The organism is Mycobacterium decipiens (assembly GCF_963853665.1).
Classification (GTDB): domain Bacteria; phylum Actinomycetota; class Actinomycetes; order Mycobacteriales; family Mycobacteriaceae; genus Mycobacterium; species Mycobacterium decipiens.
Window position 1 is genome coordinate 4374170 of the sequence record NZ_OY970459.1, and the last position, 230686, is coordinate 4604855.

The following is a 230686-nucleotide window of genomic DNA, read 5'->3' on the forward strand; positions in this document are numbered from 1 at the left end:
ACGTGGCCTGTTGGCAGAACGTCTCGGCCAGTTCGTACGCCTGCTCGCCTTGGACGGGATCTGCAACGCGGTGCGCCTCGGCACGAACACACGTCGCCGACATGGCGAACAGCTCCGCGCCGATATCCACGATGCGTCCGAGAAATCCTTGCCTTTTCTCCAGACTGGCCTGCCAGCGGGCCATCCCATAGAACGTGTTGCGGGCCAGTTTGCGTGCGGAACGTTCGACGAAACGCAGATGTGTCGCCAACGTGCCGAACTCACGGTACGTTGTGGGTAGTTGGCCTTCACCAAAAACCAGTTTCGGCAACCACTTTGCGTAGAACCCGCTTGCACCTGCCGCCGCTGCGGCCTTCTGGCGTAGATCAGCTTTAGGGTTGGCGAGATCACCCGCCGCAGTGAGATGTGCGTCGACGGCTTCACGCGCAATGAGCAGTCGCATGATCTCACTGGATCCTTCGAAGATGCGGTTGATCCGCAGATCCCGCACCATCTGCTCCACTGGCGCCGCACGCTCACCACGTGCCGCGAGGGATTCGGCAGTCTCGTAGCCCCGGCCACCGCGGATCTGTAGCAACTCATCGCCAACCAAGCAGGCCATCTCGCTGGACCACAATTTGGCCAGCGCGGCCTCGATCCGGATGTCGTTGCGGCCTTCGTCGGCCATCTGACTGGACAGCTCCACCACCGCATCGAGTGCGTAGTTGGTAGCGGCGATGAACGAGATCTTGCTGGCTACCGCTTCGTGTTGGCCAACCGGCTTTCCCCATTGCACCCGCTCGCGGGACCATTCCCGCGCAATCTTCAGCGATTGCTTCGTTACCCCGTCCACAATCGCCGGCAGCGACAGCCTGCCGGCGTTGAGTGTGGTCAGCGCGATCTTCAGACCGTCACCTTCCCTGCCAATCAGGTTTTCGCTGGGCACTCGGACGCGATGAAGCCGGGTCACACCGTTCTCGATGCCGCGCAGCCCCATGAACTTGTTGCGCCGCTCCACTGTGATTCCGGGTGAATCGGCCTCGACGACAAAGGCACTGATGCCCCCGCGGTGCCCTTCACTGCGCGGTACCCGGGCCATGACCACGAGCAATTCGGCGACCACACCGTTGGTGGTCCACAGCTTCACACCCTCTAGCTCGTAAGCCTGTCCATCGTCGATCGGCGTCGCCGTGGACGCCATGCGCGCTGGATCAGAGCCCACATCCGGCTCGGTGAGCAGAAACGCCGATATGGCGCCGGCCGCACACCGCGGTAGGAACCGCTGCTTCTGTGCTGGAGTCCCGGCCAGCTTGAGTGGCTCGGGTACTCCGATGGACTGATGCGCGGAGAGCAATGCGCCAAGACTCGAATGCACCGTCGTCACCATCATCAGTACCCGGTTGTAGGCGACTTGCGACATGTTCAAGCCGCCGTACTCGGCGGGAATTTTCAAGCCGAAACAACCCAGTTCGGCCAAACCCTTCACGCACTCGTCGGGAATTTGGGCATCACGCTCGATGGCGCTGCCGTCCACGGTGTCGAGGAATTCCCGCAGTTTGACGAGAAACGCCTCGGTTCGAGCCTCCTCGGCGTCGGACGGCTTGGGAAATGGGTGTATTAGCTGCAAGGGAAACCGGCCGAGGAACAGCTCTTTGGCGAAGGACGGTTTATCCCAACCACTTTCGCGAGATTCCTCGGCAAGAGCCCGTGCCTGCTCCTCGGTAACCTGCGTTTGCTGTGTCATCGCCGCCTCCTTGCTGACGAACCACTTCGAAGGTTGAGTACCCAGTACCTGTCCGAATACTACGGCGCGCGGACGTCGAAAGTTACGCGTCGGTAGCTTTTCGGCGCGCCGGTACGTTCCGGGTCGCCCGAGCCAGGTCAACTTGCCCGGCGCACGGCTAGCCCGTCTCGTAGCGCCAGCAGATGCGGCAAGACGCCGCGAAGCAGTCGTCGCGCGACCGATGTGCCCCTCGGTCGCACACCACCACGAGCTAGGCTTCGAACTCCCGCGCCACCGCCTTGACCACCTCGGAGACCCGGCGGGCAGTCTTGCGGTCCGGATAGCGACCCTTGCGCAGTTCCGGCTGCACCGTGCTTTCCAGCAACGTGATCATGTCCTCGACCATGCCGTGCAGCTCATCGGGGCTGTGCTTGTGTTCGGCCGCCGCCTCACGGCGCGTCCGGGAGAGGCTGGGCGGCGGATCGATCAGTTTGAGGCTCAATGCTTGCGGCCCGCGTCGCCCGGAGGCGATGCCAAACTCCACCCGCTGGCCGGCTTTGAGCCCCTCGATACCTTCGGGCAGCGCCGAGGAACGAACGTAGACGTCCTCGCCGTCCTCCTGCGACAGGAAGCCGAACCCCTTGTCGGGGTCGTACCACTTCACCTTGCCGGTCGGCACTGGTCTCACCTGCTTGTCTGACGGGTCACTCGGATCAGCAACAGAAGACGCGCCCCGCCTACGCAGGACGCGATGACGATCACAGATCCTACTCGGATGGCCGGCCGCCGAGCACCCCCGTTTACCCGCCACTGGGTAGGCTGGCGTTACCGCAGGAGGAGATATGCGCCTGATCCTGAACGTTATCTGGCTAATGTTCGGCGGCCTTTGGCTGGCCGTCGGATATTTGTTCGCGGCGCTCGTCAGCTTCCTGCTCATCATCACCATCCCGTTCGGCTTCGCAGCGCTGCGCATCGCGTCGTACGCGTTGTGGCCATTCGGCCGGACGATCGTCGATAAGCCGACCGCCGGAACTGGCGCCTTGATCGGCAACGTCATCTGGGTGCTGCTTTTCGGGATCTGGCTGGCGATCGGGCATTTGGTGAGCGCCGCGGCGATGGCGATCACCATCATCGGCATTCCGCTGGCGCTGGCCAACCTCAAGCTGATCCCGGTGTCGCTGGTGCCGCTCGGCAAGGACATCGTTGCGATCGATGCCCCTGCCAAACGGGTGCCCGCATGACCCTAACGCTGCTGGGAGTGCCCATGGTGCGCCGTCTGGCAGGCGGCCAGGCCGTCCCCAGGCCAGTACCCACCGATGGCCCCCTGCTGGACACATACGGGCGAGCCGCAACCGACCTGCGGGTGTCGTTGACGGACCGCTGCAATTTGCGGTGCAGCTATTGCATGCCGGAGGACGGCCTGGACTGGCTGCCCAGCGAGCAACTGCTGCGACCCGACGAGCTGGCCAGGCTGATGCATATCGCAGTGACTCGGCTCGGCGTCACCAACGTGCGGTTTACCGGCGGCGAGCCGCTGCTCGCGCGCCATCTCGAAGCGGTGGTCGCGGCGGCGGCCGGACTGCGGCCCCGCCCGGAAGTCTCGCTGACCACAAACGGTGTGGGGCTGGCACGGCGGGCAAGCGCTCTGGCCGAAGCGGGCCTGGACCGGGTCAACGTCTCGCTGGACAGCGTGAACCGCGCCAACTTCGCCGCCATCACCCGTCGGGACCGGCTTGCTGCTGTCCTGGCCGGCTTGGCCGCCGCCAAGGAAGCCGGATTGACACCCGTCAAGGTAAATGCCGTCCTTGACCCCACCACCGGCAGGGAGGATGTCGTCGAGTTGTTGCGGTTCTGCCTGCAGCACGACTACCAACTGCGCGTCATCGAGCAGATGCCGCTGGACGCGGGGCATAACTGGCGCCGAAACACCGCGCTGAGTGCTGACGACGTGCTGGCGGCGCTGCGGCCACACTTCAACCTGCGGCCTGACCCGGCACCGCGCGGTTCGGCCCCAGCCGAGCTTTGGCTGGTCGATGCCGGACCGAACGCGCCGAGCGGAAGGTTCGGCGTCATCGCCTCGGTGTCGCACGCCTTCTGTTCGACGTGCGACCGCACCCGGCTGACCGCCGATGGCCAGATCCGCAGCTGCCTGTTCTCCACCGAGGAGACCGATCTGCGCGGCCTGCTGCGCGGCGGTGCTGACGACGGCGCGATTGAAGCGGCATGGCGTACCGCGATGTGGGGCAAGCCCGCCGGCCACGGCATCAACGACCCCGATTTCATTCAGCCCGACCGCCCGATGAGCGCGATCGGTGGCTAGCACGGTGCCGCAAGTTCCCAACGATTCCGCCGAAATTCAGGTGGTTGTCCGATATTTCGCGGCCGCTCGGGCAGCCGCGGGTGCCGAGTCGGAGATCGTCACGCTGCCATCCGGCGCCACGGTTGCCGAGCTGGTCGACGGCCTGTCGGGCCGGAATGCTCGCCTCGCGACCGTGTTGAGTCGATGTTCCTACCTGCGTGACGGGATTGCCGTCCGAGATGACACCACATCGTTATCCACCGGCAGCACTGTTGATGTACTTCCCCCCTTCGCCGGTGGCTGAGTCGTGTGAACTTCCCCACATAACGAAATAATAACGGTACGGATACGCTTCGATTTCGGAGAGCGTTGACCTGCGTAAACAGTCGTCTTTCATGGGGCTTTTCCCGGCGATTGTGACGAAAACGCCGATTGCTCTTAGACGTGACGGGATTGCCGGGAACCGCTAGCGTCTCCGGAGGCTCGTCAACCCAACCCGAGTGACGCGCCCTCCCTCGCCTAGCACGCCGAGCTCCATCCAGTAGGCGAGGGATTCCGACCCGCGGATGGAGGCGGGGGACCCACCAGGTCCGCCGAGATCGGACCGGGGCCGTTTTCGGCTCCTTGGGGTGAAGCCGGTGTCGTGGCGACGACGTAGGACGCTGGCCGGGTGACCTCTCCCACCCGAACCCGACAGCTGACCTCGCAGGCGTGTACCGAGAGGAACTGCCGAACGTATGAGTGGACGCCATCGTAAGCCCACCGCATCCAGCGTCAGCGTCGCCAAAATCGCCTTTACCGGCGCAGTGCTCGGTGGCGGCAGCATCGCCATGGCCGCTCAGGCGGCCGCAGCCACCGACGGCGAATGGGATCAGGTAGCCCGCTGCGAGTCCGGCGGCAACTGGTCGATCAACACCGGCAACGGCTACCTGGGTGGGTTGCAGTTCACTCAAGGCACATGGGCCTCACATGGCGGCGGCGAGTACGCCCCGTCAGCTCAGTTGGCCAGCCGGGAGCAGCAAATTGCCGTCGCTGAGCGAGTGCTGGCGACCCAGGGTCGCGGCGCCTGGCCGGTGTGCGGCCACGGGCTGTCGAACGCGACACCCCGTAACGTTCTTCCCGCTCCGGCAGGGATGGACGCGCCTCTGGACGCACCCGCGGTCAACGGCGAGCCGGCACCGCTGGCCCCACCGCCCGCAGACGCTCCCGCACCCCCGCCTCCGTTTGCGCCGCCCGTTGACCCGGCTCCGCCGGTGGAACTTGCCGCCAACGACCGGCCCGCTCCGCCCGGTGAGATCCTCCCGGCAGCGCCGGCCGACCTCCCCCCCGCACCGCCCACCGACCTGGCACCGCCCGCACCCGCCGACCTCCCCCCCGCACCGCCCACCGACCTGGCACCGCCCGCACCCGCCGACCTACCCCCCGCACCGCCCACCGACCTGGCACCGCCCGCACCCGTCGACCTCCCCCCCGCGCCCGTCGACCTCCCCCCCGCGCCCGTCGACCTCCCCCCCGCGCCCGCCGACCTACCCCCCGCACCGCCCACCGACCTGGCACCGCCGGCTCCGGTCGACGCGCCACCCGCGCCGGGCGATCGGCCCGCTCGGGCTCCAGGCGACCCGGTCGTCGTTGACACCGACTTGCAGCTACCCCAACCGGCTGACGTACCGCCGCCCGGCGACGTCCCCGACGCACCCGGGCAAATACACCCGGCCTCGAACGTGGGCTTCACGACGAAGCTGTGGCAAGCGATTCGAGCCCAGGATGTCAACGGCAACGATGCGCTGGACTCACTCGCGCAGCCCTACGTCATCGGCTGACCGGCTTCGTTCATTTCTTTAGGCAGAACCCACCCATTCTTCGGTCCCATCCTCGAAGAATTGGTGCTTCCACACCGGAAGCCGGGCCTTGATGGTCTCCACCAGTTGTGCGCAGGTGGCAAACGCCGCCCGGCGGTGATCGGCGGCGACGGCTGCCACCAGGGCGGCCTCTCCGATCTGCAGGATGCCAATCCGGTGGCTGGCCGCCACAGCACGCACGCCGCCGGATTCGTCGGCGACCTCAGCCACCAGATCGGCAAGGACCTGCGCGGCCGACGGGTGCGCGGAGTACTCCAACCGCAATACCCCGCGTCCGCCGTCATGGTCGCGGATCATTCCGACGAACCCGACAATCGCTCCAGCCGACTGATGGCTCACTAGCTCCTCGTGCTCGGCCAGAAAGATCGGTTGGTCTGTCAGCGCGGCGCGCAGGACCAGGGTCATCGCCGGTGATCTTCACCGGCGAGCTGTTCGAGCGCGTGGTCGAGCACCTCGGCGAGCACCCCAAGGCCGTCGCGTACACCGCCGGGTGAACCAGGCAGATTGACGATCAGAGTCCGCCCGGCCACGCCACACACCCCGCGCGACAGCACCGATGTCGGCACCTTGGGCAGACCTGAGCGGCGGATGGCGTCCGCCAACCCGGGGATGACGTAGTCCAGCACGGCGACAGTCTGTTCCGGGGTGGTATCGGTGGGCGAGATGCCGGTGCCGCCGGACGTGATGATCACGTCGACTCCGCCGTCGACCGCGTCGTGCAGCGCCTCGCCGACCGGGTTCCCATCGGCGACCACCTGCGGCTGGACAGACGAAAATCCATGCTGTCCAAGCCATTCAGCGATAATCGGCCCGCAATCATCGGCATAAACGCCGGCCGACGCGCGCGTCGAGGCAATGATGATTCGAGCGGATCGGGCGCTCATCTCCGTATCCAGGTTCCGCTGCGGCCGCCTTCTTTGCGGAGCACCCGGATGTCATCGATGCGCGCGGCCGGGTCGACCGCTTTGATCATGTCGTAGAGAGTCAGGGCGGCCACGCTGACGGCGGTCAGCGCCTCCATCTCGACGCCCGTCCGGTCGGTGCTGCGTACCGTCGCCGTGATCTCGATCTCCGACTCGCCGACCGCAAAATCGACGTCCACTCCGGTGAGCGCGAGTTGATGACACAGCGGGATCAGGTCACTTGTGTGTTTGGCCGCCAGAATTCCCGCCACCCGTGCGGTCGCCAGCGCATCGCCTTTGGGCAGTCCGCCAGTCGAGATCAGTGCCACCACCCGCGCCGAGGTATGCAGGACGCCCGCGGCAACTGCGGTGCGCCTCGTGGTTCCCTTCTCGGTGATATCGACCATGTGCGCTGCCCCCCGCTCGTCGAGGTGGGACAACTCGCCCGAGCGGTAGTCGGATGCCCCGGAAGCCCTGGCCATCCCGGTGGCCTACCGGTTGACGACCGTCACCGGGTGAACGTAAGGCAGATCGTCCGCGGGCACCGGGAACGCCACTTCACCGAAGGGTGACAGCGCACCCGTGCGGTCGGTCACAAGTTCGCTTACCGCATGATCGTCTGGATCGGTGGTCGGCCAGCCGTTGTCCACGTACTTTGTCTTGCGCGCGTTGCCTTCAGCGATGTCAGCCACGAAAACCATTCTGACAGGTCTTGCACCCGCCCGCGGCACAAGGCTGGTCCGGCCTACGCTGATCAGCAATGACCGAACACACCCCGGATATCCCACTGGGGTCCTGGCTGACCGACTTGCCCGACGAGCGGCTGATCCAGCTGCTTCAGCTGCGGCCCGACCTTGCCCAGCCGCCACCCGGCAGCATCGCCGCGCTGGCCGCACGAGCACAGGCCCGTCAGTCCGTCAAGGCGGCCACCGACGATCTCGACTTCCTGCGGCTAGCGGTGTTTGACGCGCTGCTGGTGCTGCAGGCCGATGCGGCGCCGGTGCCGGTCGCCAAGCTACTGGCCCTGATCGACGACCGCGCTCCCCAGGCCGAGGTGATCAGCGCGCTGGCCGACCTGAAACAACGTGCCCTGGCCTGGGGCGAGACCGCGGTCCGGGTAGCGGCAGACGCCGGTACCGCATTGCCGTGGCATCCGGGGCAAGTCACGCTCGAGGAAGGCTCGCGTTGCGGAGAAGAGCTCACCGATCTAATCGCCGACCTGGACCCAGCGCAACGCGACGTGCTCGACAAACTGCTCCAAGGGTCGCCGATGGGACGTACCCGTGACGCCGCACCCGGCGCGCCGGCGGACCGACCCGTGCCGCGGCTGCTGGCGATGGGCCTGCTGCGACGGATCGATGCCGAAACGGTGATCTTGCCCCGCCACGTCGGACAGGTGCTGCGCGGCGAACAACCCGGTCCGATGCAGCTGACCGCGCCCGATCCGGTGGTTTCGACCACCACCCCCCACGACGCCGACGCCGCGGCGGCCGGAGCCGTCATCGACCTGCTGCGCGACCTCGACGTACTACTCGAAAATCTCGGCGTCACACCCGTAGCCGAGCTTCGCAGCGGCGGTCTGGGGGTACGTGAAATCAAGCGGCTGGCCAAGGCGACCGGAATCGACGAGCCGCGGCTGGGCCTGATCCTCGAGATTGCGGCCGCCGCCGGACTGATCGCCAGCGGCGTGCCCGATCCCGAACCACCCCACGCTGACGGACCTTATTGGGCGCCAACGGTAGCCGCCGATCGGTTCGCGCTCACGTCGCCCGCCGAACGGTGGTACTTGCTGGCTAGCACTTGGCTCGACCTACCAGGCCGCCCGGCATTGATCGGCACCCGCGGTCCCGACGCCAAACCCTATAGCGCCCTGTCGGATTCGTTGTTCTCGACGGCGGCCCCACTGGATCGCCGGCTGTTGCTGGGCATGCTCGCCGAGTTGCCCCCCGGCGCCGGTGTCGATGCGGCCCGGGCATCGGCGACACTGATCTGGCGCCGCCCACGCTGGGCCAAGCGATTGCAACCCGCACCCGTCGCAGATCTGCTGGCCGAGGGCCATGCGCTGGGTCTGGTCGGGCGGGGATCAATCAGCGCCCCTGGCCGCGCACTGTTGGACGAAGCCTTAGAACCAGCCGACGCGGTCGGCGCGATGACACGGACGCTGCCCAAGCCCATCGATCACTTCCTGGTGCAAGCCGACCTGACCGTCGTGGTGCCGGGGCCACTGCAGCGCGATCTGGCCGAGGAATTGGCCACCGTCGCCACGGTCGAATCGGCCGGCGCTGCGATGGTGTACCGCGTCAGCGAGCAGTCGATTCGGCATGCGCTCGATGTCGGCAAATCCCGCGACTGGTTGCACGCATTCTTTGCTGATCACTCAAAAACACCTGTGCCACAAGGGCTTACATATCTTATCGACGATGTCGCGCGCCGGCACGGCCAGCTTCGGATCGGCATGGCCGCATCGTTCGTGCGGTGCGAGGACCCGGCGCTACTGGCCCAGGTCGTGGCGGCGCCCGAAGCCGAAGGGCTGCAGCTGCGGGCCCTGGCCCCGACGGTGGCGGTGTCCCCCGCTCAGATATCCGAAGTCCTCGTTGCGTTGCGTGGCGCGGGTTTTGCCCCGGCCGCCGAAGATTCCACCGGCGCCATCGTCGACGTGCGAACCCGCGGCGCCCGGGTGCCTACACCGCAGCGACGCCGGCCGTATCGCCCGCCGCCGCGCCCAAGCAACGACACCCTGAACGCCGTCGTGGCGGTGCTGCGCAAGGTGACAGCTGCACCGTTCGGCAATATCCGCGTCGACCCGGCGGTCACGATGTCGCTGTTGCAGCGCGCGGCAAAGGAGCAGGCCACACTGGTAATCGGCTACCTCGACGCCGCCGGTGTTGCCACTCAGCGAGTGGTGGCGCCGATCACCGTACGGGGCGGTCAGCTAGTAGGGTTCGACTCTTCGTCCGGGCGGCTGCGCGAATTCGCCGTCCACCGCATCACGTCGGTGGTATCGGCCGACAACCGATAATGGATCACATGACCCGAGCCGGCGACGATGCAGTGGGGGGTACCGCCCGCTTGCGGGGGACGAAGCGATGAGAAGGAGCGGCGCCATTGACTGAAGGCCCCTTGATCGTGCAATCCGACAAAACGGTGTTGCTCGAAGTGGACCATGAACTGGCCGGCGCGGCACGCGCCGCAATCGCACCGTTTGCCGAGCTGGAACGCGCACCGGAACACGTGCACACCTACCGCATCACCCCGCTGGCCCTGTGGAATGCCCGCGCCGCCGGCCATGACGCCGAGCAGGTCGTGGATGCGCTGGTCTGCTACTCCCGCTACGCGGTGCCGCAGCCACTGCTGGTCGACATCGTCGACACCATGGCCCGTTACGGCAGGCTGCAACTGGTCAAGCACCCGGCCCACGGCCTGACGCTGGTAAGCCTGGATCGCGCGGTGCTCGAAGAGGTGCTGCGCAACAAAAAGATCGCACCGATGCTAGGCGACCGGATTGACGATGACACGGTCGTCGTCCACCCCAGCGAGCGCGGCCGGGTAAAACAGCTACTGCTCAAAATCGGTTGGCCCGCTGAGGATCTCGCGGGCTACGTAGATGGTGAAGCGCACCCGATCAGCCTGCACCAAGACGGCTGGGCGCTGCGCGATTACCAGCAGCTCGCCGCGGACTCGTTCTGGGCCGGTGGCTCCGGAGTGGTGGTCCTTCCGTGCGGCGCCGGTAAGACGCTGGTGGGCGCGGCCGCAATGGCCAAGGCCGGTGCGACGACGCTGATCCTGGTCACCAATATCGTCGCCGCACGGCAATGGAAACGCGAGTTGGTCGCACGCACCTCGCTGACCGAGAACGAGATTGGCGAGTACTCGGGAGAGCGTAAGGAAATCCGGCCGGTCACCATCTCGACATACCAGATGGTCACCCGCCGCACCAAAGGTGAGTACCGGCATCTGGAACTCTTCGACAGCCGCGACTGGGGACTGATCATCTACGACGAGGTGCATCTGCTGCCGGCACCGGTGTTCCGCATGACCGCCGACCTGCAATCCAAACGGCGGCTGGGCCTGACCGCCACGCTGATCCGCGAGGATGGCCGCGAAGGCGACGTATTTTCTCTGATCGGGCCCAAGCGCTATGACGCGCCGTGGAAGGACATCGAGGCGCAGGGCTGGATCGCGCCGGCCGAGTGCGTCGAAGTCCGGGTCACGATGACAGACAACGAGCGGATGATGTACGCCACCGCCGAACCCGATGAACGCTATCGGCTGTGTTCGACGGTGCATACCAAAATCGCTGTGGTTAAGTCGATTCTAGACAAGCACCCCGGCGAGCAGACCCTGGTGATCGGGGCGTATCTGGATCAGCTCGACGAGCTGGGCGCCGAACTGAACGCCCCGGTGATCCAAGGTTCGACAAGGACCACCGAGCGCGAAGCGCTGTTCGACTCCTTCCGCCGCAGCGAGATTTGCACGTTGGTGGTGTCCAAGGTGGCCAACTTCTCGATCGACTTGCCGGAGGCCTCGATCGCGGTGCAGGTGTCCGGGACATTCGGCTCACGTCAGGAGGAAGCACAGCGGTTGGGCCGGATACTGCGGCCCAAGTCCGCCGGCGGTGGTGCCGTCTTCTACTCCGTGGTGGCCCGCGACAGCCTGGACGCCGAGTACGCCGCACACCGGCAGCGATTTCTGGCCGAGCAGGGCTACGGCTACGTCATCCGCGACGCGGACGACCTGCTGGGCCCGGCGATCTAGGGTCAGGCCGCGGCGAGCAGAAGCGACAACCGTTATCCGCGAGTCGCCTGTCGCCGGGCAACGGAGGTGTTGAGATGTCCAGGACTCTTTGTCCGAGCTAAGGAGACGACTGTGCCGGTCACGGTGATACTTGAACTCAGGCTGAAGCCCGACGCGGTGGCCGCTGCGCGCGATGTTATGCGGCGGGCGCTACAAGATACCCGCGCGTTCGACGGGAATCTCGGTACCGATGTGCTCGTCGATCAGGACGACGAGGCGCACTGGATCATCAACGAAGTCTGGGAGACGGTCGAGCACGACGAGGCCTACCGCCGCTTTCGTGCCGGCGAAGGCCGACTGGCGGAGCTGCCTCCACTGCTCGCCGCGCCTCCGGTCAAGACGCGTTACGTCGCTTCTGACATATAACGGGCATCGGGTTAGGCCTAGCTCAGGGCGGGAATTGCTTCGCGTTCGAACAACTCGATGCCGGAGCGGTCGTAGGCGGCCTCTGGGAAATAGCAGATCGCGTACTGGCACCCGAGGTCGCGCATCGTCGCCATCCGCTCGATTACCTGTTCCGGTGTGCCCGTCGCCGAATCGGGGCCACCGCCACCGGCGAATATCGCGTCCGCCACGGCCTCGGGCACGTAGCCGACCAGGCGGTCACGTACCCGTTGTAGCCGGTCTTTGACGTCGGCCTCCGAAGTCCCGACGACGACGGTGAAATTGGCGGAGCGAACGATGGCGTCGAAGTCGGTACCCAGCTTTTGACAGTGCTGCGCCAGCACCTCCGACTTGTGGGCGAAGGCCGTGGGCTCCGGCGCGAAGTTGGTGTACTGTGCGTACTTCGCTGCGATACGCAACGTCACCTTCTCGCCGCCGCCGGCGATCCACAGCGGAATGCCATTGTCCTGCAAGGGCTTCGGGGCCACATACGCGCCGTCGACCTGGTAGTGCTCACCGTCGAAGCTGACTTTGCCGTCGCGCCAGGCATCCCGCAGGATCTGCACACCCTCGTCCAGCCGACCCAATCGCACCTTGGGCGGCGGGAACCCATACCCGTAGGCCCGCCACTCGTGTTCGTACCAGCCGCCGCCGATACCCATCTGGATCCGGCCACGGGAGATGATGTCTGCGGTGGCCGCCACCTTGGCCAGGTAGACGGGGTTGCGGTAGCTCATCGCCGTGCACATCTGACCGAGCTTGATCCGCGATGTGCTCGCCGCGAATGCCGCCATCAGCGACCACGCCTCGTGCGTGGCTTCACCGCTCGGCAGCGGAACGGTATGGAAATGGTCGTAGACCCACAGCGAGTCCCAGGCGGCGCCATCCGCGTAGCCGGCCAGGTCACGCATCACCGTCCAGTGCTCCGCCGGCTGGATGCCGACCAGATCCATTCGCCACCCTTGCGGAATGAAAAGACCAAATCGCATAACTTGGGACTTTAGCTTGGCGACCCCGAACCTTGGCGCCGGCCGACGCGGTCGTTGGGGGCGCCCTCACCTGCCCAGTGCTGCGAGCGCGGCGGCCACCGAGGTTTTGCGCAACTCCTCGTAGGCCGCATCGCGAAACTGGACGGAACAGTCCTGCAAGCCGCCGAACGCAACCACCGCGCGGGTGGCTTGCGCGAGCGTCGGCTTCGGGCCAAACACCAGCCGGCAGAGCCGCTCGCGCCACGCCAGCACGGTGTCAATGAAGCCTAGGTCGGCCAGCATCGTCAACTCGGTTATCACCAACATCAGGTCCTGACGGTGCCGGTAGTGAAAATCGAAGTAGCCTTCCAGCAACTCGCGGATATCGATATCGGCGAGCTTCTCCTGGTCGGCAACGAATCGCTCACCTTCGTCGATCAACGGCACCACGATGCTGCGCACCAAGTCTTCTCGCGAAGTGAAGTGGTAGTACAGCGCGGGTTTGGTGATCCCGAGCTTGTCCGCGATGTCCTGCAGGCTGGTGCGCTGAACACCTTGGCGAAGAAACAGCTCCCGGGCAACCTCTTGGATGCGCTGTCGGGTGTCTGACCGCGGCTTGGTCACTCCACGAGCCTAACTGACTTACCGATAGGTAAACACCGTGCTATGCTTACCGAACGTTAAGTAAGTAAGAAGGTTGTCATGCGGATTCTGATCTCAGGCGCCAGCATCGCCGGTCCCGTGCTGGCCTACTGGCTTTCCCGGTACGGCTTCGACGTCACCGTGGTCGAGCGCGCGCCGGCACTGCGCAAGACCGGTGGCCACTCCGTTGACCTGTTCCGGCCGGCCATGGAGATCTCGGAAATGATGGGCGTGCTGCCGAAGATCGAGACGCTCGTCACCGGGACCGACGCGCTGACGATATATCGCGAAGGCGCCCGGCGGCCGGCCCACGTCGATAACACCAAAGTCATCGGCGCCGTATCGGATCGCCACGTAGAGATCATGCGGGACGACCTCAGCGAGGCGTACTACGACGCCGGCCGCGACCAGGTCGAGTATTTGTTCGGCGACTCCATCACGGCCGTCTCCCCCGACGGTGAAGTGACCTTCGAGCACGCAGCGCCCAGCAGGTTCGACGTCGTGGTCGGCGCCGACGGGCTGCACTCAAACGTTCGGCATCTGGTTTTCGGTGACGATGCTGGACGTACCCAGTTCCTCGGCGGCTACCTGGCAGTCCAGTCCGTGCCGAAAGCGCTCGCCCGCGATCAAGAGATGGTCGTTCACGTCGGCGCCGGCCGCCTCGCGGGGATCTACACGGCCCTGCCGTTGGACGACGCGCGTGCTCTGTTCATGTTCCGCAGCAAGGCGGAACTGCAGTATCACTACCGAGATGTCGTGCGGCAAAAGGAGCTACTGCGCGAAGCGTTTACTGGCATGCACGCGGCGGTGGACGGCTGGCTCGATGAGCTCGACCGCACGCCGACGTTCTACTTCGATTCGATCACCCAGTTGCAACTCGACAGCTGGTCGCGCGGGCGGGTCACGCTGGTCGGTGATGCGGGGTACTGCCCCGGGCCCGCGGTTGGTGGCAGCACCAGCATCGCGGTGCTGGGCGCATACATACTCGCGGGCGAGTTGGCGCAGGCGGGCGGAGACTACCCGCGCGCCTTCGCAGCCTACGAGCAGCAGATGGCCCATCCCGTGCGCCGTAGCCGCGCCTTTGCACGCACCATGGCCAAGATCATCGTCCCCGGCTCCGCAGCCGGAGCATGCGCCATTGCCCGCAGCGCACAACTGATCACCATGCTGCCTTCTGGGCTCACCAGGGCGCTCGCCAAGATGAACCCACGAGGCGCGCGGCTCTACGATTCGATGCCGTACAAGGAGTACAGCGCGACGGTGCCCCGCTAAGGCGCGAGCAGACGCCCAAGTAGCTAGCTCAACGAGTCCGGCGGCAGAAACCGGTCGCCGTATTTGGCGGCCAGCTCACGGGCCCGGGCCACAAAGGCTTCCTTACCCGTACCGGCCGGGCCCTGGTAACCGACGATGAATTGCGCGCTGCCACCGGTCCACGGCGGGAAACCGATGCCCATGATCGACCCGATATTGGCGTCGGCCGTAGACGTCAACACGTTCTCATCGAGGCACTTCTGGGTTTCCAGCGCCTCGGCGAACAGCATCCGGTCGATCATGTCCTGCAGCGGCGGCTGCGAGCTGCCCGACTTGAACGCCTCGCGCAGTCCCGGCCACAGCCCGGCGCGCTTGCCGTCGGGGTACTCGTAGAAGCCGGCGCCCTTCGCCCGGCCGGACCGACCGCACTCGATCATCTTCTCGACGACGGCTTCGGCCGGATGCGGCTCGTAGGTGCCGCCGGCATCCTCGACACCCTTGCGGGTGGCGACGGCGATCTTGTGCATCAGCTCCAGGTTGAGCTCATCGGATAGCTGCAACGGCGGCGCCGGGTAGCCGGCCTGCGAACCGGCTTGCTCGATGCTGGCCGGCTGGACACCCTCGCCGAGCATCGCCAGCGCCTCGTTAACGAAGGTGCCGATGACGCGGGAGGTGAAGAAGCCACGGCTGTCGTTGACCACGATCGGGGTCTTGCCGATAGCCAGGGTGTAGTCGAACACGCGCGCCAGTGCCTCGTCGGATGTCTTCTCGCCCTTGATGATCTCGACCAGCGGCATCTTGTCGACCGGCGAGAAGAAGTGGATTCCGATGAAGTCCTCCTGCCGCTTGACCCCGGTCGCCAGACCGGTGATCGGCAGCGTCGAGGTGTTGGACCCGAGGATCGCGTTGGACTCGACGATGTCTTCGATCTCACCGAACACCTTGTGCTTGAGTTCCTGGCTCTCGAAGACGGCTTCGATGACGAAGTCCACGCCCTTGAAATCGGCGGCGTCGGCGGTCGGAGTAATGCGCGCCAGCAGGGCGTCGCTGCGCTCCTGCGTGGTGCGGCCCCGCTCCAGCGCCTTGGCTTCCAGCCTTTCGGAATAGCCCTTGCCTTTGGCGGCGGCTTCCGCGCTCACGTCTTTGAGCACCACGTCATAGCCGGCTTTGGCCGAGACGTAGGCGATGCCGGCGCCCATCATGCCGGCCCCGAGCACACCGATCTTCTTGATCGGGGTCTGGCCGATTCCGTCCGGCCGCGATCCGCCCGAATTGATGTGCTGTAGGTCGAAGAAGAACGCCTGGATCATGTTCTTGGCGACCTGGCCGGTAACTAGCTGCGCGAAGTAGCGGCTCTCGATGCGGGTGGCGGTGTCGAAGTCGACCTGCGCGCCTTCGACCGCGGCAGCAAGGATGGCCCGCGGCGCGGGCATCGGTGCGCCCTTGAGCTGCTTGCGCAGGTTCGACGGAAACGACGGCAAGATGGCCGCCAGCGCCGGCGACGACGGGGTACCGCCGGGCATCTTGTAGCCCTTTTTGTCCCATGGCTGCTCGTGCGCATCCGGGTTGGCCTTGATCCAGGCCTTGGCGGCCGGAACCAACTCCTCGACCGTCGGCAAAACCTCGTCGACCAGCCCCATGTCCTTGGCCTTGGCCGGCTTGAACCGGGTGCCCTGCGCCAGGACGGACACGAAGGCGTTCTGGATACCGAGCATCCGCACCGTGCGGGTCACCCCGCCACCGCCGGGCAACAACCCCAACGTCACTTCGGGCAGTCCGAGCTGGCTGCCCTTGACGTCGGCGGCGATGCGGTGATGGCAGGCCAGCGCGATCTCCAAGCCGCCACCCAGCGCGGCCCCATTGATGGCGGCGACGACCGGCTTACCCAGCGTCTCCAGGGTGCGAAGCTGCTTCTTGACCGTCTCGACGGTGTCGAAGGACTGGCCGGCGTCCTCGGGCCCGGCCTGGATCATCGCGGTTAGATCACCGCCGGCGAAGAATGTCTTCTTCGCGCTGGTGATCACTACGCCAGTGATCGAATCCTTTTCCGCGACAAGCCGATCCACGGCCTTGCCCATTGACTCGATGTAGGCCTCGTTCATGACGTTGGCCGACCCGGAGGGGTCGTCCAGGGTCAACGTGACGATGCCGTCGGCATCCTTGTCCCACGCAATTGTGTTGTCGACCATGTGATTAAACCCTTTCGATGATCGTCGCGACACCCATGCCGCCGCCAATACAGAGCGTGACCAGCGCGCGCCGGGCGTTGCGACGCTCCAGCTCGTCGACCATGGTGCCGAGGATCATCGCGCCGGTGGCACCCAGCGGGTGGCCCATCGCGATGGCACCGCCATTGACGTTGAGCTTCTCGTCGGGAATGTCGAGGTCCCTCTGGAACTTCAGCACCACCGAGGCGAACGCCTCGTTGAGCTCGAACAGGTCGATGTCGTCAACGGTCAAGCCGGCACGGTCGAGCACCTTGCGGGTGGCGGGCGTCGGGCCAGTCAGCATGATCACCGGGTCGGCCCCGCTGGTGGCGGTGGCCACGATGCGCGCCCGCGGGGTCAAGCCCTGTGACTTGCCAGCCGCCTCCGAACCGATCATGACCAGGGCGGCGCCGTCGACAATGCCGGAGCTGTTGCCGCCGGTGTGGACGTGGTTGATCTTTTCGACCCAGTGGTACTTCTGCAGCGCGACGTCATCGAAACCGCCCAACGCCGCCAGGCCCTCGAAGGCCGGCTTCAGCTTGCCCAGCCCTTCCTTGGTGGTTTCGGGCCGCATGTGCTCGTCGTGGTCGAGAATCAGCAGGCCGTTCTGGTCCCGGACCGGCACCACGGATTTGGCGAAGTAGCCGCCCGACCACGCCGCGGCGGCCTTCTCCTGGCTGCGCAACGCGTAGGCGTCGACGTCGTCGCGGGAGAAGCCCTCGGTGGTGGCGATCAGGTCGGCGCCGATGCCCTGCGGGACGAACATGACGTCGTAGTTGGTCGCCGGGTCCAGGCCCATCGCGCCGCCGTCGGCTCCCATCGGCACCCGGCTCATCGACTCCACACCGCCGGCCAGCACCATGTCATCCCAGCCGGAGCGCACCTTCTGCGCGGCGGTGTTCACGGCCTCCAGGCCCGAGGCGCAGAACCGGTTGAGCTGCACCCCCCCAGAGGTAACCGGCATGCCCGAGGCCAGCACCGCGGCGCGGGCGATGTCGCCGCCTTGGTCACCAACCGGTGAGACGCACCCCAGGATGACGTCGCTAATCAGGTTTTCGTCGAGGTCGGGATGGCGCTTGCGCAACTCGTCGATCAGCCCGACGACCAGACTCAACGGCTTGACTTCGTGCAACGATCCGTTCTTCTGCTTGCCACGCGGCGTGCGGATGGCCTCGTAGATGAAAGCTTCTTCGGACATGTCGACTTCCTGTTCGCAAAAGGGGGTTTAGATCCGTCTTAAAGACTAGGTCCAGTAAAGGCACACTAACAGGGGCATCGGCCAACCTGTTGGTTGGGCGGCGCTTCGCTGGTCAGCCGCGCCGAGCGTCACGCCAGCGTGACGGCAGCGCCCGCGAGGTCACCCTGGCCTGACGCTCGATCCACCACCGCAGCCTAGGCTCGTCCACCATGACGGTGTCGCGACTGCGGCCGTACTCAACCACGGTGTTCCCCGAAATGTCGGCCCTGGCCGCGCGGGTGGGTGCGGTCAACCTTGGGCAGGGCTTTCCCGACGAAGACGGCCCGCCGGTGATGCTCAAGGCCGCGCAAGACGCCATCGCTAGCGGCGTCAACCAATACCCGCCGGGTTTGGGCATCGCGCCGTTGCGGCAGGCCATCGCCGCCCAGCGCCGGCGGCATTTCGGTATCGAGTACGACCCCGACGCCGAAGTTCTGGTCACCGTCGGCGCCACCGAGGCCATTGCTTCGGCGGTGCTCGGATTAGTCGAACCCGGCTCGGAGGTTCTGCTGATCGAGCCGTTCTACGACTCCTACTCGCCGGTGGTGGCGATGGCCGGCGCGCACCGGGTTGCCGTGCCGCTGGTCCCCGATGGCCGCGGCTTCGCTCTGGACACCGACGCGCTGCGGCGTGCGCTTACCCCCCGGACCCGGGCGCTAATCGTCAATTCGCCGCACAACCCGACCGGCACGGTGCTGAGCGCGACCGAACTGGCGGCCATCGCCGAGATCGCGGTGACGGCAAACCTTTTGGTAATCACCGACGAGGTCTACGAACATTTGGTATTTGACGGCCCCGAAAACCATCGCCACTTGCCGCTAGCCGGCTTCGACGGCATGGCCGAGCGCACGATCACCATCTCGAGCGCGGCCAAAATGTTCAACTGCACCGGTTGGAAGGTGGGATGGGCCTGCGGGCCAGCCGGACTCATCGCCGGGCTGCGCGCGGCCAAACAGTACCTGAGCTACGTGGCAGGTGCCCCGTTCCAGCCGGCGGTGGCCATGGCGCTGGACACCCAAGACACCTGGGTGGCGGCACTTCGCAGCTCGTTGCGGGCCAGACGCGATCGTCTGGCATCGGGCCTCATGCAGATCGGCTTCGAAGTGCACGATAGCTACGGCACCTACTTTCTGTGCGCCGACCCGCGCCCGCTGGGATACGACGACAGCACTTCGTTCTGCGCCGCGCTACCAGAGCGGGCCGGGGTGGCGGCCATTCCAATGTCGGCGTTCTGTGATCCGACGGCCTCAGAACAAGCCTCGGTGTGGAATCACCTGGTGCGCTTCACCTTCTGCAAACGAGACGACACCCTCGACGAGGCAATCAGGCGCCTGGCCGTGCTTCGAGACCGACCGGTCACTTAGCCCGGCGAGAACCGTCGGCGCCCATCACCCGCATTCGCAGTCCCTCCGTCGCCGCATGGAGGATCTTCTTGCGGGCGATGTTGACCCAGAACACGGGCAGCGGCGCCGAGGGTTCCACCGTGAGGGTGAATGACACCCGGGTTTTGTCGTCACCCTCACGACGCAGGTTGTATTCGCCGTGCTGACCGTGCTGTTGAGCGGTCTTTTGGGCGTCCCACACCATCCAGTCCGGCCCCCAGTGGTATTCGAGCAGTTCCGTGTCGAGGATGCCCGTCACCTTGACGGTGACCCGCACGTGGTGCGGTCGACCGTCGGGATGAGTGTCGACGACTTCGACCCGCTTGTGTACGGAAGACCAAGACGGGACCGCTTCCATGTCGGCGAGCGCCTCCATGATCACCTCAGGAGGCGCTTCGATGACGACTTCGCGCGACGCTTGTACGGCCACTGCTACCAAGTTAGCAATCACGGTCGGCGTGCGCGGCCCCGTCAAGTCGCGACTATTTTGCGTTCCCTTTGTCGCCGGCATCGGCGATCAAGTTCCTGAGCCCCTTCGCCGCGGCATCCAACACATGCTCGCTTGCCCGCTTGACGATGAAACCGGGGATCGGCCCCGCCGGCTCCACGGTGATGTCAAAACGCACCCGTGCCCTATCGACACCCTCGGGTTTGACGGTGTACTCGATGTGCTGTCCATGTTGCTGGAAGGTCTGATCGGCATCCCAGCACACCCAGTCCGGGCCCCAGTGATATTCGAGGATCTCCTTGTCAACGAGCCCCAAAATCTTGACGGTGGCCTTCACATGGTGCGGCCGACCATCCGGGTAATAGTCGATCACTTCCACCTGCTTGTGCAGCGGTGACCACGACGCCAGGACGCTGACATCTGCCAGCGCCTCCATGACCACTGCCGGGGGCGCGTCAATGACAAATTCCCGCGATGCTTTTACGGCCACCAAGGTTCACGCTAGCAATGCGGCAGCGTTAGCGGGCGGGGTTCGGCAACTACTTTGGTTACCAGTTGATTTCGTCGATCGGTGTGGTTGCGGCCGGCGGCGGCCCGACCGAGCCGGCGGGTGTCCGGGAAAATCGCGGCGCGGGCCCCGCCTGCTCGACGCCATGGGCGGTGATCACCGTGGACCGCGCCCTCAAGTGGTCGTTGGTGGCGGCTTCGCTCCACGTGAGCACCGGTGTCACACAAGCGTCGGTGCCGGCGAACACCCGCGTCCACTCGGCACGGGTCCGGCCGGCGAATCGTTCGGCGAAGATGCCATACATCCGCGGGTAGGAGGCGACGTCGAGCTGACTCGGCACGTCGGCGGCGGACAGGCCGAGCCCGCTCAACAACGCCGCGAAGAATTGCGGCTCGATGGCGCCAACAGCCATGTACTTGCCGTCCGACGTTTCGTAGCAGCGGTAGAACGGGGCTCCCCCGTCCAGCAGGAAAGATTCGCGCTCGTCGCGCAGGCTGCCAATCCCCTTCATGGTCCACATCATCTGGGCCAGCACGCTGACCCCGTCGACCATCGCGGCATCGACGACCTGCCCTTTCCCCGAATGTTCCCGCTCGTAGAGCGCGACCACGATGCCCAGCAGCACCAGCATCGAGCCGCCGCCGAAATCGGCAACCAGGTTCAGCGGCGGCAGCGGCGGCCGGTCGGCGTAGCCAAACGCGGCCAACGCACCGGTCTGCGACAAGTAGTTGATGTCGTGACCCGCCATCGCGGCCAGCGGCCCATCCTGTCCCCAACCGGTGATGCGCGCGAAGATCAGTCGCGGGTTAACCGACGCGCAATCGTCGGGTCCGATGCCTAGGCGCTCGCAGGTGCCGGGGCGGAAGCAGTCCAACAGGACGTCGGCCTTGGCGGCCAGCTCCAACAGCGCCTGCGGCTGCGATTTGACGTCCAGGTCGACGATCCGCTTCCCGCGGTGCAGCAGGTCGCGGTCCTCGGACGGCATCGTGAGGCCACCGGGGCGGCGCACCCGCACCACGTCAGCGCCGAGGTCGGCGAGCACCATCCCGGCGTGCGGCCCCGGTCCGATGCCGCCGAGTTCGATGATCTTCACCCCGGCCAGTGGCCCCCCGGTCGTCACGACGACTATTGACCCTTCTTCACCTTCAGCACCTGCCTGCGCAGGGCCTCGGTCGCGGTATCGATCGTCCCTTTGATAGCGCGTTTCAGCACGAAGCCGGGCAGTGGCACCTGAGGGTCAATGGCAATCTCAAACTTGACCAGGGTGTTGTCGCCCTTGGGAATCAACTCGTACTTTCCATCCTGCGCGCGCTGCTGTGTGGAGCTGACCAGCGTCCACCGTACTGAGCGGTCGGTCCAGCTGTAGGCCACCACCTGTTCGTCGGTGATGCCCGCGGTCTTGACTTTCATCTTCACCTTGCTAGGCCACCCGTCGTCCCCGGTCTCGAGTATCTCGACGCTCTGATGGGCTGGCGACCACTCGGTCATCGCTTCGAAATCGGCGATGATATCCAGGATCTCCTCGGGACTTGCTTCGATGACGATGTCGCGCGACTCCTTGATTGCCATGGCCGCACGATAGCGAACCGGCGTCCAGTCGGGAATAGCTCCGCCCCGGCGTACCGTCGTCCTGGTGACACCCCACGAGAGCGATGCCGCGACCGATACCGTCTACACCGTCGGTGACTACCTGCTCGACCGCCTCGCCGAACTCGGCGTCTCGGAGATCTTCGGCGTTCCCGGCGACTACAACCTGCAGTTCCTCGACCACATCGTGGCCCACCCGAGGATTCGATGGGTGGGTAGCGCCAACGAACTGAATGCCGGGTACGCCGCCGACGGGTACGGGCGGCTGCGCGGGATGTCAGCGGTGGTAACGACATTCGGCGTCGGCGAGCTCTCGGCGACCAATGCGATCGCGGGCAGCTATGCCGAGCATGTGCCCGTGGTGCACATCGTCGGCGGCCCGACCAAGGACGCGCAGGGCACGCGCCGGGCACTGCACCATTCACTCGGCGACGGCGACTTCGAGCACTTCCTCCGCATCAGCCGCGAAATAACCTGTGCCCAAGCCAATCTCATGCCGGCAACGGCCTGCAGAGAGATAGACCGGGTGCTGTCCGAGGTGCGGGAGCAAAAGCGGCCCGGATACCTCTTGCTCAGCAGCGACGTGGCGCGCTTTCCCACCGAACCACCCGGCTCCCCGCTGCCCCGCTACGCTGGCGGCACCAGCCCACGCGCGCTGTCACTGTTCACCGAGGCCGCCACCGAGCTGATCGCCGACCACCAGTTGACGGTGCTCGCCGACCTGCTGGTCCATCGCCTGCAAGCAGTCAAAGAGCTCGAGGCTTTGTTGGCGGCCGACGTGGTACCGCATGCCACGTTGATGTGGGGAAAGAGCTTGCTCGACGAGAGCTCGCCCAACTTTCTGGGGATCTATGCCGGAGCCGCCAGCGCCCAACGAGTACGCGCCGCGATCGAGCAGGCGCCGGTGCTGGTTACCGCCGGCGTGGTGTTCACCGACATGGTCAGCGGCTTCTTCAGCCAGCGGATCGACCCGGCCCGAACCATCGACGTCGGGCAATACCAGAGCAGCGTGGCCGACCAGGTGTTCGCGCCGCTGGAGATGGGCGCCGCCCTGCAGGCCCTGGCCACCATCCTGTCGCGGCGCGGGATAAGTTCACCACCGGTGACGGCGCCGGCCGCCGAACCTCCGGTGCCAATACCGGCGCGCGATGAGCCGCTCACCCAACAGATGGTGTGGGACCGGCTATGTGAAGCGCTCACACCCGGGAACGTGGTACTCGCCGACCAGGGCACCTCGTTCTACGGCATGGCGGACCACCGATTGCCGCACGGAGTCACCTTCATCGGCCAACCATTGTGGGGCTCAATCGGTTACACGTTACCCGCGGCGGTCGGGGCCGCCGTAGCGCATCCGGACCGCAGAACGGTGTTGTTGATCGGCGACGGGGCCGCACAATTGACCGTGCAGGAACTCGGCATCTTCTCCCGCGAAGGGCTATCCCCGGTGATTGTGGTGGTCAACAACGACGGCTACACGGTCGAACGGGCGATCCACGGCGAGACAGCCCCTTACAACGACATCGTCAGCTGGAACTGGACCGACATCCCCAACGCGCTGGGGGTGGCCAATCACCTCGCGTTCCGGGCCCAAACCTATGGCCAACTCGACGACGCATTCACCGCCGCCGCACAGCAGCGGGACCGCATGGTGTTCGTTGAGGTGGTGTTGCCGCGACTCGAGATCCCTCGCCTGCTCGGCCAACTCGTCGGATCTATGTCGCCGCCGGGACATCGCTGACACGGGCTTGGGCCGGCGTCGCGCGATCCGCTCACTGGGGTGTATCGATCCGCATCGAGTCGAAGAACCGGCCGACGAACAGCGCAGGGTAGGCTCCCACTCCCGCCCCGCTCATCCATTCGGCTGCGGCGTCGGGATGGTCGATCCACTGCCGCGCGCCCTCCTCATCCGGAAACTCCTGCAGGATCAAAACCTCGCGCGCATCGTCGAAAGCCTGGAAAACCCAGGTTTTTCGAATCCCGGCGGCGGTGAACCGGTCCATCGCTGAACGGATCTCTGTGGTCAGGATGGACACGTTGTCCACCGACGCGAACGCGGCCACCACAACGCCGGGCGCCTGCGAAGTGGACTGGGTCGTCGGCGGCACCGCGGCAATTCGGTCGACGATCTCGCCCGCGAAGACCGCCGGGATATCTTCGACGCCCACAGCGTCGAACCAGTCGAAGAAGACCCGCGAGCGGAGCAATTCCACGATCGGCTCACGGCTGTGTAATCCGATCATCACCAGGACACGGCCATAGTCGTGGGTGGACGCATACACCAGAACGTGGTGTGCGCCGATATCGGCCAGAGCCGCTTTGTTGCGCTCGAGCAGCGGCCACACTCTGCTGGGATCGGGGACACGATAGTCCGAAGCGATCACCATCGCATGTATGTCGCCGCCAGTCAACGAAGCTGCTCTTTCACCACTTTGCCGGACGCGTTCAGTGGCAGCGCATCCAGAAACTCGACGAATCGTGGGGCCTTGAATCCCGCCATCCGCTCACGGCACCACGCAATCAAATCATCCTCGGACACTGCAATTTTCGGCACCACGAAGGCCTTACCCACTTGGCCGAGGCGCTCATCTGGAACCCCGATCACGGCAACCTGGGCGACAGCGGGATGCTCCAGCAGATACCCCTCGATCTCTGCTGGGTAGGCGTTGAAGCCGCCTACGATGAACATGTCCTTCTTGCGCCCGTCGATCCGCAGCCGGCCGGCGGAATCCAGGCTGCCCAGATCGCCGGTGTGCAACCATCCGTCGTCATCGATCGCCTCCGCGGTGGCAACTGGATCGTCGAGATAACCTTGCATGACACTGTACCCGCGGATCAAGACCTCCCCGTCCTCCGCGATGCGCACCTCGACCCCGTCGCACGGGGTTCCGGCGGTCGTCGCGATGTCCTCGAAGGAATCCCCGCGCCGCGACGCCGTCGCCGTACCCGCTTCGGTTAGACCATACCCGGTCATGATCGACTGAAACGGCAGCTCGTTGCGCACCCGGCGAATGAGTTCCACGGGAATGTCGGCAGCGCCGATCACCGCTGCCCGCAACGACGACAGGTCGTGGTCGCCGTGCGCCGACAGCAGTGACTGATACAGCGTCGGCGGCCCGGGCAGCATAGTAACCCGCTCGCGCTCAATTAGATCCAGCACTCGATTGATCTCGAAGACGGCGACCGGGATGACGGTGGCGCCCCGTATTGCCGACGCGATGCAGCCCGCCTTGTAGCCGAAGGTGTGGAAGAACGGGTTGACGACAAGATAGCGATCACCTTGGCGGAGGTCGGCGAGGTCACACCATTCGGCGTAGGACCGCAGATTCTGCGAGTGATTCATCATCACGCCCTTGGGCCGGCCGGTGGTGCCCGAGGTGTAGATGACGTCTGCTATGTCGGTTCCGCTGACCCGTCGCTCAAACGGCGAACCGCTGGCCAGAAAGTCCGACTTCAGATCGATGGCCGGCACATCGATGGGAACCTCGAAATCCTGACCGAGAAAGCCCTTTTCAGTCAGGACGGCCTTCGCGCCACTGCGGACGATGATGTCGGCTGCCTCGGCGGCCTTGAACCGAGTGCTGACCGGGACGACAGCCCCGCCGGCGGTCAACAGCCCGAACGCGGCGACCATCCACTCGGCGCAGTTTGGTGCCCAGACGGCGACCCGGTCCCCCCGCTCGATGCCGATCGACGCGAATGCACCAGCAGCACAACGAATCCGGTCTGCAATCTCAGTGAAGCTCAAGCGCAACCCTCCGTCGACGATCGCCTCGGCATCACCAAAACGGTCAGCCGTGCTCAAGACCATCTCGGGAATGGTCGTCCAGTCGCGGTGGCCTGGCTCCCCGTCGCCGTACGTCACACCGAGATGAGGCGGGCGAGGTTGCCGCCCATAATCTTTGCTTGATCGTCGACGCTCAGGTACTGCAGCGCATCCGCGTAATGCCGCGGTTGCGCGAGCCCTTCCGGGTGCGGGTAGTCCGATCCGTAGAGGACCCGATCCACGCCGATGAGGTCGACCAAGTCCGCGATGCCGTCTTCATAGAACGGGCTGATGTGGATGCGGTTCTTGATCTCCTCGACCGGATCGCCACCGGGGAAGCTTTCCGGCGTCTTCTGGTAAACGTCGGCCAGCTGGTCCAGCAGCGGGAACAGCCACTTGGAGCCGGCTTCGATCACCGCGACCTTCAATTCCGGAACGCGATATAGCGCACCGTGAATCACCCACGACGCGACCGCGTCCTGTACCGGTCGCCACTCGTTGAGCATCGCGAAGGCATTGGTTTGAAACGGCAGCATTTCCTTGTCGCTGCCATCCCACTCCGCGGTGTAGCGGGCATAGCCGCTGTCGGAGGAATGCATTGCCACCAGCACGTCGCACTCGACACAGCGTTGCCAGAACGGGTCGAACTCCGGCAGCGCGAAGGACCGCGGACCGCGGTATCCCGGAACCGGCGCGGGCCGAACCAGGATGGCCCGTGCGCCGCGCTCGACAACCCAATCCAGTTCCTCGATCGCCTTCTCCACGATCGGCAGGCTGACCACCGGCACGGTAAAGATGCGGTTCTGAAACTGAAAGCCCCACACTTCATCGAGCCACTGGTTCAGCGCATGCACCACAACGTGAATCAGTGCCGGATCGTCGCGCATCCGCTCCTCGACAAGGCTGGCCAGCGTCGGGAACATAAGTGAGCGGTCGACACCCAGCTCGTTCATCAGCTCGAGACGCGGACCCGGCTCGCGGAATGCCGGGATCGCGCGCATCGGCTCGCCGAAGATCTCCCGGCGACTCTTGCCCTCCGGGTTGCCGTGCTTGAAGTAGTCCTCCATTGCCCCGGGGCGCGCGACCACTTCGAAGGTGGGGTTGGGAATGTAGTCGCTGATCTGGCCGCGAATCGCGATCTTGGTCCGGCCATTGACCTGTACGTACTGGATCGCATCTCGGAACTGCTTGGGCAGGTACTTGGTCAGCGAGTCCTCGGTTTCGTAGAGGTGATTGTCGGCATCAAACAGCGGATAGGTCAGGTCGGCGGCCGTCATAAGATCCTCCATTGCAATTTGTGAGAATCATATTCTCGTCAGTAGCGCATCGCAATGCCCGACCGCGCCCGGCACCGCGGAGCACCTCCCAACAGCGGTGAACCCCAGAAACACCCTGGGGATGCCGCACTGCGCGATAGCGGCCGCCGGGCGCGAAACGAGGGCCCAGTCCCTGGTGACCGATGTTATTCTCCGTGTACGAGAATGCGACTACCATAGGTAGCCGCGGCGACGGTCCCAAACGGCCGGAGGATCGATATGACGACCATCGGAAAGGCCAGTTCGGCAACGCTGTGTGCAACGCTGCCGGTGCTCGCTTCGATCACCAGCCCGGGGCTGGCAGGTGCCGACCCAGCGATGCATCACGTCAGGTATTCCGTTTCCGCGGCCAGCCCTATCTACGCCGATATCTACTACCTGGACCAAGAGCCGCCGGTGTTTTCCGATTACAGCCATAACCCCTACCAATTCGTTCCGAACATCCAGGTCGATGTCGCCCCCGGACAGCCGTGGGCGTACGAGCTCGATCTGGCCAACCCTGGCCAGTGGGCGTTGGTCTCAGCCAGCGTCGGGGCGGAACCGAAGACGCCGCAGTTGCACTGTGAGATCGCCGTGGACGGCGCGGTAGTCGTGTCCAAGGACGGCCCCAAGGGCGTGCTTTGTTCGCTGCGTCATTGGTGAACCACCCGCGCCTGCGGCATACCCGCGATTGACTGCGGCTCGCCCTCCAGCCGGCGCAAGTAGCTTTCTACGATCTCGAGGGTTTCGGCATGGCCGCCGGACATGCCGAGCGCCTGTTCGAGCACCAGAAACCGCGACAGGCTGGCCATGATTACCGTCCACACCACCGGCGGAAGATCGTCGTTGTCCACGCCGTAACGCTGCAGCGCAGCCGTCACGGCTTTGCCTTGTTCCTCGCGGAACCGCTCTGCGTAGTAAGCGATTTCGGCGCGCATCTCCTTGCGATGATTCGCCAGAGCCATGAACTCCATCGAGATTCTGGCGAACGCGGGATCGCTGCCGAATCTCCACAGCGCCCACAACGGTTGGGGCGAGTCCAGCGCCCGCGCCTGCACCTCGAGGCCTTCCTCGGCCCTGCGGCGGAAGACCTGAAGGAACAGCTCGTCCATGGTGCGGAAGTAGTAGTGCACCAGCTGGGGTTTGAGCCCAGCTTTGTTGGCCAGCCGACGAGAAGTCACGGCCGCGTATCCCTCTTCGAGCATCAACTCTTCGGCCGCGTCCAGCAGCAGGCCGCGATTCTTCGCGTCCGGAGCTCCAATCCTGCGCGGCGATGCCATGCCGTTACCCCTCAACTGTCAGCCACGCTGATCGTAGCCACGTCTGTCGCGTTGCGGCCTTGACCACGACATTACCGCCATGCTAAGCAGATGCTCAGCACACTGTCGGATTCGCGCCAGCCCTCGCCGTCCACGCGCCATTCAGCCACCCTTCGGCACGGGCAGCTCCCGGAGGCATGCACGACATGACCACGTTCGATTACATCGACTTCTTCACCGATCCGTCCTTGGTGCCCGACCCGCACCCCTACTTCGATTACCTACGTAACCAAAATCCGGTTCTCCGGCTGCCGCACTACGGGGTCGTCGCCGTCACCGGCTACGAAGAAGCCACCGCGGTTTACCGGGACACCGACTCCTTCTCGAACTGCGTCGCACTGGGCGGACCATTCCCGCCGCTACCGTTTGTGCCCGAAGGCGATGACATCAACCACCAGATCGAAGCCCACCGCCAGCGATTCCCGATGTTCGAGCACATGGTCACCATGGACCCCCCGGCGCACTCTCGGGCGAGATCGATTCTGAGCCGGCTGTTAACGCCAAGCCGACTCAAGCAGAACGAGGAGTTCATGTGGCATCTCGCCGACCGCCAGCTCGACGAGTTCCTGACCAACGGTGCGTGTGAGTTCATCAGCGAATACGCCAAACCCTTCGCCACTTTGGTGATCGCCGATCTGCTGGGCGTCCCCGAGAAGGACCGCAACGACTTCCGCGTCGTGCTCGGCGCCGATCGCCCCGGGCGGGTCGGCGCACTGGACCACGAATCGGTAGGCGTCAACCCGTTGCAGTGGCTCGACGACAAATTCTGCTCCTACATCGACGACCGGCGCCGCGGCCCTCGCGAAGACGTGCTGACCGCCCTGGCGACCGCGAAATACCCGGACGGCTCCACACCCGAGGTCATCGAGGTGGTCCGCTCGGCCACCTTCTTGTTCGCGGCCGGCCAGGAAACCACGGCCAAGCTACTGACCGCCGCCATGCGGGTCCTCGGCGACCGGCCCGATCTGCAGCAAAAGCTGCGTGACGATCGCAGCCTGATCCCGAACTTCATCGAAGAATCGTTGCGGATGGACAGTCCGGTGAAGAGCGACTCTCGGCTGGCCCGCAAGCGAGCCACATTGGGCGGCCTCGACATACCCGCCGGCACCGTGGTGATGGTGCTACCGGGTGCGGCCAACCGTGATCCGCGTCGGTTCGAGAATCCGCACGAGTTTCGCCTCGACCGCCCAAACGTCCGTGAGCACATGGCATTTGCCCGCGGAGTGCATTCCTGCCCAGGCGGACCGCTCGCCCGGGTAGAGGGTCGAGTTTCCCTCGAACGCATCCTGGATCGCATGGCCGATATCGGTATCAACGAGGTCAAGCACGGCCCGACGCACGACCGCCGATACATCTATGAGCCGACCTACATACTGCGTGGCCTGAGCGAGCTCCACATCACGTTCACGCCGACGGGATTAGCGAACTACCCGATCGCCATGCCGACAAAGTAGCAGGCAAGCAGGCTCACGCCGACCAGCATGACCCAGGCGTCCGTCAGGCGGCAGAGCAGGGCCGGAGCCTGTCTGATTTCCATGAATTCCCGAAAGATAATGCGCACCTTGATGACTGCGATCACGATCACGCCCGACGTGACCACGGTACTGGATCGCAGCGATCGGTCGGCGGCGTGGTCAATCCAGAGATAGCCGAGCGTTAACGACGCCAACACCAGATAGACGACCAGCAGCCTTTTGTTGAATTCGATGTTCGATCACCTCGCTACATAGAGCAACGCAAAAATAAGCACCCAGAGAAAGTCGACGGTATGCCAGTAGGTAGCACATGTTTCGACGAGCTCCTGCGATCCCTGCGATCTCGGAGCCGGACTCCTGAGCTGGTGTACGGCAACACCGAGCACCACGACGCCGATGAGCAGGTGCACGAAGTGGATCCCGGTGAGAAAGAAGTAGTAGGTAAAGAAGTCGTTGCTGGTAAAGCTGTTGCCCAGGCGGGCCTGCTCGACCCATTCGAACACCTTTGAACCCCCGAACACCAGACCGAAGCACGCGGTTAGAAACACGTCCCTGAGCGCGGGGCGATATGCACCGGCACGAGCCGACTGCACGCATCGCGCCATCGACCAGGAACTCACCAGCAAGACAAGGGTGTTGAGCACCCCGATGCGTAGGTCCAGTTGCGTCTGCGCTTGCAGGAAGAGTGCGGGACTTTGGGCTCGGTAGAACAGATAGAAGCCGAAATACCCAGTGAAGACCAGCGTTTCAAAGAAGACGAATGCCCACATGTCCGGCTGCCCGGGCACGAACTTGGCAGGCGCGGCGGTGCCAAGGTGCGTCATCGCGCCGCCTCCGCCGGTTCAGGTCGATCGTGCTGCCCCGTCGGGGCTAGATCGGGCAGAGGCCCATCGCGATAATCCTCGCGCTGGATCATCTTCCTCAGCAGAAGAATGAAAACGCCTGTGTAGATGCCGAATATCACCATGTTTAGCCACCACGCGATCTGGCCATTCCACGCCAGGACGCCCCGTCGAAAGATCCAGGCGGGTGACACCACTATCTCGGTAAGTGCGTTGCAGAGGTTCAGGTACCCGAACCACTTGGGGAATACCCGATTCTTGTCAATGAGAATCGCGAGCATCCACACCAGCGAGCCGATCAGAAAGACGCCCATGGTTCCCACGAACGACAAAAAGGCCAAATCGTAGAGCCAACTGATCAGCTCGGGATCGCGTTCGGGGCGAAGGGCTCCGGCGGTTAGCGCGATACACATCAGCAACATTCCGGGTACCGCACTCAGTGCGTACAGGACGAGGTAGGAGTATCCGAATGCACGGCTGACCGACATCCGCCGCATCGAGTACGCGATGAGCGCGTTGCTCATTGTTGTCATGCCGGTGATGACAAACATGATGGCGAATCCGATGAGTATCCCAAAGTGGTTGTCGTGGAACCACTGCACTATCCGCGGTGTGTCCCACGCGGGGTTCGGCGGGGGCTGGGTGCGAGTGAGCACGAAGAACACCAGAACGAAGAGGTTGTAGAAGGCGACCAGTGTCCACCACGCCAACCACAGCTCGCGCTTGGGATTGTGTCGGCAATGCCAGGCGATCCGGAACAGCCGCGGACCCGTCGGCCGGTTGAGCGGGTGCGCCGTTTGTGTTGCCATCGTGCTCATGCGGTGACCGGCTGTTCGCCGCGTTGTCGGCACTGCGCGCGTTCCCGATAGATGGCTTGGCCGATAACGACTCCCATCACGACGATCCACGCGGCGATGGAGGCGTTCTTCAGCCAGAAGGACAACGCACCATCCCACGCCATGGGGCCAGCCAACGCGATCCCGACGAATGCCGCGGGCACCAACGTGGCCGCGACAAGAAGATTGAAGTGCCCCACCCACCGTTTGAACACCGGTCGCGACGGATCGTCGAAGTAGATCGCAAGGGCGAGAATCACGCTTTGCCCGATGAGGAATGGGACCTGACTGGTAAAGGTAATCCACGCGAGATCGTTGAGCATCTGGGTGAGCTCCGGATTCCGTTCCGGGCGAAAGGCGGCCAGCAGCCAGAACACATTGGCGATGAGAAATAGGGTGGGACCGCCGGCGACGCAGCCGAGCATGCAGTAGGAAAAGATCGGCGTCCGATGAGCCATCCGGCGGATCTGCATCACGATCAGGATCAGCACCGGGATCAGGCCCACGCAGAACCAGTTGAACAGGATCATGCTGTAGCGGACGCCCGACTGGTTTTCCCGATAGAAGGCCGCAACCCGCTGCGCCGGCATGGTGGGTGACATCGGCGGCGAAAACCCCGGGAACAGTAGGAACGCGGAGATCCAGATGATCACGACCACCGGCAAGGTCCACAACAGGATCAGCTCACCATCGGTTCGCCTCATCGCGCCCCGCGCAGCTCTCCCCCGAGGGCACCGTTCTCGCCGATGGCCGGCATCGGTGACTCCTTCCGGCTCACGCCAGGCCCTTGCCGAGGCGGGCGCGTACAGCGAAACTAGCCGATCGGCTAGTTTGGGTCAATAGCCGATCGGCTAGGCTCTCGGTGTGGCATCCATGCGGGTTGGGCGACTGGGCCGCAGCCAATTCCGGTTCATCGCGCGCAGCCGCGCGCAGACGCGCATCTTGGACGCGGCACTGCGGTTGATCGCCGATCATGGAGTTGGCGGCACCTCGTTGCAGATGATCGCCGACGCCATCGGTGTCACCAAGGCGGCCGTCTATCACCAGTTCAAAACCAAGGAGCAAATCGTCGTCGCGCTCACCGAACGCGAACTCGGCGGGCTGGAAGAGGCGCTGGAATCCGCCGAAGCGCACGACCACGCGCCCCGGGCGCGCGACGTGCTGCTGCGCAGGGTCATCGACCTGGCCATTGAGCGTCGCGGCGCGGCGGCCACCCTGCAATTTGATCCGGTTGTGGTGCGGCTACTGGCCGAGCATGAACCCTTCCAGCAGTTCATCCAGCGGCTCTACGGCGTGCTGGTTGACGACGCCACCCAGGATGCGCGGGTGTCGGCGGCGATGCTCTCCGGTGCGATCGCGGTCGGGGTAATGCACCCACTCGTCGCCGACGTCGACGACGACACCTTGCGCTCACAGCTGCTCCGCATGACGCACCGGCTCATCCAACCGGCCGAGCCAGCCACGGCGCGTGGCAAGCGCTAGGTGTCGCCGCGTGTCCAGAAAGTTCGGCCGCTTTGCGCTACGCAGGCAAGGAACAGACCATCGGGCGCTTGAGCGACGTAATTTGAGTACTTTTGACAGTCGGCGTTCTCTTCTTTAATTCCTGCCATCGGCGGTGACCGGAAGTATCGGGGCTCGTATCTGCGTGGTGAACCGCAGAACACCAAGCGTCCCCATTCCGTGACCCCGAAAACGTAATAGGTGGTGTTGTCGCACGGCGCGCCAAGAACGACGCCGGGCTGAATCCCCGGCGTGCAGCCTGGGTAGTCGCACACAGTCGGCCCTGCTGCGGCGGGCGGCGCCAGCCACACCCCGGCGCCCAGCATTGCCGCTGCCACCGTGAAGCGCACGCAATTACTTTGGCACAGCTGAGGCCCCGTGAAAAGGGCACCCCGAAAAGGCGGCGAAAGAAGGATCTCCGCTTGGCACGCAATGCACCGACCGAATAGCCGGCAGTCATCTATCCGCCTGGCGAGCCGTCTTTTGCGCGGCTTGTGCGTGAAATTGGATAATTCGGAAGCTGCCCATTGGCGTCGCCGGGCGATGATAATGTGAACCTCCTGCACGTATCCGCAGCGACCGGGGAGGTCGAATGTCGTCGCGGGAGTCCACCTCCGTGGCCGCAGCGCAGGATGCGGCCGCTCGCGCCCAAGAGCGTGCCGAGGCGGCAAGGGCGCGTGCGACCCGTCTCCGCAAGCAAGCCGAAGTGGGGGTGCCAACCGCCGGCGACGGGCCGGCCCGCATCGTCGCCAGGCTGAAGCCTGATCGCCCGGCTCCTCAACGGGCCGTTCCGGCCCGCATCGTCGCCAGGCTGAAGCCTGATCGCCCGGCTCCTCAGCGGGCCGTTCCGGCCCGCATCGTCGCCAGGCTGAAGCATCCGGGACGGAAAGCGGTGATCGTTGTCGCCGTGACCGTGTTCAGTTTGACCTCACTCGTGGTGAGCGGCCTTATGCTCTGGCAGCACCACACCATCATGAACGAACGGCAGCGCGCGCAAGAGTTCGCCGCCGCGGCCCGCCACGGCGTCGTGATCTTGATGTCGATTGACGCCAACCACGCAAAGCAAGACTTCCAACGCATCATTGACGCTTCCACGGGCCAGCTCAAGAACCAGCTGGAGGTCACTGCACTCGCCCTTGCTGAGGGCGTGGAACAGTCGAAGGTCAGCACCAAGGTCACGGTGGACGCCGTCGCTGTTATGTCGATGGCCAGGAATTCGGCAGTTGTCCTCGTTGCCGCGAAATCCGAACGCAGCAGCCCGGATTACACGAAGCAGGCCGACCCGTGGCGGATCCTTGTCCATCTCGACCGGGACGGTGACCAGCTCAAGATGTCGAAAGTCGAATTCCTACCATGACGGCCGACCAAGAGTCGTCACTGAACGACATGGGTGCACCACATGCTTGCGAGACGCGAGCACGTCGCGGCGTAGTCGCCGTTATCAGGCGCGGGGCCCGCCGGTGTGTGGCAAAGTGGCGTCCAATCCTTTTGGCGGTGTTGCTTATTGCGGCAACGGGGCTTCCCGCCAGCGTGTACTGCTTCGTGTACCGTCCGGACCAGCTGATCAATGCCACGGCGGCACAGCACGCGATCAAGGCGGCTTCCGATGGCGCGGTGGCGATCCTGTCCTACTCCCCCGACAACCTGAATCGCGATTTCGCCAACGCCAAGTCGCATCTGACGGGCGAATTTCTGGACCATTACGGCAAGTTCACCGAAAGGATCGTCGCGCCCATAGCGCAGGAGAAGCACATCGCGACGCACGCCAGCGTGGCTCGGGCCGCCCTGTCGGAGTTGCACCCGGAGTCGGCCGTGGTACTCGTATTCGTCAATCAGCGGACCGAAAGCAAAGAAAAGCCCGATCCGGTCATTACCGCCGGCAGCATCCTGGTCACGCTGAGGAAGGTGAACGGATCCTGGCTCATCTCGAAGTTCGATCCCTTGCTATGACCGCTGCGACGTTCGGCTCGAATCGGTATACCTGATCGGCCGAAGCCGGTGTTATTGTCAAAGTGACAGAATGCCGATACCGGTGCTAAATCCGCGTCCGCAAAGTCGAGTCAATACGCGTCGAGGAGCACACGATGCGTTCAGTTGGAACTATCGCTACCGTAATGTTGGTGACTGCCACGGCATTCAGCGGTCTGGGCCCCGCCTCCTCGGCACGAGCATCCAAGGATGACGTCGCGATCAACGGGACCTACCGCGCCACCTCCATCGGCCAATATGCCAAGACGCGCGAGACTTACCACGACGAGGCCACCGTCGTCAGCACCTGGACGATCCGCTCCACCTGCACCACAACGCAGGACTGCACCGGCACGGTGACCAGCGACCAAGGATGGAGCGCACCGCTATACATGCACGACGGGACCATGTGGTATGTCAAACACGAGGTGCCAAACTGGGAGCGATGTGAGGATGGCACCGCTTTCACCGGGCAGCAGACATTCACTTTCTATGCGGTGGACTCGAACGGTCTACCCCAAACCGGATCACCGACCCTGGCGGGTAAGGACAGGACGGTCGGCCCCAGCGGCGCCTGCGGCCAAAACCAGTGGCTTACCGTCGAGATGCCGTTCCGGCTCGACAAGATAGGGTGATTGGGCCCCAACCACACAACAGCCCGAATCCCCGATTGGGATTGCGGCACTAAGTGGGAAACATGTCCTGCCACGTTTTGGGCGCCGTCGACGTCACCAGGTCCGCCTGCTGGTACAGCTTCCCGTCCGGACCGACATAGCGACCGGTGTGCGGGTCGTAATGGGCGACCGCCACCGCCGGCGCTGGTTCAGATCCGTTGAGCCCAAACGCGCTTGGAGCCGCCTGCGGCTCCCCGCCAGCGACCTCGTCGGGTGCGGGCACGTCGGGCGCCGACGATGTCGGTGTCCGAAGCTCACCCGGCGATGGGACGTCGAGCGGCGCTATCGGCGGAAAATCCTCCGACCGTGTGGACATGGTGGCCGACGACGGCAGCGGCGGTGCCGCGTATCCCAGCCCCGGCGGGCCATATTCGCCCCTCGGACCCGGGGGTGTCCCCCGCGGAACCGCGCCTGGCGGCAGCGGCGTTCCCTCCACCGGGGCGTAAATTCGGTCACCGAAGGTGATCCGGTCATCCGGCGGAACACCCTGCGAGAGCAGGTTCGGATCCAGCGGGTACGGACCGAGCACATGCTGTCTCATCGCCAACGGCTGGTATGGCTTGTCGCTCTTACAGATTTCGACCGTGGGCGCGCGTTTCCCCGGGCGATCCATGCAGGGATAATTTCGCGCGCCACGAACCGAGAGCGGTGAATCCTGCGGCAGTTTGCAATATATCCCGTCGGGTGTATCGATCACGCTTGTGTCGGCCGGCGATCGCCACTGGCTGGGAGGCATGAAACCGACCGTGCAAATCGGCGGATCGTCGACCGTGATCGCGAAGTCGCCGACCGGCATACCGTCTGGGTGGTTGGTATTCCCAGACACTTGTGTGGCGCTGACAATCGGCGGCAGCAACACCAGCAGTTGCTCCAGTCCGGGATGGTATGTGACGGCAATCTGGCCGATGGTGGTGAGGTTGGCCAGCAATACCGGCAATGTTGGTTTGATTTGGGTGAGCAGTCGAGACGCTTCGTTCGCGGCATCGGGACCATTCTCCAGCAGGGTGCGCACCTTCGAGTCGTCGGCCACCAACACGTCCGAGATCCCGGCGAGGCTGCGCGCCCAGAGCCGGATGCTGTCGGTGGTGTGAGCCTGGGTGTCCAGCAGCGGGCCGGTGTCCTCGACCAGGGTTCGCGCGCGCTCGGCAACGCCGTTGAGGTCGCCGGAGAGTGTGGTAGTCGAGTCGAGCAGCGATCCAAAATCGTAGCCCGCCCCGTTGAAACCCCGGAACGCTTCGTCGAGCAGTTGGCTGAGCTTGTCCTTGGGAATGCTATCGATCAAGGCACTGACCTGATCGAGCATGGGCCCGACCGCCTGCGGGATCGCAGTCTTGCCCATCGGGATCACCGAACCGTCGCCCAGGTAGGGCGGTGAGTCGGTTCGGGGCCGCAAGTCCACATATTGTTCGCCCACCGCGGAAATGCTGCGCACCTGGGCTTGCAGGTCCGCAGGGACCCTGGCCGAGCTGGCAAGGGAAAGCGTCGCATGCACGCACACGCGGTGTTTGGGGTCGCTGCAGTGGGAGGTCAACCCCACCCCGGTGACCTTGCCGACCTCCACTCCGCGGTAGGTCACGTTGCTGAACCGGTACAGCCCGCCCGCTTCGGGAAGTTCCAAGGTGACCGTAATCCGCCCGATGCCAAGCAGAGTCGGCGCCTGGACGTAGGTAAAGACCATCACGACAATGCCGATGATCGAGGCGATCGTGAAAATGACCAGCTGGATACGGACAAATCGGGTCAGCATCTAGCCACCACCCTCCGCCGGTGGGTTCGCTGATGGTGGTGTGTCGGTTGCCGGGGCGCCCGGCGGCGTTTCAGCCGGGCCGGCGGCGGGCGCGACAGCCGCCGTAGGTGCTTGACTCGGCGGAGGACCCGGCAGCGGCACCAGCCCGGCATGAAGTGGGTCAAGGGTGTAATTCAGGTAGTAGGGGTCCCCGGGCGCCGGCGGTTCCGGCGCGTGCAGCTCTCCCCAGTGTGTCCCCAGCATCAGCCCTCGCTTGAGCCGCGGAATGGTCAAGTCCAAGTGGGCCCAGAGGTTGAAGTAGTCGCCCCTGGCGCCCCGATCGATGAGATTCTGCGGGAACGGAAATGTCAGCGAGAACGCCAGCGCCGCATCGATTTCCGGTCCGACATCGACGAGCGCTTGGATCGTGGGCTCCAGGTTCTTGAGGTTCCTGACCAAGTCGGCCTGGGTGTCCCTGATCAGCCCGGTGGCGGTGTTGCTGAATACCCGAAGTTTGTCCAGGGCGGTCGTGAGCCGTGGCCGCTCTCTGATCAGCACGTCCAGCGCGGGCGGTACCTTGCGCAGCGCCTCGGCGACGGTGTCACGCTGCCCGGCCAGCGTGCCGGCAAACCGGTTCAACTCCTGGATGGATGCGATGAGGTTGTCGCGCTGTTGGTCGAAGGTCCCCACGAACGTGTCGAGGCGAGTGATCAGATCCCGAATGGCGCCCTGGTTCCCGGACAGGGCGGCATTGAAATTGTGGATGATCTCCCCGATCTGACCCAGTCCACCTCCGTTGACCACGGCCGATACCGACGACAGGGTTTGTTCTGTCGACGGATAGGTCGATGACCGATTCAAACCGATGGTGGCACCCGGTTGCAGTCGTCCGGTTGCCGGCTGGCCGAGCGGCGGATTGAGCTCCAGATGCATCGACCCCAGCAGGCTGGTTTGCCCGACGCTGGCCACCGCGTTCGCTGGGACGACCGCATCGCGTTCTACTGAGATCTCGACGTCGGCGTACCAGCCCTTTTCGGTGCACTGCGCAGTGAGCTGAGTGCACACCGTCATCCTGCTGATACTGCCGACCACCACGTCGTTGATCAGTACTGGCGAATTCGACTCTAACGTACCGACATTCGCAACCAGCACATGGTAGATGTTCGCTCCCGACCCGCGGCCCACCGCGCCGGGCAGCGGCAGCGAGTTCAGCCCGTGGAATGCGCATCCCGTGGCGATCAGCAGGACGCAGGAGCCGACGGCAAGCAATCGCCGGAGGAGCGTCGGGCACCCGGCGGTCATGGACTCGGGCCTTCGGCTGGCAACAGCACGCCCGGTAGGCCCGGAGCGGGCGCGGGCGATTCCATCGGTGTCGTCGGCGCCGGCGGCAATGGCATCGCTGCGCCCGGTATCCGCGCCGGCGGCACCGCCCCCGGCGGTCCCACGGGATCACCCGGCAGGCCGGTATACGCGGACACAGCGGGCGGGATCTCGGGAGGCCCGGGTTTGGGACCTTCGCCGCCCGGCGCCAGGCGCGGCTCGGTATAGACGATGTTCTCCGGGCGGAACGACGGGTTCAGGAATGGGTTGATGGGAATCGGCAGATGGTTGTAGTTGAGCAGCCGCAATCCCGGGCCGATAAACAAGGAACACAGCTTGGCCGATTCGACGGCAGTAATGTTCTCGAGGCTGCCGGTCACCGAGCAGCCGGGTATTGGAACCGGAAAGATAGCACCCGAAAATACGGGATTCGCCTCGTTGATCAACCCGAACCCGCCGATGATGGTACCGGTGTCAGCGTCATAGTCGTTGTAGAAGTTCGCGAGCGCGTTCGGCGCGACGTGCAGAATGTTCTCCAGGGCCATGTGGTGATCGACGAGGTTCTGAGTGATATTGGCCAACCGCTGAATCTGCTCGGCCGCCGGGTCGCGGGTCTCGGCGATGAATCGCCGCACCTCCGAGACCACCTCGGCTAGATCCGTCAGCGCCGCGTCCAGGTCCGACCTGCTGTCGTTGACCACGCTGGTGAGCGTGGCGAGCCGATCGTTGAACTGCACGATCTGAGTGTTGCTGTCGCGCAGCGCGGTGACGAAGGTCTGCAGTCCTTTGATGATGTCGACGATGTTCCCGCTGCCGTTCGCGAGGATCCGCCCCACCCCCGACAGCTGAGCCAGCGCCTGCCGCAGCTTGTCGCCGTTGCCCTCAAGTGCGTTGGCAGCGCTGTCGATGAAGCGGGCTACCGAAGGCGTCGACACCTGACCGTTCGGACCCAGATCCGTTGCCAGCCGCATCAATTGGGTCTTAACCTCGTCCCACTCGACGGGTGCCGCCGTCCGCTCGATCGGTATCACCGCGCCGTCCGGCATGACCGGGCCACTCGTCCGGTACGCCGGGGCGAGCTGGACGTATCGGGCAGCGACCAGATTCTGGGCGACAATCACCGCTTTCGCGTCCGCCGGAATGAGCACGTCGTTGTCGACGTGCATGATCATCCTGACCTGCTTCCCCTCCGGTTTCAGGGCAGCGATGCTGCCGACCTTGACGCCCGAGACCCGCACATCGTCGCCCGGGTAGATCGCGGTGGTAGTGGCGAAGTAGGCGGTGATTGTCTTCGGGCGGAAGAACGTCTGCCGGACAACGAATGCCGTCGAAGAGAGCAATAGTCCCACCAAGATGATCCCGGTGACGATCGCAAGCCGGCTGCGCGGAACCCCCGGAATCCCCCAAGTCACTGCGATCCTCCGATCCTTCCGCCCAACGTACAGCCCGGGCACGGCGGAATGGCGTTGTACGGGAACGGGACCAACGATCGCGGTACGGTCGAAGGGAAGCCAGGACCGCGAGCAGTGTCAAAGGTCCGGAATCCCCAGAGGTAGTCCAGGAACGGCTGGAAGAGGTTCCCGATAGTAAGATTTGGGACAAACGCTTGGTAGTAGAAGCCGGCGGAGACCGCTTCGCCCAGCGTGATCTGATACTTCGCGAGAGCCGGCAGCGCCTTTCCGATGTTGTCGCGGTTCCTTTCCAGCATCGCGGCCACCGAATTCAGCCTCTCCAGCGTCGGCGCCAACTCGCTTTCGTTGTCGTTCACCAATCCCTTCAGCTGCTTGGCCACCGCCGAGGTGTTGGCCAGTAGCTCGACGATCTCCTGGCGGCGCGCCACCAATACTTCGAGCAGATCGTCGGCATTGAGGATGAGCGCATTAACTTGCTGGCTGCGTTCCGACAGGATCCCGGTGACGTCGGCGGCACTTTTCAGAAGCTGCGCCAGTGATTCGTTGCGGCTGTTGAGACTTCGTGACAACCGGGTCACCCCGTCGAAGGCCGGCCCCAATTGCGGCGCGATCTGGTCGAGCGTCGCCGAGAGCGTGTCCAGCGAATGGTTGAGCGCCGCCGTGTCGGTCTCGGAAGCGTAGGTGGTGAGATCGCCGACGGCGTCCGTCAACGAGTAGGGCGAGGACGTGCGAGAGATCGGGATGACATCCATCGAACGCATCGCCCCGCTGCCGGCCGACTCCAAGGTCAGCACCCGCTCGCCCAGCAGCGTACCGGTCCTGATGTGCGCGGCGCTATCCGTCCCCAGCGCAATGTTCGACTTGACGGTGAAGGTCACCAAGACATCGCCATTGTGCAGCGAAATATCCGATACCTTGCCGACTTTGATCCCCGACACCGTTACGGCGTTGCCGACGGCAATCCCGCCGGCTTCGGAAAACAGCGCCTGGTACCGGACCGCCGTCGCCAACGACAACAACCGGTCAGGCGAAAGTCCCACCAGGATGACCAGCACAACCAGGACAACGCCGATGAACCCGGCCCGAGTAAGGCTACGCCCGCGATACTTCAACATCAGGGTTCAGCGCACCTCCCTGCATCTGACCTAAACCAGGGGGCTACCACCGTCTGGCCATTCAGGTCCGTACCGCGCAGCCACAGACCGCAGACGTAGTACGGGATGGTGGAGCCCATGGTGCCAAGTCGCACCAGCTTGCGGTAGTTCTCCGGCGCCTTCCCCAGCGCAGCTTCGAGTTTGTCCTTGTCCTGATCGAGCAGGGGCGCCAGCCGGCTCAGCTGATCCACCGTGCCGGCCAGCGCCGGTCGCGCCTGGCCCAGCAGATCCGCCAATGAGGCGGTTCCGTTGTCCAGGGCCTCGATAGCGGCACCGATGGTGTCGCGGTCTCCCGACAGCCCGGTGACAAGGCGCTCCAGCCGATCGATCGTAGTGGAGAACTTGCCGCCGTCCTTGGACAGTGTCCTCAGCACCGCATTGAGGTTGTCGATCAGTTGCTGGACCGTTTGGTCGTTGTTGGCCAACGCATCCGAGAAGGACGACGTCTTCGACAACAACGACTGCAGCGTTGCGCCCTGTCCTTGGAAGACCTGGATGAGCGACGAGGTGAGCGCGTTGACATCCTGCGGGTTCAGGCCCTGGATAACGGGTTTCAGTCCGCCAAGCAGGAGGTCGAGGTCAAGCGCCGGTGAGGTGCGGCCGACCGGAATCTGCCCGCCCGGCGCCAGCCGTTTGGTCGATCCGGGGCCGTCGACGAGCTCCAGATAGCGATCGCCGACCAAATTGAGGTACCGAACCGCCGCTTTGGTGCCCTCAGTGAGCACAATGTTGCGGTCGGCGTCGAATTTCACCACGACCTTCTTGTCGGGTTGCAGTTCGACGCCGGTGACCGTGCCCACCCGGATACCGGCGACTCGCACCGTCTGTCCGGTCTTGAGCCGCGATACATCGGTGAACACCGCCGAGTACCCATTCGTCGCACCGGTGCGGTACTGGCCGAAGATGAAGAACAGAAACGCGGTCAGCACCAACATCACGACCGCGAAGGCCGCGAACTTGATGATCGGCCCCCGCCTCATCCGGGTTCTCCGATCTGAGCGGAGTTGCGTGGCGGGCCAGCGATCGGCCCATACAGCAACTGCTTGAGGGCGTCGGAGTTGATGAGTAGCTGCTGGTTTCCGTACTGCGTCGGGTTGGCACCGACATCCGCGACGACAAACGGTTCAATCTTGTTGAAGGGGATCTTCGGAAGGTCCAGGCACTGCGGTCCGCCCGTTGCCGCGACCTTGGGCAGGTGCGTCGGGTATCGATAGCGTTCGGCACCCCATACCAAACTCGCCGATAGCCAGATACCCGGTTCCGCCAGCGGCGGAAAATGAGTCATCGTTACGAGCCCACCGAGGCCGCAGGTCAACGCTTCGTTGTACTCGTTGGTCAGATCCGTGGTCGGCACCAGCAGATGCAGCACATCGGTGAGTGGTTTGCGGTTGGTGCGCAGCACGTCGTTGCCAATGTCGGCCAAACCGATCACGCTGATTAACAACGCATCCAGGTTTCTCTGCTCGTCGACAATCGATTGGCTGATTCGGCTCGCGTTGTCGATCGTCCTGATGAGATCCGGGGCGGCATCGGCGTAGGCGTTGGCCACCACTCGAGTGGCCGCGATGTCGTGGCTCAGTGCGTCAAGACTGGGCTGAAGCGTCGCGAGAAACGAATCCAGATCGCTCAGCGCCTGGCCGATCTTTGCGCCCCTGCCGCTGAACGCCGAGGCTATCGCGCCCAAGGTTTCGTTGAGTTTTGCGGGATCGATCTTCGCCAACACCGACGTGAGTTGCTGGAACACGGTGTTGATCTCGACTGTGACGTGTTGGTGTTTGCCGTCGATCACCTGGCCCGCGTGCAGCGGCAGCGGTGAGGGATCGGCGGGCGGCACGAACTCCACGGACTTCGCACCGAAAACCGTTGTAGACGCGATGTTTACCAGCACATTCGACGGAATGAAGTGCATCTGGGCGGGATCGATCGCAAGATGAAGCGCGGCTTCGCCGTTCGGCAGCGACTCGATCGACGCGACCTTGCCAACCTGCACGCCGCGCATCTTCACCTTGGCGTCCGGGTTCATCACCAGACCGGCACGCGGGGACAATACGGTAACCGGAACGCTTTCGGTGAATCCGCCACTGAACAACGCAATCGCGACCGCGAAGACTCCGGCAATCAGCACAATGGTCGCCAGGCCGGCCAGAGGCCGCACATAGCCGGGAGTGGGTTGGCGACGGGTGACCGCCCGCGCCTGGCCCCCACCGGTGGCTTCGGTCCTGGGCGGCCCGGCCCTTGGGCCGCCGGGCGGCGGGATCCTATGCGTCACCTGTCCCCCCTTAGCCAGCGAGGTTGAAGTTTCCGTTGGAACCGTAGATTGACAACGACACCAGCAGCGTCACCGACACCACGACAACGAGTGAGGTACGCACTGCATTGCCCACTGCTAGGCCGACACCGGACGGGCCACCGGAGGCGAAATACCCGTAGTACGTGTGGATCAGCAGGATGGTGATCGCCATCAGGACCGCCTGCAGGAAGGACCACAGCAAGTCGATCGGGTTCAGGAACGTGTCGAAGTAATGGTTGTACAAGCCGCCCGACTGCCCGAACAGCATCACTGTGACGAATTGGCTTGCCAGGAACGACAAGATGACGGCGATGCTGTAAAGCGGGGTAATCGCCATCATCCCGGCGACGATCCGGGTACTCACCAAGTATGAAATCGGTCGAATCGCCATGCTTTCCAGCGCGTCGACCTCTTCGTTGATCCGCATCGCGCCCAGCTGCGCGGTGACGCCGGCACCAAAGGTCGCCGCCAACCCGATGCCGGCTACCACCGGTGCCGAGATCCGGACATTGATGAATGCCGCCAAGAACCCGGTCAGCGCTTCGATGCCGATATTGCCCAGCGAGCTGTACCCTTGCACGGCAAGCGTGCCACCGGCCGCCAACGTCAGAAAGCCGACGATCACGACGGTGCCGCCGATCATCGCTAAAGTCCCTGCGCCCATGCTGATTTCGGCGATGAGACGAATGACCTCGCGCCGGTAATGGACAACCGCGAACGGTGCCCCGGCGAGCGCTCTGCCATAGAACAAAGTGTGGTCTCCGATTCGGCCCAGGGTGGCGACCGGCCTCTCGAGGTTCCGGGTAAGTCGCGGGTAGACGGCTCGCAGTGCCACGGCTGATCCTCGCCTACCTTGGCGTCATCTGGATGCCGATCGCGGTGACGACCACGTTGACCACGAATAGCGACATGAATGCGTACACCACGGTCTCATTCACCGCGTTGCCGACAGCCTTTGCGCCGCCACCGGTTATCGTCAAACCCCGGTAGCAGGCGACCAATCCGGCGATCAAGCCGAAAAGAGCTGCCTTGACGCAGGAGATGATTACCTCGGGCACTCCGGTCAGCAGGGTGATCCCGGCCGCGAACGCGCCCGGATTGACATCCTGGACGAACACCGAGAACGTGTAGCCACCCAGAATGCCGATGATGACCACCAAGCTATTGAGCAGCAGGGCCACCAGCCCGGACGCCAGCATGCGGGGTGTGACCAACCGCTGCACGGGGTTGATCCCCAACACCTCCATTGCGTCGATCTCTTCGCGAATCGTTCGAGAACCCAAGTCGGCACACATTGCAGTCGCGCCTGCGCCCGCGACAATCAACACGGTCACCAACGGACCGACCTGGGTGACCGCACCGAAAGCGGCACCGGCACCACTGAGATCCGCCGCGCCGAGTTCGCGCAACAGGATGTTGAGCGTAAAGCTCACCAGAACCGTAAACGGAATGGCCACCAACAACGTGGGTAACAGCGAGACACGGGCGACGAACCACGCCTGCTCGAAGAACTCTCGCGCTTGGAAGGGCCGGCGGAACGCGAATTTGATCGCTTCCGCTGACATCGCGAACAAGCCACCAACCGCCTGCATTGCCCCGGAGAAGTTCCCAACTGGTAACGACACTCCGGGTGACCAGCGGTCCCGGCTCTTATTCGCCATCCGCCTGCGCCCCGTCGGCGTCATGAAGCTGGACTATTCGCACCGACCGAGGCGAAATATGTTGCCAACTATGGCATCTCGGCTCAAGAACCGTCTCCCTCCTCACGCCAGTCCTCCGTTCCGTTGCGTGAGTTGGCGCCCCAATACGATGCCGGCCCGACCCTGCCCCCACCTCTTGGAGCGTTTGGCGATTATGACTCATGTCGCGTCCAGGCGGAACGGAAAACGCACAACCGTTATCCGACAACTCGCCGATGCGCCCCGGTGAGTTCCGACAGAAGTGGCGTCCGGCTTAAACATTGCAGGAAAGCTCCGGCCCTAAGTGACCGCGCCAGCCGTCTTGAGTTCGATGATGCGGTCCCAGTCGAGTCCGAGTTCGGCCAGGATCTCGTCGGTCTGCTCGGCGAATCCCGGCGCCGGCCCGGTCTGCGGCGCCGTGACGTCGAATTGCACCGGGTTGGAGACCAGTTCGAGTTCTCCTGCGCGCACCAAATACTCGTTTGCCCGGATCTGCGCGTCGTCGGCCGCTTGCAGGGTATCCTGCACCGGCGCCCAAGGTCCCGCGAGCGTCGCAAAGCGTTCGCTCCACTCGGCAAGCGTGCGTGTTGCGATGACTTTGGTCAAGATCTCCACAGCATCGGCGGTATTGGCGGAGATTTTTTCGGGGGTGTCAAAGCGTGGATCGTTGGCCAGCTCGGGCCGGTCGATGTGCCGGCACACATCGGCCCAGTACTTGGTCGGCTGCATCATCACCAGGGAGATGTAGCGGCCGTCGGCCGTCGGGTACACCCCCACGAGAGGGTTCACGGGTGAGCCGTGTATGCCGGGCGGCGGCGCTTGCATGAGCTGACCAAGGTGCTTGGTCAACGCCACCGTGTGACCCAGCGACCACAGGCCGCTGCCCAGCAACGACACGTCGACGACGGACGGTTCGCCGGTGCGCTCGCGTTTGAGCAACGCCGCCGCGATGCCGCCGGCGAGGTTGGTGCCGGAGATGGTGTCGCCGTAGGCCGGTCCAGGCGGATTGATCGTCCCGGCATAGCCCATCGGAGTGATGGTGGCGGCGGTTCCGGCACGACACCAGAAGGCCGTCATGTCGTAGCCACCTTTGCCGGACTCTGCGCCGCGGGGACCGAGCGCACTGCCGCGCGCGTAGATGATCGACGGGTTGACCGCTTTGATGTCGTCGATGTCGATGCCGAACTTCTGGCGCGCGTCGGGCAGGAAGCTGGTCAGAAACACGTCGGAGCGGCGGACCAGCTCGTAGAGCACTTCCCTTCCGTCGGGTACCGACATATCCAGTCCGATGCTGCGCTTGCCGCGGTTGGCGTGCTCGATGTTGGGGTTGGGGTCGCCCTCCACCCGCAGCATGCCGGTCTGCCGCAGGCCGCGCTGCGGATCGCCGGTCACCGCGTGCTCAACCTTGATCACATCGGCGCCCCATTCACCCAGCACGGCGCCCGCCGACGGGACGAACCCGTACATGGCGACTTCCAGAACGCGAATGCCTTCCAGTGGTTTCATGCGGGCATCCTCGAAACCGGGACAGCAAAGGTCTTGCGCTCCAAGAACTCCTCCATGCCGGCAACCCCCATTTCGCGGCCAACACCCGACTGCTTGAAGCCCCCGAACGGGCTATCAGCGCCGAAGTAGTTACCGCCATTGATCGAAAACGATCCGGCGCGGATCCGGCGGGCCACCGCGAGCGCCCGGTCCTGATCGCGACTGAAGACGGCCCCGGCCAGTCCATAAATGGAGTTGTTGGCGATCCGCACCGCGTCGTCGTCGTCATCGAATCCGATAACCACGAGGACCGGCCCAAAGACCTCCTCCTGGGCGATCTCGCTGTCCGGATCGACACCCGTGAGCAGGGTGGGCGCGTAAAAATAGCCGGGATCGAGTCGCTTGCCGCCGGTGACCAAGGTCGCGCCGGCCGCGACAGCCCGCGCGACCATGCCGTCAACCTTGTCTCGCTGCCGCTCGTTGATCAGTGGCCCCATGAACGTTCTCGGATCGGCCGGGTCGCCGTGCCGCACCTTGGCGAAGTTCGCCGCGATGAGCTCGACGATTTCGTCGTGGCGCGAGCGGGGCACCAGCAACCGAGAGGTGAGTGCGCACCCTTGGCCGGCGTGGGTCACCATACTGAACGCCGCGAACATGCTCGCGGCGGCGAAATCGGCGTCATCGAGCATGATCACTGCCGATTTGCCGCCCAATTCCAGGAAGACGCGCTTGACGGTCCCGCTGGCCGCGGCCATGATCCGCCGACCGACCGCGGTTGAGCCGGTAAAGGTGATCACGTCGACATCGGGGCTGGCGGTCAGCGCTTCTCCGACGGCGGGACGCGACGAACTCAGCACGTTCACCACGCCATCGGGGATGTCGGTGTGCTTGGCGATCAACTCGCCCAGCGCCAGCGTGATCAACGGCGTGTCCGGTGCGCCTTTCAGCACCACGGTGCACCCGGCGGCCAGCGCCGGGGACAGCTTGGCCAGCGCGAGCTGGTTCGGGTAGTTGTAGGCGATGATGGCCCCCACCACCCCCGCGGCCTCCCGCTCCACCCAGCGGTGATGTTGCATGCCCCGCGATTCCTTTTCGCCGAGGTCCTCGGTGAACCGATAGGTACGAAGCAGGTCGGCATAGAACCGCACGATGCCGATCGGCTCATCGAGTTGGGGGCCGTGGGTCAGCGCGCGGGTGGCGCCCACCTCGGCGATCGTCAGGTCGCGCAACTCCTCGGCGTGGTCGGCCAGCGCCCGATGCAGCTGATCGAGACAGCGGATCCGCAATTCGACATCGGTCGGCCAGGTGGTTGTGTCGAACGCACGCCGCGCCGCCGCGATCGCTACCTCGGCCTCGGTCACACCGGCATCCGGAGCGTGGCCCAGGACCACACCGGTGGCGGGATTGATCGACCGGAACGTCGTGTCGGTCGCGATGAGCCTGCCGTCGATCAACAACCGGCGGTCGGTGTGTGACGCGGCCCCGTCGCCCGCGCGAGCTGGTCGAGCCCGCCTGCTGGCTTCCGCGGTGTCCTGTGCTGGCATTGCGGCCCCCGGTCTGGAACTGGAGTGATGACGGTCACGATAATTTCATTCTCATCTTTGGCGAATCTTACATTCGGTTTCTGGGAATTCAAGAAGTTCCGGGACCAGTATCAGCTGATCGACCGGCCCCCAAATGGCCCAGACCTCGACCTTTTGACACAGGCTGGGCGTGGTTTTGCGGTTCGCTTGCGACAATCTCCGCTGCGAGAGTATGGTTCTCATAATTGTAAGGGAGATTCTTTGTGATCGGGACGACCACGCTCTCACACCGGGCTTGGGTGGTTAGCAGATGAAGACCGCGGTCGTCACCGGTGGCGGATCCGGCATCGGGCTGACGGTCGCGCGTCGCCTGCGGGCCGACGGCCTGGACGTCGCCATCATCGATCTCAAACCGTCCGACCCGGAACTGGCGTATACCGCCGACGTAGCGGACCGTTCGCAGGTCGACGTCGCGCTGTCGGCGATCCGCGACCGGTTGGGGCCCATCACGATCCTGGTCAACGCCGCCGGCCTGGACGGGTTCAAGCGCTTTAGCAACATCACCTTCGAGGACTGGTCGCGGGTGATCGACGTCAACCTCAACGGGGTATTCCACACGATTCAGGCCGTGCTGCCCGACATGACTGAGGCCGGCTGGGGACGGATCGTCAACATCTCGTCGTCAAGCACCCATTCCGGCACTCCCTATATGGCGCACTACGTGGCGGCCAAATCCGCGGTCAACGGGCTCACCAAGGCGCTAGCGCTCGAATACGGGCCCAGTGGCATCACCGTCAACGCCGTGGCGCCGGGATTCATCGACACCCCGATGCTGCGCAACGCCGAGGCACACGGCTTTCTCGGTGACATCGAGCAGAACATTGCCACGACCCCGGTGCGCCGGATGGGCAGACCCGAAGACATCGCCGCCGCGTGTGCCTTTCTGGTGTCAAAAGAGGCTGGCTACATCACCGGTCAGCTATTGGGCGTCAACGGCGGTCGAAATACCTGAGGACGGGAGGAGACACCGTGAGGGTTTGGGTCGATCCACAACGCTGCCAAGGCCACACGCTGTGCGCGATGATCGCTCCGGATTCTTTCCAGCTCAGCGACCTCGACGGTAGCTCGTCGGCGATCAGCGAAGTGGTTCCGGGCGAGCAACAGGACCAGGTCGCCGAAGCCGTGCGCTCCTGCCCGGAGCAGGCCATCGTCATCACCGACGACGCCGTGCCTGAAGCACCACGGGAGACAGTGCGTTGAGCGGCCAGGATGCCGGTAGCCAGAGCGCTCGGAAACAGAACCGGTATCACTTCGACCGGCACTCTCCGGAGTACCGGATGCAGTTCAAGAGCATCACCGAAGAGATGCACGCCAAGTGCCCGATGGCGTGGAGCGACACCTACGGCGGGCACTGGGTCGCCGCGGGTAGCCACGAGGTGTTCGAACTCGCCCGTTGCCCTGCGGTCTCCAACGACCACGACATCAACGGCGAACGCCGCGGCTACAAGGGCATCGCGATCCCGTCGGCCAGCCGGGTCAACGGCGTACGGGGCGGCATCCTGGAAATGGACGACCCCGAGCACCGCACCTACCGCAACGTCCTCAACCCGTATCTGTCACCGGCCGCGGTCAAGCGCTGGGAGCCGTTCATCGATGACGTGACACGCGCCTGCATCGACGAGAAGATCGAGCATGGCCGCATCGACTTCGTCGACGATCTGGCCAACATCGTGCCCGCCGTCCTGACCCTGGCGATCATGGGGATCCCGCTGAAGAAGTGGAAGCTGTACAGCGAGCCAGTCCATGCCGCGGTGTACACCCCCGAGCACTCCCCGGATATCCAGCGGGTCACCGAGATGCACCGGCAGATGGGCCTCGACCTGGTCAACAACATGATCGAGATTCGCAACAATCCCCGACCCGGTGTGGTGAACGCCCTCGTCGAGATGCGGATCGACGGCGAGCCCGCCCCCGATCTGGAGATCCTCGGGAATCTCGGGTTGGTCATCGGCGGCGGCTTCGACACCACGACGGCACTGACTGCCCATGCGCTGGAATGGCTTTCGGAGAACCCGGACCAGCGAGAGCGACTGCGGCGAAATCGCGAGACCCTCCTCGATCCGGCAACCGAAGAGTTTCTACGCTACTTTACGCCGGCGCCCGGTGACGGCAGGACATTCTCGGCCGACGTCGAACTCGATGGCGTGCGACCCAAAGAGGGTGAGCGGCTGTGGATTTCGTGGGCAATGGCCAATCGTGACCCCTCGGTATTCCCCGACCCGGACACCATCATCCTGGATCGTAAGGGAAACCGGCACTTCAGCTTTGGAATCGGAATTCACCGATGCATCGGATCGAACGTGGCTCGTACCGTGTTCAAATCGATGCTTACCGCGGTCCTCGACCGGATGGCCGACTACCGTTGCGACCCCGATGGCGCCGTTCACTATGAGACCATCGGCGTCATCCAGGGCATGCGAAAGCTGCCGGCGACCTTCAGACCCGGGCGCCGACTGGGACCCGGTCTCGACGACACCCTCGGCCAGTTGCAGCACATCTGCGATGAGCAGGGACTCGCCAGGCCCGTCACCGAACGCAAAGAGGCTGCGGTGATCCCGCGAGCAGACGCAGAATCGCACTAAATCGCAAGCGATTGTGCGATTCTGCGTCTGCTCGCGCTACTCAGCCGCGGGGTAGACCCAGCACGCGTTGGGCGATGATGTTGCGTTGGATCTCCGATGTGCCGCCGGCGATGGTGCCGGAGAAGCTGCGGGCATAGCGCTCGAACCAACTGGCGAAATAGTGGTCCAGGTTCATCGGCTCATATGGTCCGGTCAGCGCGGGTTGGACGAGTCCATCGGCGCCGGCAGCGGACAGCGCGCGTTCGCACGCGCGTAGCTCCGCCTCCGAACCGAGCAACTTGAGCACCGACAGCGCGGCCACATCGTCTTCACCACGAGCGGCACCAGCCAGGGCTACCGAACCCAAGAGGCGCAAGGCCAGTTTGTCCATGACCGCGGTGGCATACCAGTCGCGGTCGAGCGGTGTGGCGGGATGGAAATCGGCGATCAGGTTGTCCAGCCGATCCGCAAAGCCGAGCCACATCATCGTGCGCTCATGGCCGAGGGAGCCGTTGGCCACCCGCCAGCCCTGGTTGATCGGCCCGACGAGGTTCTCCACCGGGACCCGCACATCTGAGAAGAACACCTCGTTGAAATCCAGGTCATCGACCGAGCAGATGGACGGAAAGGGCCGCCGTAGCACACCCGGGGTATCGGTCGGGATCAGTAATGCACTGATGCCCTTGTGCTTTGGTGCATCGGGATCGGTGCGCACAAAGGTCAGTAGCACATCGGCATCGTGTGCTCCCGAGGTCCACACCTTCTGTCCATTGACGACGAAGTGATCGCCGTCCAGCACGGCTCGGGTACGTAGCGAAGCCAGATCAGAGCCCGCACTCGGCTCGCTCATACCCAGTGAAGCGGTGATCTGCGCCCTGAGTATCGGCACCGCCCAGCGGTGTTTCTGTTCGTCGCTACCGAACGACAGCAGCGACGCCGCAACGATATTCACTCCCTGCGGGTTGAAACTGTGATAGATCCGTCGGCGACACAGTTCTTCGAGGTGAACGAACTGCTGGACGATCGTCGCGTTGCGCCCGCCGAATTCCGGTGGCTGGCCGGGCAGCAACCACCCGTGGTCGAACAGCAGCCTCTGCCAGCGACGCGCCCATTGCGGCATATGAGAGACCGAGCGGGGACGCTCGTACGTTTCGCTCGCGTCGGGCAGATTCTCGTCGAGAAACGCCGCAAACTCCGCCCGGAAGTCCTCGACGTCGGAATCAAAAGTCAGCTGCACGGTATTCCTCGGCGATCTGCACCCGATGCTCCGCCGCGCCGCCAAGCATGAGCTCACCCGCTTTGGCCCGCTTGAGCGCGAACTGCAGGTCGTTCTCCCAAGTGAATCCCATTGCGCCGAAGAGCTGCAAGCCATGGCGGAACACCAGCTCTTGACACTCACCCGCCGCCGCCTTGGCCATCGCGGCCGCCAACCGCCGCCGGGGATCATCGGCCGCAATCGTCAACGCCGCAAAGTACGTCAATGCCCGGGCTCGCCGCACCGCGACGTGCATATCCGCGGCCTTGTGCTGGACGGCCTGGAATGAACCGATCGGAACGCCGAATTGATGACGGTTGCGGACATGGTCGAGCACCAGCTCCAGAATACGTTGGCAGGCACCGACCATCGTGATGGCCATGCCGGTCAATGCGATATGACGGGCCCGCTCCCGGTCCACCGTTACCCGGGCGCTGTCGGGAACTCGAACCTCGCAGAACGACAGATCGGCGACATGCAAAACCGGGTCGAATACCGCTTCGCGTCGAGCCGACGCCTGACCGGCCCCCGCGATGAACACTCCGGCATCGGTCGCCACCGCCAACCTGTCGACGCGATCGCCGTCGAGAATATGGCGCGCCGTACCGTCCAACACCCAACCCTCGGCGTCCCGGCACGCCGTCACACCGCTATACACAGCGGTACCCGACTGGTGCGGATCGAACCGGTCGGCGGCCAACGGGGCGAACTGGCTCATCGTCGCCAGGAATGGGGTGGGATCGGTGGCGCGGCCCAGCTCTTCGAACACAATTGCCAGCTCCACCGCGCGGGCCGGTTCGTTCAGCTCGGTCCAGCCGAGGTCCACGTAGACCTTCCATAGCGGGCTCGAGTCGGCACCGTTCTCGGCGACGCCGCGCACCAGCGACGGCGGACACTGCCTGGTGACGACATCGCGAACGGTGTGCTGCCACAGCCGCTGATCAGCATCGAATTCCAACAGCATCGCAGGCCGCCTCCTGTCCTCACCCCGTGTTGCGAGAATATCATTCTCTGATCCGGAAGTAGTAATCTCTAAAACTGGCTACTCGGGTATTGATCGCGCATCGACGAAGGGACCGCATATGGTGGAGGCCGCAACAACGCTGTGCGAGATCGAGGCGATCAAGCAACTCAAGGCTCGATACTGCCCGACACCTGGACACCAAGCGGTGGGACGACTGCTCTTCACCGACGGTTTCGTGAGCGACACGTCGCAGTCCGGCGGGAAGCTGATCCGCGGTGCCGACGAGTTTGTGTCCTATGTGCGCAACGCCCTGGGAACACAGCCCACGGTGCATCAGGTGCACGCGCTGGAGATCGCGCTGACGTCGGCAACGACCGCGATCGGCGTATGGGCGCTCGAGGATGTGGTGCGGGTGGCCCCGGCCGTCAATCTCAATGGGCGCGGTCACTACCACGAAACCTATGAGAAGATCGACGGCCGCTGGCTCATCAAGACCTCCAGGCTGACCCGACTACGGGAGGATGTGTTCAATCCCCTTTTCTCCGTACGGATCTCGCCTCAACTGTGCAAGGTGGGCGCGGCCGTAGCACGCAGGTTCGGCTGATGACCCGCCTGTTCGAGGCAGCCATATCTACCGATTAGCAAGGGCCGCTGGGAATCCCACGCGCGGGTGCGGTTTCCTGTGTTCGCATCGACCGCGGGAAGGGCACCCGATAGGGAAATGGCGACGAGTATGAGTTCACGATATCTCCCAGTAACGCGTTGGGGACGTATTGGGGCAATTTCGGCAATGGGTTCAGCACCGGATGGCCGGGCGGAACTGCGAAATTGAACGCAGTCGCCATATCGCCGACCAAGCCGTCCCGCCAGGCGGTGAGGCTGGGCACCGCCCGTACTTCGCGGCACGACGCGATTTCCCGGCGATAAGCGAACTATCCGCATAACGCCCTCTCCGCCTACCACCGAGCCACCATATGTTGACCGCTATCGATTGATCTGGCTGGCACACAAGCAAGCTCCCCAACGGCCAAACCGCATGGATCCCCAGCCACCACTCGACCACGGCCAACCCCGAACCAATAGCCACCGCCAACCCGAACGCCTCTTCCACAACGACGAACCTGATACTTGGCGGGCTCGTCACGGTGCCACGTTCGCGGAAGCCGTTGGCGTGATGGACTTCTGGCCACTTTGGCACGGGCGGCGAGATCTTCACCAGGCTCGACACCACCCCGCGAAGCGTAGGATGGTAATTGGAATTGCCGGACGGCGAGCATGGGCTTCGCCTGGCGTCGCGCCTTTCATCAGAGCAGCGAAGCGCCGTCACAGTCGCCGAAGCTCATCGCTCATCAAGCGATCAGGGAGCCACGAGATGACGATCAAACTCCCCCGCGGCGTCACGCTTGCCGTCGTCGGCCTGGTGGCCGCCGCTGCGATGATCGTGGGCACCGATTAGTGCGGCGGGCGTCCATACCGACAAAGCAAGAGCCCGTACCAACAATGGCGTGATCTCCGTTGTGCCTCCCATCCCTCCGATCCCGCCGATCACCCCCGAGTATGGAGCGATCGCCATTGCCGACAACGGCACGGTGGGCAAGGCCTGGAACCACCGAACCCGAGCGCAGGCGGAGATCGACGCCCTGACAATGTGCGGCCACCCCAGTTGCCAGGTGATAAGCAGCTTCACCCAATGCGGCGCGGTTGCCTATGACGGCTCGACTTTCCACGGCGGAGTCGGAGGTACCCGCCACACCGCGAAGAACGACGCCATGGCCAGGCTCGGCGGCGGGCGGATCATCACCTCGGCCTGCAACTAGGCGGGGCCGTTCGACTGACTCCGTCAACCAAGCGAGAATGTTATTATCCTCAGCGAAGAACAATACTTGCATTGCGTTGGCAGCATTGGCAGCTACCGGAAATCCATTGATGGGCGGCTAGCGAGAATGTTAGATTATCTACCATACGATCTGGCCGGGCTCACGTTAGCTTCCAGGGCCGGAGGGTGGCATTGGTGATCGAACACGCCGACGGAGCACAAACGCCCCTCATCGACGCGAGCGTGCACATCTTCTTCGGATCCAACAAAGACCTGCGCGACTTCCTGCACGAGCCGTTCAAGAGCCGTGGATTCCCCGATTATGAGATGGATTGGTACGGGGCGCCGGGTAGCGAGTACGCCCCGAACACTGAAGGCCCCAACCGCCGCGATCCAGGATCGGATCCGGAATTCGTTGGCAATGAACTATTTTCACACCGCGGCGTCGACATCGCGATACTGCATCCGATGGGGCGGGGCATCATGCCGGACCGGCACCTCGGCACCGCGCTGCACGCGGCCCACAACGAGATGATGGTGTCACGCTGGCTGGAGTCCGACGAGTTCGGTGACCGGTTCCGCGGCACTATCCGGGTGAATCCCGACGATATCGCGGGCGCGCTGCGCGAGATCGAGAAGTGGCGTGCGCACCCGCGCGTAGTCCAGATCGGGGTACCGCTGCAATCCCGCGAGCTCTACGGCAAGCCCCAGTTCTGGCCCCTGTGGGAAGCCGCCGCCGAAGCCAACCTTCCGGTCGCGGTCCACATCGAATCCGGCGAGGGCGTCGCGCTTCCGCCGACACCCTCCGGGCATACGCGGACCTACGAGCAGTACGTCAGCTTCATGGCGCTCAACTACCTGTACCACCTGATGAACATGATCGCCGAGGGAGTCTTCGAGCGGTTCGCCAGCTTGAAGTTCGTGTGGGCCGATGGTGCCGCGGACTTTCTGACGCCGTTCATCTGGCGGATGGACGTGTTCGGCAGGCCGCATCTGGAACAGACACCCTGGGCGCCGCGGATACCCAGTGACTACCTGCCCGGCCATGTGTACTTCGTCCAGGGCAGCCTCGATGGCCCCGGCGATGCCGAGTTCGCCGGTGAGTGGTTCGGCTTCACCGGCAAGGACGACATGGTGATGTTCGGCTCCAGCTATCCACACTGGCAGTGCGCCGACGCAGGCAGGCTACCCGCAGCCCTGTCCGCCGAACAACGCGAGAAGCTGTGTTGGCGCAACGCTGCCAACCTCTACGAGATCGACATTTCTGTCGACCTGGCGACGCGCTAGTCGCACAATTGAAGCGAGCGAGGGAGACCGAGGAGATTGCGATGACGCTGACTCACACGCAGGAACGGGTTCCCGCCGCCGAGCGCATAGCCGTGCGGTGCGTCGACTCGGACGTCCACCCGGTGCCCAAACGAGGCGAGATCACCCAGTACATACCGGAGCCCTGGCGAAGCGAGTTCTTCGCCGAACACAAGGTCGGCGAGCTGATCTACTACGACGCCCCGGACTACGCGCACAGCTACGCCATGCGGGTGGACACCTTCCCACCCGACGGCGAATTCCCCGGCAGTGACCCGGATATGGCGTTCCGCCAGCTGATCATGGAAGCCGGCTCCGACATCGCGATCCTAGAGCCGGGCGGTCGAACACCTCGGCTGCCCGGCGCACACCAGGCGTTCTCGTGCGCACTCAATGACTGGCAGGCCAATCACTGGCTGGATAGCCACAACAACTGGCACCAGCGCTGGCGAGGCTCGATCTGCGTGGCGATCGAGGATCCCGACGGCGCCGCCGCCGAGATCGAACGGTGGGCCGGGCACCCCTACATGGGGCAGATCCTGTTAAAGGCCGAACCGCGCCCCTCGTGGGGGCACCCAAGCTACGACCCGGTCTGGGCGGCTGCCACCAAACACGACATCACCGTGAGCTGCCATCTGTCGCGCAGCAACTACGAAATGCTGCCCATGCCGCCGGTAGGCTTTCCCAGCTACAACCACGATTTCATGGTGACCTACTCGCTGCTGGCCGCCAACCAGGTGATGAGCCTGATCTTCGACGGTGTCTTCGATCGGTTCCCGACGCTGCGCATTGTGCTCGTCGAGCACGCCTTCACCTGGATTCTGCCGCTGATGTGGCGCATGGACGCGATCTACAAAGCGCGCAAGACGCGTATGAACATCAAGCGCAAGCCGTCGGACTACGTCAAGCAGCACATCAAATTCACCACGCAACCGCTGGACTACCCGGAAGACAAGACCGAGTTGACTCGCGCGTTGGAGTGGATGGAGTGCGACAAGATCCTGCTGTACTCCTCCGACTACCCGCACTGGACCTTCGACGACCCGCGCTGGTTGGTCAAACACCTTCCCAAGGCTGCCCGAGATGCGGTCATGTTCAAAAACGGCATCGCGACTTATCACCTACCGGAAACGGTTCCAGTTCTCGAGGGTCAGACCCGGGTGTTCTGAATGCCCAAGGAGAGTACGCGACCCCGCCTTGCTCAGGGCCGCGAACACGTCGTCGCGACGGTGGACGAGATTCCGCCGGGTACCCACAAACTGGTGCCGATCGGCCGGCACGGAGTGGGAGTGTACAACGTCAACGGCAGCTTCTACGCCATCGCGAACTACTGCCCGCACCAGGGTGGTCCGCTGTGCTCGGGGCGCGCCCGGGGACGCACCGTCGTTGACGAGACCGCCGCTGGTGACGCCGTCATGGTCCGCGATCAGGAATACATTTACTGCCCTTGGCATCAATGGGGATTCGAACTCGCGACCGGTACCACCGCGGTCAAGCCGGAGTGGAGCATCCGCACCTACCCGGTCCGCGTGGTCGGCAACGACGTGCTGGTGATGGCGTGACGCTGCAGCACCATCGAGCATCCGCCATCGAGGTGAACGGCGGAAACGTCGTCTACGAAATCCTCGGTGAATCAGGCGATCTCATTGTGCTGACGCCGGGCGGCCGGTTCAGCAAAGACGTCCCCGGACTGCGTCCGCTGGCCGAGGCTCTGGTCGACGGCGGCTACCGGGTACTGCTCTGGGACCGGCCGAACTGCGGTGTCTCCGATGTGCAGTTCTACGGGCAAAGCGAGTCGCACATGCGCGCCCAGACCCTGTACGGCCTGCTCGGTGCGCTCGACGTCGAGAGCTGCATTATCGCTGGCGGATCCGGCGGGGCAAGGGATTCCATGCTCACCGCGATGCTCTATCCCGAGCTGGTCACCAAGCTGGTGGTGTGGAACATTGTCGGCGGAGTGTTCGGGATGTATCAGCTCGGCGCGTTTTATGTGCTGCCGAGCATTCAGGCGGTGCGCTGGTCGGGGATCGAGGGGCTGCTGAAGGTTCCCGAATGGCGAGAGCGCATCGCGGAGAACCCGAACAACAGACAGCGGTTCCTCGACCTCGACACCGATGAGTTCCTTACCGTGATGCTGCGCTGGCTCAACGCGTTCGTTCCCAAGCCTGGTCAGACCATTCCCGGTGTCGACGACGAAATGTTTTCCCGGATCCGGGTTCCCACGTTGATAATCCGTGGTGGCGAAAACGATTGGGACCATCCAAAGCGAACGTCGCTGGAGGTGAGCTGCCTGATCAGAGGATCTGAGCTGATCGATCCGCCCTGGCCGGAGGATGCCTGGGAGCGGGCCGCTGAGGAACGAGCCGCGGGAAAGGTTGCGCACTTCAACATGTTTGACACGTGGGTGCAGGCAGCGCCCGCGATCCTGGAATTCTTGAGCTCGTGATGTCGCAAAATGCGCTACCCGGCGCGTTAGCCGGTACGAATGTGGACCTCGCAGTTGAGCGACGCTTCGAGAGCCGTATGGATCCGGCTTTCTGGGATGCGCTCGAGGTCGGCTTCCCGCAGCGTTACGTAGACGACGTCGAAGCCGTCGTCGCCGGGCAGTCGGAGGATCTCGCCAGTGAGCCCGAATGCGGCCAGCACACCGTGGGCGTCGTCGTCGGTTCCCCTGCTGACGAAGGTGACCACACCGGCTACCGGGCTGGGGGCAAAAGCCCTGTCGCACAGATCAAGTGCGGCCTTCCTTGCGGCATCGGCATCCTCACCGGCGATCAGCAGCTGCACTTCGCGGCGACCGGCCGGCATGGCTGTGAGATCGTTTTCCACGACGTCGGCACCCATTTCGCGGGTGAGCCCAAGGAGCACCGTCATGCCCTCGCGAAGCTGCGCAGGGGTGAGCACACCGCCCGGATCGACGTTGACCCGCACCACCGCAGTCCGCATGGGCCCACCCTAGCGGCAACGAATCCGCACTAGGCCATGAAGACCACGCACACCGAGTTCACCGTCGCCGCCTGGCCAGGGTGTCCACCACGGCTGCTGGGCACGCTCCCCCGCGAGGACCGGGAAGACTTCGCGATGTATCGCACGCTCGGCGGCTACCGCCGGCCTGCCGGCGCCGACCAATTGCTGGGCGAAGTCGAAGCCAGCGGACTGCTCGGGCGTGGCGGCGCCGCGTTTCCGCTTGCGGTGAAACTGCGCGCGGTGCGAGACAACGGCAGCGTCGCTGGTGGCGCCGTCATCATCGCGAATGGCGAAGAGGGAGAACCGGCTTCGGTCAAGGATCGATGGCTGCTGCGGCACCGCCCCCACCTGGTTCTCGATGGACTGCGATTGGCCGCAACCATAGTTGCCGCCGACCGCGCCTATGTCTATGTGTCCGATCCGAAAGCCGCCCACAGCGTAGAAGCCGCATTGACCGAAGTCGAAACCGGTGCGTTCGGGGACGTTCCTGTCGAGCTGTGGCGGGTCGATCCGGGATACATCGCCGGCGAGGAGACCGCCGCCACCCGCGCGATAAACGGCGGTCCGGTCAAGCCGATGGACAAGCCGCCCAGGCCATTCGAAACCGGCGTCGGTGGGCGACCCACCCTGGTGAGCAATGTCGAGACCTTGGCCAACCTGCCCTACCTGCAGCACCATGGCGCGGCGGCGTTCCGCTCGCTGGGCACGTCAAAGTCACCGGGTACATTCATGGTTACCGTGACCGGCGCCGGCAGAGCACCGGGTCTCTACGAGATCCCGCACGGCTTGCCGTTCACTCAACTGCTTGCGCTACACGGGGTTTCATCCGAGCGAGTCCGAGGTGCGCTGCTCGGCGGCTATTTCTCCGGGCTGCTGAATCGCGTTGTGCTGGACACCACGATGGACCACGAGACGCTGCGCAGTGTCGGCAGCGGTCTGGGTTGTGGTGCGATCGCGGTGATCACCGAGGACTGTCCCGTTGCGGTCGCCGCATCGGTGTTGGCCTACTTCGACCGAGAAAACGCCGGGCAATGCGGCTCGTGTTTCAACGGCACCGCGGCAATGGCTGCGGTCGCCGGGGCGCTGCGCGACGGCGCTGCCAGCACAGCGGACCTAGGCCGGTTGCGGCGCTGGTCGGTAGTGCTGCGCGGTCGTGGAGCATGCGCCACACTGGACGCCGCGACCAATGTGGCGGGGAGTCTGCTCGACCAGTTTCCGCACGAGGTGACCCGCCATCTCGGCCACCGGTGCGAAGCATGCCGTGCCAGCGAGTTCAGCGCCGAACGGCCCTATGAGGTGGAGGCGGTGGTATCCGCGTGACCGAACCGATGCGAATCCGCCTCGACCGCACCATCTGTGACGGCTTCGGCAGCTGCGCCAAGAAGGCGCCCGGATACTTCTCCCTGGACGATTGGGGATACGCGTCACTCATTGGCGACGGCACGGTATCCGACCAGGACCGCGACGCGGTGATGCGGGCGCTGATGGACTGCCCGGTGCACGCCATCATGGACCGGGATGAACGCCGACCCGATGACCTGCCGCCACCGCCAAACATCGACGAGGATCCCGCCGCTCACCTCAAAACCGAGGCGAATGAAGCTGAGTGGGGATTCACGCGATGACACGACCGCTGCCCCTGATCACCGATGAGAACGCGTTCTATTGGCACTCGGGCGCCGACGGCACACTCCGGCTCCAAGAGTGCACGGACTGCCGGGCGCTGATCCATCCGCCGGCACCGGTGTGCCGCTACTGCCGCTCGCGCCGGGTAGGCGTACGGGCCGTCTCCGGCAGGGCGACACTGGCCGGGTTCACCGTGAACCATCGGTTCAGCCTGCCTGGGCTGCCCGCGCCGTACGTGGTTGCGCAGGTGGCGATCACGGAAGACCCCCGGGTCCGGCTGACGACCAACATCGTCTCGTGCGATCCCGATCAGCTACAACTCGGTCAACAGGTGGAGGTCGTCTTCGAGCAGGTCGAGGACGTGTGGCTGCCGCTGTTTCGCCCGGCTGCCGAGACCGCGCTCGCTCCCCTGCCGGCCGATGAGATCGCACCGGAGCGCTTCGGCGACTACGTCCGCCCCATGCTGACCACCGAGAAGTTCGAAGACAAGGTCGCGCTCACCGGGATCGGCATGTCCGAGATCGGCCGCCGGTTGATGGTGGCCCCGCTGTCACTGACGGTGCGGGCCTGCGAGGCGGCCATCATCGATGCCGGCCTGACCTTCGCCGACATCGACGGCCTATCGACCTACCCCGGCGGGGGCAATCTCGGCGGGTTCGGCGAGGGCGGAATCACCGCGCTGGAAGCGGCCCTGGGCATCCGGCCGACATGGCACAACGGGGGCATCGAGACCTTCGGCCCAGGCGGATCGGTGATCGCGGCAATGCTCGCGGTCGCCGGCGGACTGGCCCGCCACGTGCTGTGCTTTCGGACCTTGTGGGAGGCCACCTACAGCGAGCTGGCGAAGCAGGGCAGGATCGCGCAGCCCGGCGGCCGCACCGCGAGCTGGCAATACCCGTTCGGCGCCACGTCAGCGGCACACACCCTGGCGATCAACGCGCAACGCCACTTCCATCGCTATGGCACCACGAAAGAGACGCTGGGCTGGATCGCGTTGAACCAACGGGCCAATGCCGAGCTCAACCCGACCGCCGTATACCGGTCCCCGATGACGATGGACGACTATCTCAACGTGCGGCCCATCACCACACCGTTCGGGCTCTACGACTGCGACGTACCGTGCGACGGCGCGATAGCGGTCATTGTCTCCGCCGTCGACGCCGCCCGCGATCTGGCCAAACCGCCCGTCCTGGTCGAGGCGGTCGGAACGCAGATCATCGAGCGCATCGACTGGGACCAGAGCACCCTGACCCACGAGCCGCAGGTGCTGGGCCAAGCCGCGCATGTCTGGACGCGCACCTCGCTTCGGCCCGTCGACGTGGACGTCGCCGAGCTCTACGACGGGTTCACCATGAACTGCCTGTCCTGGATCGAAGCGCTGGGATTCTGCGGGATCGGTGAGGCCAAGGAATTCCTGGACGGCGGCAAGAACATCGCTCGCGACGGCCTGCTGCCGCTCAACACCCACGGCGGCCAGCTCTCGCACGGCCGCACCCACGGCATGGGTCTGCTGCATGAAGCCGTAAGCCAACTGCGCGGCGAGGCCGGCGCACGCCAGGTCGCCGACGCCCACGTCGGTGTGGTCAGTAGCGGCGGACTCACCCCCAGCGGCGTGCTCGTGCTACGCGCTGACGCATGAACCACGACTGGTGCCAGTATCTCGGCGCCATGATCTTGCCGAGTTTGCTGCCTACAACAGGGTCACAAGATCCGCACACAGCCTGGATCAACCAAACGGGGCATGCCGACTCCGCCGACAACCCCGGGTTTCACCCGACTCAAGTCGCATCGCCTGCCAGGTTGTACTCCCAGCTGGCCGGCACCATCGGCACTCGGAGACCATCGCCGAACTCTGAGCCAGGCAATACGGACAATCCCGCAGGCCCCCGCGTGGACTCCTTACCGAGAGCCCCCGCAAATCCCGAGGTACCAGCACCCCGGTTAGCTGCCACTACCGACGCCGACGTGCTCGCATCGGCCGGCGCGACGGCCGACACCAGCCTGGCTTGCGGCGCCGCGGCCGACGCCCAATTCGTCGCCGGTTTCACCGCAGCAAACTCATCCGACTGCGGCTCAGCGTGAGCGGCGGCAGACTCCGCGTCGGCCGTCGCTAGGCCGACTTCGATAGGCTCCGCGGCCACGTTCGACAGGTGGTAAAGGTACTGACCAACACCGATCGGCACGGCAGTGGCCAACGAAGTCGGCAACGCGATCAAGGAACCAGCCAGGACGAATGGCGTCGCGACCATGAGGAGCGGAGGCGTCAAGAGGATCGCCACGATCGATGCAAAGATCGATGCAAGGATCGAGAGCCAACCGATCGCAACCGGCAGGAAGAAAAACACGATCACGACCGTCCACATGACGGCTGCGTACAGCACAATGATTAGGATTTGGATAATTATCGAAATTATGGTCATGATCGGGATCGCGCCCACCAACGTCGCAGGTCCGGCGAGGCCGGCGCCGATGACGCCAGCGCTGGCGTCGAGCAGCACCGGTGGCGAAGTGACACACGGAGCCGCGGCCAACGCCGCATCCGAGGCCTGTTCATAGCCGCTCATTGTGACGGCCGCCTGAATCCACATCCGCGCATAGTCAGCCTCATTGACGCCGATCGGGATCGCGTTGATCCCAAAGAAATTCGTCCCGAGTAGGACCGCGTGGCTGGCGTGATTGGCGGCTAGTTCCGCCACCGTTGGCATCTCGGCCAACGCGCTAACGTAGGCTGCGGCCACTTCCTCATGCCGACTAGCCATCGCCGCGCAGTCGGCACTGGTCTTGGTCAGCCACACCAAGTACCGCGCGTGCGCCGTCAGGTAGCTTTCCGCGCTTGGCCCGTCCCACGCCCCGGCCCGCACCACCCCCAGCACCGTTGTGAGTTCCTCTGCCGCCGAGGCATATTCGGCGGACAGCAATTTCCACGCTGCCGCAGCCGCCTGCACTGAAGCAGGGCCGCACCCGGTACTCAACAACGTGGAATGTACCTCCGGCGGCGAGGCAATCCAGATGGGTGCCGTCATACCATGCCACGCGAAGTCCGGTACGAACCCGTCACCACGGCGTCGGCAACCGCATGACCGGAGCCCGCCTCATCGACACCTACCCCTGACCGATCGAGCTGTCCCATCCCCTCAGCCGGCAGACCCGCCGATGGCCGGGCCGCAACACTTTGCGGGTTTGGTGGCATGGCCGCGATTGCCGCACTGGCCACCGGCCGACCCCTCCGAAACCAGTCGCGGCGCCTGCGCCAATAACCCATCCCCTGTCCGTACACGAAGCACACTATAGCCAATAGTCAATATTTAACCTACGGTTGATTTAATCTCGGGGAGGTGGCCGTTGCCATGACAGCGTTGGCCGGTCGCCGATCCATTCTTGCTGGTAGACGTCGGGGTAGGCCGCCGAGCGAGCCGCGGGAGCGGCAGGTGTTGTGCGCGATGCGCCAGCCCTCGGCGCGGACACCCGCCTACAACCACCCGCGATGTTCCGTGCCCCCGCTACCAGAGGTAAGTTCGGGCTAGCGTTACAGTCAGGCCTTCCGCTGTAATTGTTCCAGCCCGCAACTCGCCAGCCAGGAGTGTGCGATGACCAAATCGAAGGTGATCTTCGATCCGTTCTCCGAAGAGTTTTTCAACGGAGCCTGGGAGACCTACCGGCGGATGCAAGAGGAAGCGCCGGTGTACTACAGCGAGGAGTACGACTTCTACGCGTTGACTCGACACGCGGATGTGGCCGCGGGGCTAAAGGATTTCGAGACGTATTCGTCGGCCTACGGCATCGACCTGTCGATGGTGCGATCCGGGCAACGGACGCAGCAGAGGTCGATCATCTTTATGGACCCGCCCGAGCATCGCCACATGCGCAGCCTGCTCAACAAGGTCTTCACCCCGCGCGCAATCCAGTCCCAGCGACAGATGGTCACCGAGAAGATCGACAAGTACCTCAGCGCCGCCGATCCCGATCGGTTCGATGTGGTGGCGGATTTTTCCGGTCCGTTTCCGGTCGAGGTGATCACGACCATGCTCGGGGTACCGGAGCGGCACGCTCAGCAGGTGCGCCACTGGATCGACGAGTCACTGCATCGCGAACCCGGGCAGGTCGAAGTCGGCCAGCAGGGGATGCAAGCCAACATCGATACCGCGATGTTGTACTACGAGCTGGTAAAGCAACGCCGCACCAAGCCGCGCGATGACCTGTTCACTAGGTTGATCAACGCCGAGATCGAACGTGAGGACGGGCAAGCGACGAAGCTAGACGACATCGAAATCGCGGGATTTGCAACACTATTGGGTGGCGCCGGCGCGGAGACCGTAACCAAGCTCGTTGGCAACGCGCCGGTAGTGTTCGCCCGATTTCCCGAGCAGTGGCAGAAGTTGCTCGACGATCACAGCAAGATCGATGCCGCGGTCGAAGAACTACTGCGCTACGAAGCTCCGTCCCAGTATCAGGTCCGCCGCTGTATGAAAGACGTCCAGCTGCACGGCGTCACGATCCCGGCCGGAAAGCCGGTTTTCCTCATCAACGGTGCGGCCAATCGTGACCCGAGGGCCTGGACCGATCCCGACAAGCTCGACATCGACCGCGACCGACACCAAGCGCTGAACCTGGGGTTCGGCTACGGGATTCACAGCTGTCTTGGCGCGGCATTGGCGCGCATGGAGAGCGCCATCGCGCTGGCGAAGTTGCTGGACTTCATGCCCCGCTACGAGGTGGATTGGGCGGGCTGCCAGCGCGTCCATATGCAAAATGTCGCCGGCTGGCGGAACGTGCCGGTGCGGGTGCTGCGATGAACGTCGAAGTCGATCTCGGTCTCGACGAGACGGTGCTCACCTCTCGCTGATCGCCTGCTCCGGGCAGCACTCGATGGCCTCGCGGGTGGCTTTCTCCAATTCGGTTGGCACATTGGATGTTATCGCGACCGAATAGCCGTCGTCGGTTAGGCTGAACACCTCCGGACACAGCGTCAGACACATACCGTGACCGCGACAGCACTGGTCATCAACCCAAACTTTCATGCCCGCGTGAACTCCAGATGTAGCTCGGTCAGGCCACGCAAGATGTAGGTCGGAACGTATTGGTAGCGGCGGTTATTCGCCGGGCCGTGCACCCGCTCACAGATCCTGATGTCGGACGTGCGGTCCAGCAGCCGCTCGACCGCCACCCGGGTCTCGGCGCGGGCCAGCGGCGCACCGGGACAGCTGTGGATCCCCCGCCCGAACGAGAGATGTTGCCGGGCATTCTTGCGAGCCGGATCGAACGTGGCGGGCTCGGCGAACCGGCGTGGATCGCGGTTGGCGGCCGCCTGCAGCACCATCACGGTGGTGCCCGCCGGCAGGTCGACACCGCCGACGGTGGTGGGCACCCTGGAGAGCCGAAAGTCTCCCTTGACCGGGCTCTCGACGCGTAGCGCCTCCTCGATGAAGTTTCCGATCAGGCTGCGGTCCCTGCGCAGCTGCTCCTGAATGTCGCGGCGCTCCCCGATGGTCTGCAGCGCCGCACCCAACAGCCGCACCGTGGTTTCCTGGCCGGCCGAGAAGACGTTGGTCGCCACGCGGGCCACGTCGTCGACATCGGGAGTGGAGCCGTCGGGGAAGGTGGCAGCGGCCAGGCCGGTCAGCACGTCGTCGCGCGGCTCGCGGCGGCGGTCCCGAATGTAATCGGCGAACGCCCCGTACAGGAATTCCAGCGGGTTGTGCGCCAGCGCATCCGCACCGGTCCCCCCGACTCCACCGCCCGCGTGCCGGTGGATGTTGTTGACGAAGGTGTCGCGATCTTCGTCAGGCACGCCGAGCAGCTCGGCGATGACCAGCAGGGTGAAGGGGGCCGCGAAACCCTTGATGAATTCGTCTTCCCCTGATGCCAGGAAGCCGTCGAGCACCCGATCCGCGAGCGCCCACATGGCGTCCTCGTTCTCCTTGAGGCGCTTGGGGGTGATCAGCCGCATCAGCAGGGCGCGATGGTTGGTGTGGGTCGGCGGATCCAGGGTTGGCAGCTGGTCACTAAACGGCAGCGCGTCGCGATGTTGTTCGATCAGCTCGGTGACATCGTCACCTTCGAGGGGTACCGGAAAACCGGGAAACGGACCGGTCACCGAGATGCACGAGGAGAACGTCTCGGCGTCGTTCAGTACGCCGACAGCCTCGTCCCAGCCGGTCACCATGGTCACCCCGTGGTGGTGTTCGCGGGCGACCGGACACCGCCGCCGGAGGCTTTCGTAGTAGGGATACGGGTTCTCGACGAGCCGGTCATCCCGGAAGAAGTCCAGCTCGGTGCCGTCGCTCATGAGAACTGTCCTCTCATAGATGAGTATGACATTTTCATAGGAGGGCCGGCGACGTCAACGCTGGCCTCGGCGCGGGTGCTTAGGCCGGAAGCAGATCAGCAGCGACCGACGGGCAGCCCATCAGCGGACTGCGAAACGTTTCGGTGCAACCGATCGAGCTCGCCGGTGACCCGGCAGCGGCCAGCGCCTGAGCCTTGAACGTCTGGGCGGCCCTGGTCAGCTGATGCTGTACCAGGGCGACGCTGTCATCCAGCTCGGCGGGCCACCTGCGGCCCCACAGCGTGACTTCGGTGACACCATGATCGAGGGCCCGCAACACACCGCGGCGCACCCGCGGGTCGCAGCCATAAAGATCCGCGGCCGCCGCCAGCGCTTGGGGCCGCGGGCGGGTGCCCACCGATGCCAATGCGTCTTCGAGGTCAAGTGTCCGGGCGCCCAGGATCTGCAGTGGCCGATCGTCAGGATGGTCAGCAGGGGGATCGGCGAGAAGCACGGTGACGTCCCATCCCGCCATCGCCCGGTCGAACAGCCAACCGCCGGCGAACCGCACCACGTCGACAACGCTGGAGGCGACGACGTCGAGCCGGTACCTCATGTCCCGCGCAAGGTCGCCTTGGGGGGCGCGAAGTCGCGGGCCAGCGCCCCGGCGTACTCCTTGAACACCTGGGCCAGGGGTATCGAAGGATCGAGCAGCCATGTCGTTTCCATTCCGTGGATAAAGGCGAGAATTTCCACCGCCTTGACGGCGGGGTCTATGTCCGTGCGATACCGGCCGGCCGCCTGACCACGCCGGATGGCCTCGGCGACGATGTCTATCGCGGCCCGCTGCCTGGCCAGCAGGCGGTCGTGCAACGGGGCATCGTCAAGGATGTTCTCTACCAGCAGCACCGTGAAGGTGCCTACCAGTTCGGGTGCCCGGTTGAAGCGATCGGCAACCTGAGCAATTTCGGCCAGCAGATCACCGCCGCGGTCGGCATGGGCGTCGTCATCGAGGTCGCGCGCGTCAAGCACCGCATGCAGCAACTGCTCTTTGGACTCGAAATGATGCAGCAGTCCCGCGGGACTGACCCCGGCTTCGCCGGCGATCTGGGCCAACGTCGTGTTGCGCCAGCCGTTGCGCGTCAGCAGCCGCTGCGCCACCGCCAGGATGCGCTGCTTGCGGTCCTCCCCCTTGGCGAGAAGCGTGTCGTATGGCCGTGCGTCGGGCACTGCACTCCTCATCGACGCTCCGTGAACCTACTTTACACACAGTAGGTTGGTTTGCCGGCCTTGGCAAGGGGCCTTCGCGTACCGCGTCTTTAGTTCACCAGCTCGACCAGGGTGGCGTTGGCGGTGCCACCGCCTTCGCACATGGTCTGCAGTCCGTAGCGAATCCCGTTGTCGCGCATGTGATGCACCATGCGCGTCATCAGCACCGCGCCGGATGCACCCAGCGGGTGACCCAGCGCGATGGCGCCGCCCAGCGGATTCAACCGACGCGGATCGGCGCCGGTTTCCGCCAGCCAGGCCAATGGCACCGGCGCAAAAGCTTCGTTCACCTCGAAAACGCCGACCTCTGCCAGCCCAACACCGGCCTTGCGCAACACTTTCTCGGTCGCCGGAATCGGGCCGGTGAGCATGAGCACCGGATCCGCACCGGTGACGGCGCCGGCACGGTAGCGCACCATCGGCGTCAACCCCAGCTCCAGCGCCATTTCGGCCGTGGTCACCAAGAGCGCCGCCGCGCCGTCGGAGATCTGCGACGAGTTGCCCGCGTGGATGACACCCTCGTCGACGAATGCCGGCTTCAACCCGGCCAGCTTCTCGACACTGGTCCCGCGCCGCACGCCCTCATCGGCGACGACGATCGATCCGTCATCGACAAACACCGCGACGATCTGGTCGGTGAACGCGCCGCCATCCTGGGCGGCGGCCGCCCGCTCGTGGGACGACACGGAGTATTCGTCGAGCTGGCGGCGGGAGAACCCCCACTTTCGAGCGATCATCTCCGCAGACAACCCCTGATTGAAGGAGAAATCTCCATAGCGGGCAATGACTTTCGGACCATACGGCATCCCGGTTGCCCTGGCCGCACCGAGTGGTACGCGGCTCATTACCTCGACACCGCCAGCCACCACAACATCCTGCTGGCCGGACATCACCGCCTGCACCGCGAAGTCGAGCGCCTGCTGGCTGGAACCGCAGGCCCGGTTGACCGTGGTTCCGGGGATGGTCTCCGGCCAGCCGGCGGCCAGGACCGCGTACCGGCCGATGTTGCTCGACTGGTCGCCGACCTGCGACACGCAGCCCCAGATCACGTCGTCGATGATCTCGGGACCGATACCGCTGCGTTCCAGCAGTTCATTGAGGACCACGGACGAGAGATCGGCGGGATGCATTGCGGACAACCCGCCGCTGCGCTTCCCGACCGCGGTACGCACGGCCTCGACGATGACGGTCTCACGCATTGATCCGCTCCGATTCACCCGATCTCGCCACCGGAGGGCGCTCAGTAACTTTTCGGTAGGTTAAGCGTGTGCGCCCCAAGGAAATTCAGGATCATCTCCTGGCTGATCGGCGCGATCTTCATCAGCCGGGCCTCACGGAAATAGCGTGCGACGTGATACTCCTCCGCGTATCCCATGCCACCGTGGGTTTGTAGTGCACGGTCCGCGGCGGCAAAGCCGGCGTCGGCACACAGGTATTTCGCGGTGTTGGCTGCTCGCCCACAGGGTTTGCCGTTGTCGTAGAGCCAGGTGGCCTTGCGCAACATCAGCTCGGCTGCGTCCAGGTGGGCTAGTGAATCCGCGAGCGGGAACTGGATGCCCTGGTTCATCCCGATCGGGCGACCGAAGACCTCGCGGTCGTTCGCGTACTTTACCGCCTTGTCCAACGCCACCCGCCCGATACCGAGCGCTTCGGCAGCGATCAGCATCCGCTCCGGATTCAGTCCGTCCAGAATGTACTGAAAACCCTTGCCTTCCTCGCCGATTCGGTCTTCGACGGGGACTTTCAGATTGTCGATGAACAACTCGTTGGAGCTGACGGCGTTGCGCCCCATCTTGGGGATCGGCCGGATGTCGACGCGGCTGCGGTCGAGGTCGGTAAGGAACAGCGTCATCCCGTCGGTCTTCTTGACGACTTCGTCATAGCTCCGGGTCCTGGTCAGCAATAGGATCTTGTCGGACTCCATCGCTTTGGAGATCCACACCTTGCGGCCGTTGACCACATAACAATCGCCGTCGCGCTTGGCGAACGTGGTGATGGCCGACGTGTCGAGGCCGGCACCGGGTTCGGTCACCCCGAAGCAGACATGCACCTGGCCGGTCGCGACGGGCGGCAACGTGCGCGCCTTGAGTTCGTCGGAGCCGTGCACCACCACCGGTTGCATACCGAAGATCGACAGGTGAATTGAGCTGGCGGCGTTCATGCCGCCCCCGGACTTGGCGACCTCCTCGAGCAACAAGGTCGCTTCGGTGATACCGAGGCCGTGGCCACCGTATTCGGTGGGAATCGTCATACCCAACCAGCCGCCGTCGGCGATGGCCCGGTAGAACTCGGTCGGAAACTCGTGCGCCTGGTCCTTTTCCATCCAGTACTGATCGTCGAACTTGCGGGCCAACTCAGCGACCGACCGGCGGATCAACTCCTGGTCCTCGGTCAGCTCGAAATTCATTCCTCCCACTGGTCCCGCCTTTCAGCGCAAGCAGTACCCAGCATGCGGTGCCTCAGTCCTTGTTGCCGGTTAGTTCTTTCGCGGTGGCGGCAAACTCCGCGAACGACGAACCCGCTCTGTCCTTGTGGTGGCTGAGTGCCCGAATGGCGACGTCGTGTCCTTCCGCGGCCTTGCGCAGCGCACCCACGGTCGCCTGCTCCCGAGTGAGGCGCGTGAATGGATCAAACGAATACCAGCGCATCGCGTTCTCGTGGGTCATCTTGTTGATCTCACCATCTGCCACATCGTTCACCGACAGGACCTCCCAGAGTTCCTCGGGCGCACCCGGCCACATCGAGTCGCTGTGCGGGTAGTCGGCTTCCCACGCGATGTTATCGATACCGATCAGCCGCCGCAGCGCCACGCCCACCTTGTCACTGATGAAGCAGGTCAGGAAGTGCTCGCGGAAGACCTCGCTGGGTAGCTTGCCGCCGAAGTTCTGGTGCGTCCATGTCGAATGCATCTCGAACGTGCGGTCCGCTCGCTCCAGGAAGTAGGGAATCCACCCGGTCCCCCCCTCCGACAGTGCGATCTTGAGATCCGGGTATTCCTTGATCGGCTTGGACCACAGCAGATCCGCGGCGGCCTGCACGATGTTCATCGGCTGCAGCGTGATCATCACGTCCATCGGTGCATCGGGCGCGGTGATCGCCAGCCTGCCCGAGGATCCGATGTGGATGTTCATCACGGTGTTGGTGTCGCACAACGCCTTCCACAGCGGGTTCCAATACTCATTGTGGAAACTGGGGTAACCCATCGCGGCCGGATTTTCGGTGAACGTCAGCGCGTGTACGCCCTTCTTCGAGACCCGCCGCACCTCCGCGGCGCACGCCTCGGCATCCCAGATCACCGGCAACGCCATCGGGATAAACCGCGCCGGGTATGCGCCGCACCACTCGTCGATGTGCCAGTCGTTGTAGGCCTGCACGAGGGCCACCGAGAAGTCCGGATCCTCGGTGGCGAACAGGCGCCCGGCAAATCCCGGAAAGGATGGGAAGCAAATGGAGGCCAGGATGCCCCCGGCATTCATGTCCTTGATTCGTTCGTCGACGTTATAGCAACCCGGCCGGATCTCATCCAGACCCTGCGGTTCCAGCCCGTACTCCTCCTTAGGCCGGCCGGCCACCGCGTTGAGCGCCACGTTCGGAATGACCGTGTCCCGGAATTTCCACATGTCGGAGCCGTCGGGGTTGTGCACCAGCCGCGGGGCGTCGTCCAGGTACTTCGCCGACAAATGCTTCCTGAACATGTGCGGCGGCTCGACGGTGTGGTCGTCGACGCTAATCAGGATCATGTCGTCTTTGTTCATGGCCCTTCCCTCTCCGTGAATCGATCGAGCACCCCGCCAGTTGCCGCCAAGCTCTACTGTTGAAAACTATCTTCTCGCGAAGTGAGAATCAACATTCTGGCCTGGGGCCGTGGCGCAGCGACGAGAGCGGCGACCGGACGGCCAATAACGCCGCCTACCGGCAAGAAGTGCCAGGTTGTCGCCCGCCTGCAGGGCGGGGTGGCCGCGGCCGAACCGTCGCCGAGCGCGGGCCGGCAGCCGGTGCGGAACCCCACGCGACAGCATTGACCGCGAGACCGAATCGTGCAAGTCTATTAGCTGTAAATGAGAATCTCATTCTCGCCTGCCGAGAGGAGATCGTCGGATGCGCCTGCAGCCGCTACCCGCCGACCGCTGGGACGAGGCAGTCCGACAGTCGCTGGTCGGCATGCTGCCCGCGGATCGCCGCAACCCGCGCGACGCCGGCGCCGCGCTGTCCACACTTGTCCGCCACCCCGCGCTGGCCACGGCGTTTCTCGGGTTCAACATCCACCTCCTATTCGCCTCCACGCTGCCGCCACGCATTCGCGAACTGGCCATCCTACGGATCGCACACCGCCGCGACTGCGCCTACGAATGGACCCACCACGTGACCCTGGCCAGGAAGGCGGGATTGGGCGAGGACGAGATAGCCGCGGTACGCCGCGGGTGCAACAGTTGGGCCGCCGACGATTTCGAGCGCGCGGTGCTTACCGGTGTCGACGAACTCGACGAGAAGTCCCGGCTGTCCGACGAGACCTGGGCCACGCTCGGTGAGCATATGGACGATCCCCAGCGGATGGATTTCGTCTTCACGGTCGGCTGCTACGCGCTGCTTGCCATGGCCTTCAACACTTTCGGCGTAGAGGTCGAGCCGGACGACAAAGGAAGGTAGCCTTGCCCCACTTCGCCAAGCCAGCGGCGGGAAGCTGGACCGAAAACTATCCCGAACTGGGCACCGCACCGGTCGATTACACCGATTCGGTCGACCCGGCATTCTTCGAAGCCGAACGTGCGGCGATCTTCAAACGGACGTGGCTCAACGTCGGCCGCATCGAGCGACTGCCGCGCACCGGCAGCTACTTCACCAAGGAGCTGCCATCGGCGGGCCGGGGTATGTCGGTGATCGTGGTCAAGACCAAGGATGGGTCGGTCAAGGCGTTTCACAATGTCTGCCGCCACCGCGGAAACAAGCTGGTGTGGAACGACTATCCGCACGAGGAGACGTCCGGCAACTGCCGCCAGTTCACCTGCAAGTACCACGCCTGGCGCTACAGCCTCGACGGCAACTTGACCTTCATCCAGCAGGAGGACGAGTTCTTCAACGTCGACAAGAGCCAGTTTGGGCTGGTGCCGGTCCGCTGTGACGTGTGGGAGGGCTTCATCTTCATCAATTTCGACCAAGACGCAAGGCCGCTCAACGAATACCTCGGATCACTGGCCAAGGGCATCGAAGGCTACCCGTTCCACGAGATGACCGAAATCTACTCCTACCGGGCTGAGGTTGGCAGCAACTGGAAGCTGTTCATCGACGCGTTCGCCGAGTTCTATCACGCCCCGGTGCTGCACCAGAAACAGTACACCCCAGAGGAAGCCGCAAAAATCCAGAAGCACGGCTTCGAGGCGCTGCATTACGAGCTGGCAAGCCCGCACGGGATGATCTCCACCTGGGGCGGTCAGTCGCCGCCGGCCGACCTGAACATGGTGAAACCCATGGACCGCGCGCTGCGCAGCGGGCTGTTCGGCCCCTGGGAACGACCCGACATCGAGGGACTCGATCCGCTCCCGCTCGGTGTCAACCCGACGAAAGCCAAGCAGTGGGGCATCGATTCGTGGCACTTCTTCCCCAACTTCATGCTGCTGATCTGGGCGCCCGGCTGGTATCTCACCTACCACTATTGGCCTACCGCCGTGGACAAGCACATTTTCGAGACCACCCTGTACTTCGTGCCGCCGAAGAGCGCGCGGGAACGGTTGGCCCAAGAGCTGGCCGCGGTGACATTCAAGGAGTACGCACTTCAGGACGCCAACACCCTGGAAGCAACCCAGACCATGATCGGCACCAGGGTGGTCAAGGAGTTTCCCCTGTGCGATCAGGAAATCCTGCTCCGCCACCTACACAAGGTGACCGGGGATTATGTAAAGGAGTACGCCAACAATGGCTTCCCCGAACGAATTGCCAACTGAATTCGCCGATCTGGAGCCCTATCTGGATTGGAACCTGGCCACCGAGCCCGAGCGCTACGCCAAGCGGTTGGCCTCCACGATGACCGAGATGCAAGCGTTCTACGACGCGGCCTTCCCCCGCCTGAACGACGTGATCGCGTATTGCGACAAGTACCCGCTGGACGAAATGCCTGAGGACGCACAGACACTCATGCACCTGATGCAGTCGCTGGTCATGGTGTCATTTCCGGTCGAGGCGTGGAAGCAACCGCGAGTCCCCGACAGCGGCGCGGCGTGGGTGGAGCTAGTCAAAGAGCCGGTGATCTGACGGTGCTGACGCTCAAGGCGGCCGGGCTACTCGACGTCGACGCCGGGGAGATAATCCGGCCCGGCGTCCTGCATGTCGACGGCGGCCAAATCGCAGGAGTCGGCGGCGCCGCCGAGGGCGAGCTGATTGATCTAGGAGACCAGATCCTGCTGCCCGGGTTGATGGACATGGAGGTCAACCTGCTGATGGGCGGGCGCGGTGAGAAACCCGGGCTGTCTCAGGTCACCGACGACCCGCCGACGCGGGTGTTGCGCGCGATAGGCAACGCCCGGCGCACGCTGCGCGCCGGGTTCACCACGGTCCGCAACCTCGGGCTGTTCGTCAAGACCGGCGGGTACCTGCTCGATGTCGCGCTGGGCAAGGCAATTGACGCGGGCTGGATCGACGGTCCCCGGATCGTGCCGGCCGGACATGCCATTACCCCCACCGGCGGCCATCTGGATCCGACAATGTTCGCCGCGTTTGCACCGCATGTGCTGGAGCTGACCGTTCAGGAGGGCATCGCCAACGGAGTCGATGAGATCCGGCGCGCGGTCCGCTATCAGATCAAACACGGCGCCGCACTAATCAAGGTCTGTTGCTCGGGCGGGGTGATGTCCCTGACGGGCCCGCCTGGCGCGCAGCATTATTCGGACGAGGAGCTGCGCACCATCGTCGACGAGGCACACCGGCGTGGCCTGCGAGTCGCCGCGCACGCACACGGCGCCGAGGCCGTCAAACATGCGGTCGAGGCCGGGATCGACTGCATCGAGCACGGCTTTCTGATCGACGACGAAGCGATCGCGATGATGGTCGAGCACGGCACCTTCCTGGTGACCACCCGGCGCCTGGCCGAAGGAATGGACGTCTCCCATGCTCCGCCGCCGTTACAGGCCAAGGCCGCCGAGATGTTTCCGAAGGCGCGCGGATCGTTGCTGGCCGCCTACGAAGCCGGCGTGAAAATTGCGGTCGGCACCGATGCCCCCGCGATTCCGCACGGCCGCAACGCCGACGAGCTGGTCACCCTTGCCGACTGGGGACTGCCGCCGTTGGCGGTGCTGCGGGCGGCTACCCTGACCGCCGCCGAGCTCATCAACGCCACCGACCGGGGACGGCTGGCCGAAGGGCTACTCGCCGACGTCATCGCGGTACCCGGCGATCCGTTGTCTGACATCGGCGTTACCCAGAAGGTGGGCTTCGTGATGAAAGGGGGTCAGGTCGTTGTCAACACCTCGGTCAAGAACTGACGACCTCGTCGAGATCCAGCAGGTTCTCGCCCGTTACGCGGTCTTTATCACCCGGGAAGACATCGACGGGCTGCTCGGCGTCTTCACCCCCGACGGAACCTACAGCGCGTTCGGTGACACGTACGCACTGGACCGATTCCCCGAACTGGTGGCCGCCGCCCCGAAGGGCTTGTTTCTCACCGGGACCGCGGCGGTGGAGTTGGACGGCGATACGGCGAGCGGCACCCAACCCCTGTGCTTCATCGAACACGCAACTCACGACATGCGGATCGGCTACTACCGCGACACCTACTCCCGCACCGGCGACGGCTGGCGACTAAAAACCCGTGCCATGACGTTCATTCGCCGCAGCGGCATGCACGACTCCGGGCGTCCGCACGCCGTCGACCGCCCGACGACAAGGCGGGCCGTGCAACGGCCCGAGGTGGGGGTACCACCCGCTTGCGGAGGAGAGCCGGGAAATTGAGACCACCCGCAACCATGAAGGTCGACCAGTTCCGTGCTGGCGTGCGCGCATGGCTCGCCGACAACGATCTGACCCCTGGATCCGACCACTCGCTGCGGGGCCAGATGGCCCAACTCGCCCGAGTCCACCGGGCGCTCTATGACGCGGGCTGGATGCGCTACGGGTGGCCCGCTGAGGTCGGCGGCTTGGGCGGCCCCGCGGTGCTGCGCGCGATCCTCGGTGAGGAGGTCGTCGGCCGTCGTCTCGCCGAACCGGGGCCCTACTCGATGGCCGAGGTGCTCGTGCCCACCATAATCGACTACGCGCCTAGACAACTCGCAGCGGACATGGTGCCGCGGCTACTCAGCGGGAGTGAACACTGGTGTCAGGGCTTTTCCGAACCGGAATCCGGCAGTGATTTGGCATCGCTGTCTACCCGCGCCACCGCCGCTGGCGAGGACTGGATTGTCAACGGGCAGAAAGTCTGGACCAGTTTCGCGCAGTTCGCCACCCGATGCGTCCTGCTCACCCGCACCGCGGCCGGCCATGCCGGGATCACCGCCTTTTTCGTCGACATGGACAGCCCAGGAATCACGGTTCGGCCACTGCGCACCATGCATGGGGTCGATGAGTTTTGCGAGGTGTACTTCGACGATGTGGTGATCCCGGCGAGCCGGATGCTCGGCCGGCCTGGCGATGGCTGGCGGCTCGCGATGGATCTGCTGCCCCATGAGCGCTCAACGTGCTTTTGGCAACGGATCGCCTACCTCTACGCGCGATTCGATGAGCTCATTGCCGAAGCCTCAGATCCCGACGAGTCCGGGCTTGGCGCAGCGTATCTGGCGCTACACACGTTGCGCTGCCGGTCGCGCGCCACCCAGCGCCGGTTGGGCAATACAGCGCGGCTCGGGCCGGAGACCTCTGTTGACAAGGTGCTGCTGGCCACTGCCGAGCAACGGCTCTACGACACCGTTCGTGAGCAGCTGCCCGGAGCCATCGAGCTCGACGACACACCGTGGCGGTCGGAATACCTGTACTCGCGCGCGGCGACCATCTACGGCGGTACCGCCGAGATTCAGCGCAATATCATCGCCCGCCGGCTGCTTCACCTTCCGCGGGAGTGATCGTGGACGTCACCACCGACCCCGAGTCGCTGCGCCTGCTGGCCGAATCGGTGCGAACCACCATGACCGGATCTTCGCTGACGTCAGGCAGCATGCTCGACGCGGCCATGGCCGACCTCGGCTGGTTGGACATGCTCGATGAAGTGCCGGACATCGCAATTCCGTTGGTGTTCCGACTGCTTGGTGAGACCGGTGCGCACGCACCCGTTCTCAACGACGTCGTGCTGCGGGCCGCCGGATACCCGGGCGGGGGCACCATGCCACTTCCGTTTGCCGGCGGCTCCTGGGTGGTCTGGGAGCGTACCGACCAGGCCAGTTGCGCGCTGGACAGTGACCTTCCGATACACCGTGTGCCAGCAGGCAACCCGGCACCACTGGCCGCGGGGCGGCTGGCCGCGGGCTGGTGGTTGGTCGGCACCAGCCGCGCGATGCTGTCACTGGCGCGTCAGCACGCCGTCGACCGCATTCAATTCGGCAGGCCCATCGCGTCTTTCCAGGCGATCCGGCATCGGCTGGCCGAGACACTCGTTGCGATCGAAGGCGCCGAGGCGACACTGGAGGTTGCCGGCGATGTATCCGATGAGTTCGCGTGCCTGCTGGCCAAGGCCGCGGCGGGCCAGGCGGCGCTGACCGCCGCACGCCACTGCCAGCAGGTGCTCGGCGGCCTCGGCTTCACCGCCGAGCACCGGCTGCACCGCCACGTGAAGCGGGCGCTGACCTTGGACGGACTGCTCGGCAGTTCGCGAGAGCTGACCCGCGAGGCCGGAGACATCCTGCGCGTCAAGGGATCTGCACCCAGGTTGGCACATCTCTAACACACCGCGCCACCGTCGCGGATTCAGTTTCGCGCAGGCTGGTTGCGCGGCAAGTCCAATATTCGCTCGGCGATAATGTTCCGCTGGATCTCCGAAGTGCCGCCGGCGATGGTCGCGGCGAAGGTGCGCGCGTAACGGTCGAACCAGCTGCCGTAGTGGCTGTCCAGGTTGAGCGCAGCGAAAGGGGCGGTGACCGCGGGGTGCACTAGCCCGTCGAGGCCCGCGGCGTTCAGCGCATCCGCGCAGGCGCGCTGCAAGGCCTCCGATCCGAGGAGCTTGAGCACCGACTGGGCGGGCACATCCTCTTCCCCGCGAGCTGCCCGCGCCAGAGTCGCGGACCCCAGCAGCCGCAGCGCTTGCGAATCCATCACCAACGTGGCGTAGCGATCCCGTTCCAGCACGCCCGACGGACTGAAATCGACTGTCAGCTGGTGCAATAGGTCGGCATACCCCATCCACAACATGACGCGTTCGTGACCCAGGGAACCGGTTGCCACTCGCCAACCCCCGTTGAGCGGACCCACCAAGTTCTGGACCGGTACCCGCACGTCGGTGAAAAACACCTCGTTGAAGTCGACATCGTTGATGTCGCACACCGATGCGAACGGACGGCGCACCACACCGGGCGTATCGGTCGGGATCAACAGCACACTGATGCCGCGGTGCTTCGGCAGCTTCGCGTCGGTGCGCACGAACGCCAACAGCACATCGCGCCCGCCGAACTCCTCGGTGTTGCCCGGCAGCAGCCACCCATTGTCGAACAGCAGCCGCTGCCACCGGCGCGCCCACTGCGGGATGTGTGAACACGACCGCGGCCGCTCGAACCCTTCGGCTGGACCGAGTAGCGCGGGCAGATGCCGATCAAGGAAGGCTGCGAACTCGGCGCGGAACGCCTCGACGTCGGCGTCAAACCTCAGCTGCACGGCACTCCTCGGTACTTGCTGTTTCGATTACGCTTCCCAAACACACGTGCAAGAGAATAGTATTCTCTCCATTAGCAAGTTACAATCTCCAAACCAGCGTCCATGAGGGGGTCGAGCACACCGATGGCGCGACGTTCTCCGGTAAAGTCCAACCATGTTCTTTCCTCGCGGCAACTGTCCGAGCCGCCCGTGAGTAGCCCCAGTGAAGAGCCGGCCTGGAAGCAGCGCGCGGTCGAGCGATCCATCAAGACCGCGAAACTGCGGGCGGCGCAGCGCGTTCAGCGCTTCCTGGACGCAGCACAGGCCATCATTATCGAGAAAGGCAGCACGGACTTTACCGTCCAGGAGGTGGTGGACCGCTCCCGTCAGTCGCTGCGGAGTTTCTATCTGCAGTTCGACGGCAAGCATGAGCTCTTGCTCGCGCTGTTCGAAGATGCCCTGAGTCGATCGGCCGACCAGATTCGCGCCGCGACGGAAAGCCACACCGATCCCCTGGCGCGGCTCAAGGTCGCCATCGAGCTGTTGTACGAGGCTTCACGTCCCGACCCGACGGCAAAACGGCCGCTGTTCACCGACTTTGCGCCGCGGTTGCTGGTTACCCATCCGGCGGAGGTCAAGATCGCCCACGCGCCGCTGGTTGCGTTGCTGACCGAGCTGATGGAAGCCGCCCGCGACGCCGGCGAGTTGCGCGCCGAAATCAACCCCAAGCGGATCGCGGCGATGACGATGCAGACGGTCATGTTCATCGCACAGTCCAGCGGCAGCTCCGACGACGGGACGGCCCACCCCATCACCGCCGACGAGGTGTGGGACTTCTGTTCGCGCGGATTCGCCAGCACCAAGGCTTGATCGCGACCCCGGCAGCCGTTCGACGGACCCCCCCTCGATTGGTATGAGAATGCTATTCTTCATCACCAAGAACGCCAAATAGCTGAAACGGATTCCTCGTTGACGCCCTGGGTGGGTGATGACAGGGTTCGGATGCGGCAGCGGTTCCGGCGAGAGGCGAGTATCCGTGACAATCAGCGCGGCCAGCGACGTCTACTTCGACCCGTATGACGCCGAGCTCAACGCCGACCCCTATCCGATGTTTCGGCGGCTGCGCGAGGAGGCACCGCTGTACTACAACGAGCAGCACGACTTTTACGCGCTGAGCCGGTTCGCCGACGTCGACCGCGCGATCGTCGACTATCAGACCTTCAGCTCGGCGCGGGGGGCGATCCTGGAATTAATCAAGGCGAATATCGAGATGCCGCCCGGCGTGCTCATCTTCGAGGATCCGCCGATCCATGACGTCCACCGCAAGCTGCTATCCCGGATGTTCACGCCGCGCAAGATCAACGACCTGGAGCCCAAGATCCGCGAATTCTGCGCGCGCAGTTTGGATCCACTGGTCGGCAGCGACCGGTTCGACTTCGTCGCCGACCTTGGCGCGCAGATGCCGATGCGGGTGATCGGCATGCTGCTGGGAGTCCCCGAGGCAGACCAAGAGGCCGCACGCGATTTCGCCAACGCCCAGATGCGCACCGAGGCGGGCAAGCCGATGAATATCGCGGAAGGCATGGCAAGCGCCGACTTCTTCGGCCAGTACATCGACTGGCGCGCCGCACATCCCTCCAACGACATCATGACCGAACTGCTCAACGCCGAGTTCGAGGATGAGACCGGCACCGTTCGCCGGCTGACCCGCGACGAACTACTCACCTACGTCAGCGTGGTGTCCGGGGCGGGCAACGAGACCACCACCCGGTTGATCGGATGGGCCGGCAAAGTGCTAGCCGAGCACCCGGATCAGCGGCGTGCACTGGTCGAAGACCGGTCGTTGATTCCGCAGGCCATCGAGGAGCTGCTGCGCTACGAGGCACCGGCCCCGCACGTGGCCCGCTACGTCACCCGTGACGTTGCATACTACGGCCAGCCAGTGCCGGTGGGCAGCATCATGATGATGCTCATTGGAGCGGCCAACCGTGACCATCGCCAATTTCCGCCGGATGGAGACGTTTTCGATATCCGGCGGGCGGTACACCAGCATCTGACATTCAGTGTCGGCACCCACTACTGCCTCGGCTCGGCGCTGGCCCGCCTGGAGGGCCGGATCGCGCTCGAAGAGATTCTGCGGCGCTTCCCCGAGTGGGACGTCGACCTTACCGAGGCCAAGCTGTCCCCGACCTCCACGGTGCGGGGCTGGGACACAATGCCGGCCGTTCTCGGCTAAGCGGATTGGGGATGAGGTACTGATGACTGGACGCGTTGAAGGCAAGGTCGCATTCATCACCGGGGCGGCGCGCGGTCAGGGCCGCAGCCACGCCGTGCGATTGGCGCAGGAGGGTGCCGACATCATCGCCGTCGACGTCTGTAAGCCGATCGCGGCCAACACCACCATCCCGGCGTCGACGCCCGAGGATCTGGCCGAGACCGCCGACCTGGTCAAGGGCCAGGCCCGCAGAATCTTCACAGCCGAAGTCGATGTGCGCGATTACGACGCACTCAAAGGCGCGGTGGATGCCGGCGTGGAGCAGTTGGGCCGGCTGGACATCATCGTGGCCAACGCCGGCATCGGCAACGGCGGCGACACGCTGGACAAGACCAGCGAATACGACTGGCAGGAAATGATCGACGTGAATCTGACCGGCGTCTGGAAGTCAGTGAAAGCCGGTGTGCCACATTTGATCTCGGGTGGAACCGGCGGTTCGATCATACTGACCAGCTCCGTCGGCGGGTTCAAGGCCTACCCCCACTGCGGCAGTTATGTCGCGGCGAAACACGGCGTGGTGGGCATCATGCGGTCCTTCGCGGTCGAGTTGGGGCAGCACATGATTCGCGTGAACTCCGTGCATCCCACACACGTCAACACCCCGATCATCATGAACGAGGGGACCTGGAGGTTGTTCCGCCCGGATCTGGACAATCCGGGTCCCGACGACATGGCCCCGATCTGCCAGCTGTTCCATACCCTGCCGATTCCGTGGGTTGAGCCCGAGGACATCAGCAACGCGGTGTTGTTCTTGGCTTCCGACGAATCCCGGTACATCACCGGTGTCACCCTGCCCGTCGACGCGGGTGGCTGCCTGAAATAGGGTTGCGTGGGGGAGGCGCTGATGGACGGATTTGACGGGCGCGGGGCGGTCATCACCGGCGGTGCGAGTGGCATCGGGTTGGCCACCGCCACAGAGTTTGCCCGCCGCGGCGCGAGCGTCGTGCTGGGGGACGTCGACAAGCCGGGCCTCGAGCAGGCGGTGGACCACTTGCGTGCCGAGGGGTTCGACGCGCACGGCCTGTTGTGCGACGTCCGACATCGAGCAGAGGTCATCCGGCTCGCGGATGAGGCTTTCCGCCTGCTCGGCCACGTCGATGTCGTATTCAGCAATGCCGGCATTGTCATCGCCGGTCCGATCGCGGAGATGACGCACGACGACTGGCGCTGGGTGATCGACATCGACCTGTGGGGCTCGATCCATGCCGTCGAAGCGTTCTTGCCGAGGTTGCTCAAGCAGGGCACGGGCGGCCACATCACCTTCACCGCATCCTTCGCCGGGCTGGTACCCAATGCCGGACTCGGGTCGTACGGTGTTGCCAAATATGGCGTTGTCGGCCTGGCGGAGACGCTGGCCCGCGAAATCAAGGCCGACGGCATCGGGGTGTCGGTGCTGTGCCCGATGGTCGTCGAAACCAAGCTGGTCGCCAACTCTGAACGAATCCGCGGCGCGGACTACGGTCTATCGGCCACGCCCGACGCGACGGAAGCGCTCGGGCCGCTGCCGGCACAGGACGACACCCTGGGCGTCGACGACGTCGCCCGGCTGACGGCCGATGCGATTCTGGCCAACCGCCTGTACATCCTTCCGCACGAGGCTTCCCGCGCCTCGATCCGGCGCAGGTTCGAGCGCATCGACCGCACCTTCGACGACCAAGCCGCCGAGGGCTGGCGGCACTAGCGGGCAAACGGCCGGGCTGACTACGACCCGATCGGCGTCAACGTGCCAGGAGGCGGTCACATTCCATTCGCAACCGTTGTCCCAGGGCGTCGTCGCAGGCCAGCGCCGACGGCTGCCGAATCGTGTTGTCCTCGAAGTACTGCCCAGTGGTGGTTGCCAGGGCAGGGCAGGTCGCCAAGTACGTGAGACGGCGGCCGCCTTCCTCCGGCGTGATCATGGTGAATCGCTTGTGCAGCGCGAGTAGCGGTCTTGCGTACCACGGTCCTCTGTCCCAGATATCGGTGGCCACCATCCCCGGGTGTAGCGCGTTGACGGTGACTTCAGCGTCAGCCAGCTCCCGGGCCAGGTCTCGGGTGTAGAGCACGTTGGCGAGTTTGGATCGCGCGTACGCCTTCGTCACGAAGTACCCCTTGCGATAGCCCAGATCGTTGAAGTCCAAGGTGCCTCGATAGTGGCCAATCGACGCGTTGAAGATGATTCGCGCCGGTGCGCTGGCGATCATCAGCGGCTTAAGCAGTTCGGTGAGGAGATAGGGCGCTAGATGGTTAACCGCAAAGGTAGCTTCATATCCGTCCTCGGTCGTGGTGCGCTTGGCATAGACGGTGCCGACGTTGTTGATCAGAACGTCGATGCGGTCATAGCTATGCAGCACCGTGGAAGCTAGTGCGCGAACAGAATTCAGTGAAGCGAAGTCGCAGACCTCAGTCCCGACGCTGGACGCCCCGGCAGCGGTCACTCGGATTCTGGCGGCTTCGAGTTTGCTTCGGTTGCGTCCGACCAGCACTAGATCGCTGCCCGGAGCCAGCTGTATGGCGCATTGCAGGCCGATACCGGCGGTTGCTCCGGTAATGAGGATACGTTTTGGGTGGGTCACCTCACCGCCTCAGCGCCGGTGACGTACGCAATGTTCACGAGCATGTCCTCCTGCCCGCAGACCATACCGAGCAACGGTGCACGACGCGGAGCACCGTTGCGGGCGGCGCCACCCGCCGCCCATCGCTACAAGCATGCGTCCTTGGTGGACGCCGGCAGAGCAATGATCCGAACGTGTGGATCTGACCGGGGTACACGGCTGCTGAATCAGGACGACTTCTGCGCCGTCGCGGTCGCGAATCCACCCCAGGCACGCCGAGTCCGCGTGTCTTGACCGAGGGTGCGCTGATCGGAAAGCGAAAGCCCACATGATCGGAGCAGCTCGGCCAACCGTTCACGGGAAGGCGGAGTGCTGTCGATGCCGAACTTCAGCGGCTCGCCCGCGGCCTTTGTCGAGGCCCTGCCGCAACGCCAATACAGCGCACGCGACTCAAGGGGTTCGGTGGTGAAGTAGTCAAAAACAACAACGCTTCCGTGCGCCGTCGAAGCGATCTTTCGCAAGGTGTCCTCGATGGCCTCCCGGTCGAGGTACATGGTCACGCCCTCCCACAGGAATAGCGTTCGCTTAGCGGGGTCGAATCCCGCCGCGGTAAGGCAGCTGAGCCAGTCGTCCTTCTCGAAGTCCGCTGGCACGAACGTCACCTCGCTGGAATCTATGCCGGCATTCTTGAGCATCTCGCGCTTGACGATCTGCGTTTGTAATGAATCGACCTCGAACACACGCACCGGCGTACCGCTGGGAAGTCGATAGGCGCGCGTGTCGAAGCCCGCACCGAGGATGACAAACTGCGCGACGTGGGGCAGGTATCGGTCGACGGCCGCGTCGAAGAACCAGATGCGTGCCGAAACCTCGTACTGCGGGGAAATGTCGCCCTCGAAGGGGTATCTGAACGCCCGCGGCACGTAACCGGTCAGCCGGTGCGCAAGCAGCATCGGACCGGCCGCCAGGCGCAGTCCCCGGCGCGGGACGCCGGGCAGTGCCCATACCAGCCGGTCCGCCGCCCAGTCCTGCCTTGTCCCGAAGTTGTGCGCGGAGAACCGGGTGGTCAGCGGGCCCTGTGCCGTCCTGGACACACCGGAGCGGCCCGTGGCGATGGCCTTGCCCACGAACACGATGTAGCCGATCAGGATCAGCGGAGACATCAGGGTGCAGAGAAGGTAGTAGGCGACACCTGAGACGGGCCGGTCCGTGATTGTTGCGACGAGCTTCATTGGCATACCTCCATCTGGCGGCCTCGGGCGATCTCGGCGGCGTAGTGTGTCCGGTCGCGGCGGTGGTGGTGTCGGGCGGCGCGCCGCGCCCGGTCAAGAATCCAAGCGGCCGAATTGACCATGCCGGTACTGCTCGACACAGGCCGCCCGCCTGACCTTGCCGCTTGTGGTGATCGGTATCGAACCTGGCGGCACCAGAACAAGATCCGCGACGCTAAGACCGTGCGAGATGAATATCGCGGAGGTGACCTCACGCCTAACGGTGACGAGCTTGTCCATTGCTTCTTGCTGAGACTCGCCCCGCTTCTTTAGTTCGATGACGGTGACGAGCTTTTCCGTGTGACCGTCCGGGACGGATATTGCCGCGACCCGGCCTCCGGTTATCTCCTGGATCGTCGCCTCTATGTCGTCGGGAGAGTGATTGCGCCCATGGACGATCAAAAGGTCCTTGATGCGTCCGACGATGAACAGCTCGCCATCGGCGATGAAGCCCAGATCCCCGGTCCGCAACCAAGGCCCTTCAGGTGTGCCGGCCGACGGCGCGGCCAGCATGCCTTGGAAAGTGCGTCTAGTCTCTTCGGGTTTTTGCCAATAGCCCATAGCGACGTTGCCGCCGTACACCCAGATCTCGCCCGTCGTTCCCGCCGGGCACTCGGCGCCGGTGTCGGGATCAACGATCCGGACCATCGGCGCTTGCGGCACGCCGTAGCTGACTAGCGGTGCACCGCCGCCACCCGCAAGCGGCTTGGCATGTCCGTCGGACAGTTCTTCGGGGTCGAAGTGGACGACTTTCGGTGGTTCCCCCGGCGCGCGCGTTGACACATACACCGTCGCTTCCGCCAGTCCGTATGACGGTCGTATCACCGCCTCGCGCAGCCCGAAGCGGGCAAACCGCTGGCTGAAGCGCCGCAGCGTCGCCGGGTGCACCCGTTCACTACCCGTGACGATGATGAGCACATCCGACAGATCAAGCCCGGCCATATCATCGTCCGATGTTTTTCGTGCCGCCAATTCGAACGCGAAGTTCGGCGCTGCCGTATACGTCCGCCTATTGCTTGCCATCAACTGCATCCAACGGGCGGGCCGTTGCAGAAAAGCCGCCGGGCTCGTGAGCACGGTGGGAAGCCCCAAAATAACCGGCGCACAAATGCCCAGCAGCAAACCCATGTCGTGATGGAACGGCAGCCATGACAAAATGGTGGTTCCTGGCGGGGGAACGTTTCCGTAATCCGCAAAGTAGCCGGACATCAGCTGCTCAAAATTGGCCCGAATGTTATTGTGCGACATCATGACTCCCGCCGGCTGACGGGTCGATCCGGACGTGTATTGCAAATACGCCGTACTCGGACTATCCGTCGCCACAGGATTGGATCCGTGCCGAGGGTTCGGGTCCAGCAGGTCAACCTCGACGACCGATGGGCCCCGAGTACCGGGCTGCCGCCCAACATGCTCGGCGACAGTGCTCGCGGCAGAAGACGTGGTGAGAATGACAGCGGGCGTGGTGTCACCCAGCACCCAACCGACACGATCATCGATGGCGCCACCCAGCGGAACCGAAAGCGGAACTGCAATCTGTCCCGCCTGCATTGCGCCGAGGAACGCAACGACGTAATCGAGCCCCTGGGGCGCCAGAATGACAACGCGGTCACCCGTCGACCCACAATGGTTGAGCTCCCGTGCGACGCTTAGCGTCCGCCGGTACAGCTGCGACCACGTCAGGCACTCGGCAACGCCGTCCCAGTCCTGTTCATAATCGATGAACGTGACCGCCACGTCATCGGGCTGCAGACTCGCGCGCTCGCGCAGCACGGCCGGAATCGACTGCTCAATCACTTTCGTCAGATTCCCCTCGGTGATCGCGGCTAATGCCTAAGGACGCCAAAGTTTCAGTATGCAGCTGCGCGTCCGCCAACCGTCCAGACAAGAAGGTAGGCCCACGCTAGCGAGATCGAATTTAGCGCTCCCGGTCCATCGGCACCACCGGTACGCCACGCTGCTCGGCAAAGCTTCATGTAGGCTGGGTTGCCAGGCCTTCAGCAGTGCAGCCGATTGGGCAACTTGGTAGCTGCTGGAGGATGCGGAGTGGTCTCGCTCGGGGCGATCGACGAAAGTGCCAATCGTCCTCGTTTGCCTGCGACGAACACCACACCTGTAACCCCGGTTGCCGTTATCGGCATGGCGTGCCGACTTCCCGGGGGTATTGACTCGCCGGAACGATTGTGGGACGCGTTGCTGGCCGGCGACGACCTGGTCACCGAAATTCCACCCGACCGCTGGGAAGTCGACGACTACTACGATCCCGAGCCCGGCGCGAAAGGTCGGTCGGTATGCAAGTGGGGCGCGTTCCTCGATGACGTTGCCGGCTTCGATTCCGAGTTCTTTGGGATCAACGAGCGCGAGGCGGCCGCGCTAGATCCACAGCACCGGTTGTTGCTGGAGACCTCTTGGGAAGCCGTGGAGCACGCGGGTCTCACCCCGAAGGCGGTGAGCGACTTGTTGACCGGTGTTTTTGTGGGACTAACTCATGCCGACTACCAATTGCTGACCGCTGATTCCGAAGCCATGGAGGGGCCGTACGGCTTCCAGGGCAACACGTTCAGCATGGCGTCCGGGCGGATCGCTTACGCCCTGCGGACCCACGGTCCCGCTATCACCGTGGATACCGCGTGTTCTTCTGGCCTGCTCGCTGTACACCTGGCGTGCCGCAGCCTCAACGACGGCGAAAGCGACCTTGCGCTAGCGGGCGGCGCGTTCGTCATGCTGGAGCCGCGGAAGTTCGCGGCGGCGTCGGCGCAGGGCATGCTCTCTGCCACGGGACGCTGTCATGCGTTCGACGTGGCGGCGGACGGATTCGTGTCTGGCGAGGCTTGCGCAATGGTGCTGCTCAAGCGGTTGCCCGAGGCGCTAAGCGACGGCGACCGGATCCTGGCGGTAATACGTGGCACCGCCGCGAATCAGGACGGCCATACCGTGAACATCGCGACACCGTCGGCGAGCGCGCAGACCGCGGTGTACCGGACGGCGTTGGCCGCGGCCGGTGTTGATCCCGGCACGGTCGGCATGGTCGAGGCACACGGCACCGGCACCCCGGTGGGCGATCCCATCGAATACGCAAGCCTAGCCAGGGTCTACGGCATCGAAGGCCCCTGCGCGCTGGCGTCGGTGAAGACCAACTTCGGCCATACCCAGTCGGCCGCCGGAGCACTCGGGGTGATTAAGGCGGCCCTCGCGTTGCGGCACGGTGTGGTTCCGCGGAATCTGCATTTCACCCGGCTTCCCGACGATCTTGCTCGCATTGATACGAAACTATTTGTGCCGCAAGAGGCTACGCCATGGGTCACCAACGGGCGCCACCCCCGACGGGCGGCGGTGTCGTCGTACGGGCTCTCCGGAACCAACGTTCACGCCGTCCTGGAACAAGCCCCCGAAGTCCTTGCGCCCACCGATATCTCAGCTGAATCGACGACTATGGCAGCACCGGGGGCAGCACCGCAATTTGGCGCCGACCCGTCCCCAGCAAGCGGGAGGTACCCCCAGCACCCGGCTCCGCCGCGCTCGCGATCGCCACTGCTGTTCCCGCTGTCCTCCACCTCGGCCGACGAACTGCGTCGCACCGCCGGCCGGCTGGCCGACTGGGTGCATGCACACGACGACGTTGCGTTGCCTGATCTGGCCTACACCCTGGCGCGTCGGCGTGCGCACCGCCCAGTACGCACCGCCGTCATCGCGAGCAACAGGTCGGAGCTCACCGAGGCGTTGCGCGGGGTCGCCGAGGGCGAGACCCCGTATCAAGCCGCGGTCGGGTCCGATGATCGGGGTCCGGTGTGGGTGTTCTCCGGTCAGGGTTCGCAGTGGGCCCGGATGGGCGCTGAGCTGCTATCGACCGAACCCGTATTCGCCGCCACCGTCGCGCAAGCCGAACCGGTGATTTTCCGCGAGTGCGGGTTCTCAGTGACCGACGCCATGTCGGCGCCGCAAACTGTGACCGGTCAAGACCGGGTCCAGCCGACGCTGTTCACCATGCAGGTCGCCCTGGCCGCCACCATGAAGGCATACGGGTTGCGCCCGGGAGCGGTCATCGGGCACTCCGTCGGCGAGGCCGCGGCGGCCGTCGTCGCGGGAGCCCTGTCCCTGGAAGACGGGCTGCGCGTTGTCTGTCGCCGCTCGCAACTGATGTCCCGAGTCGCCGGTTCCGGTGCGACGGCACTGGTGCAACTTCCTGCCCAACAAGTGCTTTCGGAGCTGACGGTCCGCGGCATCAAGGACGTCGTGGTGGCGGTGGTGGCTTCCCCGGACGCCACGGTGATTGCCGGTGCCGCGCCAACCGTTCGCGAGCTGGTCACGGCCTGGGAGCAGCGTGATGTGATGGCCCGCGAGATCCCCACCGATGTCGCCTTCCATTCGCCTCAAGTTGACCCGGTCGTCGACGAGCTAGTCGACGTGCTCGCGGAGCTCAATCCGATGACACCGGAAGTTCCTTTCTACTCGGCAACCCTTTATGACCCGCATGAACGCCCGGTGTTCGACGCCCGCTATTGGGCCGACAACATGCGCCGCATGGTGCGGTTCGCCGCAGCGGTGCGGGCCGCCTTGGAGGACGGCCACCGGGTCTTCGCGGAGCTCGCGCCGCATCCTCTGCTCACCCACGCCGTCGCGGCGACTGCCCGAAGTCTCGACACACCGCTGGCCACGGTGGCTAGTATGCGCCGCGAACAGGAACTACCGCACGGACTACTGGGCTTGCTAGCGGATCTGTACAGCGCGGGCGCCGCGGTCGAGTTCTCGGTGCTTTACCCGAATGGGCGGCTGGTAGACGCGCCGCTGCCGACCTGGACTCACCGGCGGCTGTGGCTTGGCGAGGGTAGTAGAGGCAGTCAAGAAGGCCAAACACGTGGTGGTTGCACCGTTTTCGTACATCCACTACTGGGGCCGCATATCCGCTTGCCGGAGGAACCCGAGCGCCATGTGTGGCAGGCCGAGATCGGCACTGGCACTCAACCCTGGCTGGCTGATCACCAGATCCACGATGTACCCGTGCTTCCGGGGGCGGCCTACTGCGAGATGGCACTGGCGGCGGCTCGGACGGTCCTTGGCGAAACGGCCGAAGCCCGTGACGTCCGTTTCGTTCAGGCCCTACTGCTTGAAGAGCAAACCACGGTCTGTGCTGTCGCGTCGGTGCAATCGCCGGGCTCGACAACGGGGCCTGTCGATTTCGTGGTGGAAAGCAATCGGCACGGCCAGCAAGTGCGACATGCAGTCGCCGCCCTGCATACCGCGCACGATAATCAGCCGCACCCACAGGACATGCCCGCCCTGCTGGCTGCGCACCCGAACCGCGAGGAAGGCACTGAGGTGCGAAAGCGCCTGGATCGGCACGGTATTCACTACGGGCCGGCGTTTACCGGTCTGGTCGCGGTGCGCACCGGCGACGCCGGCACCGTGCTGGCCGAGGTCACACTGAACGGTCAGATCCGCTCGCAACAGGCCGCCTACGGCGTGCACCCAGCACTGCTAGATGCCTGTTTCCAGTCGGTCGCGGCCCACCCGGACGTGGCGGCCATCGGCGGGGACGTGCTGGCGTTGCCGGTGGGTGTCCGTCGACTCCGCGCCCATGGTGCGGCCCGCAACGCTCGCTACTGCTACATGCGGGTCACCGGCAGCGACTGCGCCGGCATCGAGACCGACATCGATGTGCTCGACGAGCACGGCACCGTGCTGCTCGCCGTGCAGGGGCTGAGGTTTGCGACCCGAGCATCCGAGAACGGCCACAACGATCGGGTGCTGGCCGAGCGGCTGCTGACCATCGAATGGCAGCAGCGACAGTTGCCTGAACTTCCCCAGGCCGACGCCGGAGCGTGGCTGTTGATCAACACCACCAGTCCGGACGTGCCGGATGTGCCGGATGTGGTAGCCACCAAGTTGGGCCAGGCTCTACAAGACCATGGCGCGCACACCACCACCATGTGCTGGTCTTGCCAAACCGACGAAACATCGAACGCTTCGGAGGCGGCACGGCTTGGAAGCCAGTTGCGCGCCCGCGAATTCACCGGTGTGGTGATCTTGGCGGGACCACGCAACGACGACCCGGGCGAGCCGTGCCCGGTACGGGGCCGGGACAATGCGCAACATCTGGTGCGTGTCACCCGCGAATTGCTACAGCTTTCTGGCGAGCCGCCTCGCTTGTACGTCGTGACCCGCAGCGCCCAGACCGTGCTGGCCGGTGAGCGACCCAATCTGGAGCAGGCTGGGTTGCGGGGCCTGATCCGGGTGATCGGCACTGAACATGCGCATCTGGGCGCCGCCCATATCGATGTGGACGAATGCACAGACCCCGGGCAGCTGGCACGACAATTGCTCGGGGGTCGCAGGAGGACGAGACGGCCTGGCGAAACGACCAGTGGTACACCGCGCGGTTGCATCCCAGTCCGCTGCACCCCACGGAGCGACAAACCACCGTCGCTGACCATGAGCACGACGGGATGCGTCTGCAGATCCTGACGTCTGGCGATCTGGAAACTCTGGAACTGGTTGCGTGCGATCGGATTCCACCGGGGCCGGGGCAGATCGAGGTCGCAGTCCGCGCGTCCAGCATCAACTTCGCCGACGTGCTGGTCGCATTTGGCCGCTACCCCGCCTTTGAGGGGCGGCTGCCACAGCTCGGCACCGACTTCGCCGGCGTGGTGACCGCGGTCGGACCAGACGTGACCGACCACAAGGTTGGGGATCGTGTCGGCGGTCTGTGCGCCGCCGGCTGCTGGGGCACCTTCGTCACCTGCGATGCGCGCCTGGCCGTCTCGCTGCCAGACGGACTTTGCGACGACCACGCAGCGGCGGTGACGACCGCGCACGCCACCGCCTACTACGGCCTGCACGAACTGGCCAACATCAAGAGCCGCGACAAGGTACTGATCCATTCCGCTACCGGTGGGGTGGGACAGGCGGCGATCGCCGTCGCCCGCGCCGCTGGAGCCGACATCTTCGCCACTGCGGGCAGCGAACAGCGGCGGCAATTGTTGCGCGATATGGGCATTGAGCACGTATATGACTCGCGGAGCCTGGAGTTCGCCGACCTGATACGCCGCGACACCGAGGGCTACGGCGTCGACATTGTCCTCAACTCGGTCACTGGCGCCGCCCAGCGCGCGGGCCTCGAACTGCTGGCGGTGGGTGGGCGATTCGTCGAGATCGGCAAGCGCGACATCTACGGCGACAGCCGGTTGGGGCTCCTCCCGTTCCGGCGCAACCTCGCGTTCTACGGCGTCGACCTGGGACTGCTGGCATACAGCGATCCGGACCGGTTCCAAGACCTGCTGAACACCGTGTACCAACTCACCTCGGATGGCTCGCTGCCGACGCCCGAGTGCACGCACTACGCGTTTGCCGAGGCCGCCACCGCCATTCGGATGATGAGCGGCGCCCAGCACACCGGCAAGCTCGTGCTCGGTATCCCGCGCACCGGCCACAGCCGCGTTGTGGTGCCGCCGGCACAGGCACGGGTTTTTCGCCGCGATGGCGCCTACATCATCACCGGCGGGCTCGGGGCCCTTGGGCTGCTTTTCGCCGAGAAAATGGCGGCGGCCGGCTGTGGCCGTATCGTGTTGTGCTCGCGCTCGCAGCCGACTCTAAAAGCGGTGGAGAAAATCGAGTGCATCCGCGCGACCGGTGCCGATATCACGGTCGAATGCGGCGACATCGCCGAACGCGACATTGCCCAGCGGTTGGTGGCCACAGCGACCGCCACCGGGCTTCAGGTACGTGGCGTCCTGCATGCTGCGGCCGTGATCGAGGACGCCGCACTGCCCAGTATCACCGACCAGCTCTTCGAGCGCAGCTGGGCGGCAAAGGTTCACGGGGTGTGGAATCTGCACCAGGCCCTCCAAGAAGCCACTGCGGACGAGCCGTTGGACTGGTTCTGCTCGTTCTCTTCGGCGGCCGCGCTAGTTGGATCCCGCGGGCAAGGCGCCTATGCTGCGGCCAACAGTTGGCTGGACGCGTTCACCATGTGGCGCCGGGCCCAGGGCCTGCCGGCCACCACGATAGCCTGGGGCGCCTGGGCCCACGTCGGGCGCGCCACCGGCCTGGCCGACGGTGCCGGCGTTGCCATCTCTCCCGACGAGGGTGCCTACGCGTTCGAGGCCCTGCTGCGCCACAACCGCGCCTACACCGGCTACGCCCCGATCACGGGCGCACCGTGGATGACGGCCTTCGCCCAACGCAGCCCCTTCGCCGAGGAGTTCCGCGCCGTCGGAGAAAACTCAATGGGCACGGGCAAATTGCGCGCCGAGCTCAACCAGCTACCCGTGGACGAGTGGCCGCTTCGGCTGCGGCGCCTGATCTCCGACCAGGTCAGCCTGATCGTGCGGCGCAGCATCGATCCCGACCGGCCGCTAACCGAGTGCGGCATTGACTCGCTGGGCGCTCTCGAACTATCTACCCGCATCCAGGCGGAGACCGGAATCCGCATTACCGCTACCAACATCACCACCATTCGCGGTTTGGCGGAACTTCTGCGCGAAAGGCTGGCGCCAGCGTAAACCGCTTGAGCGAGCGCTGATTTGGCTGGGTGGGCTAGTTATGTCCGCGAGCGCGACGGCCACCAGTTCGCTTTCCCAACAAGCACCGCCAGCGCCGGCACGGTAATGGTGCGAACAACGAAGGTGTCCAGTAGCAGTCCAACGCCGATGACAAAGCCCGCCTGTACCATGGAGCTGATGCTGCTGAACAGCATCGCGAACATCGGTGCGGCGAAAATGATTCCCGCAGAGGTAATTACACCTCCGGTCGTTCTCACCGTGCGGATGACGCCTCGTCGGATCCCATGCGGTGATTCATCGCGAATGCGCGAGATCAACAACATGTTGTAATCGGCGCCTACGGCTACCAGCACGATAAACGCCATTCCCGGCACGCTCGCAGCCAGCGGCTGGCCGCCGATGAGTTGCAACACGATAACCGTAACCCCCAGCGACGACAGATACGAAAGGATCACTGTCCCAACGAGATACAGGGGAGCCACGACCGCCCGCAGCAGCATTACCAGTATCAAGAACACGACGGCGACGGTCATTATGATGATGTACCGCAAATCATGGTTGTAGTAGTCGCGCATTTCGCTGTAGAACGGCGTCAAGCCCGTCATCGATATCGACGCGTCGGCCAGCGACGTGTTTGGCTGCGCACTACGCGCGGCGGCGAGAATGGATTTGACCTGATCCATCGCTTTTGTGTCGTACGGATCCAACTTCGATTGCACCAAGTAGCGCACCGCGTGCCCATCCGGTGACATGAATACAGCGGCGAGATCCTTGAACTTCTTGTTACTCAGTATCTCTGGGGAGATATAGAAGCCCGCCGCGCCCGGCTGCGACGCGTTGAGCTTCATCGCTAACAGCAAGGCTGCGGCGTGCGACAGGCCTTCGCCCAGCTCTTTGGTTTGGTCATCCATCTTTCGAACCCCGTCGGCAATCTGTCGGCTGCCGTTCGCCAGGTCGGTGGCGCCTTGATCCAATGCCGCTAGGCTGCGCTGCAGCGAACCCGGGTTGCCCAGGCCCAGCGCGCGAATGGATTTGACGGCTGAGTCCAGCGATGGTTGCACCCTCTGCAGCGTATCGACAAGGCGCTGTAGCTGGTCTCGCAGCTTGCTACAGGACGGGTCGGTGGCGCAAATAGGGTTGCTATCCAGGTTCGTCAGCATGGTACGGGCCATGGCCACCGTGTCGTCGAGGTTCCCGACCGTTGGCTGGATCGAGTCGCCGGCGGACCGGTCGCTGGCGAGCTGCCTTCCGATGTCCTGAAGCGTCTCAGCGGCCGCGAGTTGATTCTTCAACTCCCCGAGTTTGCTGGATAGACGATTTATCACCGAAGTCGCCTGAGTCAGTTGGCCACGAACAACAGCGAGACTGTCAGCGAGTTTGCGAGCACCGCCGGTCAGCGCCTCGCGCGCGTCGCCGGTGCCGGCGATCTTCGACGACGCCTCCGAGAGCTTGTTGCCGATCTCGCCGGCTTGGTAACTCAGCGTGGCCTGTTCCAACGGTGCGCCGGTCGGCCGGGTGACCCCGCGCACCGCAGCGATATCGGGCAGCTGACTCACCCGCTGTGCCATCTGCTCAAGGTCCGCTAGGGCCTTGGGTGTGCGCAGATCACGCGGGGATTGGATCAGCAGGTACTGCGGAACGGTGGAATTGGCCGGGAAATGGCGTTCTAACGCGGCATAGCCGATGTTGCTTTCGGCCGAAGGCGGCAGTGTCGTGCGCGCGTTGTAGCTGGTGCGCATGACGGTCACGCAGCTGGCCAACGCGATCAGGACGGCCAGGCTGACAGCGAGATGCGCGACCGGGCGCCGCACGATATGAATTCCGGAACGTCGCCAAAGCCGGCCGGTGAGTTCGCGCCTGGGTGCCACCCAACCGCGCCGCCCGGCGAGCACCAGCATCGCCGGCAAGAGCGTAATCGCGGCCAGAAACGCCACCGCGATCGAAACCGCCAGCGCCGGCCCAGTGGTGGAAAACACCCGTAGGGTGGTGAAACTCATGCCGAGAAATGTGACCGCGACGGTAGCCGCGGAGGCGGCGATCACCTTGCCGATACCCGCCAATGCTCGCTTGATGGCTTGGTCAGAATCCATACCTTGCCGGAGATACTCGTGGTACCGACTGATCAGGAACACGGCGTAATCGACGCCGGCGCCAATCATCATCGCGGTCATGAACACGATCGTCTGCTGGGAGATGCCTAGACCCAGTCCCGCCAGCCCGGCGACCACCTGTTGCGCGACCGTTTGTGACATGCCGATGGTCACCAGTGGCAGCAGAATGGTGACCGGATTCCGGTAGACCACCAATAGAATCAGCAGCACCATCAGCAGGGTCGCGGTCTCGATCACATGCAGATCGCGTTCCCCCAGTTTGGCAAGTTCTGCGACGGTGGCCGTGATCCCCGTCATGTGCACGGTTAGCGTCGACCCCGCAGGGGCCTGTTTCACCGTCTGCTTGACGATTTGGACGACACGCTCGTAGGCCTCGTCAGAGGTTGGTGAACCCAGCTCGCCCGCGACGCCAACCGGTATGAACCAGGCCTTATTGTCTTTGCTGGCCAACACGTCACGCAGCGGGGGTTGGCTGATGAAGTCCTGCACCATGACGATGTCGCGTTTGTCACGACGCAGCTTGTCGACCAGGGTGCGGTAGACGTCCTCATCGGCGCGATTCATTCCGTGCTCGTCGGTGAGCACCACCAGGGCGATGTTTTGTACACCCGGTTCGCGAAACTCTTTGGCCATCTGCCGAGTTGCTACCGTTACCGGGGCGTCACTCGGCAGGACTTCCTGATTGCGGTCGCGCGCCATCTGCGTCAAGGGCGGAAGCGTCACCGTGAGCACCGCAGCCAGCATCACCCAGAAGCCGATCACTAGCAGCGGCCAACGCAGCACGATATGTGCCAGTCGCAGGAACATGCCCCCCACCGACAACCTCACCCCAAGGTTGCGGCGCAACATCTTGATTTGGCGCCGAGGCCAATTGAATTTCACATTGCCTCACGGACAAACAATTGCCTGAGCTGTACGCCGTACCCACCGACCGATTCGGCAGTCAGCATTTCATTATGCGTGCAGTCGATCGAGTACACTGCAGTCTCGCCGGTGACGTACGGTTGCCAACTTTGCAGAAGAAATGGACTGCGATCGCCCTGATCCCGCGCAGCAGAAAATATCACTGCGTCACCCTCGAAAACGGCGGGTTCGTGTGAACGATACAATGTCACGTTGCTATTGTGGTTCCGAATAAGCATATCCACCAGCCGCTTGTAGCGAGCGAAATCTGTGACTCCGCGTTCGCGAAGTAGCTCTTCCATTTCCGCGTGGGTAAGCGAGTCATTCGGTTCCGGTATTCCTATACCGTAGAATCGCAGAACTTCTTCGAGCATCTGCTTCTCAGCTGAAACCTGGTCTTGTAGCGCGACGCTGCTGTCGATTTCGGGTTGAGCGTCGAGAAGTATCAGGCGTGTGACTGCGCAGCCGCGTCGCTGAAGCTCGATGGCCAGCTCATGAGCGACGACGCCGCCAAAGGACCAGCCGAGAAGATTGTAGGGTCCGGTAGGATCAATCGCTTGGATCCTGTCGGCATAGTTTTTCGCCATATCGCGAATTGACCTAGGTTCAGCTTCTTCCCCCTGCAGGATTTGTTGAATTCCGATGATCGGGCACTCCAAGTGGGCGCCCAGAACCTGATACGGCCAACTCACCCCACCCGCGGGGTGAACGCAAAACAGCGGAGCGCCGGTACCCTCCCGCAGAGTTTGAACCGGGAGCATGTCTTGGGTGGAAGCAGCATCGGTGTGCAGCCGCTGACTCAAACTTCTCACTGTGGGCGCCTCGAACACGGTGCGCACCGAAAGGCCGGTATCCAGGCTGGTGTTGATCGCGGCGATGAGGCGCATCGCTGAAATGCTGTCGCCGCCCAGCGCGAAGAATGGATCGTCGACCCCGACCCGGTCAAGCCCGAGGACTTGGGCGTAGATGCCGGCCAGGATCTCCTCGGTGGGCGTGGCCGGGGCGCGGTACTCACCGGCGCCGTATTCCGGTGCCGGCAGGGCCCGAGTGTCCAGCTTGCCGTTCACCGTCACCGGCAGCGCCTCCACCACCACCACCGCCGCCGGCACCATATAGCCCGGCAGTAGCTGCCCCAGCTGGGTGCGAATCTCGGCCGGGTCGGCGGTGCCGGTGATGTAGCCCACCAGGCGCCTATCCCCCGGGCGATCCTCACGCGCGATCACCGCCGCCTGCCCCACCCCATCCAGCCCGGACAACACCGCCTGCACCTCACCACACTCGATGCGATACCCGCGGATCTTGACCTGCTCATCGGCACGCCCCAGATAATCCAGCTGCCCATCAGCACGCCAGCACACCAAATCCCCGCTGCGATACATGCGTGTTCCGGCACCGCCAAATGGGCAGGCCACAAACCGCGATGCGGTCAACCCCGCCCGGCGCACGTAGCCGACCGCCACCCCAGTACCGGCCACATACAATTCGCCAACGACCCCCGGCGGCACCGGACGCAACCACCCATCCAGGACAAACAACGCCGCCCCGGCCACCGGCGACCCGATTGGCGGCGTCCCCGACCCCGCCGCTAGAGGCGCACTAGTCGACGCATACACCGTCGTCTCGGTCGGGCCGTAGGCGTTGATCATCGCCCGCCCGGGCGCCCACCGATCCACCAGCTCGGCCGGACAGGCCTCAGCGGCGATCACCAATGCCGCCGACTCCAACCCGTCCGGGGAGAGCACCCCCACCGCGGACGGGGTTTGACTCAAGACGCTGACGTTTTCGGCAACCAGCAAGGCGTGGAAGCGTTCTGGTGAGCCGGCCACCGACTCGGGCACCACCACCAGCCGCCCACCATGCAGCAACGCACCCCAAATCTCCCACACCGAATAGTCGAACGCATACGAATGACATTGCGTCCACACCTGATCCGGCGCCAACTCCACGCCAGCCAAATCACGCTCGAACAGCCGGGTCACATTGTGGTGGGTAACCGCAACACCTTTGGGCACCCCGGTGGTGCCCGAGGTGTAAATCAGATAGGCGATCTCGTCGGGGGCCGGCGACGGCGGTGTCGTGCTGGGTTGGGTGTCAATCCGGGCATCGGTGACATCGATGAGCACCACGCCATGGCCGTCGAGACGGTCGGCTAGATCAGTAGTGGTGACCGCGGCAATCGGGGAGACATCGGTGAGCATGAACCCGATCCGCTCTGCCGGCAACGCCGGGTCGATCGGCAGATAGGCAGCCCCGGTCTTGAGCACCGCCACAATCGCCATGATCGCCTCGGCCGACCGCGAAAACAACAGTGCCACACACTGTCCCGGACCCGCACCATGGGCAGCCAACAAGTGCGCCAACCGGTTCGCGGCCTCATCGAGCTCCCGATAGGTCCATGAACACTCACCACAGCTAAGTGCCACCGCCTCCGGCGTGCGAGCAACTTGAGCGCTCAACAGCTCTGGAATCGACATCGGCGTGGCCGGCTGGGTCAACACCACCCGATTCCCGATCTCATCCACCCGGGCACGCTCGGGCTCATCGAGCAGATCCACCGACGACAACCGCCGGCCCGGATCAGCGGTCATCGCCACCAACACCCGCCGCAACCGCCCAATCAACGCCTCAATACGGTTCGCATCAAACACATCGGTGTCGTATTCGACACGAAAGCCCAACTCGTGGCCCGGTATGGCTTGCACCGTCAACGGGTAGTGCGTGGACTCATGGGCAGTGACATCACTGATGGCCAACCCGTCGAAACTTGACAACGCGGCGCTGTCGATCGGGTAGTTCTCGTAAACGAACAGGGTGTCAAAAAGGCGGTCGCGGCCCACGGCGCGGTGGATCTCGGGTAGCGCCAGATGCTGGTGCTCAAGGGTGTCATTATGAGCGCTTTGCAGCTGGTCCAGCAGATCGATGGTGGTCGATTCTGCGGTGATGGTCGCGCGCACCGGCACCGTGTTAATCAACAGGCCCACCATCGATTCCTCGCCGACCACCTCGGCCGGCCGACCCGAGACCGTGGTGCCAAATACCACATCGTGCTGGCCGGTCAGCCACATCAGCAGCTGCCCGAAGGCGACCTGCAACACCGTGCTGACCGTGGTGTGGCATGAACGCGCCAGCGCGCCAAGGGCCCGCGTGATCTCCGCGGACACCCCAAGTCTTTCGACGCCTCGGGTGCCCCGCCCCAACCTGTGCTGCGGGCCGACCAGCGTGGGGATGTCGAAGCCGGCCAACACCTCACCCCAGGCCGCACGGGCGGCATCGAGGTCTCGACCGGCCAGCCAGGTAATGAATGCCCGATACGACGCGGCCGCAGCCAGCGGCTGCCCGCAATAGCTGGCGAATATCTCCCCCATCAGGATCGGCAACGACCAGCCATCAAGCACAACGTGATGACTCGTCAGCACAAACCGATGCCGGTCCGCTGCGGTACGGATCAAGGCCACCCGAAAGGCCGGACCCCCAGCCAGGTCGCAGACCGCCGCGCGTTCGGCGGCGCACAGCCGCTGGATCTGATCACCAACGTCGAGGCCGTCGGCGGGTAGTTCGAGATGCTGCCAGGGCACCACGGGATCGGCCGGGATGATCTGCACCGGCTCGTCGAACTGTGAGGCGAATCGGGCCGCCAGGTGCGGATGCCGGGTGACTACCGTACGCACCGCGTCGCGCAGCCGGTGCGGGTCGAGGGCACCGGCCACGGTGAACTCCAGCTGCACCGCATACAGATCGTCGCCGTCGCCCCGCGCGGTGCTGGCGTGAAAGAGCAGACCCCGCTGCAAGGGGGTCAACGGCAAAATATCGGCGATCCGGTAGTGCTGGCACAGCTCATCGATCTGCTGCTGGCTCAGACGGGCGGGAGCGATATCGGACGGGGTCAACCCGCCCCCACCGCCTCGCACATGGGCGCAGATGCCGGCCAGGGCCTCACCCCACAACCGGCTGAGCCGGCCGACCTGCGCACGATCAAGGGCCGACGGCGCCCACATCCAATCGGCGCGCAGGCGCGGGCCGGCCTCGGTGTCGACGGCACCGGCGTTGAGCAATACGGTGTGGGTCAGCGGCATCGGCGTCGCGGTGGCCGCGCCGGCGACCGACAAGCCTTCCGGGCAGACCCGCCACAGACTTTCGGACACCGCCGTCGCCGCGCCGCCCATACGCATGCGCCCCAGGTAGTTGAACGCGATCGCCGGGTCGGTCCCGTCGAGGTCAACGTTGTCGTTCAGGTAGCGCAGCAGACCATAGCTCAGCGGATCCGGTAGGGCGCGCAGCTGCTCTTTGGCGTCCTTGATCACCCCGCCCAGCGCCGCCTCGCCAGCCACCACCTGCGCCCAACCCAACCCACCCACCGACCCCGCGACGTTTAGAGACACCGGGTATTTGGTGGTAAACCAGCCCACCGTGCGCGACAGGTCCACATCGGCAGCCAATTCCTCGTGGCGGCCGTGGCCCTCCACGTCGATACCGATCGGCGCGCCGCCATCGCCCACAAACCCGACAAACTCGGACACCGCCAACCCGACCGCAATCAACAAAATGTCTTGCACCCCGGCATGAAACGCCGCCGGAACCTCAGTGAGCAGCACCCGGGTCGTTTCGGCATCCAGTTCCACCGTCAAATGCCCGGCAGTGGCGAATGTATCCACGTCCGGGCGCACCGCCGGCAACACCGCACGGGTCGCCGCCACCTGGCGCCAAGCCTCGGCCTGAACCACAACGCTTGGGGCATGGGCGTGCTCGGCCAGCAGCGACGCCCACCGCTGAAACGACGTCCCGCCCGCCGGCAACGCCACCGGCTGCCCGCCGTGATGCTGGCCCCAAGCGATATTCAAGTCCTCCAACAGAATTCGCCACGACACCACGTCGACGGCCAGATGGTGAATGATCAACACCAACTGACCACTAGAGGCCGCCCACAGCGCGCTGAGCATCACCCCGGCCGCCGGGTTCAACCGCGACCGCGCTCCCGCCACCGCCGCATCGGACAACACATCCACCGCTTGCAGGCAGTCGCGGGCAGCCACCGACCCCGACTCAGGTACCTGCAACGACCAACCCCCCGCCACCTCGTCGACGCGCAGCCGCAGCATCGCATGCCGATCCAGCAAGACCTGCAACATGACCACCACATCGGCCTCGGTGACCCCCGCGGGAGCCTGCACCACCATGGTTTGGTTGAACTGATCAACCGGGCCCGGCAGGCCCTGCAGCCAGCGAATGATCGGCGTCGCGACCACCGACCCCACACCCTCATCGATCACTCCGGTGGCCCCGTCGGCGACCTCGGCCACCCGGGCCAGCCGGGCCACGGTCTGCTCCACGAAGACATCGCGGGGCCGACACATCACGCCGGCGGCCCGGGCCCGCGCCACCACCTGCATCGACAAAATGCTGTCCCCGCCCAGCGCGAAGAATGACTCATCAACCCCAACCCGCTCCACACCGAGGACATCGGCGTAGATGCCGGCCAGGATCTCCTCGATGGGCGTGGCCGGGGCGCGGTACTCACCGGCGGCGTATTCCGGCGCCGGCAGGGCGCGGATGTCGAGTTTGCCGTTGGGGGTCAGCGGCAGCGCGTCCACCACCACCACCGCCGCGGGCACCATATAGCCCGGCAGCCGCTGCCCCAGCGCGGCGCGCACCACCTGCGGATCGGCGGTGCCGGTGATGTAGCCCACCAGGCGCCTATCCCCCGGGCGATCCTCACGCGCGATCACCGCCGCCTGCCCCACCCCATCCAGCCCGGACAACACCGCCTGCACCTCACCACACTCGATGCGATACCCGCGGATCTTGACCTGCTCATCGGCACGCCCCAGATAATCCAGCTGCCCATCAGCACGCCAGCGCACCAAATCCCCGCTGCGATACATCCGCAAACCCGCCGCCCCGAACGAACACGCCACAAACCGCGACGCCGTCAACCCGGCACGACCCAGATAGCCCACACCAACCCCAGCACCGGCCACATACAACTCACCGACCACCCCGACCGGCACCGGCCGCAACCACCCATCCAGCACAAAAAATGCCGCACCGGCCACCGGCGAACCAATCGGCGGCGACCCCGACCCCGCCGCCAACGGCGCGCTCTTAGACGCCCACATCGTCGTCTCAGTGGGGCCGTAGACATTGACCATCACCCGCCCCGGCGCCCACCGATCCACCAACTCAGCCGGACAGGCCTCGGCACCGATCACCAACGCCATCGACCCCAAACCCTCAGGCGACAACACGCTCACCGCAGAAGGGGTCTGAGTGAGCACACCGACCCGTTCACTGACCAGTAGGTCGTGGAAGTCTTCCGGGGAGCGGGCCACCGACTCGGGCACCACCACCAGCCGCCCGCCATGCAGCAGCGCACCCCAGATCTCCCACACCGAAAAGTCGAAGGCATAGGAATGGCATTGCGTCCACACCCGCCCGGGCGCCAATTGCCCGCCGATCTCCAGTGCGTCGAACAGCTGGGTGACATTGCGGTGGGTGACCGCCACACCCTTGGGCACCCCGGTGGTCCCCGAGGTGTAGACGATGTGAGCAATGTCATCGGCAGCCGGCGCCGGCAGCGCCGTGCTGGACTGGGTGCCAATGCGGGGATCCCCGATATCACCGACATCGATGACCACCAGGTCGTGCCGGTCCAACCGATCGGCCAACTCTGCGGTAGTGATCACCGCGATCGGCGCGGCATCGGCAACCATGAACCCGATCCGCGCCGCCGGTAACCCCGGGTCGATCGGCAGATACGCCGCCCCGGTCTTGAGCACCGCCAAAATCGCCACGACCGCCTGCGCCGACCGCGATAGCAACAGCCCGACACACCGTCCCGGGCCCGCCCCATCACCAACCAACAAGTGCGCCAACCGATTAGACGCCTCGTCGAGCTCCCGGTACGTCATCGACCGGCCCTCACACACCAGCGCCACCGCCCCCGGCGTGCGCTCAACCTGCCCGGCGAACAACCCCGGAATAGACACCCCGACCGCCAGCCCGGCAGCGGTCAACACCGCCCGGTTACCCCACCCATCCAGGCGGGCGTGCTCAGCCTCCTCGAGCAGATCCACCGACGACAGCGCCGTCGTGGGATCGGCGGTGACCGCCACCAACACCCGCTCCAACCGCCCGATCAACGCCTCAATACCGCCGGCATCGAACACATCGGTGCGAAACTCCACCCTGCCGCCGATCCCGGCGGGCTCACCGGCCTCACCCCAGCGTTCGGCCAGCGTAAACACCAGATCCATACGAGCAGACTGCGTGTCTAGCGACAGCGGCGTGACCTGCAGATCACCCAGGGTCAGCTCAGCGGCGGGACCGCTGGTGTGCCCGGGGAAGTTCTGCCAGCCCAGCATCACCTGGACCAGCGGGTGATGGGTCATGCTTCGGGTGGGGTTAAGCCGCTCCACCAACACTTCGAAGGGCACGTCTTGGTGCTCGTAGGCGGCCAGGCTGCGCGCTCTCACCTGAGCTAACAGGTCAGTGAAGGTGGGATCACCGGCCAGATCGACCCGCAACACCAAGGTATTGACGAAAAACCCCACCAACTCATCCAGCGCCGGATCGCGGCGCCCAGCGATCGGGAACCCCACCGCCACCTCAGAGCTGGCACTGATCTTCGACAACAGCACCGCCAGCGCGGCCTGCACCACCATGAAACTGGTCGCATTGTGCTCACGCGCCACCCGAGCAACCCGCCGCTGCAGCTCCGCCGGCCATTCCACGCTTACCTGGGCACCGCGATGATCGGCCACCGGCGGATAGGGACGATCGGTGGGCAGCTGCACGCGATCGGGCATTCCGGCCAGCGCGTCCTGCCAGTAGGCCAGCTGCCCACCGATGCGGCTTTGACTGTCGTCGAGTTCACCGAATTGGGCGCGCTGCCACAGCGTGTAGTCGACGTACTGTACTGGTAAATCGGCCCATCCGGGGGCCTGCCCCGCGCATCGGCTGGCATAGGCCACACCCAAATCGGCGGTCAGCGGCGCCAGTGACATGCCGTCAGCGGCGATATGGTGCACCACCAGCAACAAAATGTGTTCATCGTTTCCGACACCGAAAAGCCGTGTTTTAACCGGTATTTCGGATGCCAGATCAAATGTGTAGTGCGCCGCCGCACCGATGGCTTCATCCAACCGGCTTGCCGACCATCCGGTGGCATCAACGACCTCCAAGCCGAAATCCGCCTGTTCCATCGGCATTACCAGCTGCTGCGGTATTCCCTCCTGCGCCGGGAATAGGGTGCGCAGGCTTTCGTGGCGGCCCACCACATCGCCCAGCGCCGCACCCAGCGCGTCGGCATCAAGCCGGCCGTGCAACCGCAGCGCCGTCGCCACGTTGTAGACCGGTGAAGGTCCCTGCAACTGATCGATAAACCACAACCGGCTCTGCGCGAACGACAACGGAACCACCGCCGGGCGCTCAGCCGCCACCAGCCGCGGCAGCCGGCCGGCACCCTCTCCGATACGCGGCGCCAACTGCGCCACTGTGGGCGCCTCGAACACGGTGCGCACCGAAAGGCCGGTATCCAGGCTGGTGTTGATCGCGGCGATGAGGCGCATCGCTGAAATGCTGTCGCCGCCCAGCGCGAAGAATGGATCGTCGACCCCGACCCGGTCAAGCCCGAGGACTTGGGCGTAGATGCCGGCCAGGATCTCCTCGGTGGGCGTGGCCGGGGCGCGGTACTCACCGGCGCCGTATTCCGGTGCCGGCAGGGCCCGAGTGTCCAGCTTGCCGTTCACCGTCACCGGCAGCGCCTCCACCACCACCACCGCCGCCGGCACCATATAGCCCGGCAGTAGCTGCCCCAGCTGGGTGCGAATCTCGGCCGGGTCGGCGGTGCCGGTGATGTAGCCCACCAGGCGCCTATCCCCCGGGCGATCCTCACGCGCGATCACCGCCGCCTGCCCCACCCCATCCAGCCCGGACAACACCGCCTGCACCTCACCACACTCGATGCGATACCCGCGGATCTTGACCTGCTCATCGGCACGCCCCAGATAATCCAGCTGCCCATCAGCACGCCAGCACACCAAATCCCCGCTGCGATACATGCGTGTTCCGGCACCGCCAAATGGGCAGGCCACAAACCGCGATGCGGTCAACCCCGCCCGGCGCACGTAGCCGACCGCCACCCCAGTACCGGCCACATACAATTCGCCAACGACCCCCGGCGGCACCGGACGCAACCACCCATCCAGGACAAACAACGCCGCCCCGGCCACCGGCGACCCGATTGGCGGCGTCCCCGACCCCGCCGCTAGAGGCGCACTAGTCGACGCATACACCGTCGTCTCGGTCGGGCCGTAGGCGTTGATCATCGCCCGCCCGGGCGCCCACCGATCCACCAGCTCGGCCGGACAGGCCTCAGCGGCGATCACCAATGCCGCCGACTCCAACCCGTCCGGGGAGAGCACCCCCACCGCGGACGGGGTTTGACTCAAGACGCTGACGTTTTCGGCAACCAGCAAGGCGTGGAAGCGTTCTGGTGAGCCGGCCACCGACTCGGGCACCACCACCAGCCGCCCACCATGCAGCAACGCACCCCAAATCTCCCACACCGAATAGTCGAACGCATACGAATGACATTGCGTCCACACCTGATCCGGCGCCAACTCCACGCCAGCCAAATCACGCTCGAACAGCCGGGTCACATTGTGGTGGGTAACCGCAACACCTTTGGGCACCCCGGTGGTGCCCGAGGTGTAAATCAGATAGGCGATCTCGTCGGGGGCCGGCGACGGCGGTGTCGTGCTGGGTTGGGTGTCAATCCGGGCATCGGTGACATCGATGAGCACCACGCCATGGCCGTCGAGACGGTCGGCTAGATCAGTAGTGGTGACCGCGGCAATCGGGGCGACATCGGTGAGCATGAACCCGATCCGCTCTGCCGGCAACGCCGGGTCGATCGGCAGATAGGCAGCCCCGGTCTTGAGCACCGCCACAATCGCCATGATCGCCTCGGCCGACCGCGAAAACAACAGTGCCACACACTGTCCCGGACCCGCACCATGGGCAGCCAACAAGTGCGCCAACCGGTTCGCGGCCTCATCGAGCTCCCGATAGGTCCATGAACACTCACCACAGCTAAGTGCCACCGCCTCCGGCGTGCGAGCAACTTGAGCGCTCAACAGCTCTGGAATCGACATCGGCGTGGCCGGCTGGGTCAACACCACCCGATTCCCGATCTCATCCACCCGGGCACGCTCGGGCTCATCGAGCAGATCCACCGACGACAACCGCCGGCCCGGATCAGCGGTCATCGCCACCAACACCCGCCGCAACCGCCCAATCAACGCCTCAATACGGTTCGCATCAAACACATCGGTGTCGTATTCGACACGAAAGCCCAACTCGTGGCCCGGTATGGCTTGCACCGTCAACGGGTAGTGCGTGGACTCATGGGCAGTGACATCACTGATGGCCAACCCGTCGAAACTTGACAACGCGGCGCTGTCGATCGGGTAGTTCTCGTAAACGAACAGGGTGTCAAAAAGGCGGTCGCGGCCCACGGCGCGGTGGATCTCGGGTAGCGCCAGATGCTGGTGCTCAAGGGTGTCATTATGAGCGCTTTGCAGCTGGTCCAGCAGATCGATGGTGGTCGATTCTGCGGTGATGGTCGCGCGCACCGGCACCGTGTTAATCAACAGGCCCACCATCGATTCCGCGCCGACCACCTCGGCCGGCCGACCCGAGACCGTGGTGCCAAATACCACATCGTGCTGGCCGGTCAGCCACATCAGCAGCTGCCCGAAGGCGACCTGCAACACCGTGCTGACCGTGGTGTGGCATGAACGCGCCAGCGCGCCAAGGGCCCGCGTGATCTCCGCGGACACCCCAAGTCTTTCGACGCCTCGGGTGCCCCGCCCCAACCTGTGCTGCGGGCCGACCAGCGTGGGGATGTCGAAGCCGGCCAACACCTCACCCCAGGCCGCACGGGCGGCATCGAGGTCTCGACCGGCCAGCCAGACAACAAAGTTGCGATACGGCGCGGCCGCAGCCAGCCGCTGCCCGTAGTAGGCCGCGAATATTTCCTGCAACAGGATCGGCATCGACCAGCCATCAAGCACAACGTGATGACTCGTCAGCACAAACCGATGCCGGTCCGCTGCGGTACGGATCAAGGCCACCCGAAAGGCCGGCCCCCCAGCCAGGTCGCAGACCGCCGCGCGTTCGGCGGCACGTACCACTCGGACCTGCTCGTTAAGGTCGAGGTCATCACCGCCGCCGTCGAGGTCGACATACCGCCAGGGAGCCACGGGATCGGCCGGGATGATCTGCACCGGCTCGTCGAACTGTGAGGCGAATCGGGCCGCCAGGTGCGGATGCCGGGTGACTACCGTACGCACCGCATCGCGCAGCCGGTGGGTGTCGAGGGCGCCGGTCACGGTGATATCCAGCTGCCCCGCATACAGATCGTCGCCGTCGCCCCGCGCGGTGCTGGCGTGAAAGAGCAGACCCCGCTGCAAGGGCGTCAACGGCAAAACATCAGCGATCTTCATATTGCCTCTGAAGCTCGTCGATCTGCTGCTGGCTCAGACGGGCACCGATATCGGATGGGGTCAACCCGCCCCCACCGCCTCGCACATGGGCGCAGATGCCGGCCAGGGCCTCACCCCACAACCGGCTGAGCCGGCCGACCTGCGCACGATCAAGGGCCGACGGCGCCCACATCCAATCGGCGCGCAGGCGCGGGCCGGCCTCGGTGTCGACGGCACCGGCGTTGAGCAATACGGTGTGGGTCAGCGGCATCGGCACCGTCGTGCTGGCGCCGGTGACCGACAAGCCTTCCGGGCAGACCCGCCACAAATCACCGGAGAGCTCGGCCGCTGGACCGCCGAGACGCCCCAGGTAGTTGAATCCGATCGCCGGGTCGGTCCCGTCGAGGTCAACGTTGTCGTTCAGGTAGCGCAGCAGACCATAGCTCAACGGATCCGGTAGGGCGCGCAGCTGCTCTTTGGCGTCCTTGATCACCCCGCCCAGCGCCGCCTCGCCAGCCACCACCTGCGCCCAACCCAACCCACCCACCGACCCCGCGACGTTTAGAGACACCGGGTATTTGGTGGTAAACCAGCCCACCGTGCGCGACAGGTCCACATCGGCAGCCAATTCCTCGTGGCGGCCGTGGCCCTCCACGTCGATACCGATCGGCGCGCTGTCGTTGCCCACAAACCCGACAAACTCGGACACCGCCAACCCGACCGCAATCAACAAAATGTCTTGCACCCCGGCATGAAACGCCGCCGGAACCTCAGTGAGCAGCACCCGGGTCGTTTCGGCATCCAGTTCCACCGTCAAATGCCCGGCAGTGGCGAATGTATCCACGTCCGGGCGCACCGCCGGCAACACCGCACGGGTCGCCGCCACCTGGCGCCAAGCCTCGGCCTGAACCACAACGCTTGGGGCATAGGCGTGCTCGGCCAGCAGCGACGCCCACCGCTGAAACGACGTCCCGCCCGCCGGCAACGCCACCGGCTGCCCGCCGTGATGCTGGCCCCAAGCGATATTCAAGTCCTCCAACAGAATTCGCCACGACACCACGTCGACGGCCAGATGGTGAATGATCAACACCAACTGACCACTAGAGGCCGCCCACAGCGCGCTGAGCATCACCCCGGCCGCCGGGTTCAACCGCGACCGCGCTCCCGCCACCGCCGCATCGGACAACACATCCACCGCTTGCAGGCAGTCGCGGGCAGCCACCGACCCCGACTCAGGTACCTGCAACGACCAACCCCCCGCCACCTCGTCGACGCGCAGCCGCAGCATCGCATGCCGATCCAGCAAGACCTGCAACATGACCACCACATCGGCCTCGGTGACCCCCGCGGGAGCCTGCACCACCATGGCTTGGTTGAACTGATCAACCGGGCCCGGCAGGCCCTGCAGCCAGCGAATGATCGGCGTCGCGACCACCGACCCCACACCCTCATCGATCACTCCGGTGGCCCCGTCGGCGACCTCGGCCACCCGGGCCAGCCGGGCCACGGTCTGCTCCACGAAGACATCGCGGGTCCGACACATCACGCCGGCGGCCCGGGCCCGCGCCACCACCTGCATCGACAAAATGCTGTCCCCGCCCAGATCGAAGAATGACTCATCAACCCCAACCCGCTCCACACCGAGCACATCGGCATAGACACCGGCCAGGATCTCCTCGATGGGCGTGCCCGGGGCGCGGTAACGATCGACATCCTGGTATTCGGGCGCCAGCAGGGCCCGTTTGTCGAGTTTGCCGTTCACCGTCACCGGCAGCGCCTCCACCACCACCACCGCCGCCGGCACCATATAGCCCGGCAGTAGCTGCCCCAGCTGGGTGCGAATCTCGGCCGGATCAGCGGTGCCGGTGATGTAGCCCACCAGGCGCCTATCCCCCGGGCGATCCTCACGCGCGATCACCGCCGCCTGCCCCACCCCATCCAGCCCGGACAACACCGCCTGCACCTCACCACACTCGATGCGATACCCGCGGATCTTGACCTGCTCATCGGCACGCCCCAGATGGCGGAGCTGCCCATCGGGACCCCAGCAGACCAAATCCCCGGTGCGATACATGCGTGTTCCGGGCGCTGCCGGCCCCCCGAACGGACACGCCACAAACCGCGACGCGGTCAACGAAGCCCGGCGCACATACCCACACGCCAGTCCGGCACCGGCCACATACAACTCACCGACCACCCCGACCGGCACCGGCCGCAACCACCCATCCAGCACAAAAAAGCCAAGATGCGCCAGCGGCACCCCGATGGGGCTCACGGTGCTATCGACATCGCCGACGACGATCTTGCGCAACGACGCATGCACCGTCGTCTCGGTGATGCCATACATGTTGATCAACCGAGGTAGTCCCGGGTGGTTGTCCAACCAAGTTTCAAGACGCGGGGGTTCTAGCGCTTCGCCGCCAAACACCACCGTCTGCAGTTTGAGCTGGTCTCCCAACTCGGGCGATGGCGATGCGGACAAGCCAAGCCACTGTGTTACCTGACGTTCCATCGCCGTGGACGTGGTTTGCCACCAGTGTTGCGCATCAGCGGTCTGCAGTGCATAGAACGCCGAGGGCGTCTGGCTTAACACACTGACCTGTTCAGCAACCAACAAGGCGCGCAAGTCTTCCGGTGAGCCGACCACTGAGTCGGGAACGACCACCAGCCGCCCACCACCGAGCAGCGCACCGAAGATCTCCCACACCGAGAAGTCGAACGCCAAGGAATGACACTGCGACCACACACCCGCACGCGGCAGGTCGGCATCCAATATCTCCAGCAACCGGGTCACGTTGCGGTGGGCGACGGCCACACCCTTGGGCACCCCGGTGGTCCCCGAGGTGTAAATGATGTAGGCGATATCCTCGGGGCTCGGCTCGGGCAAGCTCGTGCTGGGTTGGGTGTCAATGCGGGGATCCCCGATATCACTGACATCGATGACCACCAGGTCGTGCCCGTCGAACCGGTCGGCCAACTCTGCGGTAGTGATCACCGCGATCGGCGCGGCGTCATCGACCATGAACCCGATCCGCGCCGCCGGCGCCCCCGGGTGAATCGGCAGATACGCCGCCCCGGTCTTGAGCACCGCCAAAATCGCCACGACCGCCTGCGCCGACCGCGACAGCAACAGCCCGACACACTGTCCCGGGCCCGCCCCATCACCAACCAACAAGTGCGCCAACCGATTAGACGCCTCGTCGAGCTCCCGGTACGTCATCGACTGGCCCTGGCCGCTGATCGCCACCGCCTCCGGGTTGCGCGCCGCCTGCGCGGCGAACACCACCGGAATGGACAACGCGGGCGCCGGCGCAGCGGTCAATACCGCCCGGTTACCCCACCCATCCAGGCGGGCGTGCTCAGCCTCATCGAGCAGATCCACCGACGACAGCGCCTTCGTGGGATCGGCGGTGATCGCCACCAACACGCGTTCCAACCGCTCGATCAGCGCCTCGATGCTAGCCGCGTCGAACACATCGGTGCGAAATTCCAGCACGCCGGCGATTCCGGCGGGCTCACCGGCCTGGGTCCAGCGTTCGCCAAGGTGAATCGCCAGGTCCGTGCGAGCGGTGTGGGCATCCACCGGCAGCGGCGAAACTTGCAGATCACCCAGTGTCAGCCCGGCGGCGGGGTCATGATTGCTCCCGGGCAGGTTCTGCCAGGCCAGCATCACCTGGACCAGCGGGTGATGGGTCAGGCTTCGGGTGGGGTTAAGCCGCTCCACCAACACTTCGAAGGGCACGTCTTGGTGCTCGTAGGCGGCCAGGCTGCGGGCCCGCACCTGGGCCAACAACTCGGCAACCGTGGGATCACCGGCCAGGTCGACCCGCAACACCAAGGTATTGACGAAAAACCCCACCAACTCATCCAGCGCCGGATCGCGGCGCCCAGCGATCGGGAACCCCACCGCCACCTCAGAGCTGGCACTGATCTTCGACAACAGCACCGCCAGCGCGGCCTGCACCACCATGAAACTGGTCGCATTGTGCTCACGCGCCACCCGAGCAACCCGCCGCTGCAGCTCCGCCGGCCATTCCACGCTTACCTGGGCACCGCGATGATCGGCCACCGGCGGATAGGGACGATCGGTGGGCAGCTGCACGCGATCGGGCATTCCGGCCAGCGCATCCTGCCAGTAGGCCAGCTGCACGGCGATCCGGCTGTCACTGTCGCCCAGATCCCCCAACTGCGCGCGCTGCCACAGCGTGTAATCGACATACTGCACCGCCAAATCGGCCCACCCCGGGGCCTGCCCCACACACCGGCTGGCATACGCCACCCCCAGATCCCGCACCAACGGGGTGATCGACCAGCCGTCGGCGGCGATATGGTGCACCACCGCCACCAACACGTGTTCGTCATCGCCGACACGGAAAAGCCTTGCCCGCAAGGGAATCTCGGTGGCCAAATCAAATGCGTAGCGCGCCACCGCCTCGATCGCCCCATCCAGCCGGGGTGGCGACCAACCGCGGGCATCAACGACGTCCCACCCCACATCGGCCCGCTCAGCACGGACGACCACCTGCTGCGGTATCCCCCCCGGCGCCGGGAACAAGGTACGCAGGCTTTCATGGCGGGCCACCACATCGCCCAGCGCCGCACCCAACGCCTCGACATCCAGCCGGCCGTGCAACCGCAGCGCCGTCGCCACGTTGTAGACCGGTGAAGGTCCCTGCAACTGATCGATAAACCACAACCGGCTCTGCGCGAACGACAACGGAACCACCGCCGGTCGCTCAGCCGCCACCAGCCGCGGCAGCCGGCCGGCACTCGCACCGACCCGCGGCGCCAACAACGCCACCGATGGCGCCTCGAACACGGTGCGCACCCCAAGATCGGTATCCAGGCTGATGTTGATCGCGGCGATCAGGCGCATCGCCGAAATGCTGTCCCCGCCCAGATCGAAGAATGAGTCATCAACCCCGACCCGCTCCACACCGAGCACATCGGCATAGACACCGGCCAGGATCTCCTCGATGGGCGTGGCCGGGGCGCGGTACTCACCGGCGCCGTATTCCGGTGCCGGCAGGGCCCGAGTGTCCAGCTTGCCGTTCACCGTCACCGGCAGCGCCTCCACCACCACCACCGCCGCCGGCACCATATAGCCCGGCAGTAGCTGCCCCAGCTGGGTGCGAATCTCGGCCGGGTCGGCGGTGCCGGTGATGTAGCCCACCAGGCGCCTATCCCCCGGGCGATCCTCACGCGCGATCACCGCCGCCTGCCCCACCCCATCCAGCCCGGACAACACCGCCTGCACCTCACCACACTCGATGCGATACCCGCGGATCTTGACCTGCTCATCGGCACGCCCCAGATAATCCAGCTGCCCATCAGCACGCCAGCGCACCAAATCCCCGCTGCGATACATCCGCAAACCCGCCGCCCCGAACGAACACGCCACAAACCGCGACGCCGTCAACCCGGCACGACCCAGATAGCCCACACCAACCCCAGCACCGGCCACATACAACTCACCGACCACCCCGGGCGGTACTGGCCGCAAGGATTCGTCGAGCACGAACAACGCCGCCCCGGGCACCGGGAATCCGATTGGGACGGCGCCGGGTGTTCCGGCCACGAGCGGCGTGCTTATCGCGACACACATCGTCGTTTCGGTCGGGCCGTAGGCGTTGAGCATCACCCGCCCCGGCGCCCACCGATCCACCAACTCAGCCGGGCAGGCGTCACCGACCACCACCAACGACACCGACCCCAAACCCTCGGGCGACAGCACGCTCACCGCGGAGGGGGTCTGGGTGAGCACGCTGACCTGTTCGCTGACCAACAGCGCGTGAACGTCTTGCGGTGAGCGGACCACCGAATCCGGTACCACCACCAGCCGCCCACCACGCAGCAGCGCACCGAAGATCTCCCACACCGAAACGTCGAACGCCAGTGAGTGGCTCTGCGACCACACCCCGGCCTCCGGCAGCCCGGCATCCAGCGGCTCGAGCAGCTGCGTGACGTTGCGATGAGTAATCGCAACACCTTTGGGGACGCCGGTGGTCCCCGAGGTGTAAATCAGGTAAGCGACGCCGTCGGGGCCTGGCACCGATAAGGGCCGGTCTGGATGGGTGTTGAAACCGGAGTCCCAGATATCACCGACATCGATTATCGCGATGCCGTGGCCGTCGAGCCGGTCGGCCAGCTCTGCGGTGCTTACGGCGGCCAACGGCGCGGCATCGGCAAGCATGAACCCAATCCGCTCTGCCGGCATTCCGGGGTCGATCGGCAAATACGCCGCGCCGGTCTTGAGCACGGCCAGGATCGAGATGACCGCCTCGGCCGAACGCGAACATAGCAACGCCACGGACTGTCCCGGGCCCGCGCCCCGGCCGGCCAGCAAGTGCGCCAACCGATTAGACACCTCGTCGAGTTCCCGATACGTCATCGACCGGCCCTCACAAACCAGCGCGACTGCCTCCGGCGCCTGCACCACCTGCGTGGCAAACAACGCCGGAATAGACACCCCGACCGTCGGCCCAGCAGCGGTCAACGCCGCCCGGTTCCCGATCACATCCAGCCGGGCCCGCTCACCCGCGTTGAGGAGATCCACCGACGACAACGACCGGGTCGGATCGGCAGTCATCGCCACCAACACCCGCAGCAACCGCCCGATCAGCGCCTCGATACTGCCCGCATCAAACACGTCGGTGCGAAACTCCACCTTCCCGCCGATGCCGGCGGCCTCGCCGGCCTCGTTCCAGCGTTCGGCCAGCGAGAACACCAAATCCATGCGGGCGGTATAGGTGTCGACCGGAACTGACGTGACTTGCAGTCCCTCCAGCGCCAATCCAGCGGCCGGATCGTCGTGCCCGGCGAAGTTCTGCCAGGCCAGCATCACCTGCACCAGCGGATGATGCGTCAGACTTCGGGTCGGGTTGACCCGCTCCACCAGCACCTCAAACGGTACGTCTTGGTGTTCGAAGGCCGCCAAGCTGCGCGCCCGCACTTGCGCCAACAGATCGGTGAAACTCGGATCACCGCCCACATCGATCCGCAACACCAAGGTATTGACGAAGAAGCCCACCAATTGATCCAGCACGGGGTCTCGTCGACCCGATATCGGAAAGCCAATCGCCACATCAGAATTCGCACTGACCTTCGACAACAGCAACGCTAGCGCGGCCTGCACCACCATGAAACTGGTCGCATTGTGTTCACGGGCCACCCGGCGAACCTGGTGCTGCAGCTCGACCGGCCAGTCGACTTCCACACTGCCACCACGCTGGTCAGCAACCGCAGGGTAGGGGCGGTCGGTGGGCAGCTGCAGCCGCTCGGGCATTCCGGCCAGGGCAGTCTCCCAATATGCCAGCTGCCCGCCGATGCGGCTGTTGCTGTCGTCGAGTTCGCCGAGCTGGGCACGCTGCCACAGCGTGTAATCGACGTACTGTACTGGCAATTCGGCCCAGCCGGGGGCCTGCCCCGCGCACCGGCTAGCATACGCCGCGCTCAGATCGGCGGCCAGCGGCGTCAGTGACATGCCGTCTGCGGCAATGTGGTGCACCACCACCACGAGCACGTGTTCGTCCACGTCGACAACGAAAAGCCTTGCTTGAATTGGAATTTCAGATACCAGATCAAACACGTAGCGAGCCGTCACTTTGACGGCCTCGTCCAGCTGGCTTGCCGAGTATCCGGTCGCATCGACGACATCCCAGCCGAAATCGGCTCGCTCTATTGGCATTACCAGCTGCTGGGGTGTTCCCTCGTGCGTCGGGAACAGGGTGCGGAGGCTCTCGTGACGGGCGACCACGTCGGCCAGTGCCGCACCGAGCGCCTCGGCATCAAGCTGTCCGTGCATCCGCAAGGCCGACGCCATGTTGTAAAGCGGTGAGGGACCTTGCAACTGGCCGATGAACCACAACCTGCTCTGCGCGAAGGACAACGGAATTGTCGCTGGGCGTTCACCGGCCACCAGCGACTCGAGCCGGTCCTCGACCTCGGCGATGCGGGGCGCCAGCTGGGCGACCGTGGGTGACTCGAACACGGCGCGCACGGCAAGGTCGGCTTCCAGCGCGGCATTGATCTCAGCGGTCAGGCGCATCGTCGACAGTGAGTCGCCACCCAGGTCGAAGAACGAGTCGTTGACGCCGACGCGCTCGACGCCGAGGACTTGAGCGTAGATGCCGGCCAGGATTTCCTCGACCTCGGTGCTGGGGGCGCGGAAATGATCGACGTGATAGTTCGGTGCCGGCAGGGCGCGGATATCGAGTTTGCCGTTGACCGTCACCGGCAGCGCGTCCAGCACCACCACCGCCGTCGGGACCATATGGTCCGGGAGCCGATCGGCCAGCGCCGCGCGTGTCTTGGCCGGCTCAGCGGTCCCGGTGACATAACCCACCAGGCGCTTGTCGCCGGGCCGGTCCTCGCGGGCGATGACGACCGCCTGCTCGACCCCGTCGAGCGCGGACAGGACCGCCTGGATTTCGCCGAGTTCGATGCGATAGCCGCGGATCTTGACCTGTTCGTCGGCGCGACCTAGGTAGCGCAGTTGGCCATCGGGGCCCCAGCACATCAGGTCGCCGGTGCGATACATACGTACTCCGGGGGCACCGGCTCCGACGAAGGGACAGGCCACGAACCGCGATGCGGTCAACGCTGTGCGACGCCAATACCCGACGCCGACTCCGGCACCGGCGAGGTACAACTCGCCAATCACACCGGCCGGCACCGGCTGCAACGATTCGTCGAGCACGAAGAACGCCGCCCGCGACACCGGCGAACCGATCGGTGGGAATCCCGATCCCGCTGTCAGCGGGGCGCTCTTGCTGGCCCACATGGTGGTTTCGGTTGGGCCGTAGACATTGACCATGATCCGGCCGGGTGCCCAGCGGTCCACCAACTCGGGTGGGCAGGGCTCCGCGCCGATCACCAGCGCCGCCGACTCCAGCCCATCCTGGGAGAGCACTCCGACCGCCGACGGGGTCTGGGTCAGCACCGTGACCTGCTCGCGGACCAGCAGAGCGTGGAAGTCTTGCGGGGAACGCGCCACCGAGTCGGGCACCAGCACGAGCCGCCCGCCGTGCAGCAGTGCACCCCAGATCTCCCACACCGAGAAGTCGAAAGCATAGGAATGAAACTGCGTCCACACCTGGCCGGGCGCCAATTCCACGCCCATCTCCAGCGAGTCGAACAGCTGCGCGACGTTGTATTGGGTCACCGCAACACCTTTGGGCACGCCGGTGGTGCCGGAGGTGTAAATGATGTGGGCCAGGTCGTAGGGCGACGGATCCGGCGGTGGCGTGCTGGGTTGGATGTGCACGGCGGGATCGCCTACGTCGATCACCTCGACGTCGAACCGATCCAGCTTGTCGGCCAGCGCGGCGGTGGTGAGCGCGACCATCGGCGCGACGTCGGCAAGCATGAACTCGATCCGGACCTCCGGCAGCGCCGGGTCGATCGGCAGATACGCCGCCCCGGATTTGAGCACCGCAAGGATCGACACGATCGCCTCGACCGACCGCGAAAACATAAGCGCCACAGACTGCCCCGGACCCGCACCACGCTTGACCAGCAGATGCGCCAACCGGTTGGCCGCCTCGTCCAGCTCGCTATAGGTGACAGACCGGCCCTCGAAGGTCAGCGCCAGTGCGTCTGGGGTGCGGGCCACCTGCGCGGCGAACAACCCCGGGATCGACATCAAAGGCGCCGGGGTACGCTCCGTCAGGACCGCTTCGTTGCCCCACTTCTGTAGCTGGGCGTGCTCGGCGGGATCCAGCAGATCAACCGACGACAGCCGGCGGTCCGGATCGGCGGTGACCGCCGTCAGCGTCCGCTGCAACCGTTCGATGAATGCCTCGATGGAGCCGGCGTCGTAGACGTCGGTGCGGAACTCCGCAGTCACCGCGATCCCGGCGCGCTGACCGGTCTCGGTCCAGCGTTCGGCGAGCGAGAACGTCAGATCCATGCGGGCGGTGTCGGTGTGCACCGGCATCGGCGTGACCTGTACGTCGCCCAGGGCCAACGTGTCGTTCGGGTTGTTGTCATGCCCGGGAAAGTTCTCCCAACCCAGCAGCACCTGAATCAACGGATGGTGGGTCAGGCTGCGGGTGGGGCTGAGCCGTTCCACCAGGAATTCGAAGGGCACATCTTGATGCTCGAACGCGGCCAGGCTGCGTCGTCGCACCTGGGCCAGCAGCTCAGCGAAGGTCGGATCGCCGGACACATCGACACGCAGTACCAAGGTGTTGACGAAGAACCCGACCAGCTCATCCAGCGCGGGGTCGCGGCGCCCTGCGATCGGGAACCCAACGGCCACATCGTTGCTCGCGCTGACCTTGGATAGCAGCGCGGCGAATGCGGCCTGAACCACCATGAAGCTGGTCGCGTTGTGTTCGCGTGCTACCCGGCGAACTTGCTGCTGCAGCTCCATCGGCCAGTCCACCGCCAGCCGCGCGCCGCGGTGATCGGCGACCGGCGGGTAGGGCCGATCGGTGGGCAGCTGCAGGCGTTCGGGCAGCCCGGCCAGGGTGTCTTCCCAGAAGTCCAGCTGCGCCGCGATGCGACTTAGCGGATCTTCCGGATCACCGAGTTGGGCTCGCTGCCACAGCGTGAAATCGACATACTGCACCGCCAGCGGCGTCCAATCGGGTGCTCGCCCCGCACACCGGCTGGCATACGCTACCCCTAGATCACGTGCCAACGGCGTGATCGACCAGCCGTCGGCGGCGATGTGGTGTACCACGGCCACCAACACGTGCTCGTCCTCGCTGACAACGAAAAGCTGTGCATGCAACGGGCTTTCGCTTGCCAGATCAAAGGTGTACCGCGCCGCGGCCTGAATGCGTTGGCGCAGCCGCTCTTCCGACCACCCGGCGGCATCGATGACGTCGCACGCAAAGCCGGCCTCCTCGGTGGGCACCACAAGTTGCTGCGGTATCCCGTCGGGTGCCGCGAACAGCGTGCGCAGGCTTTCGTGGCGGTCCACGACATCGGCCAGCGCTGCAGCCAACGCTTCGGTGTCAAGGCGCCCGCGCAGCTGCAGCGCCACCGCGACGTTGTAGATCGGAGAGGGTCCCTGCAATTGGTCAATGAACCACAACCGGGTCTGGGCGAATGACAACGGAATCACCGCCGGCCGCTCACCGGCCAGCAACGGCTCCAGCCGGCCCGCTTCTCCGCCGGTGAGACGCGCCAGTTCGGCAACGGTGGGCGCCTCGAACACCGCGCGCACCCCAAGGTCGGCGTTGAAGCTGGCGTTAACCGCGGCGATCAGCCGCATCGCCGACAACGAATCCCCGCCCAGATCGAAGAATGAGTCGTCGACCCCGACCCGCCCCAGACCCAGTATCTGAGCGTAGATGCCGACCAGAATCTCCTCGGCCGCGCTGACCGGAGGGCGGTAGCGATCGGCGTCCTGATAGTCGGGTGCCGGCAGCGCCTTGCGGTCGAGCTTGCCCGAGGACGTCAGCGGGAACTCCTCAAGCGCCACAATGTGGGTCGGCACCATGTATTCGGGCAACCACGCGCTCAACCGCTCCCGCACCTCGCCCACCTTGGTGTTGGTGCGTGGGTCGTTGGCGTGGCTGATGCGGTGCCGGATCTCGGTCGGGGGCAGGTAAAGGTCGGTCAGCAGTGGGGCGTGCCGGTCACCCAGGGCGCTTAGGTCAACGAAAACCGCGCTGAGAGTGCCAGATTGGGCGCCCCAGGTCACGGCGACGTGATAGCCGGCGGCCTCACCTGTGCGGTGCAATTCTTCGGGAACGGTGGCATCGGGGACACCGCCGGCGCCGGCCTGCGCCAGCGCGTCGGACACGGGCAACCCCGCGCCGAGCGCGGCTTCGACGTTGACATCGGTGATCAGACCGGCCCGCGGGATGCCGGTGACGCGAACGACGGCCGGGCGCTGCGAGACCAGTTCGTCGTGCAGCCCGCGCAGGCCTTCGCACTGCGCCCACGCCCAGGTGGGCGCGGTGGCCAGCGAACGTACGGGTGCCGGGGTCTTGTGGATGATGACGTCGTAGCGGTACCGGTTGAGTTCGTTGTCAGCCAATCCGCGTTTGACTTGGATGTCCAGCCCGCCCGCCGATGCGCGGCCGTCGGCCCAAGTGGTGAAAAATTCCGGTGCCAACAGCAATTCGGTCTCGCCGAGCAGGGCGTGGCGGACCCGCTGGCGGATGTCGGCCGTGTCGGTGGCGCCACTGCGGCTCAGCGCGATCGAGGTTTGGAACGCGTCTTGCAAGCTGTGGTTACGGACGTCGCCGATGAACACCGCACCGCCGGGGGCCAGCAGATCCATTGCAGTGTCGATGACTTCGGCCAGATACCCCGCGTTGGGGAAGTATTGGACGACCGAGTTGAGAATGATGGTGTCGAAGTGGCCCCGCGGCAGTCCGTCCGCGACGTGGGCGGGTTGGGTCAACAGCTCTACACGATCACGCCAGCCGATCTGCAACCGCTCCATCGAGCGGGCCAGATTCTCGATCGCCACCGCCGAAAAGTCGGTGGCGACATACTGTTCACACTGCGGCGCGATCTCCGCCAACAGCAAGCCCGAGCCCGCGCCGATCTCCAGGACTCGCCGCGGCCGCAGCGTCATGATCCGATCCACTGTGGCGGAACGCCATTCAACCATCTCTTCGAGCGGGATCGGATCGCCGGTGTAGCTGCTGTTCCAGCCACGGAAATCCATGCCGAATCCCGACCCGTCCTCGGCGCCATACAGATCGTCATAGAGGTGTTGCCACTCTTCGACGTCTTCGGCGTCCTGGTCCGCCGTGGTGGCGTGATCGAGGGTGAGATAGGCGACCAGGTAAGAGCCGGTCGCGCCGTCCTGCACGGTGACGGCGGCCTGGGTGACCTGCGGGCAGGCCAGCAGGGTGTTTTCGATTTCGCCCAATTCGATGCGTTGTCCGCGCAGTTTGATTTGGGTGTCAGCGCGGCCCAGATAATCCAGGGTTCCGTCGGCGGCCCAGCGCACCATATCCCCGGTGCGATACATCCGTTTTCCAGGCACCCCGACGGCCCCATAGGGGCCCGAAAAAGGACTTGCCACGAACCGCTCCGCGGTTAACTCCACCCGTCCCGCGTAGCCGTGCGCCAGCGCGGGCCCGCTCAGATACAGCTCGCCCACCACCCCGATCGGGGCTGGCTTCAGCCAGGCGTCGAGCACCAGCGCGCACACCCCGGGAATCGGAGCGCCGATGCGGACCGGCTGCCCCGCCGACAGGGGCGAGCTGGAGGTGACCCAGATGGTGGTTTCGGTGGGGCCGTAGACGTTGAACATCCGCCGACCCGGCGCCCAGGCGGCCACCAAGTCCGGCGGGCAGGCCTCCCCGCCGACCATCAGCGTGTCCAGCCCGTCCAGCCGGGTTCGATCCAGCGACGACAGCACCGTCGGGGTCATGAATGCCGCGCTGACCCGCTGGGTCTGCAGCAACGCGGTCAACGCATCCCCGGCATACACCTGCGGCGGCGCCACCACCACCGCCCCCCCGGATTCCGCCGCCAACAACATCTCGCCGATTGACGCGTCAAAGATCGGCGAGGCCACCATCAGCACCCGCGCATCCGCACCCAACCCGGACAACTCACATTGCGCCGCTGGCCAACCCAGCAGACCGGCGTGACTGACCGCTACCCCCTTAGGGGCGCCGGTGGACCCCGACGTGAAGATCACATAAGCGGTGTTGTCCACGCCCAGCGGCGCCAGGCGGTCGGCGTCGGCGATCGCCTCCGCGGAGCGCCCGGACACATCGAGACCGTCGATGCGCACCACCGGACGCGCCCCGGCCCCGGCCACGGTGTCGCCAGCACAGGTCAACACGCACACCGCGCCCACCGCGTCCAACACCGAGGCGATCCGCTCGACCGGATGGGCCCGATCCACCGGCACATAGATCCCGCCGGCCTTGACCACCGCCCACCACGCCACCACCAACTCCACGCACCGATCCATCGCCACGCCCACCGCGCGCTCGGGACCCACCCCCGCCTCGATCAGCACCCGCGCCAACCGCGTCGACCACTCGTCAAGCTCGCGATACGACGCTTCCCGCGCACCGTCGATGACCGCCACCGCGTCCGGGTCGGCCGCCGCCGCCGCGGCCAACAGCTCCGGCGCAACCCCAAGCGGGGCCTGCACGCCCGCGCCGGACCACCGCTGCAGCCGGGCATGCTCACCGGCATCGAGCAGATCAATCGACGACAACCGCCGGGTCGGGTCGGCGGTCATCGCCGCCAGCACCTGCCGCAACCTCTCGGTCACTACCTCGATGCTGGCCGCGTCGAACACGTCGGTGTCGTATTCGACGTTGAAGCCAAGTTCGCGGCCGGGCAAGGCTTCCGCCGTCAGCGGGTAGTGGTTGTATTCGCGGTTGGTGAACTCGGCGATGGCCAACCCGTCCCCGCTTGATGGGCCCAACGGCACGCCGGTGTCGAGCGGGTAATTCTCGTACACGAAGAGCGTGTCGAATAGTCTTTCGTGGCTGGTGACGCGGTGGATCTCGCTGAGTGCCAGATGCTGGTGCTCGAGGGTGTCGTTGTGGGTGGTTTGCAGCTGGTCGAGCAGGTCTTCGGTGGTGGTTGCCGCGGTGATGGTCGCCCGCACCGGCACCGTGTTGATCAGCAGGCCCACCATCGATTCCGCGTCGGCCACTTCGGGCTGGCCTACCCGAGACCGCGCCGTGCCGAAGGCGACATCATGCCGGCCGGTCAGTGAGGTCAGTAGCAGCGCCCAGGCGCCCTGCAACACGGTGCTGACGGTGGTATGACACGCGCGCGCCAGCTCGCCAAGCGCCAAAGTGGTCTGCTCAGACACCCGAAACGAGGCAAAGCCTCGCCGCCCGAGCCCTAGCCGATCCTGTGGTCGATCCTGTGGGCCGACCAGTGTCGGTGTGTCAAAGCCGGCCAACACCTCACCCCAGGCCGCACGGGCGGCATCGAGGTCTCGATCGGCCAGCCAGGTAATGAATGCCCGATACGACGCGGCCGCGGGCAGCGGCTGCCGGTAATAGCTGGCCAGTATCTCTCGCAGCAAGATCGGCAACGACCAGCCATCGAGCACGATGTGGTGATTGGTCAGCACAAACCGGTGCCGATCCGTTGCGGTACGGATCAAGGCGGCTCGAAAGGCCGGCTGGTCGGCGAGGTCGCAGACCGCGACGCGCTCGGCGGCGCACAGCCGCTGGATCTGCTCGTCCGGATCGATATCACCGTCAAGTTCGACGTCGATACCAAGATCAACAAAGCGCCACGCCACCACGGGATCGGCCGGGATGATCTGCACCGGCTCGTCGAACTGTGAGGCGAATCGGGCCGCCAGGTGCGGATGCCGGGTGACCGCCGTGTGCACCGCGTCGCGCAGCCGGTGCGGGTCGAGGGCACCGGTCAGGGTGAACTCCAGCTGCACCGCATACATGTCGTCGTCCTTGCCCCGCGCGGTGCTGGCGTGAAAGAGCAGACCCTGCTGCAAGGGGGTCAACGGCAAAATATCGGCGATCCGGTAGTGCTGGCACAGCTCATCGATCTGCTGCTGGCTCAGACGGGCGGGAGCGATATCGGACGGGGTCAACCCGCCCCCACCGCCTCGCACATGGGCGCAGATGCCGGCCAGGGCCTCACCCCACAACCGGCTGAGCCGGCCGACCTGCGCACGATCAAGGGCCGACGGCGCCCACATCCAATCGGCGCGCAGGCGCGGGCCGTCCTCGGTGTCGACCGTGCCGGCGTTGAGCTCCACAGTGTGCACCAGCGGCATGGGTATTGCCGTCGCGGCGCCGGTAAACGACAGCCCTTGCTCGCCGAGTCGCCAACCATCATCAACCGCGCCGACCGCCCGGACGGCCACCCGCCCCAGATAGTTGAACCCGATCAGCGGGTCGGAGCCGGCCAGGTCGATCTCGGTATTCAGATAGCGCAGCACACCGTAGGTCAGCGGATCCGGTAGGGCGCGCAGCTGCTCTTTGGCGTCCTTGATCACCCCGCCCAGCGCCGCCTCGCCAGCCACCACCTGCGCCCAACCCAACCCACCCACCGACCCCGCGACGTTTAGAGACACCGGGTATTTGGTGGTAAACCAGCCCACCGTGCGCGACAGGTCCACATCGGCAGCCAATTCCTCGTGGCGGCCGTGGCCCTCCACGTCGATACCGATCGGCGCGCTGTCGTTGCCCACAAACCCGACAAACTCGGACACCGCCAACCCGACCGCAATCAACAAAATGTCTTGCACCCCGGCATGAAACGCCGCCGGAACCTCAGTGAGCAGCACCCGGGTCGTTTCGGCATCCAGTTCCACCGTCAAATGCCCGGCAGTGGCGAATGTATCCACGTCCGGGCGCACCGCCGGCAACACCGCACGGGTCGCCGCCACCTGGCGCCAAGCCTCGGCCTGAACCACAACGCTTGGGGCATAGGCGTGCTCGGCCAGCAGCGACGCCCACCGCTGAAACGACGTCCCGCCCGCCGGCAACGCCACCGGCTGCCCGCCGTGATGCTGGCCCCAAGCGATATTCAAGTCCTCCAACAGAATTCGCCACGACACCCCGTCGACGGCCAGATGGTGAATGATCAACACCAACTGACCACTAGAGGCCGCCCACAGCGCGCTGAGCATCACCCCGGCCGCCGGGTTCAACCGCGACCGCGCTCCCGCCACCGCCGCATCGGACAACACATCCACCGCTTGCAGGCAGTCGCGGGCAGCCACCGACCCCGACTCAGGTACCTGCAACGACCAACCCCCCGCCACCTCGTCGACGCGCAGCCGCAGCATCGCATGCCGATCCAGCAAGACCTGCAACATGACCACCACATCGGCCTCGGTGACCCCCGCGGGAGCCTGCACCAGGACCGTCTGGTTGAACTGCTCGACGGAGCCGCCCGTCCCTCCCAGGCTGGCCAGCCAACGCATGATCGGGGTCGCGACGACCTGCCCGATGCCCTCATCGATCGGGCCGTTCTCAGCGCCGGCCACCGCGACTACCCGGGCCAACCTGGCCGCGGTCTGCTCCACGAAGATGTCGCGCGGTCTGCACGTCAGGCCGGCGGCACGGGCCCGCGCCGCCACCTGCATCGCCGAAATGCTGTCGCCGCCCAGCTCGAAGAACGAGTCGTCGACCCCTACTCGCTCGAGCCCGAGTACCTGGGCGTAGATGCCGGCCAAGATCTCCTCGGCGGGGGTGGTCGGGGCACGGTACTCACCGGCGGTGTATTCCGGCGCCGGCAGGGCGCGGATGTCGAGTTTGCCGTTGGGGGTCAGCGGCAGCGCGTCTACGGCCACCACCGCCGTTGGCACCAGGTAGGCCGGCAGCTGCTCGGCCAGCGCAGCACGTATCCCGGCCGGATCAGCGGTCCCGGTGACATAGCCGACCAGGCGTGCGGCGCCGGGGCGGTCCTCGCGGGCGATCACCGCCGCGTGCTCGACTCCATCCAGTCCCACCAGTGCGGCTTGAACCTCGCCGCACTCGATGCGATACCCGCGGATCTTGACCTGCTCATCGGAGCGCCCGAGGTAATCCAGCTGCCCATCGGGGCGCCACCGCACCAGATCCCCGGTGCGATACATACGCTTTCCGGGCGCACCGGCCGTGCCGAACGGGCAAGCCACAAACCGCGATCCGGTCAGCCCGGCCCGACCCAGATACCCCACACCGACCCCAGCACCGGCCACATACAACTCACCGACCACCCCGACCGGCACCGGCCGCAACCACCCATCCAGCACAAACAAGCCCGCACCGGCCACCGGCGAACCAATCGGCGGCACCCCCGACCCCGGCTGTAGCGGCGCACTGATCGCCACACACATGGTGGTCTCGGTGGGGCCGTAGGCGTTGAGCATCACCCGCCCCGGCGCCCAGCGATCCACCACCTCGGGCGGGCAGGCCTCACCGACCACCACCAACGCCACCGATCCCAAACCCTCCGGCGAGAGCATCGCAGCCGCCGACGGGGTTTGGGTAAGCACGCTGACTTTCTCGGCGACCAGCAAAGCGTGGAAGTCTTCCGGTGAGCCTGCGACCGACTCGGGTATCACCACCAGCCGCCCACCGCGCAGCAGCGCACCAAAGATCTCCCACACCGAGACGTCAAAGGCCAGCGAATGACTCTGCGACCACACCCCCGCCGCCGGCAGCCCCGCATCCAGGCTGCCCAGCAGCTGGGTCACGTTGTGGTGGGTCAGCGCCACACCCTTGGGCACCCCGGTGGTGCCCGAGGTGTAGACGACATACGCGAGATCCTCGGCGTCCGGTTTCGGCAAGCCCGTGCTGGGGTGGGTGACCACGGCCGGATCGTTGACATCGATGACCACCACGTCATGCCCGTCGAACCGGTCGGCGAGATCCGCGGTGGTGAGTGCGGCGATCGGCGCGGCGTCGGCAACCATGAACCCGACCCGCGCCGCCGGATGCCCCGGGTCGATCGGTAGATACGCCGCCCCGGTCTTCAGCACCGCCAATATCGCCACGACCGCCTCAGCCGAACGCGACAACAGCAGCGCTACACACCGTCCGGGGCCCGCGCCCTGGCCGGCCAACAATTGCGCCAACCGATCCGCGGCCTCATCCAGCTCCCCATAGGTCATCGACTGGCCCCCGCACACCAGCGCCACCGCCTGCGGGTTGCGTGCGACCTGCGCGGCAAACAACCCCGCAACCGACTCCGGTGCGGCCGCGGGCCGGGTTAGTACCGCCCGATGCGCGATTTCGTCCAGCCGGGCATGCTCGCCGCCATCCAACAGATCCAGCGACGACAACCGCCGGCCCGGATCAGCGGTCATCGCCACCAATACCCGTTCCAACCGTCGCGCTATATCGGCGACGTCGTGATTCGGAAACGGCCGCCCAGCGCCCAGTGTGCTGAGTAAGAGCTCGTCACCGGTGCCGGAGAAGACCAACCCAAAGCCGCTTACGAGGCCAGGAAGTAGTGACGCCGATGCCGCGGCGCCACCAAACGGCACGGTAAATGTGGTCGGAAGGAAATCAACGACCACCCGATTGGCCAACTCCCCCGGACCGCGCGGGTGAGTTTTGCGCTCAAGGGCCTGCGCCGGAAACCTCTGATGCTGCAACGCTTCCCGGATGCGCGTGTCAACATGCGCACAAAGGCCGGCAACCGCAGATGCCGGCGAAAGCCGCAACACCAACGGCACAACGCCGGCAACCATCCCCGGCACCGTCTTGGACTCCGGGCGTACCCTCCTGCTGACCGGGAAGTCAAGCACCACCTCGGGACCCGCTGCGCACCACTCGCGCACCAGGAGTGCGCATGCTGCGGTGATGACCGATGATCGAGGCATGTTCCACGCTTGACACAACTGCGCAACTCGGCGAAGGATCACCGGGTCCAATGGAACCGGCGCAGAAGATCGATACGGATCACATTCGCTCGGGGCCTGGGGCAACCGATAGTGCGGCCCACTTTCCAGGGGAAGGTTCCTAGCCCAATAGGCTCGATCTTCCAGATACTCGTTGGACGCTTCGTACTCTGATTCGCAGTCAACCAGGTCCCGCAACGAGCCGAAGAAGGCGGGCGGGATCGGCGCGCCAGAAACGATCGCGGAATAGACCGAGGCAATCCGATGGCCAAGCAGCGCAAAACCGGATCCATCGATGACGATGTGGTGGCAACAGGCGAACAGGTAGAACTCGTCGATCCGCGTCCGAAACAACACGAATTTGAACAGCGGGCCGTCGAGCGGCATTGGCGTGCGTTGGATCGACGATGCGGTCTCACGGGCTTCCTGCACGGCACGGGGCGAGGAGCTCAGGTCATAGAACTCCAACTCGACATCCGGGTAATCGATCGCCCTTTGGAAGACCTCGCCATCCACCTCGAAGAAGGCGGCCCGTACCGGTTCGGCCTCTTGCACCCCTCGGCGGATAGCCCACTCAAGGGCATCACGCTCCAGCGCGCCCTCGATCTTCACAAACAGGCCCAGCTGCCACTCCCCAACCGAGTCACCCGTCTCCTGCGCCAGCCATATGTCCAGCTGCCCACGCGTGACCGGGAACGCCCGGTCGCCAAGCTCCATCCCACTCACCAATCGACCGGCCTGGCGAGCAAGCTCCCCGCCCTCAGCCAATCTTTCGCCCAGACTTCTCCGCATGTCGGTCGAGTTCCGGGCGTAATCACTGGCCCCGCAACAACTTGCGCAACCGCTAACTGAGCAGTCAGCGCTTCCACTGACACGCTGTTCGCCTGCCAACCCCCCGGAACCACTCGCAGCGTCACCACTCACGCTCCCTCCGGGATCTACGAAATGCCATGCGCTAGAACACATGATCCACGGATCATTGCATGTGTCAACTATTGCCCTTCGCTACGGTTACGTAGGTGAATACGACGGCTCCGTAGGTACGCCAGAACAAGATTTTCCACAAACGATTGCACCCGTCCACTTGCCTATGGTGCCAACCGCTCCGTAGACACATCCCCCAGCATATTCCACAAACGATTGCAGTCTCAACTTACCCACGGTGCCTACGGTTACGTAGGCGAAAGCGACGGTTCCGTAGGTTTGTCTTCGTAGCCTCTCGCTTCGCTGGACGTCCACTGCCGCCCGCAGGTGCGACGCTGGGCAAACGGCGCGGCAACAACAGATTTCGATCGCGCCCAACGCAACCGGGGGCCTGAGATTCTGGTCTGGCGATCTACTTCTGTGATCCGCACAACACTTGGCGCACAGCGACACTGCGCCCTAAGAAAGGGCTGTGGCTTCTAACAACGATTTTGACTCCGCCTGGCGTTGGCGCTGGCTGCGGACTCTTCAAAAACGCACGGTCTAAACGCAATTCGGCGCGCGGCCGGTTTCAATCGCCGGGCGGGCAACCTGCACCGGGACTCCGGGCGACTTGCACCACTCGCCCGACATACCAACATCCTTCCCGCGGGACCAGCGGCCCACCAGGCAGGTGTCGACCAGCAGGGGTCTACACCAACGTGGGCTATCGTGGTCGTTATCAACTATTTTCTGCTAGACAGAGGTTAGGTGGCCGATGAGTGTCAACCCGTTTGACGATGACGATGGCAGCTTCTTTGTGTTGGTCAATGACGAGGAACAGCACAGTTTGTGGCCGGCTTTTGCTGAGGTTCCAGCGGGTTGGCAGGTGGTTTATGGCGAGGCGACTCGTGCGGCGTGTCTAGAGTATGTCGAGCAGAACTGGCCCGATATTCGGCCGAAGAGTCTGCGGGACAGGTTGGCGCAGGGCCGCTCTTTGGATGAATGAGCCGTGCTGGGCGGCCTTTCCTGAGGCACAGTGCACTGATCGGCTGGGCAGAATGCCGCAGTGCGCTTGTCGGCGGATTCGGCAGATCCCAGGGCGCTGCTCAGGTCGCCCCGTGCATCGCGGGTCTGCGGCCGATGACACCGTCGGCCTCCAACTCGTCGATCTCCGCCTCGCTCAAACCTAGCTCGGCGAGCAGCTCCCGATTGTGCTGCCCCAGCAGTGGCGCGGGATGGGTGTGGAACCGGCTGGGTCCGCCGGCGAGCCTGATCGGCAAGCTGCTGAGCCGAGCCGGGCCGTTGACGGGGTGCTCAACGGTCTCAAAGAAGCCGCGCGCCGCCAGCTGGATCAGCTCCGGTTGTCGGTGGGGCTGCATCACCTTGGCCACCGGCACGCCCGCATCCCAGAGGGTGCCCACGATGTCGTCGCTGCCGAGCTGCTCGCACCATGCGGCCAGCCGCTCGTCGATGAAATCCTCGTGCTCCCGCCGCCCGGCTACCGCGGCCAACTGCCGATCCCTTGCCCACCAGGGTGATCCAAGCGCCGCGCACAACGATTCCCACTGTTTGTCAGTGGCCACCGCGATGGCGACCCAGCCGTCCAAACGGCCGAATTCGTCGATGTCAGCGGTGCGATAGAGGTTCTGCGGCACCGCCGTTGGTCCCCGGTTGCCGGCCCGCGCCAGCAGTGCCCCGTATGCGGTGTATTCGATGACCTGCTCGGCAGCAATGTTGAGTGCCGCGTCCACCATCGCCGCCTCGACCAACACCCCCTGCCCGGTGTGGCGGCGGTGCTCCAGCGCCAGCAGCAGGGCATTGACCGCATGCACACCCGCGTTCGGGTCACCGACCGAGTACGGCTCGTAGGGAGCGCGGTCGGGATAGCCGGTGAGCCAGCTCAACCCTGCCGCTGACTCGATGGCATACGCAAAGGCCGGGTTGTCCCGCCACGGCCCATCCAGGCCAAACCCGGGCATACGCAGCAGCACCGCGTCGGGCCGAATCGATTGGACCGCTGCGAAATCCAGCCCGATCTGGTCCAGTACCCGTGGCGTGAAATTCTCCGCGACCACGTCGCAGGTCGCGATGAGCCGGCACAGTAGCTCCCGCCCGCGCGAACTTCGCAGATCCAGCGTCAGGCCCTTCTTGTTGGTGTTCAGCGCCGAGAAGATCGGCGACCTCTCCCACCACCGGTCCTCGGTGATCGGCACCCCGGCGATCAGCCGGGTGCCATCGGGGCGACCGGTGGATTCCACATGGATAACCTCGGCGCCCAGCAGGGCCAGAAAATGCGTGCAGCAGGGGCCTGCCCAGAACGTGGTCATGTCCAGCACGCGAAGTCCGTGCAGCGGCAGTTGATTTGCGGGAATGGTGGGCGGCGGCCGGCGAATCAGGTTGGCCGCACGGTACCGATCGGTGTGCTCACCCAGCCGCGGTGCCGGGCCGGGCGGCCGAAGCCGGGCGGGCCGCATCCGGTACGGGTGCCCCGGCTGCTGGAATCCGTCGCGCGGATTTCGCACGAACGAACCGCGTTCGGCGAAGTGATCCAGCGACGCGATGTTGGCTCCGTTCGCCACCGGCGCATTGGGAATCCGGAAGGCCGTGGCCAGTTCCCGGATCTCGTCGACCCGATGACTGCGCACCCACGCATAGATCTCCTCCGCATGGACATTCGCCTGCTCGGTGATCGACAGCGGTGACTCCTCGTCGATCCATTCCGGATGACCGACCATCGCGCACAGGTCGAACCACTGCTGTGCCGTCCCACACCCGAGATCGACCAGTCCGTCTTGGGCGTGAGCCACACCGGGCACCGTGAGCCGTCGCGCATCTCGCCATGGCCTACCCAGCATTTCGAAGTAGGTGACGGGGTAATAGGTCAGACATAGGATCTGGGCTTCCAGCATCGACAGGTCCACGAGTTCTCCTGCCCCACCGTTAATGCGGCCGAACCGTGCTGCCAGAGTGGCCGCACTGGCGTAGGCGCCGGCCAAATATTCTCCGACCTGTCCACCGACAAACACCGGCGCCCGGTCCGGCAGCCCGCGCCCCAACCCGATGATTCCGCCCGCCCAGGCCTGCAGCGTGAACTCAGTGGCGGCCCGATGTCGCCAGGGACCATCCAGCCCGAACGGGGTGATCGACGTGACGATGAGGTGAGGATGGCGACGATAGATCTCGCCCGGCTGAAATTCCAGGCAGTCAACGACTTTCGACCCGGTCGACCACACCACCGCGTCCGCCGCCGCCAGCAGTCCGTCGACCAACTCGACGTCGTCGTCGACTGCCGGATTGGCAACAACGCTGCGCTTGGCACCACACAGGAAGCCGAACAACGAACCGTCCGCGCCGGGCGGAATGGTGGCCCCCGAGGCGGACCACGAGCGCAGCGGATCACCCGCGGGTGACTCGACTTTGACGACATCAGCGCCACCATCGGCGAGCAGTTTGGTGCAGTAGGCGCCCGCAATTCCGGTGGACAGCTCGACCACCGTACAACCGGTCAGCGGCGGCTGCGGCCCGGACAACGCCACTAACGCTTCTTCTTTCGATTCGGGCCCTCGCCGGCGCGATTCTGCTTGCTCAGCCGCCATTCCGGCGGCAATTTGGCGTCCATGTCCTTGACGGCTTCGCCCGGACCCTGATCGATGGCGTCGTCGAGCATGAGGTCGTCTGCGTCTGGTACAACACCGCTGCCCATCGATTCGAAGAAGCCACTGAGCAGGCTGCCCATGTACTCGCCCTGGAACTGCTTCATGATTTCGAAAAACACCTTCTGCATGAACACCGTGTCGTTGGGGCGGTTGCGCGCGCACGCCAGCGCGTACTTTTGGACCTCCGCTTCGAGTTGGTCGCGGGGCACCACGCTGTTGAGGAAATTGCAGTCATACATCTCGGCGGCGGTGAAAGCCCTTCCGGTGAACACCATTTCCTGGAATTTCCGGATTCCCATGGTCTGCGCCCACCACCACATCCGCGGTCCCCAGCCGTAGTACCGGAAGGACGGGTGCCCAAAGAGTGCGTCGTCGCTGGCGACGACCAAGTCGGCATCGGCGGCCTGGTAGAAATGCCAACCGTAGCAGTAGCCCTTCACCTCCAGGATGGAAATCTTCTTAAAATCCTGCAGGCCGCGAATTCCGGAATTCGGGTTGGCATACCACTGGCTCACCGACGCGCCGTGACGGAACGAACCCTGTGGGGGATATTTGACTTCGTCAGCGCCGATACGGAACTCGGCAAGCCGCGGACCCTGATCTGCCGAGTTCATAGCGTCCATGAACTCCTCGAGATCCGCACCCGAGCCCAGGTCGTCACCCGCACCGCGGATCACCAGCACCTTGACCTCGTCGTCGATACTGGCCCGGTGCAGCAGATCCGCATAGCGCAGCCGGGCGGCGATGGTCGGTGCGTTCAGCTGGTCCGGCCGGTCGAAGGTAATGGTCGCGATGCGGGTCTTGGCGTCCTTGTGGTACTGGATGATCATTTCTCCCGGGGGATCCGATTTGGTGGACACGGCTACGCCTGCCAAAACGGGCTGGAGGTCAGGACTTCGGGCCCGTCGGCGGTGATCAGTACCGCTTCCCGCCCGAACACGGCACCGACCCTCGGCTCCCAGACGTAGCCTGTGACGGCAAGAACCATTCCCGGCTCCAATCGTTCATCGGCTGCTGTCAGCGGCAGCCGCTGGGTGATGACGGGCGGGTCAAAGCCCATGCCCAGGCCCCGGGCCACCGGCATCGGCGGCGCCGGCTCCCCCGCGTCGTCGTAGGCGGCCAGCAACTCGCCGGCCTCCGCGTCCGGTCGGCACGCGGCAATTAGCCTGTTCCACAATCGATCCCAGCGGCAGTAGAGCAAATCGGCGCCGTTGACGTCAGCCGTTGGCCAGGTCCGCCCCACCTCGCCAATGTAGCCACCGGCCAGGACCCCGGAGGAGAAGGCCACCAAGTCGCCGTCCCGCACGTGGCCACCGCCGTCAGCCCGCCGCCACGGGTGATCACGCGAAGTCACCCATGCCACATCCTGATTGGCTGGAGTGCTCACCCCGCCTGCCGCCAGGGCCTCCAGCAGCACCCCCGCCAGCGTTTGTTCGCTGACGCCGGGTCGCAGTTCGGACACCGCCGCCGCCAGCCCCGATTCGGCCACCGCGATGGCCTCTCGCAAGACGGCTACTTCCTCGTCCGTCTTGATGCGGCGGGCCGCACGCATGGTTAGTTCCCCATCAACCAGCTCGGCATTGGGAAACGCCATCGGCAGTAGCCTCGCGAAAATCGGTGACAGTGCATCGGTTCCGACTCGCCGGGCAACGGCGGCACCCTCGATGCGTTCGAGCACCGCGATGACGTTCAACGGATTCCAGCAGATGCCGTACAGATTTTCGTGCGGGATGTCGTCGGGAACCCCTTCGTCCCAGGTGCTGAGCAGATGGATGGCGCCGGTCGCACGCACCAGCACACAGGTCGGCCCGAACGGCCGCGTTCCGGCAACCCAGAGTTGGGGCGCACCGGCGACATATCGGACGTTGGCCTGCCGACCCAGCACCAGGATGTCGAGATCGTGTGCCGCCATCTCGGCCAGGGCGCGTTGCCGCCGCCGGCAGCGGAGAACGCGATCGTCGGGCAGTACTTCAGTTGACATAGGGGTCATACGGGTAGTCGGTCAATCGGATCCAGCCTTCCCCGGTGATCACGAACACCTCTTCGCTGCGGTAGCCGCCGGTGCCGTCCTCCCACACCACCGGCTCCAGCACCAGCACCATGCCCGGTTGCAACACAAAGTTCTCATCGAACTCGTCGCCGAGATCTGTTCCGATCATCGGCATTTCGGCGGCATTCACCCCGATGCCGTGGCCCAGATAGAAGTGCGGTAGCCAGGGCCGATCGCCGCCGTTGGCCGCGATTGCGGCCCGGCCCAGGTCGGCGGCGCTGGCTCCGGCCCGAGTCACACCCAGGACGGCGGCCATGATCTCGCGCCATCTGTCGAACTGCGCCTGCTGACCCGGCGCGGGATCCCGGCCGACAATCCAGGTCCGCCCGAAGTCCGAGCAATAGCCGCGGTAGGTGATGCTGACGTCGGTCCACAGCACATCGCCGTCGACCAATTCGCGCTCGGTGGTTAACAGCGGTAGCGCCAGGTCGCCGTGGGTGGTCCACACGGCCTCGGCCTTGCTGTGCGGCATCACCTGCCAGATCGGTTCGAGCATGCTGGCCGTGGCCCCTAGTTCGAAGGCCCGGCGCAAAAATCTTGCCGACAGGTCGATCTGGCGGATACCGGGAGCCAGCGCCCGGTGGACATCGACCATCGCCTCGTCGGTGATCCGGATGGCGCTGCGCAGGCATGCCAATTCGTCCTGCGTTTTGATTACCTTGGCCGCGCTCACCACGCTCGTCGCGTCGATGGGAGCGCCATTGCGGAACAGCAGTTTCTGGGCGCGTGACATGGCGCCCGTGCACTCATCCACCGCGGCCACCGCCCCGGCCGGAATCAGGTCGGTCAGTGCTCTGGCGAAATTCGCTACACCTTCGTCGAATTCGAGATAGACAGGTTCGTGCAGGTGATCGACGGGCAGCTCCGACTCCTGCGCGGCCCCTTCGCGGAACGGAAGGAACAGATGTGGCCACTCGTCGTCGGCAAGCACCACGGCCACCGGCCGCTCGACGTGTGACAGCCCGGCGTCACCCAGCGGCCAACTGGTTCCGGTAGCGTAGACTACGGCGTTGTTGCCCAACAGGATCATCGCATCGATGCCATGCTCGGCCATCACTGACCGTAGCCGGGCACCGGTCTCCCGGCGCATCCGGGCGAGGTCCGGCGTTTCGGGAATCGCCAACGTCATCGAGTCACCCTAGACGCCAATAAATTCGGTGATGTTGCCGCTGACGATCCGGGCCGCATCGTCCGGCCCGACGGCGTCGACGACCGATGCCAGCGATCTCTCGGAGTAGCCGTAGGTGCTTTCGTTGTGCGGATAGTCCGATGACCACATGACTTTGTTGACCCCGATCCGGTCGATCAGCTCCAACCCCAACGGATCGACCATGAACGAGGCGCTCATGTGCTTGTCCCAGTAGTGGCGCACCTCGTGCTCGAGCGGCCGGTTGAACATGTGTCGGTACGACGCCACCAGGTGCTCGGCATCCTGCAGCGCCCACGGAACCCAGGCGATCCCGCCCTCGAACCAGCCGATGCGCAGACCCGGGTGCCGGTCCAGGATGCCGCCGAAGATGTACTTGGCGAACGTTTCCCGGAATCCGTCGATGTTGACCATCATGCCGACGACGACGCTGTTGAACTCGCACGGGCTTTTCGGCGGTGTCTCGCCGATGTGATGCGCGACGGGAATCCCGGCGGCTTCGATCTCGTCCCAAACGGCACTCATCGTCGTGCTCGCATAGTCGATCGGGTTACCGTCGTCGTCTTTGCCCGGGTTCAGCGGCATCAGAAACGTTTTGAGCCCCAGTGATTTCAGCTCGGCCAGAGTCCGTTGGGTACCCCGTGGATCCCACCAGTTGATCAGCCCGGCACCATAGAAGTGTCCAGCAGAGCGTTCTTGTAGCTCCGCGATGTATTCGTTGTAAATGCGGAAGGCGAGTTCGCGAAGTTTCTTGTCCGGGTAGTGAAAGAGCGCCAGGATCGCGTTGGGGAATGCCAGCTCCTTCTCGACGCCGTCCTCACGCAACTCCTGAATCCTGGCCTCGATGTTGGTACTGGCGGCGCCCGGCAGGTCGTCGTACTGCATCAGGACCGCACTGAAGTCGCCCGGCAGAAACGACTGCCCCATGCGCCCGACTTGATAGGCGCCGTCCTCGTACCAGATCCGCGGCGCCTTGTCTTTGAGGTCGTCCGGAAAGCGTTCGTAGAAGATGTCAGCGGCCAGAGAAATGTGGTTGTCCGCGGAGAACACCACGGTGCCGTCAGGTAGGCCCACATCGCTGCCGGCGGCGTGACCGCGGCGATCCTTTGGTGCGCCAAAGCCTTCCGGTGGGTAGAGCGAAACTGCGCTTGTCCGGGTCGACATCACGGGCCCTCCATTCGGATCGGCATTTCGAGAGTAGCGCTCACCATGTCACCGGTAGTTCGTAGACGCCGTATGCGAGCCGGTCGTGTTTGAACGGGATATCGGTGATCGGGACGCCCAGCGCCAAAGTAGGCACCCGGCGCAGCAGCGTGCGGTAGACAATCTGCAGCTCGGCACGGGCCAGCTGCTGGCCCACGCATTGGTGCCTGCCGTAGCCGAACGCGACATTGCGGTCGGCACCGGAGCGGTGCAGATACAGCCGATCCGGCTCGACGAACGCGTGCGGATCCCAGTTCGCCGGCGCCAGGTCGATGATGATGCCCTCTCCCGCGCGAATGACCTCACCGGCGATATGGATGTCCTCGCGCGCGACGCGGCGTTGGCCGTTCTGAATGATGCTGAGATAGCGCAGCAATTCCTCGACCGCGTTGGCTACCACGTTTGCATCTTCGGCGTCGCGGATGACGGCCAGTTGATCGGGATTCTGTAGCAGGGCAAGCACCCCGAGCCCGATCATGTTCGCGGTGGTCTCGTGCCCGGCAATCAACAGACCGGTGCCCAACTGCGCGGCCTCCCGCACGCTGAGTTCACCCGCCTTGACCCGCTCGGCGAGATCGGAAACCGCATCTTGCTCGGAGTTCAGGGCCCGATTCCTTATCCTGGTCTCGACCAGCTGGCACAGGTATTTGTGCAGGCTCATCGCCCCTTTGATGGTGTCCGCACCGGTCGCGAAGCGGGCGAGCCCGACAGTGGCGTGGTGCTGGAACATCTCGGCATCCTGGTAGGGCACGCCGAGCAGCTGGCTGATCACCAACGAGGGAACCGGCAGCGCCAACGCGGTGACCAGGTCGGCCGGCGGTGGGCCGGCCAGCATCGTGTCGATGTGGTCGTCGGTGATCCGCTGGATGGTTGGGCGTAGGTTTTCCACGCGCTTGTAGGTGAACGGCTTCGACAGCATCCGCCGGAATCGGGTGTGCTCTTCGCCGTCGGAGGTGAAGACCGATCGCGGGCGCTTGTGCACCGAGGCCAACATGCCCGCGTTCCAGTGCGGGAACCCGGACACCCGGTCGTCGACGCTGACCCGGGAATCGGAGAACAACTCCCGGCATTGCTCATAGCCGGTGATGAGCCACGGTGTGCTGCCGTCCCAGATCCGAACCCTGGACAGTGGCTTGCGTTCAGCCAGCGCCATGACCTCCGGAGGTGGGGCGAACGGGCAGCGCAGGGCCCTGGCCATTGGATAATCCGGAATCGGCGAAGCCGCCTCGGTCGTGGTGCTTGCCAGAGTGTCGGACACGCTCACTCCTCGATGTGGATTGCCGATGCCGGGCAGAGTGCCGCGGCTTTTCGGGCATCCTCGGCCTGTTCGGCCGGTGGGTGCCCGTTGAGCAGGACGACGACGCCGTCTTCGTCGCGCTGATCGAAAACCTCCGGAGCGGTTCTGACGCAGTTGCCGGATGACGCGCAGAGGCCTTGGTCCACAGTCACTTTCATCGTCATGCTCGTCACTCGCGCGGGGTCACGGGCGCTCGCCACAGGCCCACGATCGCGTCGATGAGGCCGATGGCCGCGGCCCGCCAGGACGGGCGGGACTGCGAAGCGCCGGCGGCGAGCGCGCGCTCAAGGTCCGCGCAGGTGTGCATCAACAGGTTGCGGGCCATGACGTTACGTTCGAAGCGAACCTGCACCGGCAGATCAGGCAGGCAGCCGTTGATGCCGTCGATGACCTGAACCAGCGACCGTGAGCTGAGCGCGTCCTTGACGATGATGTTGTGGTAGGCGGGATCGGTCATCGCCTGTGCGGCGAACCGCGCGTACCAGGTTGGATTGCCGAGGGCGGCCAAGTGCTCGGTGAGCGGACACACCAGGCAGGCCACCCAGTCCCGCATGGTGGCGGTCTCGCCGCCGAGCTGGGTCACCATTTGCTCGCGCAGCTGCTCAATGGGGCCACGATGTTTGTGTTCGATCGCACGAACCAGGTCGGCCTTGGTGCCAAAGTGATAGCCAACAGCGGCATTGTTCCCCTGCCCTGCGGCCTCGCTGACCTGCCTGTTAGAGACGGCAAAGACGCCGTGTTCGCCGAACAGCCGCTCGGCCGCCCCCAGAATCGCCTCCTGCGTGGAGCTGGCCCGCTCGCCGCGAACGGCTCTGCCGACTGTCGTCATTTCGCCAGTCAACCCGCACTAGGTAATTAAGTCAAGCGATTGATTTAAATTGGAGGCGCCGCCGAACGTGAACCTGCTGCGAAAGAATCGCGAAAAGTTCGCGCTCAGTTCACGTTCGGCGCAAGGACCGAACCACCTTGCCGGCGACCGTCCCACCATCCACCGGCAGCACGGTTCCGGTGACGTAGCGCGACCGCTCACTGGCGAAATACAGCGCCGCCTCGGCGATGTCCTCGGGTGTACCCTCACGCTTCAATGGCCGATCGGCTCGCATCGTCTCGCGGATTGCCGCCGTGTAGCTCGCGATCGTCTCCTCATCCATCCCCGCCGCCGACGACGCCAGCAGCGGCGTGGGAATGTTGCCCGGCGCGATAGCGTTGACACGGATCTCGTAGTGCGCCAACTCGATTGCCGCGGATTTGGTGAACTGAATGACGGCCGCCTTGGACGCACGGTAGGTCATCACGCCGCCGCCGGCCTGGATCCCGCCGATCGAGGTGAGGTTGATGATGGATCCGCCACCGTTGACGGCCATATGCCGCGCGGCATCTCGGGTCCCCACCATCACACCCATGACATTGACCGCCATGACGCGGTGAAAGTCGCCCAGATCGTCGTCGAGGAATCGGCGGTGCATGGTTCCCGAGATTCCGGCGTTGTTCACCATGACGTGCAGGCCGCCGAAAGTCTCGACGGCCACCGCCACCAGCGCCCCAACCTGTTCGGGGTCGGAGACGTCGGTCCGGCGGAAGAGAGCGTCGCGGCCCAGCGTCGCGGCCACCGCCTCACCGCTGCCGGCCTCCACATCGGCGATGACGACCCGTGCGCCCTCGGCCACGAACCGCTCCGCCGTGGCGCGACCGATTCCGGAGGCACCGCCGGTGACGATCGCTACCTTTCCGGCCAGCTCGTTGACCACATGACGAGTTAATCGGTGCCAGCCACATTAAGTCAAGCAGTTGATTTACGCCAGCGACGCACCAGATGGGTCGATATTCGACGGCACGACTGGCCAGTGCGCGGGGGATGATGGATTCGACAGTTCATGGGGTGCGTTGGGAAGGCTGAATCATGAAGGTTTTGGTTATCGGCGGCAGCGGGCTGATCGGATCTCAGGTCGTCGCCATGCTCATCGAGCTCGGACACGAAGCCGTCTCGGCGTCACCGAGCTCGGGGGTGAACACCGTGACCGGCGAAGGTGTTGCCGAGGCCGTCGCCGGTGTGCACACGGTCGTCGACGTGTCCAACTCGCCGTCCTTCGCCGACGACGATGTGCTGAGCTTCTTCACCACCTCGACCACAAACCTCCTCGCGGCGGAGCGGGCCGCCGGCGTGCAGCACCACGTCGCGCTGTCGATAGTGGGAACCGATCGGGTACCCGAAAGCGGTTACCTTAGGGCCAAGGCAGCCCAGGAGAAGCTCATCACGGAGTCGGGAGCCCCGTATTCAATCGTGCGGGCGACTCAGTTCTTCGAATTCGTCACCGGGATCGCTGATTCGGCGACCGACGGCGACACCGTGCGCCTGTCACACGATGCGGCCATCCAGCCCATCGCCGCCAAGGACGTCGCCACCGCGGTTACCAAGGCGGCGATCAGCGAGCCACTCAACGGGATCACCAACATTGCCGGCCCGGAAAAGTTCGGCATGGACGACCTAATCCGTGCCGGACTTGCCGCGTACGGCGACGCGCGCCACGTGGTCAGCGACCCCACCGCCCGCTATTTCGGCGCGGTGCTCGACGACCGCAGCATCGTCCCCGTCGCCGGCGAGGACGTGACCACCTACCCCACCCGCTACGACGACTGGCTGGCAGCTCGGCTGCCCAGCGGGTCGAGCTAGCGGGCCGGCACGGGCACCGAAGCGGCCGCCCCACCCCGTCCGACCGGCACGCCCGAATACATTCGGGCTGAATTTGTTTCAGCTGGCAACGCACCGAGACCCAGGTTGCCATTCCGTCGGCATAGCGTCGGATTCCGATAACGCGAGGTGACCGTGTCGAGCCGAAACAACCCGATGGTAGCGACGATTCCCACCAGAATCATTCCGGCCCAGACGATTTCATCGGCATTGAACCGATGCGCCACACTCATCAGAGATCCTATCGCGAGATTGCCGACCAGGATTCCGACTCCCACTATGGAGCTGTAGAACCCGTAGTGGGTGGCCACCAGCCGGTCGCCCGATAGTGAGACCACGGTTCGCATTTCGAAAGGAAACAACGCCGCCGAAGCGATAGCGAGCAGACCCGCCGACACTAGTAGGGCCGTGACCGCCGCAGCCGTACCGAACCGTTGGCCGTTCGGGACAACCGCGAGTGGTACGAACGAGGCCGCCAGCGTCATCGCCCCGACGACCAGGCTGCGCTCGGTCCCCCACCGCGCAGAAAGCCAGCGGGTGATGCGTATCTGGCCGGCGATGGCAACCAGACCCGAAACCGCGAACATCGCTGCCACCAAGACAGATTCGCTGTGCGGCGCGAGGATCGACGCCTGTATGGGGAGAGCCAGATAGATCTGGAACGACAGCACATAGCATCCGGTCATGGCGGCGGCGAACCACAGAAAAGGCCGATTGCGAACGACCGTCCGCCAGTCGTGCAGAATCGATGTCTTTTCGCGATCCGGGTCGGCCCGGTGCTGGGGTAGTGCGAACAACTGCGCGACGGTAAGCACGGCGAAGACCGCTGCGGCACCCAACACCGTTATCCTGAAATCCATTGCCAGCAATGCCAGTCCAACCAGCGGACCTAGTAGGATCCCCGACTGGTAGAAGACGTTGAATATCGCGAACGCTTCGATCTTTCGCTCACCGGCTTCGTCGGCAACATAGGCGCGCACCGCGGGGTCGAACAGCGCACCAGCGAAACCCGTTGCTGCAGAGGCGATCAACACGCTAGGTAGGGATTGCGCGATCGCTAGCAGCGCGAACCCTCCGGTGCGAATCAAACATCCGGCCACGATCAACGGCTTATAGCCGAACCGATCGGCAAGCGTGCCACCCACAAAGAACATGCCCTGCTGGGCGAAGTTCCGCACGCCGAGCACCAAACCCACTGCCCAGGCCGCCAGCCCAAGGGGCCCGGCCAGGTAGGTACTCAGATACGGCATCAGCATGTAAAAACCCAGGCAGATACCGAACTGGTTGATCATGAGCACGCGGCTGGGGCGATTCAAACTGCGGAACTGGTCAAGCAGTCCCATCACGCCACCACCTGGCTTGGCTCGACCACCGTGGAGGTGCGGGTCCACCGCGTGACACGCCGGTCGGAAGACTTCGCTATCGTGTCCGGCTCGGTGGGCGACTCGCCGTCGAATAGTTGGTGCTGCCTGCAGTACTCATCGTTGTAGATGCTGTCGAAGTAGCGTTGCGGGCCATCGGGGAAGATCGCGGCGATAGTGGTGTCGGACGAGAAGGTGCGCGCTGCCCACCCGGCGACCAGCGCCACCGACCCCACGCTCCATCCACCGCTGACGAAGTGCGTGGCGGCCATGGCGCGAGCAGACCAAGCGGCCTCGGCGGGGGCGACCCAGTGCACTTCATCGAATGCGTGGTAGTCGACGTTGCGGCACGGGACGCTGTTTCCGAACCCGGTCATCCGCCTGGCCGCCAAAGGCTGCCCGAAGAGCGTGGATCCGATGGAGTCCACACCAATCAGCTGCATCTCCGGATTGAACTCGCGCAGCACTCTGGACACGCCGGCCGAATGTCCGCCGGTTCCGACCGAGCACACCAGGACATCGACGCGCCCGAGCTGGGCGACCAGCTCCAACGCCAGCGACCGGTAGCCCGCAACATTATCCGGGTTGTCGTACTGGTTGGGGTTCCACGCGTTGGGGTCGGCCGCCAGCAGCTGCTCAACCCGTTCTATGCGGGCCTGCTGCCACCCGCCGGTCGGATGCGGCTCGGTGACCGTGTCGATGCGCGCGCCGTAGGCCGTGGCCATGCGCGCAATAATGGGTTCCAGATCCGGATCGACGACCAGGGTGACCGGGTGCCCGTATACCCTACCGGCCAGCGCCAGCCCCAATCCAAGTGTGCCACTGGTTGATTCGACTATCGCGGCACCCGGCGCGAGGTCGCCGCGAGCGCGGGCACGTTCGACCATATGCAATGCGGGGCGATCTTTCATGCCGCCGCCAGGGTTGAATGCTTCAAGCTTGGCCCAGAATCCACGGTCCGGGTCTGAGGTCTCGGGTATCCAGAGCACCGGGGTATTGCCGACCATGGTGCCCAGCTCGCGATTCCGGCCGGGAGTCAGGTGGTATCCGTCGGGGATGAGGCGGTACCGGTCGCCGGTCGGTCGCACCCTTACCGAGGTGCGGTGCGACCGGTTGGGCAGGAGGATCCGCGGGTTCGGGGCGATGCTGGTAGGGCTTACCGGGTGCTGCGGGGGCAGGTTGTTGTTCATTGTGATCGTCGCTTCTGCATCGGGGCCGCCAATCATGTGCGGCAATTGATGGGGGTCAGCGGTCACCGGCGGTGGCGAATGGCCACCACGGCCTGGCGCTGACCAGTCAGCGACGAGCCAGGCAGAACCGGGTCAACAGGTCTTGACCGGTGCGAACGGATCGCAGCGCCGGTGGCGGACCGCGCCCGGCCGGTACGACGAGGTGGGAAAGCACAGCGGTGATGCCGCCCGCCGCCGCCACGGCATCCGAGGGGAACACCGGGGTGGCTGAGCGCGGCAGCACCGCCGTCGCGAACTGTTGCGGGCACGGTGGCGTCGAGTTGTCCACAATGTGCGCATGGTCGGTGTTGATGATGAACTCGCCGCCCACCGATGTCGTCAACGGGTGGTTCGGGTGAGCCACATGACGGTGGAGTTGCGGGAGCCAGCATTGGGCAGTGACGACCAGCAAGGCCAGCGCGACCGCGACGATCGCGGATCGCATCCACACCGCCCGCTGTGCTATCACGCCGCCCACTGTATACCCCGTACGGGTATGGTGTAAAGGCCGGGCCTGGCAGCGATCGATCACCCATTGCGCGCTGCCCGTTGTCCGATCAGGGTACAAATAGCGGAACCGACTGCGAAACGAGGAGCGATCCATGCCCGAGCTGCCGACCAGCGGTAACCCCTTCGACAGGGTACGGCTCAGCAGGCGGGGGTTCCTCGGCGCCGGCATCGCCAGCGGATTTGCCCTGGCCGCTTGCGGCTCGAAGCCCCCGGCGGTGGGTAGCGCCGCCGCGATGACCGCCGCAATCGACGCGGCCGAGGCAGCCCGGCCGCACAGTGGGCGAACCGTGACCGCCACGTTGACCCCACAGCCGCAGCGGATCGACCTGGGGGGGCCGATCGTCGACACGCTGGCCTACGGCGACACGATCCCGGGACCGCTGATCCGGGCCACCGTCGGCGATGAGGTTGTCGTCTCGGTGACGAACCGGCTGGGTGGTCCGACATCGGTGCATTGGCACGGCATCGCGCTGCGCAACAATATGGACGGCACCGAGCCCGCGACCCCGAACATCGGCGCCGGCCAGGAGTTCACCTACCGCTTCTCCGTCCCCGATCCGGGCACCTACTGGGCCCATCCGCACGTCGGCCTGCAAGGCGACCACGGCCTGTACCTGCCGGTCATCGTCGACGACCCGACGGAGCGGGGCCACTACGACGCGGAATGGATCGTCTTCCTCGACGATTGGACCGATGGTGTCGGAAAGTCCCCGCAACAGCTCTACGACGCGCTGACCGACCCGAACAAGCCCACCATGCAAGACATGCCCGGGTCGGGGGCTACCACGACGAGCCCAACAAGCCCAACCACAACCCCGACAGCCGGTATGCCCGAAGGGGAAGTCGGCGACAGCAACCTGCTCGGCGGCGACGCCGGAGACATCGCCTATCCGTACTACCTGATCAACGGTCGAATTCCCGCGGCCGCCACCTCTTTCTCGGCCAAGCCCGGCCAGCGAATCCGGATCCGCATCATCAACAGCGCCGCCGACACCGCGTTCCGCGTCGCGCTCGCCGGGCATTCGATGACGGTCACCCATACCGATGGTTACCCGGTGGTTCCGACCGAGGTCGACGCCCTGCTGATCGGCATGGCCGAACGCTACGACGTCATCGTGACCGCCGCCAGCGGCGTCTTTCCCCTGGTCGCCCTCGCGGAGGGCAAAAACGCGTTGGCGCGCGCGCTACTCTCCACCGGCGCCGGCAAACCACCCAACCCGCAGTTTCGGCCGGATGAACTCAACAAACGAGTGGGCACCGTGGCGACGTTCACCGCCACGAACGCTGTCAACCTGGGTCGGCCCGAGCCCAACCTCAACCTGCCGGTCACCCTGGGCGGCACCATGGCGAAATACGACTGGACGATCAACGGGGAGCCCTACAGCAGGACCAAGCCACTGCACGTGCGGCTGGGCCAACGGCCGACCCTGGTGTTTGACAACACCACCATGATGTATCACCCAATCCACCTACACGGGCATACCTTTCAGATGATCAAGGCCGACGGCAGTCCCGGTGCCCGCAAGGACACGGTCATCGTGCTACCGAAGCAGAAAATGCGCGCAGTCCTGGTCGCCGACAACCCCGGCGTGTGGGTAATGCACTGCCACAACAACTACCACCTAGTCGCCGGAATGGAGACGCTCCTGGACTACGTCCTGTGACGCCCTAGTCCCCGAAGAAGCCCAGCAGCAGCTCGTTGACGATGGACGGCTGCTCAATCTGCGGGCAGTGACCGGCGGCATCGACCGCCACCCAGCGTCCGTCCTCGATCTGGTTCGCGATCTGTGCGGCCCAACCGGAGCGAAGTAGCTTGTCGTCGCGCCCCTCGACGATAATCGTGGGCACCGCGATTCGGTGATACGGCCGTAAACTCGACGGGGTCGGCGGTGGTGGCGTATCGGGACGGCGAAAGCGGGCCGCCGCCACGGCCTCCCAAGCCCCGGGCGCGATGCTGGACTCGTAGCGGCGCCGCACATATTCCTCATCGGCCGGATAGCCGGCGTCGTAGAAGAGCGCCTCGACGATGCGCCGCATGCCGGGCAGGGTTGCGTCGTAGTGCTGCAGGCTAGCGAAGTGCCGATTCTGCTGGATCTCCCCGCCGCCACAGATGATCGCCATGGTGGCAACCGGTAGCAGCGGTGCACCCGACGTGGCGTCGGTGAGCAGCATGATGGCGCCCAGCGAGTTGCCGGCAAAGTGCGCCGATTCGATTCCGAGCAGCTCACAAAACCGCGCCACGTGGCGAATGCGCATCCCGCGGCCATCGACGAAATCGACGACCTTCGCCGACTCGCCGAATCCCAGCAGGTCCGGTGCCAGCACACGGTGCTGCGCCGCCAGCGCGGCGATGTTGTGTTCCCAGCCGATATCGGCGCTGGCACCGAATTCGCCGCCGTGCAGCAGCACCACCGGGTCGCCTTCGCCGGCCTCCAGATAGCTGGTGACAAGACCGTCGACCACCGCGGTTCCCCGCTGAATCTCCACCGGTTCGCTATTTGATCGCGATCGGATTCACCGGAGATCCCACGGCGCCAACGACTCTCAGGGGTGGCGCGACGAGCTGGAACTCGTAGACGCCGTCGGTGGCACAGTCGGCGGCCAGCGCGGTGAGGTCCCAGTACTCGCCGAGCATCAGCCCCATGTCACGCAGGCAGAGCAGGTGGAAGGGTAATGCGAGGTCCTCGACTCCCGATACCGGGTCTTCCACCTGGAGGTTGTCGGCCGCGACCGCCGCGATCTCGTGGTCGTGCAGCCAGGAGGCGCATCGCCAATCCAGTCCGGAGTACGGTTCGGTCTTGTTTCCGGTCTTGAGAAACCTTGCCCACCAGCCGGTTCGGATCAGCACGATATCGCCGCTCTCGATGGTGACGCCCTGCGTACGAACGACGTCATCCAGTTCTTCTGGAGTGATCGGGTTGCCGTGTTCCAGGAAGACCTCCGCACCGCGATGGCGCACCAGATCCAGCAGTACGCCACGCGAGGTGATGCCCTTGCCGTCAACCTTGTCGATGCCGCAGTGGTAGGCACCCAGGCTGGTTACCGAACTCGCCGGAAACCCGTTGTAGAGCTGGTCTTCGTAATAGACGTGCGACAAGGCATCCCACTGGCTGGCCGCCTGCAGCGGCATGATGATCATGTCGTCGTTGAACCGGAACGGATTGTCGACCACGTACTTGCTCGTCTGCTGAGCCACCAGGTTCCGCGCCCAGCCCGGCCCGTACTGGGCCAGTGTGTTGACATCGCCGCCGTCGACGGTCATCAGATGCACCGGATTGTGCCGGAACTCGAAGGCTCCCTGCGGACCTGACGATCCGAAATCCACGCCGAGCGGGAATACCTTGCCGTGCCGGACCAGGCTTGCGGCCTGCCGCACCTTCTCGGCGGTGATGAAGTTCAGCGTGCCCAGCTCGTCGGCGTCTCCCCACCGCCCCCAATTGCTAACATCGCGAGCTACCCGCCGAAAGTCGGTCAGGTTGGCCATGGGGCACGTCCTTCCTCGAGTTCACGTGCGATCGCAGCGCCCACGTTTCCGCCGTCGACCCACACGACTTGCCCCGAAATATAGCTGGCCGCACGACTATTCAAAAACACGAGAACAGCGGCCTGCTCGGCCGGATCCGCAACCCGGCCCAGCGGCTTGGGAATGTCATCCAGAAATCCCTGGCCGTAGGCGGTGCGCAACTGGTCCAGGATCGGTGTCTCGGTGACCCCCGGACCGGTACAGTTGATCCGGATACCCTGCGAACCGAGACGAGTCGCGTTGCGCATGGTGTAGAGGATGATCGCCTCCTTGGACAACCGATAGCCACCGGCCAGCGCATCAGGGTTGCGCTGACACCAATCGATGCCCTCCTGCATCGTCGTCGCATGCAGTAGCGGCGCGACGAACCGCTGATGTTGTCGGTAGTCAGCGGCGGCGAGCGAAGACACACTGACGATGGATGATCCCGAGGCCATCCTGGGGAGCAGCGCCTCGGTGATATGCCGCAGGCCCAGAAAGTTGATCGCCACCACCAGCGCAGCGTCGCCGATCCCAGAGGAGACACCGGCAACGTTGAAGAGCGCGTCGACCGGCCCGCGTATGCCCGTGACGGCGTGATCGATCGACATCGGGTCTGCGAGGTCGACGTCGTGAAACTCGTTGATGTCGACCCACGGCCGGCGCCTGTCCACTCCGATGGTGTGGGCGCCGAGCTCGGAAAGCTGCCTGACCACTTGCGCCCCGATCCCCGACGCGCACCCGGTGACCACGACTCGGCGGCCGTCGTAGCGCCACAGCTCGTCGCAGCGGGGCTGCGATGTCACTGGCGCTGCTCCTTTGCGCGTTGTGCCGCCTGGACACGACCCTCGTTGATCTCCGCCATGGCCTCGGGAATCTCGCTGGCGGTGAACGTACCCCCACGCCCGGTGGGCAAGCCGCCGAACGAATAGTTCTCGTCGAACCGGGGAGCCGACGATTCCGGCCGGCGCGCTTCAATCTTTTCGATGACGGGCGCCAACCGTGCGGCCTTGTCCGCCACCGCCTTCTCGTCGCGCTCGATGAACTCGGGCAGCACCTCGGAGCCCATCAGCTCGATGGATTCCATGGTTCCCTCGTGACTGCGCGGGTTGAGCAGCAGAATGATCTCGTCCACGCCGCTGTCCTCGTAGCCGCGCAGGAACTCGCGCACCGTGGCCGGCGACCCGATCGCGCCGCGGCCGGGCCCATAGGCCAGCGTCGGGTCCTTCTCGACCTCGTCCAGGTACCGGGTCCAGACTCCGGTTCGGCCAGGCGTGTGCACCCCGGTCATGTAGTAGTGCATGATCCCGAACGAGAAGAATCCACCGCCCCGCCCGAGGCGTTCGAGCGCTTGTTCGTCGGTCCGGGCCACCATCATCGACAGATCACCGCCGATAGCCAGGATGTTCGGGTTGACCTGCGGTGTGACCGGCACACCGTTCTCCTCGAAAGCCTTGTAATAGCCGTTGACCCGCTCAGTGAGCGGACCGGGACCGGTATAGGCGAAACTCAGCGCGCCGATGCAGTTTTGGGCGGCCATCGCCACGGTGGACGGCCGGGTACATGCGACCCATACCGGTGGATGCGGCTTCTGCATGGGCTTGGGAATGACGTTGCGGGCCGGCATCTCGACGTGCTCGCCTGTGAAGCCGGTGAACGGCTCCTCGATCATGCACCGGATCGCGACCTGAAGGGCCTCCTCCCATTGCGCGCGCTTGTCGGCGGGATCGATACCGAATCCCCCGAGTTCACCGACGGACGAAGATTCCCCTGTGCCGAACTCCACCCGCCCATTTGAGATCAGGTCGAGGGTCGCGATGCGTTCGGCCACCCGGGCGGGATGATTGACCGCCGGCGGGAGATGCATGATGCCAAAGCCCAGCCGGATGTTCTGAGTCCGCTGGCTGGCCGCGGCCAGAAAGATTTCCGGCGCTGTGGAATGGCAGTATTCCTCGAGGAAGTGATGCTCGGTGAGCCAGACGGTGGAGAAGCCGGCCGCATCCGCGGCCTCGACTTCGTCGAGGCAGTCACGCAACATCACCCGCTCGTCATCCGGCTGCCAGGGACGCGGCAGTGCGAATTCATAGAACAGCGAGATCTTCACTACTACCTCCTATGAGAAAGTGCGGTAGCTGCCTGCGCGGCAACGTGTTTCGCCGCGACAAAGCCGAAGGTCATGGCTGGCCCGATGGTCGCTCCGGCGCCGGCATAGCTGCGGCCCATCACCGGCGCGGCGGTGTTGCCCACCGCATACAGACCGCGGACCACGGTGTCATCCGGCCGTAGTACCCTGGCATGCTCATCGGTGCGAAGACCGCCTGATGTCCCGAGGTCGCCGAGCACCACGCGAAAGGCGTAGTAGGGCGGATCGCCGAGCGGATACAGGTTGGGGTTGGGCAGGGTCGGGTCCCCGTAGTAGTTGTCGTAGACGCTGTCACCCCGATGGAAATCATCGTCGTGACCCTTGCGCGCCAATTCGTTGAAACGCAGCGCGGTTCTACGCAGTTGGTCCGCCGGTACCCCGATTTTGGTGGCCAGCTCGTCCCAGTTCATCGCGGTCTGGACCACGCCCGACCGCAACCAGGCCGACGGGACCTTGCGTCCGGTCGGCACCGGCGCGCCGGGAATCTTCGGTATCGGCAGGTGGCCCGCGACAACGTAGCGGTTCAACGACCGCTGATCGGTGATGAGCCAGCACGGGATGTGCGCTACCCCAGACTGCTGACCGTCGAGCATGGCGTGGCCGAAGTCCATGTACGGCGCCGCCTCGTTGCCGAACCGCTTGCCTTCGCCGTTGACGATGAACTGGGCCGGCATCATCCGCTCGTTGAGCATGAATTGCATTCGGCCGTCCGGCCATTGCATGGCGGGAAACCACCAGGCCTCATCGAGCAGGTCCGTTGCCGCGCCGACCTGCCGGCCGGCCCGGATACCGTCGCCCATGGCCGCGGGATTGCCGAAACTCCAGTCCTGGTCCACGCCGGGTTGATGCTCTCGACGCCAGGCCAGGTCGTGATCGAATCCGCCGGTTGCCAGGATCACCCCGTAGCGAGCCCCGATCCGCTTGCTATTGCCGTCTCGATTCACCAGCGCACCGGTCACCGATCCGGTGGCGTCGGTGAGCAGCTCGGTCATCGGCGAGTCGAGCCAGAGCCCAATGCCGCGTTCCTTCATCGCCAACCGTAGCCGCGCGACCAGCGACTGTCCGATCGCGGCTATCTGCTCGCCGAGCACCCGCGCCCGGACCATCCGGGCAATCAGCCTCAGCAACACCATCTTTCCGCCCCAAGACTGACGGACGCGGTAGAACGACCGAAGTTCGTTGGGACCCAGCCAGATTCCTCTGGGAGCCAGAGTCAGCGGTTTGAGCAGGGTAGGCTCGTCGGTGCCCAAGGTGCGCAGATCGATGGGCGGCACGTTGATGGTGCTGCCCAATTCGGACCCGCCGGGCAGCTCCGGATAGTAGTCGGCATAGCCGGCCTTCCAGACGAACTCCAGCCACGGACTGAGCCGCTCCAAAAACTCGAGCATCTGCGGGGCGGCGGCCACATACTGTCGTATCCGCACCTCGCTGACCAGGCCATCGGTGATCCGCCGCAGATAGTCGACCACACCATCCGGAGCCGGCGCGTACCCCGCTCTGCGCTGGGCGGGTGCACCCGGAACCCAGATGCCGCCACCCGACAGGGCGGTAGAACCGCCAAAACAGTTGGACTTCTCCACGATCAACGTCGACAGCCCGCAGGCATCCGCGGTAAGGGCGGCGGTCATGCCGCCACCGCCAGAGCCGACCACGAGCACATCGACGACGTGGTCGAACCCGTCCCCAAGGTCTGGGGCATCCGCACCGGCAGTGGTCATTGGCTCGTCGCCGCCGTTCTGATAGCGAACCCGGCGATCAGTTCAGCGGCCTGCTTGTAGTAGCGCACCGTGGTCCGGTACGGCCCTGCCGTTGCCAAAGCCGCGAAAGCGGCTACCCACGTTCTGATTTCATGCGCCGAGCTGCCGCCCTCGTGAATCACGAATGTGTTCGACCAGCCATCCAGATCGGCGAGATGGCCCCCATCAACGATTTCCAGGAAGTGCTGATCCCAGGCCGGGTTGAGGGGTGCAAGGTTGCTCCGTCCGGCGGCGAAGCTCTTGGCCGCGTCGATTACCGCGCGCTGCCGGGCTTGGAGCTGCTCGGGGTTCATCGGTTCGCCGTTCACGATCCGCGCCCACACCGCCGGATGGGCGCTCTCCAGCGTCGGCACCGGGGGACTGTGCGAAAGCCCACCGGATCCGATCAGCAGCACCCTCTTGTCCAGGGTTGCCAAGAATTCGCCCACCGCGGTACCCAGTGCTCGGCAACGATGCAACGGCCCAAGGGGCGCAGCGATCGCATTGATGAAGATCGGTATCACCGGGTGCGAGGTGGCCGCGCCGAACAGCTTCTCCAGCGGCTGCACGGTGCCGTGATCCACGTCCATGCTCGCCGATACCGCGACGTCAATACCCGCACCGAGGATGGCTTTCGCGCAGTCCGCCGCGATGCCTTCGGCAACGTCGAGCGGACCGGCCTGGGTGCCAAAGTCACCAACACCGTTGGCGTGCATACCGATACAGAATGGTGGCATCACCTTGTAGAAGAATCCGTTGTAGTGGTCCGGCGAGAAGATGACGACGAGTTCGGGCTGGTAGGCGCGGACGAACTCACGCGCCTGGGCGATCCCGGCATTGACGTCGTCAAGCAGGTCCTGCGGCGGCCCCGGTAGATTCAGGAGCGGGCTGTGGGACATACAGCACAGAGCTAGTGGCACTTGGCAACTCACCCCCTCCCGGTGTGAGATCCAGAGCGTCCATTAGCGCCGCGCTTCGCTCGGGCGCAAGCTGGGCGATACATGCCGCGGCGATGCACCGGTCGGGGCGCAGGAACAACACCGATTCCGGGTGCGAGTCGAACCAGGTCTTGAGGTCGCCAGTGCGGTCACCGACGATCGTCACGTCGGGATCATCGTGCCCGGTCCAGTCCAACTGAACCAGTGGCCGCACGGCAACAAAGCGCGCACCCAACGCCTTCCACACCGCGAACGCGCCAGCGCCAAGGATCTGGCGCGGGCTGTTGTTCCAGCACAGAACCGCGAACCAAGGACCCAAGACGTCGTCCAGCAGGACATTCGGCTGCGTTCGGGTATCAACCCTGGGCTGGATGAACAACGTACCGACCGGGGATGCGGTGCGGCGTGGACCGGAATGCAGCACGGCTCCGCGCTCGTATCGCGGCATCGGTTTGAACCGCATCTCGAGCACATATCGCTTGAGAGAAGGAACAATTGAGGCGGCGCGCACAATCAGGTCCCGCGCGCCGGCAACTCTGCGATCCGTCGGTGAGATCACCCGCCCCACCATGGTGGAGAGGTCGATCATCGCTCGAGCGTGTTTGCGCCGCTCGGCGTCGTAGGTGTCGAGTAGCCGATCGCCGGCGTGTCCGGTCACCACCGCGGCAAGCTTCCACCCCAGATTCGCTGCATCCCGGATACCGCTGTTGTAGCCCTGCCCCTGCCATACCGGCATCAGGTGCGCTGCGTCCCCGGCCAACAGCAACCGGCCGCTGCGGAAGGCACCGGCGATCCGCGAATGGTGGGTATACACCCGGCGACGGATCACCTCGACCCGATCCGGATGGGGCACCACCCGTGCCAGCATGCGGGTCAGGAACGCCGGATCCGCAGCCTGCTCATCGGACTCGTCGGCATGGATCATGAACTCGAACCGCCGGATCCCGTGCGCGATGGACACCGAGACATGGGGGCGCGCGGGATCGGCAGCCACCTCGCTATTCGGTTGGCCCAGAGGATCATTGGCGACGTCGACGACCAGCCAACGCGTCGGCGACGTCGTCCCGTCGAACGAAACCCCCATCATCCGGCGGGTGGCGCTGCGGCCACCGTCGCAGCCTACGACGTAGCGTGCCCGTACGGTCATGGCGTGGTCTCCGTGGTGGTCGTCACCGCCGAGTTCTACGCTGACCGCATCCGCGGTTTCCGCGCACGCGGTCATCGGATGACCCCACCACACCTCGACATGCTCGAATCTGTCTAGACCGCGCAGCAATTCAGCGTCGACGAGCGGCTGCACGAACCCGTTGCGCTTGGGCCAGCCGAAGCGCGAGTCGGCCGGAGCCATTTCGGCAAGCACTCGACGCTTGGCGTCGACGAAGCGCAGAATCTGGTTGGGCACGGTGTGCGGCAGGATGGGTTCGACCAGGCCGATCGACTGGAACGTCCGCAACGCCTCGTCGTCCAGTCCGACCCCGCGGGGATAGTCGATAAGCGTGTCCCGTTCCTCGACCACCACCGTGCGAACACCTTGCAGACCAAGGATATTGGCCAGCGTTAGGCCAACCGGCCCAGCGCCCACCACCAAGACGTCCCAAACTTCTCGGTCAGCCAGCTGTTGCCCGGTGCCGGCCATCAGTGGTCCAGCAGGAAGTCGAGATGCAGGCGGTTGAAGGTTTTGGCGTCCTCGTACTGCGGCCAGTGACCGCATCCGGCCATCACTTCGAAGCGCGCGCCGGGAATCATCGCCGCGATCCGCTGGCCTTCGACAACGTCGGCGGTGGGATCGTGGCTGGTCCAGAGCACCAGCGTGGGCGCGGTAATCGCCCCGTATTCGGCCGGGCCCAACAGATTGCGCGCCCGGATCCCCGGTTCCTGCAGCGCCATGATGTCCCGCATCGCCGCGGGGAAGCCCGGTTGGCGATATATCCGCTGCCGGCTGGCAACCAGATCGTCGTAGTCCTTTGATTTGTCGGCCATCAACCACTTGATGCGCGCTTGCACGGTCGCCCAGGCCGGGTTCTCGGCGGCCGCCATGGACAGCGCGATGATCCGCTGCATCACCTCGGGATCTGCCCGCGAACCACCCACCGTGTTCAGGACCAGCCGATCGACCGTGTTCGGATGCTCGATGGCGGCGCGTGCGGCCACCCAACCACCGAGCGACTCACCGGACAGGCTGACACGGTCCACCCCGATGGTGTCCAGGACCGCCATCAGGTGTTCGACGTAGTGGTGGATTTCCAGCGGGTGACCCGGCTTGTCCGTGTAGCCGTGGCCCAACATGTCGATCGCCCAGGTCCAGAAGTGCTCGGCGTGGGCGCCCAAATTGCGGACATAGGCCTCGGCGTGGCCACCGGCCCCGTGCAACAGCATCAACACCGCCTTGCCCGGATCACCGGCACGCAGGTAGCGGGTCCGCACTCCCGGTTCCCCTCCAGCCCAGAGATAACCCTGCTCAAACGCGACACCCTGAAGATCGCTCCACACGCTCTCGAACTGGTTCACAGTTCCTCTCCGGCTTCGCATGCTGAAAACGTGATTCTCATTTCTGGATATGTAATGTGCTAATATCGCACATTGATGTGCGCTATATATAGAGCTTCGCTCTCACTTGACGGTCTGTCAAGGTTGTGACGGGTTCGCAGACGCTGGCCAGAGGCCTCACCGCACTGCAACTGGTGGCGGCTTCCCCGTCGGGACTCACCATGCAGGAACTTGCCGACCGGGTGGGGGTGCACCGGACCATCGCATATCGATTGCTGTCGACGCTGATCCAGTTCCGACTAGTCACCAAGGGAGCCGACGGCCGCTACCGGCCGGCGGCCGGCCTCGCCGTCCTCGGGGCGGCATTCGACCACAATGTGCGCCAACTGAGTCTGCCCACGCTGCGGGCACTGGCCGACGACCTCGGCACCACCGTTTCACTGCTCATCGCCGAGGGAGACGAGCAGGTGGCTCTCGCCGTGATCGTGCCGACCCAGGTCCCCTATCAACTCGCTTTCCACGAGGGCAGCCGATACCCGCTGAGCCGTGGCGCCGCCGGGCTCGCCCTGCTCGCGAGCATGCCCCCGCGCCCGGGCGAACGCGACCTGGTCACCCAGGCCCGCGAGCGCGGCTGGATCATGACGTGCGGGGAGATCGAACCGAATACCTATGGCCTGGCCGTGGCCGTCCGTCGGCCGGCCCCGTCCCCACCGACCTGCATCAACCTCATCTCACACCGCGAAGACGTGGTGCTGCGCGGAAAGGACGCGGTGATCAAGGCCGCCGAGCAGCTGACTGTGCTGCTGAGCTGAAGGGATATCACGGTGAGCATGGATCGCGAAGTCGACGTCGTGGTGCTCGGCAGCGGCGGTGCCGGACTCACCGCTGCCCTGACTGCCGCGGTTGCCGGCGCGTCGGTGGACGTGTACGAAAAGGCCCCGACCGTTGGCGGTACCACCGCGGTGTCCGGTGGGATCGTGTGGATTCCCGCCCATAACCGTTGTCCCCAAGGGGAATTGACAGTGACGGACGCACTCCGCTACCTGCGCGCGCAGTCGTTCGGTGCGATGGACGATGCGCTGGTCGAAACCTTCGTGCGGACCGGACCGGCGATGCTCGACTTCGTCGAGAAACACAGCGGTCTGCGCTTCGAGATCACGACCGGCTTCCCTGATTACCGGCCCGAGCTGCCGGGCGGACACCCATCCGGGGGCCGGTCGATGAGCGCGGCCCCCTACGATCTCGCCCAACTCGGCGAATGGGCCGGGCGGATCACGTCATTCCCCGCCGATTGGTCCAATGTCGGCTTCGATGCCGAAACCAGAGCCCGCCTGCATGCGGACGCCGACGAACACTCCGGCAACCTGTGCGTGGCCGGCACCGCACTCGTCGCCGGCCTCCTGAAGGGTTTGCTGGATGCCGGGGTGACCCCATGCACCAACGCGCGCGCCGTAGAACTCATGGTCGACGCCGGAGAAGTCGCCGGAGTGCGGATCGCGCGACCCGGACAGAGCATGAGCGTGCGCGCTCGCCGCGCCGTCATCCTGTGCACCGGGGGGTTCGAATGGGATCCGGCGTTGGTGCAGGCCTTCCTGCGCGGCCCGATGCACGGTGCGGTGTCCCCGCCGAACAACACCGGCGACGGGCTGCGCATGGCGATGGCACGCGGCGCCGACCTGGCCAACATGGGCGAAGCATGGTGGGTGCCGATCGTACAAATCCCGGGCGACACCATCGACGGCCGGCAACGAAGTCGCAGCGTGCGGTTGGAACGAACTCGTCCGCGCAGCATCATCGTCAACCGGGCCGGGCGGCGGTTCGTCAATGAAGCATGCGAGTACAACTCGATGGCCGGCGCCTTCCACTACCTCGATCCCCGGGGTGGATACGTCAACGATCGCAGCTGGATTGTCTTCGACTCGGTTCACCTCCAACGCTACGGTTTTCTGGGCCGCACAGCTGGAGGTGCCCAACCGGTTCCGGACTGGTTCTGCGCGTCGGCCGACCTCACCGAGTTGGGCGCCAAGACCGGCATCGATGCCGCCGGCCTGATCCGCACGATCGAGGCATGGAACCACCACGTAGCCGCCGGCACTGATCCCGAGTTCGGGCGCGGCTCAAGTGCATACGACGGCTACTGGGGCGACGAGCGCGCTGACACTCTTGCCGGAAAAACACTCGGCCCCATCGACACCGCCCCGTACTACGCGGTGCCGGTCTGTGTGGGGGCAATGGGCACCAAGGGCGGCCCACGCACCGACCGTGACGGCCGCGTCTTGCATGTCAGCGGCCACCCCATCCCGGGTCTGTTGGCGGCCGGCAATGCCATGGCCGGCGCGACCGGCCGAGCCTACGGCGGCGCCGGCGGAACCATTGGTCCGGCAATGGTTTTCGGCTTCCGCGCCGGCCACGCCGCCGCTACCGGCAGGTCCGTTAACCGGCAGTAGCGTCGGTCACGGTTTCAGGGGCACTTCCACGCAGGCGTGGGCCCCGGCGGGGGTATCCAGGAAGACGAAAACTCCGCCGGCGGCATCCACGCGTGCCCGATGCGAGGCCAGGCCGATGTGTCCCTCCCCCAAGCGGCGGGCCATGGTGTCCCCGGTGACTCCGACACCATCGTCGGCCACGTCCAAAATACATTTCCCGTCGGTGATTCCGAGTCTGACCGACGCGGTGGTCGCTCGGGAATGCCGCACTACGTTGGACAGCAGTTCGCGAACCACACCAAAGACGATGGGGTCGATATCATTTCGAATCGGGTAATCGATATCGGTGGAGATCCTGATACCCGAACGCTGCGCGGTGAAGGCCGCCAGTTGTTCTACCGCCGGACCCAACCCAACCTGCTCAAGCACGGCCGGATGCAGCTCGAAAGTAGCCTGCCGCAGCCGTTCCGACGCACTCTGCAGTCCGGCCAACGCGCGTCCCACCCGCTCATCACCGGGAGCTACGGCATCCAGCTCGATGAGTTCCTGACGCGCGGCCAGCACGTCTTGCAGCGGTCCATCGTGAATGGCCTCCGAGATCCGCCGCTGCAGCACCTCCGAGGCCGTCATCGTCTGGGCCAATAGTTCCTCTCGTAACGCACTCAGGCCGGCCACCGAACGGGTATGCCGCTCCTCGATGCGGACCACTACCAGGGCCGTGCCGCACAGGAACGCATAGAGCGCGAACCGGAATATCGCCTCGGGCCATCCGATTGCGCTCACCATCACTGGATCTTGTAGCACCGCGACCGCGAAGCCGACGAGCGTGAAGACCAGCACCACCGCCGCCCGTCGCGTCGACACATCGAGGCCGACGAGGACCGGCAGCAAAATCATGATCAGCAGCGGATAGATGCCATCGGTGGACAGCAACTGAAAGCCGGTTAACGCCAAAACGTCGATGGCGGTAAAAGCAAATGGCTCCAACCGGCCCATCCGGACAAAACGTGGCAAAGCGATGAATCGCTGGACCAGCGAATACGCCAGCACCAGAGAACACAATGCAGCGAACGCGTAGACGGCGATCAGAACCGTTTGCTGTGTCCATTCGGATCGGCTGGTTCCGACGAGCATCGCGGCAATCATGAGCCCCACGACACCGGTCCGCAGCACCGAGGCGATTCGGTAGGAGCGCAACTGGTGCGCCCAGCGCACCCGTTCTAGTTCTACCGAGCTGGCCAATACCACTAGGACACCTAATCACGGCGACCGCCCAAATGTCCGAGCTTGCCGCAACCGGGGCTTAATAGTCCGCGCGGGGCGCGCGTGATACCCGCCTCGACCGAGGGTGGCGGTGGCGTGGAGCAAACTGTCAACATACGGATCGCGGGCTCTGACGATTGGCGATGGCTCGTTGTCAAAGAGCGGCTAAACTCATCGCTATGGTCGGCGCTTCATGAGCAGTCCCCAGCCCGAGAAAGTGCGCGTGGTGGTTGGCGACGATCACCCGTTGTTTCGCGAGGGCGTGGTGCGAGCGCTTTCGTTGAGTGGCTCGGTCAACGTGGTCGGCGAGGCAGACGACGGTGCGGCGGCGCTGGAGTTGATCAAAGCCCATTTGCCCGACGTCGCATTGCTGGACTACCGAATGCCCGGCATGGACGGCGCGCAGGTGGCGGCGGCGGTGCGCAGCTACGAGTTGCCAACCCGGGTGCTGCTGATCTCGGCGCACGACGAGTCGGCGATCGTGTATCAGGCACTCCAACAGGGCGCCGCTGGATTCCTGCTCAAGGATTCGACTCGCACCGAGATCGTCAAAGCGGTGCTCGATTGCGCCAAGGGCCGCGACGTGGTCGCGCCTTCGCTGGTCGGGGGTCTTGCCGGGGAGATCCGCCAGCGCGCGGCACCGATGGCTCCGGTGCTGTCCGCGCGCGAGCGCGAGGTGCTCAACCGCATTGCACGCGGTCAAAGCATCCCCGCGATCGCAGCCGAGCTATACGTGGCACCGTCGACGGTAAAGACCCATGTGCAACGGTTGTACGAGAAGCTCGGCGTAAGCGACCGCGCCGCCGCGGTCGCCGAGGCGATGCGGCAGGGGCTGCTTGACTGACTCGAACCCGACCACGCACTCGCTGCACCGGAACTGGCTCGCCTGTAGGCGATTTCGTGCTTCATCGATAGCTACCCTGCCCGCGGGTTGGTATCAGCGATAACCACGGAACGCAGACTCAGCGCTTGAGGGGGAGTTCCACGCAGACATGCGCGCCCGCGGGCGTATCCAGGAAGACGAATGTTCCGCCGGCGGCATCGACACGGGCCCGATGCGAGGCCAGGCCGATGTGTCCTTCTCCCAGGCGGCGCGCCATGGTGTCACTGGTCACTCCCACGCCGTCGTCGGCCACGTCCAAAACGCAGATGTCGTCGGTGATCCCGAGCCTGACAGAGGCAGTGCGCGCCCGCGAATGTTGCACCACATTGGACAGCAGCTCACGAACCACGCCGAACACGATTGGGTCGATCGCGTTGCGAATCGGGTAGTCGACATCGGTCGAGATTTCGATGCCCGTGCGCTGCGCGGTGGAAGCCGCCAGCTGCGCTACCGCCGCCCCCAACCCGACCTGCTCAAGTACCGCAGGATGAAGCTCAAAGGTGGCTTCTCGGAGACGTTCTGATGCGGCCTGCAGACCGGCCAGTGCGTGCGCGACGCGTTCGTCGCCCGGGAAGACCACATCCAATTCAACGAGGTCTTGGCGCGCTGCTAGCACGTCCTGTAGCGGTCCGTCGTGGATGGCTTCCGAAATCCGGCGCTGCAGCACCTCCGAGGCCGTCATCGTCTGGGCCAGCAGTTCCTCCCGCAACGCGCTCAGGCCCGCGACGGAGCGAACATGCCGCTCCTCGATGCGCACGACCAGCAACGCGGTGGCGCACAGGAACGCATAGAGCGCGAGGAGGAATACGGTATCCGGCCAGCCCGCCGCGCCGAGCAGTACTTGGTCGTGAATCCCGCCGACGGCGAATCCGATGAGTGTGAAGGCCAGCACCACAGCCGCTCGTCGCGTCGACACATCGAGGCCGACGAGGACCGGCAGCAAGGTCATGATCAGCAGCGGATAGATTCCGTCGCTGGACAGCAGCTGAAAGCCCGTCAGCGCCATTACGTCGATGGCGGTGGAAGCGATGAGCACCAACCGGCCCATTCCGGCCAGCCGGCCCAATCCAACCCATCGGCGCACCGGAGTGAAGGCCAACAGCAGGGCACACACCGCAGCAGACGCATAAAAGCCGACCAACACTGTTTGCTGCGCCCATTCTTCCTCGGGGGCGCTAACGACCATGGCGCCGACCATGAACGCCAGGACACCGATCCTAAGCACAGAAACAATTCGATAGGCACGCAATTGATGACGTGTGCGCACCCGAACCAGTTCCACGTCGCTGGTCACGGTCACCGGAAACACCGTACTCACCCACGCGGTTCACCGCCGGACTGGCAGCAAGCCGGCACGGTGCCGGCCGATCAAGAAGCCGAGGTCGGAGGTCCTTCGATGGCGTGCGCCTGCCAAAAATATGCGCTGGACTGCGGCGTTGTCGGCACGCGAACTTCCGATCATGGCGAGTATTACCGTGGCGTCGAGCAATCCCGGCCAAGCGATTGCTACTCGACCCGGCCAGCACAACAAAGCGCCCGGAATTCGACCGCACAGACTGTCCACTGATCGGTGGAACAACGGCTCCGACCGTCGGGGGACGCGTAGTTCAACCCGTGCGCGGCCCAGTTAGCCGACAGACAAATGGCGTATTGACAAGGCACGGTGGTTGTGTTGTCAGGGGGCCGGAGTCGATCCCAACGACCAACCGGAGCATCGAGGTAAGAACGTGAACCGTGTAAGCGGCCTATGCCGATGGACCATGACGGCCGTCAAAGAGCTCAGTTACGAGATCGTTGAGACCGCCGATATCTTCAATCCGAGCAACCCCGAGTTGGGGCGACAGCCCGGTGATCGTCCGAACGAGGCCACCCGCCTGGTGCTGATGGATGAGGCCGTGGAACGGCTTTTCGGTAGCCGCATCCGGGCATATTTCACCGCCAACTCCATCTCGGCCTCATATCTGGTACTGCCCAGCGGGGACGAAAACAAGATCATCGAGAACGTCCTTCACGTGGCGAGCAGGCTCAATGAGATCGGCACGCCTCGGGTCGGCAGCCCCCCGATCGCGATCGGCGGTGGGACCCTGCAGGACATGGCCGGAATGGCGTCCAGCCTGTATCGACGCGGCATCCCCTACGTGCGGGTGCCCACGACCCTGCTGGGCCAGATCGACGGCAGTGTGTCGGCGAAAACGGGTGTGAACCACGAGGGGTTCCGCAACCGCCTGGGCACATTCGCACCTCCGCCGCGCACCCTGATCGACCGGGGCTTGCTCGCTACCCTGCCCGAGCGGCAGATCAGCAGTGGATTGGGCGAGGCACTCAAGATGGCGTTGATCAAGGACGCTCGCCTGTTCGAGATCCTGGAGGCCCATGGCCCTCAACTCGTCGCCGAGCGCCTGCAGGACCCCGGGCAAGTCGGTCCGGGTATCCCGCCCGGGCAGGAGGTCATGCAGCGATCGATCGCCGGAATGGCCGAGGAGCTGCAGAAGAACCTGTGGGAAGAGGACCTGCAGCGGATTGTGGACTATGGCCACACCTTCTCGCCCATCGTCGAGATGCGGGCACTGCCGGAGCTGCTGCACGGTGAGGCCGTGGCGATGGGTTGCGTGTTCTGCGCCATCCTGGCCACCAACCGCGGGTTCCTAACCAACGTCGAGCTGGGCCGCATCGTGGCGACCACCGTCGGAATGGGCCTCGCTCCGTCGCATCCGCTGTTTTGTGACGCCGAGTTGCTTATCGAGGGTTTCGCCGATACGGTCCGCCACCGTGGCGGGCAGCAGCATCTGGCGCTGCTGAGCGGGATCGGCCGGACCGTCTTCATCAACGACCTGACCGATGCCGAGATCGCCGACGCGGCGGCCGAAATGCGGCTCCTCCTGGAGATGCCCAACCCCGCCGGCTCGGCGGCACGATCACCAGCCGTGCCCCGCTCCATCTAACGCCGACATCGCCGATGCCAGACCCTGGCAACCCGGGGTCGATGCGGCGTTGACCCCGCCAAGAGGCAAAATGCCAAGGGAGTTCGCCGACAGGCAACGGAACTCCGGCACGGTGTTGCCACGATCCGACAAACGGACAGGAAAGGTGCCCAATCATGGCTGGCCCGCAGATTCACCACGTCGCTTTGCTAGTCGCCAATCTGGAGGAGGCGATCGAACGCTGGACGGCGGCAACGGGGTACACCTTCAGCCCGGTGGGTCGCTACTGTACGGACCGGTACGTCGACAGCAGTGACCCGAAGCCGCATCACCACGACGCCCGCATTGCCTTCTCCAAGGAGGGTCCTCCCCACATCGAGCTGATGGAATTCACCGGGAACGGAACCCACTCGGTGGCCCAGGGAGAGGGTTTTCACCACCTCGGTTTCATGGATTACCCAAACGTCGAGGGCCGGATCACCGAGCTTGCCGAGCTGGGCTTCGGCCACGACGGAATGGCGTTGCAGGACGACGATCGAATCCTGTTGTTCTTCACCGACAAGGCCGACCTGAACGGTATGCGCCTGGAGTATGTCGCGGAGTTGCCGCAGCCGATCATCAAGGACGACGGCAGCGAGCCCTACCTCGACAACCGCGGCTTTCCGGGCCTGTGGCCACCGGAGAACGCCTGAGACCCAGCTGCCTTGAGCGGGCGGATGAAGGAGTTGCCATGACGATGACGAGTGCGAACGTATGGGTGGGGAAAAACCGCTTCGAAACGATCGAGGTACCGCTGCCGTCGCCGCCCGACGAGGGCCTAATCCTCGAAGTCACAGCGAACGGGATATGCGGTTCCGACCGGCATTTCGTCTCCACCGACCCAACGGTGCCAATCGTTCTCGGACATGAGATCGTCGGTACCATAGCCGCTTTCGGGACCGGCCACTCGCAACACGATGCCTCTGGCGAACCGCTGCGCGAGGGCGACACCGTGGCCCTGTTTCCCTGGGTGCCGTGTCTAAAGTGCTGGGGCTGCCGACGCTTCGGTCCCGGCGCCACCACCTGCAGCAATGCCTTCGTGTACGGCGTTCCCCCGGAGGCCATCGGGTTGGAGCCGCTGTCGAAGAACTCAGGCACCCACCAGCCCAGCCTGACCGGCGGATTCGGCAAGCACGTTGTCGTTCAACCCGGAACCTATCTCTGGCGGGTGCCCGACCATGTGCCGGCGGGTGTGGCATCGCTACTGGACCCGCTGGCCGTCGCGGTCCGCGGGGTCAACATCGCAAAGACGCCCGCCAATGTGCCGGAAGAGGTACTGACCTTTGATGCCACCGCGGTCATTCTCGGTGCGGGCGCGGTCGGATTGCTCACCGGTTTGGTGCTGCGCCACCTCGGCATCGGCACGATCATCGTGTCCGGGTCGCGGACCAGCAGGCTGGACGCCGCCCGCGACATCGGTATGGACGTGGTGATCGATACAGCGGAACTCGACGTGGCCGCGCGTCGTGAGGCAGTCATGGCGCAGACACACGGCCTCGGCGCTGACATCGTGATCGACGCGACCAACAGCCCCGCGGCGCTCGGTGAGGCCTTGGGTATGGTTCGCCGACTCGGCACCGTCGTCGAAGTCGGGAACATTGTCCCCGGCGACACCGGTATCAAGATCGATCCTGCGGTGGACATCTGCCAACGCAACGTTCGGCTGTTCGGTATGAGCTTCAACCCACCCCGCTCCTACAGCGAGGCCATGGCGATGCTGCGCGCGCATCCGAATATCGGGTTCGAGCGATTGATCACCCATTCGCACTCCTTCGACCACCTCGACTTGGCGTTCCAGGATCTGGCCGGCGACGCGGTCAAGGTCACGCTCACCGCGTAGCCGCGGGTGCACAAGGACAACGCAACCGTGGCAATAGTCGCAGCCGAACTCCCCGCCCGGCCCCGCCCGCTGAGGTGGCGGCTCTTCTTGGTCGGCGGATCCGCGGGAACCCTCTTCGGCTACTCCATCGTGGTCAGCAACGACGCCATCGAACCGATTCGGCAGCAATATTCACTGTCCGGCTGGGCGGTTGGAACGGTAGTCAGCAGCCTGATCGCCGGCGCGTTGATCGGTTGTTTGATCGCCGGACGCTTCGTCGATCGCCACGGTCATCGACTGGTGCTCGGTGTCGCCGGCGTCGTCGCCGCGACCGGATCCATTGTTTCGGCCCTGGCGCCCGGTGCGCCGACGATCACGATCGGCCGGCTGATTCTGGGTGCCGCGGTAGGCGTAACAACCGCTGTCGCGCCTACCTACATCGGCGAGATAGCCCACGTCCGGAATCGTGGGGCGATGATGGCCGGTTACCAATTCTCGATCGCGCTCGGGTTCCTTCTGTCTCTGACGGTCGGGGCGATCCTCAGCTTTGGCGACCACCAGTGGCGAATTATGCTCGCTGCCAATGCGATTCCGGCTCTCGTTCAGGCCGCAACGATGGCCAGAGTTCCGTCGAGCCCATACTCGCTGGTCGCACGCGGGTTCGTCGATCAAGCCCGCGAGTCGTTGATGGCAACTCGGCATCCCGACGAAGTCGCGGCCGAACTCGAAAGCATCGTCTCGGCTCATCAACGCCACGACCAGACAGACATCGGCACCCAAGCAACCTCCCTGCTGCGGCCCATCATGATCGCGATGGGAGCCGCGTTGATGGATACGCTCGTGGGGATCTGCGTCATCGTTCCCTACTCCACCGCGGTGTTCGCCATGGCCGGCGTTGGCGGCCGCGCCGGCGCGGAGGTTGCCTCGTGGTCGATCGGCGTCGTTGATGTGATTTCGACCGTCGTAGCGATGGGGTTGCTCACCCGGTACGGGCGCCGGCCATTGCTTACGGTCGGCTTGATCGGCATCATCGTCGCGCTCTTGGCGACCAGTGTCGGCCTGGTGGAGTCGGCATCCACCTACGCCGCCATAATCACGATCGTTGCCATGCTCACCTTTATGGCATGTCACGCGTTTTCGGTCGGGCCGATCGGGTGGCTACTGGTCGCCGAGGTCCTTCCCGCACGCATCAGGTCCCGCGGCAGTGGTGCGGCTATCGGCGTCAATTGGCTGGCGAACCTGCTGGTGGCACTTCTCTTTCCGATACTGGTGGGCAGTCCCGGCGTGCCCTACCGTGCCGCCATCGGGTTCCTGGCGTTCGCCGTGATCAGCGCCGGATTCTTGATCTTCGTTCGGGTCTGTGTCCCCGAAACCAGGGGGCTGTCCCTAGCCGAGGTGGAAGCGAAGTTCGCCGCTCGCACTGCCAAACCGGAGCGTCATGGCCAACCTGCAAGCTGAGAACGGCCCGCCAAGGGCGGCGGAGGTGAGAAACTGGGCGGGCAATGTTGCCTTCAACCCCAAGCGCCTGCACCGGCCGGTGTCCATCCGTGAACTCCAAGGCATTGTCTCGGACGCATCGCATGCCCGGGCGCTCGGCAGCGGCCACTCTTTCAATCAGATCGCAGTCACCGCAGGCGATCTCATTTCGGTCGACCGGCTTCCACCCGTGCTGGACATCGATCGCAGTCGGATGAGTGTCGAGGTCAGCGCCGGCGTCCGGTACGGGCAATTGGCAACGCACTTGCATCAAAACGGTCTGGCCCTGCACAATCTCGGCTCGCTGCCGCACATCTCCGTGGCCGGAGCGTGCGCCACCGGCACGCATGGTTCAGGAAACTCCAACACATCGCTCGCCGACGCCGTCACATCCGTCACGCTGGTCAATGCCGACGGCGAACTCATCACGTTGTCCCACGGCGATCCCGACTTCGATGGTGCCGCAGTTTCCCTGGGCTCGCTTGGCATCGTCACCAGCCTGCGCCTCAACCTGCTCCCCTCGTTCGACGTCGAACAATACGTCTACGACGGACTCGGCTGGGCCTCGCTGTTGGCCCACTTCGACAGCATTATGGCGAGTGCCTACAGCGTCAGCGTCTTCTCCCATTTCGACGAGACAAACAGGATCTGGCTTAAGCATCGCTGCGGCGATCCTCGCGGCGATCTGGCGCACCTCGCAGTGCATCCAGCCCTTACGAACCAACACCCGTTGGCCGGGTTGCCCGCCACGAACTGCACCGAGCAGTTGGGTGTCGCCGGGCCCTGGTATGAACGGCTTCCGCACTTCCGCACCGACTTTCGGCCCGCTACCGGCGACGAACTGCAGTCCGAGTATCTGCTGCCCAAGGCGCACGCGGTCGCGGCCCTGGAAGCCTTGCACCGGATCCGTGCCCGGTTGGCGCCCGCGTTGCTGATCTCTGAGATCCGCACCGTTGCCGCCGACGAGTGTTGGCTTAGCCCAAGCCATCACCGCGACAGTGTGGCCATCCATTTCGCGTGGCGCCCCGACATGTCCATGGTGATGCCCGTCGTCGCCGACGTCGAGGCGGCGCTCGCGCCATTTGACCCGCGTCCGCATTGGGGCAAGCTGTTCACCATTGACGCCGACCGGCTCCGCGACAGCTACCAGCGATGGAGCGACTTCGAGTGTCTCATGCGCGCCCTCGATCCGGGCGGAAAGTTCCGCAATGACCTCATTGACAGTTGCTTTCCACGTTGAAGTCCCGTGTCCGGCCGCCGGACGGCCGGATCAAGACGTTGCACCAGGTAAGGAGAGATGATGCCAGCAAATCCACGCCACGTTCTCATCACCGGATCCACATCCGGTATAGGTGAAGCCGCCGCCATCGCTTTCGCCCGCGGTGGAGACACCGTTTACGTCAACGGGCGCGACGCGGACCGTACTGAAGCGGCCGCCGAACGCATCCGCGCCGCCGTCGGCGACGCTGGCGGCGACATCGTCGCGGTAGCTGCCGACATTGCCACCGAGGACGGTGCCGAACAGATCTTCGCGGCCATCAGCAACCTGGACGTCTTGGTCAACAACGCCGGCATATACACCGAATCTGCGCCATTCGAGATTTCCGATGACGAATGGCGTCGACACTTCGAAGTGAATGTGCTCAGCGGTGTCCGACTCACCCGGCACTACGCCCCCCGCATGGCCGAACGCGCCTGGGGCCGGGTCATCTTCATCAGCAGCGAGTGCGCGGTCACCACGCCTCCCGAGATGATCCACTACGGGATGACCAAATCCGCGCAGCTGGCCGTTTCACGGGGATTCGCGATCGGTGTCGCCGGTACCGGTGTGACCGTGAACTGTGTGTTGCCCGGGCCAACCCGTACTCCCGGCGCAGAGGAGTTCTTGGCCAAAATGTACGGCGGCATCCCGTTCGAGGAGGCTGAGAAGCAGTACTTCGCCGAGATTCGCCCGACATCGCTGATCCGGCGATTCTGCCTGCCGAGCGAAGTCGCGAACCTTATTCACTACGTGGCGTCGGAAGGAGCTTCGGCGACCACCGGGGCGGCATTGCGGGTCGATGGCGGGGTTATCGCGACCATTATCCCGTGATGGCGGCGGGACGACACGCTGGATATTCCGCATACACGCATCGCGACGACTACTTTAGTTACGCACCGTTGCTGGTCTAAACCCCGGCTGCCATGCACAACTGTTGGGAGGCAAGATGACCTCGGAAACGTCGTCGTACCGGACCGACGTCTTGATTGTCGGCTCCGGCCCCATCGGTGCCACGTTCGCGCGCAAGCTGGTCGACGGCGGATTGAGTGTCATCATGCTTGATGCGGGTACCCAGCTCTCGGCGCGTCCCGGTCAGAACTTGAAAAACGCCTATATCTACCAGCACAACCCCGATCTGTTCGAACCGGTCATTCGCAGTCATCTGCATCTGTTCTCTATCCCGCCGAGCGCGCGGCCAGATCTCGCGGTCGACCCGTTGGCGTTTCCCGAGTTGGGAACCAACCGCAGCCGCGCCCGCAATGCCGAGAATCCCGACCAGGATCCCTACCGCAACATCCCGGCCGCCGCCGCATGCTACGCCGTCGGCGGTATGGCGACCCACTGGACGTGCGTATGTCCAAGACACCATCCAACAATGGAGCGCTACAACGGGATTACGGCAGGCGATTGGGAGCGCTACTATACCCAAGCCGAACAACTGCTGTCGGTCCAGCAGGGCGTGTTCGACCACTCGGTGCGGCAGCGGCTACTGATTGACGCACTCCGACAGGAATTCTCGGAGCTTCCAGCCGACTACGAGGTGCAGGATCTTCCGCTCGCGGTCAACCAAATCCCCAACAATCCCGGGATGGTGCAATGGACCGGGGTTGACACGATCCTCGGTGATTTGGCGGACTCCGGCGGCGCTGCGGAGCAGTTCAGGATTCTGCCGCAACACCTGTGCACCCGATTGGTTCAAGACGCTGACGGCACACGGATCGCCTACGCCGAAGCACGCGACCTTATCGGTATGCGGGCGGTACGCATCTACGCCGACCGCTATGTCGTCGCGTGTGGAGCCGTGTTGACCCCACAACTGCTGTGGGCATCACAGATCAGGCCGGATGCGTTGGGCCGGTATCTCACCGAGCATCCCACGGTGTTCTGCCAGGTGATCCTGCTTCGTGATCTCGTCGATCAGATCGATGGTGACGAACGATTCGCCGCGGCGTTGGGATCACACCGGCAGCTCTACCCCGACGACACACTTCCCATTCCCGCGCGGGATCCGGCGCCAAACATCTGGATACCCGTCACCGAGGGCCGTCCCTGGCACGCCCAGATCAATCGCGACGCATTTCACTACGCCGACCGGGTACCTCACATCGACACCCGACTCATCATGGACCTACGGTGGTTCGGAATGGTCGATCCCCGTCCGGACAACCGGGTGTGGTTCTCGGATCGGCATTCCGACGTGCATGGTATGCCGCAACCAACGTTCGATTTCAGCTTCAGCCCGGCCGACGCGGCGCGATTGCACGCGATGATGGCCGAGATGCTGCGAGCCGCGCTGGCCATCGGTGGGTTCTTAGGCGGCTCTGAACCGAGTTTTCCGACACCCGGTCTGCCGCTGCACATCTCCGGCACGGTCCGGATGGGGCAGGATCCAGCCACCAGCGTTGTCGACACGAACTCGCGGGTTTGGGGATTCGAGAATCTCTATCTTGGCGGCAACGGTCTGCTGCCGACCGCGACCGCGTCCAACCCGACGTTGACGAGTGTGGCGATCGCCCTGAAAGCAGCGGATCATCTGCTCGAAAAGCCACACGCCACAAGCTGATTGGCCGACCAACTCGCTACTGCCCCACGCCGGAGGAAGCCTTCTTCAGCGTGTCGGCCGCAACTCGCAATCCGTCCAACACATCGAGCTCGTCGTCCTCGTGTTCGATGTTCACCGCAATCGAGGGATTGACTCCGTGTAGCGCGGCGAGGAAAGACGTCCAATAGTCAACATCATGACCTCGGCCAACGGCCACGAACTGCCAGGCGGGATCCGCCGGAGCCTGATTGAGGACATATCGTCCACCCAGCTTTATGGTCGACGGATCGTCCGCGGCTGGAGTGACATACCGGTCGTCGAGTATTCCGTTCAACCGACAATTGACTTCGTTGATGCGTGTGTCTTTAGCCGCGGCATTGAATACTCTGTCGCCGAGATATCTAATGGCTTCAATCGGTTCAATTCCCTGCCAGAATAGATGGCTTGGATCCATTTCTGCGCCGATGTGTTCGCCGTCGGTGCGCTCGATTAGTCGCATTAGCGTGGCCGGGTTATACACAATATTGTGTGGGTGCATTTCGATGCAGACTCGCACATCCGCGGCGCGAGCGCGCCGTTCGACATCCCTCCAGAAAGGAACAGCAACGTCGTCCCACTGATACCGGAGCACGTCCGTAGCCGCACTGTGCCAAGGCTGGGGCATCCAGGTCGGGGCCAGGCACCCGGGATGCGCACCCGGCAGGCCGGACATGGTTACCACGTTCCGCACGCCGAGCAAGCCCGCCAGGTCGATAGCCTGCCAAAGATCACGGACATACACCCCGCGGACTTCGGGATCGGGGTGCAGCGGATTACAATTCACGTTCAACGCGGTGAGCGTGACATCACGGTCCGAAAGTTGTGCAAGGTACTCGTGCCGCGCCCGCGAACTTGCCAGCAATCCATCGACCGGTAGGTGTGGAGCAGTGAGAAAGCCACCGGCATGCACTTCAATGCTGTCAAGACCCAGCTCGCCGAGGACATCCAGGCACTCAACCAAGGTCTTGTCAGGTAGGCACGCGGTATAGACACCGAGTTTCATATCAACCTCCACGCCCGAAATCGAATTTCAATCATTGCGTTATTGCTACCCGAATGTCAAGTTCACCGAGCGGTACAACACCGGTCGTCAACCGGCTCCGAGCGGGAATTGAGAACTGACGTGATCATCAATGGCTCTGGATAATCCGCGTCCGCATTTTGGGACTGCCACGATATGCCCGGAATTTCACACGCACGCTGGCGGTTGGCTGCGGGCACCGCTGTCGCGCCGCGAACCTGCCTTGGCGAACGCCACCGCATCGGCCACCAGTTGGCATGCCGCGCGCTCCTCCTCGGCGACCCGATCGCGGGTCGCGCCGGCGGCTATCAGCCGCCTTCGCGCGAACATCAACGGGTCCAGAAACTGCTCGGAGCCGGCCAGGTCGCGATAGCCGCCACGATCAGATCCGGAGAAATCGATCGTGCGGTAGGTGATCGCTTGGACCAGCGTGGGGCCGCCGCCAGCCCGAGCCCGCAGCACCGCGCTGGTCACACAGTCGCGGACCGCTTTGACGTCGTTGCCGTCGACCGATACCCCCGGCATGCCGTAGGCTGCTGCCCTGCGATAGGCCTGCGGCTCCCGCAGATGCCTGTCCGAGCGCACACTCAGCGCACATCGAATGTTCTCGACCAGAATCACCACCGGAAGTTGCCACACCGCAGCCATGTTCGCGGCCTCGTTGAAGGCGGCCGAGTTCACATCGCAGTCTTCGGTGACACAGAGGGTGATCCCGCCGGTGTCGGCCAGCCACTGCCGGTAGGCGTGTCCGATCGCATACGACGGCGATTGCTTGACTACGCAGGGGCCTGCCGACAGTCCGCCCCGAGGAAAGGCATCGAGCACCTGGTTGTCGCCGCCCCAGATGTCGGCCGCGGTTGAGCCTGTCATCGCCGCGACCATCGGGCCAAGGCGACCGCCAATAGCGACGTGTTGGGCATGTGGACGATGGGTGGTGATCGTGATGTCACCTTCGCCCAGCGCCGCCGCAGCCCCGATACTCACCGCTTCCTGGCCAAAGCCGGCCCGCAGCGGCCCCTTGATCAGACCTTCGGCGCACAACCGCTCCAACGCCATATCAAGCAACCGCAACACACACATCCGGCGATACAGCAGCCGACCGAGCGCAACCGCAGTCGACCCGTCACTTGTGCAGGGCAGGTGACGGCTCCCCGTGCTCAAGGCCGCACCGTGCAAGGACCAGATCCCGTGGTGCGGTGCGCGGGATCGATGGGCGCAACAATGGTCACTAACTCAAGTTAGGATCGCTCGCTCCCGCCGGGGTCCTCCGATCGGCCCGAAACGATGACGAATGCCCCCTCCCCCGATCGGAGGACACCATCCGCGGCGGTTGCACCTAACCTGCCGTAGGACACCACTCCTGAGTCCCGGCTTCCGCCCCAAACGTGCATCCTGCTCCAATTATGGGGTCTGCGGACAACTTTCGTGTCGGCGCTTCCGACGCGGGACTCAAGCCGGCGTCGGCCGGCGCATAGCCTGCGCCAACGGCAGACATAGCGCAGCACCGACCAAACCCACCGCCGCGGTGACCGCCGCGACCAACAAATGACCGCCATGAACCAGGCTGTAGGAAGCTATGAGCGGCGCAACCACCGAAGCGACCGCCAGGGTCATCGACCAAATTCCATGGTAGCGACCGTGGTTGGCGGGCGGAGCGATGCTGTGCACGATGCCGGCCGCAACCACGAACCAAGCGATCTCGCCCGGCGCGGACACAGCCGCGGCCACGGTGAAGCCGAGGGTGGTATGCGCAAGCTCGGCGCCCCCCATGCTCAACGCCGTCCATGCGCCGGCAATGGCGAGGATGTCAAGCCTCGGCCGAAGACGCGCCGCAACCCTTCTACCGAGCCAGGGCGTCATCAGCGCAGTGAGTCCAATACCCGCAGCCGCATTGGCCAATTGCACCCAGCCGAACTCGCCCACACCCAGCCCGCTGTCGGTCATCAACATGGGCACGGTGGCCTGCAAGCCCCTGACCGCCGTCAGCGTCGCCAGGCTGGATACGAACAGCAGCACCAGCCGACCATCGGCAAACGCACGCCGGTAACTGACGTTTCCCGTCCCGGCAGACGTTGCCGAACCCATCAGGGCCGGTGCAATCGGGGCGGCGGGAGGGCGCGCCCAGGCCGGTACGCAGCAGGCCGCGACCAGCGCGGACATCGCACACGCGATTCCGTTGATCCAATACAGCACCGGCACACCCGACCAGCCGGCGAGCAGACCGCCGAGTCCGCCGGTGACCGCGCGGCCAATACTCACGATCCACCCGAACCGCCGGGCGTCGAGTTTCGCCCGCCGCCGTGGATCTGGGATCAACGCGGCGATCGCGGCACCCAAAACCGGGCGCGTCAACAACCACGCCGGTGACCATGGCCCCTACCAGCAACGCCGGGACCGTGCTCGCCTCGGCCATCAGCACCAGTACGGTAGCGGCTACCAGCATGGTGGACACCAGCGTCGCCCGGGCCCCGATGCGGTCCACCAGCCACCCACAGATCACCTGCCCCACGGCCCAGCCCACCCCGAAGGCGGCCAGGACGGCGCCGACGGCACCGGCGGCGTGCCCGCGCCCAGCCACGTGGTAGGCCAGGAGCGGATAGGCGAATCCGGCCGCCCGCACCGCCAGATTCCCGGCCAGCAGCAGCCAGATCACGCCCGGATAGCGCCTCCGTGCCGGAAAGGAACACCAACCCCCGACCAGCTCGGACGGTCACGGCGCGGGGACCTCGATGACCGTCGCGGAACCCATGCCGCCACCGGCACACATCGCCGCGACCCCCACCCCGCCGCCGCGCCGGCGCAGCTCGTGCACCAGCGTCACCAGCATCCTGGCACCCGTTGCGGCCACCGGATGCCCCAGCGAGCAACCGCTACCGCTGACGTTGACTCGGTCCGGATCCAGATCCAGCATCTTCACGGTAGCCACGCACATCGACGCGAACGCCTCGTTGATTTCAAACAGATCCACATCGGATAGGGAAAGTTGAGCGCGGGCAAGCGCTTTCGGGATCGCCTCGACTGGTGCGAGCCCGGTTGCCGCGGGGTCGACTCCCACGGACGCCCAGGACCGCACCCTGCCCAGCGTGGGCAGTCCCAGCCGGTCACTGGCGATGGTCAGCACGGCGGCACCGTCGTTGGCGCCGCTGGCGTTGCCGGCGGTGATCGAGAATCCTTCGATTTCGGGATGCAGCGGTTTGAGTGCGGCCAGCTTTTCGATGCTGGTGTCGCGGCGCGGATGCTCGTCGACCGAGAAGAGACCGTGCGGGGTTTCGATCGGAACGATCTCGTCGACGAAGCGGCCCTCGTCGATCGCGGCGATCGCATTGCGATGTGACCGCAACGCCCACGCGTCCATCTCCGCACGAGTCACCCCGGCGGCAACGGCCGCGTTCCAGCCGACGGTGATCGACATGTCCATATTGGGCGCGTCGGGCCGGTCCGGGTGAGTCGGCGGGAACCAGTCGACCCACTCGCCGTCCACCTGGAACCGCGCTCGCGGCGACGTGGACGCTGAGGCCACGCCCCCGGCGATGAGCAGTTGATCCATTCCCGCGCGCACGCTTGCCGCGGCGCTTTGCACCGCCGCCTGGCCGGCCGCGCAGTGCCGGTTCTGGGCGAGACCGGGCACCGCCGTCAGTCCGGCGGTGACCGCCGCATGCCGGGCGACCACGCCGCCGCCGTAGAGGCCCTCACCTAGGACCACATCGTCGATCTGCCCCGAATCCAGCTTTGCCGCGGCTGCGCTGACCACATGGTGGGCCAGGTCGAATGCGGTGGTGTCGCGCAGCGTTCCTTTCCGGGCGGTGCCAATCGGGGTTCGCAGGGCGGACACGATCACGGCTTCAGGCACGGGTCTTCTCCATTTCGCGGGCACCGTGCGGGTTCGGCAGCCTGCCCGCACACCTAGAGAACATCATTCTCTCAGCTTGAGAGCGCGCTTCGCAAGAAGGGGTGCGGACCTTGCGGCGTGAGCAGACGCAGAATCGCACAATTCCGGCCGGAATTGTGCGATTCTGCGTCTGCTCGTCGGTCGAAATTGGGAGGGCGGCAAATGGAGGGGACAATCGCGGTCCCGGGTGGAAGCGTGTGGTTCCAGCGGGTTGGTGGCGGTCCTGGTAATTCGCTGCTGGTGGTGCATGGTGGGCCGGGCTTGCCGCACAACTACTTGGCTTCGCTGCAACGATTGGCCGACGAGCGGGAGGTCATCTTCTGGGATCAGCTCGGTTGCGGGAACTCCGAATGTCCGTCAGACATTGAACTTTGGACGATGGACCGCTCAGTGGCCGAGATGGACGCCGTGGTGGCGGCCCTTGGCCTGACCCGCTTCCACATCTTTGGCAATTCGTGGGGTGGGATGCTGGCGCAGCAGTACGTGCTCGATACGTCGTCTGGCGCCATCAGTCTCACCATCTCCAACAGCACCGCGTCGATGCCCGAGTTTTCGGATTACGTGGCCGGCTTGAAGTCCGGCTTGGACCCGGCAACTCGATCGGCCATTGACCGTCACGAAGCGGCCGGCACCACCCATGCCGCCGAATACCAGGCGGCGATCCGAACCTGGAACGAGACATACCTCTGCCGTACCCTCCCCTGGCCCACGGAACTCGACGAAGCGTTGCGCAACATGGGAACCGAGATCTTCGAGACGATGTTTGGCCCCAGCGACCTTCGCGTCGTCGGGAACATTCGCAACTGGGACATCGTCAACCGGCTGGCCGATATCGCAGTGCCGACCCTGTTGCTTGCCGGCCGGTTCGACGAATGTTCGCCCGAGCACATGCGGGAAATGCACCGCCGCATCGCGGGCTCGCGGTTTGAGCTCTTCGAGTCGAGTGCCCACATGCCGTTTATCGAAGAGCCGGACCGGTTCGATATGGTGCTGCGCGACTTCCTACGCTCGCACGACATTTGACCGGTGCGGGTCAGTTCTTGCCCGCCGTCAGCTTGGTGATGATCGACCGGAAGTCTTCGGTCATAAACGACTGGTGTTCGGCCGCCAACGCGTAGTCCAGACTGGCCAGGACGGCGCGTTCCAGCGCAATGTTGAGCACGCGCTTGGTGCTCTCGACCGCTTGCTGGGGCAACTGGATGATCCGTTTCGCACAGCTCACTGCCTCCGCGACCGGGTCGGCTGCCACGTGGTTGGCCAGCCCGAGTTCCACTGCCCGCTCCGCGCGGATCCGCGTGCCGGTCAGCGCATATTCCTTGGCCAACATCAGACTGATATGCAGCGGCCAGGTCAGCGGTCCGCCGTCGGCGGCCACCAACCCCACCTGAACATGCGGGTCGGCCAGGTAGGCGTCTTCGGCGATATAGACGATGTCACTCAGGGCGACCAGGCTACAGCCGAGCCCGACGGCCGGGCCGTTGACCGCCGCCACCAACGGAACTCGGCAGCGGGCCATGCCCAGCACGAGCTCGCGCCCATGCGCGATGGTCTTGGCCCGCAGATCGGCATCGACCGCCAACTGGGCGAGATAGGAGAAATCGCCGCCGGCCGAAAACGCCTTTCCGCTACCGGTGAGCACCGCAGCCCGGGCCGTGCGATCGTCGCTCAATCGTGGCCACAGCGCTGCGAGTCCGACGTGCAGTTCGTCGTTGACCGCATTGAGAACATCCGGTCGGTTCAGGGTGATGATCCGCAGCGCCCCGTCGGCACGAACGTCGATTTCGGTGGGCATGCCGTACACGTCAGACTCCCAATCCCAAGATTCGTCTAGCGATGATGTTCTTCTGTATCTGTGACGTCCCGCCCATTACGCTCTGCGCCCGGCTGTACAAGTAGGCGCTAAGCAGGTCTGGATCGCGGGTTCCGCCAATGGCCAACGCGGCGTGCCCGACGGACTGTTCGACCCAGGTCATCAGCAGCTTGTCGAGCGACCCTTCGGGACCGTGCGACACGCCGTCGAGCTGTTCGGACAACCGCCGCCGCACGTGATGGGTCAGCATCTCCGCTTGCACGGCCGCCCACGCGAGCGCTTCGGTGGGCGGACCATCGTTGCGGGCCAACAGGGTTCGGACGAGCTTGTGGTACCTGGCCGCGTACCCCAGCGTGGCGGGTTCACGCTCGTGTCCGACGACGGTCATGGCCACTGCCCAGCCATCACCGGGAGCACCGACCATCCGGTCCGCCGGCACCATTGCGCCGTCGAAGAACACCTGGCCGAATTCGTTGGTGACTCCGTTCATCATCCGCAACGTACGCTGTTGCACGCCAGGTTGTTTCATCGCGATGACGAACGCCGACAGGCCGCGGTGCCGGTTGGCCTCCGGGTCGGTGCGGGCCAGCAGCAGACACCAGTCGGCCACATCGGAGTAGCTGGTCCAGATCTTGTGCCCGTGCACCACGTAGTTTTCACCCTCGCGGGTCGCGGTGGTGGTCAGCGAGGCCAGATCCGACCCGGCGCCAGGCTCGCTGAAACCCTGACACCAGCGCTCGGTGCCGTCGATGATGCCGGGCAGGAAGCGTTGCCGTAGCTCGTCGTTGGCGTGCCTGCCGATGCCGTAAACCAGGTAGCCGACGCTCGGGCGCGGCGGCGTGCCGGCGCGCGCCAGTTCTTCGTCCACGATGATGTCGTACACCGGTGGCAGCTGCTGGCCCCCGTACTCGCGTGGCCAGGACAACCCGAAGAAGCCCCCGCGGTACAGCGCCCGATGCCACTGCGCCTGGCCAGCCCAGTATTCGTCGCCGGAGCCGGAAAATTCGGTTGCGTGCACCGAAAGCCAACATCGCAACCGCTCCCGGAAGCCGGCCTCCTGCGGTGAGTCACGAAAGTCCAAGGTCGATCTCCTCCCACCGTGCCGGCCACAGTTCGGTCGATGTCAGCGCCCGGCGCAGGTAGACATGCACCAGGCAGTCCCACGTGTTGCCGATGCCGCCGTGCACCTGCACCGCGGTCTCGCAGACGGTGCGCGTGGCGCGTGCGCAGTACACCTTGGCGACCCGGGCAGCCCGAAGCGCGTCGACCGGCTCGAGTTCGTCGACAGCCCACGCGGCGTGCCGCAGCACGCTCACCGAACCTTCGATCAGAGCGAGACTTTCGGCCAACAGATGAGCGACGGCCTGATAGGACCCGATCTGTTTGCCGTACTGTGCTCGGATCTTCGCGTAGTCGCAGGCGACGGCGTGCGCGCCGCGCGCATCTCCGACCAGGTCGGCCGTCGTGGCGACCAGCGCAAGAGCGAGCCATCGATCGGCGGCTTCGGTAGACACGTCACCGAGAGCCACCGGCGGGCCCAGGGTGCCCGCACTGGCCCGGGTCAGATCCGCACCGTTTTGACCGCCGTCCAGGTCCACCGCCAGGACGGTGCTACCCGACAACGCTAGGGCCCGCCGATACCCGCGAGCGTCGATCGCCCGCCCGTCAACCGCCACCGTCACGCCCCGGGCGTCGGTGTCGATGTGGCGGGCCAGATCGTCGGCCAGGGCGGGCCCCAGAAATGGTGCGTCCACCAGTCGGCGCCCGAATTCCTCGGCGAGGATCGCTACTTCGGCGCCTGATGCTCCATCGGAGCGCAGCGATCGCCACCCCGCCGCCGCAATCTTCCTGTCCAAACGCGCAATTCGATTCTCGTCGTCGAGATCCGGCACCGATGCCGGCCCCAGATCGTCAGCCAGTTCGGCGGCGGCATCGCGCAGCTGTCGTTGTTCAGCCGTCAGACGCGCATCCATAACGCTCCTTCAGCACACGGCGCAGCACCTTGCCGGAGGGCAGCCGAGGAACATCGGCGACGAAGACCACCCGGCTCGGCCGTTTGTAGGAGGCCAGCTTCGCCGCCACCCGGGCGACGAGCTCGCCGGCATCCACGGGAGCGTGCGTGGCGACCGCGGCGACAACCGCTTCCCCGTTGCCCCCATCGGGGACACCGAAGACCGCACAATCCTTGACGGCGGGATGGCCATGCAGCACGGCCTCGATTTCAGCCGGCGCAACCTGGAATCCGCGCACTTTGATCATCTCTTTGAGGCGGTCGGTGATCCGCAGCCAACCATGTGCGTCGAGCCAGCCGACGTCTCCGGTCCGGTACCAGCCGCCACAGAATGCTTCCGCGGTCGCCTCGGCCGGCAGGTAGCCCGCCATCAGCGACACCGACCGCGCCTGAATCTCACCGACCTCGTCCCCTACCGCCGGTTCGCCGGTCCGTAGCGACACCACTCGCAGGTGCACGCCGCGCACCGGCTGGCCGACGGTGTCGAGCCGGGGGACCGCCAGCGGGTTGCATGCGATGACGGGCAACTCCGTGGTGCCGTACGCGGGAACCCAACCCACGCCGGTCCGCCGGGTCACCGTCTCGGCGATACTGGCGGTGACCGGCGTCGCGCCCCACACGATGAACCGCAGTGACGACAGGTCGTACGACTCGAGGTCCGGGTGCGAGGCGATGGCCAGCGCGATAGGCGCGACCGCCATTTCGACGGTGACGCGGTCGTTTTCGATGTGATGGAGCATCCGGTCGATGTCGAACCGGCGATGCAGCCGCATCCGGGCTCCGGTGCGCAAAACGGTGAGGATGTTGAGCAGGCCCAGGATGTGTGACGGCGGCGTCGCAATCTGGATGCGGTCACGAGCGGTCAGCCGCAGCGCGTCACGCCAGTGCCGAACGGCCGCATCCAACGACGCGTGGGTGTGCCGCACGGCCTTGGGCAGGCCGGTGGTGCCGGAACTGAACACCAGCAGCGCATCGGCGCCCGGTGGCGGCGGGCCGGACGCCGGCTGGCCAGGCGTGATCGGTTCGTCCAGGTGCAGCATCGGCATCAGGCCGGCCAGCACCGAATGGTCACCAACCGCGTGCGCCGGGTTGGTCAGCGCCAGCGCATGCTCGACTTCATCGCGCTTCCACGCGGGGCTGATGAGCACCGCCGTTGCGCCCAACCGCCAGATCGCAAGCAACACGGCGACGAACTCCGGCCGGTTGGCTGCCATCACCGCGACCCGCTCGCCGGCGACCGCGCCGCGTTTGCGTAGCGCCAGGGCCAGCCCATCGGCCGCCGCCTCGAGCTGGGGCAGGCTGAAGCGCCGCTCCTCGAAGTCGAGCACGGCCGGCTCGGTCACGCCGCGGTCCTCTCCAGAGGTCTCGAGAAGATACTATCGTTTGGAGAGAATAGTATTCTCTCCGGTGAAGAATGCAAGTGCAGCAACCGGCCCGGAAAGGTGGTCATCACGGAGCCCGGCACGGTGACCATCCACCTCGAGCGCAAGAAGGTGTCGGTCCCGCTGGTTCCCGGCGAGACGCTGCTGGAGTGCGCGCGGCGGGCCGGCCTGGACCCGCCCTTCAATTGCGAGGCCGGCAACTGCGGAACTTGCCTGGCCAGACTCACCGAGGGACGGGCGACCATGCGGGTCAACGACGCGCTCGACGACGAGGAGGTTGCCGAAGGTTACATCCTGACGTGCCAGGGCGTACCCGATACGCCGTCGATTACGGTGCATTACGAGTAGTCCCGGGGTCGGCGCTACCGCAGTTGCGGGGCAAGCGCGGCGATCATCTCCCGGGTGCGGCGCTTGGATGCCACCAGCTCGTCACGATTGTCGCCGATCGGTAGCAGCCGCACCGACAGGTCGGTCACTCCGGCGTCGGCGAATCGGCGGAACCGGGCCGCGATGGCGTCCTCGTCACCGGCCGCGCAGATATCTCCGACGTCTCGGGCGTCGCCATAGCCGAGGAGTCGCTGGTAGTTGGGCGAGACCTCCGCCTCCCCCAGGATCCGGTTGGCGCGCTCACGCGCCGTGTCGACTTCGGCTGCGCCACACAGACATACGGGCACACCGGCGACGACGCGCGGAGCCCGGCGCCCGGCGCTATCGGCGGCCTTGGTGATCCGCGGCACGACGTGCTCGGCCACGGCGCGTTCGTCGGCCATCCACAGCACGGTGCCATCGGCCCGCTCACCGGCCAACGTCAGCATCACCGGCCCCAGTGCGGCCACCAATACCGGCAGCGGTGCCACCGGACCCAGGTCCAGCGGATTGTGAACCGTGAAGGTGTCGTTCTCCACGTCGACGGCGCCCGGGCCGGTAAACGCCGCGTTTAGCACTTCGAGATAGTCCCGGGTATACGCGGCGGGGCGCCGGTAGGGCAGCCCGAGCATGTCGTCCACGATCCAGTGGTGCGACGGCCCGACACCCAGCGCCAGCCGGCCACCGGTGGCGGCGTGCACCGACAAGGCTTGACGGGCCAACGCAATTGGGTGCTGAGCCTGCAGTGGAACGACGGCGGTGCCCAGTTCGATCCGGCCGGTGCGAGTCCCCATCAGGGCCACCGCCAGCAGCGCGTCGAAGTCGCTGGGGATCTGCGGGATCCAAGCGCTGTCCAGGCCAGCGGTTTCGGCCCAGTCGATGTCGGCCAGCATCCGGGTGACCTTGCGCGTGGAATCGCCTCGCTCTGGGCCGATCATCACTCCGACCCGCACGGTACCTCCACGGCCCCGTTCCGAACTGCGTTATCCATCAATGATCACCGTACTTGCAGAAAAAGAGAATTCCAATACCGACGGGCTACGCCAGGCGCCCCACCCGACGGCCGGGATTCCCGCCAGCGTGTCGACTTGCCGGAGGTCGACTACCGGGCCGCGCTCACCGGTGACGTTGACGGCCTGCGGGTGGGCATCGTCACCGAGGGCTTCGACCAACCCGGCTCGCGGCAGGAGGTCGACGAGCTGGTCCGTTCGGCTGCCCAGCGATTTACCGAAATGGGTTGCACCGTTGGCGATATCAGCTTGCCATGGCACCGGAACGCGTTTCATGTCTTCACCGTCATCCTCACCGACGGCGCCACCTATCAGATGCTCGACGGCAACGGTTACGGGCTCGGCGTGGACGGCTTCTACGACCCAGAGCTGGTGGGGCATTTCGCAAGTCGGCGATCGGTCACGGCCGATCAGTTCTCCAACACCATCAAGGCGACGGCACTCTGCGGCCACTACGGCCTGAAAACCCTTGGCGGCGTGAGCTATGCCAAGGCACGCAATCTGTTGCCGCATCTGCGCGCCGCCTATGACCATGCGCTCGATCAATACGACGTACTGGTGATGCCCACCACCCCCGGCATCGCCGGCGCACTCCCGACGGCGAGCCCCCAGGATGTCACGCTGCTCGCCCAGGCGATCGGCAAGGCGGCCAACACCGCACCCACGGACGTCACCGGCCATCCCGCCATTTCGGTGCCGGCCGGCCTGGTGGACGGCCTGCCCGTCGGAATAATGATCACGGGCAAGCGATCCACGACGCCACCGTGCTCATGGTCGCTGATGCCTTCGAATCACTCTGCGGGGGCTTCCCCGCTGCCCCGAGCAGGACAGCTTGACAACTTGACAGCGCGAGCGAGCATGCTCGAGCCTATGCCCGGCAAAGGATTTCGCCGTGCGGGATCGCCAGCCAACCGTCCGGGGCAGCGGCCCAGTCCCGCCACGCCGTGGAGATCTCCTCAAGTTGTGCGGTGGTGGCCATACCCGAGTCCACCAGCTGGTGGGCCAGGTCGGATTGCAGGATCCGGTCGGCCCACATGCCGCCCCACCATGCGCGGGACTCGGCCGTGGCGAAACACCAGACGCTGCCCGTCGGCGTGACGTCGTCGAATCCCGCCTGTTGAGCCCAGGACAGCAGCCGCCGGCCGGCATCCGGTTCACCGCCGTTGGCTCGCGCCGCGCGGTCATAGAGGTCCAGCCACCGGTCCAGCGCCGGAAGCTTCGGGAACCAGATGAACCCCGCGTAGTCGGCATCGCGAGCCGCGACGATGCCGCCGGGTCTACACACCCGCCTCATCTCCCGCAGCGCCCGCACCGGATCAGCGACGTGCTGCAGCACCTGGTGCGCGTGCACAACATCGAACGCGTCGTCGGGAAAGTCGAGTGCATGCACGTCGGAGGTGGCGAACGAAATGTTCGACAGGTCGTGCCGCCCGGCCTCGGCGCGGGCCAGGCTAAGGGCGTCATGGGTTCGCTCCACGGCGGTCACCGATCCGGGCGCGACCCGGGCGGCGAGGTCGACGGTGATCGTCCCGGGGCCGCACCCGACGTCGAGCACCGACAACCCCGGCTCCAGGTGGGCCAGCAGGTAGCCGGCGGAGTTCTCCGCAGTGCGTCGTCGGTGGCCACGCAGCACCGACTCGTGGTGTCCGTGGGTGTAGATGACTTGAGGTTTGTCGTTCACGACCGCGATCCCTTGGGGTAGATGTCTTGCCCGAACCCTACCGCAGCGACCAAATAATGAAATATTTGTCCCAATATATGGGACGTCTAGTCGACCGGCACGCCCAGGATCGGGCGATCAACGCCGGCACCGGGGCCGTCGAAATGCCACCACTCACCGGAGTACACCGCCAACCCACCGGCCCCCATCGCGGCTCGCAGCCGCGCACGGTTGGCCTGGGCATCGGCAGTGACGCCCTGCGTTGCGAATGCCGTTGCCCGCGAAGAAAAGTCGTCGAAGTCGGTGCCCATGTCAGCCAGACATAGTCCGTCGAACTGCCGCCCCGGTGGGCACTGCTGCTGCGCGCTGGCGAATGTCACGTCAACCGAACGACCCGCCTCATGGCTGCGCGCGTACTGACCCGGCCGCGCCACCCAGGCCGGGTTGGGGACCACGGTGAACATCCTGACCTGAACGTCATGCGGCCGGTAGCAGTCCCAGAAGACCATCACCTGCCCGTGTGGGCGCAACAACGCCGCGGCGGCCGCGAGACCCTGGGCCATGGATTGGTGCACGAGACATCTTGCGCCGGACGGGTACAACTGTGTGCCGGTGAAGTTGTTCGGCGTCGCGTAGCGCAGGTCGATCCCGGCGTCGGGAACAACACTGCGAACGTCGAGAAACCCAGCTGCGCGCGCCGCCTCGCCGACCGGCGGCACCGGACCCGACGGTGTGGTGGTGCTTACCGGCCGGACCCCCACCACCGTCGCGGTCGTCGAAGCCCGCGAGCCGTCAGCCGACACCAGCCGATCACATCCGCCGGCCCCGCACGCCGGGACCAGCGCAACCATGAGCAGAATTAGCCCCCCGATCAGACGCATCCGACCATTGTCGCGGGTTGGTGCGCCGCTCCCGATGTTCGGCCGGCTACTTGATGCGATCGCTGATCGTCTGCAGGATGCTGTTGGCGATCTGCTCCGCGGGTTCAAGACCCAACACGCCGACGGATACGAACACCGAGGACTTCTCCCGATACACGTGGCTCCAACCCGGAGCACTGATCCTCAGCGTGGAGGCGTCCGGCTTGTCCAGGATGAATTCGAAGTACGGGTCGTGCAGGGCAGCGCAAGCCTCCAACGCCGACTCCAGTTGATGGAACACACCGCGAGCCGCGCTCGGCTCCGGGTACACCGCGATCGCCTGGCTGACGGTCTCGACCATGACGGGCATGCCCGGTCTGAGGTCGTCGGTGACACCGTGGTAACCCGCGCTGCGAAACTCCGACCAGCCGGTGCCGAAGGTGAGATCGCTGTTTCCCACCGCCCGGCAGGGACCCGGAGCGCTTGTGTCCGCCTCCGGCGGTTCATCCATGTCCGCGAGCGAATGTGTGGCGAGCTCCTCGTAGTTGGCGATCCGCCGTACATCCTCGACGCTCACGATCAACGCGTCGACACGCGACGCGGGGGGAGCAGTCGTCGGCTGGGCCGATGGGGCTTTGTGCGAGCACGCCGTGATCACGACCGCTGCAGAGCAGACGATGGCGGCCAACCTGGTAGCTGCGCCGCGATTCACCACTGGTCGCCACGCTGACCAGCGCGTTCGACATCTCCCGTTCGGACGGGTTGAGTTCGTTGGCCTCATCGTTGATATGCCGGTTTCTGCGGACTGCCCGTCCGCGGTCGCTAGGGGGGCTTCGGCGCTGGCTAAGGGCGTTCTACCGCTTTGCCAACGCCGTTGCCGCCATCGTACGGACATCGGGACGTTTGATGGGCGGAATTGACAAGAGTGACGGGACGTGTCAGCGAGACCAGCTCGGATACCTGATGGTCACGGCTCTTCGACTCGGCCTGGAAAACTGCAGCACGGACCTGCCACGACGTCGTCCTTGCTGGGTCACCTCGAAGGGCTCCGTAGTTCACCTGCACCACCGACGTTCTAGGCGTTTCGCGGACAAATTGCCGCGAACAGCTTTGCAACCCTTGACTTTTAGGCCGCGACGCGCGCAAATCCCAATCACGAATGCGCAATATTTGCCGAACCCGCCAAGCGTCCGGGGGTTCGGCAATTTGCAAATCGTTGGAAGTTCCTCATCAGGCGGCCTCGGCAGGCCGCCCGGCCGCGCGGGCTTTCAGACAACCACGCGAAATATATTGATGGTGTCGAATTCGCCCCAAGAGGGCTACTATCCGCACTAGCATTACCGACGGACGACAGTCAAATCACACCGGCTATGTGGAGGTGTCAGATGTCGTTTGTATTTGCAGCGCCGGACCTGGCGGCGATGGCGGCAGAGAGTCTCGCGGGCATCGGCTCGTCGCTGACCGCGGCGAATGCGGCGGCCGCGGTCCCAACAAGCGGGCTGATGGCCGCCGCTGGTGATGAGGTGTCGGCGGCCATCGCGGCATTGTTTTCCAGCCACGCCCAGCAGTATCAGACGCTGAGCGCTCAGGCGGCGGAGTTTCATGCCCGGTTCGTGCAGGCGCTGACCGGGGCTATGGGCGCGTATGCGGCCGCCGAGGCGGCCAGTGCCGCGCCGTTGCAGGCCCTCGAGCAAAACCTGCTGGGTGTCGTCAATGCGCCCGCGGCGGCGGTGTTGGGCCGCCCTTGGATCGGCAATGGCACTAACGGGGCCCCCGGGACCGGGGAGCCCGGCGGGCCGGGGGGGTTGTTGTTGGGCAACGGCGGCAACGGTGGCTCAGGCGGCCCCGGACAGCCCGGGGGTGCCGGTGGGTCCGCCGGGCTGCTGGGCCAAGGCGGGATCGGCGGGGCCGGAGGGGCCGGCGCGGCGGGCGGCATTGGCGGTACCGGTGGGTGGCTGTGGGGTAGTGGCGGGGCCGGCGGGGCCGGCGGCGTCGGCGGCGCGGCCGGTGGGGCGGGTGGCAACGCGGTGATGTTCGGCATTGGCGGCAACGGCGGAGCCGGCGGGGCCGCCAGCGCAGGCGAGAACGGCGGCGTCGGCGGCGTCGGCGGTGCTGGTGGCGCACTTGTAGCCATCGGCGGGGCCGGCGGGGCCGGCGGGGCTGCTACCAGCGGAATCGGCGGCGCCGGCGGGGCCGGCGGTGCCGCACAGGGCCTGCTCGTAAGCGTCGGCGGAGCCGGCGGGCACGGCGGTGACGCCTCCACCGGTACCGGCGGGGCCGGCGGCGCCGGCGGCGTTGGCTTCATACAGACCCCCCTCGGGGTCGACCTCGCCATCGGCGGTGCCGGCGGGCACGGCGGCGCCGGTACCAGCGGCGGCGACGGCGGTGCCGGCGGCAACAGTTCTACGGGACTCATTGGACTCGGCTTCGCCATCGGCGGTACCGGTGGCATTGGCGGCGCAGCTACCAGCGGGACCGGCGGGGACGGCGGTGCCGGCGGCACCGCTACCGACTTCCTCGGGTTCGGCGTGGTCCAAGGCGGCGTCGGCGGGGTTGGTGGGGCCGCCACCGGGGTCGGCGGCACCGGCGGGGACGGTGGCGACGGCGGTTTGGGCGTCGCGGTCGTGGGCTCGGGCTTCGGCGGAGCCGGCGGGGTTGGCGGGGCCGCCACCGGGACCGGCGGCAACGGCGGGGACGGTGGCGACGGCGGTGGGCTGCTGAGCGGCGGGGGCGGTGCCGGCGGGCACGGCGGCGCCGCGCCCGGCGGTACCGGCGGCGATGGCGGGACCGGCGGCACCGGCCTCGGAGGGTTAATCGGCACGGGCGGGAACGGGGGCAACGCCGGTGCCGGCGTCGGGGTCAACGGCGCCAATGGCGGCAGCGGGGGCGGCGCCTACGGCGGACTCGCCGCCTTCGGCGGGGCGGGCGGGGCCGCCGGTGCCGCAACCAGCGGAACCGGCGGGTTCGGCGGGGCGGGCGGCAACGCAGAGGGCCTGATCTTTGCCCTGGGCGGCACCGGCGCCGCCGGCGGCGACGCTTCGGCCGGAATCGGCGGCTCCGCCGGTCCCGGCGGCGTGGCCACCGGCCGCAGCCCCTTCGGGCTCAACATCGCGATCGGCGGTGCCGGCGGGCAGGGTGGCAACGGCGCCACCGATGGCGGCACCGGCGGCAATGGCGGTGCCGCCGTACCCTACGGCACCGTTGCATTCGGTTTGGGGCTTGCCGGCGCCGCCGGGGCCGGTGGGGCCGCCACCGGGGACGGCGGCACCGGCGGGGACGGCGGTTTCGGCGGCGCCGCCATTGCCCCGTTCAACCTCTTCGGGTTCTCGGTGCTGCACGCCGGCGCCGGCGGGGCCGGCGGCGCCGCCACCGGGGCCAACGGCACCGGCGGGACCGGCGGCGGTGGCGGGTTCAGCGCCGCGATCTGGGGCGCGGGCGTCGGCGCCGCCGGTGGGGATGGTGGGGCCGCCACCGGGGCCGGCGGCACCGGCGGCGACGGCGGCAACGGCGGCAAGGCCGAAACGGTTGGGCTCTCCGTGGCCGGTGCCGGCGGTACCGGCGGCGCCGCCCCCACCGGGACCGGTGGCGACGGCGGTACCGGTGGCGGCGCCCTCGGGTTCATCGGCTCGGCCGGAAACGGCGGCAACGCCGGCACCGGGGTCAATGCCGCCAATGGCGGCGACGGTGGTGACGCCGGGCTAGTTGTCAACGGAACCTTCAATCCGTCGCTATTCGGCGACGGCGGCAACGGCGGCAACGGCGTCAACGGCGGAACCGGCGGAACCGGTGGCAGCGCCGGCCAGTTTGGCGGCACGCCCGGGCAGAACGGATCGCCATAGCTGGCTGATCGCAGCCCGCAACGGCGGCGGCGATCTCTACCAGCCCGTCGGTCGGTTCATCGATGCGAGGTCAACCTTTGGCGGCCAGGGGTCGGGGTCGTACCGCCACTCAGAGCAAAGAAGCCATGTGTCTGTTCGCGGTCGCCGGTTGTGTGATGCAGGCCGTGCCAACCCAAGAGTCCATCGTGGACGAGTCGACTCAGCGACGACGCTGTCGCGTCTCAAGCGGTCTAGAAACTCCAATGGGCTGGTGCGAAACAACCGCACCAGCCCACTACATGAGTTTCTTAGACCGCAGTGACTCCTACTGCCTGGGGTCCTTTGGCTCCTTGCCCAACCTCGAACTGAACACGCTGGTTTTCCTCAAGCGAGCGGTAGCCGCTTCCCTGGATTTCAGAGTAGTGGACAAAGAGGTCCTTCGCTCCGTCGTCTGGGGTGATGAAGCCGAAGCCTTTCTCACCGTTGAACCATTTCACAGTTCCCTGTGCCATTTACTTACTTCTCTCATTCAAATTCGGATGTACCAATAACATCCGAACGGTTAGGGTAGCACGAGCTGGCCTACTTGTTGAAACCCGTTGTGGCGCTATAACAATCAGCTCTTCGGGCGGCCGGAACGGCAACCACGTCTGCGGCCACCGGAACCCGAGCGGCGTGGATGCGACGGAGCCGCCTTCTTCGGAGCGGGAGCCCGGTAGGGCGCCATATCACCGGCCACCGCATGCACGGCGGCCGAGTCCACAGTGACCTCCTGCGGAGTGACACGGATACCTGCGCGGTGCATCAGCGCGCGGATGTCTTTACGCTGCTCGGGCAGAACAACGGTCACGACGTCACCCGCGTTCCCAGCCCGCGCCGTTCGTCCGGACCGGTGCAGGTAAGCCTTGTGCTCGGCGGGTGGATCGATGTGCACCACCAATTCGATTCCGTCGATATGCACACCACGCGCGGCGATGTCGGTGGCCACCAACACCCGCGCCTCACCCGCACTGAAGGCGGCGAGGTTTCGGTCGCGCGCGGGTTGAGAAAGGTTGCCGTGCAAATCGACTGCCGGAACACCGGATTCGGTGAGCTGCTTGGCGAGCTTGCGCGCCTGATGTTTGGTGCGCATGAACAGGATTCGGCGGCCAGTACCGGAGGCGAGCCGGTGTACCAGCTCCTTCTTGGCTTGCACGCCCGAGACGTGGAACACGTGGTGGGTCATCTCGGCCACCGGTGAGTTTGAGCCGTCAACAGAGTGCAGCACCGCGTTGCGCAGGAATCGCTTGACGAGCTTGTCGACGCCGTCGTCGAGGGTCGCTGAGAACAGCAGCCGCTGGCCGCCGCTCGGCGTGGCCGCCAGGATGCGGGTGACACCGGGAAGGAAGCCGAGATCGGCCATGTGATCGGCTTCGTCGATCACCGTGATCTCGATCGAGTCGAGGCAGATCAGGCGTTGCTTCATCAAGTCTTCGAGCCGGCCGGGGCAGGCCACGACGATGTCGACGCCAGACTTGAGCGCCGCCTCCTGCCTGCGTTGCGGTACCCCACCAAAGATCGTGGTCACCCGGAGGCCGTTGACGGCGGCCAACGGTTCCAGCGTCGCGGTGATCTGGCTGGCCAGCTCTCGGGTGGGGGCAAGAACCAGACCCGACGGTCGGGACGGGCGGCGCGGATGTCCGGCCAGCCGCCTGACGATAGGAATCGAGAAGGCGAGCGTCTTACCGCTGCCCGTCTTGCCGCGGCCGAGAACGTCTCGGCCAGCGAGTGCGTCGGGAAGAGTTTGGATTTGGATGGGAAACGGCTGGGTGATCCCGCGGGCGGCGAGCACTTCGATGAGTGGCTCACCCACGTCGAGATCGGCAAATGTGTTGCCAGTCATCACTTTAGATGTCTTTCAGCATGGTTGTGCCAAGCTGGCGGCGAAGCACGCGCAGTCGGTCAGCACACGGTGGCGAGATTGCCGGTGGGCAAAATCGATCGCCGTGATACGAACTGCGCCGGATTCAGTGCGTCCGCCACTAGATCAAGGCGGGCGCCGGAAGGATCAAGAAACGTTTCACGACGGGTTGGTCATCGCATGGACCAACATTGCCATGAGCATAGCAGCACCACGACCTTGGACACCCCCGACCCCGCTGACCGGTTGGCGCGAGCGCCCACGCCCACTGCCTGTAGAGTCGAAGGTGAACCGCGTTCTAGCGGTCATTGCGAATCGTCAACGCATTACGAAAGAGATCGGCGCGATGAAAGAGATCAGCGCGCGATCCGATCGTCGTCCGTCAACAGCGCGTGCGGCCGCCCCTTCTTGATTCGTAAGGACACCACATGGACAACTCGAACCTGTTTTTTTCGCATCCCGACACGCCGGAATACGTCGCTTCGGGCGAAGCCTCCGGAGAACCAGTCGAATTCCCGACGTTTTCGGACCGGCCCGACGCCGATGCCGCTGTCTCCGCAACGGCGAGGACATCGACGGTGCATGGTGGCCGCATTCAGCCCTAAGTGGCAGGTGAACCGCCGGAGCTGATCGGGGCTTTGCACCGGCCTGTCCGCGGGATCGTCGACATCGAATTCAGTTGGCCCCCAACCGATGCGCTCCGATGCCAGTTCTCGGACGTCCGGGTGTTTTGGGGTACCTGCGGACTAAGTCGTCTTCCCCGAACGTGCTCGTGTGCCGCAAGCCCTCGGCGTCGCGGCCGAAGAATGTCCACCGACGCGAAGTGGTCTGCGGCCCGCTGGTCAGCTTGACCGTGTAGCGCACGGCGATGGGGTCCGCCGTTCCGACGATGTCACCGACCCGGATCTGCGACGGATGGATCTGTGGGTGCGTCGCACCGATTCTGTATGGCCGCGCCCACCCGTCCCTCTTTGGTGTGCCGCTTTGAACCCAAACCGACAATGGCAACGGCGGAGCAGGATTCGACGCGCCTGCCCAGGCGTGCGCTCGCTTGGGCTCGACTGACCGGTACTGTGACCTGTCACCTCATACGTCCCGAGATGACCGAAGCTGGCCTGACGCCAGCCCTGGATGTTGGGGAGGTGGCGGTGAGCAGATTCGTTGAGTCGATGCTCAGCAGTGCGGAGTCAAGTACTCATGGCCTGGTGACCGGTGAGCCAGGTGCGCCGGTCCGGTCTAGCTGGGCCGAGGTTCATCAGCGGGCTCGGCGGGTGGCGGGTGGTTTGGCCGCGTTGGGGGTCGGCCCGGGTGATCGGGTCGGTGTACTAGCCGGTGCCCCGGTCGAAATCGCGCCGACCGCGCAGGGTGTGTGGTTGCGGGGCGCGTGTTTGACAATGTTGCATCAGCCGACGCCCCGCACCCACCTGGAACTGTGGGCGCAGGACACGTTGGCGGTCATCCGGATGATCGAGGCCACGGTGGTGATCGTCTCTGATCCGTTCATGGCTGTTGTCGCGGTGTTGGCCGAGCATGACGTCACGGTGGTGACGATCGCCGAGCTGCTGACCGCTGCGCCGATTGACGCGGTGGGCAGCGGTGAGGACGATCTGGCGTTGTTGCAGTTGACGTCGGGCTCGACGGGTTGCCCCAAAGCGGTGGTGATCACCCACGCCAATGTGATTTCCAACGCCGAGGCGATGTTCGTCGGCTCCCGCTACGACCTGGATACCGATGTGATCGTGAGTTGGTTGCCGCTGTTTCATGACATGGGCATGACCGGATTTTTGACGGTGCCGATGCTGTTCGGTGGGGAGTTGGTCAAGATCACCCCGGTCGACTTCTTGACCGATATCTTGTTGTGGCCCAAGTTGATCGACAAATATCGGGCCACGATGACTGCGGCGCCCAACTTTGCCTACGCGTTGCTGGCGAAGCGATTACGCCGGCATGCCAAGCCTGGTGAATTTGATTTGTCGTCGTTGCGATGGGCGTTGTCGGGTTCCGAACAGGTCGAACCGGCCGATGTGGAGGATTTCTGCGAGGCTGGGGCATCGTTCGGGCTGCGTCCCGACGCGATCTTACCGGCCTATGGGATGGCCGAAACTACTGTGGCGGTGTCGTTTTCGCAATGCGGCGGCGGGCTAATCGTGGATGAGGTCGACGCCGACATGCTGGCGGTGCTGCGTCGGGCGGTGCCCGCGACCACCGGCAACACCCGCCGGCTCGCGTCGCTAGGACCATTGCTGAACGGTTTGCAGGCCCGCGTTGTCGATGAGGCTGGCGCCGTCGAGCCAATCCGCGGTGTGGGGCTCATCGAGGTACGCGGAGATTCAGTGACATCCGGATATGTCACGACGGGCGGTTTTGTGGCCGCCCAAGACGACCAGGGCTGGTTAGGCACCGGGGATCTCGGATATCTGACCGAGCACGGCCATGTTGTGGTCTGTGGTCGTGCCAAGGACGTAATTATCATGGCCGGACGCAACATCTACCCCACTGATGTAGAACGTGCGGCCGGGCGAGTCGTTGGAGTGCGCGCAGGTTGTGTAGCGGCGGTGCGACTCGACGCCGGTCATTCCCGGGAATCGTTTGCCGTGGCCGTGGAATCAAACAACATCGACGACCCCGCGCAGGTGCGGCGCATCAAGCACGAGGTTGCCCACGAAGTCGTTACCGAAGTTGCGGCGCGGCCGCGCAATGTGGTGGTACTGGCCCCGGGCGCGATCCCCAAGACACCGTCGGGCAAGCTGCGCCGCGCTTACGCGCTGTCACTGGTCACCTGACAAGCACCATCGGGCTGTCGCCGAAGCCGATGCCGGTGGCGTAGCGTTAGATGTGAGCCGTTTCGTTGTCGGCGGCGGTCCATCGTGACTCGATCCGGGTGACCCCCACGGGCAATGTGATTCCTCCGTGTGCTCCGCGCTCGCAGGGCAGACGATGCCGACCGTGAGGGAACCACCCGTGGATTATCAGCACTTGGCTATGGTGCGACACTTAGACGTACCGAGTCCGGCTTTCGCGCGCAGTAGGCGTGCACCCGTGATCATCGGACGTACCCAGCGCCAACGGGGGCACCTACGATGATTTGTCCGATCGGAACCCGACGCCAAGCCAACCCTATCCGCCTATCGGTGGCTACCGAGCTCGGCCGGGACATCGACGGCGCGTGGTGGCCGCGTGCGGATCGCATCACCAATGAATTACCGGACCTTGTTGCGGTCCTGACTCCCTTGCTCGGAGACATCACCTCCATCAACGTCAACTGGTCGCCGCTGCAACGACCACCTGACCTCAACTGGCCGGGGTGGGAACATAAGCGCCAGCACATAATGACCGTTAACGGCACGCGCGCTTGCATCAACCTGCTGATCGTCTCGTATGCGACCCACAGTGCGCTCGCATTGATGGTGATGCGTTGCGCCGCAAACCTACCCATCGAGACGGCGGACCGCGACAAACCCGCCTTTCTAACCGCGGGCTCGATCCTGCGGGTCGCCCAACAACAACGTGAACATGCCTCCGGTTACTAGTTTCAAACGGCGGCAAACCGCGCCACCGCCTGTCCCGGCCGGGCCGGCCCTCATAAACCGTGAGGATTCACCAATCCGATTCCCGGTATGCGCGGGTTTGTCCAGGAGGTCGGTGCTATCGACCATGATCGGGTCATAGCGGTTGATCGCTGCTGCCAACGGCATCACTGCGGACCTCTACCTCATGCCGACCCACTTTTTCCCCTAAGCAGTCGGAATGGTGAACACCACGGGTCTGCGCCAGCCGATGGGCGCACTGCGGGAACACGGCCAAACGTCAGACCGTCCTGTGACACGCTTGTCCGATCGCGTAAGGCGCTGGAACGCAGGATCCACCGTCGGAACGCCAAAGAACCGCGCCGCCGTCCGAGCCGTCCCACTCCCCCGAATCGTCATCGATGCCCTGAGGCCACGAGTCGACAATCGCGCGGCCAACGAAGAAGCGCCTACCTCACTTCACGGCGGCTTCCTGAGATCAAACAACTGGCGCCGGCGCAGGTCGTGCCCAATTGGCACCACTGACGATTCATGACCTCCGTCACACCGACGCCAACCCGGCCCGGGCCTCAGGCGCTGACCCTCGCTACGTCCGGAAACAATGGGGCACTCCGCGCCGACAGTCAGCGCGAATAGCTACGGCGATCACTACGCCGACGAACTCGACCACGTGGCCACAAATTTCAGGGACCGGACACAGCAAACATCCACTATCTGGCGCCGCCGCGTCCATGCAGGTCAAAGATGGTGGCTAGGGGCGGGACCGACCGGCGAACGGAGACAAACCGGACACGGTGCTCGCACTCTCCTCCAGGAGCTTGGGTACTGCCGCTTGCGTTGTGAGCGGCCTCGGGGCTCCGGGAAGCGGGCGTCCCGATGCCCAGCAGCGCATCAAGAGCAACCGACTCGACACCGTCGACGGACGGCTCGAGGAGGATGCCCATCACCATCGGACCTCAGTCCATGCAGTCGCCGACCGCGCAGCTGGGACATCCGCCCATTCCACGGGGCGATGCGCCTCTCGACGCGGCGCGCTCAGCACAGCTGGCAGGTCTTCGGACTCACAGGCGCGCACCGAACCCGGTGGCCGTCGCTTCCCAGTCGTGTGACCAGTGGTTATCCATCTATAGACGGCAGTCGGTCTGGCATACCGCGGCGGGACAATCCCGGACTCCCACCGGGTTCCCTCGCACGGCGCCGCTACTTGTGTGCCGCCCGATGCTGAGACCAGGTTCATCACGGCAGACCTGCGTGGGCCGTACTTGATCACAAAGGATTCTCTTTCCTGCGGTGATTGCTTCGCCGTAGCCATACGGCTTGGCCCACCCCGGCGGAGATAACCGCCTGCCGAAGCTCAGACATTTAGCAAGACCAACGAACTGTCGGGTGACGACGTAGACTTTTCTGGTCGAGAGGCGTTGCAACGGCTCGCCGGTCCCTGCCGGTAGCCGCCACGCTCGGCAGAGTCAAGGACGCCTTCCGCTACGGAGGGAATGAACGTGAGCGCCTTTGAGCCGAATATCCGCCCCGACTGCACCGACGCACTGACGGCCACCCTCGGCCAGCGGATCATGGTGATCGACGGCGCGATGGGCACGGCGATCCAGCGGGACCGCCCGGACGAGGCCGGCTACCGCGGCGAGCGGTTCAAGGACTGGCCGAGCGATCTGGTGGGCAATAACGACCTGCTCACCCTGACACAGCCGCACATCATCGAGGGAATCCACCGCGAGTACCTCGAGGCGGGCGCCGACATCCTGGAGACCAACACGTTCAACGCGAACAAGGTCTCGCTCTCCGATTACGACATGGCGGAGCTGAGCTACGAACTGAACTACGCTGGCGCTGCCCTGGCCCGCAAAGCCTGCGACGAGTTCAGCACCCCGGAGAAGCCGCGCTACGTCGCCGGGGCGCTGGGGCCGACGACGCGGACCGCGTCGATCTCTCCGGACGTCAACGACCCCGGAGCCCGCAACGTCTCCTACGACCAGCTGGTCGCCGCCTACCTCGAAGCTGCTAATGGCCTGGTCGACGGTGGCGCCGACATCATCATCATCGAGACGATCTTCGACTCGCTGAACGCCAAGGCGGCGGTGTTTGCCGTCGAGACGCTGTTCGAGGACCGCGCACGCCGCTGGCCGGTGATCATCTCGGGCACCATCACCGATGCGTCCGGGCGGACGTTGTCCGGTCAGGTCACCGAAGCATTCTGGAACGCGATCAGGCACGCCAAGCCGATCGCGGTGGGCCTCAACTGCGCCCTGGGCGCGCCGGAGATGAGGCCCTACATCGCCGAAATGGCGCGGATCGCGGACACCTTCGTCTCGTGTTACCCGAACGCCGGCCTGCCCAACGCCTTTGGCGAGTACGACGAGTCCCCGGAGCGTCAGGCCGGCTACATCGCCGAGTTCGCCGAGGCCGGCCTGGTCAACCTGGTCGGTGGGTGCTGCGGCACGGCACCGCCGCATATCGCCGAGATCGCCAAGGTCGTGCAGGGCAAACCGCCGCGCGAGCTGCCGAAGATCGAACTCGCCACCCGGCTCTCGGGCCTGGAGCCGCTCAACATCACCGACGAGTCCCTCTTCGTGAACATCGGTGAGCGCACCAACATCACCGGCTCCGCCCGGTTCCGCAACCTGATCAAGGCCGAGGACTACGACACCGCGCTGTCGGTGGCGCTGCAGCAGGTCGAGGTCGGTGCGCAGGTCATCGACATCAACATGGACGAGGGCATGATCGACGGCGTCGCCGCGATGGACCGGTTCACCAAGCTGATCGCGGCCGAGCCGGACATCAGCCGGGTCCCGGTGATGATCGACTCCTCCAAGTGGGAGGTCATCGAGGCCGGCCTGAAGAACGTGCAGGGCAAGCCAATCGTCAACTCGATCTCCATGAAGGAGGGCGAGGAGAAGTTCGTCCGTGAGGCGCGGCTGTGCCGCAAATACGGCGCCGCCGTCGTCGTCATGGCCTTCGACGAGAAGGGCCAGGCCGACAACCTGGAGCGCCGCAAGGAGATCTGCGGGCGCGCCTACCGGATCCTGACCGAGGAGGTCGGCTTCCCACCCGAGGACATCATCTTCGACCCGAACTGCTTCGCGCTGGCCACCGGGATCGAGGAGCACGCGACCTACGGGATCGACTTCATCGAGGGCTGCGCCTGGATCAAGGAGAACCTGCCGGGGGTGCACATCTCCGGCGGTATCTCCAACGTGTCGTTCTCCTTCCGCGGCAACAATCCCGTCCGCGAGGCGATCCACGCGGTGTTCCTGTTCCACGCCATCAAGGCCGGGCTGGACATGGGCATCGTCAACGCTGGCGCGCTGGTGCCCTACGACTCGATCGACCCCGAGCTGCGCGACCGCATCGAGGACGTCGTCCTGAATCGCCGCGAGGACGCTGCCGAACGGCTGCTGGAGATCGCCGAACGGTTCAACACCAAGGAGAAGTCCGAAGATCCGGCCGCGGCCCAGTGGCGTAGCCTCCCGGTCCGCGAGCGGATCACGCACGCGCTCGTCAAGGGCATCGACGCCCACGTCGATGCCGACACCGAGGAACTGCGAACCGAGATCGCCGCCGCGGGTGGCCGCCCGATCGAGGTGATCGAGGGTCCGCTGATGGACGGCATGAACGTCGTCGGCGACCTGTTCGGCGCGGGCAAGATGTTCCTGCCCCAAGTGGTGAAGTCGGCGCGGGTGATGAAGAAGGCCGTGGCGTACCTCCTGCCGTTCATCGAGGCCGAGAAGGCGCAGTCCGGCTCTACGGAGCAGGACAAGACCAACGGCACGATCGTCATGGCGACCGTTAAGGGCGACGTCCACGACATCGGCAAGAACATCGTTGGGGTCGTGCTGCAGTGCAACAACTACTCCGTGGTCGACCTCGGGGTGATGGTGCCCGCCGAGAAGATCCTGGCGGCAGCGAGGGAGTACGACGCAGACATCATCGGGCTGTCCGGCCTGATCACCCCGTCCCTGGACGAGATGGTCAACTTCGCCGTCGCGATGGAACGCGAGGGACTGCAGATCCCGCTGCTGATCGGCGGCGCGACCACCTCACGCGCCCACACGGCGGTGAAGGTGGCGCCGCGTCGCAGCGGTCCGGTGGTGTGGGTCAAGGACGCCTCCCGCTCGGTGCCGGTCGCCGCCGCGTTGCTCGACGACAAGCAGCGGCCGGGCCTGCTGGAGGCCACCGCGGCCGACTACGCGGCCCTGCGCGAACGGCACGCCCAGAAGAGCGAGCGGCCGATGCTGACGCTGGAGAAGGCCCGCGCCAACCGGACGCCGATCGACTGGGACAACTACACGCCGCCGGTGCCTGCGCAAGGTCTCGGCGTGCGCGAGTTTCTCGACTACGACCTGGCCGAGTTGCGCGAGTACATCGACTGGCAGCCGTTCTTCAACGCCTGGGAGATGAAGGGCCGCTTCCCCGACATCCTCAACAACCCGGCCACGGGCGAGACCGCCCGCAAGCTGTACAACGACGCTCAAGAGATGCTCGACACGCTGATCAGGGAGAAGTGGCTCACGGCCAGCGGGGTGATCGGATTCTTCCCGGCGAACGCGGTCGGCTCGGGTATTGAAGACATCGAGGTGTACACCGACGAGACCCGCACCGAGGTGCTGACTACGTTGCACAACCTGCGTCAGCAGGGCGAGCACCGCGACGGCATCCCGAACCGGTCGCTTGGCGACTTCGTCGCGCCCAAGGACACCGGTCTGGCCGACTACGTCGGCGCCTTCGCCGTCACCGCGGGGCTCGGCAGCCACGACAAGATCGTGGAGTTCAAGACGGCCCTCGACGACTACAGCGCGATACTGCTGGAGTCGATCGCCGACCGGTTGGCAGAGGCTTTCGCCGAACGGATGCACCAACGGGTGCGCAAGGAGTTCTGGGGATTTCAGCCTGACGAGAAGTTGGACAACGAGGCGCTCATCGCTGAGCGGTACGTGGGCATCCGCCCGGCGCCGGGCTACCCGGCCTGCCCGGAGCACACCGAGAAGACGACGCTCTTCGAGTTGATGGACGTGACCAAGCGGACCGGCATCGAGCTAACCGAGTCGATGGCGATGTGGCCCGGTGCCGCCGTCAGCGGCTGGTATTTCTCGCACCCGCAGTCGCAGTACTTCGTGGTCGGCCGGTTGGCCCAGGACCAGGTCGCCGACTACGCGAAGCGCAAAGGCTGGACCATGCAGGAAGCCGAACGCTGGCTCGGCCCCAACCTCGGCTACAACCCGGAGGACTGACGACTCAGCCACACGCCGCCGCTCAGCGTCCCGAGCGATCTTGCAAAGCCCGGCAAGAGCAACGGATTCATTGCGAGTTTGAGCCGGACAGGACGTGACCGGACAGCGCGGCAAGGCGGTGGCCAGGGACGGGACCGAACCGCCGACCTTCCGCTTTTCAGTTGAACGGAAGGGTCGTTGACCTGCGGTTTTTGGTGGTTTGTGCGTGCAATGCGGCGCGCTTGGCAGGCTGGCAGCCCATCTTCAGCTGCCGCGAAATCGGGTCGAGCTGGTATCCGGAGCGCGCGCACGGCTCAAGCGTTTCCGAATCGACCGCTGATCGGCCCGTTACGCGGCCCTGTTGATGGCAAGGCGTATCTGTCGTGTGACCTTGCTGCTACTGCAACGGTTGATGCTCGAGTCATGACAGCGCTCGCGGCCATCTCCGCGCTGGCCATAGCCCTTTGTATCGGCTACCACTTCGGCTGCCGCGCCGGCGCGACCCGGTCAGCCACAAGGAAACGAGCGCGGCGGACCGCCTTTGCCGGCATTGCTGGCAGCCTGGTGGTGTGGATGGTTGTCCGCCGCGTCCGTCGAGGCTTGCGCAGTAAGTGGGCGCGAATCAACATCATCGGGGCGCGGGTGACGAAAGCTCTTGAGCCACTTGGGTTCATGTAGTGGACATGAGCGCGACAAGCCCACCGCCCAGCAGTCAGGCTCAGGCCAGACAAGTGCGTTAGCGGCCCTGCCAATTGGGTTTGCGGTTCTCCTGCCGCGCTCGAAAACCCTCGACCACGTCCGCGGTCGCCCCGGCAACCCTGCGCATGGTTTCCCCGAACCGGACCGACTCGATCCAGCCCATGTCCGCGGTCCGCCACGCCACCTCCTTGGTCGCCCGCTGGGCCAGCGGCGCGGCTTCGGTAAGGGTTTCCGCCCACGCCCGCGCCTCGGCCTGCAAGTCCTCGGGCTCGACCAGCTTCCACACCAACCCGATCTCCAGGGCCCGCTCGGCGCTGATCGGCTTCCCGGTCAGCAGTAGTTCCATGGCGTGTGCCCAGCGCACCCGCTGGGGAAGTCGAATGGCCCCAACGATGGTGGGAATGCCGATCAACACCTCGCGGAACGAAAACGTCGCCTCGGTGCTGGCGATCACGAAGTCGCAGAACAGCACTCCCGTCAGTCCGTAGCCGACGCAGGGCCCCTGCACCGCGGCAATCGTCGGTTTGAACAACTCCATCCCGCTTTCGAAGGAGTTGATGGTCGGCTTCTCCCAGAAGGTTCCGCCGAAGGTGCCGACCGCCCCCTCGCCGTCATTGAAGTCGACCCCGGCGCAGTAGACGTCACCGTTTGCCGTCAGGATCCCGACCCAAGCGTCCTCCTCGTCGCGGAACCGATCCCAGGCCGCGTTCAGATCTCGCCGAAGGGCGCCGTTGATGGTGTTCCGTGCCTCAGGTCGATTGAGGGTGATCGTGGCGATGTGATCTTCCAGCTCATAAGTGGCGAGGCTCATGCGTGCACAGTAATGCGCACCCGCCGAGGCGCCGGCACCAACGTCAGCGCCGGCAGAAGATGGCACCCCGCGAGCCGATGGCTCGCGGGGTGCCGGTCGCTGATCGATGATCCGGTTACTACTTGAGGTCGAACCGATCGTTGTTCATGACCTTGACCCACGCTGCGACGAAGTCCTTGACGAACTTGTCCTTCGCGTCGTCCTGCGCGTAAACCTCGACCAGTGCCCGAAGCACCCAATTCGAGCCAAACACAAGGTCGTTAGCCGTCGCCGTCCATTTGAGCTGTCCCGACGAGCGGTCGGACCCCTCATAGACATTCTCCGCCGATTCCGACGGCTTCCACTCCGATCCCATATCGAGCAGGTTGACGAAGAATTCGTTGGTCAACGTGCCGGGCTTGGCGCTGAACACGCCGTGCTTGCTGCCGCCGTGATTGGCGCCGAGGGCTCGCAGCCCGCCGACCAGCACCGTCATCTCCGGAGCGGTTACGCCCAGCAAGCGGGCCCGCTCGATCAGCAGGTGCTCGAGGGGCGCCTTCTCACCAGGCCGGATGTAGTTGCGGAATCCGTCGGCCCGAGGTTCGAGCACCGCAAAGGAATCCACGTCGGTGTTCTCCTGCGAAGCGTCGGTGCGCCCGGGTGCGACAGGCACCGCGATTTCGTAGCCGGCGCCTTTGGCCGCCTCTCCACCGCCGCAGACCCGGCCAACACGATCAGATCGGCCAGCGAGACCTTCTTGCCGCCGGATGCCGAGGCGTTGAAGTCCTAGTGGATCCCCTTGAGGACGGACAGGACCTTGCCCAACTCCGAAGGCTCGTTGGATTCCCAGCTCTTTTGCGGCTCAAGCCGAAGCCGGCCGCCGTTGGCACCGCCTCGCTTGTCGGTGTTGCGGTAACTGCTGGCCGCCGACCAGGCAGTGTTGACCAGCTGTGAAACGGACAGGCCGGACTCGAACACCTTGCTCTTGAGCGCCGCCACATCCTGCTCGTCGACCGGCGTGTGATCCACGGCGGGCACCGGGTCCTGCCACAACTGCGGTTCGGGGATCCACGGCCCCCCGACGAGCAAGCGATTACCTCACCAAACCGCGGCTTCCTGCGATCAAACAACTCGCGCCGCTCACCATCCATGATCTACGCCACACCTACGCCAGCCTGGCCCGCAGATCCGAGGCCGACCTTCGCTACGTCCAGAAGACCATGGGTCACTCCACACCGACCGTCACCGCCAACATCTACAGCGATCTCTACGCCGATGAACTCGACCGCGTAGCCACCAACCTCGACCGGCTCCACGACTCCGCCACCAACAAAGTGAGCAGACAGGAACCGGACACACCACCCATCCATAGAGTGCAGTCATCGTGTCCATGCAGGTAAAAGAGAGTGGCCAGGGGCGGGATCGAACCGCCGACCTTCCGCTTTTCAGGCGGACGGAATGGCCGCTGGCCTGCGGTTTAACGTCGTTCATGCGTCAAATGCGGCGCGCTGAGCACGTCTGACGCAGGGCGCCCGTCCGAGGATCGGACACAAACCGGACACGGTGGCAGCACTCCCGACAGGGAACCCTTCATCGCCCATCACTCAGTGACGCGCGCCTTGGGCTCCCGGGGAGCAGGTACCCGATGTCCAGCATCATGGGGTCGACCGCGCGCTCGACTGGCGCTGCGTCGGCGCAATCACCTCTTGAACCGACCACGACCCGAACGGCCAGCCGGACCACGGCCGGAGTCGCGGATGCCGGTAGACCGCGAGTGCCCGAGGCCGCCAAGGCCGCAGGGCGCGAGAGCGGTAGCGATCGGTCGGACGGCGGGAGCGGCGCAGGCCGTGGTCCGGCTGGGACCAACGGGCTTGTTATATGCCCCAAAAGTGTCCGCGACGCCGTCGATGGCGGAGTTGATGCGCAGCTGTCGGCCGCGGATGCGCTTGGGTTGCGGTTCCCTAGCCCCGACTTGGTGGCCTCGGCGGCGGCACTATTTGAGCCGGTCGAACCATGGGCTCAGGGACGGGACCGGCTCGGTGTAGAACCCGATTCCGGCCGATTCCGGATCACGATCGGCCCCGGTGTGGTCCGCCTCGGCTGGACCAGACCTGTGCGTGCGGAGAAGGCATCGGAGCGGGCAGTCAAACGACACCGACTCGATGTAGCCAACGAGGTGGATCGGGTGAAGGCCGGCCGGGACATCCCCGATCCGCCGGGCCGTGCGATTACCGAATGGTCTCGCAAGTCGCGGGCCGCGATGTGCCGCACCTTCGCCGAACTCGACTACACGCCACTGGTGGAATGCGGCCGTGTGCCAGCGATGGTGACCCTGACCTACCCTGGCGAATGGGAATCCGTGGCTCCTGACGGGGCCAGCGTGAAACGGCACATGATATTGTGGCGCAAGCGATTCCGACGCGAATGGGGCGAACCGGCCCGTTACATCTGGAAGCTGGAATTTCAACGGCGCGGCGCGCCACACATTCACCTGTGGACGGCTCCCCCGCATGCCGTCGGCCGATCGGGCCGCAAGTTCCGGGACTGGCTATCTCAAGAGTGGGCGGACATCGTTGGCCATCCCGATGCGGAGCAACGCGCACGCCATATGCTCGCCGGCACGGCCGTCGACATCCTCAACGGCTTGCGTGCCTGCGACCCCAAACGCTTGGCGATCTACTTCACCAAACACTCGTCACCAAATACTCAGGGCGATAAGGAGTACCAGCACATCATCCCCGAAGCCTGGCGCCGGCAGGGTCGCGGACCAGGGCGGTTCTGGGGCGTTCATGGGCTGCAGCGAGCAACCGAAGTCGTAGAGATCACCCAGGACGCATACCTGACAGCTCGCAGGATCATTCGGCGTTGGTCTCGCTCACAAGCCGTCCACGACGGTTGCACACGTCACTTCCCCATAGCAGTGGTTCCGCGCACGGCGCGCGTCGCAGTTCGACGAGTAGACAGTCAGACCGGCAAAGTGCGCCACCGCAAGGTCCGCCGGCGACGACTCCTGTGCAACCAAGGCGGACTTGCGGGTGGCTACGTGCTTGTGAATCACGGACCGGCGTTCGCATCCCAGCTTGTGGCGGCCCTATCGGCAGATTCGGCGCCACTCGTATGTGGCAAGGGACTCCCTCTCCGTACGTGAAAGCGGCGAGTTCACCTCTGACCGTCGCATAACGACGACCCGCAACATACGCTCGGTCGGTGACGATTGAACTGTCGCCCCGAGTTCCGGAGCGCGAGCGGCCGGGTGATTTCCACAGTTTGGCTGCTGAGCAGCTGGATCTGAACGACGCGATCACCGAACTGATATTGAGGCTGATGGATCATAGAGATCGTTGGGCCATTTGCGCACTCGGGCTTCGCGACGCCGCAGAGCGTGAGCGGGCGAGTGCGATAATCGAGCACTTGCAACGGGCGGTTCGCGCCGGTGGGCCGGCCGTGCTTAATCCGTTGCGTCACGCGTCGTATGCAGCTCATCTCGACGACCCCGGCTTGCCTCGACGCTTGGCGTAATACGAGTCACGGGCGCTCCCCGTAGTAGCTGAGGTTTGCGGGGTGATGTGGTTGATATCAAGGCTGGGCCTTAAGCCAACCGCGCAGCGGCGTGGCCTTGATAGCTACGCACCACCGTTAAGCACGATGTCGGTCCCGGGTGGGTGCAGTGTCTGAATTTCAACCGGCGTAGCTCGACGCTGACGGATTTGGAGTCCATTCTTCTCTGCGTTTGGCAGCACGGGCTGCGTTGGCTGAATTAGGAACCTGCTGTTCATCGGGTGGTGGCTAATAAAGCTGCTATTAGCTGTTTTGCGAACGTTTTGCGGACGCGCGACTTCAGCTGCACCGGTCGTGCCGAGGCAGACTGTCTGTCATACGTCACAGTTAAGGTCGCGTCATGCCTCGACTTGGTGGATTCCCGCAGGGTCGCCCGTCCGATCCCGAGGACATGCCTGCGCTGATCGACGAGCTCCGGAGCTTGATGACCGGTAAGGACCTCACCCAGCTCATCTCTGCGGTGGTAGTGCCGGCGACGATGGGCTTGTTCGCCGACGGAGAGAGCCACGCCGACGGGGACACCACGTCGACCTGGGCTGCAAAGATCGAATACTTGGTAGGTGTCGCACTGTCCGTGGATCCTGCTGGCGACGGGGACACCCCGCCCGAGGTGATGCAGCGCGTGAGCCAACTTGTCAGCGACATCTTTGAAACCGACCAGCTGCGCATGATCACCGCATTCATCGACCACGCCGACACGAAAGAGGTGGACCGCGCTCTACTGCTGCAGCAGCTGCAATTGGAGTACCAAGCAGACCGGATGCCCGGGTACGCGGTCCACCTCGAAAAGATCGATGCCGAGGTCTTCGGGCGACACCGCGAGTACTACGTGAGCGGACTCGGCTTCGACCCCGCGGATGTAATCCGGGCTACTCGGCGGCACGCCCGCTGGTTGAACGAGACGTCCACGTCGGGGCGCGATACATTCGCCAACGCACTGGACAGCGGCGCACTGGATCCCGAGGCCCACATCGCCTGGCTCAAGGTGCTCACCGAGCCCAACCACTGGGATCCCAAAGACGTAGCGGCCATCACCAGCATCGCCGTGGAGCAGATCACCGCGATGCTGGACTTTTTCTCGACGCAGTACGGCTGCCAACCAGAGTTCCGGGCACCCAGCGATGTGAACCAGGCGCGCACACATCCCTGTATCAAGCTCGACGATGGGACCTACCTCGTTCCGGACCCATGGTCGATGTCGGCGATCGTCCACCACCGCCTCGCAGCTGAGCCGAAACGCAACGGCTTCGACCCGCAGAAGTACCACAAGCACCGCCAGGACGCGCACGAACGCTTGGTGGCGGGCGCGCTGGCGACGGTGTTCGGGACCTCCAACGTCCATTCGGCACAGCATTACGATCTCGCTTCGGGCCAGCACGGCGAAATCGATACTCTTGCCTGCGCTGAGTGGCCCCTGGTTATCGAAGCTAAGGCGATCGCACTGACCGAGTCCGGCCGGCGCGGCGCCCCCCGCCGGGTCGACACGAAACTGAAAGCCATCCTCGGCGAGGCACTCGAACAGACCGATCGCGCTCTGACGTACATCCTCGATGAGGGCGGCAGATCATTCGCACCCACTGAGAACGGGCAGGCAGTCGCGCTACTCCCGGACAAGGTGGCAGGCGGCACCGCGATCATCGCAACGTTCGAGCGCATAGACCCGTTCGCATCGGGCGGGCTGGCGGTGGCTGGAGATGTCAACAGGCCAACCTGGGTCGTATCCCTGACGGATCTGCTAATGGTCGCCGACATCCTCACGGGTCCGGCAGCGTTTCATCACTACGCGCGGACGCGGGCGGACATGCACGACTCGATGGCCTCGGCTGCCGCCGAGGCAGACGCACTCGGTGCCTACCTCGTCGACCGCCTCCGCATCGTCCACCAGTCAACCGACGAGGAAGCAGCACGCATCTTTATCGGCTATTCGTGCGAAGCGCTTAACGACTTCTATATCCGGCAAGAGTCTGGGCTGGAGGCGCACAAGCCCAACACGGGTGTGCCAGACGAGATCACGAGCGCCTTGGCGGCCGCGCTGCGGAAGCCGGGATGGGTGAATGCCGTTGACGCGGTGATGGCAGAGGACCCCTCCCGCTGGCCGAAGTGGAAACGTTTCCGGGGCAAACACCGCCGCGGCGGAACCTTCGCCCTAAACGATCAGGTATCCCTCGTGGCGCTCCCAGACGGAAGCTCATCATTGGAACGCGTCGGTGAATCGATCAAACTCAGCATCCCACCTCGTCGCTGATAGCAGATGCACCATCGCCATCCACGCGGGCGGTCCAATTCGACTGTAACCGTTGTGAACTGCAGGCGCGGGCGCAACTGGCTACGTCAAATATTTTTGGGTTGGTATCTATTTCCCTTACCACCGCTGGGGCGCACGGGCTCAGTCCGTTGGACGTCGGTTTGCCGAGGTGGACGGCGGTGGCATTATCTTGCGTGTGGGCGGCGAAGACGAGCATCCGCGCGCGATCGCCGCGGTTTTGGATACGTCGTACTACAACAGCGGACACATCAATTTGGAAAAGATCACACGGCTCGCTCACGGTCTCTCGGCCCGCGGTGCACAGCTGTGGATCCCCGAGCAAGTAATTCTCGAGTGGGCAAACCACGCACGCGGCGCACTGGGCGATTTCCACCAGGCCGGGAGACGCCTGCAAAACGCAGGCCTGGCCGACTTTTCGCCCGAGACACGCCTTCCCGAGGTCAGCGAAGTTGCCGACAAGATTAGGAGCCGCTGCGAATCCACCGACAACGTTGTAGTGCTAGCTATGAGGGGAGATTCCGCGATCGCCGGCATACGCGACCAGATCTTGGGTTCGGGCGCTGGCAAGGGTAGACCGGGCGCGCGCACGGGGGCCTCAGACTCTTCTTGGGTGCGTGACTCGCTGGCGAACGCAGCTAACGATCCGAGGCGGATCGTCTTCGTCACTCGGAACGCCAAAGACGTGATCGCGACCGCAGGAGAAATGGGGCATACCGAATCCATCGTCCAAACTTGGGGTCGCGGCGACGACCAAGGTTTGCTCGAAAAATACTTTCCGCGAACGCCACTGGCGACCCAGCCGGCCGTCGATGCGCTGAGCGCATTGCGAATCATTAGTGACACGCTCCAACGCAGCTACGCCGCGAGCATCGACCCCAACCGACCCGGGCCATCAGCGGAATGGATCACGGTTACCGACCTTGCGATCGGAAGTGTCACTGACCTGTGGGATCGTCGCGACTTGGACGAGATGATCGACCCGTACGTGGAGATGGAGCCTGGCGCAAAGCTGATCGATGTCCGGAATGTCGAGGTCGGCGGTACTGCGGCCGAAGTGACGGTCAGGTACACCGTGCGCCTCCTAGTTGACCTTCACGTCGAAAGCCGCGTGGTCGACGAAGAGGGCGCCGTTTCTCACAGCTTCCTGATACTGCGCAAGCAAGTCTTGCTAGTGCCGTTCGCCGCGCGACTTAGCGACGGCAAGCTTCGCAATATCAGGCAAGCCGGCACCGCTGAGAGCCATCAGGGCGCCGTAACTTTCCGCGACTCATACGATGCGGCCTCGTGGCTGTATCACGAAGAGCTCAGCGATTGGGACCACATCACCGTTCAACCCGATCCGACGGCTTCCGACGGCGCTGGTGCGCCTGCAAGTTTCGAGTTGCGCGGGCCCTACGGCCGCACTGAAGCCGTTACGCTTACTCAGCTCGAGATGGAAGAAGAGTGGAGGCTCGAGTTCGAAGGTTCAAGGGCGGTTATCACCGCATACAACAACCTAGGAAGTCGCGCCGCGCTTGGCAGAGAAGACTCATTTAATGTTTATCCCCCGGTCGAACTTCGCTCGTCATACGGCAATGAGTGGTTTGTATCTGACGAGCCCTACACCGCGCTGTCCTCGGTATGGGCATTTCTAATGGAGGAAGAGAAGTCCCGATATCGGTGTGGCGCAACGGAAACGAAAACGACGCCGATCCCTCCGGCACAGGGTCCGGCAGCCACGGATGCCATTTGAGCTGGTGTTCCTCGGTGGTGGTCGCCAGACGATTGAAGAACCCGTCGGTAATCGGCGACGGGGTGAGGGTGTCCTTGTCTAGGTTGGTCCAGAAACCCTCGGTCTCGATGCGGCCCCCGTTTGCGCCCTGCAGGCGCACCCGCATCGTGCACGACCGCGTACCGACCGCCGAGCACCAGCGATGGAAGGTCACCTCGTTCGGCCAGGTCAAGGGCTCGACCACATCAACAAGCCCAGAATGGCTGCAGAGTTGTCACGCAAACAGCTCTGCACCGGACTTGACCGGGAGGCGCATCTCTGTGGCGAGCAAGGCATCTACCAGAGCGATTGTCTGATTTTGGTCTCCGTTGAAGACTCTCCTGTGGGCTTCGGCGACAATCTTCATCGTGTTGATCGACTGAACCCCTAACCTGCGAGCTTGTTCAGCAGCCGCGCGGTCATCCAAGACTGCTACCAGGCCACGATGACGGGCGCAGGCTATGACGGCACTTTCCCCCAGGTTTTCCTCAGTGCCACCGCCGAGCGCCGCTTTGACCTGTGTCGCCGTCCATTCCTCGTCATCTGTCATGAAAATCCGCGCCGCCCAAGCTACTTCATGCAAGAGCGGGATGCCTACATGATGCTCCCTGCCGTTCTCAATCTCGATCTCGACCTCACGTGGCACGAGCACTACGGCTTGAGGAGCGAGAGCGGCGAGGATATGCGAATACCCTGCTCGGCAGAAGTGCGTGAAGGCGCTGGTGTCCATCACCCACTGCGAGAGCTCAGTCACCGCTCAGAGCGAACAGCTTCCGCACATCGTCGAGAGATTCCATTTCCTGCTCTGGTAAGTCATCTCGCGCTATCGTTCCGCGGAGTAATTCAATGGTTCGGGCCGCAGTTAACCGACCAGACGTGTAGCCCTCGACACACGCGGCGGCGAAACCTGGTGAAAGATAGGGAGATTTTGGCTCATCGTCCCAGGAAAGCTTAAGCCGCACGTAGGCGCCGGCGCGCGGTTCACCCTCACTGAGAGCGATAAATTCGTCGTACTCAATCAGATCCAGGTTCCGCAACTGGCTGATAGCAGCCGACCAGCTCAAACGAAATGCGGATCCAACGGCGAGCGCTCGATCCCGGTTACTCCATCCGCTGTGGTCGTTCCAGACTTTTACTACGCCGGCGCGGGGAGCGAGAAAATGGATAGCAAACGAGCTGATCATCTTCTCGTGATCTTCGCCAACTGCGCAGTCATAGGCATCGCCACATAGCCAGTGCCCCAACTCGTGAGCGAGTGTCATACGCCGCCGGCCTGCAGAGCGGATATCTCCATTGATGACGGCGACCGCGATACTTCCCGCGTCTCCGTTAACCTCAACGCACCCGCCGTCGGGACCATTCTCGCCCAGTGGCGCAGCGTAGGTGTAAAGCCCCAGTCGTTCGCATACAAGCCCTAGGTTCTCTATCGGTTCATCGCCAATACAAAGGCCTTCACGTACTCGCTGTGCTAACTGTTCAGCATCCTGGTGGGTTTGGGGTGTGCGGGCCTCTTGGTCACGCTCGACAGGGCTGATCAGACCCATGTCGACCAACAGTCGCGCATCGTAGGCAAGCAACTCAATCTCATCGTCAAGTGCCCGCGTTGTTTCGTGCGGCAGGGCTAGGTCAGACCGCCGACTCACTACAGCTGGTAACGGTTCATTGACGAAGAAACCTAACGGTCGCCCCAATGCCTCAGCGATGGCGACCATCTCGGTCATCGCTAGTTTCCGCTCGCCCTTCTCGGCACGGCTCAGCGCCGAGCGATCGATCCCGACCAACTCAGCTAGCCTTCCTTGTGGGATGCCAGCGTCTTCGCGTGCTCGGAAAACACGGTGTCCAAGCGTGACGTGGTCCATGTGTGCGATTTTCACACACAGGAATCGGCGTGTCGAGCACACCTCTTCCACCTAGGCAAATGTCCGCCGAGGCAGAATTTTCATCGCGTCTGACAAAGATGCACAAGGTTGGATAATATTGGGGTAGTATGCACAGTCATGAGCGACGACTATGGCGACTATCTCACTGTGGCCCAAGCAGCGGCCTATGTGGGCGTCTCCGCGGCCACTCTGCGCCGCTGGGACAGTGCCAGAAAACTGACTGCTGTTCGCCGCCCCGGCAGTCAGTATCGGTACTACCGCATCGCCGACCTGGAGCCATTTCGCCTCGAATACAGCACGGCCGAGAAGGCCAAAGACGTCGTCGCCGGCTTCTTTGACGCTGCTGAGGCACGGATCGAGGGGAACCCGCAGCTCCGTGAGCCCCAGAAAGAGGCGTATGAGGCAGCCGTGGAGCACTTCGCTCAGCAGAAGACGCCCGCCATCGTTCAATTACCTGTCGGCTGCGGTAAGACCGGCGTTGCCGCCATCCTTCCCTTCGGTTTATCGCACAAGCGAACGCTCGTCGTCGCGCCAAACACCACCATCCGTGAGGGCTTGTATGCAGACCTCAACATTGCGAATGCCTCGTGTTTCTGGAAAAAGGCGGGCATTCTTGATTCCTTTACTTCCGGTCCATTCACCGCGCTAGTCGATGGCCCCAAAGCCAATATGGACGATTGCGTTAACAGCCACATCGTCGTCGCCAATGTCCAGCAGCTCGCCGGCAGCGCCGACCGCTGGCTCTCACAATTCCCACCCGATTTCTTCGACTTGGTCATCATCGACGAGGGACATCACGTCGCCGCGGAGAGCTGGCAGAAAGTCGTCCGCGCATTCCCACAAGCGTTCTTCGTGAGCCTTACAGCAACTCCGTTCCGCGCCGACAACAAAGACCTGTTAGGCGACCTGATCTACCGCTATCCATTCGCCCGGGCGATGCTCAACGGCTACATCAAGCACGTCGTCTCGGCGTCGGCCCACCCCGCCGAGATCACCTTCACAGCGCGAGACGAGACCGCCACCTACACGCTGGAACAAATCCTCGAATTGAAGGAGGAGGCCTGGTTTCGACGCGGCGTTGCCCTATCCGACGAGTGCAACCGCCATATCGCCGGGAAGGCGGTCGAAAAACTACAGGCACTTAAGGCCGCCACCGGCTTCCCCCATCAAATCGCGGCGGCAGCCATGTCGATCGACCACGCCGACCAGGTACGCGCAATCTTCCAGGAACTAGGCTTGCAGGCGGAGACGATCCATAGCGACTTGCCCGACGAGCGCAAGGCCGCAGTGCTCGCCAAACTGCGCAACAACCAAATCGACGTCATCGTTCAAGTAGCCATGCTCAGCGAGGGATTTGACCACCCACCCCTCAGCGTGGCGGCAATATTCCGTCCGTACCGTTCACTGTCGCCCTACATCCAATTCGTAGGGCGGGTGATGCGGACCGTCGACCCAAACGATCCAAACAGCGCCAACAACCAAGGCTTTGTCGTCTCACACGTAGGGCTAAACAATGAAGAGCAGTGGGACGAGTTCCGTGAACTTGACACTCAAGACCAGCACATCGTCAAGGGGTGGGCCCGCGGCGAAGGTGATGATTCAGGCGGCCGGTACGTAACCGGCGACGCCGGGCAGATCGTCCAACGCTTCGATGACCCCGTTGCACAGGATGAACGGCTCAGCCACTTCCTCAACCGCCCATTCCTCGACCCGTCTGACGACCGGGTCATCGACGAAATGCTCGATGCCAAAGGACCGGGGGGCTTCTCATTCCGCGAACTTGGCGTCACCGCCGACCAGTTGCGGACGCAGTTGGCGCATCGCCGGACACATCAGGAAGCACCGGCCGAAGAAGTCCCCATACAGCCGCAAGTAAAGCGCCAAACATTACGAGGTCGGCTCGACACTCGATCGAAATCGGTCCATCAGCGCATCCTCACCGACCTCGGACTCGCCCGAGCGGGTTTCGACATCAGCCGGGCGATCAGGGGGGTGCGTGGCAACAACGCCGACGCGCTGTTCGTGCAGCTCAATCGCGAGATTAACAAGTTCGTCGGACAGAACGAGAAGACCCGTGACAAATGGACGCTCGACCAGCTGCAAGCCGCCTATGACTCTCTCGACGAGATCGGCGACCAGGTAGCGGAGTCAATCAAGACTGCGATTAAGGAGTGAACTAGTGGCCGCAGTAAAGAACATCCTCAAGCATGTAGACGCCGAAGTCGCGGGAAAGAAACGCAAATGCTACCGAAAACAGACCCATGTAATCCTCAAGGGTCAGACGTGTTTAGTGGTGCGCGACGGCCCACAGAGCCAGACCACCTACTGCGCTCTCTGCGCGGCAGAGATCCTGGCGAGAGCCGAAGTCGCACTAACAGATCTGCACGCGAGTTTCGCCGGCGGGCCCCATTAAGGTCCACACACTAATCGTCCGATAGACCATCAACACGACCATGCTTTGCCGGGGATATCGCGCCTCGGAATCATCCGGTCAGCTCTTTCGCGTCGGTGGGCACTGCTACACATGATGGCGGCAACAACGGCAGAAAGAGAGCGATACACATGAGTCGGGCTAACAACGATCCCGTAGCCGCGCCAGCGGCATTCCTCATTGCTGCCGACCCCACGGGCCAATCTGATGTTCGGATAGAGCACATATGCGATTTGTGCGATGAGGATTACCAGCGCTATAAGTCCGCTGAGCGTATGCTGCACGACATCGTCGTGGCTAACGTTTTCACTTACGTGCAAGGCTCGCTGAAGGTGTTCGAGACGGTGTGGAAAGGCGCTAATGCGGCGTTGGCGTCCAAAGAGATTCGCCCAAACACCGACCCACGGGGTGCAACGCTCTGGAACACGCAGCTCCGTGCCGCCGCCCTCTCACTGTGCATGAGTTTGGTATACCACCAGGAGCAGACGTATCAGGACGTCTGTGATCGCCATGGGACGGACAGTCAAGCTCATCAGACGGCGAAGGCCGTCTTCGGCCAGCTGTATGACAGCTGTCGCGGGTATCGGTACCTTTATGGGCTCCGCAACGTGATGGTTCACGACAAGATGGACGCGATCGCGCTGAGCGCCGAGATTACTCGTGGCGACAGTGGTCAAACGGTAGCTATGTACGACTTGCTAATCGACAGGTCGGTGATGGTTGAATCGCCGAAGCTGAACCGCAATCTCCGAGATGAATTCGCGGCGCTCGATGAGAACCCGAGCCTGCTGGAACTGCTGCATGAAGTTGCGCAGCGGTTCGTCGACGCCAACCGGGAACTCCGCGACATCACCCATCCGGACTTAACGCAGGTCTGCCAAACCGTCGTCGAATTCGATGATCTCTTCGACGAGCGGCCAGGAACCCGAGCGCTTGTCCACGAGCAGAGCCCCCAGGTGATCGCCGGTTTCCGCTTCAGCTACACAGGTGTTCCGCCAGAAGTCATTCATTTCGCCCGCACTTACCAGCCCGGGAGTTCCGTCGACGGCGTCTAATCCGACACGAGGTTCACGCCATCGTGCGCTCGTGAATGCACATCGTCTTCCAACGCATCCAGAACGCGCACGGCGAAGGCAGGATTCATCGCTGACTGTACTTCTTCACTTGTCATCCAACGAACTTCGCGCGCCTCGGCTGTCGGGTGTGTGATTCCCTCGGCCGGACGGCAGCGATAGACGAGAGCGACTATCCCATGAGTGAGGTTCTTGTAAACGCCGGTCAGACGTTCCACCGTGACCTCTAAACCCGTTTCCTCGAGGACTTCGCGCCGAACGCCATCCTCGAAGGATTCGTGAAGTTCCAGTACGCCACCGGGGGCTTCCCAGTGGTCATTGTCGTCTCGGCGGATCACAAGAACCCGACCATCGTCCCGGACGACGATGCCGGCGACACTGACCGAGTGCTTTGGTGTGGTTCCCATCGTTGGTCTCCATTGTTCGATGCCGGCGACGTGACATGGGGTTGACTGCCTTCCTAGACTAGTCGTCTAGACATGTAGGGGAAGGTCAGCGGGTGCTGCAACTTGGACAGATCGACCGAGCGGACGACAAGCCGCCATATCGGCAGATCGCGGGCATGTTGCGAGCAGCGATTATTCACAACCAGCTACCGCCTGGGGAACGACTGCCGTCCGAGGCGGAATTGATCGAGCACTTCGGCGTGGCCCGCATGACTGTAAGACAAGCAATGCATGAGCTTCGTTCCGAGGGATTGGTCATCTCGCAACACGGCCGCGGTGTGTTCGTCCGCCCGACGCCGCCGATTCACAGATTGGCGTCAGATCGATTCGCGCGAAAGCACCGCGCGGAAGGCAAGGCGGCGTTCACTGTGGAAGCTGAAAAATCCGGTTACTCGCCGCAAGTCGACAATATCGTCGTGAATCGACAGAAGCCGAATTCCTTTGTAGCTGAGCGACTTAAAGTGTCGCCCAATGATGACGTTGTCGTGCGATCGAGGCGATACCTAGCGAATGGCCGGCCAGTTGAGACGGCGGTCTCCTTCATCCCAGCTGCTTTCGCTGAAGGTACGAAGATCGAGCAGGCGGACACGGGGCCTGGTGGTATCTACGCCCGCTTGGAGGAGAACAACCATGCACTCAGCCGCTTCACCGAGGAAGTGGGAGCTCGGATGCCGACTCCCGAAGAGCGGCGGCAGCTGGAACTTGAACAAGGCGTTCCCGTACTGACGGTGTTGCGAACCGCCTACGACACGAACGACATTGCAGTTGAGGTCTGCGACACCGTGAAAGTCGCCTCCGCCTACCTGCTCGAATACGAGTTCCCGGCCCGCTGAGCCCACAGTCTTCGGCTAATCAATCGCCGACCGTTGCACTCCTCTAGACGACTATGTAACCTCAACTTGTCTAGAGCAGTTCTATCGAAAGGTCGACAAATGTCCGTGCCGAAATGGCTCAAGGTGTCCCACCAGCAGGTTTTCCCACACAAAGCATTCGTCGTGTCCGACGTGACGGCGGTGATCGATTACGAGCGGTCCACGAAGGACAACAAGGTCCAGGCAACTGATCGAGAATCAGGCGCACCGTTGTGGCAGGTCGAAGTCCTCGACGGCGACCCGGCAGCTAGCAAGCGAGCACGCACTCTCACCGTCAAGTTCGCAACACCCAAGCAGCCTGTGTGCCCGCCGAACAGTGCCGGAATGCCCTTCACGCCAGTCGTTTTCGAGGAGCTTTGCGTATTGCCGTACGTCGACCGTTCGAGTGAATCCGGCCGCATCGCTTGGTCTTTTCGGGCCTCAGGCATGACTGCGGACACCGGCAAGGCGGCGTCCTCGGCGACAGACCGGGCGTCAGCATGAGCCCGTACGACCCCGCGGTACCTAGCGATCCGTATTCGATTCCAGATCCCGACGGCGGCACCGACTTCCTTGACCTCGCGCACGTGCTGACCGTCGGTGCTATGTGGCTCCTCGCGGCGACCGGGGTGGCCATCCTTGCGCTCGTCGTTTGGAAACTGCGGTCCCCCGTCACGTTTGAGCGTTCTGTTGCAACCCCAGCGTCTCGGGCCCGATGGCTGCTCTGGGCGTCGATCTCCTGGCCCCGGGTTGCCAAGGCCTGCGGGTTGTCGACTTCCGAGCACGTCACGCGCACGGATGCACAGGGCAAGAGCAGGACGAGGACAGTCTGGACTCATCCTCGCCTTGTCGGGGTGAGCATGTCCGGTGACTGCCTACGCCTGACAGTCCGCACACGGACCGGCCAGACGGTCGACGATCTGGAAAACGCGGTCCCCGCAATCCGTGACGCTGTCGGGGCACATTCCGCCCGCTCGACGGTGACCGCACCCGGCACGGTTCGCATGGAATTCGTTATGCGACAACAGCTGGCGGTCGTTGAAGTGGCCACAGTGCCAACCAACTCCGAGGCGAGCTACGTCAAGATCGGCCGACGGGAGAACGGGTCGGCATGGGCACTCCACATCGCCGGCCTCCACACGCTCACTGTTGGGTGCTCCGGGGCGGGAAAGGGTTCCATTTTTTGGGGCATTGCAGGCGGATTAGGCCCAGGCATCAAGGCGGGAACCGTGCGGCTGTTCGCCGTGGATCTCAAGTACGGGATCGAAGTCTCAGTCGGATCCACACTATTCAGCGGCATCGCGACGACCGAGGCCCAGGCCGCGAGACTGCTGACCAAGCTGGAGGAGCTACTAGAGAGCCGCGGTCGCCGGATGGCCGGCCGAGCGCGTTCGCACACACCGACCACCGCAGAGCCTCTCGTCGTGCTGCTCATCGATGAATTGGCGGGCTTGACCGCGTACATGACGGACGCCGCACAGAGGAAGCAAGTTGCGGGCTCGCTCTCACGCATCCTGACAAAGGGCAGGGCCGTAGGCATCGTGGTCGCCGCCTTCATGCAGGACCCTCGCAAGGAGATTGTGCCCATGCGCGGGTTGTTCAGCCAGACCGTCGCACTGCGGCTGCGCTCACGCGACGAGGTCGCCATGGTCCTGGGTGACGGCCTCGCCGACGCCGCCCCCGCGCATCGGATCAACCCAAATCAGCCTGGGACCGGATACGTCATCGCCGAAGACGGGTCAACGATGCGAGTACGCGCCGACTTCTGGCCCGATTCGTTAATCCGTTCTGTTGCACAAGAATACGGGTTAGCAAGCTCAAGTCCCGCTGGCCCCACAGAGAACTGAGGACATCGGCATGACAACTCTCGGCGTCAACGCCACCGCCACCGCGATAGCGACCTTTCCGGAGCTTCTGACAGCGGAGCAGGTCGCCGAGCTGCTTGGCGTGTCCGCCGCCACCGTGAGCCGCTGGGGCGCATTGCGCGAACATGGCGAAGACGTGGGACCGCCCTGCTACACGTTATCTGATCGCGTAAGACGCTGGGACGCAGCGGAAGTCCGCGCTTGGCTCAAGCAGGTGCGCCGCTAAGTGGCCGGATCGGGACCGCGCGGTATCCGAAAGCGGATCAATTCAGCCGGTCAGCCGCGCTATCAAGTGCGCTATCTGGTGCGGGATCCCAGCTCCCCGTCAGGATGGGTCGAGACGTCCTCGACGTTCGCTACCCTACGGGAGGCGCGCGCGTTCAAGGCCGAGCGTGACGGTGAAGCGGCGATCGGTGGCAGGCGCTTCGACCCTCGGCTCGGCCGCACCAACCTCGCCGGAATCTGGGCTCAATACAGCGCGTCGAAACGCCCAGCGGTGTCACCCAAGACGTGGAGCGGCTACACCCAGCATTGGGAACTCCGCATCAGCCCCCGTTTCGGCAGTGTCCCACTCGAACAAATCAGCCGCAGGGACGTGCAGCAATTCGTCGATACCCTCACCGTCGGCCCTTGGGCGAAATTGGCCACGCTCCGATTACTCCGGTCGATCCTTGAGATGGCGCGGGAGGACGGTCGAATCCACAGCAACCCCGCGCAGGGCGTTTCGGCGGGGCGGATACCCGCCCGAGAACGGCACCGTTACCTCACGGCGACCGAGGTTGCCGCTCTCGCGGCGGCATGCGGCGACCAAGGCGACGTCGTCACGATTCTGGCGTTCACCGGATTGCGCTGGTCTGAACTCGTCGGCCTGCGCGTCGGCGACATCGACCTGGCGGCGCGCCGGCTCTACGTCCGCCAGGCGGCGCCGGAAGTGGAAGGGCGGATCATCGTCGGACCGCCAAAGACGCGCTCGGCCGTTCGGACTGTTCCGCTCCCTCAGGTCGTCATCGACGCACTAACGCCACGAATTGCCAGCCGCGCGCCAGGGGAACAAGCGGTCACCTCGCCGAACGGTGGCTTCCTCAGATCAAACAACTGGCGCCGCCACGTGCATTGGTCTCGTGCTCTGCAGACAACACAACTGGCGCCCTTGACGATTCACGACCTACGCCACACCTACGCCAGCCTGGCCCGGGCTTCCGGCGCCGACCTCCGCTACGTGCAGAAAACGATGGGGCACTCCACGCCAACCGTCACCGCGAATATCTACAGCGACCTCTACTCCGATGAACTCGACCACGTCGCCACGAACCTTGACCGGCTCAACAGCTCCGTCGCGGACCAAGCGAACGGACAAGAACCGGACACACCGAAACATCCATAGAGTGCCGTCACCGCGTCCGTGCAGGTCAAAGATGGTGGCCAGGGGCGGGATCGAACCGCCGACCTTCCGCTTTTCAGGCGGACGCTCATACCGACTGAGCTACCTGGCCGGAAGGCAGCATGTGCCTCGCCGTACTGGCGACCCTGACGGGACTCGAACCCGCGACCTCCGCCGTGACAGGGCGGCGCGCTAACCAACTGCGCCACAGGGCCTTGCTGTGCTACCTACTCCGTTGTACCGCGTCCAGGTACCCCCTACGGGATTCGAACCCGCGTTACCGCCTTGAAAGGGCGGCGTCCTAGGCCGTCTAGACGAAGGGGGCCAGAACCGAATCTCTCCGGGGCACTCGCAACGTGGTGACCGTTGGGAGCCACGTCAGCTTAGGTCACCCCGGGCCCAATCCTCAAACGCGCCGTCCAACCAACGCAGTATCCTGAACGTCCGCGCCCCTATAGCTCAGTTGGTAGAGCTACGGACTTTTAATCCGCAGGTCCTAGGTTCGAGTCCTAGTGGGGGCACCGATGTGGTGTATGACCTCGGCTGATGCTTGACATTTGGCTTCGGGTGATGCCTGACAGTTACGTCGGCTGATGCTTGACAGACCCGCATGTTCTCCTATTTCGCGATGCGGCATCGGATCAAAACTCCGCCGCTATGCTGCTGTCTATGCTCCCCGAGACGAATCAGGATGAGGTCCAGCCCAACGCGCCCGTGGCTCTGGTGACGGTGGAAGTCCGGCACCCCACAACGGATTCCCTCACCGATTCAGCGAGTCGGGAGCTCAAGCACCTGCTCATCAATGACCTACCGATCGAACGCCAGGCGCAGGACGTCAGTTGGGGGATGACGGCCCCCGGCGCGGCGCCGACCCCGGTCGCCGATCGCTTTGTTCGCTACGTCAACCGGGATAACACCATTGCCGCCTCGCTGAAGAACCAGGCGATCGTCGTCGAGACCAGCGCCTACCGCAGCTTCGAGGCCTTCACCGACATTGTGATGCGGGTCGTGGACGCCCGCGCGCAGGTGTCGTCGATCGTGGGGTTGGAGCGCATCGGTCTGCGCTTTGTGCTGGAGATCCGCGTCCCCGCGGGCGTCGATGGCCGCATCACGTGGAGCAACTGGATCGACGAGCAGCTGCTCGGGCCGCAGCGCTTCACGCCCGGTGGCCTGTTCCTGACCGAGTGGCAGGGGGCCGCCGTCTACCGTGAGGCGCAGCCGGGCAAATCGCTCATCGTGCGCTACGGCCCGGGTGTCGGCCAAGCGCTTGATGCCAATTACCACCTGCGCCGGACCACGCCCGCCGAAACCGGGCCCTTCTTTCTGCTGGATATTGATAGCTTTTGGACGCCCGGCGGCGGCTCCATTCCCGAGTTCAACAGGGACGCCCTGGTGTCGACATTCCAGGACCTGTACGGCCCGGCTCAGGTCGTGTTTCAGGAAATGATCACCAGCCGCCTGAAGGAGGAGCTCCTTCGCCAGTAGGCGAGCCGACCCGGGAGTGTCACTTCAGCGCGTGAGTATCGCGCTGCTGTAGGTCAAGTCGGAAAACGCGGCCGAGAGTTCGTCGTCGGGATAGCCAAAGCCGTTGGCCTCGTGCAGCTCCTTGACCGTATGCGACGACGTCTGCCAGCCATCGCGGGTCAGATAGTCCAGAATGTGGCTGCGTTGGCCGTGGTAGACGAGATCGTTGAGGTCGATGTCGAATCCGAGCTCGCGCATCCGGTCGTGATGGTTGCGCCACCGCTCGTCCGCGAAGATCTCGGTGTCCGGGATGAATTCGAAGGCCAGCCGACTACCGGGAGCGCTCAACGCGGTGATGTTGTCGAACAGCGCATCCTGCGCATCATCGGGTAGGTAGACCAGGAGCCCTTCAGCGCTCCAGGCCGTTGGCACCTTCGGATCAAAACCCGCCGTCTGAAGCGCCGCCGCCCAGTCATCGCGCAAGTCCACCGCGACAGTCCGCCGTTCGGTGGCCGGCTCGGCACCGAGACCGCTCAGCGTCGCGGTCTTGAACTCGATCACCGCCGGCATGTCTACCTCGTAGACGATGGTGTCCGCCGGCCAAGCAAGGCGGTAGGCGCGGGCGTCCAGCCCGGACGCCAGGATCACCGCCTGGCCGATGCCGCTCTGCGTGGCCTCAAGGAAGAACTGGTCGTAGAACCTGGTGCGGCAGGCCATCCCCCGGGCCATTCGCTCCGGATCGAACTCGGAGTCCTCCTCGACGGGAATCCGCCCATCCACTAGCCGCGTGAAGGCGTCCATACCGACGGCGCGCACCAGTGGTGCCGCGTACGGGTCATCGATCAACGAGTATTGCGGGTCGGCGGCCAGCGCACGCTGGGCGGCGACCATCGTCGCCGTCGCCCCAACACTCGTCGCCAGGTCCCAGCGATCATGATCGGTGCGCCCCATGTTGCCTCCTCAACCAAAACAGATATACAACAAATATAGACAGTCTAGCTACTGTCACGGGCTCCGCGGCCGACTACCCTCCGAGTCATCTGCCCGCACCGTTCGCGACGGAGGACCAGTGACCGATTTCGCTCAGCGGACCATCGACCTGGCGCGCCAGAACGTCGCAGAGGGTGGCCGGCCCTTCGCGACCGTCATCGTCAAGGACGGCGAGGTTCTCGCCGAGAGCGCCAACAAGGTCGCCCAAACCAAGGATCCGACCGCCCACGCCGAGATCCTTGCCATCCGTGCCGCGTGCACCAAGCTGGGCACCGAGCACCTGGTCGGTACCACTATCTATGTGCTGGCCCATCCGTGTCCGATGTGCCTTGGATCGCTGTACTACTGCTCACCCGACGAGGTCGTCTTTCTGACGACGCGCGACGACTATGAGCCGCATTACGTCGACGACCGCAGGTATTTCGAGCTGGCCACCTTCTACGACGAATTCGCCAAGGACTGGCAGAACCGACGCCTGCCGATGCGCCACGAGCCCCGGCCCGACATCAGGGCTGCCGCGGTGGACGTCTACCGGTTCTGGCAGGAACGCAACGGCGGTGAACGCACCGCGACCGCCGCTCCTGCGGGCTGATCCCGCACCGACCCTTGACGACACACCCCCTTACTGCTCTATTATTTGCGTATGTACGCAGGTAGTAGACCTGATCCCTTGCCCGATGACCAGGTCGGCTTGGTGGTCGAGGTGTTCCGAATGCTCGCCGACGCTACCCGCGTACAGGTCCTGTGGTCGCTGGCGGACCGCGAAATGTCGGTCAGTGAACTCGCCGAGCAGGTGGGCAAGCCGGCGCCGTCAGTCTCCCAGCATCTGGCAAAGCTGCGGATGGCGCGGCTGGTGCGCACCCGCCGGGATGGAACCACGATCTTCTACAGCCTGGAGAACGAGCACGTACGCCAGCTCGTCATCGATGCCGTCTTCAACGCCGAACACGCCGGTCCCGGGGTTCCCCGCCACCACCGCGCCGACGCCGGGCTGCAGTCGGTCACCAAAACGCCGGTTACCGAGGATGCCGGGTAAACGAATTCACAGTAAGCACAACATATTTCAAACAAAGGAAAGGGCGACATGGCACACCACACACACGACGCGCCGCATGCACACGAACACCACCATGGCGACGTGACTCACACCCATGCGCACACCAGCCACACCCACGACCACGTGACGCACGAGCATGCGCACACCCACGACGACGGGACCGAGCACACGCATCGGCACGTGCATCAGGCCGGCCTCGAAGAGGTGCACAGCCACACGCACGGCTGACGCCGCAGGCCGGTCAGACCTGAGGGCAGTAGTGCATGGGGTTATCGCGCTCGTCGGGCGGCGGCAGGTTGCGCGCGGGCGTCTGCACCAGCGGGGCATCGGCCGGGATCCGGCCACTGGCGCGGTCCCAGCCGGCCCGGGCCCGCGGATGCTTCCGAAACCGGAACGGCACGACGGCGAACACGAGCCGGACGACGTCGCCGAAGCGGCGGTGCAACCATTCGTCGCGGCGCGACCACCGGTAGCCCATCAGCTCGCGAACGGGCGGGTCGTAGAGGCCGACGGTCAGCCAGACGAAGAACGGGGCCAGCAACTTGCGCTGCACCGCCCACAGCCAATCCGGAATCCGTTGGGCGAACGGAGGTTTGGGCAGTTCGGTCAGATCGAGCACGGCACGTGCCGCAAAGTTGTTCTCTAGCACGTTGCGGCACATGTGATCCCAATAGTCCCCGAACTCCTCCCAGGTCGCCGGCACGGGCCGCATGCTCATGCCGTACATGCGGTACCACTGGACGTGTTCGTCGAATAGCTGACGCTTCTGCGCTTCGGTCAAGCCACCGCAGAAGCGCTCGGCCACATGCAGAGTGCCGACGAAGAAGGTGGCGTGTGCCCAGTAGAAGACATCGGGGTTCAAGGCGTGGTAGCGACGGCCCGCAGCGTCGACACCCTTGATGGTGATGTGGTAGTCGCGCACCTCGGCACCGGTGGTCGGGGCTCGATCGCCGTCGAACACAACTCCGCCGATCGGGTACAACGACCGCAGCAGCCGCGGCCACCGTTCCCGAAAGAACGTCGAGTGATCTTCGACCGCCGCCCCCAGCTGCGGGTGCATGTTCTGCATGGATCCGGCCCACGGCCCCTGCAGCATGCCACGCCAGTCGCCGAAGTATCGCCACGTCAGGGAAGCCGGACCGAGCGGCAGCGGCGGCGATTCATAGCCCAGCGGCGACACCGGGCAGCCGCCGGCCAGTCCGTCGGATTCAGTTGGCATTGCCGCCTCTCCGGCAGCCTCGCCCAGAAACGACACGGCAGTCTCCATCGTTGTGCTGGTCAGCGGGCAGGTGGCAGAAGTATCTTGGGTCACTGGTGGTTGTCTGCTGATCTTCCTTGGCGACAGGATTTCTGACTACACACGTTGTCACGATGGAGTTTAGGAGTGATGTGCCGACCGGTCAAAAGCGGGGTCGCTGGTCCGGTGTCCCCTTGGAGAGTCGGCACGCCCTACGTCGAGACAATCTCATCGCCGCCGGTGTGCAGCTGCTCGGCGGGGAAGGCGGACCGGCACTGACCGTCCGCGCGGTTTGCCGCCACGCCGGCCTGACCGAACGCTACTTTTACGAAAGCTTCGCCGACCGTGAGCATTTCGTTCGCGCGGTCTACGACGACGTCTGCACACGGGCGATGACCACCCTCACCTCCGCGAAAACCCCACGCGACGCCGTCGAGCAGTTCGTCGAGCTGATGGTCGATGATCCGGTACGCGGGCGCGTGCTGCTCCTGGCACCGGCGGGGGAACCGGTGCTGACCCGCTCGGGTGCGGAGTGGATGCCGAACTTCATCGAGTTGCTGCAACGCAAGTTGTCCCGGATCGGTGATCCGATTCTGCAGAAACTGGTCGCCACCAGCTTGATCGGCGCTCTCACCGGTCTGTTTACCGCATATCTGAACGGACGGCTGGGCGCCACCCGCCGGCAATTCATCGACTATTGCGTCGACATGCTGCTCTCCACCGCCGCCACCTACGCAACCCACCGCGAACGGGGCGAATCCGAGCACACCGTGCCAGCCGGGCCGCACGACTGAAGTTCGCCCCCCGGGCGCCTGCACCATATCCGCCGGTGGCGGCCGCTTTCGCGATCGCAACATGCCACGCGGGGGGCAAACTTGATGCTACTGAGAGACACAGATATATTGACTGCAACCATTAGACACAGATAACTGGAGGGGCCATGTCAGCCGAGCTGACCGACCTACAGCTGCTGCACGAACTTGAACCGGTCGTCGAGCAGCACCTGAACCGGCACCTGAGCATGCACAAGCCCTGGAATCCGCACGACTACATCCCGTGGTCGGACGGCAAGAACTTCTACGCACTCGGCGGCCAGGATTGGGACCCCGAGCAGAGCAAGCTTTCCGACGTCGCCCAGGTGGCGATGGTGCAGAACCTGGTCACCGAGGACAACCTGCCGTCGTATCACCGCGAGATCGCGATGAACATGGGCATGGACGGCGCGTGGGGGCAGTGGGTCAACCGCTGGACGGCCGAGGAGAACCGACACGGCATCGCGTTGCGCGATTACCTGGTGGTGACCCGTTCGGTCGACCCCGTCGAGCTGGAAAAGCTTCGCCTCGAGGTGGTCAACCGGGGCTTCAGTCCGGGTCAGAACTACCAGGGCGACTACTTCGCCGACAGCGTCACCGATTCCGTCATCTACGTCACATTCCAGGAGCTGGCGACCCGGGTGTCGCACCGCAATACCGGCAAGGCCTGTAACGAAAGCGTCGCCGACCAGCTGATGGCCAAGATTTCGGCCGATGAGAACCTGCACATGATCTTCTACCGCGACGTCAGCGAGGCCGCGTTCGATCTCGCCCCCAACCAGGCGATGAAGTCACTGCACCTGATCTTGCGCCACTTCAGGATGCCCGGCTTTCTGGTGCCCGAGTTCCGCCGCAAGGCGGTGATCATCGCCGTCGGCGGCGTCTACGACATCCGGATCCACCTCGAGGAGGTCGTCAAGCCGGTGCTGAAAAAGTGGCGCATCTTCGAGCGCACCGACTTCACCGGCGAGGCCGCCTGGATGCAGGACGACCTCGGGAAGCTGATGGAGGAACTCGAGGGCGAGTGCGACAAGTTCGAGGAGTCCAAACAGCGCTACCTCGCCCGGCAGGCCCGCATGGCTGACAAGATGACCGCCCGCAAGGTGCTCTCCACCAAGGGCACGCTGAGGATGAGCGGGCGGTAGTGACCGTTGCGCATCGGCCCGATCGAGCTCGCCAGCCCGGTTGTGCTGGCTCCGATGGCCGGTGTGACGAACGTCGCATTCCGGACGCTGTGTCGTGAGCTAGAACAGTCGCGGGTCGGCACGGTCAGCGGGCTCTACGTCTGCGAGATGGTGACCGCACGGGCGCTGGTGGAGCGCCACCCGGTCACCATGCACATGACGACGTTCGCCCCGGACGAGTCACCGCGTTCGCTGCAGCTCTACACCGTCGACCCCGACACCACGTACGCGGCCGCTCGGATGATCGCCGGCGAAGGGTTGGCCGATCACATCGACATGAACTTTGGCTGCCCGGTGCCCAAGGTGACCAAACGCGGCGGCGGTGCGGCGCTGCCGTTCAAACGGCGGCTGTTCGGTCAGATCGTTGCCGCCGCGGTACGCGCCGCAGAAGGCTTCGGGGTGCCCGTCACGGTCAAGTTCCGGATCGGGATCGACGACGACCACCACACCCACCTCGACGCCGGCCGCATCGCCGAAGCCGAAGGTGCGGCTGCGGTCGCGCTGCACGCCCGTACCGCGGCGCAACGCTATGCCGGTACCGCCGATTGGGAACAGATCGCCCAGCTCAAGCAGCAGGTCCGGACGATTCCGGTGCTCGGCAACGGCGACATCTACGATGCCAGCGATGCGTTGGCCATGATGGCCGCGACCGGCTGCGACGGCGTCGTCATCGGCCGCGGCTGCCTGGGCCGGCCATGGCTGTTCGCCGAGTTGTCCGCCGCGTTTACCGGCAGCCCGGCACCCACCCCACCCACGCTCGGCGAGGTCGCCGACATCATCCGTCGGCACGGCGCACTGCTGACCGCACACTTCGGTGAAGACAAGGGCATGCGCGATATCCGGAAGCACATCGCCTGGTACCTGCACGGCTTCCCGGCCGGATCCCAATTGCGGCGGGCACTGGCACTGGTCAAGACGCTCGATGAACTTGACTGCCTGCTGCACGGGCTGGACCCCACCGTCCGGTTCCCGGACGCCGCGACCGGCCCGCGGGGCCGGCAGGGTTCTCCCGCCCGGGTGGCCCTTCCGGACGGCTGGCTCAACGACCCCGACGACTGCCGGGTGCCGGACGGGGCGGACGTCATGCATTCGGGTGGCTGAATCGAGACGCTCCCGAAATCGCGTCTGGATCGATATATCAGTACGATGTGAGCCTTGCTGAAATGCGGCGCCGATCACCGCGGCGCTGCGCTGACGTGTGCGCACGGCCCGCGGCCAAACACCGCAGCGGTCCGTATCAGACTTTCGGAGGCCGGTAGGACATGAGTGACGGCGAGAATATTGCCAGTCCTGACCACCGGCACACGGTCGGCGGTCATAACTGGATTACCGCAACTCCGGGGCAAACGCGAGGCGCCACGCCGTGGGAACGGTTCCCCGGGCCAGCGCTCGATGACTCCCCGCGCACCGAGAGGGGCGGTAGTCACATCGACGGCGGCGTCAGTGTTGCCGACCTGATCGCCAAGCTCGGCGCTGCTTCTCCTGATCACCCCGCCCACCGTCATGCCGCTCCGGACCCCGAGCCAACCGGCTATGCCCCGGAGGTCGCCGACGACCCCGACGACCAGCTGGACACCGAGGCCATCGCCATCCCGGCCTACGCTCTCGAGTTTCGTTCGGAGCTGCCCGACCTCGGGGCGGCCACCTACCGGCACGGCGCCTCGCTTGGCGACCACGACCGCTGCGAATCCGAGCAACCCGGCCAGGGGCCGCCCCGGTCGGAGCGGGTGGGGCCCGTTCGGATCCGCCGAACATCGCCCGCCACCGCCCCCGAGCCAAGACCGAAATCCGGCCGGCGCCCGATGTTGCTGGCCGCGCGCTCGCTGGCGGCGCTATTTGCCGTGCTGGCGTTGGCGCTGACCGGCGGGGCATGGCAGTGGAGCGCGTCGAAAAACAACCGACTCAACACGATAAGCGCGCTAGACCCGCATTCGGGCGACATCGTCAACCCCAGCGGGCAGTACGGCGACGAGAACTTCTTGATCGTCGGCATGGACACCCGCGCCGGAGACAACGCCAATATCGGCGCCGGTAGCACCGAGGACGCCGGGGGCGCACGTTCGGACACCGTGATGCTGGTCAACATTCCGGCCAGCCGCGCGCGGGTGGTCGCGGTGTCGTTCCCGCGCGATCTGGCCATCACGCCGATCCAATGCGAAGCCTGGGACCCCGACACCGGCGAATACGGATCCAACTACGACGAGAAAACGGGTACGACGGGTCCCAGACTGGTCTACACCGAGACCAAGCTGAACTCGGCGTTCTCCTTCGGCGGTCCGAAGTGCCTGGTCAAGGTCATTCAGAAACTGTCCGGCTTGAGCATCAACCGGTTCATCGCCACCGACTTCGTCGGCTTCGCGCGGATGGTCCAGGCCCTCGGCGGTGTCGAGGTCTGTAGTACCACCCCGTTGCAGGACTACGAACTGGGCACGGTGCTCGCGCACGCCGGACGCCAGGTCGTCGACGGGCCGACCGCGCTGAATTATGTGCGAGCCCGCCAGGTCACCACCGAGAGAAACGGTGACTACGGGCGCATCAAACGCCAGCAGTTGTTCTTGTCGTCGCTGCTGCGTTCGATGATCTCCGAGGACACGTTGTTCAACCTCAACAAGCTCAACAACGTCGTCGACATGTTCATCGGTAACAGCTACGTCGACAACGTCAAGACCAAAGACCTGGTCGAACTCGGTCGATCGCTGCAGCATATGGCGGCCGGGCACATGACATTCGTTACCGTTCCGACCGGCGTGACAGACGAGAACGGCGACGAGCCCCCGCGTACGTCCGACATGAAGGCACTGTTCACCGCCATCATCGACGACGATCCGCTGCCCTTGGAAAACGATCACAACGCGCAGCGTCTGGGCAGCACGCCGACGACGGCGCCCACCACCACCAAGAAGGCGCCGCAGCCGGGCCCGACCAACGAGATTCAGCGCGAGCAGGTGACGACGACCGCGCCGCAAGAGGTCACGGTGCAGGTCTCCAACTCAACCGGTCGGACCGGTCTGGCCGCCGTTGCCACTACGCAGCTGCAGCGGGGCGGCTTCAACGTGATGACTCCCGACGACTACCCGAGTTCGCTGAAGGCCACGACGGTGTTCTTTTCGCCCGGCAACGAGCAGGCCGCCGCCACCGTGGCCGCGGCGTTCGGCAATCTCAAGATCGAGCGGGTGACCGGGATCGGCCACGTGGTGCAGGTGGTCCTTGGCCCGGACTTCAGCTCGGTGTCCGCTCCCCCGCCCAGCGGCTCCTCGGTCAGCGTGCAGATAGGCCGCAATTCCTCCGGCCCGCCGACCGTGCTGCCCGAGGACCTCACCGTCACCAACGCCGCCGACACCACCTGCGAGTAGCCGCTTTACAGCGGCGCTTTAGGCATTTTCCAAGGTCGGGAACGTAGGCTTTACCACATGCGGACCGCCTACCATGAGCAGCTCTCGGCATTGTCCGAGCGGCTCGGCGAGATGTGCGGGCTGGCAGGCATGGCCATGGAGCGGGCAACTCAAGCCCTGCTGCAGGCCGATTTGGTGCTGGCCGAGCAGGTGATCTCCGACCACGAAAAGATCGCGACCCTAAGCGCCCGGGCGGAGGAGGGTGCTTTCGTTCTGCTGGCGTTGCAGGCGCCGGTCGCCGGTGACCTCAGAGCGATCGTGAGCGCCATCCAGATGGTGGCTGACATCGACCGGATGGGAGCGTTAGCGCTGCACGTGGCCAAGATTGCCCGCCGGCGGCATCCCCAGCATGCGCTGCCCGAAGAGGTCAACGGTTACTTCGCCGAAATGGGCAGAGTGGCAGTCGAATTGGGCACCAGTGCCCAAGAGGTGGTGTTGTCGCACGACCCGCAGAAGGCCGCCCAGATCCGCGAAGAAGATGACGCGATGGACGACCTGCACCGGCATTTGTTCAGCGTGCTGATGGATCGGGAATGGAAGCACGGAGTGGCGGCCGCCGTCGACGTGACGTTGTTGGGTCGGTTCTACGAACGCTTTGCCGACCACGCCGTGGAAGTGGCACGACGTGTCATCTTCCAGGCCACCGGTGCATTTCCCGAGGGCGAGAAGACCTCCGCGTCGCCTTAGTTCGCGTCGCCGGGCTAACCGAAACGCCCGGAGATGTAGTCCTCGGTGGCCTTTTGGTTCGGGTTGGAGAAGATTTTCTCGGTGTTGCCAATCTCCACCAGGCGGCCCGGCTTTCCTACCGTTTCCAGGTTGAAGAATGCCGTCTGATCGCTCACCCGGGCTGCCTGTTGCATGTTGTGGGTGACGATGACGATGGTGTACTCCTGTTTGAGCTCACCGATCAGGTCTTCGATGGCCATCGTCGAGATCGGGTCCAGCGAGGAACACGGCTCGTCCATCAGCAACACGTCGGGTTGCACGGCGATGGCCCGCGCGATGCACAACCGCTGCTGCTGCCCCCCGGACAATCCGCCGCCGGGCTTATCCAACCGATCCTTGACTTCGTCCCACAGGTTTGCGCCGCGCAGTGAGTATTCGGCCGTGTCGTCGAGCGCCTTGCGATTGCGCACACCCTGCAACCTCAGGCCGGCTACCACGTTGTTGCGAATCGACATGGCGGGAAATGGATTCGGCCGCTGGAACACCATCCCGATAGCCCGGCGGACGCCGACCGGGTCGATGCCGGGGGCGTAGATGTTCTGATCGTCGAGCAGCACGGTGCCCTCGACTCGGCCGCCGGGGATGACCTCGTGCATCCGGTTCAGTGCGCGCAGCACCGTCGTCTTGCCGCAGCCCGACGGACCGATGAACGCCGTGACGCTGCGGGGCAGAATCGCCAGCGACACATCGGCGACCGCGTGAAACGACCCGTAGTAGATGTTGACATCGGTGAGGTCCAACCGCTTGGCCACGTGAGCTCCTGCCTACAACTTCTTGGGGACGAAGATCTTCGCAAGCACCCTGGCGCCGACATTGCCGATATTGATGATCGCGATCACCAAGATCAGTGTCAGCGCAGCCCCCCTGTTCGGCCTACTCAATGGCGTTGATCGCGGTGACCAAGCGTTCCTTGACCTTATCCGGCAGCGGAACATAGCCGACCTTCGCCAGGCCGGTCTGACCGTGACTGACGGCGGTGATGAGGAAGGCCTTGATCGCCGCGGCCGTGTCCGAGTCGTATCCCTTCGAGCAGACGATCTCGTAGGTCGCCGGCACCAGCGGGTAAGCCTTCGCGTCGTGCAGCTCATACATTGACTTCAGCTCCAGCACGAGATCATTGCCAGTCGTCGCGAACCTGACGGCGCTGATGGCGTTGCGGGCCGTTTCGTCGGTCAGGGGGACCGCACCTGCGCCGGTGTCGAGCTGCGCGAACGGCAAGCCCGCCTGATCTGCGACGCCCTTCTCGACATATCCGATGGCGCCCGGCGTCGCCTGCACCGCCTGGATCACCCCAGCCGGCCTCTGGACACCTTCGCCGACACCGCCGTGAAACTCGCTGCCAACACCGTGTGCCCAGCTCTGTGGCGCGGCGGCGGTCAGGTACTTCTGAAAGTTGTCGGTGGTTCCCGACAAGTCCGACCGGTAGATCGGCGTGATGCTGGTGTTGGGGAGGACCACACCCGGATTGAGCGCGACCAACACCGGATCATTCCACGTCCGGATCGCGCCGCTGAAGATCATGGCCAGCGCGTCGGCATCGAGGGTCAACGTCGCAGCGCCGGGCAGGTTGTAGATCAAGGCGATTGGCCCGAACACCAGCGGCAGGTCCCACGCCGGATTTTCGTGGCAGCGTTTGGCAGCCGGGCCGATCTGCTCGGCGACCAGCGGCGAATCCGATCCGGCGAAGTCGACACGGCCGGCGATGAACTGCTCGCGGCCCGCGCCCGACCCGGTCGGCTGGTATGAGACCTTCTTGCCCGGACACAGCTGGCCCCACACCCGGTTGAACATGGCGATGGCGTTTTGTTGAGCGGTCGACCCCTGCGCGGTCAGGGAGTTTTTGCCGGCACAGAACTCCGGGCCCACGGGTGCTCCGGAGATCGTCGGGCCTGCGCGGTTGCCATCGCTGCCGCAGCCGGTCAAAACCGCGCCGCAGATCAGCACCGCAACCACGGCCACCGCCAGTACCCTGCCCACCGTGTCGAGCCTCACCGATCTCGCTTCCTGAACGCATTCTCGACGGATGCCGGCGCTGCTGGCCGCCTTCCCCTGGCAGATTGCCAAGTCACCCCGAAATTGTGCTTGGGCAACACCGCATCTCATCTTCCGCCGGTTTCGGTCAGCCATCCACGTCAGCCGGCGCGTAGGCGGTATCGACGCTATAGGTGGTGAAGCCCAGCTTCTGGTAGGTCCGCACCGCCGCGACGTTGTCCGACTCCACATAGAGCAGCACGGCGGGTTCGACGTCGGGTTCTTGCCGGCCGGCCAGCCGCCGGGCCAGCGAGGCGATACCGACCGACGTCAGCAGCTGCCCTAGACCGCGGCGCTGCGCCGACGGGTCGACGCCGAGCACGTAGACCTCGCCCAGGCCCGGATGATCGGGATGCACTTTGGTCCAGTGGAAACCCAGCAACCGGCCGGCCTGATCGCTTTTCGAATCACCGAAGGCCAAAAACAGGCCGTCCGGATCGAACCACGGCTCGCTGCGCCGCTCGGCAAGCTGGACTGCGGTCCACCCGCCCTGTTCGGGATGTCGGGCGAAGGCCGCGTTGTTGACCCGGAGCAGCTCGGCGTCATCCGATGCACCCGCGTAGGTGCGGATCCTTACCCCGTCGGGGAACGTCGGTTCGGGGATATCACGAAGCGGGCGTCGCATCTGGATCAGCCCGCGGACCGGGACCAGACCCAGCGCGGACGCGGTCGCCTGAGCGGGTTCCAGGGTGCCGTGCGCCCAGAACTGGTTGCCCCCCGCGGTCTTGGCCAGCGCCGCGCGGGCCATGGCCGCGCCGATGCCACGCCGCCGAGCACGCGGGTGCACCACCAACTCCGCCATCGCGCCGCCCTCCTCGCGCGGCGGGCTGAGGTTGAGATAGCCGACGATCGCGCCACCCGGTCGCGAACCGGGCACCAGCAGATGCTCGGTGCGGTCCTGGCCCAGTTCCCGCAGCACCTGCTCACCCACGGGTGCCACCCCGTCGAATCCGGTTGCCGCCGAGACGAGTTCACGCACGCTGCGCTGCTCATCGGCGGTCAGTGTGGAGCGCCAGTCGAGCGACGTCACTGACTGCGCAGCGGGTCGACCAGCGGGTCTGGGAGACCATCTCGGTCGGGCTCGGTGTCTTCGTCGTCGCGTTCCACGGCCGGCATCCGGCCGCGCGCCGGCCGAACCGCCTTGTAGCCAACGTTGCGCACCGTGCCGATCAGGGCTTCGTGCTCGGGGCCGAG

At 64.8% G+C, this 230686-nt stretch carries 176 protein-coding genes, 5 tRNA genes, 9 pseudogenes and 2 riboswitches (2 of these 192 cut by a window edge); of the genes and pseudogenes, 87 read left to right on the forward strand and 103 right to left on the reverse strand.

All coding sequences use genetic code 11. The annotated features are described in order from the left end of the window. On the reverse strand, positions 1–1723 hold the 5' portion of the coding sequence (locus AADZ55_RS19340) for an acyl-CoA dehydrogenase family protein (protein WP_085326483.1). 242 nt of this gene lie to the left of the window's left edge; the window shows 1723 of its 1965 coding nt (coding positions 1–1723); it begins with the start codon at positions 1721–1723; its stop codon lies off the left edge, out of view. Positions 1724–1973: 250 nt separating this feature from the next. Beyond that, a complete protein-coding gene (locus tag AADZ55_RS19345) occupies positions 1974–2381 on the reverse strand; it encodes a cold-shock protein (RefSeq protein WP_085326484.1) in 408 nt (135 codons plus the stop codon). A 163-nt stretch (positions 2382–2544) separates the two neighbouring features. Between AADZ55_RS19345 and AADZ55_RS19350 the strand changes: the two genes are divergently transcribed. From AADZ55_RS19350 to AADZ55_RS19365, 4 genes are all read left to right on the forward strand, one after another. Next, a complete protein-coding gene (locus AADZ55_RS19350) occupies positions 2545–2943 on the forward strand; it encodes a YccF domain-containing protein (protein ID WP_085326485.1) in 399 nt (132 codons plus the stop codon). Continuing rightward, complete coding sequence (gene moaA, locus AADZ55_RS19355; RefSeq protein ID WP_085326486.1) at positions 2940–4022, forward strand: GTP 3',8-cyclase MoaA; 1083 nt, start codon at positions 2940–2942, stop codon at positions 4020–4022. The genes AADZ55_RS19350 and moaA overlap by 4 nt, the downstream gene beginning before the upstream one ends. Before the next feature lie 4 nt (positions 4023–4026). Further along, complete coding sequence (locus AADZ55_RS19360; RefSeq protein WP_085326494.1) at positions 4027–4305, forward strand: MoaD/ThiS family protein; 279 nt, start codon at positions 4027–4029, stop codon at positions 4303–4305. 247 nt (positions 4306–4552) lie between these two features. Further along, positions 4553–4729: riboswitch (cyclic di-AMP (ydaO/yuaA leader) on the forward strand. A 9-nt stretch (positions 4730–4738) separates the two neighbouring features. Next, a complete protein-coding gene (locus tag AADZ55_RS19365) occupies positions 4739–5821 on the forward strand; it encodes a transglycosylase family protein (protein ID WP_341286228.1) in 1083 nt (360 codons plus the stop codon). An 18-nt stretch (positions 5822–5839) separates the two neighbouring features. Here AADZ55_RS19365 and AADZ55_RS19370 read toward each other — a convergent pair whose 3' ends face one another. From AADZ55_RS19370 to AADZ55_RS19385, 4 genes are read right to left on the reverse strand one after another with little or no spacing between them, the layout of a single operon-like run. After that, entirely contained in the window at positions 5840–6265 is a 426-nt protein-coding gene (locus tag AADZ55_RS19370) for a molybdenum cofactor biosynthesis protein MoaE (protein WP_085325821.1), read from the reverse strand. Continuing rightward, positions 6262–6744, reverse strand: a complete 483-nt coding sequence (locus tag AADZ55_RS19375; protein ID WP_085325820.1) for a MogA/MoaB family molybdenum cofactor biosynthesis protein — start codon at positions 6742–6744, stop codon at positions 6262–6264. The genes AADZ55_RS19370 and AADZ55_RS19375 overlap by 4 nt, the downstream gene beginning before the upstream one ends. Further along, the gene (gene moaC / locus AADZ55_RS19380) at positions 6741–7244 is read right to left on the reverse strand and encodes a cyclic pyranopterin monophosphate synthase MoaC (protein WP_085325819.1); all 504 of its coding nucleotides are present in this window, start codon (positions 7242–7244) and stop codon (positions 6741–6743) included. Before moaC ends, AADZ55_RS19375 begins: the two co-directional genes overlap by 4 nt. 9 nt (positions 7245–7253) lie before the next feature. Beyond that, positions 7254–7454 carry a hypothetical protein gene (locus tag AADZ55_RS19385; protein ID WP_085325831.1) on the reverse strand — a complete coding sequence of 67 codons (201 nt, stop codon included), beginning with the start codon at positions 7452–7454 and terminating at the stop codon, positions 7254–7256. A gap of 68 nt (positions 7455–7522) precedes the next feature. Here AADZ55_RS19385 and AADZ55_RS19390 point away from each other — a divergent pair, with 68 nt between their 5' ends. From AADZ55_RS19390 to AADZ55_RS19400, 4 genes and pseudogenes are all read left to right on the forward strand, one after another. Next, positions 7523–9781: a helicase-associated domain-containing protein gene (locus AADZ55_RS19390; protein WP_085325818.1), complete on the forward strand. Its 2259-nt coding sequence runs from the start codon at positions 7523–7525 to the stop codon at positions 9779–9781. A 14-nt stretch (positions 9782–9795) separates the two neighbouring features. After that, a pseudogene (locus AADZ55_RS23630) lies at positions 9796–9871 on the forward strand (16S rRNA (guanine(966)-N(2))-methyltransferase RsmD); the annotation flags it as partial. Continuing rightward, entirely contained in the window at positions 9868–11517 is a 1650-nt protein-coding gene (locus AADZ55_RS19395) for a DNA repair helicase XPB (protein ID WP_085325817.1), read from the forward strand. The pseudogene AADZ55_RS23630 and the gene AADZ55_RS19395, both read left to right, overlap by 4 nt. A 111-nt stretch (positions 11518–11628) precedes the next feature. Continuing rightward, positions 11629–11922, forward strand: a complete 294-nt coding sequence (locus AADZ55_RS19400; RefSeq protein ID WP_085325816.1) for a putative quinol monooxygenase — start codon at positions 11629–11631, stop codon at positions 11920–11922. Positions 11923–11939: 17 nt separating this feature from the next. Here the strand turns inward: AADZ55_RS19400 and AADZ55_RS19405 are convergent, their stop codons facing one another. Together AADZ55_RS19405 and AADZ55_RS19410 are read right to left on the reverse strand one after the other, a co-directional pair. Beyond that, on the reverse strand, positions 11940–12929 hold the full coding sequence (locus AADZ55_RS19405) for an LLM class F420-dependent oxidoreductase (RefSeq protein ID WP_085325815.1): 990 nt from the start codon (positions 12927–12929) through the stop codon (positions 11940–11942). A gap of 66 nt (positions 12930–12995) precedes the next feature. Next, complete coding sequence (locus tag AADZ55_RS19410) at positions 12996–13532, reverse strand: TetR/AcrR family transcriptional regulator (protein WP_085325814.1); 537 nt, start codon at positions 13530–13532, stop codon at positions 12996–12998. 78 nt (positions 13533–13610) lie between these two features. On the opposite strand from AADZ55_RS19410, the gene AADZ55_RS19415 reads away from it, so the two are divergent. Continuing rightward, the gene (locus tag AADZ55_RS19415; protein WP_085325813.1) at positions 13611–14822 is read left to right on the forward strand and encodes an FAD-dependent monooxygenase; all 1212 of its coding nucleotides are present in this window, start codon (positions 13611–13613) and stop codon (positions 14820–14822) included. Between the two features lie 23 nt (positions 14823–14845). Here AADZ55_RS19415 and AADZ55_RS19420 read toward each other — a convergent pair whose 3' ends face one another. Together AADZ55_RS19420 and AADZ55_RS19425 are read right to left on the reverse strand one after the other, a co-directional pair. Further along, on the reverse strand, positions 14846–16990 hold the full coding sequence (locus AADZ55_RS19420; protein ID WP_085325812.1) for a 3-hydroxyacyl-CoA dehydrogenase NAD-binding domain-containing protein: 2145 nt from the start codon (positions 16988–16990) through the stop codon (positions 14846–14848). Positions 16991–16994: 4 nt separating this feature from the next. After that, positions 16995–18206: an acetyl-CoA C-acetyltransferase gene (locus tag AADZ55_RS19425; RefSeq protein ID WP_085325811.1), complete on the reverse strand. Its 1212-nt coding sequence runs from the start codon at positions 18204–18206 to the stop codon at positions 16995–16997. 209 nt (positions 18207–18415) lie between these two features. Here AADZ55_RS19425 and AADZ55_RS19430 point away from each other — a divergent pair, with 209 nt between their 5' ends. Then, positions 18416–19609, forward strand: coding sequence for a pyridoxal phosphate-dependent aminotransferase (locus AADZ55_RS19430; RefSeq protein ID WP_085325810.1), 1194 nt, complete (start codon positions 18416–18418; stop codon positions 19607–19609). Here the strand turns inward: AADZ55_RS19430 and AADZ55_RS19435 are convergent. Genes AADZ55_RS19435 through AADZ55_RS19450 form a run of 4 tightly spaced genes read right to left on the reverse strand, consistent with a single transcriptional unit; the run spans position 19602 to position 22152 of the window. Next, entirely contained in the window at positions 19602–20057 is a 456-nt protein-coding gene (locus AADZ55_RS19435) for an SRPBCC family protein (RefSeq protein ID WP_119185009.1), read from the reverse strand. The two genes, AADZ55_RS19430 and AADZ55_RS19435, sit on opposite strands and share 8 nt — an antisense overlap. Positions 20058–20109: 52 nt before the next feature. Further along, positions 20110–20565, reverse strand: a complete 456-nt coding sequence (locus AADZ55_RS19440) for an SRPBCC family protein (protein WP_085325809.1) — start codon at positions 20563–20565, stop codon at positions 20110–20112. A gap of 58 nt (positions 20566–20623) precedes the next feature. Further along, entirely contained in the window at positions 20624–21703 is a 1080-nt protein-coding gene (locus tag AADZ55_RS19445; RefSeq protein ID WP_085325808.1) for a CaiB/BaiF CoA transferase family protein, read from the reverse strand. Between the two features lie 5 nt (positions 21704–21708). Next, positions 21709–22152, reverse strand: a complete 444-nt coding sequence (locus tag AADZ55_RS19450) for an SRPBCC family protein (protein ID WP_085325807.1) — start codon at positions 22150–22152, stop codon at positions 21709–21711. Positions 22153–22216: 64 nt separating this feature from the next. On the opposite strand from AADZ55_RS19450, the gene AADZ55_RS19455 reads away from it, so the two are divergent. Next, positions 22217–23908, forward strand: a complete 1692-nt coding sequence (locus AADZ55_RS19455) for an alpha-keto acid decarboxylase family protein (protein ID WP_085325806.1) — start codon at positions 22217–22219, stop codon at positions 23906–23908. A gap of 31 nt (positions 23909–23939) precedes the next feature. Here the strand turns inward: AADZ55_RS19455 and AADZ55_RS19460 are convergent, their stop codons facing one another. Genes AADZ55_RS19460 through AADZ55_RS19470 form a run of 3 tightly spaced genes read right to left on the reverse strand, consistent with a single transcriptional unit; the run spans position 23940 to position 27210 of the window. After that, the gene (locus AADZ55_RS19460) at positions 23940–24578 is read right to left on the reverse strand and encodes a fatty-acid--CoA ligase (RefSeq protein WP_085325805.1); all 639 of its coding nucleotides are present in this window, start codon (positions 24576–24578) and stop codon (positions 23940–23942) included. Then, on the reverse strand, positions 24575–25978 hold the full coding sequence (locus AADZ55_RS19465; protein WP_119185016.1) for a FadD3 family acyl-CoA ligase: 1404 nt from the start codon (positions 25976–25978) through the stop codon (positions 24575–24577). The genes AADZ55_RS19460 and AADZ55_RS19465 overlap by 4 nt, the downstream gene beginning before the upstream one ends. A 50-nt stretch (positions 25979–26028) precedes the next feature. Next, complete coding sequence (locus AADZ55_RS19470; protein ID WP_119185015.1) at positions 26029–27210, reverse strand: amidohydrolase family protein; 1182 nt, start codon at positions 27208–27210, stop codon at positions 26029–26031. A gap of 357 nt (positions 27211–27567) precedes the next feature. Between AADZ55_RS19470 and AADZ55_RS19475 the strand changes: the two genes are divergently transcribed. Further along, a complete protein-coding gene (locus tag AADZ55_RS19475; protein WP_119185014.1) occupies positions 27568–27891 on the forward strand; it encodes a hypothetical protein in 324 nt (107 codons plus the stop codon). On the opposite strand, the gene AADZ55_RS19480 is transcribed toward AADZ55_RS19475, so the two are convergent. Further along, positions 27882–28508 (reverse strand): TetR/AcrR family transcriptional regulator, encoded by a 627-nt coding sequence (locus tag AADZ55_RS19480; protein ID WP_085325801.1) that lies wholly within the window; start codon positions 28506–28508, stop codon positions 27882–27884. The two genes, AADZ55_RS19475 and AADZ55_RS19480, sit on opposite strands and share 10 nt — an antisense overlap. 185 nt (positions 28509–28693) lie before the next feature. On the opposite strand from AADZ55_RS19480, the gene AADZ55_RS19485 reads away from it, so the two are divergent. Further along, a complete protein-coding gene (locus tag AADZ55_RS19485; protein ID WP_085325830.1) occupies positions 28694–30001 on the forward strand; it encodes a cytochrome P450 in 1308 nt (435 codons plus the stop codon). On the opposite strand, the gene AADZ55_RS19490 is transcribed toward AADZ55_RS19485, so the two are convergent. Genes AADZ55_RS19490 through AADZ55_RS19505 form a run of 4 tightly spaced genes read right to left on the reverse strand, consistent with a single transcriptional unit; the run spans position 29974 to position 32404 of the window. Next, complete coding sequence (locus AADZ55_RS19490; RefSeq protein WP_085325800.1) at positions 29974–30255, reverse strand: cytochrome C oxidase subunit IV family protein; 282 nt, start codon at positions 30253–30255, stop codon at positions 29974–29976. The two genes, AADZ55_RS19485 and AADZ55_RS19490, sit on opposite strands and share 28 nt — an antisense overlap. Before the next feature lie 6 nt (positions 30256–30261). Further along, a complete protein-coding gene (locus AADZ55_RS19495; RefSeq protein WP_085325799.1) occupies positions 30262–30846 on the reverse strand; it encodes a cytochrome c oxidase subunit 3 family protein in 585 nt (194 codons plus the stop codon). Continuing rightward, positions 30843–31682: a hypothetical protein gene (locus tag AADZ55_RS19500; protein WP_085325798.1), complete on the reverse strand. Its 840-nt coding sequence runs from the start codon at positions 31680–31682 to the stop codon at positions 30843–30845. The genes AADZ55_RS19495 and AADZ55_RS19500 overlap by 4 nt, the downstream gene beginning before the upstream one ends. Next, entirely contained in the window at positions 31679–32404 is a 726-nt protein-coding gene (locus tag AADZ55_RS19505) for a hypothetical protein (protein WP_341286229.1), read from the reverse strand. Before AADZ55_RS19505 ends, AADZ55_RS19500 begins: the two co-directional genes overlap by 4 nt. A 169-nt stretch (positions 32405–32573) precedes the next feature. Here AADZ55_RS19505 and AADZ55_RS19510 point away from each other — a divergent pair, with 169 nt between their 5' ends. Beyond that, entirely contained in the window at positions 32574–33182 is a 609-nt protein-coding gene (locus AADZ55_RS19510; protein ID WP_085325797.1) for a TetR/AcrR family transcriptional regulator, read from the forward strand. Here AADZ55_RS19510 and AADZ55_RS19515 read toward each other — a convergent pair. Then, positions 33179–33526, reverse strand: coding sequence for a hypothetical protein (locus AADZ55_RS19515; protein WP_085325796.1), 348 nt, complete (start codon positions 33524–33526; stop codon positions 33179–33181). The genes AADZ55_RS19510 and AADZ55_RS19515 overlap by 4 nt on opposite strands. Positions 33527–33792: 266 nt before the next feature. Between AADZ55_RS19515 and AADZ55_RS19520 the strand changes: the two genes are divergently transcribed. From AADZ55_RS19520 to AADZ55_RS19530, 3 genes are all read left to right on the forward strand, one after another. Continuing rightward, on the forward strand, positions 33793–34557 hold the full coding sequence (locus tag AADZ55_RS19520; protein ID WP_085325795.1) for a hypothetical protein: 765 nt from the start codon (positions 33793–33795) through the stop codon (positions 34555–34557). Further along, the gene (locus AADZ55_RS19525) at positions 34554–35150 is read left to right on the forward strand and encodes a hypothetical protein (protein ID WP_085325794.1); all 597 of its coding nucleotides are present in this window, start codon (positions 34554–34556) and stop codon (positions 35148–35150) included. The genes AADZ55_RS19520 and AADZ55_RS19525 overlap by 4 nt, the downstream gene beginning before the upstream one ends. A gap of 134 nt (positions 35151–35284) precedes the next feature. After that, positions 35285–35803, forward strand: a complete 519-nt coding sequence (locus tag AADZ55_RS19530; RefSeq protein ID WP_085325793.1) for a hypothetical protein — start codon at positions 35285–35287, stop codon at positions 35801–35803. Between the two features lie 49 nt (positions 35804–35852). Here AADZ55_RS19530 and AADZ55_RS19535 read toward each other — a convergent pair whose 3' ends face one another. The 10 genes from AADZ55_RS19535 to AADZ55_RS19580 form a co-directional block, all read right to left on the reverse strand. Then, positions 35853–37589 (reverse strand): MCE family protein, encoded by a 1737-nt coding sequence (locus tag AADZ55_RS19535; protein ID WP_085325792.1) that lies wholly within the window; start codon positions 37587–37589, stop codon positions 35853–35855. Beyond that, positions 37590–38870 carry an MCE family protein gene (locus AADZ55_RS19540; protein WP_085325791.1) on the reverse strand — a complete coding sequence of 427 codons (1281 nt, stop codon included), beginning with the start codon at positions 38868–38870 and terminating at the stop codon, positions 37590–37592. It lies immediately after the preceding gene. Then, on the reverse strand, positions 38867–40300 hold the full coding sequence (locus AADZ55_RS19545; RefSeq protein ID WP_085325790.1) for an MCE family protein: 1434 nt from the start codon (positions 40298–40300) through the stop codon (positions 38867–38869). The genes AADZ55_RS19540 and AADZ55_RS19545 overlap by 4 nt, the downstream gene beginning before the upstream one ends. After that, on the reverse strand, positions 40297–41415 hold the full coding sequence (locus AADZ55_RS19550) for an MCE family protein (protein ID WP_085325789.1): 1119 nt from the start codon (positions 41413–41415) through the stop codon (positions 40297–40299). The genes AADZ55_RS19545 and AADZ55_RS19550 overlap by 4 nt, the downstream gene beginning before the upstream one ends. After that, positions 41415–42434 carry an MCE family protein gene (locus tag AADZ55_RS19555; protein ID WP_085325788.1) on the reverse strand — a complete coding sequence of 340 codons (1020 nt, stop codon included), beginning with the start codon at positions 42432–42434 and terminating at the stop codon, positions 41415–41417. Before AADZ55_RS19555 ends, AADZ55_RS19550 begins: the two co-directional genes overlap by 1 nt. Continuing rightward, on the reverse strand, positions 42431–43723 hold the full coding sequence (locus AADZ55_RS19560) for an MCE family protein (protein WP_423202331.1): 1293 nt from the start codon (positions 43721–43723) through the stop codon (positions 42431–42433). The genes AADZ55_RS19555 and AADZ55_RS19560 overlap by 4 nt, the downstream gene beginning before the upstream one ends. A gap of 10 nt (positions 43724–43733) precedes the next feature. Further along, positions 43734–44579: an MlaE family ABC transporter permease gene (locus AADZ55_RS19565; protein ID WP_085325787.1), complete on the reverse strand. Its 846-nt coding sequence runs from the start codon at positions 44577–44579 to the stop codon at positions 43734–43736. Between the two features lie 13 nt (positions 44580–44592). Then, a complete protein-coding gene (locus AADZ55_RS19570; RefSeq protein ID WP_085325786.1) occupies positions 44593–45405 on the reverse strand; it encodes an MlaE family ABC transporter permease in 813 nt (270 codons plus the stop codon). Between the two features lie 318 nt (positions 45406–45723). Then, a complete protein-coding gene (locus AADZ55_RS19575; RefSeq protein ID WP_085325785.1) occupies positions 45724–46929 on the reverse strand; it encodes a CaiB/BaiF CoA transferase family protein in 1206 nt (401 codons plus the stop codon). Next, the gene (locus AADZ55_RS19580; protein WP_085325784.1) at positions 46926–48452 is read right to left on the reverse strand and encodes an aldehyde dehydrogenase family protein; all 1527 of its coding nucleotides are present in this window, start codon (positions 48450–48452) and stop codon (positions 46926–46928) included. The genes AADZ55_RS19575 and AADZ55_RS19580 overlap by 4 nt, the downstream gene beginning before the upstream one ends. A 289-nt stretch (positions 48453–48741) precedes the next feature. Here AADZ55_RS19580 and AADZ55_RS19585 point away from each other — a divergent pair, with 289 nt between their 5' ends. The 3 genes from AADZ55_RS19585 to AADZ55_RS19595 all read left to right on the forward strand — a co-directional run bounded on the left by AADZ55_RS19585 (position 48742) and on the right by AADZ55_RS19595 (position 51073). Further along, positions 48742–49443 carry an SDR family NAD(P)-dependent oxidoreductase gene (locus tag AADZ55_RS19585; protein WP_085325783.1) on the forward strand — a complete coding sequence of 234 codons (702 nt, stop codon included), beginning with the start codon at positions 48742–48744 and terminating at the stop codon, positions 49441–49443. 17 nt (positions 49444–49460) lie between these two features. Then, the gene (locus AADZ55_RS19590; protein ID WP_085325782.1) at positions 49461–49691 is read left to right on the forward strand and encodes a ferredoxin; all 231 of its coding nucleotides are present in this window, start codon (positions 49461–49463) and stop codon (positions 49689–49691) included. 77 nt (positions 49692–49768) lie between these two features. Beyond that, the gene (locus AADZ55_RS19595; RefSeq protein ID WP_119185008.1) at positions 49769–51073 is read left to right on the forward strand and encodes a cytochrome P450; all 1305 of its coding nucleotides are present in this window, start codon (positions 49769–49771) and stop codon (positions 51071–51073) included. A 40-nt stretch (positions 51074–51113) separates the two neighbouring features. Here AADZ55_RS19595 and AADZ55_RS19600 read toward each other — a convergent pair whose 3' ends face one another. Continuing rightward, positions 51114–52289, reverse strand: coding sequence for an acyl-CoA dehydrogenase family protein (locus tag AADZ55_RS19600; RefSeq protein ID WP_085325780.1), 1176 nt, complete (start codon positions 52287–52289; stop codon positions 51114–51116). Then, positions 52273–53271, reverse strand: a complete 999-nt coding sequence (locus AADZ55_RS19605; RefSeq protein ID WP_085325779.1) for an acyl-CoA dehydrogenase family protein — start codon at positions 53269–53271, stop codon at positions 52273–52275. Before AADZ55_RS19605 ends, AADZ55_RS19600 begins: the two co-directional genes overlap by 17 nt. 118 nt (positions 53272–53389) lie before the next feature. On the opposite strand from AADZ55_RS19605, the gene AADZ55_RS19610 reads away from it, so the two are divergent. From AADZ55_RS19610 to AADZ55_RS19640, 6 genes are all read left to right on the forward strand, one after another. Then, positions 53390–53875: a nuclear transport factor 2 family protein gene (locus AADZ55_RS19610; protein WP_085325778.1), complete on the forward strand. Its 486-nt coding sequence runs from the start codon at positions 53390–53392 to the stop codon at positions 53873–53875. A 901-nt stretch (positions 53876–54776) separates the two neighbouring features. Next, positions 54777–55088, forward strand: a complete 312-nt coding sequence (locus AADZ55_RS19620) for a DUF4189 domain-containing protein (protein WP_242670183.1) — start codon at positions 54777–54779, stop codon at positions 55086–55088. Between the two features lie 194 nt (positions 55089–55282). After that, the gene (locus AADZ55_RS19625; RefSeq protein WP_085325827.1) at positions 55283–56374 is read left to right on the forward strand and encodes an amidohydrolase family protein; all 1092 of its coding nucleotides are present in this window, start codon (positions 55283–55285) and stop codon (positions 56372–56374) included. A gap of 41 nt (positions 56375–56415) precedes the next feature. Beyond that, positions 56416–57561: an amidohydrolase family protein gene (locus AADZ55_RS19630; protein ID WP_085325775.1), complete on the forward strand. Its 1146-nt coding sequence runs from the start codon at positions 56416–56418 to the stop codon at positions 57559–57561. After that, positions 57562–57954, forward strand: a complete 393-nt coding sequence (locus AADZ55_RS19635) for a Rieske (2Fe-2S) protein (protein WP_085325774.1) — start codon at positions 57562–57564, stop codon at positions 57952–57954. It begins immediately after the preceding gene. Next, positions 57951–58838: an alpha/beta fold hydrolase gene (locus tag AADZ55_RS19640; protein ID WP_085325773.1), complete on the forward strand. Its 888-nt coding sequence runs from the start codon at positions 57951–57953 to the stop codon at positions 58836–58838. The genes AADZ55_RS19635 and AADZ55_RS19640 overlap by 4 nt, the downstream gene beginning before the upstream one ends. Before the next feature lie 26 nt (positions 58839–58864). Here AADZ55_RS19640 and AADZ55_RS19645 read toward each other — a convergent pair whose 3' ends face one another. Continuing rightward, positions 58865–59338: a hypothetical protein gene (locus AADZ55_RS19645; RefSeq protein WP_085325772.1), complete on the reverse strand. Its 474-nt coding sequence runs from the start codon at positions 59336–59338 to the stop codon at positions 58865–58867. 36 nt (positions 59339–59374) lie between these two features. Here AADZ55_RS19645 and AADZ55_RS19650 point away from each other — a divergent pair, with 36 nt between their 5' ends. Genes AADZ55_RS19650 through AADZ55_RS19660 form a run of 3 tightly spaced genes read left to right on the forward strand, consistent with a single transcriptional unit; the run spans position 59375 to position 62624 of the window. After that, positions 59375–60679 (forward strand): NADH-ubiquinone oxidoreductase-F iron-sulfur binding region domain-containing protein, encoded by a 1305-nt coding sequence (locus tag AADZ55_RS19650; RefSeq protein WP_085325771.1) that lies wholly within the window; start codon positions 59375–59377, stop codon positions 60677–60679. An 8-nt stretch (positions 60680–60687) separates the two neighbouring features. After that, positions 60688–60984, forward strand: coding sequence for a ferredoxin (locus AADZ55_RS19655; RefSeq protein ID WP_085325826.1), 297 nt, complete (start codon positions 60688–60690; stop codon positions 60982–60984). Further along, entirely contained in the window at positions 60972–62624 is a 1653-nt protein-coding gene (locus AADZ55_RS19660) for a thiolase C-terminal domain-containing protein (RefSeq protein ID WP_207569111.1), read from the forward strand. The genes AADZ55_RS19655 and AADZ55_RS19660 overlap by 13 nt, the downstream gene beginning before the upstream one ends. Positions 62625–62763: 139 nt before the next feature. On the opposite strand, the gene AADZ55_RS19665 is transcribed toward AADZ55_RS19660, so the two are convergent. Continuing rightward, positions 62764–64008 carry a PPE family protein gene (locus AADZ55_RS19665; protein WP_085325769.1) on the reverse strand — a complete coding sequence of 415 codons (1245 nt, stop codon included), beginning with the start codon at positions 64006–64008 and terminating at the stop codon, positions 62764–62766. Between the two features lie 564 nt (positions 64009–64572). Between AADZ55_RS19665 and AADZ55_RS19670 the strand changes: the two genes are divergently transcribed. Continuing rightward, a complete protein-coding gene (locus tag AADZ55_RS19670; protein ID WP_085325768.1) occupies positions 64573–65778 on the forward strand; it encodes a cytochrome P450 in 1206 nt (401 codons plus the stop codon). Positions 65779–65814: 36 nt separating this feature from the next. On the opposite strand, the gene AADZ55_RS19675 is transcribed toward AADZ55_RS19670, so the two are convergent. From AADZ55_RS19675 to AADZ55_RS19705, 7 genes are all read right to left on the reverse strand, one after another. Next, entirely contained in the window at positions 65815–66003 is a 189-nt protein-coding gene (locus AADZ55_RS19675; RefSeq protein WP_085325767.1) for a ferredoxin, read from the reverse strand. Further along, positions 66000–67271, reverse strand: coding sequence for a cytochrome P450 (locus tag AADZ55_RS19680; RefSeq protein ID WP_085325766.1), 1272 nt, complete (start codon positions 67269–67271; stop codon positions 66000–66002). The genes AADZ55_RS19675 and AADZ55_RS19680 overlap by 4 nt, the downstream gene beginning before the upstream one ends. Before the next feature lie 79 nt (positions 67272–67350). After that, the gene (locus tag AADZ55_RS19685; RefSeq protein WP_085325765.1) at positions 67351–67866 is read right to left on the reverse strand and encodes a hypothetical protein; all 516 of its coding nucleotides are present in this window, start codon (positions 67864–67866) and stop codon (positions 67351–67353) included. Continuing rightward, positions 67863–68480, reverse strand: coding sequence for a TetR/AcrR family transcriptional regulator (locus AADZ55_RS19690; RefSeq protein ID WP_085325764.1), 618 nt, complete (start codon positions 68478–68480; stop codon positions 67863–67865). Before AADZ55_RS19690 ends, AADZ55_RS19685 begins: the two co-directional genes overlap by 4 nt. 89 nt (positions 68481–68569) lie before the next feature. Then, positions 68570–69718 carry a thiolase family protein gene (locus tag AADZ55_RS19695; protein ID WP_085325763.1) on the reverse strand — a complete coding sequence of 383 codons (1149 nt, stop codon included), beginning with the start codon at positions 69716–69718 and terminating at the stop codon, positions 68570–68572. 41 nt (positions 69719–69759) lie between these two features. Continuing rightward, on the reverse strand, positions 69760–70926 hold the full coding sequence (locus AADZ55_RS19700; RefSeq protein ID WP_085325762.1) for an acyl-CoA dehydrogenase family protein: 1167 nt from the start codon (positions 70924–70926) through the stop codon (positions 69760–69762). 52 nt (positions 70927–70978) lie between these two features. Beyond that, positions 70979–72274 carry an amidohydrolase family protein gene (locus AADZ55_RS19705; protein WP_085325761.1) on the reverse strand — a complete coding sequence of 432 codons (1296 nt, stop codon included), beginning with the start codon at positions 72272–72274 and terminating at the stop codon, positions 70979–70981. A 343-nt stretch (positions 72275–72617) separates the two neighbouring features. Between AADZ55_RS19705 and AADZ55_RS19710 the strand changes: the two genes are divergently transcribed. From AADZ55_RS19710 to AADZ55_RS19740, 7 genes are all read left to right on the forward strand, one after another. Further along, positions 72618–73166, forward strand: coding sequence for a carboxymuconolactone decarboxylase family protein (locus AADZ55_RS19710; protein ID WP_085325760.1), 549 nt, complete (start codon positions 72618–72620; stop codon positions 73164–73166). 2 nt (positions 73167–73168) lie between these two features. Beyond that, on the forward strand, positions 73169–74458 hold the full coding sequence (locus tag AADZ55_RS19715) for an aromatic ring-hydroxylating oxygenase subunit alpha (RefSeq protein WP_085325759.1): 1290 nt from the start codon (positions 73169–73171) through the stop codon (positions 74456–74458). After that, on the forward strand, positions 74430–74765 hold the full coding sequence (locus AADZ55_RS19720; protein WP_085325758.1) for a hypothetical protein: 336 nt from the start codon (positions 74430–74432) through the stop codon (positions 74763–74765). Before AADZ55_RS19715 ends, AADZ55_RS19720 begins: the two co-directional genes overlap by 29 nt. Before the next feature lie 2 nt (positions 74766–74767). Continuing rightward, complete coding sequence (locus AADZ55_RS19725) at positions 74768–75991, forward strand: metal-dependent hydrolase family protein (RefSeq protein ID WP_085325757.1); 1224 nt, start codon at positions 74768–74770, stop codon at positions 75989–75991. Further along, positions 75966–76457 (forward strand): nuclear transport factor 2 family protein, encoded by a 492-nt coding sequence (locus tag AADZ55_RS19730; protein WP_085325756.1) that lies wholly within the window; start codon positions 75966–75968, stop codon positions 76455–76457. The genes AADZ55_RS19725 and AADZ55_RS19730 overlap by 26 nt, the downstream gene beginning before the upstream one ends. Before the next feature lie 14 nt (positions 76458–76471). Beyond that, positions 76472–77560, forward strand: a complete 1089-nt coding sequence (locus AADZ55_RS19735) for an acyl-CoA dehydrogenase family protein (protein ID WP_085325755.1) — start codon at positions 76472–76474, stop codon at positions 77558–77560. A 62-nt stretch (positions 77561–77622) separates the two neighbouring features. After that, a complete protein-coding gene (locus AADZ55_RS19740; RefSeq protein ID WP_085325825.1) occupies positions 77623–78375 on the forward strand; it encodes an acyl-CoA dehydrogenase family protein in 753 nt (250 codons plus the stop codon). A 23-nt stretch (positions 78376–78398) separates the two neighbouring features. Here the strand turns inward: AADZ55_RS19740 and AADZ55_RS19745 are convergent, their stop codons facing one another. Beyond that, a complete protein-coding gene (locus tag AADZ55_RS19745) occupies positions 78399–79298 on the reverse strand; it encodes an acyl-CoA dehydrogenase family protein (RefSeq protein WP_085325754.1) in 900 nt (299 codons plus the stop codon). Between the two features lie 189 nt (positions 79299–79487). On the opposite strand from AADZ55_RS19745, the gene AADZ55_RS19750 reads away from it, so the two are divergent. From AADZ55_RS19750 to AADZ55_RS19765, 4 genes are all read left to right on the forward strand, one after another. Beyond that, on the forward strand, positions 79488–80147 hold the full coding sequence (locus tag AADZ55_RS19750) for a TetR/AcrR family transcriptional regulator (RefSeq protein ID WP_085325753.1): 660 nt from the start codon (positions 79488–79490) through the stop codon (positions 80145–80147). A gap of 166 nt (positions 80148–80313) precedes the next feature. Then, on the forward strand, positions 80314–81513 hold the full coding sequence (locus tag AADZ55_RS19755; RefSeq protein ID WP_085325752.1) for a cytochrome P450: 1200 nt from the start codon (positions 80314–80316) through the stop codon (positions 81511–81513). Positions 81514–81535: 22 nt separating this feature from the next. Beyond that, positions 81536–82375: a mycofactocin-coupled SDR family oxidoreductase gene (locus tag AADZ55_RS19760; RefSeq protein ID WP_085325751.1), complete on the forward strand. Its 840-nt coding sequence runs from the start codon at positions 81536–81538 to the stop codon at positions 82373–82375. 21 nt (positions 82376–82396) lie between these two features. Further along, positions 82397–83233 (forward strand): SDR family NAD(P)-dependent oxidoreductase, encoded by an 837-nt coding sequence (locus tag AADZ55_RS19765; protein WP_085325824.1) that lies wholly within the window; start codon positions 82397–82399, stop codon positions 83231–83233. 37 nt (positions 83234–83270) lie between these two features. Here the strand turns inward: AADZ55_RS19765 and AADZ55_RS19770 are convergent, their stop codons facing one another. From AADZ55_RS19770 to AADZ55_RS19780, 3 genes are all read right to left on the reverse strand, one after another. Further along, positions 83271–84107: an SDR family oxidoreductase gene (locus AADZ55_RS19770; RefSeq protein ID WP_085325750.1), complete on the reverse strand. Its 837-nt coding sequence runs from the start codon at positions 84105–84107 to the stop codon at positions 83271–83273. A gap of 206 nt (positions 84108–84313) precedes the next feature. Next, on the reverse strand, positions 84314–85318 hold the full coding sequence (locus AADZ55_RS19775; RefSeq protein ID WP_207569110.1) for a class I SAM-dependent methyltransferase: 1005 nt from the start codon (positions 85316–85318) through the stop codon (positions 84314–84316). 93 nt (positions 85319–85411) lie between these two features. Continuing rightward, positions 85412–87151: an AMP-binding protein gene (locus tag AADZ55_RS19780; protein WP_085325748.1), complete on the reverse strand. Its 1740-nt coding sequence runs from the start codon at positions 87149–87151 to the stop codon at positions 85412–85414. Positions 87152–87493: 342 nt separating this feature from the next. On the opposite strand from AADZ55_RS19780, the pseudogene pks2 reads away from it, so the two are divergent. Next, positions 87494–93852, forward strand: a pseudogene (pks2, locus tag AADZ55_RS19785) (sulfolipid-1 biosynthesis phthioceranic/hydroxyphthioceranic acid synthase). A 38-nt stretch (positions 93853–93890) separates the two neighbouring features. Here pks2 and AADZ55_RS19790 read toward each other — a convergent pair. The 3 genes from AADZ55_RS19790 to AADZ55_RS19800 form a co-directional block, all read right to left on the reverse strand. Then, positions 93891–96770: an RND family transporter gene (locus tag AADZ55_RS19790; RefSeq protein ID WP_119185010.1), complete on the reverse strand. Its 2880-nt coding sequence runs from the start codon at positions 96768–96770 to the stop codon at positions 93891–93893. Positions 96771–96841: 71 nt separating this feature from the next. Then, complete coding sequence (locus AADZ55_RS19795; protein WP_341286230.1) at positions 96842–108370, reverse strand: amino acid adenylation domain-containing protein; 11529 nt, start codon at positions 108368–108370, stop codon at positions 96842–96844. Beyond that, positions 108357–128327, reverse strand: coding sequence for a non-ribosomal peptide synthase/polyketide synthase (locus AADZ55_RS19800; RefSeq protein ID WP_341286231.1), 19971 nt, complete (start codon positions 128325–128327; stop codon positions 108357–108359). The genes AADZ55_RS19795 and AADZ55_RS19800 overlap by 14 nt, the downstream gene beginning before the upstream one ends. Positions 128328–129291: 964 nt before the next feature. Here AADZ55_RS19800 and AADZ55_RS19805 point away from each other — a divergent pair. Continuing rightward, complete coding sequence (locus AADZ55_RS19805; RefSeq protein WP_085326329.1) at positions 129292–129522, forward strand: MbtH family protein; 231 nt, start codon at positions 129292–129294, stop codon at positions 129520–129522. A gap of 100 nt (positions 129523–129622) precedes the next feature. On the opposite strand, the gene AADZ55_RS19810 is transcribed toward AADZ55_RS19805, so the two are convergent. The 9 genes from AADZ55_RS19810 to AADZ55_RS19850 form a co-directional block, all read right to left on the reverse strand. After that, the gene (locus tag AADZ55_RS19810; protein ID WP_242670199.1) at positions 129623–132052 is read right to left on the reverse strand and encodes a CaiB/BaiF CoA-transferase family protein; all 2430 of its coding nucleotides are present in this window, start codon (positions 132050–132052) and stop codon (positions 129623–129625) included. Next, on the reverse strand, positions 132052–133002 hold the full coding sequence (locus tag AADZ55_RS19815) for an enoyl-CoA hydratase/isomerase family protein (RefSeq protein WP_085326345.1): 951 nt from the start codon (positions 133000–133002) through the stop codon (positions 132052–132054). The genes AADZ55_RS19810 and AADZ55_RS19815 overlap by 1 nt, the downstream gene beginning before the upstream one ends. 32 nt (positions 133003–133034) lie before the next feature. Then, positions 133035–134153, reverse strand: a complete 1119-nt coding sequence (locus AADZ55_RS19820) for a M24 family metallopeptidase (RefSeq protein ID WP_085326325.1) — start codon at positions 134151–134153, stop codon at positions 133035–133037. Continuing rightward, the gene (locus AADZ55_RS19825) at positions 134143–135351 is read right to left on the reverse strand and encodes a M24 family metallopeptidase (protein ID WP_085326323.1); all 1209 of its coding nucleotides are present in this window, start codon (positions 135349–135351) and stop codon (positions 134143–134145) included. The genes AADZ55_RS19820 and AADZ55_RS19825 overlap by 11 nt, the downstream gene beginning before the upstream one ends. Before the next feature lie 9 nt (positions 135352–135360). Beyond that, the gene (locus AADZ55_RS19830; RefSeq protein ID WP_207569126.1) at positions 135361–136422 is read right to left on the reverse strand and encodes an amidohydrolase family protein; all 1062 of its coding nucleotides are present in this window, start codon (positions 136420–136422) and stop codon (positions 135361–135363) included. A 151-nt stretch (positions 136423–136573) separates the two neighbouring features. Beyond that, positions 136574–137830 carry a cytochrome P450 gene (locus tag AADZ55_RS19835; RefSeq protein WP_085326319.1) on the reverse strand — a complete coding sequence of 419 codons (1257 nt, stop codon included), beginning with the start codon at positions 137828–137830 and terminating at the stop codon, positions 136574–136576. Between the two features lie 2 nt (positions 137831–137832). Further along, on the reverse strand, positions 137833–138027 hold the full coding sequence (locus tag AADZ55_RS19840) for a ferredoxin (protein ID WP_085326343.1): 195 nt from the start codon (positions 138025–138027) through the stop codon (positions 137833–137835). A gap of 11 nt (positions 138028–138038) precedes the next feature. Next, complete coding sequence (locus AADZ55_RS19845) at positions 138039–138698, reverse strand: TetR/AcrR family transcriptional regulator (RefSeq protein WP_085326317.1); 660 nt, start codon at positions 138696–138698, stop codon at positions 138039–138041. Between the two features lie 109 nt (positions 138699–138807). Beyond that, a complete protein-coding gene (locus tag AADZ55_RS19850; RefSeq protein ID WP_085326315.1) occupies positions 138808–139617 on the reverse strand; it encodes an SDR family NAD(P)-dependent oxidoreductase in 810 nt (269 codons plus the stop codon). A gap of 152 nt (positions 139618–139769) precedes the next feature. On the opposite strand from AADZ55_RS19850, the gene AADZ55_RS19855 reads away from it, so the two are divergent. After that, complete coding sequence (locus AADZ55_RS19855; RefSeq protein WP_085326314.1) at positions 139770–140540, forward strand: SDR family oxidoreductase; 771 nt, start codon at positions 139770–139772, stop codon at positions 140538–140540. On the opposite strand, the gene AADZ55_RS19860 is transcribed toward AADZ55_RS19855, so the two are convergent. Genes AADZ55_RS19860 through AADZ55_RS19870 form a run of 3 tightly spaced genes read right to left on the reverse strand, consistent with a single transcriptional unit; the run spans position 140537 to position 143593 of the window. Beyond that, the gene (locus tag AADZ55_RS19860) at positions 140537–141901 is read right to left on the reverse strand and encodes an MDR family MFS transporter (protein ID WP_085326312.1); all 1365 of its coding nucleotides are present in this window, start codon (positions 141899–141901) and stop codon (positions 140537–140539) included. The genes AADZ55_RS19855 and AADZ55_RS19860 overlap by 4 nt on opposite strands. Next, positions 141901–143175, reverse strand: coding sequence for a PLP-dependent cysteine synthase family protein (locus AADZ55_RS19865; RefSeq protein ID WP_242670198.1), 1275 nt, complete (start codon positions 143173–143175; stop codon positions 141901–141903). Before AADZ55_RS19865 ends, AADZ55_RS19860 begins: the two co-directional genes overlap by 1 nt. 40 nt (positions 143176–143215) lie before the next feature. After that, positions 143216–143593 carry a hypothetical protein gene (locus tag AADZ55_RS19870; RefSeq protein WP_085326339.1) on the reverse strand — a complete coding sequence of 126 codons (378 nt, stop codon included), beginning with the start codon at positions 143591–143593 and terminating at the stop codon, positions 143216–143218. Positions 143594–143750: 157 nt separating this feature from the next. Here AADZ55_RS19870 and AADZ55_RS19875 point away from each other — a divergent pair, with 157 nt between their 5' ends. Beyond that, positions 143751–145322 carry a multicopper oxidase family protein gene (locus AADZ55_RS19875; RefSeq protein ID WP_085326310.1) on the forward strand — a complete coding sequence of 524 codons (1572 nt, stop codon included), beginning with the start codon at positions 143751–143753 and terminating at the stop codon, positions 145320–145322. A gap of 4 nt (positions 145323–145326) precedes the next feature. On the opposite strand, the gene AADZ55_RS19880 is transcribed toward AADZ55_RS19875, so the two are convergent. The 8 genes from AADZ55_RS19880 to AADZ55_RS19915 are packed head-to-tail and all read right to left on the reverse strand — an operon-like array spanning position 145327 to position 154485. After that, entirely contained in the window at positions 145327–146145 is an 819-nt protein-coding gene (locus tag AADZ55_RS19880) for an alpha/beta fold hydrolase (protein ID WP_085326308.1), read from the reverse strand. Between the two features lie 7 nt (positions 146146–146152). Then, a complete protein-coding gene (locus AADZ55_RS19885; protein ID WP_085326306.1) occupies positions 146153–147142 on the reverse strand; it encodes a cyclase family protein in 990 nt (329 codons plus the stop codon). Then, positions 147130–147966, reverse strand: coding sequence for a coniferyl-alcohol dehydrogenase (locus tag AADZ55_RS19890; RefSeq protein WP_085326304.1), 837 nt, complete (start codon positions 147964–147966; stop codon positions 147130–147132). The genes AADZ55_RS19885 and AADZ55_RS19890 overlap by 13 nt, the downstream gene beginning before the upstream one ends. Next, positions 147963–149264, reverse strand: a complete 1302-nt coding sequence (locus tag AADZ55_RS19895) for an LLM class flavin-dependent oxidoreductase (RefSeq protein WP_085326302.1) — start codon at positions 149262–149264, stop codon at positions 147963–147965. Before AADZ55_RS19895 ends, AADZ55_RS19890 begins: the two co-directional genes overlap by 4 nt. Positions 149265–149266: 2 nt before the next feature. Beyond that, positions 149267–151021: an FAD-binding protein gene (locus AADZ55_RS19900; protein WP_085326300.1), complete on the reverse strand. Its 1755-nt coding sequence runs from the start codon at positions 151019–151021 to the stop codon at positions 149267–149269. After that, positions 151018–151938, reverse strand: coding sequence for a 3-carboxyethylcatechol 2,3-dioxygenase (locus tag AADZ55_RS19905; RefSeq protein WP_242670197.1), 921 nt, complete (start codon positions 151936–151938; stop codon positions 151018–151020). The genes AADZ55_RS19900 and AADZ55_RS19905 overlap by 4 nt, the downstream gene beginning before the upstream one ends. Further along, the gene (locus AADZ55_RS19910) at positions 151886–153613 is read right to left on the reverse strand and encodes a bifunctional 3-(3-hydroxy-phenyl)propionate/3-hydroxycinnamic acid hydroxylase (RefSeq protein ID WP_085326296.1); all 1728 of its coding nucleotides are present in this window, start codon (positions 153611–153613) and stop codon (positions 151886–151888) included. The genes AADZ55_RS19905 and AADZ55_RS19910 overlap by 53 nt, the downstream gene beginning before the upstream one ends. Continuing rightward, positions 153613–154485 (reverse strand): alpha/beta fold hydrolase, encoded by an 873-nt coding sequence (locus AADZ55_RS19915; RefSeq protein WP_085326294.1) that lies wholly within the window; start codon positions 154483–154485, stop codon positions 153613–153615. The genes AADZ55_RS19910 and AADZ55_RS19915 overlap by 1 nt, the downstream gene beginning before the upstream one ends. Positions 154486–154610: 125 nt before the next feature. Here AADZ55_RS19915 and AADZ55_RS19920 point away from each other — a divergent pair, with 125 nt between their 5' ends. Both AADZ55_RS19920 and AADZ55_RS19925 read left to right on the forward strand, forming a co-directional pair. Then, the gene (locus tag AADZ55_RS19920) at positions 154611–155276 is read left to right on the forward strand and encodes an IclR family transcriptional regulator (protein ID WP_085326292.1); all 666 of its coding nucleotides are present in this window, start codon (positions 154611–154613) and stop codon (positions 155274–155276) included. A gap of 12 nt (positions 155277–155288) precedes the next feature. Then, positions 155289–156911, forward strand: coding sequence for an FAD-dependent oxidoreductase (locus AADZ55_RS19925; RefSeq protein ID WP_085326290.1), 1623 nt, complete (start codon positions 155289–155291; stop codon positions 156909–156911). A gap of 6 nt (positions 156912–156917) precedes the next feature. On the opposite strand, the gene AADZ55_RS19930 is transcribed toward AADZ55_RS19925, so the two are convergent. Beyond that, positions 156918–158138, reverse strand: coding sequence for a sensor histidine kinase (locus tag AADZ55_RS19930; RefSeq protein WP_085326289.1), 1221 nt, complete (start codon positions 158136–158138; stop codon positions 156918–156920). 208 nt (positions 158139–158346) lie between these two features. On the opposite strand from AADZ55_RS19930, the gene narL reads away from it, so the two are divergent. Then, entirely contained in the window at positions 158347–158997 is a 651-nt protein-coding gene (gene narL / locus AADZ55_RS19935) for a two-component system response regulator NarL (protein WP_085326287.1), read from the forward strand. A 118-nt stretch (positions 158998–159115) separates the two neighbouring features. On the opposite strand, the gene AADZ55_RS19940 is transcribed toward narL, so the two are convergent. Further along, the gene (locus AADZ55_RS19940; RefSeq protein WP_085326337.1) at positions 159116–160336 is read right to left on the reverse strand and encodes a sensor histidine kinase; all 1221 of its coding nucleotides are present in this window, start codon (positions 160334–160336) and stop codon (positions 159116–159118) included. A gap of 427 nt (positions 160337–160763) precedes the next feature. Here AADZ55_RS19940 and AADZ55_RS19945 point away from each other — a divergent pair, with 427 nt between their 5' ends. The 7 genes from AADZ55_RS19945 to AADZ55_RS19975 all read left to right on the forward strand — a co-directional run bounded on the left by AADZ55_RS19945 (position 160764) and on the right by AADZ55_RS19975 (position 169115). Next, complete coding sequence (locus tag AADZ55_RS19945) at positions 160764–161978, forward strand: sedoheptulose 7-phosphate cyclase (protein ID WP_207569124.1); 1215 nt, start codon at positions 160764–160766, stop codon at positions 161976–161978. Positions 161979–162133: 155 nt separating this feature from the next. After that, positions 162134–162649, forward strand: coding sequence for a VOC family protein (locus AADZ55_RS19950; RefSeq protein ID WP_085326283.1), 516 nt, complete (start codon positions 162134–162136; stop codon positions 162647–162649). Between the two features lie 38 nt (positions 162650–162687). After that, complete coding sequence (locus tag AADZ55_RS19955; RefSeq protein ID WP_085326281.1) at positions 162688–163836, forward strand: zinc-dependent alcohol dehydrogenase; 1149 nt, start codon at positions 162688–162690, stop codon at positions 163834–163836. A gap of 27 nt (positions 163837–163863) precedes the next feature. Beyond that, positions 163864–165273: a sugar porter family MFS transporter gene (locus AADZ55_RS19960; RefSeq protein WP_165759426.1), complete on the forward strand. Its 1410-nt coding sequence runs from the start codon at positions 163864–163866 to the stop codon at positions 165271–165273. Continuing rightward, on the forward strand, positions 165254–166531 hold the full coding sequence (locus AADZ55_RS19965; protein WP_085326277.1) for an FAD-binding protein: 1278 nt from the start codon (positions 165254–165256) through the stop codon (positions 166529–166531). The genes AADZ55_RS19960 and AADZ55_RS19965 overlap by 20 nt, the downstream gene beginning before the upstream one ends. 60 nt (positions 166532–166591) lie before the next feature. Then, on the forward strand, positions 166592–167383 hold the full coding sequence (locus tag AADZ55_RS19970; protein WP_242670196.1) for an SDR family NAD(P)-dependent oxidoreductase: 792 nt from the start codon (positions 166592–166594) through the stop codon (positions 167381–167383). Positions 167384–167498: 115 nt separating this feature from the next. Next, on the forward strand, positions 167499–169115 hold the full coding sequence (locus AADZ55_RS19975) for a GMC oxidoreductase (protein WP_085326273.1): 1617 nt from the start codon (positions 167499–167501) through the stop codon (positions 169113–169115). A gap of 16 nt (positions 169116–169131) precedes the next feature. On the opposite strand, the gene AADZ55_RS19980 is transcribed toward AADZ55_RS19975, so the two are convergent. The 4 genes and pseudogenes from AADZ55_RS19980 to AADZ55_RS19995 all read right to left on the reverse strand — a co-directional run bounded on the left by AADZ55_RS19980 (position 169132) and on the right by AADZ55_RS19995 (position 174004). Then, positions 169132–170136: a sugar phosphate isomerase/epimerase family protein gene (locus tag AADZ55_RS19980; protein WP_085326271.1), complete on the reverse strand. Its 1005-nt coding sequence runs from the start codon at positions 170134–170136 to the stop codon at positions 169132–169134. Between the two features lie 186 nt (positions 170137–170322). After that, positions 170323–171294, reverse strand: a complete 972-nt coding sequence (locus AADZ55_RS19985; RefSeq protein WP_119185031.1) for a thiamine pyrophosphate-dependent dehydrogenase E1 component subunit alpha — start codon at positions 171292–171294, stop codon at positions 170323–170325. Positions 171295–171603: 309 nt separating this feature from the next. Continuing rightward, positions 171604–172855 (reverse strand): annotated as a pseudogene (locus tag AADZ55_RS19990) (MFS transporter). Between the two features lie 9 nt (positions 172856–172864). After that, on the reverse strand, positions 172865–174004 hold the full coding sequence (locus tag AADZ55_RS19995) for a thiolase family protein (protein ID WP_085326267.1): 1140 nt from the start codon (positions 174002–174004) through the stop codon (positions 172865–172867). A gap of 201 nt (positions 174005–174205) precedes the next feature. Between AADZ55_RS19995 and AADZ55_RS20000 the strand changes: the two genes are divergently transcribed. Beyond that, entirely contained in the window at positions 174206–175066 is an 861-nt protein-coding gene (locus AADZ55_RS20000; RefSeq protein ID WP_085326265.1) for a proline-specific peptidase family protein, read from the forward strand. 10 nt (positions 175067–175076) lie between these two features. Here AADZ55_RS20000 and AADZ55_RS20005 read toward each other — a convergent pair whose 3' ends face one another. The 4 genes from AADZ55_RS20005 to AADZ55_RS20020 are packed head-to-tail and all read right to left on the reverse strand — an operon-like array spanning position 175077 to position 179207. Beyond that, entirely contained in the window at positions 175077–175844 is a 768-nt protein-coding gene (locus AADZ55_RS20005) for an enoyl-CoA hydratase/isomerase family protein (RefSeq protein ID WP_085326263.1), read from the reverse strand. Between the two features lies 1 nt (position 175845). After that, the gene (locus AADZ55_RS20010; protein ID WP_085326260.1) at positions 175846–176934 is read right to left on the reverse strand and encodes an acyl-CoA dehydrogenase family protein; all 1089 of its coding nucleotides are present in this window, start codon (positions 176932–176934) and stop codon (positions 175846–175848) included. After that, a complete protein-coding gene (locus AADZ55_RS20015; RefSeq protein ID WP_085326335.1) occupies positions 176921–177826 on the reverse strand; it encodes an acyl-CoA dehydrogenase family protein in 906 nt (301 codons plus the stop codon). The genes AADZ55_RS20010 and AADZ55_RS20015 overlap by 14 nt, the downstream gene beginning before the upstream one ends. Next, complete coding sequence (locus AADZ55_RS20020) at positions 177804–179207, reverse strand: class I adenylate-forming enzyme family protein (RefSeq protein ID WP_085326258.1); 1404 nt, start codon at positions 179205–179207, stop codon at positions 177804–177806. The genes AADZ55_RS20015 and AADZ55_RS20020 overlap by 23 nt, the downstream gene beginning before the upstream one ends. A gap of 99 nt (positions 179208–179306) precedes the next feature. On the opposite strand from AADZ55_RS20020, the gene AADZ55_RS20025 reads away from it, so the two are divergent. Continuing rightward, a complete protein-coding gene (locus AADZ55_RS20025) occupies positions 179307–179594 on the forward strand; it encodes a 2Fe-2S iron-sulfur cluster-binding protein (protein WP_242670195.1) in 288 nt (95 codons plus the stop codon). Positions 179595–179608: 14 nt separating this feature from the next. Here the strand turns inward: AADZ55_RS20025 and AADZ55_RS20030 are convergent, their stop codons facing one another. Continuing rightward, positions 179609–180565, reverse strand: coding sequence for an LLM class F420-dependent oxidoreductase (locus AADZ55_RS20030; protein WP_085326256.1), 957 nt, complete (start codon positions 180563–180565; stop codon positions 179609–179611). Between the two features lie 135 nt (positions 180566–180700). Here AADZ55_RS20030 and AADZ55_RS20035 point away from each other — a divergent pair. Beyond that, positions 180701–181312: pseudogene (locus AADZ55_RS20035) on the forward strand (amidase family protein); the annotation flags it as partial. Positions 181313–181490: 178 nt separating this feature from the next. Here AADZ55_RS20035 and AADZ55_RS20040 read toward each other — a convergent pair. From AADZ55_RS20040 to AADZ55_RS20050, 3 genes are all read right to left on the reverse strand, one after another. Further along, positions 181491–182303, reverse strand: a complete 813-nt coding sequence (locus AADZ55_RS20040) for a methyltransferase domain-containing protein (protein ID WP_085326254.1) — start codon at positions 182301–182303, stop codon at positions 181491–181493. A gap of 86 nt (positions 182304–182389) precedes the next feature. Then, positions 182390–183163: a M15 family metallopeptidase gene (locus AADZ55_RS20045; RefSeq protein WP_085326252.1), complete on the reverse strand. Its 774-nt coding sequence runs from the start codon at positions 183161–183163 to the stop codon at positions 182390–182392. Positions 183164–183209: 46 nt separating this feature from the next. Continuing rightward, positions 183210–183923: a sensor domain-containing protein gene (locus tag AADZ55_RS20050; RefSeq protein ID WP_085326250.1), complete on the reverse strand. Its 714-nt coding sequence runs from the start codon at positions 183921–183923 to the stop codon at positions 183210–183212. Between the two features lie 604 nt (positions 183924–184527). Between AADZ55_RS20050 and AADZ55_RS20055 the strand changes: the two genes are divergently transcribed. Continuing rightward, positions 184528–186981, forward strand: coding sequence for a PE family protein (locus tag AADZ55_RS20055; protein ID WP_341286232.1), 2454 nt, complete (start codon positions 184528–184530; stop codon positions 186979–186981). 287 nt (positions 186982–187268) lie between these two features. Here the strand turns inward: AADZ55_RS20055 and AADZ55_RS20060 are convergent, their stop codons facing one another. Next, on the reverse strand, positions 187269–187472 hold the full coding sequence (locus tag AADZ55_RS20060; protein WP_085326656.1) for a cold-shock protein: 204 nt from the start codon (positions 187470–187472) through the stop codon (positions 187269–187271). 104 nt (positions 187473–187576) lie between these two features. Next, positions 187577–188845, reverse strand: a complete 1269-nt coding sequence (locus AADZ55_RS20065; RefSeq protein WP_085326657.1) for a DEAD/DEAH box helicase — start codon at positions 188843–188845, stop codon at positions 187577–187579. A 443-nt stretch (positions 188846–189288) separates the two neighbouring features. Between AADZ55_RS20065 and AADZ55_RS20070 the strand changes: the two genes are divergently transcribed. Next, the gene (locus AADZ55_RS20070) at positions 189289–189465 is read left to right on the forward strand and encodes a hypothetical protein (protein WP_165759441.1); all 177 of its coding nucleotides are present in this window, start codon (positions 189289–189291) and stop codon (positions 189463–189465) included. A 70-nt stretch (positions 189466–189535) separates the two neighbouring features. Here AADZ55_RS20070 and AADZ55_RS20075 read toward each other — a convergent pair. Beyond that, a pseudogene (locus tag AADZ55_RS20075) lies at positions 189536–189821 on the reverse strand (hypothetical protein). A 187-nt stretch (positions 189822–190008) separates the two neighbouring features. Between AADZ55_RS20075 and AADZ55_RS20080 the strand changes: the two are divergent. The 5 genes and pseudogenes from AADZ55_RS20080 to AADZ55_RS20100 all read left to right on the forward strand — a co-directional run. Beyond that, complete coding sequence (locus AADZ55_RS20080) at positions 190009–191643, forward strand: fatty acyl-AMP ligase (RefSeq protein WP_207569137.1); 1635 nt, start codon at positions 190009–190011, stop codon at positions 191641–191643. A 297-nt stretch (positions 191644–191940) separates the two neighbouring features. Further along, entirely contained in the window at positions 191941–192390 is a 450-nt protein-coding gene (locus AADZ55_RS20085) for a DUF5994 family protein (RefSeq protein WP_085326658.1), read from the forward strand. 337 nt (positions 192391–192727) lie between these two features. Then, positions 192728–193069: pseudogene (locus tag AADZ55_RS20090) on the forward strand (site-specific integrase); the annotation flags it as partial. Between the two features lie 347 nt (positions 193070–193416). Further along, positions 193417–193621, reverse strand: a riboswitch (cobalamin riboswitch). A 259-nt stretch (positions 193622–193880) separates the two neighbouring features. Further along, complete coding sequence (gene metH / locus AADZ55_RS20095) at positions 193881–197630, forward strand: methionine synthase (RefSeq protein ID WP_085326660.1); 3750 nt, start codon at positions 193881–193883, stop codon at positions 197628–197630. A gap of 229 nt (positions 197631–197859) precedes the next feature. Next, a pseudogene (locus AADZ55_RS20100) lies at positions 197860–197949 on the forward strand (DUF167 domain-containing protein); the annotation flags it as partial. Positions 197950–198345: 396 nt separating this feature from the next. Here AADZ55_RS20100 and AADZ55_RS20105 read toward each other — a convergent pair. Next, positions 198346–199119, reverse strand: a complete 774-nt coding sequence (locus AADZ55_RS20105) for an enoyl-CoA hydratase/isomerase family protein (protein WP_085326661.1) — start codon at positions 199117–199119, stop codon at positions 198346–198348. Between the two features lie 118 nt (positions 199120–199237). After that, a pseudogene (locus AADZ55_RS20110) lies at positions 199238–200175 on the reverse strand (peroxidase family protein); the annotation flags it as partial. Here AADZ55_RS20110 and AADZ55_RS20115 point away from each other — a divergent pair. Further along, a pseudogene (locus AADZ55_RS20115) lies at positions 200170–200498 on the forward strand (tyrosine-type recombinase/integrase); the annotation flags it as partial. The pseudogenes AADZ55_RS20110 and AADZ55_RS20115 overlap by 6 nt on opposite strands. Before the next feature lie 7 nt (positions 200499–200505). Here AADZ55_RS20115 and AADZ55_RS20120 read toward each other — a convergent pair. Then, a tRNA-Phe gene (locus tag AADZ55_RS20120) sits at positions 200506–200570 on the reverse strand. Between the two features lie 479 nt (positions 200571–201049). On the opposite strand from AADZ55_RS20120, the gene AADZ55_RS20125 reads away from it, so the two are divergent. From AADZ55_RS20125 to AADZ55_RS20140, 4 genes are all read left to right on the forward strand, one after another. Further along, on the forward strand, positions 201050–202246 hold the full coding sequence (locus tag AADZ55_RS20125; RefSeq protein ID WP_242670266.1) for a rolling circle replication-associated protein: 1197 nt from the start codon (positions 201050–201052) through the stop codon (positions 202244–202246). A 59-nt stretch (positions 202247–202305) separates the two neighbouring features. Continuing rightward, entirely contained in the window at positions 202306–202617 is a 312-nt protein-coding gene (locus tag AADZ55_RS20130) for a hypothetical protein (RefSeq protein ID WP_085326663.1), read from the forward strand. Between the two features lie 379 nt (positions 202618–202996). Beyond that, complete coding sequence (locus tag AADZ55_RS20135) at positions 202997–204901, forward strand: hypothetical protein (protein WP_242670268.1); 1905 nt, start codon at positions 202997–202999, stop codon at positions 204899–204901. Between the two features lie 196 nt (positions 204902–205097). Further along, a complete protein-coding gene (locus AADZ55_RS20140) occupies positions 205098–206654 on the forward strand; it encodes a hypothetical protein (protein WP_242670270.1) in 1557 nt (518 codons plus the stop codon). A gap of 253 nt (positions 206655–206907) precedes the next feature. Here the strand turns inward: AADZ55_RS20140 and AADZ55_RS20145 are convergent, their stop codons facing one another. Together AADZ55_RS20145 and AADZ55_RS20150 are read right to left on the reverse strand one after the other, a co-directional pair. Next, positions 206908–207426 carry a hypothetical protein gene (locus AADZ55_RS20145; protein WP_085326665.1) on the reverse strand — a complete coding sequence of 173 codons (519 nt, stop codon included), beginning with the start codon at positions 207424–207426 and terminating at the stop codon, positions 206908–206910. Beyond that, entirely contained in the window at positions 207419–208531 is a 1113-nt protein-coding gene (locus AADZ55_RS20150; protein ID WP_085326666.1) for a helix-turn-helix domain-containing protein, read from the reverse strand. Before AADZ55_RS20150 ends, AADZ55_RS20145 begins: the two co-directional genes overlap by 8 nt. A gap of 138 nt (positions 208532–208669) precedes the next feature. Here AADZ55_RS20150 and AADZ55_RS20155 point away from each other — a divergent pair, with 138 nt between their 5' ends. After that, on the forward strand, positions 208670–210727 hold the full coding sequence (locus AADZ55_RS20155) for a DEAD/DEAH box helicase family protein (protein WP_085326667.1): 2058 nt from the start codon (positions 208670–208672) through the stop codon (positions 210725–210727). A 531-nt stretch (positions 210728–211258) separates the two neighbouring features. Next, positions 211259–212038, forward strand: a complete 780-nt coding sequence (locus AADZ55_RS20160; protein WP_085326668.1) for a hypothetical protein — start codon at positions 211259–211261, stop codon at positions 212036–212038. Here AADZ55_RS20160 and AADZ55_RS20165 read toward each other — a convergent pair. Continuing rightward, positions 212035–212463, reverse strand: coding sequence for an NUDIX hydrolase (locus tag AADZ55_RS20165; RefSeq protein ID WP_085326669.1), 429 nt, complete (start codon positions 212461–212463; stop codon positions 212035–212037). The genes AADZ55_RS20160 and AADZ55_RS20165 overlap by 4 nt on opposite strands. A gap of 92 nt (positions 212464–212555) precedes the next feature. Here AADZ55_RS20165 and AADZ55_RS20170 point away from each other — a divergent pair, with 92 nt between their 5' ends. From AADZ55_RS20170 to AADZ55_RS20190, 5 genes are all read left to right on the forward strand, one after another. After that, on the forward strand, positions 212556–213335 hold the full coding sequence (locus AADZ55_RS20170) for a GntR family transcriptional regulator (RefSeq protein WP_085326670.1): 780 nt from the start codon (positions 212556–212558) through the stop codon (positions 213333–213335). 99 nt (positions 213336–213434) lie between these two features. Continuing rightward, the gene (locus AADZ55_RS20175; protein WP_085326671.1) at positions 213435–213857 is read left to right on the forward strand and encodes a plasmid replication, integration and excision activator; all 423 of its coding nucleotides are present in this window, start codon (positions 213435–213437) and stop codon (positions 213855–213857) included. Beyond that, positions 213854–215200 carry a cell division protein FtsK gene (locus tag AADZ55_RS20180; RefSeq protein ID WP_085326672.1) on the forward strand — a complete coding sequence of 449 codons (1347 nt, stop codon included), beginning with the start codon at positions 213854–213856 and terminating at the stop codon, positions 215198–215200. The genes AADZ55_RS20175 and AADZ55_RS20180 overlap by 4 nt, the downstream gene beginning before the upstream one ends. A gap of 10 nt (positions 215201–215210) precedes the next feature. Next, positions 215211–215444, forward strand: coding sequence for a helix-turn-helix transcriptional regulator (locus AADZ55_RS20185; RefSeq protein ID WP_085326673.1), 234 nt, complete (start codon positions 215211–215213; stop codon positions 215442–215444). Then, complete coding sequence (locus AADZ55_RS20190; RefSeq protein ID WP_085326674.1) at positions 215445–216602, forward strand: site-specific integrase; 1158 nt, start codon at positions 215445–215447, stop codon at positions 216600–216602. A gap of 32 nt (positions 216603–216634) precedes the next feature. Here AADZ55_RS20190 and AADZ55_RS20195 read toward each other — a convergent pair. The 3 genes from AADZ55_RS20195 to AADZ55_RS20205 form a co-directional block, all read right to left on the reverse strand. After that, positions 216635–216711: transfer RNA gene (locus AADZ55_RS20195), tRNA-Phe, on the reverse strand. A 26-nt stretch (positions 216712–216737) separates the two neighbouring features. Next, a tRNA-Asp gene (locus AADZ55_RS20200) sits at positions 216738–216814 on the reverse strand. Between the two features lie 36 nt (positions 216815–216850). Beyond that, positions 216851–216924, reverse strand: a tRNA-Glu gene (locus AADZ55_RS20205). A gap of 123 nt (positions 216925–217047) precedes the next feature. On the opposite strand from AADZ55_RS20205, the gene AADZ55_RS20210 reads away from it, so the two are divergent. Further along, positions 217048–217120: transfer RNA gene (locus tag AADZ55_RS20210), tRNA-Lys, on the forward strand. 148 nt (positions 217121–217268) lie between these two features. After that, positions 217269–218084, forward strand: coding sequence for a TIGR04255 family protein (locus AADZ55_RS20215; RefSeq protein ID WP_085326706.1), 816 nt, complete (start codon positions 217269–217271; stop codon positions 218082–218084). 24 nt (positions 218085–218108) lie between these two features. Here the strand turns inward: AADZ55_RS20215 and AADZ55_RS20220 are convergent, their stop codons facing one another. Beyond that, on the reverse strand, positions 218109–219014 hold the full coding sequence (locus tag AADZ55_RS20220; protein WP_085326675.1) for a class I SAM-dependent methyltransferase: 906 nt from the start codon (positions 219012–219014) through the stop codon (positions 218109–218111). A gap of 118 nt (positions 219015–219132) precedes the next feature. On the opposite strand from AADZ55_RS20220, the gene AADZ55_RS20225 reads away from it, so the two are divergent. The 3 genes from AADZ55_RS20225 to AADZ55_RS20235 are packed head-to-tail and all read left to right on the forward strand — an operon-like array spanning position 219133 to position 220338. Continuing rightward, the gene (locus AADZ55_RS20225; RefSeq protein ID WP_085326676.1) at positions 219133–219645 is read left to right on the forward strand and encodes a nucleoside deaminase; all 513 of its coding nucleotides are present in this window, start codon (positions 219133–219135) and stop codon (positions 219643–219645) included. A 51-nt stretch (positions 219646–219696) separates the two neighbouring features. Continuing rightward, on the forward strand, positions 219697–220089 hold the full coding sequence (locus tag AADZ55_RS20230) for an ArsR/SmtB family transcription factor (RefSeq protein WP_085326677.1): 393 nt from the start codon (positions 219697–219699) through the stop codon (positions 220087–220089). 48 nt (positions 220090–220137) lie between these two features. Then, entirely contained in the window at positions 220138–220338 is a 201-nt protein-coding gene (locus tag AADZ55_RS20235) for a zinc transporter Slc39a7 (RefSeq protein ID WP_085326678.1), read from the forward strand. Between the two features lie 13 nt (positions 220339–220351). Here AADZ55_RS20235 and AADZ55_RS20240 read toward each other — a convergent pair whose 3' ends face one another. After that, positions 220352–221422 (reverse strand): oxygenase MpaB family protein, encoded by a 1071-nt coding sequence (locus tag AADZ55_RS20240; protein ID WP_085326679.1) that lies wholly within the window; start codon positions 221420–221422, stop codon positions 220352–220354. A 77-nt stretch (positions 221423–221499) separates the two neighbouring features. Between AADZ55_RS20240 and AADZ55_RS20245 the strand changes: the two genes are divergently transcribed. The 5 genes from AADZ55_RS20245 (at position 221500) to phoU (ending at position 227422) form a co-directional block, all read left to right on the forward strand. Beyond that, entirely contained in the window at positions 221500–222141 is a 642-nt protein-coding gene (locus AADZ55_RS20245) for a TetR/AcrR family transcriptional regulator (RefSeq protein WP_085326680.1), read from the forward strand. A 146-nt stretch (positions 222142–222287) separates the two neighbouring features. Further along, positions 222288–223304: an acyl-ACP desaturase gene (locus AADZ55_RS20250; protein WP_085326681.1), complete on the forward strand. Its 1017-nt coding sequence runs from the start codon at positions 222288–222290 to the stop codon at positions 223302–223304. A 6-nt stretch (positions 223305–223310) separates the two neighbouring features. Further along, positions 223311–224444: a tRNA dihydrouridine synthase DusB gene (dusB, locus tag AADZ55_RS20255; RefSeq protein WP_085326682.1), complete on the forward strand. Its 1134-nt coding sequence runs from the start codon at positions 223311–223313 to the stop codon at positions 224442–224444. 161 nt (positions 224445–224605) lie between these two features. Next, positions 224606–226696, forward strand: a complete 2091-nt coding sequence (locus tag AADZ55_RS20260) for an LCP family protein (protein WP_085326683.1) — start codon at positions 224606–224608, stop codon at positions 226694–226696. Positions 226697–226753: 57 nt separating this feature from the next. After that, positions 226754–227422, forward strand: coding sequence for a phosphate signaling complex protein PhoU (phoU, locus tag AADZ55_RS20265; RefSeq protein WP_085326684.1), 669 nt, complete (start codon positions 226754–226756; stop codon positions 227420–227422). 14 nt (positions 227423–227436) lie between these two features. On the opposite strand, the gene pstB is transcribed toward phoU, so the two are convergent. The 4 genes from pstB to AADZ55_RS20285 form a co-directional block, all read right to left on the reverse strand. Continuing rightward, positions 227437–228213, reverse strand: a complete 777-nt coding sequence (gene pstB / locus AADZ55_RS20270) for a phosphate ABC transporter ATP-binding protein PstB (protein WP_085326685.1) — start codon at positions 228211–228213, stop codon at positions 227437–227439. A 121-nt stretch (positions 228214–228334) separates the two neighbouring features. After that, positions 228335–229453 (reverse strand): phosphate ABC transporter substrate-binding protein PstS, encoded by a 1119-nt coding sequence (pstS, locus tag AADZ55_RS20275; protein ID WP_423202332.1) that lies wholly within the window; start codon positions 229451–229453, stop codon positions 228335–228337. A 127-nt stretch (positions 229454–229580) separates the two neighbouring features. Then, a complete protein-coding gene (gene mshD, locus AADZ55_RS20280) occupies positions 229581–230522 on the reverse strand; it encodes a mycothiol synthase (protein ID WP_085326686.1) in 942 nt (313 codons plus the stop codon). Further along, on the reverse strand, positions 230519–230686 hold the final stretch of the coding sequence (locus AADZ55_RS20285) for a winged helix-turn-helix transcriptional regulator (protein ID WP_085326687.1). Its footprint extends 600 nt past the window's final position; only the last 168 of its 768 coding nucleotides appear in the window; the start codon falls outside the window, past its right edge; its stop codon occupies positions 230519–230521. Before AADZ55_RS20285 ends, mshD begins: the two co-directional genes overlap by 4 nt.

Coding starts and splice junctions, on each gene's coding strand:
- AADZ55_RS19765 (WP_085325824.1), top strand. CDS start 82,397: ATGGACGGATTTGACGGGCGCGGGGCGGTCATCACCGGCGGTGCGAGT.
- AADZ55_RS20180 (WP_085326672.1), top strand. CDS start 213,854: ATGAGCCCGTACGACCCCGCGGTACCTAGCGATCCGTATTCGATTCCA.
- AADZ55_RS19535 (WP_085325792.1), bottom strand. CDS start 37,589: ATGCTGACCCGATTTGTCCGTATCCAGCTGGTCATTTTCACGATCGCC.
- AADZ55_RS20150 (WP_085326666.1), bottom strand. CDS start 208,531: ATGGACCACGTCACGCTTGGACACCGTGTTTTCCGAGCACGCGAAGAC.
- AADZ55_RS19705 (WP_085325761.1), bottom strand. CDS start 72,274: ATGAACAAAGACGACATGATCCTGATTAGCGTCGACGACCACACCGTC.
- AADZ55_RS19670 (WP_085325768.1), top strand. CDS start 64,573: ATGACCAAATCGAAGGTGATCTTCGATCCGTTCTCCGAAGAGTTTTTC.
- AADZ55_RS20070 (WP_165759441.1), top strand. CDS start 189,289: ATGGACAACTCGAACCTGTTTTTTTCGCATCCCGACACGCCGGAATAC.
- narL (WP_085326287.1), top strand. CDS start 158,347: ATGAGCAGTCCCCAGCCCGAGAAAGTGCGCGTGGTGGTTGGCGACGAT.
- metH (WP_085326660.1), top strand. CDS start 193,881: ATGAACGTGAGCGCCTTTGAGCCGAATATCCGCCCCGACTGCACCGAC.
- AADZ55_RS19350 (WP_085326485.1), top strand. CDS start 2,545: ATGCGCCTGATCCTGAACGTTATCTGGCTAATGTTCGGCGGCCTTTGG.
- AADZ55_RS19375 (WP_085325820.1), bottom strand. CDS start 6,744: ATGAGCGCCCGATCCGCTCGAATCATCATTGCCTCGACGCGCGCGTCG.
- AADZ55_RS19790 (WP_119185010.1), bottom strand. CDS start 96,770: ATGTTCCTGCGACTGGCACATATCGTGCTGCGTTGGCCGCTGCTAGTG.
- AADZ55_RS19425 (WP_085325811.1), bottom strand. CDS start 18,206: ATGTCCGAAGAAGCTTTCATCTACGAGGCCATCCGCACGCCGCGTGGC.
- AADZ55_RS20155 (WP_085326667.1), top strand. CDS start 208,670: ATGAGCGACGACTATGGCGACTATCTCACTGTGGCCCAAGCAGCGGCC.
- AADZ55_RS20060 (WP_085326656.1), bottom strand. CDS start 187,472: ATGGCACAGGGAACTGTGAAATGGTTCAACGGTGAGAAAGGCTTCGGC.
- AADZ55_RS20050 (WP_085326250.1), bottom strand. CDS start 183,923: ATGAGGCCAACGAACTCAACCCGTCCGAACGGGAGATGTCGAACGCGC.
- AADZ55_RS19795 (WP_341286230.1), bottom strand. CDS start 108,370: ATGAAGATCGCTGATGTTTTGCCGTTGACGCCCTTGCAGCGGGGTCTG.
- AADZ55_RS19980 (WP_085326271.1), bottom strand. CDS start 170,136: ATGAAACTCGGTGTCTATACCGCGTGCCTACCTGACAAGACCTTGGTT.
- AADZ55_RS19485 (WP_085325830.1), top strand. CDS start 28,694: ATGACCACGTTCGATTACATCGACTTCTTCACCGATCCGTCCTTGGTG.
- AADZ55_RS19510 (WP_085325797.1), top strand. CDS start 32,574: ATGCGGGTTGGGCGACTGGGCCGCAGCCAATTCCGGTTCATCGCGCGC.
- AADZ55_RS19975 (WP_085326273.1), top strand. CDS start 167,499: ATGACCTCGGAAACGTCGTCGTACCGGACCGACGTCTTGATTGTCGGC.
- AADZ55_RS19700 (WP_085325762.1), bottom strand. CDS start 70,926: ATGAATTTCGAGCTGACCGAGGACCAGGAGTTGATCCGCCGGTCGGTC.
- AADZ55_RS19480 (WP_085325801.1), bottom strand. CDS start 28,508: ATGGCATCGCCGCGCAGGATTGGAGCTCCGGACGCGAAGAATCGCGGC.
- AADZ55_RS19500 (WP_085325798.1), bottom strand. CDS start 31,682: ATGAGCACGATGGCAACACAAACGGCGCACCCGCTCAACCGGCCGACG.
- AADZ55_RS20105 (WP_085326661.1), bottom strand. CDS start 199,119: ATGAGCCTCGCCACTTATGAGCTGGAAGATCACATCGCCACGATCACC.
- AADZ55_RS19970 (WP_242670196.1), top strand. CDS start 166,592: ATGCCAGCAAATCCACGCCACGTTCTCATCACCGGATCCACATCCGGT.
- AADZ55_RS20160 (WP_085326668.1), top strand. CDS start 211,259: ATGCTGCACGACATCGTCGTGGCTAACGTTTTCACTTACGTGCAAGGC.
- AADZ55_RS19520 (WP_085325795.1), top strand. CDS start 33,793: ATGTCGTCGCGGGAGTCCACCTCCGTGGCCGCAGCGCAGGATGCGGCC.
- AADZ55_RS20000 (WP_085326265.1), top strand. CDS start 174,206: ATGGAGGGGACAATCGCGGTCCCGGGTGGAAGCGTGTGGTTCCAGCGG.
- AADZ55_RS19610 (WP_085325778.1), top strand. CDS start 53,390: ATGGTGGAGGCCGCAACAACGCTGTGCGAGATCGAGGCGATCAAGCAA.
- AADZ55_RS19720 (WP_085325758.1), top strand. CDS start 74,430: ATGGCTTCCCCGAACGAATTGCCAACTGAATTCGCCGATCTGGAGCCC.
- AADZ55_RS19450 (WP_085325807.1), bottom strand. CDS start 22,152: ATGGCAATCAAGGAGTCGCGCGACATCGTCATCGAAGCAAGTCCCGAG.
- AADZ55_RS19845 (WP_085326317.1), bottom strand. CDS start 138,698: ATGACGACAGTCGGCAGAGCCGTTCGCGGCGAGCGGGCCAGCTCCACG.
- AADZ55_RS20175 (WP_085326671.1), top strand. CDS start 213,435: ATGTCCGTGCCGAAATGGCTCAAGGTGTCCCACCAGCAGGTTTTCCCA.
- AADZ55_RS20250 (WP_085326681.1), top strand. CDS start 222,288: ATGTCAGCCGAGCTGACCGACCTACAGCTGCTGCACGAACTTGAACCG.
- AADZ55_RS19550 (WP_085325789.1), bottom strand. CDS start 41,415: ATGTTGAAGTATCGCGGGCGTAGCCTTACTCGGGCCGGGTTCATCGGC.
- AADZ55_RS19645 (WP_085325772.1), bottom strand. CDS start 59,338: ATGCGGACTGCGGTGGTGCGGGTCAACGTCGATCCGGGCGGTGTGCTC.
- AADZ55_RS19405 (WP_085325815.1), bottom strand. CDS start 12,929: ATGCGATTTGGTCTTTTCATTCCGCAAGGGTGGCGAATGGATCTGGTC.
- AADZ55_RS19595 (WP_119185008.1), top strand. CDS start 49,769: ATGCAGTTCAAGAGCATCACCGAAGAGATGCACGCCAAGTGCCCGATG.
- phoU (WP_085326684.1), top strand. CDS start 226,754: ATGCGGACCGCCTACCATGAGCAGCTCTCGGCATTGTCCGAGCGGCTC.
- AADZ55_RS19675 (WP_085325767.1), bottom strand. CDS start 66,003: ATGAAAGTTTGGGTTGATGACCAGTGCTGTCGCGGTCACGGTATGTGT.
- AADZ55_RS19855 (WP_085326314.1), top strand. CDS start 139,770: ATGAAGGTTTTGGTTATCGGCGGCAGCGGGCTGATCGGATCTCAGGTC.
- AADZ55_RS19515 (WP_085325796.1), bottom strand. CDS start 33,526: ATGCTGGGCGCCGGGGTGTGGCTGGCGCCGCCCGCCGCAGCAGGGCCG.
- AADZ55_RS20230 (WP_085326677.1), top strand. CDS start 219,697: ATGTACGCAGGTAGTAGACCTGATCCCTTGCCCGATGACCAGGTCGGC.
- AADZ55_RS19390 (WP_085325818.1), top strand. CDS start 7,523: ATGACCGAACACACCCCGGATATCCCACTGGGGTCCTGGCTGACCGAC.
- AADZ55_RS19905 (WP_242670197.1), bottom strand. CDS start 151,938: ATGTCCCACAGCCCGCTCCTGAATCTACCGGGGCCGCCGCAGGACCTG.
- AADZ55_RS19710 (WP_085325760.1), top strand. CDS start 72,618: ATGCGCCTGCAGCCGCTACCCGCCGACCGCTGGGACGAGGCAGTCCGA.
- moaC (WP_085325819.1), bottom strand. CDS start 7,244: ATGGCCAGGGCTTCCGGGGCATCCGACTACCGCTCGGGCGAGTTGTCC.
- AADZ55_RS20185 (WP_085326673.1), top strand. CDS start 215,211: ATGACAACTCTCGGCGTCAACGCCACCGCCACCGCGATAGCGACCTTT.
- AADZ55_RS19525 (WP_085325794.1), top strand. CDS start 34,554: ATGACGGCCGACCAAGAGTCGTCACTGAACGACATGGGTGCACCACAT.
- AADZ55_RS19630 (WP_085325775.1), top strand. CDS start 56,416: ATGACGCTGACTCACACGCAGGAACGGGTTCCCGCCGCCGAGCGCATA.
- AADZ55_RS19950 (WP_085326283.1), top strand. CDS start 162,134: ATGGCTGGCCCGCAGATTCACCACGTCGCTTTGCTAGTCGCCAATCTG.
- AADZ55_RS20055 (WP_341286232.1), top strand. CDS start 184,528: ATGTCGTTTGTATTTGCAGCGCCGGACCTGGCGGCGATGGCGGCAGAG.
- AADZ55_RS19965 (WP_085326277.1), top strand. CDS start 165,254: ATGGCCAACCTGCAAGCTGAGAACGGCCCGCCAAGGGCGGCGGAGGTG.
- AADZ55_RS19775 (WP_207569110.1), bottom strand. CDS start 85,318: ATGAAGCTCGTCGCAACAATCACGGACCGGCCCGTCTCAGGTGTCGCC.
- AADZ55_RS20235 (WP_085326678.1), top strand. CDS start 220,138: ATGGCACACCACACACACGACGCGCCGCATGCACACGAACACCACCAT.
- AADZ55_RS19875 (WP_085326310.1), top strand. CDS start 143,751: ATGCCCGAGCTGCCGACCAGCGGTAACCCCTTCGACAGGGTACGGCTC.
- AADZ55_RS19365 (WP_341286228.1), top strand. CDS start 4,739: ATGAGTGGACGCCATCGTAAGCCCACCGCATCCAGCGTCAGCGTCGCC.
- AADZ55_RS19695 (WP_085325763.1), bottom strand. CDS start 69,718: ATGCGTGAGACCGTCATCGTCGAGGCCGTGCGTACCGCGGTCGGGAAG.
- AADZ55_RS19415 (WP_085325813.1), top strand. CDS start 13,611: ATGCGGATTCTGATCTCAGGCGCCAGCATCGCCGGTCCCGTGCTGGCC.
- AADZ55_RS19605 (WP_085325779.1), bottom strand. CDS start 53,271: ATGCTGTTGGAATTCGATGCTGATCAGCGGCTGTGGCAGCACACCGTT.
- AADZ55_RS20220 (WP_085326675.1), bottom strand. CDS start 219,014: ATGGGGCGCACCGATCATGATCGCTGGGACCTGGCGACGAGTGTTGGG.
- AADZ55_RS19650 (WP_085325771.1), top strand. CDS start 59,375: ATGAAGACCACGCACACCGAGTTCACCGTCGCCGCCTGGCCAGGGTGT.
- AADZ55_RS19475 (WP_119185014.1), top strand. CDS start 27,568: ATGCATCACGTCAGGTATTCCGTTTCCGCGGCCAGCCCTATCTACGCC.
- AADZ55_RS19580 (WP_085325784.1), bottom strand. CDS start 48,452: ATGCCAGCACAGGACACCGCGGAAGCCAGCAGGCGGGCTCGACCAGCT.
- AADZ55_RS19665 (WP_085325769.1), bottom strand. CDS start 64,008: ATGACGGCACCCATCTGGATTGCCTCGCCGCCGGAGGTACATTCCACG.
- AADZ55_RS19465 (WP_119185016.1), bottom strand. CDS start 25,978: ATGGTCTTGAGCACGGCTGACCGTTTTGGTGATGCCGAGGCGATCGTC.
- AADZ55_RS20165 (WP_085326669.1), bottom strand. CDS start 212,463: ATGGGAACCACACCAAAGCACTCGGTCAGTGTCGCCGGCATCGTCGTC.
- AADZ55_RS19885 (WP_085326306.1), bottom strand. CDS start 147,142: ATGGCCAACCTGACCGACTTTCGGCGGGTAGCTCGCGATGTTAGCAAT.
- AADZ55_RS19370 (WP_085325821.1), bottom strand. CDS start 6,265: ATGACCCTGGTCCTGCGCGCCGCGCTGACAGACCAACCGATCTTTCTG.
- AADZ55_RS19815 (WP_085326345.1), bottom strand. CDS start 133,002: ATGATCATCCAGTACCACAAGGACGCCAAGACCCGCATCGCGACCATT.
- AADZ55_RS19635 (WP_085325774.1), top strand. CDS start 57,562: ATGCCCAAGGAGAGTACGCGACCCCGCCTTGCTCAGGGCCGCGAACAC.
- AADZ55_RS19870 (WP_085326339.1), bottom strand. CDS start 143,593: ATGCGATCCGCGATCGTCGCGGTCGCGCTGGCCTTGCTGGTCGTCACT.
- AADZ55_RS19825 (WP_085326323.1), bottom strand. CDS start 135,351: ATGACGTTGGCGATTCCCGAAACGCCGGACCTCGCCCGGATGCGCCGG.
- AADZ55_RS19505 (WP_341286229.1), bottom strand. CDS start 32,404: ATGAGGCGAACCGATGGTGAGCTGATCCTGTTGTGGACCTTGCCGGTG.
- AADZ55_RS20045 (WP_085326252.1), bottom strand. CDS start 183,163: ATGCGTCTGATCGGGGGGCTAATTCTGCTCATGGTTGCGCTGGTCCCG.
- AADZ55_RS19540 (WP_085325791.1), bottom strand. CDS start 38,870: ATGACCGCCGGGTGCCCGACGCTCCTCCGGCGATTGCTTGCCGTCGGC.
- AADZ55_RS19740 (WP_085325825.1), top strand. CDS start 77,623: ATGACCGGATCTTCGCTGACGTCAGGCAGCATGCTCGACGCGGCCATG.
- AADZ55_RS19585 (WP_085325783.1), top strand. CDS start 48,742: ATGAAGACCGCGGTCGTCACCGGTGGCGGATCCGGCATCGGGCTGACG.
- AADZ55_RS19570 (WP_085325786.1), bottom strand. CDS start 45,405: ATGGCGAATAAGAGCCGGGACCGCTGGTCACCCGGAGTGTCGTTACCA.
- AADZ55_RS20085 (WP_085326658.1), top strand. CDS start 191,941: ATGATTTGTCCGATCGGAACCCGACGCCAAGCCAACCCTATCCGCCTA.
- AADZ55_RS19910 (WP_085326296.1), bottom strand. CDS start 153,613: ATGGCCGGCACCGGGCAACAGCTGGCTGACCGAGAAGTTTGGGACGTC.
- AADZ55_RS19495 (WP_085325799.1), bottom strand. CDS start 30,846: ATGACGCACCTTGGCACCGCCGCGCCTGCCAAGTTCGTGCCCGGGCAG.
- AADZ55_RS20260 (WP_085326683.1), top strand. CDS start 224,606: ATGAGTGACGGCGAGAATATTGCCAGTCCTGACCACCGGCACACGGTC.
- AADZ55_RS19760 (WP_085325751.1), top strand. CDS start 81,536: ATGACTGGACGCGTTGAAGGCAAGGTCGCATTCATCACCGGGGCGGCG.
- AADZ55_RS19820 (WP_085326325.1), bottom strand. CDS start 134,153: ATGTCAACTGAAGTACTGCCCGACGATCGCGTTCTCCGCTGCCGGCGG.
- AADZ55_RS19430 (WP_085325810.1), top strand. CDS start 18,416: ATGACGGTGTCGCGACTGCGGCCGTACTCAACCACGGTGTTCCCCGAA.
- AADZ55_RS19840 (WP_085326343.1), bottom strand. CDS start 138,027: ATGAAAGTGACTGTGGACCAAGGCCTCTGCGCGTCATCCGGCAACTGC.
- moaA (WP_085326486.1), top strand. CDS start 2,940: ATGACCCTAACGCTGCTGGGAGTGCCCATGGTGCGCCGTCTGGCAGGC.
- AADZ55_RS19735 (WP_085325755.1), top strand. CDS start 76,472: ATGAAGGTCGACCAGTTCCGTGCTGGCGTGCGCGCATGGCTCGCCGAC.
- AADZ55_RS19805 (WP_085326329.1), top strand. CDS start 129,292: ATGAGTGTCAACCCGTTTGACGATGACGATGGCAGCTTCTTTGTGTTG.
- AADZ55_RS19470 (WP_119185015.1), bottom strand. CDS start 27,210: ATGACGGCCGCCGACCTGACCTATCCGCTGTTTGATGCCGACAATCAC.
- AADZ55_RS19420 (WP_085325812.1), bottom strand. CDS start 16,990: ATGGTCGACAACACAATTGCGTGGGACAAGGATGCCGACGGCATCGTC.
- AADZ55_RS19800 (WP_341286231.1), bottom strand. CDS start 128,327: ATGGAGCTTGGCGACCGGGCGTTCCCGGTCACGCGTGGGCAGCTGGAC.
- AADZ55_RS19530 (WP_085325793.1), top strand. CDS start 35,285: ATGCGTTCAGTTGGAACTATCGCTACCGTAATGTTGGTGACTGCCACG.
- AADZ55_RS20015 (WP_085326335.1), bottom strand. CDS start 177,826: ATGGATGCGCGTCTGACGGCTGAACAACGACAGCTGCGCGATGCCGCC.
- AADZ55_RS19900 (WP_085326300.1), bottom strand. CDS start 151,021: ATGACCACTGCCGGTGCGGATGCCCCAGACCTTGGGGACGGGTTCGAC.
- AADZ55_RS19860 (WP_085326312.1), bottom strand. CDS start 141,901: ATGGGACTGCTTGACCAGTTCCGCAGTTTGAATCGCCCCAGCCGCGTG.
- AADZ55_RS19680 (WP_085325766.1), bottom strand. CDS start 67,271: ATGAGCGACGGCACCGAGCTGGACTTCTTCCGGGATGACCGGCTCGTC.
- AADZ55_RS20215 (WP_085326706.1), top strand. CDS start 217,269: ATGCTCCCCGAGACGAATCAGGATGAGGTCCAGCCCAACGCGCCCGTG.
- AADZ55_RS19685 (WP_085325765.1), bottom strand. CDS start 67,866: ATGAGGTACCGGCTCGACGTCGTCGCCTCCAGCGTTGTCGACGTGGTG.
- AADZ55_RS19655 (WP_085325826.1), top strand. CDS start 60,688: ATGCGAATCCGCCTCGACCGCACCATCTGTGACGGCTTCGGCAGCTGC.
- AADZ55_RS19555 (WP_085325788.1), bottom strand. CDS start 42,434: ATGAGGCGGGGGCCGATCATCAAGTTCGCGGCCTTCGCGGTCGTGATG.
- AADZ55_RS20135 (WP_242670268.1), top strand. CDS start 202,997: ATGCCTCGACTTGGTGGATTCCCGCAGGGTCGCCCGTCCGATCCCGAG.
- AADZ55_RS19575 (WP_085325785.1), bottom strand. CDS start 46,929: ATGAAACCACTGGAAGGCATTCGCGTTCTGGAAGTCGCCATGTACGGG.
- AADZ55_RS19955 (WP_085326281.1), top strand. CDS start 162,688: ATGACGATGACGAGTGCGAACGTATGGGTGGGGAAAAACCGCTTCGAA.